This is a genomic window from Mycobacterium noviomagense, from assembly GCF_010731635.1.
GTDB lineage: Bacteria > Actinomycetota > Actinomycetes > Mycobacteriales > Mycobacteriaceae > Mycobacterium > Mycobacterium noviomagense.
In genome coordinates this window covers 1,707,783-1,938,468 of record NZ_AP022583.1, presented here as the reverse complement: position 1 = coordinate 1,938,468, position 230,686 = coordinate 1,707,783, and the positions used below count along the sequence as shown (strand labels likewise).

The following is a 230,686-nucleotide window of genomic DNA, read 5'->3' as shown; positions in this document are numbered from 1 at the left end:
CGCTTTTGCGGTGCCGTAGGCGATGTGGAACGGCGCGGTATTCATGCCGCTGATCGAGGAGATCGACACGATCGAGCCTTGGCGTTTCTGCGCCTTCAGCTCGGCGGCGATCGCCTGGCTCATGAAGAACGTCGTTTCGAGATTGTCTCGGAACAGCTGCTGCCAATCCGATCGGGTTACCCGCGTGGCCGGCATCCAGGTGGTCGGTGCCGCACCGCCCGCGACGTTGACGAGCCCGTGCAAAGCGCCTTCGGTACGTCGCGCCGCGTCCACGGTGGCTGCCACACCCTCGTCGGTGGATGCGTCGGCCGCGACCGACACGATCGGCAAGCCCTGTGCCGTAAGCGGCCCAATGTGCCGGTCGAGGTTGTCTCGACACCGGCTCACCGCGATCACCGTCGCTCCCGCCTGGGCGAGCATCCTCGTCACGGTGGTGCCGATGCCGCCCCCCGCGGCACCCGACACCACGACGATGCGGCCCTCGAGACTCAGGAGGTCGTCTGCCGCCACCAATACCCGCTTCCACCCGCGCCGAACGGTCCGGCTGCTAATTGTCCGGACAAGATAGCCTTATATACGCAATTGAGAACATGATTCTCCGCATGCGGTCCGCCGTCAAGGACTACCGCTAGAAGGCTCCGCGGGTATTGTCTGGACGAATATGCTGGGCGGGAGTATCGCGGAGGTCGCCGAGGATGTTGTCGCAGCAGAGCCGTTACCCGGTGCCGGGTTCGCCCGTCGTGGCAGAAGGCTGGAGCTTGACCCGGCTCACGGAGCCGAGCCGACTGTTCGGCGCCAACGGCCTGCGCACCGGCCCGGACGGGCGTATCTACATCGCTCAGGTGACTGGCAGCCAGATCAGCGCGCTTGACATCGAAACCGGCGAGCTGGACACCGTCAGCGTCAAAGGCGGCGACATCATCGCCCCCGACGACGTGGCGTTCGACCCGCGCGGCAACCTCTATGCCACCGAGGTGATGGACGGGCGGGTCAGCGTGCGCGGGACCGACGGCCGTACTCGGGTGCTGCGCGACGACGTCCCGTGTGCCAACGGCATCACCGTCCACCAAGGCCGGTTGTTCATCGGTGAATGCCGGGAAGGTGGGCGTCTTCTGGAGCTGGATCGCAGCGGCGGTGCACCGCGGGTGCTGCTGGAGGATGTGCCGTCGCCCAATGCCATGGAGGTCGGTCCGGACGGCCTGCTGTACTTCCCGGTGATGGGCGCCAACGAGATCTGGCGGATAGATCCCGATGGCGGGCAGCCGCAACGGGTGGCCTCCGAGCTTGGTGTCCCCGATGCGGTCAAGTTCGATTCCGCGGGCCGGATCGTCTCGACCCAGGTGGCCAGCGGACAGGTGCTGCGTATCGATCCCCGCACCGGCGAGCGCCGCGTGCTGGCTCAACTGAGTCCTGGATTGGACAACTTGACGTTCGTGGGCGATCGGTTGTTCGTCTCGAATTTCACCGGGCAGATCACTGAAATCCGCGACGGCGGAGCAACCCACACCGTGTTGCCGGGCGGCTTGAACTGGCCGCTGGGCCTGGCAGTCGGCGATGACGGCAATCTCTATGTCGCCGACGGGACCTTCTTCTACGCCCTGGTTCCCGACGGGGGGTTGCAGACGCTTGGGATGCTGTTCACGCCGGGCTATCCGGGCTTTTTACGCGGGATTACCCCCGCGGGTGCGGGCGAGTTCGTGGTCACCACGTCCGGCGGGCAGGTGTCGCGATACCGACCTGCTGATAGCGAAAGCGACGTTCTCGCAGACGGTTTCGATCAGCTGTACGGCGTTGCGCTCGCCCCCGATGGTGCAGCCGTGGTCGCGGAACTGGGAACCGGTCGAGTGCTGTGCGTCCGCGACGGGCACGTCGAGGTGCTCGCCCACGGTTTGCGCGAACCGGTCGGGGTGGCGATCGCTGCCGACGGCCGTTGCCTGGTCTCCGAATCAGGTGCTGGGCGGGTGGTCACCGTCAGCCACGGCGGCACCGAGTCTGTGCTGGACGGTTTGCGCCGCCCGCAGGGGGTCCTGGTGCGCGATGGGCAGCTGTACGTCGTCGATGCCGATGCCAAGGAGCTGCTCGCCGTGGATCTTGACACCGGCGTCAGGCACACCATTGCGTCCGAGCTACCGGTCGGGGCCCCGCCCGGCGTCGTGCCCAAGCCGCTGCGCGGCATGCCGCCGTTCTCCGGGCCGCAAGGGCCGTTCGCCGGCATCGCGGCCGGGCCGGACGGCACGCTGTACGTGTCGGCCGACGGCGAGGGCAGTGTGCTTGCGTTTCGGCGGGAAGGCGATCGTCATGCCTGATACTCGACCGGCCGACCACCGCTATCTGCAGGTGGCGCGAACGCTGCGCAAAGAGATCGTGGACGGTGTATACCCGGTCGGATCGCAACTTCCCACCGAACATGAGCTGTCTCAGCGGTTTTCGGTCAGCCGCTACACAGTGCGGGAGGCGCTGCGACGGCTGCGTGACGACAACTTGGTGTCGTCGCGACCGCGAACCGGCACCCTCGTGGTGCCCCGCGCGTCTGCCGACTCCTACGTGCAGGACGTCGTGTCGATCAACGACCTGCTAGCCTTCGCCACCGGCGCCCGTTTTGCGATCGAATCGGTGAAGATGGTGACGATCGACGCGGAGCTGGCCGAACGGACCGGCCTTGCCCGCGGTGAAGAATGGTTGAGCGTCCAAGGCTTTCGGCAGACCGACGGTGCGGAGATTCCGCTCTGCCGCACGGAGTACTACATCAACCGGGCGTTCGCCGCGGTGGGCCGACTGCTGCAACGCCACACCGGGCCAATCTTCCCGTTGATCGAGGACCTGTTCGGGTTGAGCATCGTGGAGGTCGACCAGGAGATCGCCGCGGTGTCGATCGGGCCGGAACTGGCGACCGCGCTCAAGGTGGAGGCGGGAACCCCGGCCTTGGAAATCCACCGCAGATACACCACGTCCGATGGAGAGGTCGCCCAGGTGACGATCAATACCCATCCAGGATCGCGGTTTCGTCATGCGATGACGATGCGACGGGTGCGGGGTTAGGGTGAGCCGGCGGTGTCCGCGAGTGTGCGGATCTGGACGCCCCCAGCGGCGTGTCGCGTACGAAACCGCACACTCGGGCAGCTCGATCCACGTTGTCACGGTGGGATGTGGCTAGACGGCTAATCGGCGGACGGTCGGTCCGCTGGGACGAGGAAATCGCATCCGACGCATATGCTCGCGGCGTGTGGGTGCGTCACACCCTGGCCGACGCGTTGCAAGAAGCGGCGCAGGATTCTCCGCAGCGGGTGCTGGTGGTCGACGGCGACGTCCGCCTGGACTGCCGCACGCTCTACCAGCAGGCGACGAGCTTGGCACACGCGTTGTTGGACCGGATGCCGGTGGGCAACGTGGTGTCGTTCATGCTGCCGAACTGGCATGAAGCCACCGTCATCTACCTGGCGGCGACGTTGGCGGGAATGGTGGTCAATCCCATTCTTCCGTCGCTGCGCGACCGCGAGCTGCGTTTCATATTGGAGGACGTCGACGCGCGAATGGTGTTCGTGCCGTTCCGCTTCGGCGGCTACGACTTCGCGTCGATGCTGACGCGGGTGAGCGCACAGCTGGCGTCGCCTCCCCATGTCGTCGTCGTTCGGGGCGAGCACGACCGGCACACGTCGTTTACGTCGCTGCTCGACCGACCGTCTACGGCAGCCGAGCTGCCGGTACTGGAGCCCGATGCGGTACGCATGATCCTGTACACGTCTGGCACCGCGGGTCGCCCGAAAGGTGTTTTGCACAGCCATAATTCGATACATGCGCTGATCTGCCAGATTCGCGACCCCTGGCTGGTCGACCAGGGCGACCGGTTCCTGGTTGCGTCGCCGATCGCGCACATCGGCGGCTCCATTTATGCTTTCGAGTGCCCGCTGCTGCTAGGCACCACGGCGGTGCTGATGGATCGCTGGAACGCCGACGAGGCGGTGCGGCTGATGCAATCCGAGCGCTGTACGCACATCGCTGGTGCTACCCCGTTCTTGCAGCAGATGCTCACCGCCGCGCAGCGCGCCGGCACTCGGCTGCCCGAACTGAAGGTATTCGTGTGCGGCGGTGCGTCGGTGCCGCCGTCGCTGATCCGGCGGGCGGCAGGCTATTTCGAGCGCGCTACCGTTACCCGGGTTTATGGCTCCACAGAAGTCCCGATCACCACAATCGGGTCGCCGGACGACGTTGACCACGCCGCCGACACCGACGGCCGCCCAGGCTTGGCCGAGGTCAAGCTGGCTCACGAAGCCGCTGCTGTCGGCGGCGAAATTCTTGTCCGCGGGCCGCAGATGCTGCTCGGATATCTGCATTCGGAAGACGAGACGGATTCGTTCGACGCCGACGGCTATTTGCGCACCGGCGATCTGGGCTGCTGGGTCGACGGCGAATACCTTGTCGTCACCGGCCGGGCCAAGGACGTCATCATCCGCAACGGCGAAAACATCTCGCCCAAAGAAATCGAGGACATCCTCGTCGGCCACCCCGGTATCGCCGAAATCGCCATCGTTGGCCTGCCGGACGCCCACACCGGCGAGCGGGCCTGCGCCGCAATCGTGCCCACCGCCGCACCCGGGCCTGACGTGGTCGGCCTGCGCAGTTTTCTGCAGGAGCGTGGAGTGGCGACGTTCAAGGCGCCGGAGCAGGTGGTTATCTGCGATTCGCTGCCGAAGAACGACGCGGGCAAGGTGCTGAAGCATCGAATCAAAGAGGCACTCACGAATACGGATGGATGAGATGCAGGTAGCGATCGTCACCGGCGCAAGCGGTGCCATCGGATTTGGTTGCGCGACAAAGCTAGCCGAGATGGGCATGGCGATCCTGGGAACGGGACGCGACGCGGGCAGACTCGACGAACTCGAGCAAGCGATCGGTGAGCCCGACCGAGTTACCACACTCCCCGTCGACTTGACCGATGACGACGCGCCCCGCCGGATTGTCGAGGCCGCCGTCGGGCGGTGGGGTCATGTCGACTTCCTGATCAACAACGCCGGTGTTGGTAGTCCCAAGCCGTTGCATGAGACCGACGACGAATCATTGGACTACTTCCTGGCTTTGATGCTGCGCGCACCGTTCCGGCTGGCGCGCGAAGTGCTGCCGCACATGCGGCCCGGTTCGGCCATCGTCAACATGACATCCACGTTCGCGGTGGTGGGCGGACTTCGTGGCGGTGCCTATTCCGCTGCCAAGGGCGGGCTTACGGCACTGACCACCCACATCGCCTGTCAATACGGGTCGCAGGGAATACGGTGCAACGCTGTGGCTCCCGGCGTCATCCAGACTCCGATGACCGAAAATCGATTGCAGGACGAGCGGTTTCGCCGGATGAACATCGAGATGACGCCGCACCAGCGGTTGGGCACCGTCGACGACGTCGCAGGCGCCGTGGCGTTCTTGTGCTCGCCGGGCGGCAGTTTCGTCAATGGGCAGACGATCGTCGTCGACGGTGGCTGGAGTTCCACGAAATACCTCTCGGACTTCGCGCTGACGTCGCAGTGGACGGCGCGGTGAACCTGTTCGCGCTGCTGAATCAGGCAGCGATGCGCTTCCCTGACCGTGGGGCGGTGTACCACGGTCAGGGCCTCGTCTGCAGCTGGCGAGAACTGCGGGAGCGTGCCCTGCGCCTTGCGGGTTCTCTGCGACGACATTGCCCAGCGGGAGCCCGGATCGCGATCGCCAGTGAGAACCGTCCTGAGATCGTTGAACTGCTCTTCGGTGTCTGGGCGGCCGAGTGTGTGGCTGTTCCAGTCAATTACAAGCTGCATCCGCGAGAAACAGCGCAGATCCTCGACGATGCCGGGGCATCTCAGGTTTTCGCCTCCGCGACGATCGCGAGCGATCTTGGCTCACTCACCACCGTTCCGATCGAAGCTCTTGGCAGCCAAGAGTATTTGCAGCGGCTCACCGCGGACCCGGTTCCAGCGCCGTGCACGGATCCGGCGACGCTGGCATGGCTCTTCTACACCAGCGGGACGACCGGCCGGGCGAAGGGCGCCATGCTGACCCATCGCAACCTGATCGCGATGACGCTCGCCCATCTCGCCGACATCGATGGACCCGACCAAGGCTGCAGCCTGGTGCACGCCGCGCCGATGTCGCACGGTTCTGGGCTCTACATCCCCGCCTATGTATTGCGCGGCGCCCGCCAAGTGTTGCCCGCCGGCAGCGGCTTTGACGCAGACGAATTCCTCGAGCTGTGCGAGTTCCATCCGGGTTGCAGCGCTTTTCTCGCCCCGACGATGGTGCAGCGCTTGGTCGAGACCGGCCGGGCCCGGCCGCGGCAATTGGGGACAATCATCTACGGCGGGGGGCCGATGTATGTCGAGAGCATGAAGAAAGCGCTGGCAGCATTTGGCCCGATCTTCGCGCAGATCTACGGCCAGGGTGAATCGCCGATGACCATCACCGGCCTACCCCGCGTGGACCACGAAGCGGCCGACGACGCGGTGCTGGGCTCGGTCGGCTACCCCCGATCCGGTGTAGAGGTCGCAGTGCTACGCGGGGACGGCACACCGGCAGCAGTCGACGAGGTCGGTGAGATCGTCTGTCGCAGTGACGTCGTCATGTGTGGCTACTGGAACGATCCGGTCGCCACCCGCGAGGCACTGCAGAACGGGTGGCTGCGCACCGGCGATATGGGCTCCTTCGATGTGCGCGGCTACCTGACGCTGCGCGACCGCTCGAAGGACGTCGTGATCAGTGGCGGCAGCAACGTCTATCCGCGAGAGGTCGAGGAGGCGCTGCTCGAGCATCCCGGTGTGTCGGAGGCTTGCGTTGTCGGCGCACCGGACGCGGAGTGGGGTGAGGTGGTGGTCGCGTTCATCGTCGGCGCGGTCGATGCCGATGAACTCGGTGCGCATCTACTTCAACGCATCGCCCGCTTCAAACGCCCGAAGCGTTACGTCTTCGTCGACCGGTTGCCGAAGAACAGTTACGGCAAGGTACTCAAGCGCGAACTGCGGCAGCAGTTGGCATGACGGGTCGTCGCCGGACGGACAGTCACTCGAAACGGTGTCGAATGCCTGCCAACATCGCGATGTGTGCGTTGGCTGCCTGGCGGATCGTCACTGCCGCCAGCGGTCGGGGCGCTGAGATGTGGATTCGCTCGATGATCCGGGTGCCGACCTGAATCGGCTCGAATGTCACTGCGCCGCGTAGCCGGACACCGGGGAACTGGCGGGCCTCCGTGATCACATCGCCGTGCACCGGAACCTGGAGCCGTGCGCGGTAGTTGATGCGAATACCGAGTGGCCCGAATCGGATCCGGTCTGTTACCCGATAGCTTTGGATATACCCATCGCCGGTGTTCCGCCGCGATGTCGACCGCACTGCGACGACCAACGGGTGCACCAGCTTCATGTTCTCCAAGTTGACATAGAACGTACGGACCTGCTCGGGCGCGGCCGGTACCGTTTCGGTGAATGTCCGTTCGGCCTGCGCGGTCCACCAGCTCACTAGAGATCGACCTAGCGGTGATCGCGCCCAAACGCCTTGACAAACGCGGTGATTCGGCCGCGAGTGTCTTCGGCCAGCCAGCCGGCCCGCGTCTTCGTATCCACTTCGGCGCCGGCAGCGATCGCCTCGTGAGCCGGCCGGTGCAGCTGTTCCTTGGTAGCCGCGTACGCTGCCGGCGAATACTCGCCGAGTCGACGCGCGATCGCAACAGCCTCCGCTGTGAGCTCGGCGGCGGGGACCACCAGATCGACCCAGCCCCGAGCCGCCGCCGAATCCACGTCAATCGTGTTGGCTTGCAGCGCTGCCCGGGTGACCGAGGTGCCCATCGCAGAGCGGCATATCTCGAGGGCGGCCACTGGGAACGGGACCCCGACTGCGAGCTCAGTGAGGCCGATCGTCCCGGCGGACATGAGTCGGATGTCGGCGCACATGGCGAAGACGCATCCGCCCGCAATGGCATGCCCGTTGATCGCCGCGACCACCGGCGCCGGGTGGTCGAAGACGGCGAGGAAAGCCGCGGAGAGAGCGGTGATGAAGCGATCGGTGTACTCAGGTCCGCCGCCGATGAGCGCCGGCAAGTCGACGCCGGCCGAAAAGCACTTGCCTTTGCCAGTGATGACCACTGGGCCGTCGACGCGGCGCATGGTCGCGACCACGTCGTCGAGCAGCGCGAGGTCAAGAGCATTCACCGGCGGATGGTCGAAGCCGATGACCGTCACGCCGTCTCGGGCTTCTGTCTCCATTGCGGATCGGCTTTGCGGCATCGCAGTTTACAGCCCTGGCTCTGTCTCGACGCGATAGGCGCGCGCTACCTACCTCTTGCTTGGAATGACGATCACAACGATCAGGGTGATGATGCTGAAAAACAGCCCGAGGATGCCCCAACCAAGCGGATTGCGCCCCTTCATCCCGGCGATAACCGCGCAGATGATCGCGGCGATGATGCTGCCGATGCCGACGAATATCGCCTTGATGCCGCGCAGAATGAACCCAGCGGCTTGCGGGTTCTGCTGAGCGGCCAGTATCAGATCATGCAGCATGGCTGTCTCCTCTTCACCGGCGAGCGTTGGCGTCTTGCCATGAATGGACGGTATCCGTTTGGGGTCCGGATCGGCAGAGATTCGCCGGCCTGAAGGCAGGATTGCAGCGCGGTGTCACCGCTCGTCTTTCGGCGCTGAGGGAGGCGCTTTGAGCCCGAAGAGGCGGATGCTGTGCTCACGCATCTCCACTTTGCGCACCTTGCCGGTGACCGTCATCGGGAACTCGTCGACGACGTGGACGTAGCGCGGGATCTTGTAGTGCGCGAGCTTGTCGGTGGCGAAAGCCCGCACCGCGTCGGCATCCAAGGCCGGCCGGCCCGGCTTCATCCTGATCCAGGCGCAGACTTCTTCGCCGTACGTCTCGTCGGGCACGCCGATGACCTGCACTTCGTCGATGTCGGGATGGGTGTAGAGGAATTCCTCGACCTCGCGCGGATAGATGTTCTCGCCGCCGCGGATCACCATGTCCTTCAAGCGTCCGACGATGGTGCAGTACCCGTCGTCGCGCATAACCGCAAGATCGCCGCTATGCATCCACCCGTCGGCATCGACCACCTCGCGGGTCAGGTGCTCGTCGCGCCAGTACCCCAGCATCACCAAGTAGCCGCGGGCGCAGAACTCACCGGGCTCTCCTCGCTCGACGATGCCGCCGCTGTCCGGATCGACGATTTTGACTTCCACATGGGGGTGGGCGCGCCCGACGGTTGCGGTTCGCCGCTCGAGATCGTCGCCGACGAGTGTTTGGCAGGAGACCGGCGATGTCTCGGTCATGCCGTAGGCGATGGCCGGCGTCATGTTCATCTCGCTGAGGCAGCGCTTCATCACCTCGACCGGGCACACCGATCCGGCCATGATGCCGGTGCGCAGCGACGACAGGTCGGTATGGGCAACATCGGGATGGTTGAGCATGGCGATGAACATGGTCGGGACGCCGTAGACGCCGGTGCAGCGTTCGGCTTCGATCGCGGCCAGTGTCGCCCCAGCGTCGAACGCGGGCGCCGGAATGACGATCGTGGCCCCGTGCGTGGTGCAGCCGAGATTGCCCATCACCATGCCGAAGCAGTGGTAGAACGGCACGGGGACGCAGAGCCGGTCATCCGGGCCCAGGTTCAGCAATTCGGTGACGAAGAAGCCGTTGTTGAGGATGTTGCGATGCGACAACGTCGCGCCCTTGGGGAATCCGGTTGTCCCCGAGGTGTATTGGATGTTGATCGGGTCGGTGTTGGCTGACGCCGACGATCGGGTTGTGAGCTCATTCTCCGGCGCTGCGTGCTGTTTCAGGTTGTCCCAGTCGCGAGCGTCAAGAAACACAACATCTTTGAGGTCGGGGCAGTCGGGACGGACGGCGGCGATCATGCTTCGGTAGTCGGAGGTTTTGAACTTCGTCGCGGCGATCAGCGTGCGCGTACCTGACTGCTTCAGCACATAGGCGAGTTCGTGGATGCGGTAGGCGGGGTTGACGGTGACGAGGATCGCACCGATCTTCGCGGTGGCGTACTGCACGACAGTCCACTCCGGGCAGTTCGGTGCCCAGATGCCGACACGCTCGCCGCGGGCCACGCCCAGAGACATCAAACCCCTTGCCACGACATCGACTTCGTGGTTGAGCTCGGCATAGGACCAGCGACGGTGCCCGGCAACATCGACGAGCGCCTCGGCGTCGGGATGGGTAGCGACCATGCGCTCGAAGTTCGCCCCGATCGTCTCCTCGAGAAGAGGAGTATCCGTCGGACCGGCGTCGTAGGCCTTCATTGCTCAGCCCACCAGATCCTCGTACCGGTACTCCGTCGCGATCGGTGTCCTGGCGCGGTGTGCGGTCTCTTCGCGGCACCGTAGCTCGACCCGGCGGATCTTGCCCGAGATCGTCTTGGGCAGTTCGAAGAACTCGACGCGCCGCACCCTCAAATACGGCGGGACGCGGTCGCGCACGTGCTGCATGATCGACCGGGCGGTGTCGGCGTCGGGTCGCCAGTCGGCGGACAGCGAAATGTAGGCCTTGGGGACCGATAACCGGGTGTCGTCGGGCTGCGGCACCACAGCGGCCTCGACGACGGCCGGATGCTCGATGAGCACGCTTTCCAGTTCGAACGGCGACACCTTGTAGTCCGACGACTTGAACACGTCATCGGTGCGGCCGACGTAGGTGATGTCGCCTTCGGCGTCGCGGCGAGCGACGTCGCCGGTGTGGTAGTAGCGGCCTGCGGTCGCCTGGTTGTGCGGGTCGCCGAGATAGCCGGTCATCACGTTGACCGGGTCGGCGGTCAAGTCGAGACAGATCTCGCCCTCGTCGGCGGGTTCGCCGCTGACCGGGTCAACCAGCACAATGGGCACACCCGGCAACGGCCGGCCCATCGATCCCGGTTTGACCGGCCGGCCGGGAAGGTTGCCGATCAGCAGCGTGGTCTCGGTCTGGCCGTAGCCGTCGCGGATGGTTAGGCCCCACGCTCGCTCGACCTCGGCGATGACGTTCGCGTTGAGAGGTTCACCGGCGGCCACGATTTCGCGCAGCCGTTCCGGTCGGTCACCGAGATCGGACTGAATGAGCATGCGCCACACCGTCGGCGGCGCACAGAACGTCGTCACCCCGGCGCCACGAATTCGGTCCAGCAATGCCGCCGCGTCGAAGCGGCGGTAGTTGTAGACGAAGATCGTCGCCTCTGCGGCCCACGGCGCGAAGAAGCAACTCCAGGCGTGTTTGGCCCAACCCGGCGAGCTGATCGCCAAGTGCACGTCGCCGGCCCGCACGCCGATCCAGGCCATCGTCGACAAATGCCCTACCGGATAGCTGATCTGGGAATGCTGCACCAGCTTGGGCGTGCTGGTGGTCCCCGAGGTGAAATAAATCAGCATCGGATCGTCAACAGCGGTTTGAGCCGTGAACGGACCGGTCGGGGCGGCGCCTGCGGCGTCGGCGTAGCGGTGCCACTCGTCGACCGGTGCGCCGACCGCAATGCGCCGGTAGTCACCGTCGATCCCGTCGAACTTGGCGGTGTCAGACGCATTGGCGACGACGAAGCTTGCGCCGCCGCGACGAAGGCGGTCGGCAATGTCGGCCGGACCGAGCGCCGCGGTGGTCGGCATGATGACGGCGCCGAGTTTGGCGACGGCCAGCATCGTTTCCCACAACTCGACCTGGTTGCCCAGCATCACGATGACCCGATCACCTTTGCCGACGCCGAGGTGCTGCAACCACGCTGCAACGCGGTCGGACCGCTCGACCATCTCGGCGAAGCTCACTTTCTGTTCGGTGCCGTCGTCGTCGACGACCCATAGAGCAGTCTGGTCGTTGCCTCGCCCGATGACGTCGAACCAGTCGGTCGCCCAGTTGAAGACACCGGTAATGCGCGGCCACCCGAACCTGCCCGCAAGGACCTCGTCCCGCGCGGCGCGATAGCGATCGGTGTTGGTCGCCATAACATGTAGCATCGCGCGCCAACGCAGATCCGTCAGCGGATTAGCTGGTGCTGAACCCCAGCCCGTGACGCGCGAGCCTCGCTACGGCTCTTCGTAGCCGAGGCGAAATGCGCAGCGAGAAAAGGGGGTTGAAGATATCCTCGCGAAGCCTGGTCAGCTTGGAGGTCTTGATGCGCCACTGTCCGTCGATCTTGACGTAAGTCTCGTGGTAGTGGCCGTAACCGTTGAGGTTCAGCCCGGGCGCCAGCCGCACCACGTCCTCTAACGCCCACACACCTCGGGCCGTTGTCGGCGAAGTCAGCTCGATCTCCGGCGCGTGTACCTGGTGCACGGTGGGCTGAGAGGACTTGCCCAGTGTCGTACGGATGAATGCGACGAACTCGTCGGCGCCGATGATGACCTTGCCGCCCGCCTCGGCGGTATCGCTGACGAAGTCGTCGGTGAAAACGTCGCGCCATGCCTCCCAGTCTTTGGTGTCCAGGTATCGGCAGTACCGGGCCTTGAGCTGTTTGATCGCCTGGATCTCCAGCAGAGCGGTGGGGTCATCCATCGCGGGCACTTTCACTTGTTGCCGCCCATGGCGGCGGCACTGGCTCGGGCTAAGAGCTGGACAGCCTGGTTGCGGGTCATCGAGCCCAGCATTTGCGCTGCAGCGCGCATGTTTTCGCCGACGATCCAGGTTGGCCCGTTGGTCAGGTTGTCGAACGCCTCGCTGATGACCTCGTCGACGCTGGCGGCATCCGGCGGCGTCTCGTCTTCGGGACTGATCTGTCCCCGGCTGTGTTCGAGTCGACGCAGTGCCGGTGTGTCGGTCTTGCCGAGGATCAGACCCAGCACGTCGACGCCCTTGTCGGTGACTGCGTCGACCCCGCGCCCGATTTCGCCGTAGTCGAGTTGGCAGTCATCGCTGAACACGGTGCGAAACAAGTCCCAGTCCGCGCCGATCTGTCCCGGTGGCGTAGCGCAGCAGAACATCGGCGATGTCCTGGCGATCGTCTCGGTCGGTCACGAAATGTCTCCGTTCGGGTGGGGGTGCCCCGTGACATGCACGTCCGAGGCGCAGATCGCGGTGCTCAGCGTTCGCAGCACCGTCTCTCCCTGACCGGGTACAGGGTCCGCGGTCTCCCCAACGTGGAGCTGTCCGTCGCGCAACACCACCGCACGCATGCGCATCACCATACGTGTCGTGAAGAGGGCGCCCCACGTGGTCAGCGTGTTCCCCAGCGACAGGACGCCTGCCCACATGCCACGCCGCCGTTCGGCGGATGGTTAGGCTGGCGATCTGTGGAAACACCTCGACGCCGCGGCTTCAACGAGACGGTCACCCGGTTCTGGAGTTTTGCCGCCCCCGCGTACAACCTTCCAATTCTCCAGGAGTGGGTGTATCGCCCGCCGCACGATGAGGTGATCGAGCAGCTGCGTACCCACGGATGTACGCGTATTGCTGACGTCGCCTGCGGGACTGGCGTTTTGACTCACCGGATCCAGCGTGAGCTGGGGCCGGAGGAGTTGTACGGGGTCGACATGTCCGATGGGATGCTCGCCCAGGCCCGAGCGCGAACTGACCGGGTGCAGTGGTTGAAGGGACCGGCTGAGCACCTGCCGTTCGACGACGGCGCCCTCGACGCCGTCGTGACGACGTCGGCGTTCCACTTCTTCGACCAGCCGGCGGCGTTACGCGAGTTTCACCGTGTGCTCGCCCCCGCTGGGCTGGTCGCGGTCGCGGCGCTCAGCGCGCGTCAACCCCGTCTGCAGGCCCCGTCGGCCATCCGGTGGAAACCTGCGCACCATCCGTCGCCCGCCGAGATGCACGCACTGTTCGAGGGCGCCGGCTTCACAGTCACTGAGCAACACCGTGTCCGGCGGCCCATTTGGACGAAGATCCTCTCCGACCTGATCACCGTCGGGGTGAAAAGCTAGCGGCTACAACTTCATCAGCAGATATCCTGACGCCACCCACCGAGAGATTACGCGGCCCCCCGCCAGTATCTACCGGTTCCTTACACCGGAATTGCAAAGCGATTTCGCATACGACATCCGTTCTGTGCGGATAGCATCTTGCCGGCATCCTCCTGAAAGGTAGGGCGACATGACCGGCAGCGGAGTGGTAGAACGCTACTTGGCGTGCCTGGGCTCTCAGGATTGGGATGGACTGGCCGCCACCACCGCCGACGAGGGCTTGGTTCGCGACGGCCCGTTCTGCGACGCCGTCGAAGGAAAGGAACCCTATATCGCCTTCCTGCGCGGCGTTTTCTCCCATCTGCAGGGCTACCAATTGCAGGTGCAGCGGATTTCCGCTGTGTCCGAACGTCTTTCATATGTAGAACTGACCGAGACGTTCGAGATCGACGGTGTCCCCACCGAGTACCCCGAATGCCTCGTGTTCGAGCAAGACGGCGATGGCCTGATCTCGTACGTCAGTGTTTTCATCAAGCGGCCCGGCGGGGAGCCACGTGTGGAGGGCGGTCGCGCGGGCTGACGCCGGCCACTCATGGCGCTGCCGGATACTCGTCATGGCGCCGTGCGCCGTACGGACGGAACGAGGACGGCCTGCCTCAGTCCAGTCCGGTCCGAACATGAAGTGGTAGACCAGCGGCTGCGAGCGCCCGTCGAAGAGTTCGGCGAGGGTTTTCTCTCCTTCGTTGGTGTCGAAGCGGTAGGTCTTCTCGATTCGCACCCAGGGAAGGTCGCGCCGTCGCACGGCTAGCTCGTCGCTGCGGCGGGTAAGTTCCTTTTCCGCCTCAAGCAGCCAGACGAGCCTGAAGGTGCTCTTCTCGAGTTGCGACTGTGTGGGTGGTCATGTCTGCGCTCCTTTCTCGTCAGGACGGCTTTCCTCTCGAGCCGCCGTCACCTAGACGACGAACGCGGCGGCGTAAATCCGACACCGGTGTCCCGCCGAGCGCCGACACTCACGTAGTGCCTGCACAGTGGTGCCGTTTACCAGGGTGTTTTATGGGCAGTGTTAGCTAGTAGCCGTAGGTTGGGCACGGCAGACGTAGCCGAAGGCTGAAGGATGACGCAATGAGGGTTCCGGGTGTAGCCAACGTTCTCGGCGGCGTAACCGGTGGAGCGGCGCAGGCGGTGCGAACCGGGGTGCAAGGCGCGGCGGGGGCTGCCGCGGCGATGCAGATGCTGGCCACTCCAGTCGTGCAATCGGTCAGCCAATCGACCGCCCGCGTGCTGGGGATGGGCAATTCTTCCAACGGCTCCGCTGAGGCAGCTGCGCCGCCGGTGCGTTGGCAGAGCGGACGCCGGGTGCACCTGGACCTGGATCCGCTGCTGCCGTTTCCCCGCTGGCACGAGCATGCGCCGGCAGTAGAGGAGGCGGTCCGCAAGATCCCCGGCGTGACGACTGCTCATGTCGAGGGCGCGTTGGGCCGGCTGGTGCTCGAACTCGAGGACGACACCGACGCCGATCGCATCGTCGACACCGTGCGTGACGCAGTCGAGTCCGTCGCCGCCGACTTGATGTCGGCAGGCTTGCAATCGGCACCGCGCATCGCGCCGTTCGCCGATCCCGGTAATCCGCTGGCGATACTGGTGCCGGTCACCGCCGCGGCAATGGATGTCGTAGCGATCGGGGCCGCCGTCACCGGTTGGGTCGTCCGACTGCCAGCCGCCCCGCGAACCACCCGAGCCGCGGCCGCTCTGATCAGCAACCAACCGCGCATCGTGTCATTTTTGGAATCGCGCCTGGGTCGAGTGGGCACCGATCTCGCGCTCGCCGCTTCCAGCGCAGCGGCCAACGGCCTCACGCAGGCGGTCGGCACACCACTGTTGGACCTGGCGCAACGCGGCCTGCAGATCGCCGAGGCGGCGGCTCACCGGGACAGGTGGCGGCAGCGAGAACCCGAGCTGGCCTCGACCAAGCGGCCGCAGGCACCAGTGGTCCCCGTCATCTCGTCCGCTGGACCCGATTCCCACGCTCCCCGGCACAACTGGGTGGCCGCAGCAGCCGGTGAGGCTTCGCACGTCGTCGTCGACGGGGCCATCGACTCGGCGATCGACACGGCAAAGGGATCGATGGCCGGACCGGTGGAAGAGTATGCCAACCAGGCCGCCAACGGTTCGCTGGTCGCCGCGGCGGGCGCGTTGCTGGCAGGCGGCGGCGCCGAAGACGCGGCCGGAACGATCCTGGCCGGGGTGCCCAAGGCAGCGCATATGGGCCGGCAGGCGTTCGCCGCCGTCCTGGGCCGCGGTCTGGCCAACGCCGGGCAGATGATCCTCGACCCCGGCGCGCTGCGCCGGTTGGATCGGGTGAAGGTGGTCCTGATCGACGGCGCGGCGTTGCGCGGTGATGCGCGGGCCGTCCTGCAAGCACGCGGAAATGCACCCGGCTGGGATGACGACCGGGTATATGAGGTCGCCGACGCGCTGCTGCACGCTGAGCAGCCGCCCGAGCCCGATCCCGATGAGTTTCCCGCCACCGGGGCTCGTCTGCGCTGGATCCCGGCGCAGGGACCGGCGGCTACACCCGCCCAGGGCCTCGAACGTGCCGACCTCGTGGTCGACGGCGAATGCGTGGGCAACGTCGAAGTTGGTTGGGAAGTCGACCCCTTCGCGATCGCACTGCTGCAGACCGCGCACCGCACCGGAGCGCGGGTGGTGTTGCGGCACGTCGCGGGCACCCAGGATCTGGCGGCGAGCGTCGCAGAGGCTCATCCCCCGGGCACTCCGCTGCTGAAGTTGGTCCGTGAGCTGCGCTCGGATCGCGGGCCGGTATTGCTGATCACCGCGCTGCATCGGGATTTCGCGTCGACGGACACGTTGGCGGCGCTGGCCGTCGCCGACGTCGGGGTGGCCCTCGACGACCCGCATGCGGCGACACCGTGGACCGCAGACATCATCACTGGCACCGATCTGGCTGCGGCCGTGCGGATTTTGTCGGCACTACCGGCGGCCCGCCAAGCCACCGAATCGTCGGTGCGCCTTGCTCAGGGCGGCACCACGCTGGCCGGGCTGTTGCTGGTCACCGGTGACCCGCGCACAGGTGCCGGAAGCCCACTGGCCATGCGGCGCTGGCTCAATCCCGTCAACGCCGCCGCAGCCACCGCGTTGGCGTCGGGCGCTTTCTCGGCCGCAAAGGTGCTGCGCCAGCCTGATCCGACCCCGCAACCGCTGACCGCTTGGCATGCGCTCGACCCGGAGATCGTCTACTCGCGGCTGACCAGCCGTACGCGGCCCTTGGTCATCGAGCCCGGCGCGGCGGCATGGCGCCGCGTTGCCGACGACTTGTCCTACACCCCACTGGTGAGACCGCTGCGCGGGCCGGCGGCGGCGGTCGGCCGCTTGCTTGCCGCGACGCGCGCCGAGCTCAACGACCCGCTGACGCCGATTCTGGCGGTGGGAGCGGCGGCGTCGGCGATTGTCGGCAGCAACGTCGACGCGCTACTGGTCACCGGTGTGATGACCGCCAACGCGATAGTCGGTGGCGTGCAACGGTTACGGGCCGAGGCCGCGGCGGCTGAGCTGTTCGCCGAACAGGAGAAGTTCGCGCGCCGGGTCGTGGTCCCGGCCGTGGCGACGACCCGGCGCCGGTTGGACGTTGCCCGGCATTCTGATCGCGTCGTCACCGTAACCGCAAGTTCCTTGCGCCCCGGCGACGTCATCGACCTCGCCGCTCCGGACGTCGTGCCGGCGGACGCCCGGGTCCTGGTGGCCGAGGACGTCGAGGTCGACGAGTCGTTCCTCACCGGTGAGTCGCTCCCGGTGGACAAGCAGGTTGACCCCGTCGCCGCAACCGATCCCGACCGCGCCAGCATGCTGTTCGAGGGCAGCACGATCGTCGCCGGCCACGCTCGGGCGATCGTCGTGGCGACCGGTGCGGGCACCGCGGCGCACCGCGCGATCTCGGCCGTCGCCGATGTCGAACCGGCCGCGGGCGTGCAAGCCCGGCTGCGTCAGCTGACCAGCCGGGTTCTTCCGGTGACACTCGCAGGCGGAGCAGCGGTGAGCGCTCTTGCGTTGCTGCGCCGCGCAACGCTGCGCCAAGCGGTCGCCGACGGTGTGGCGATCGCGGTGGCCGCTGTCCCGGAGGGCTTGCCGTTGGTGGCCACGCTGGCGCAGCTTGCCGCTGCACAGCGGCTGTCGCGGCGCGGCGTGCTGGTCCGTGCTCCACGCACGGTCGAAGCTCTGGGCCGCGTCGACACCGTGTGTTTCGACAAGACCGGCACGCTTACCGAGAACCGGCTGCGCGTGGTTTGTGCCGTCCCGAAAGACTCCCGGCCCGAGGGCCCGTTCCTCGACACCGCCGACCCGCGGGCGGCCGAGGTGCTGCGGGCGGCCGCGCGCGCGTGTACGCAGCCCCGCAACGGCCAAGGGCACGCGCACGCCACCGACGAGGCGATCCTCACCGCGGCGGATGCGCTGGGCGGCCAAGGCGATTCGGAATGGACTGTGCTCGCGGAGGTACCGTTCGAGTCCAGTCGCGGCTACGCGGCCGCCATCGGCACTGCCAGCGCCGATGGGCAACCGCCGACGCTGATGCTTAAGGGCGCACCCGAACAGGTCCTGCCGCGTTGCCGATTCGCCGATCGCGACGCCGAGGGTGACCACGCGGAGTCGTTGGTGCACGGCCTGGCCGAACAAGGCTTGCGTGTGCTTGCAGTGGCACAGCGCAGCTGGGACGGAGAAACCACCGAAGACGCCACCGACGCCGACGAGGTCGATGCCGCCGCGCAGGACCTTGAATTGCTCGGCTACGTCGGCTTGGCCGACACTGCCCGGCCTTCGGCGCGGCCCCTGATCGAGGCGCTGCTGGATGCCGAACGCAAGGTGGTACTGATCACCGGCGATCATCCGGTGACGGCACGAGCGATCGCCCGCCAGTTGGGCCTGCCGTCGGATGTGCGGGTGGTCACCGGCAGCGAGCTTGCGGCGCTCGACGAGGAAGCGTGCACCAAACTCGCCGCCGACGTTCAGGTCTTCGCCCGTGTCAGCCCCGAGCAAAAGGTTCAGATCGTTGCGGCGCTGCAACGCTGCGGCCAAGTGACCGCGATGGTCGGCGACGGAGCCAATGACGCCGCCGCCATCCGGATGGCCGACGTGGGCATCGGGGTGACTGCTCGCGGATCCTCAGCCGCCCGCGGCGCCGCTGACATCGTGCTGACCGACGACGATCTGGGCGTGCTGATCGACGCACTGGTCGAGGGCCGCGGTATGTGGGCCGGTGTGCGCGATGCGGTGACGATCTTGGTTGGCGGCAATGTGGGCGAGGTGCTGTTCACGATTATCGGGACAGCATTCGGCGCGGGCCGGGCGCCGATCGGGACCCGGCAGCTGCTGCTCGTGAATTTGCTCACCGATATGTTCCCTGCGCTTGCGGTTGCCGTCACCTCACAGCATCCGCAACTCGACGAATCCGAGGACCAGGCCGACCAGGAGGACGAAGAAGCCCGCCGTGCCTACCAGCGTGCGGTACTGACCGAGCCGACGCCGTCGCTCGACGTGCCGCTGATGCGGCAGATCGTCACCCGCGGCGCCGTCACAGCCGCCGGCGCTACCGCCGCGTGGGCTATCGGACGTTGGACACCGGGCACCGAACGACGCACCGCGACAATGGGATTGACCGCTTTGGTGGCAACGCAGCTGGCGCAGACGCTGATGACTCGCCGCCACAGCCCGCTCGTCGTGGCGACGGCGCTCGGCAGCGCGGCGGTCCTGGTCGCCGTCGTGCAAACCCCAGGTGTCAGCCACTTCTTCGGGTGTACGCCGCTGGGCCCGGTGGCGTGGACGGGGGTGGCCGGCGCGACGGCAACGGCCACTGCCTTATCGGTGGTCGCACCGACTTGGTTGGTCAAAACTGTCGGTGTCTCGCAGCAGATACCCGACCCGACTGTGTGAACCGTTCCTTCGCCACCGCGCAGTAGCGCGGACAGCCCCCGGCCTAGGTTGAAGCGGTGATTATTCGGCTCGCCGCGCTGCTCGGTATGTTGCTTGCGGTGGCGGCGTGTTCAGTGGCGGGCTCGCCCGAGACCGCGTATCCCGACGGCACCAGTGCGCACAACCTGAGGTTCGACGGGCTCGACCGCGCCTACCGGGTGTACAAGCCCGCCGGCTTACCCGCGGCTGCCCCGCTGGTCGTCATGTTGCACGGCGGATTCGGCACCGGAGAGCAAGCTGAAAACTCATACGGCTGGGATCAGTTGGCCGACTCCGCCAAGTTCGTCGTCGCCTACCCGGACGGGATCGGCCGGGCCTGGAACGCTCACGGCTGCTGCGGGCGGCCCGCCCGTGACGGGATCGATGACGTCGGCTTCATCACCGCGATGGTGGGACGGATCGGCGACTCTATCGGTATCGACCGTGCGCGTGTGTATGCCACCGGCATCAGTAACGGCGGCCTCATGAGCTACACACTGGCCTGCAACAGCGGCGTCTTTGCCGCCATCGGGCCGGATTCGGCCACCCAACTCGACGCCTGCGCCACACCGCACCCGACCTCGGTGATGCACATCCACGGCACCGCCGACCGGTTGGTCCCCTATAACGGGGGGCAGGGCGCCAGTGTCGTCAACGGACCGTCGATTGCCGACGTCAACGCCTTCTGGCGTCAAGTTGACCACTGCGGGCCACCTGCCCTCAGCAACGCCGGTCCGGTCACCACTTCGACCGCTGCGTGCCCGCACAACCGCAGCGTGGTGCTGATCACCATCGACGGCGGCGGGCACCAATGGCCAGGCGGCACCACATTCCTCGAACGGGGAAGCCCGACGTCGCATTCGCTGAACGCCACCCAAACGTTCTGGCAGTTCTTCGCAGCACATCCCGCCTAATCGTGATCAACCGCAGCAGGTGCCGGGCGAGAAGGCTACGCAGGCAGTTCTTTTCACAGCACCCTTGTCGGCGGGGTTGCGTGAAATACTCATGACGATGTGGATGTCTCTGGCTATCCGAAGCAGGAAACCCTGCCACACAGGGACTTCGCGGTTCACCTTTCGCTGATGCCGCTGCCGGGTCGCGGAACGACTTAGGCGCCAGGCGCTGCCCGAACCGCTCGTCAGGCACACCAATCACCGCGTTGTCCGCGATGTCGCAATGTTCGGCCAGTGCGGTTGCCATCGCCCCAAGGTAACGGATTTGTGCCGCCACGACCCACTTCGCGAAGCAGGCATGTCACCCGGCCGGGCCTGGTGGACTGAGTAGTCGGGAGCGCAGCAGGGCCCGAGCCGTGGTGATCACGCTCGTCGTCGTCATTGGTGGCGCTTGTTTTCGATGGCGTACCGATACCAGAGTCGCGCCGCCCAATCCACAGGCCCGGCCAGCGCCACCGAGGTGAGCTCTGCGGGCCACGCCCACCACGGCTCGATCGTGCGCGGCCGTTCAATGATCGCTTTGGCGACCACATCGGCGGCTTCCTCGGCGGACAGCCCCGGGAGTTTGCGTAGCAGCGGCGTGGGCTCGGTCATCCTGGTGCGGACCAGCGCGAGGTAAATCGACGTGACGTCGACACCGTCAGCGTGCAGCTCTGGAGCGACGCTGCGCAGCCAGATGTCGAATGCTCCCTTGGATGCCTGATAGGCACCCCACTGCGGGCCGGGCGGAACCCGTACTCCGACGCTCGAAACGCTGATGATGTGCCCGCCCCCATGCTCCCGCATCGCCGGAAGAACTCCCAGCAGCAACCGGATCGGCCCCAGGTAGTTGATGTCGATGGTGCGCTGAAAATCGTGCGGGCGGTCATATTGATGATGCAACGACCGTCGGATCGACTTACCGGCATTGCTCACCACAATGTCGAGTGGCCCGTGGTCGTCGGCGATGCGTTTGGTCAGCGTGTTGACGGCGGATTCGTCGGTGAGATCGGCCGGGTAGGCGACCGCTCGTCCCCCACCGGTGTTGATGGATGCCGCCAAGTCATCAAGGCGTTCGGCCGAGCGAGCGACGGCCAGTACGGTCGCGCGTGCCGCGCCAAGCGCTCGAGCGGTCGCCTCGCCCACGCCGTATGACGCCCCGGTCACCAGCACGGTTTTGCCGGAGACGGCACGGCGCAACTTGTCGGGATCTGAAACCCGCGCCGGGTTGACTAGTTTGTCGATCACCTTGGCCCCGACGTTCATGGAACTATTCTCACCAGTCCGCGCCCACCGTGAAGCGGTCGGTCCCGTATGGCATGCCGGTCAGTCGGCTCGCGAAGCGAGTTCGGCGAAGTAGTCTTTGAGCGATCGTGGTTCTCGACCCAGGATCGCCCGCAGCACCACCGCATTTCCGCCCGGCAAACCGTGTTCGTCATAGTGGGCCATCATCCGCCGCATGCCGTCCCGGAAGGGCCCCTCGGGCAGCTGGGAGGCGAATTCGTCAATCGGTATCTGCACGGCTGTGATCGGCCTTCCGAGCACCTCGCTGAGGAGTGCGGCAGTTTCGTAGCTATCCAGCATCCCGGGTGCACACAGCTCGAAGGTGCCGTAGCTGAGTCGATTGCCGGTCATCGCTATCGCGGCGACCTCGGCGACGTCGCGGTAGTCCACCGAGCACATCTTCGACGACAGGGAGTAAGGCTGCGCCAACCGGTCATGCTGGACAATGTCGTCCCAGGAGCGCTCGAAATTCTGCATGAACCGCGCCGGCTGCAGCACCGTGAAATCCATCTCCGAGCTGTAGAGGGCCTCCTCGACGGGCAGCTTGGCGGCGTGATTGGTCATCGCCGAGATCGACGGGTGAATGACCCCGGAAAAGACGAACTTCTGCACCCCCGCTGCCCGCGCGGCATCGACCATTGCCAGGCCCATCTGCGCCTCTCCCGCCGCATGCGCCGGGCCGATGTGGAAGACGCCATCCATGCCCGCGACTGTTTCGGTGAGGCCGGCCGGATCAGTCAGGTCGCCGATGACCGTCTCGTCGACGCCGCTATCCCGGGCTACCTTCGCTCGCTCCCGATTACGGACCAACGCCCGCACCGCGACGCCTCGCTTGGTCAGCTCACGCAAGACCCAGTGGGCATGGCGTCCCGTTGCTCCCACCATCAAGACTCGCATCGCTGTTCTCCTAAGTTCTTGCTCACCGGCGCAGCGAGGCTGTGATCGCCCGGTTGAAGGTGGGGTAGATGTCGTCGTACACCCCGTCGCGTTCGGCGAAGCGGAACCGCTTGACACGCTCGACGATGATCTCGTCGGCCTGCGGTTGGGTCTGCAACAGCGTCATCGTCTCGGCGATGTAGTCGTCCAAGGGCATCGCGTTGGGGTCGAACCCCCGCTCGCCCTGCAATGCCGTCTGCACTTGCGGCGGAACGATTTCGATCACCTGCACCGAGCTGTCCCGCAGCTGAAAGCGCAGCGACTGGGTGTAGGAATGCAGCGCTGCTTTAGTGGCGCAATAGGTCGGTGTCAATGCGCTCGGCATGAATGCCAGCCCCGACGTGACGTTGACAATCGCCGCGTTGGGCTTTGCGAGCAATGAAGGCAGCAGCGCCGCGATAAGGCGAATCGGGCCCAGCAGGTTGATCGCCACGGTCTCCTCCGCCACCGCGGTATCGCTGGCGGTAAGATCCTCGACGCGCTGGATGCCGGCGTTGTTGATCACGACATTGAGGTCCGGGTAGCGGCCGGTTAGCTCGGCGGCGAATTGCTGGATGCTGGCGAGGTCACCCTGGTCGAGCGGCAGGTACTGCATACCCGGGTTGCCCTCGGTGATCGCCCGCAGCGGCTCTAGGCGCCGGCCTGCGACGACTACTCGGTTGCCTAACCGGTGGAATGCTTCGGCCAGGCCGCGGCCGATTCCGGTGCCGCCGCCGGTCACCACAACGGTGTTGCCGGTCATGTGCATTGCATCCTCCTGTGCGCCGTCACGGACACGCTACGCGCGAAGCCGAGCCGGCTCGAAACCACCGGCTGTTGGTTTGCCGGGTTTTTTCGTCGCGTTAACGGCTGCAGCAGTGGCGGAGCGTAGGCTTCGAACCGACAGCGCTGAATGCGTATTCGGCTGCGTAATTGGCGATACCGCTTGGTATTTGGCGAAAGGAATGTCTATGACGGAAGTGAACACGACCACGTTGCCTCCCGCATTGCGTAGGGCAGTGGAGCTGCTTACCGATCCGCCGGCGGAGCCCGATGTCAGCAAGGGTTACCTCGACGTGCTCGGCGCCTGGTCGGATGAAGAAGCCGCATCCGTAAAGAACACCGGCATGATCCAGGCGATGTGGAGCTCGCCTGTGGTGGCGAAGATCTACGATACCCAGCAAACTGTGCTGCGCAGGCTCCTTCGCGTCCTGCAGCCGCCTACCCAATGGCTGAACATTTCACCCGGGGGCGTGGTCTTGGACGTCGGCTGCGGTCCAGCCAGTATCACCGGGTCGCTCGCCCGAGCTGTAGGCGAAGACGGGCTGGTGTTGGGCGTCGACTTATCCGAGGCTATGTTGGCCCGCGCTGTCCACGGCGGGTGGGGACCACAGGTGGGCTTCTTGCGGGCTGACGCACAACGGCTTCCGCTGCGCGACGACACAGTCGATGCCGTGGTCTCGATCGCCGTGCTGCAACTGATTCCCGATCCTGCGGCAGCTCTGGCTGAGATGGCGCGGGTACTGCGGCCCGGTGGACGGCTGACTGTGATGGTGCCGACAGCCGGGCGCGCCGCTCGGTTGTGGCGGGCACTACCGAACGGCGGAGCCTATGTGTTCGGCGAAGACGAGATCGGCGACATTCTGGAAGACCACGGCTTCGCCACCGTGCGCACCAAGAACGTCGGCACGTTCCAGTGGGTCCGCGCAAAGCGCGGGTGACCGCTCGGGATTAGCTCGACTTCTTGCCGCCTTTTCGGCCGGCGGCCTTCTTCTGGGACTGGTTGCCCCCGCTGCCGCTACCGCTGCTGCGACTGCTCTTGCTGCTGCCCGAGCTCTTGCCACCTCTACTGGACGCACCGGGCGAGTTGGCAATCGCAGCCGCTCGGGACTTGCTCATCCCTTTCTTGCGCAAGCCCTCGTACTGCTTGTCATTCTTGACGCTTGACCCGTGGTCCTTCGCCATGATGCCTCCTGTGACGTCGTTTGCTCTGAGTACCCAACTTCGATCACGAGGACACTTTTGGACAGGCGCGCCAGTCATTGACTCGACCGAGCCAGACGATTACCGTCAATGGTTACGCTACGCTGCGTAGCGTAATGGGTTTGAGTTCTGGTTCGTCTGCTGCGCAACCGGTGTGCCGCCTCTCGGGTCAGCAGGCCCGCGGCGACAAGGAGGAGACTCTTGTTCGACCTGAAAATCATCGGTGGCACTGTCGTCGACGGAACCGGGGCGGAGCGTTTCCGGGCTGACATTGGCATCAAGGACGGCACGATCGTCGAGGTTGTCCGGCGTGGCCGCGATGACCCGGAGATGGGCGGCGACAGCGCGGAAATCATCGATGCGACAAGGCATGTGGTGGCTCCTGGCTTCGTCGACATCCACACCCACTACGACGGCCAGATGAGCTGGGACAGCTTGCTCGAACCGTCGAGTGGGCACGGGGTCACGACCGTGGTCACCGGCAACTGCGGTGTCGGCTTCGCCCCGGTGCGGCCGGGCCGCGAGGAGTGGCTGATCAAGTTGATGGAGGGTGTCGAGGACATTCCCGGCACTGCTCTTACCGAGGGCATCACGTGGGGCTGGGAAACCTATCCGCAGTACCTCGACATGATGGGCGAACGGAAGTTCGCGATCGACGTCGGCAGCCAGATCCCGCACGGCGCGGTTCGTGCGTATGCGATGGGCGAGCGGGGTGCCCGTAACGAGCCGGCGACGCCCGACGACATTGCGGCGATGGGCCGGCTCGTCCGAGAAGGAATCGAAGCCGGCGGGCTTGGGTTCTCCACGTCTCGCACGCTGGCCCACCGAGCGATGGACGGCGAGCCTGTGCCGGGGACGTTCGCCGCCGAAGAAGAACTGTTCGGTCTCGGCCGGGCGATGGCGGCCGGCGGTCAGGCGGTGTTCGAGCTGGCCCCGCAGGGAGCGGCGGGCGAAGACATTGTCGGCCCTAAGAAGGAACTGGACTGGATGCGGAGGTTGAGTGGCGAGATCGACCGCGCTGTCTCGTTCGCCCTTATTCAAGTGGATGCCGACCCGACCCTGTGGCGCGAGCAGTTGGAGCTCTCGGCGGCTGCCCATGCTGAAGGCAGTCGGTTGCATCCGCAGATCGCAGCACGCCCGTTCGGGATGATGATCGGCTTCCATGGCCACCACGCCTTCGGGCATCGACCCACCTATCGCAAGCTGAAGTCCGAATGCAGCCCGGAAGAACTCGACCAGCGCCTCGCTGATCCGGCGGTGAAGGCCGCCATCTTGTCCGAGGACGATCTGCCCATCGACCCAACCGTGCTGTTCGACGGCATGTCCACCTTCGTGCAGTACTCACTGGACCGGCTCTATGCGCTCGGCGATCCACCTGACTACGAGCCCACCCCCGACCGCACCGTCGCCGCGATCGCCAAACAGCGCGGCGACGATCCGCTGACGACCCTCTACGACCTCATGCTCGAGTCGAATGCGACCGCCATGCTGATGCTGCCGTTCTTCAACTACGCCGACGGGAACTGCGATGTGATCCGCGAGATGTTGTTGCACCCCGCTGGCGTGCTGGGGCTTTCCGACGGCGGCGCGCACTGCGGAATGATCTGCGACGCTTCCTATCCCACGTTTCTGCTGACGCACTGGGCGCGCGATCGCAGCCGGGGCGAGAAGCTGTCGCTGGAATATGTCATCCGCAAACAGTCGCGTGACACCGCTTATCTGTTCGGTCTCACCGACCGGGGCACGATCGAGCCCGGCAAGAAGGCCGACATCAACGTCATCGACATGGACGCGCTGACACTGCATCCCGCGGCGATGGCCTACGACCTGCCCGCCGGCGGCCACCGGATCCTGCAAAAAGCAAGTGGCTACACGGCGACCATCGTCAGTGGAACGGTGACCCGGAGCAACGACGTCGACACCGGCGCCCGCCCCGGGCGCCTGGTGCGCGGCGCGCGTTAAGAGCCCTGCCGTGAACGTGCCCGCCGGCAACCCGGTTCGCGCTCGCGACGAGGACGCCATCGGCACCCCAGCCGAGCGCCCCACACTGGTGCCCGCCGAGCGCTACTACTCCGCCAACTTCGCTCGGCTGGAGATCGAACGAATGTGGCCGAAAGTGTGGCAGATTGCGTGCCTGCTCTACCAGGTCGCTGAGCCCGGCGACCACTTCGAATACCGTTGCGGCCCATACGGGGTGCTGATCATCCGCGGCGGCGACGGTGAGCTGCGGGCGTTCCAGAATGTGTGCCGCCATCGCGGCAACTCGTTGTGCATGGGCTCGGGTTCGGGGCTGCATGAGCTCAAGTGCGGTTATCACGGCTGGACGTGGGATCTGGCCGGCACCCTCAAGCGAGTGCCCGACCGCAAGGGCTTCGGCTCGTTACGGCTCTCGGACTTTCCTCTTATTCCGATCCGGGTCGAGACCTGGGAGGGGATGGTCTTCGTCAACCTCGATCGTGATGCCATCCCGTTGCTCGAGTACCTGGAGCAAATACCCGACGACATCGGCTGGTGCAATCTCAGCGACTTTCGCTGTTACGCCACGCTCACCGTCGAGGTCGACGCCAATTGGAAGACGATCGCTGATGGCTACAGCGAGACGTACCATATCCAGACCCTGCATCCCGAATTGCTGCGTTGCGTCGACGATATCCATGCACCACAACGAATCTGGCGCCACACCAGCAAGTCCGACCAGCCATACGGCGTACCAAGTCCGCGATGTGGCGGCACGCTCAGCGACGAAGAGGTCTGGGACGCCTATGTTTACACGCAGGGCGCGCTGATGCGTGTAGCTGAGGGCACGCCGTTCCCGTCCGACGAACTGCAGTCCGGGGAGACGGTCCAGGACCTGATCGCGGCACGGACGCGAGCGTTCGCGGCGGAACGCGGAGTCGACCTCGGTTGGGCCGACACCGACCGGATTACCCGGCTGCACCAGTACAACGTGTTTCCGAACATGACGTTTCTAACCAACGCCGACCACTTGACCATCATGTGCTCGCGACCCGGTCCCGACCCCGATCACGGCGAAATGGTCATGTTCTTGACGACGCGGATGCCACCGGGTGCACCGCGAAACAAGCCCACCGATGTGCGCACGACCGCCGCACAGGCCGAACCGGGTGTGGTGCTGACCCAAGACATCCAGCTGCTCGCGGGCTTACAACGGGGAATGCATCAACCCGGCTTCACGCACCTCGTGCTCTCGAGCGAGGAGCGGCGTGTGATCAACATGCACCGCAACATCGAGCGCTACCTCGACCTGCCCGAAGCTCAGCGGATGCGGGCCAGCACCATTTGCGTGTAACACTTTGTGCTCAAACGGTGTTCGCGGCTGCGCCGTCGTCCAGGCCGGTTCGCAGTAACTCCCACGCGAGGTGACGAGCTTCCGCTGCTCTGTTCAACATGAGCTGCCGGACTGGCGGGATCGGATTCGGCTCGGGTGCATGGCCGTCGACCACGGCGACGTGTAGATCCTCCGCGACCTGAACCGCCATCAGCGCTGCTTCGTTCACGCGATGCAGCGCCTGGTGCAGCCGGTTGTCGTCGACCAAGAGGTGAGCATTGCTGATTTCGACCGAGAAGTCGTTGACGACTTGGCTGATCCTTTCGAAGATCGGGTTCATCGCCAGTTCCCGCTCCTCGCGGTCCTCGATGCGCAAGACTCTCGCGGCCTCGTTCCACAGTGTTGCCAGCATCTGGGTATGCGAGCCGACAGCGCGCGACACTTCGATCATCGCTTGTTTCTGTAGCAGCTTGAGCAGGTGACCGCGCTCAACGCGAGCCAACTCCCGCTGAGCCTCCATCTGCGCGCGATGCAGGCTCTGCTGGGCTTCCATTTCTTCCTGGTGCAATCTGCGCGTGATGGCCACTTCACGCGCCGCCCGCTCTTCGGCGGCGATGAACTCTTTCCGTAGGTGTTCGGCCGCTTCGGCCATGTGCTGCGCCGCCTGGCGCTGAATGGTCACGGTCTGCCAGATGGCGACCAGGACGACACCGAAGACCACCGCACCGAAGAACCAGTCCGCTTTAGACCCACTCTGACCGGGACTGAAGAAAATAAACCAACAGATCGCGATGCAGCCGGCAACTCCACAGCTCAGCCAGCCGAGTGCGCGCCGGCCGCCGAGTGCGGCGAGTGGTCGGCGCGCAGGTGGCTCGGTCTGCCGGGGCGGCATCGGAGAGCCGTTCACCTGACCGGGTGGTGGAGGCCCGGCGGCCCTGGCAATCTGTGCTGGTCCGGTCACCATGGGCCTCCCTTCTGCCTGACCCCTGCGCATGACAGGTCCACATTAGAGGCGAGTGGGTTCAGTTGGTCCGGTCAGCCCATCCTGGGGGCAGGTCTTGGGGAGCGGTGTCGATGACAGACTCGTCGTTGGATCCGACGTATTGGAACAACGTGATGTAAGCGAATTCGGGGACTTGGTAGATGGGGTACGTGGGGCCCTTCGTCGCGGTAAGCCTGCATCTGATCCAGGTGTTCGTTCTGGAAACAAACAGTGCGTTCCCCGTGTAGCCGGATCCACTGGGGGAAGAAAATCACGCCGTGGATGCGGCGTTTGGTCGGCAAGATGTTGACGGCCACGCACGTGCCGGTGGGTTCGGTCCACGACACCTTGAAACTGTCTTCGTCGAGTTGGACCAAGTCGACCCGCTGATCCTTGACCCAGCGGCCCCCAACGTGTCCGGAGTGGATGCGGTAGTCGATGGTCGTGGCGTTCTTGACGTACATCTCGTACTGCCAGCCGTTGGCGTAGGTATAGATAAAGCGATGTCCGACGATTCCGGAAAGATCCTGCGGTGGAACCGGATTGGAGACACTTGTCATCGCCGCTCCTGCTGGTGAAATCCGCAAGGGATGGTGCACAAGGTGCCTGACCCCCGTCAAAGTCGATCTAGTGCGTCGCCCAACTACCCTATTGGCTGTTGTACGGCGCCGTTAAAAGCCGGCTCAGGGGAGCGCTAGAAGTTGAGAGACGCACCTCGGCGAAGTGGCTCTGCGTGTAAACCTCCGGTAGACGCGCGTTAGGGTGCTTCGGTCGGTCTTGACAACCAGCCGATAGAACAGTTGAGCATTCTCATGACTGCAGCAGCAGACACGTCGCCGATCGAATCGCGGGTCGGCCACTACTACCAGATGGACGGCACCTACCTGGTCGGCCGCGAGAAGCTCCGCGAGTACGCCCGTGCGGTGCAGGACTACCACCCTGCGCACTGGGATGTCGCCGCCGCCGCGGAGCTGGGTTATCCGGACCTGGTGGCGCCGCTGACCTTCACCTCGGTCCCAGGTATGGCCTGCAATCGCCGCATGTTCGAATCGGTGGTTGTCGGTTACCACACCTATGTGCAGACCGAAGAAGTCTTCGAGCAGCACCGCCCGATCGTGGCCGGCGACGAGCTGCGCGTCGACGTCGAACTGTCGTCGGTGCGGCGGATCGCCGGCCGAGACCTGATCACCGTGACCAACACCTTCACCGATACTGCCGGCGAGCGGGTGCACACCTTGCATACCACCGTCGTCGGCGTCACCGCCGAGGACGTCGATCCGGCGATCAAGACGGCGGCTCAGCGAGCGATGATGCATGACGTGGACCTCGCCGCGATCGGCGAATCCGATGCCGACTACGAGAAGACGCTGCGCCCTGAAGGCGAGGTCCGGATTGCCGAAGGCGGCGCGATCCGCACACCGGGGACGCCGTCCTTCGATGACGTCGAGGTCGGTGACGAGCTACCCCTGCGCCACGCGCGTCTGTCCCGTGGGGACCTGGTGAACTATGCCGGGGTGGCCGGCGACGCCAACCCGATTCATTGGGATGAGGACATCGCCAAGCTCGCCGGGCTGCCCGATGTGATCGCGCACGGAATGCTCACGATGGGTTTGGGTGCCGGGTTCGTCTCGGCGTGGTCGGGCGATCCCGGTGCGGTTACCCGCTACGCGGTGCGGCTGTCGCAGCCCGCGATCGTGTCAGCCAGGGAGGGCGCCGATATCGAATTCAGCGGCCGGATCAAGTCGCTGGAGCCGGCAACCCGCACCGGTGTCGTCATCGTCGCCGCGAAGTCCGGCGGCCGCAAGGTCTTCGGCCTGGCAACGGTGAACGTCCGCTTCCGCTGACCCAATGCACACAATGCAGAGCGATCCGACCTGAGTCCAGGTAACGGACGGCGCGGCGCAACAATGGCAGCGTGCAGATCCGGATCGTAGGAACGCAGCTGCCCGGGCGCACCTGCGGCGCGGGCGACAATTTCCCCGGATACGTCAACATCCATGTCGGTGTGCAGCGCAAGAACCGTCGCGATGAGCTGCTGGATCTCCAGCCCGGAGATGCGGCGTCAGTAGAGTGGGCGGTGGATTGTTCCGTCAACGGAAAAGACGTCCGCGGGTCGTATATCCAGGGGCGTCCAGGAGAACGATTCATCTACCTGAGCTGGGGCACCGTCGGCGACGAGGGTCAATTCTCCTTATTTCGGCGCGCGAAGCTGCTGCTCGCCGATGTGCCGGCCGACGTCTTCGACGCGGCCGTATCCTCCGGGGCGCTAGTCGGAATCCTCGGTCTCACCGACGCAAAAGGGCATCCCCTTTTGCGCGCGTGTGAAGCCGCCGCAGATTCACTGGAGTTCAGCCGAATTGCGTCCTATAACCGTGTAGTGTGCAACTTCTGTTCTCGGCTTGCATTCCTCAGTTCTCGACGAGGTCGGGGATAGGCTCCGCGCCCGTCAGCCAGTGGCGTCCGGTCCGGCGGGCCATCTCCCACTTGGGGACGCTCACCGCATCGTCCTGGCCGAGGTCCTCTGGGCTCGGGCCGATGCGCTCGGCCAATGGGGCGAGGGCATCCAGCTCGAAGTTGTACAGCTCAGCTGCTGCCAGGCCCAGCATCTGGCGGGTTTCCTCGACCGGGATATCCCAGAAGGAGCGGCGCAGCCAGTCGCGGGTGTGCGGCCAGGTTCCCTCCGGATGAGGGAAGTCGTTGCCCCACAAGATGTTTGATACGCCGATCTCGTAGCGCCGCGCCAGCTCCCGGCGCTCTGCGGTGGTGGCCCCGATAAAGCAGTTGCGGTCGAAGTAGGCCGAGGGCGGCATCGTCAGATCGCCCTCCATCAGATGGCTCATCTTCTTGGCCGAGTGCTCACGCAGATACCGCGTGTCCATCAGCCAGAGCAGATCGTTGGCCCAGAACGCACCGCACTCTGTGACCCCCCATCGCAACCGGGGAAAGCGCTCGAATACGCCCGACCACAACGCGAACCACAGGGGCCGGGCGCCCCACCAGCGCACCTCGGTGACATAAATGCCCAGGTGTGCTCCGTACTCCTCTTGCGGGGCGGGACCGGAGTGGGTGTGTACCGGCATTTGCAGGTCCTGGCAGGCGGCCCAGACGTTGTCGTAGCGACGGTCGTGGTAGGGCGGGTAGCCGACCCATCGCGCCGGGATCAGGATTCCGCCCCGCAATCCGGACTCTGCGGCGCGGGTGATTTCGGCTACGGCCGCGTCGACGTCGGCCAGTATCGGCACGACCGCGACACCGGCCCGCCGCTCGGGGCTATGGCTGCACAGCTCGGCCAACCAGCGGTTGTGGGCGCGCGCCCCGGCCATGGCTCGGCCGGGGTCGAGATCGCCCGACTGGCCCAGGCCGGCCCCGAACGGTGCTCCGGCGACCCCGGTGACGGCGTCAGCGTCGGGGAAGATGACTTCGCCGACCACCCCGTCGCCGTCGAGTTCCTTGTCCCGCAGGGCTACGTCCCATCCGCCGGCGATGCCTTCTCCATGCTCGGAGAACCACTGGTCGGCGAACTGCTCGTCGATGAACCCGCCGACCTGCGACGCAGCGGTCTTCTCGGCCAGGTAGGCCTCGAAGTCCTCCCGGTATTCGGGGTCGACGTATTCGCGGTACCGCTCGGTCGGAAGCTCGGCGTGGGTGTCTGCGGAGATGATGATGTAGGGATCCACGGCGGTCCTTTCGCTACCAAGCACGGATGGGGTCGGGCTCGAAGACGGTGCTGCTTGCGTCGGCGGGCACGGCGGGCAGCGGCTCGGCGACCTCGGCCACGGTCGGGCCGATTCGGTCGACAAGAGGGGCGAGCACGTCGAGGTCGAAGCCATAGACGGTCGCGGCGTTCCCGCCAACCATGGCCGCCGCCTCGTCGGCTGGGACGCCGCTGAAGGTGTGCCGCAACGCTTCTCGGGTGTAGGGCGTGGTGCCCTCGTAGTGCGGGTAGTCGCTTCCCCACATGATCTTCTCGACGCCGATTCGGTGGCGCTCGGCACATTCGACGGGCCGCATGAAGCTGGCGCCGACGTAGCACTGGCGGGCCCAGTACTGGCTGGGTTTAAGGGGCAGGGAGCCGGCGGTGGGCCCGGCGAAGCGGGCGATCGCCGAGCTGGCTCGCGCGTAACGGGCCGCCGCGACGTCCAGGGAGTCGAGGGTCGCCGGTATCCAGCCGGCGCCTTGCTCGGTGAAGACGACGGTGAGGTCAGGGTGGCGGTCGAGTGCGCCGCTGAAGATCAGGTGCCACAGCGCCCGATGGGCCCACCAGTGGGTCTCGTACACCCACACGGCGAACGAGCTGCCCCACCCGTCGAGCGGGCTCGGCCCGGCGTTGCCGCCATGATGGTTCACCACCACGCCCGCCTCTTCGCACGCCGCCCAGAGCGGCTCCCAGTGCTCGGCGTAGAGCGGGGGGAGGTCGGTACCGGGGACGACGCCGGGCAGCAGCACACCGCCGCGTAGCCCCAACTTGGCGATCTGTGCGATCTCGGCGATGGCCTCGTCGAGGTTGCCGAGCAGGATCTGACCTACTCCGGCGCGCCGCTCGGGCGACATAGAACAGAAGTCGGACAGCCAGCGGTTGTGCGCACGCAGACCGGCCCAGCGCAGCTCGAGCTCGCGGGTGGTCTCCGGTGGCGGTGCGGCCAGGCTCGTCTGGGGGAAGAACGGCGGCACGGTATTGGGGTAAATGACTTCTCCCGCAATGCCTTCGCGATCCAGATCAGCGTTGCGCCGGTCGCTGTTCCAGTTGCGTTCGGCGTCGGGCTCGGTGAGGTCGCTGAACGGGTTGACGTATGTCTTTGCCCAGTCGTCGAATTCGTCCCGGTATTGCGGATCGAGGTACTCGCGGTAGTCGAGCAGGTCCGCGCCGGCGTGGCAGTCGGCCGAGATGACCGTGTACCGATCCATGGTCTATACCCGCGTCGGCTCGGGCCTGGGGGCGGCGAGCAGTGCCACGTCGTCGTAGCGCTGGTGCACATACGGCAGCAGCCAGTCCTGCGGCACCCGGGTCGCGATGCGTCCCACCTGGATGGTGCGCCGCCGACACCAGGTGATCGAGGTGATCTGGCGGATCACGATGTCGGCCACCGGATCCAACGGCGATTCTCCCAATTCGAGTGTGCCGTCCAGGTTTTCGAGCAGCTCGTAGTGGCGGTGGTATTCGCCGTAGACCAGGTGGGGGTCGGTGATGCCGTTGCCGTCGGGTGAGCGTAGGAACTTGAAGTAGAACTCGGTGTTCACCTGGTCGGGCGGCAACTCCGCCGGGCCGGTGACCTGTCCGTTCACTCTGATGAGCTGATAGCCCAGCCGGTCAACGGTGGCGCTGACCCGATCGCCGACGCGCTCCACCTCGATGTGGGCTAATTTCTTTGGTTCGCCGAAGGTTTCGCGGCCGCCGGTGACGGACTGTTCGGTGGACTGGGGCATGAGGAGGGGGTAGTCGCCCTGTTGGTCGCCGTGCCGGGCGGTCACCGAAAACACTGCCGACCCGAACGGCGGCCTGCCCTCTATCTGGACCCGCTGAAGCTGAACCCGCACCAATGGCTCGGCCGCCGGCTCCAGTGGCTTGGGCAGTACGGCCGCGACGATCTCCGGATCGGTGAGGTACGTGACGGTCACCGCCTCGGTGGCGATGGGCGCCTTGGTCGCGTCGACCTCGTGATCGACTTGCGCCTCGGGTGGGCGTGGACCGTAGCGAATTGCGCTGGTGCTCAACGCTTTCCTCCTTCAGTAGCGGGCTCCTTCTCCGCACTCTGGCCGAGAACGTCGACCAGGTAGTCGGGGTTGCTGCGAGCGAGGATCGATGCCGCCTTGCGGCGCACGACCTCCTCGGCGGGTGTGGGCGGCCCCATCATCCAGAAGCGGTCCGCCCGGATTCCCTCCACCACTTGATCAGCGACCGTCTCGAGCGGAGTGAACTCGACGTGTGCACCGGCGGCCTCGAAGCGGGCCACGACGTCTGCCAATCTGTGCTCGGGTGTGCGACGTGGCTGGGTTGCGGCGTAGCGCTTCGGGCGGTGCCGCCACGACTCCCAGATGCCGGTGTTCAAAAAGCCGCTGGGGAAAAGGACGTGCGCCCGAACCCGCGTCCCGGTCATCTCCAGGTGGGTGTAAAGGCTTTCGGTCAGGCAGAGCACGGCGGCCTTGGTCATCGGGTAGACCGCGTTGGCCGGTCCGCCCATGGCCCCGCGGGCAATGGGCGCGAATCCGCCGTTGCCCGAGCAGGTGTTGACAACGTGTCCCTCGCCCTGGTCAAGCAGGATGGGCACGAAGGCCTTGATGCCGTGGATGACGCCGAGCACGTTGACGTCGATTCCCCAGCGCCAGTCGGCCAGGTCGTGTTCCCACATGTAACCCTCGGAAACTCCGCCGGTGCCGGCGTTGTTGCACACCACGTGCACCGCGCCGAAGCGATCGAGCGTCTGCTTGGCGAGCGACTCGACCGAGGAATAGTCGGTGACGTCGGTGAGGGTCCCGGCGGCGTCGATGCCCTCGTCCGTGAGCGTGCGGGTTGCTTCTTCGAGCGGTTCGGCGAGGACATCGGCCAGCACCACCTTCATGCCTTCGCGGCCGAAACGCCTGCCCAGGGCTTGGCCGATGCCTCCGGCACCTCCGGTTACGACCGCCACCTGGCCGTGAAGGTCAGTCATTGTGGCAATGGTCACATGGTCGCGCATGCCACCGCAAGCCTTCGCATTATGCGACCATTGGCTTCATGGCTGCACGTCCGTCGCCGCAGACTGAACGGGTCGTGAACCTGTTCGAGTATCTGGCGAGTGATGGGGGCCAAGGGATGACGTTGGCGGAAGTATCGCGCCAGTTGAGTGTCCACAAAGCCAGCTGCCATTCGATGCTGTCTGAACTGCTGCGGGCCGGCTGGCTGCTCCGCGACCCGGTTCGCAAGACCTACCACCTCGGTCCCGCTCTGGTCCGGCTCGGCCGAGAGGCGGCGAGCCGTTATCCGGCCCTGGTGCTGGCCCGGTCGGCGATGGCCGAGTTGTCGGCGGCGACGGGCGCGCACTGCATCGCCTTCTCGGTCAGCGATGACCACTCCACCGTCGTCGATCAGGTGCGAAGCCCGCATGGCGGCGGTCACCCGATGTCCGTGGGCACCCAGTTCCCCCACCGCCCGCCGTACGGGGCGCCGATCGTTGCGTGGGCGGGGCCGGAGGTCCGGGAGCGCTGGCTGGCGGCCCTGCCCGAGGATGTGCGCGATCGCTACCGCGATGCCTTGGCGGCCGCAAAGCAGCGCGGCTACGCGGTCGGTCTTCGTCTTCTGCCCGACTTGCGCCTGCAGGAACTGGCGCTGATCGTGCGGAGCGCCGAGGTGCGGTCCACCCGCTTGAGCCAGCTTGCGCAGGAATTGACCGACGAACTACTCCACCAGGAGGAGTGGTTCCCGGTCAGCCTGGACCCCGACCGCAGCTACGAGGTGAGCCACATCGACTCCCCGATCCCCGAGCCCGGGTCCCGTATCGCCCTGCTGCTCAGCCTGGTCCCCAGCGCCGAGCCGATGAGCGGCGCGGCCGTCGCCCGGCTGGGGGAGCAGCTCTCTTCGGTGACCCAACGGCTCAGCACCGCATTGACGAAAGAGCCTCCGTGGGTCGAATAGATACCGTTGTGGCAAAGGGTTTTTCAGCGTCGCGGTCAGCGGCCCTTGCTACCCTGCGCCGCTGGGCAGGTAGCAGCGCACGCTGTCGATGAGCCCCTGCCGAGGGGTGATGGTCGCGAAGAGTACAGCCGGGCCGCGAGCGGAAGTAGTCGAGACGACGACGGTATGACCCGAGGCGATGACCTTGGTGATGGTGGCTGCGCGCAGGCGATCGGCAAGCTCCTCGGGGCGCTGGGTTGCCTTGTCGTTGATTGTGATAGGTCCGTGGAGGAGCTCTTCCGCGGCACGGGTGTCGCCGCTTGCGATTTGTCCGGTGAAGCGAGCAGCGACGGTCCCTCCTTGGCGTCCGGCGCCGCGCAAAGCTTTGACGAATCCCAATGTCCCGGTGAGCTTTTGGTGACGCAGCAGCCCGCCGGCCAGCGTGGCGCCCGCCGGTGCTGCGGCGCAGCCGAGACGCAGGAACTGCATCATCATGGTCGGCAGTTCCCAATACGCGCGCAGCGCGGCAATTCGGGGCGGCTGCTGCGAGAGGTCGAGGTCATAGCGCAGCACCGCAGGGATGGTCATGCGCCGAGAACTGGACAGCGATACGTCGAGCTCGAGGTCACGAATCACCGTCGTGCCTGCCACGATGTCGACATTGCGACGAAACACGATGTCACGCGGTCCGATAAACGTGTCGTAGAACCGCTCGATTTGGTGGGTTCCGATGTGTGGGCGCGACCCGACAGGGTCTTCGATCCGGGCGTCCGAGGTGAAGAGTTCTATCCAGGCGGCACGGTCGTGGCGCCCGGCAGCGGCCGGAGATTGTTCGACGACTGCAATCAGATCGTGCTCATAGGTAGGCATCGTCTGCTCCTCGAGGGTTGCGGCGCCATCTGCCGCGGCTGTTCAGCCGACGATCGCGAAGCCGCCGGATGCAATAATGATGCTGACGATAAGACCTCCAGCGGGGAGTGCAGCGCATCGTGACTGGGCTCCTAGGAGGCTCACACCATCACCGCCGGCCTTATCTGACGGAAGGCTTCTCCTTGCAACCGTCACCGAGCTTTCTCAAACTGGTGCAGGACCGATAAATTCGATGCCCGCGCGAATCGCGGGGCGATGCCGCAAGATTCGGAAATGCGCTAGGCGGCCGAGGCCCGACGTGGTCATCAACTGTGCGCCTGGCCATTACGCGACCACCTTTTGGCTCGTCGCATAGGGAGTCTCGGGGTCATCGGGGTCGTGGATGAGCAGCAGCGGCGGATAGCCGGTCCGCTCGGCAACCCGGACCATGTTGGTGTCCTCCAGCGGCATGCCGATGCGGCGTTCAAGACGTTGATGCAGCCCGGCGCGTATCCGCCGTCCGAAGCCGTGGCGCGCGGCGAAGAGATCCAGATAGATCGGGAACTCGCCCATCGGCGCGAGAAACACCAACCGCCCGACCGTCGCGCCCCACGCCGCCGCGAATGCAGTCGCGTTGGCCCCGAGGGAGTGGGCGACAACAGCGCGGGCCGGCCCGTGTGTCCGGATCATGGCTGCAACCGCTTCGGCGCATTCGATGGCGGTGGTACGACCGGGAGCGAGTGCTCCCGGATCGGACTCATTATGGCTGGGCAGGTCGAACGCGATGACACGATGCCCAGACTCGACAAGAGGTTTGATGAACATGCCGAGGTGTGGGCGACGCCCGCCCCAGCCGTGCACAAGATAGACCGGTGGCCCGTCGCCCCAAGCCTCGCCCACGAGCCGGTGCCCGCTCCAATACGCTTCCAGCGGCTGGCCGGGCGGGACACCGGGCGGCATACGCAGACTGGACTCTATAACCGGTGGGGTGCACCAGAGCTCGGTCGCCCACCGCGAACCAATTGCCGGCGCGATCCGCTCCAGTAACCAGAACAGCCGGCGCACCCAAGTGGCGACCGGCGGTTGCACACCGGACCCCTCCACATCCAGAACGGTTGGGCTTGCAGAACCACCGCCGTTTGAAACAGAAGCTTTCACTTGGGGCAGCCGTCAGCCGTAGCGCGATCTCGACGAGGCCTTCGCCGAGCGGGCGGGTGATTCGTTGGGTCCGGCACACGTCGAGGGTAGCGAGACGATCCAACCGGGCCACATCTGCCTGCATAACGATAAGAGCGTGACCTCTCCGGGCAAGGAGGCGAGAGCCTGACTATCCGGCCGAGTTATTGCGATGCCATTCCCTGACCGCTGCGATGATTTCAGATCGGCTCATGTGCCCATCGCGAAGCCGCTGATACAAAGTCGGCCGCCGCGGATCGATCCGGCCGCCGTAGCCCAGTCGAAGCTGCGCCTCTTCGGGCGAAACACCACCCTGGAAGAGATCAACCGCTAACTGTGGCCGCTCGCCACCACTTAACCGAATCCACCCGATGACTTCTGAGTCATCACAGCCAAGGCCGTTGAGTCGCGCCGCGGCCCATTGGGCGTTCATCTCCTCCGCTTGTTTGAGTTCCCAACTGAAGTAGGTACCGTGGGGCTTGTCGAGGTGCTCTGGCCTCCGCGGAACGATTACTTCATCGAGGATTGCCTGGAGAATCGCCGACCGCCATTGGGGAGTTCTCGATTTCGCTTTTTTCGGAACTGATTTGGACTTGGCCCGTGCGAGGGCTGCGGCGAAACTATCGCCCGACTCGTCCGCTGCGTGAGGCTCCGCGGACCTGCCATACAGCTCGCGAGTGACGGCTGTTTCGAGGTCGGACGGTCCGCCCACGGCGGCGAAGTCCCGGCGGATGGCGCGGACGACTGGCGCCTCGAGAGTGTTCGCCGCTGACTTCACGAACTCACCGCGGCGGCGTAACTCATCCAGAAGCTGGCGTGATGTCCAGCCGAATTCTCGGGCGAGTTCGTGAACTCGCAGCTTCTGCCTTCGCGGTGGGTTTAGTTTCATCAGCCAACCGTGTTGTTAAACAATCACTTGCTGCGTGCTAATCTTCGCTGCATCTCGACAACAACAGCTACTACTACCGCGCCATGTTGGCGAATCGCGAAAGATGGAGCTGGTGCGCCACGGTCACGGTCTTCGTCGGACCGTTGCGATGCTTGGCCAGGATTAAGTCGGCTTCTCCCCCGCGTGGATCGTCGCGCTCGAACGCATCGGGGCGGTGCAGCAGGATGACCATATCGCTATCCTGCTCCAAACTGTTATGTGCGCTTATCCCATTAGCAACGAAATTGTGTGTGTCACTTACGGTTCCGTCGTAGACATCCATCTCGCCCAGGCTCGTAATCTCGACGATCTGATCCCAAAACACATCGTTTACGGCCAAGGCATGAATCTCACGGTCCTCAAGCAAGGCTGCGGCACGGTGTAGCCGTGCCCGGCTCGGAGCGCGCTTCCACATCGCTGATCCGCAGAACTGCGTGCCTATGGCAGCCGCGAATTGGCGATGTGTCATCTGCCTGATGGTCAACGACGCTTTGACCTTGTTCCATACCTCTCTGGGCACTGTGTCGAGGTTTGTGTTGCGGAAGATCCCCTCAAGCTGGGCAAGTACCTCCTGTGCCGCAAATGCTTTCGCACCGTGGACGCCAACGTGTTGAAGAAACCTTGTTTGGTTCTCCGCACCGTAGATGTACAGATGCCACGAGTCGCGATACCCGGCTTTCGGCACGCGCTTGATGCGGGAGAACACGCCCACTCTCAGCAGAAGTGCAGCTAGGTCATCGACCAGGCGCCGGCTTGTCGACGCGTAGTAAATCCGCCCCTGGCCGACTCTGTCGTCCCACCGCACCGAACCGTCAGTCGCCCAGAGGTGGCGCAGGAACAACGCCACCTGATCGTTTGGTACCTTGAAAACTGCCTGCGGCACGAACTTTTCATGACTGCGTAGACCGAACAGCCCCAGCTCATCCAGCCACGCAGCGATTGGATTCCGCTTTCCGCGCGCCAACCGGTACGGTGCCGGTAGCCGCAAGGTCGTCACCCGCGCCGCCGGGTACTCGTCGCGCACAGCAGTAACGCCGAAACACGCGGCGGCGATTTGCACCGCAGCCAGATTCGCTTCGTCAATGCTCGCATACCGGATCGGCTGATTCTTCACACAAGACCCGTCACCGATCATGTGCGCCAGCAAAATGACTTCGAAACCAGCCATCCGCTGCGCGTCAACCGGCTCCGGAACACGACGCGGGACGGCAAGCCGATCGCCAACCTTTAGCTCTGCCAACGGCGTCCAGCCGTCGATCGTCATGAACGGGTGATTGCCGGTGGCCTCCACTTTCCGTCCAGACGCTAGCCGCAGCTTGAAGACCTCTTTGCGGCCGCTGGGGAAGACGTTCGTCATCGGCCGCGCGACCATCCGCAATCGCTCATCGAGCGACCACACCAACGGCCGCTCACCAGTACGCAACAGCTCGCCGAATGTCACCTCGGCGCCGGTGTCGGCACGCAGGATCCGCGTGTTGGCGGTAAGGCACCCCGACTCACGCAGGTCGGCGAGCATCGGCTTTTTATCAGTGCGCTGCTCGGGCCCGCGGTTCAGCTGGCTGATCGCAACCACCGGAACTTCGAGCTCCTTCGCCAAAAGCTTTAAGTTGCGCGAGAATTCGGACACCTCGACCTGGCGCGACTCGAACCTCTTGCCCGAGGTCATCAGCTGAAGGTAGTCCACCACAATCAGCTTCAGGTCTGCCTTTTGCCGCAGCCGACGCGCCTTGGCGCGGATCTCCATCATGGTCAGGTTCGGCGAGTCATCGATATACAGTGGCGCCTCGCTGATTTCGCTCATCCGCCGCGCCAACCGCGTCCAGTCGTCATCGCTCATCCGGCCCGAACGCATATCGGAGAGCTTGATTTTCGCCTCCGCCGACAGCAGTCGCATCACGATCTCGGACTTGCTCATCTCCAGCGAGAAGATCACGCTGGCCATCCGGTGCTTGATGGAGCAGGACCGCAAGAAATCCAAACCCAGAGTCGAGTTGTGCGTCGGCACCATGCCGCGGCCGGCCAGATACAGGTGCGCGGAGTTGTCCACCTCCACACAGCGCACCGGAACGCTACGGACCCGGCACACGCCGTCGAGTTGCAGCACCGGCGCCATCAAGGTCGCGGTGGCCCGCCGCTCGGCGTACCGCGCGATCGACCCGGCCGCGGCAATGCTGTCCAAACCACAGCGCAGCTCTGCCGTGGTGCGAACCCCGTAGCCCGTCGGCCACTGGTGATCCGCGTCCGCGACAATGACTGTGCCGTCGGAGAATTCGACCTCGTAGCACGGCCGGCCCACCATGACGTCCGTCGCCGCGATCACGCGCGTCGGCTGGCCGTCGGCGCCAAGCAGCTCGTCACCGACGGCGACGTCGCCCATCGTCGTCCAGCCGGTCGGGGTCGGCAGCGGAGTGTCCAATGCCAGTGCCTTGCCCACCCCGGGGCGCGCCGCGACGATGATCATCTGCCCGGGGTGCAGACCGTTGGTCACCTCGTCGAGTTCTGCGAAGCCGGTCGGCACGCCGCGCGCCAGGCCCCCGTTGGAGGCGATCGCGTCGATCTCGTCCATCGTCGGCTGCAGCAGATCCTCCAGCGGGACGAAATCCTCGGAGAGCCGCCGATCGGTGACCTCGTAGATCTCGGCCTGCGCCCGGTCGACCACCTCGGCCACATCGGAGCCTTCCGCGCCGGCGTAGCCGTACTGCACCACCCGGGTGCCCGCCTCGACCAAGCGACGCAGCAGGGCCTTCTCGGCGACGATGCCCGCGTAGTAGCCGGCGTTGGCAGCCGTCGGCACCGTCGAGATCAAGGTGTGCAGATACGGCGCGCCGCCGATCCGGCGCAGCAGGCCGCGGCGGTCCAGCTCGGCGGCGACCGTCACCGCGTCGGCCGGCTCCCCGCGCCCGTACAGATGCAGGATGGCGTCGTAGATACTCTGGTGCGCCGGGCGGTAGAAGTCTCCGGGCCGCAGCCGCTCCAACACATCGGCAATCGCGTCCTTGGAAAGCAGCATCCCGCCCAGCACCGACTGCTCTGCGGCGAGATCTTGCGGTGGCTGACGGCCGAAGTCCTCACTGGGTGAGGCCGCATCCATGCCGGGGTAACCGAGATCGTCGACGACCGCCATAGGCTCTCACCTCCTCCGGCACGACTGTCGAACGCTCATTCGATCGGCATCTTCGACTGTAGGTCGAGGCACCGACACGACGCCGAGGACAAACCGTCACTCCAATCGCGCCGGGTCGACGCTAAACGTTGCTGGCGACTACTCCAAGGGCCGCTGTTCATGGAGCTGTGCATCATGTGTGCATATCCGTCGGCACCTGTGTTGAGGCGGGTGTGGACAACCTGTGGACGAATGCGGGACGTAGCAGCATTACTGCAGATAAGCGGACCACAACAGCGCGCAGTTTGTGTGGATGACAATCTCTTCGGCGTGTCGCGGCAGGTTGCCATGTCGGGCGTGTTGCGTTGCAGGCGGTTATGGGCTGCGTTAACAGACGGTTACGTTCACAGCGGGATTTGCTCGCCGGGCAGTTAGCCAGCGCAACCACCAACACCCCGGCGACAGCCGATCGTGGCCGTCACCGGGGTGAGGAGATTCTGCGGGTTACCCCTGCGCGACTAGGTCGAGCCTGAGCTCGACGTTGACGTCGGGGTGCAGGTGCGCGGTGGCCGTGTGCGTGCCGAGCGACTTGATGTGCTCCCTGGGCATCCGGACGATCCGCTTGTCCAGATTGGGGCCGCCGGCTTTCTTGATCGCGGCGACGACGTCGGCGGCTGTCACCGAACCGAACAGCTTGCCGGTATCGGCTGCGGCGCGCACCGGCAGCGGGATGGGTCCCAGCGCCTCGATCGCAGTCTTGATTTCGTTGGCGTGCTCGAGGTCGCGCACCATTTTCGTTTCCCGGGCCCGGCGGATGTCGTCGGCCTGTTTCTGTGCGCCGCGGGAGGCGACGATCGCCATCCCCCGCGGCAGCAGGAAGTTGCGGCCGTATCCGTCTTTGACTTCGACGGTGTCGCCGACGGTGCCGAGGTGCTCGACATCGGCGGTCAAAATCAGCTTCATCGTGTCGTACTTTCCGTCTGGGTTGCGCGGCTACCGCGCCGAAGAGGTGAAGGGCAAGAGCGCCATCTCGCGGGCGTTTTTCACCGCGAGCGCGATGTCTCGCTGGTGCTGCACGCAGTTGCCGGTGACGCGGCGAGCCCGGATCTTGCCGCGCTCGCTGATGTAGGTGCGCAGCAGCGCAGTGTCCTTGTAGTCGATCGCCTGGTCTTTTTTGGCGCAGAACACGCACTTGCGTGTCTTGACCGGCTTTTCCGGTGCCGGGCGCCGCTTGCTGGATTTGGCCATGTGGGTATCTCTTTCGTGCTGTGTTGCTTGAAGTTAGAAGGGTGGCTCGTCGTCGCCGCCGCCGAATGACCCCGACGCCGGGGCGCTGCCCCAGGGGTCGTCACCCGTTGCGCCGCTGGCCTGCGCCGGCGGGCGAGAACCCCCGCCACCGCCGCCCCCACCGCCGCTGCGGCTGGCCTTGTTGACCTTGGCGGTGGCGTAACGCAACGACGGGCCGATCTCGTCGACCTCGACCTCGACCACCGTGCGCTTCTCGCCCTCGCGGGTTTCGAACGAGCGCTGCTTGAGCCGTCCGGTCACGATTACGCGCGACCCGCGAGTCAGGCTCTCGGCGACGTTCTCGGCGGCCTCGCGCCAGATGTTGCACCGCAGGAACAGCGCCTCGCCGTCTTTCCATTCCCCGCTTTGGCGGTCGTAGATCCGCGGTGTCGAGGCCACGGTGAAGTTTGCCACCGCAGCACCGGACGGGGTGAACCGCAGTTCGGGGTCAGCGGTCAAGTTTCCGACGACGGTGATGGTGGTGTCACCAGCCACAGTTTCCTCCTGGGTCCGCCTGGTCTACGGCGGGGTCTGCGCGCTGCGCGCTGAGCGTAGGCGATTCATCGCAGAGCCTACGCAACGGCTCCGACGCTCGGCAGTCACTCGTTAGTGCTTGTCGGTGCGGACCACCTTGGTCCGCATGACCGACTCGTTGAGTTTGAGCTGACGGTCAAGTTCGGACACCGTCGCCGGGGCGGCCTTGAGGTCGATCACGGCGTAGATGCCCTCGGAGTGCTTGGCGATTTCGTAAGCCAGTCGGCGTCGACCCCAAATATCGACTTTTTCCACGCTGCCGCCGTCTTTGCGGACGACGTTGAGGAACGCCTCCAATGACGGAGCTATGGTGCGCTCGTCGAGGGTGGGGTCGAGGATGACCATGATTTCGTATGGACGCATGGGAACCTCATCACCTCCTATGGTCATGTGCGGCCACGGTCGGTCCGTGGCAGGAGGGTCGCCTGCGTCGGCAACCGCATCAGGTTACCGGATGGATGCCTGGCCTGCGTAATCGTGGGCTACTGCGAGTGTGCGCTGACGGCGTCAGCGTGCCGCGACGGGTTGCGGCGATACTGCTGGCTGGCGCAGCTTCGGCGGGCGCAGCCAAATCGGCAGCCAGCCCGGCGGCGCGTCGTCGGCCCGGTCGAAGACCCCGCCCGCCGGATCGTCCACTCGGCCGTGCCAGCGCACCAGGTCTTCGCCCGGCCGATAGATCTGGCGCACGACCAACACGCACAGCAGTACCACCGCGATGTCGCGCAGCAGCACCGCCGCGGTGAACCACTGCTCGGGCAGACCCCGGTTGGGGACGCTGTAGAGGTAGTACATCCGCGGCACCCACACCACCGCGTCGATCGTCATCCACGCCAAGAGAATCCGCCGGTGCGGCAAGGCGAGCACCGCCAGCGGCACCAGCCACAAGGAAAACTGCGGACTCCACACTTTGTTCGTCAACAAAAACGCGGCCACCACCAGAAACGTCAGCTGCGCCACACGCGGCCGCTGCGGCGCCGTCAGCGCGATGTAAGCGATTGCCGCGCAACACAATACGAACAGGAGCGTGACGACAGAGTTCAGTACCACCGGCGGTTGCCAAAACCCGAGCTGGGCGTCGAAACCCCGCCACCCGGTGAACGACTTGACGACATTGTAGAGCGAATCCATGTCGTCGCCACGGCGGGTATTGAGCCGGAAGAACTCCGACCAGCCCCGCGGAAACAGCAGCATCACCGGCAGATTCACCACCAGCCAGGTCGCCACCACCGCCGCCGCCGTGCGGATCACCTCGGGGAGCCGCCCAACCCGAAGCCCCAGCACCAGCAGCGGGAGCAGAAACACCACCGGATACAGCTTGGCCGCCACACCGAGGCCGATCAGTACACCGGCCAGCACCGGTCGCCGCCGAGCCCACGCCAGCAGCCCGCCGACGGCGAAAGCTGTTGGCAGCGCGTCGAAGTTGGTGAAGATCTGAAAGATCAGCAGCGGCGAGGCCGCCACCAGCGCCGCATCCCAGATCCGCCGGCCGGCCAGTCCTGCGCTGGCCCACACGGTCGCCAGCCAGGCCAGCGCCAGCCCGAAAGCGGCGACGTCGAAGAACACCACCACCTCGGCGACCACCGGCAGCACATGCAGTTTGCTCAGCGCGGTGTAGGTCTTGGCCAGCGCCATCGACGCGTACTGGTAGACACCGGTCAACACCGGATACTCCATGTAGCGCACCGCGGGCCGGCCGTCGTAGCGTGTCTGCGGTTTACCGGCCGAGTCGGTCTCGATCCAGCTGGACTTGTACGGAAACTTGCTCTGGCTCAACAGTTCCGCGCCGTAGAGCGGCACTGTGTCGGAGTAACACAACTGGTAGTAGGCACGCTGGTTGGACCAGTTGGCCACCCGCTGGTCGCCGGGCCCGGTGCCGGTGCTCTGCAGGCACGGTGCCTTGGTCAACCATCCCAACGCCAAGAACATCACCGCGATCAGAAACATCACTCGCAGCGGGGTCATAAACGGTGTGCGGCCGATCAGGGCGTGCCGGCCCACGGGGCCGCCGATCACTGTCGACAGCGCCGAGCCCAAAACGTCTGTGCGACTTGGGCAGTCGCGATCTTCGGCACTTCGCAAGTCAGCAGCCAACGGCTGCGGCGAGATCGTGGCGCGGCGGCTATCGGCGCCGGTCACGGCGGCGGTGGGGGCGCTTGGGGTCCTCCCGGTGCGGGGGCGAACGGGCCTGGTGCGGGGGCGAACGGGCCTGGCGCCGGCGCGTACGGACCTTGCCCGGGCGCGTAGCCACCTTGTCCCGGCGCGTAGCCGCCCTGCCCCGGGTAGGGACCCTGCCCCGGCGCGCCAGGACTTGGCGCCGGGGCGACGGGAACCGTGGTGGGCGGACCGACCGGGATCGTGATGCCCGGTGCCACTTCGATCGTCGGCTGAATGACGGTCTGCGACGGCGGCGCCTCCACGCGCGGTGGGGGCGGCGCGACCGGCACCCCGGCGTAGCCACCGATCTCTGCCGGTTTGGGGAACGACTCCGTCGGGGCGCCCTTCAGCGCGCCGTCCATGGTCGCCTTCCAAATGTCCGACGGCAGACTCGAGCCCCACACCGGCGACCCCCACTTGTTGACCAGCGGCTTGTCGCCTCTCACTGTGCCCACCCACACCGCTGTCGAAAGCTGCGGGGTGTAGCCGACCATCCAGGCGTCCTTGTTGGCGTCAGTGTCACCCAACTGCGTTGTACCGGTCTTGGCCGCCGAGGGCCGACCGCCGGCCAGGTTGTGCCCGCGCGAATACCCGGCGATCGGCTCCATTGCAGAGGTCACGTTGTCGGCGACGGCCTTGTCGATGCGCTGCTCGCCGCTGTTGTCCTGGGTGGCCGCATCGAAGAGCACCTGGCCTTCGGAGTTGACCACCTTTTGCACGAAATGCGGCGCGTGGTACACACCCGACGCCGCCAGGGTGGCGTAGGCCGAGGCCATGTCGATCACCCGAGTTTGATACTGGCCCAGCACAACCCCGTTGTTCGGCGGGCCACCCTTGCCGTCCTCGGATAGGGTGTGCGGCACGCCGGGGAAACTGGTGGCAATGCCGGCTTGATGCGCGGCGTCGGCGACATCCTGCGGGCCATGCTTGAGCTTGAGCATTAGTCGGTAATACGAAGTGTTCAGCGAACGCTTGAGCGCCTCGGCGATACTGCAGGTTCCGCAGCTTTCGCCCTCGACGTTGCTGATCTTGATGCCGTCGACGGTCAGCGGCCCGCTGTCCACCTGGTAACCCAGGCCGATGCCCTGCTCCAGTGCGGCGACTAGCGCGAAGACCTTGAACGACGACCCCGTCTGCAGCCCTCCTTGCGCGAAGTCGAAACCGTTGGCATCAGCACCGCCGTAGTAGGCCTTCACCGCGCCGTTGTGCGGATCGATCGACACCACCGCGGCGCGCATGTCGGGATCTTGCCCTTCGAGGTACGTCGACACGGCTTTCTCGGCCGCCTGCTGGGCCTGCGGGTCGATGCTGGTGGTGATCTGCAGACCCTGGGTATACAGCGTCTTTTCGTCGATGTTGAACAGGTCCATCAACTCTTTGGTCACCTGCCGCTCGATCAGACCGTTGGGCCCGGTGGTCTGGTTTTGCGCGCTGGCCACCTCGGGCGGAACCGTCGCCGGGAAGACCTGTTTGGCGCGATCGCCCGCGGACAACGCTCCGGTTTCCACCATCCCGTCGAGCACCCAGTTCCAGCGGGCAGTTGCCCCTTTGAGATTCACGGCCGGGTCGAGCGTGGACGGTCGCTGGATCAGCGCGGCCAACAGTGCGCCCTCAGCGACGGTGAGCTGTTCGACGGGCTTGTCGAAGTACGCCTTGGAGGCGGCGGCAATCCCGTACGCGCCTCGGCCGAAGTAGATGATGTTCAGGTAGGCCTGCAGCACATCGTCTTTGGGCCACTCCCCCGACATCTTCGTGGCGACCACGAGCTCTTTGGCCTTGCGGATCAGGCCACCGACTCCGGTGCGTTGCGAACCGACCAGCGCATTCTTGACGTACTGCTGGGTGATCGTCGAGCCGCCCTGCAGGTCGCCGCCGAACATGTTGTTCTTGACTGCCCGCGCGAAACCGGTGAGCGAAAAGCCGGGATTGGAGTAGAAGTTGCGGTCTTCGGCGGCCAGCACGGCGCGGCGCACGTGCACCGGAACCTGTTTGAGGTCGACGTCGACCCGATTGCCTTCGGGCGGAACGATCTTGGCGAGTTCCGAGCCGTCGCTGGCCAAGATTGTCGAGACTTGGTTGGTGCGGATGTCGCCGGGCCTGGGAACGTCGACCATCAAGTAGGCCATCGCGAAGGTGATGAGCGGCAACACGAACAGCACGGGCGCGGCGACGTAAAGACCCCGTCGCACCCATCTCCAGTCGATGTGGTGTAGCCACTCCCAATCGAGTCCTTGCAGCCATCGCCTCAGCTGCGCAAGCCCGGGCACCGGCGGCATAGGCGGGCGACCACCGGGCGAGGGGCCTCCGCCCAACATCGGGCGCGGGCGCCGCGGCGGTTGTGGCGGGCCTCCATCCAGGGCGGCTGCGACCTGTTCGATCGGCTCGCGCTGCGGGGCTTTGTGGCGGGTGCCGTCCAGCGCGGCCTTGACTTCTTCGATCGGGTCGCGCAGCTCGGGAGACGTGTCGTCGGTGACCGGCGGCAGGACTGTGGTCAGTCGGTCATCGGGCGGAATCGGGCGGGATCGTCGCGGCGGAGTCGGCGGACGGGCAGCACCGCCCGCTCCACCGCCGTCGTCGTTGCGCCTGGGCGCACCGCCGCCCGCCGACCTGTTGGGGACGTCAGTGGCTGGCCGGTCGTGGTGCCCTTCGTTATTCACTGGCCGTGCGGGCGCCGTTGCGCGCTGTCCGGGTGCCGCGCGAGCCCTTGGGTGGGCGTGCCGCGCCCAGCACGTACGACTTGACCAGGTGGTTCCAGCTGCAGGTCCGACATACCTCCACTACGTGTACCGAAAACTCGTCGAAACGGGATGCCAGCAGAACCAGCTCCTCGGTGGTGCGCGCCGAACCGGACACCGGCCCCAGATGGTCGCCGAACACCCAGGACACCAGCGTCAGCTGCTCTTTGCGGCAGATCGGGCACATGACCCGGCTGGGTTTCCCGTGGTATTTGGCGGCCCGCAGCAGGTAGGGGTCGGCGTCACAGACCTCGGAGACGCCGGTGCGTCCGGAGTACACCTCGGCCAGCAGTGAGCGGCGCCGCAGCGCGTAGTCCACCACCTGTCGCTGGAGTCGCATGTTGACCAGAGTACGTCCGCATGGCCGTTGTCGATATGTTGCGCGGAATACGCGGCGCTAGGAGGCGCTGACGTCACCGAGGTGCGGCAGGAACGCGGACCGCGCAGGGCCGGTCGTCTTGCCGTCGGCGTCCTCTCCCAGCAGGCCGCGGCGGGCCAAGATCGGGCGCACCTTTTCGCCGAAGGTGTACGCCTCCTCGAGATGCGGATAGCCGGACAAGATGAAGTGGTCCAGGCCCAGTTGGGCGTATTCGGTGATCCGGTCGGCCACCTCCTGGTGTGAGCCGACCAACGCGGTGCCCGCGCCACCACGCACCAGGCCCACCCCCGACCACAGGTTCGGGTAGATCTCCAACGCCCGCGCGTCCACACCCTGGTCGAAAGCCGTTCCGCCGCCGTGCAATTGACGCATTCTGCGCTGGCCCTCGGATTCCGAGCGGGACAGCGACTGTTGCGCAGCGGCCACGGTCTGCGGATCCAGGGCACCCAGTAACCGGTTCGCCTCCGCCCACGCCTGCTCGCTGGTGTCGCGGGAGATGACGTGCAACCGGATGCCGTAGCTCAGTTTCCGGCCGTGGGCACGGGCCAGGCGGCGGATCCAGTCGAGCTTTTCGCGGACCTGGCCGGGCGGTTCGCCCCAGGTGAGGTAGGTGTCGGCGAAGCGCGCCGCGACCTGCCCGGCACCAGCCGAGGAGCCGCCAAAGAAGATGGACGGCAAAGGATCTGGACGCCGCGCCAGGGCCGCCTGTTCTACCCGCAGATGTTCTCCGGTGAACGTCACCGGCTCGGTGGATGTCCATAGCTGCCGGACGATGTCGAGGAACTCGGCACAGCGGACGTAGCGCTGCTCTTTGGTCAGGAAGTCGCCGAACGCGCGCTGCTCGATGCTCTCGCCACCGGTGACGACATTGAGCAGCAGCCGTCCACCCGACTGCCACTGAAAGGTGGCCGCCATCTGGGCGGCCAGTGTCGGACTGACCAACCCGGGACGCAGTGCCACCAGGAACTTCAGCGACTCGGTGGCGTCGACCAGCATCGCGGTGGACAGCCACGCGTCTTCACACCACTGACCGGTAGGGGTGAGCACCGCCTCGAAGCCGTTGATCTCGGCGGCGTGGGCCAGCTGCGTCAGGTACCTCAAGTCGGCCGGCCGGTCACCGCGCATGGTGCTGCCGTGGCCGCCGGCGATCAGGTCGCGGGAATCCCCGTACGTGGGCAGGAACCAATGCAGATGTATCGACACGTGATCTAATTATGCCGCGTCGGCGTCGCGCGACCAGGCTTGCAACCACGCTGGTTGCAATGCGATCGTCGCCGTGGCGGCGCGGCAAACCCCGGCAACCCGGGCCAAAGACAGCGACCGGGAGCAGACATGCCGCGCGCTCGACGATGCGCTCAATGACGGCGAGCTGTCCAAGCAGTCTGACGTCAAGTCCACGTATCTGATCGTGGAGCCCTCGCGCGATCCGACCACGCCCGACGCATTGTCGCTATCGGCTTTTTCCGCTGATTACGGCAGCGGCTACATCGCGTTCGCCGGCGACGGCACGGTCAAACAGGTGTACTACCCCTCCTGACCTTCGCCCGGATCCGGCCTGTGCTTGAACGCAGTGCGAACGGAAGCTGGTGTGGTGGCAAATATATCGGGACGATAGTATTACCCGAGGCTGAGCCTCGATATGAAAGCGTCGTCATAAGCAGAGCAAAGGAGGTGACTCGATGCTGGAGCTGGCCATCCTCGGTCTCCTGCTCGAGTCCCCGATGCATGGCTACGAGTTGCGCAAGCGGCTGACGGGTCTACTCGGCGCCTTCCGGGCCTTCTCGTACGGCTCGTTGTACCCGGCGTTGCGGCGGATGCAGGCCGAAGGCTTGATCGCCGAGGACGCCGCCCCAGCCGGGACGCCGGTGCGGCGGGCCCGTCGCGTGTATCAGCTGACCGACGCCGGTCGGCGGCGCTTCGCGGAGCTGGTGGCCGACACCGGTCCGCACAACTACACCGACGACGGCTTCGGGGTACACCTGGCCTTCTTCAACCGCACTCCCGCCGAGGCGCGGATGCGGATTCTGGAAGGCCGCCGTCGTCAAGTCGAGGAACGCCGCGAAGGTCTGCGTCAAGCCGTGGCGCGGGCCAGCAGTTCATTCGATCGCTATACCCGCCAGTTGCACTTACTCGGGCTGGAATCCAGTGAGCGCGAAGTCAAGTGGCTCAACGAACTCATCGCCGCTGAGCGGGTGGCGCAAGGTCACGCCGAGCAGAGCTAGCTCCAGCCCAGCAACACGTCAACCCCACAGGTAGAGGTAAGGAGAACGCCTTATGAGTGAGCACCAGCTTTCAGAGGCGCCAGAGGCGCAGTCAGAGATCAGAGTCGCCATTGTCGGCGTCGGGAACTGCGCATCCTCGCTGGTGCAAGGCGTTCAGTATTACCAGGACGCTGACGAGACGTCGTCGGTGCCCGGCCTGATGCACGTACGGTTCGGGCCTTACCACGTCCGCGACGTCAAGTTCGTCGCCGCTTTCGACGTCGACGCCAAGAAGGTGGGTTTCGACTTGTCCGAGGCGATCTTCGCCTCCGAGAACAACACCATCAAGATCGCCGACGTGCCGCCCACCGACGTGGTGGTGCAGCGCGGCCCGACCCTCGACGGCATCGGCAAGTACTATGCCGAAACGATCGAGCTGTCCGATGTCGAGCCCGTCGACGTGGTGCAGGTGCTGCGCGACGCCAAGGTCGATGTGCTGGTGTCCTACCTGCCCGTGGGTTCGGATGAGGCCGATAAGTTCTACGCACAGTGCGCAATCGACGCGGGTGTGGCATTCGTCAACGCGCTGCCGGTGTTCATCGCGTCGGATCCGGTGTGGGCCAAGAAGTTCACCGACGCGTGCGTTCCGATCGTCGGCGATGACATCAAGAGCCAGATCGGCGCCACCATCACCCATCGCGTGATGGCCAAGCTGTTCGAAGACCGCGGCGTGCAGCTCGACCGCACGATGCAGCTCAACGTCGGCGGCAACATGGACTTCCTCAACATGCTCGAACGCGAGCGGCTGGAGTCGAAGAAGATCTCCAAGACCCAGGCCGTCACGTCGAACCTGCAGCGGGAGTTCAAGACCAAAGACGTGCACATTGGCCCGTCCGACCATGTCGGCTGGCTCGACGACCGCAAGTGGGCCTACGTGCGGCTGGAAGGCCGCGCCTTCGGTGACGTGCCGCTGAACCTCGAATACAAGCTCGAGGTGTGGGACTCGCCGAACTCGGCGGGTGTCATCATCGACGCGATCCGGGCCGCCAAGATCGCCAAGGACCGCGGCATCGGCGGACCGGTGATTGCGGCCTCGGCGTACCTGATGAAAAGCCCACCGCAGCAGATGCCCGACGACGTCGCGCGTACCCGACTCGAGGACTTCATCGCTGAGTAGGCGCTTCAGGTCGAGACTGCGGTGACAGCGGGGTTTCTGCGCCGCGGCGCGCTGTGGCTGCAGTTTGGGCGCGGTAGCCGCAGTCGCGGCGCGGCTCGTAAGGTCTACAGTCTGTGACCGAACTGTCCGACGACGAATTGGCGGCGCTGCCGGAATTCGCGTTGCTCGCCGAAAACGCCGAACAGGCCGGCGTGGACGGACCCCTGCCGAGCGTAGAGCGCGTCGACGTCGGCGCGATCAGCGCGCTGCGCTGGGGCGAGCGCCCGCCACGGATCGTGTTCCTGCACGGCGGCGGGCAGAACGCGCACACGTGGGACACCGTCATCGTCGGCTTGGGCGAGCCGGCGCTGGCGGTCGACCTGCCCGGACACGGCCATTCGGCCTGGCGTGACGACGGCGACTACTCACCGCGGCACAACGCCGCCACCCTGGCGCCCGTGCTGCGCCAGCTCGCTGCAGACGCCGAGCTGGTGGTGGGCATGTCGCTGGGTGGGCTCACCGCGATAGCGCTGGGCGCGGCGGCACCCGACCTGGTACGAGAACTGGTCCTGGTCGACGTGACCCCGTCGGCGTTGCAGCGGCACGCCGAGCTGACCGACGAGCAGCAGGGCACGGTCGCCCTGGTGCACGGCCAGCGGGAATTCCCCAGCTTCGCGGCCATGCTGGAGGTCACCACCGCAGCGGCGCCGCACCGTGATCGAAGGTCTTTGCGCCGCGGCGTATTTCACAATTCCCGTCGCCTCGATGATGGGCGCTGGACGTGGCGCTACGACAATATGCACACCATGCCCGACTTCGCCGGACTATGGGACGACCTGGCCGCCACCTCCGCGCCCATCACGTTGGTGCGCGGCGGCAAGTCGGATTTCGTCACCGACGAGGACGCCGACGAGTTGGCCCAGCGCGCAAGGGATTTCCGTGGCGTACACGTGGTCGAGAACTCCGGGCACTCGGTACAAAGCGACCAGCCGCTCGTTTTGGTCGAGATTCTGCGCGGAGTGCTCAGCCGCTAACGTGGTGCTATGACTCGTCCCGTCCGCATCGGCGTGCAACTGCAGCCGCAGCACGCTGCCCAATACCGCATCATCCGCGACGCGGTCCGCCGCTGTGAGGACATCGGCGTGGACATCGCGTTCAACTGGGATCACTTCTTCCCGCTCTACGGCGACCCTGACGGCGCGCACTTCGAATGCTGGACCATGCTGGGCGCCTGGGCCGAGCAGACGTCGCGCATCGAAATCGGTGCACTGGTGACCTGCAACTCCTACCGCAATCCGGAGCTGCTGGCCGACATGGCCCGCACCGTGGACCACATCAGCGACGGCCGCTTGGTTCTCGGCATCGGGTCGGGCTGGAAGAAGAAGGACTACGACGAGTACGGCTACGAATTCGGCACCGCGGCTAGTCGGCTCGACGACCTGGGCGCGGCGCTGCCCAGGATCAAATCCCGTCTGGCCAAACTTAATCCGGCGCCTAGTCGCGATATCCCGATCCTCATCGGCGGGCAAGGCGAGAAAAAGACGTTGCGGCTCGTCGCCGAATACGCCGACATGTGGCACAGCTTCGCCACCCGCGACACCTACCCGGCCAAGGCGGCCGTGCTGGCCGACCACTGTGCCGCCGTCGGCCGCAATCCCGACGACATCGAACGCTCGGCGGCCGTCGGCGGCGAGACCGGCGCCCGCGGCGGGGACGCGCTGATCGCCGAAGCGGATGCTCTCACCGGCCTAGGCGTGACACTGCTGACGGTCGGCTCTTCCGGTCCCGACTACGACTTGAGTGCTGCCGAGACGTTGTGCCGGTGGCGCGACAGCCGGTAGCGACGCCATCGGGCGAAAGGGGCCGCAAACGTGTGGCCCATGAGAAGCTACAGCGCGTATCTACTGGGCAAGCCGGGAGACGCCGATGCCGAAGAAGTACGGGGTCAAGGAAAAAGACCTGGTCGTCTCCCACATCCTCAACCTTGTGCTGACCGGCAAGCTGCGCACCGGCGACCGCGTCGACCGCAACGAGATCGCCAAGGACCTCGGGATCAGCCGCGTCCCCATCCAAGAGGCACTCGTCCAGCTTGAACACGACGGCATCGTGTCCACCCGGTATCACCGCGGCGCATTCATCGAGCGGTTCGACGAGGACACCGTCGCCGAGCACCATGAGCTCTACGGGATGCTCAACGGAATTGCCTCCGCGCGCGCGGCCGCCAACCCGACGCCGAGAGTTCTCGGTCAACTCGACGCCCTGCTGCGAGCCCTGCGGGCCTCCAAAGAATCACGCGCTTTCCTCGACGTTGCGGCGCAGTACCGGCGCACCGTCAACGACGAATACGCCGGGCCGCGGCTGCATGCCGCAATCCGGGCCACCCAGACCTTGATCCCGCGGGTGTTCTGGGCCACCTACCAGAACGGCCGCGACGAGCTGTTGCCCTTTTACGAAGACGAGACCGCGGCCATCCACCGGCGTGATCCGGATGCGGCACGCGCCGCGTGCGTCGGCCGCGCCGATGTGATGTGCCGCGTCATGCTGGCCGAGTTGGTTCGGCGCAGGGTGTTCGGGCCTTCCAACGGTGCCGGCGCCGGTTCTCCTCACCCAGTCGCGTTGTGACGACGCGCCGGTCGTGGCCGAGCGGTGCAGCGGCCGATACGTTTCGGGTATGAGCATGAACTTCGGCCAGCGCGGGCGATGTGTCGCGCGGGTGCTGGCGCTGAGCATCGCGGTGCTGTTGGTGGCCGGCCTCGGATCGGCCCCACCGGCGGCAGCCGACACCAACAATTGCGCCCCAGCCGGCACCGACAGCGCAATCGCGTTGCCGCGCAAACTGGCCACCGCCAAGCGTTCCCGCGAAGACAGGTACACGACTGCCGACGTCGAGCCGTTGAGCTCGGTTGACATCACCGCGCTGGGGCTGAAGACACCCGGCACCCTCACGGTCGGGACGTTGTCCGAAAGCCCGCCTGACACCTGCATCGACCCCGCCGGTCGGTTTACCGGTTTCGACAACGAACTGCTTCGCGCCATCGCGCGCAAGCTGGGCCTCAAGCTCAACTTCGTCGGCACCGACTTCTTCGGCATGCTCGCCCAGGTGGCCTCGGGGCGCTTCGACGTCGGCTCGGCATCGATCGCCGCCACCGACGCCCGGCGGCGCACCGTCGGCTTCACCAACGGCTACAACTTCGGCTACATGTCACTGGTCGTCCCGATCGGCTCACCGATCAGCGGATTCGACGACCTCAAATCCGGACAGCGCATCGGCGTCGTCCAGGGCACGGTGCAAGAGGCGTACGTCGTCGACACGTTGCATCTGCAACCGGTGAAGTTCCCCGACTTCACCACCCTGTACGCCAGCCTGAAGACCCGCCAGGTCGACGCGTGGGTGGCGCCGGCGATGGAGGCACTGAACACCGTGCGCCCCGGCGACCCGGCCGCCATCGTCGCGCACACCTTCAGCCCCGGTGATTTCGAGGCGTACGCGGTCGCCAAGGACAACCGGCCACTCATCGCGGCCTTGAACTCCGGGCTGGACGCAGTAATCGCGGACGGCACCTGGTCGCGGCTGTATTCCGACTGGGTTCCCCGGCCGCTGCCGCCCGGCTGGAAACCCGGCTCCAAGGCCGCGCCGGAACCCCACCTGCCGCCGTTCGCGGCGATCGCCGCGCGCCACCACCGGGCCGTCGAGGAGCCCGTCGCCGCCAAATCCACGCTTGCCCAGCTTCGCGACTCCTTCCTCGACTGGAGTCTGTACAAGCAGGCGATCCCGGTGCTGCTGAAAACCGGGTTGCCCAACACGCTGATCCTGACGGTCAGCGCCAGCCTGATCGGGTTGGTCATCGGGATGATGCTGGCGGTGGCCGGGATTTCCGGGTTGCGCTGGTTGCGCTGGCCGGCGCGCGTCTATACCGACATCTTCCGGGGATTGCCCGAGGTGCTGATCATCCTGCTCATCGGGCTCGGCGTCGGGCCGCTGGTGGGTGGGCTGACCAACAACAACCCCTACCCGCTGGGTATCGCCGCGCTCGGGCTGACCGCCGCAGCCTATGTCGGTGAGATCTTCCGCTCCGGCATCCAAAGCGTGGATACCGGTCAGCTGGAGGCATCGCGTGCGCTGGGGTTCAGCTATCCCGCTGCGATGCGATTGGTGGTAATCCCGCAAGGCATCCGGCGGGTGCTGCCAGCGCTGGTGAACCAGTTCATCGCCTTGCTGAAGGGCTCCGCGCTGGTGTACTTCCTCGGGCTGATCGCCGGACAACGTGAACTGTTCCAGGTCGGCCGCGACATCAACGCCCAGACCGGCAGCCTGTCCCCACTGGTGGCCGCCGGCATTTTCTATCTGGCGCTAACCATCCCGCTGACTCACCTGGTGAACGTGATCGACGCCCGGCTTCGCCGCGGTCGCGTTGTCGCCGAACCGCAGGACCCACTGGACCCGAGCTCGGTATCCGCGCAGGAGATGACGTGACGGAGCAGATCGAACGTCGCAAGCCAGTCTCGTTGGCGGGCAAGGATATTCACCTTTCCTTCGGCCCGAACACCGTGTTGCGCGGCGTGGACATCGACGTGCCGGCGGGCACCACGGTGGCGGTGATCGGACCGTCGGGTTCTGGCAAGTCGACGTTACTGCGCACCCTGAACCGGTTGTACGAACCCGACCGCGGCGACATCCTGCTCGACGGCCGGTCGGTGCTGCGTGACAACCCGGATCGGTTGCGGCAGCGCATCGGCATGGTGTTCCAGCAATTCAACCTGTTCCCCCACCGCAGCGTGCTCGACAACGTCATGCTGGCCCCGCGCAAGCTGCAGCGGCTGTCGGCGGACGCCGCCCGCAAGCTGGCCCTGGCGCAGCTGGACCGGGTCGGCCTGCGACACAAGGCGGATGCTCGGCCGGGCACGCTGTCGGGCGGGCAGCAGCAACGGGTCGCGATCGCACGTGCGCTGGCGATGGCGCCGCAGGTGATGTTCTTCGACGAGGCGACCTCAGCGCTGGACCCCGAGATGGTCAAGGACGTGTTGGCTCTGATCGCCGATCTGGGTGCCGAGGGTATGACGATGGTTGTCGTAACCCACGAAATGGGCTTCGCCCGGTCGGCTTCGGACACCGTCGTTTTCATGGACCACGGCAAAGTTGTGGAATCCGGGCCGCCGGCGAAAATATTCGACGCCGCCGAAACCGATCGATTGCAGCGATTCTTGTCCCAAGTACTTTGACGATGAAAACGATTTTTCGGTCTGCGAATGTCCCGTTAGGTTAGACTGGCGAATTATGGCAGAACGTGAAGCCAGCGCACCGGAACTGACGGAGCTGGCCGAGGGTCTACACCGCGCGCTGTCCAAACTCTTTTCAATCCTGCGCCGCGGCGATCCGAATATGTCCACCACTGGCGATTTGACGCTCGCGCAATTGTCGATCTTGGTGACATTGCTTGATCGCGGCCCGATCCGGATGACCGACCTGGCCGCGCATGAACGGGTACGCACCCCTACCACGACAGTGGCGATCCGCCGGCTGGAGAAGCTGGGACTGGTCAAGCGCTCGCGCGATCCCTCGGACCTGCGCGCTGTGCTGGTCGACATCACGCCGCGCGGATTGGCTGTTCACCGTGAGTCGCTGGCCAACCGCCATGCCGCACTGGCCGCGATGCTCAGCCAGCTCAGCGAGTCGGATCTGGACACGCTGACCAAAGCGCTGGCTCCGTTGGAGCGGCTGGCCAGCGAGGCCGTCAGTGCCGCGACGGCTGCTCCCGAATAGCCCTGAATCGCCGCTTTCTCAAGAGCTTTCGTTTCGTTGCTATGGCGTACGTTTCGCCGTCGGTTCGTAATTCCTTGCCAATGGCAATCTTTCACCAGCACTGTTTTTGGGGGCTGTGCTGTCGCGGGTGGATCAGCTCGGCTTAAGCTGGCTGGCATGGCCACTGCACTGATCACGGGCGCAAGCGGCGGTATCGGCTCGGCTATCGCCGAAGCGCTGGCCCAAACACATACCCTGCTGTTAGCCGGCCGGCCCTCAGACCGGCTGGACGCTGTTGCGCAGCGATTGCAGGCCACCGTGTGGGGGGTCGATCTGGCGGACACCAACGCAATCCAGAACTCGACGCCCGACCTCAGCGAGCTTGATGTGTTGGTGCACAACGCCGGCGTGTCGATACCGGCTCATGTCGGTGATTCCAAGATCGAGGACTGGCGGGCTACCTTCGACGTCAACGTCTTTGGCGCAGTCGCACTCACACTCGCTTTGCTGCCGGCGCTGCGGCGGGCAAGCGGCCAGGTGGTATTCGTCAATTCGGGGTCGGGCCGCAAAGTGTCACCGGGTATGGCCTCCTATTCCGCCAGCAAGTTCGCGCTGCGCGCGTTCGCCGACTCGTTGCGCGACGACGAGACCGGGCTGCGGGTCACCACGGTCTATCCGGGCCGGGTCGATACGAAGATGCAACGCGAGCTGGTCGTCTTCGAAGGCGGCGAATACAACCCGGCTCAGTTCCTGCGGCCCGAAACCGTCGCCGGGGTGGTCGCCCACGTCGTCAACACGCCACCGGACGGTCACGTCCACGAGGTCGTCATCCGGCAGCGCTGACGCGCATTGCGTGAACAGACGCAAAAGCACCCTGCCGCGAGCAGAATTCGGGGCTTTTGCGTCTGCTCGCCGAATTAGACGACCAGGTTGACCAGCCGACCGGGAACCACGATCACCTTCCTGGGCGTTGCGCCGGCCAGGAATGCCTGCACTTTGTCATCGGCCAAAGCAGCAGCCTCCAGGATCTCGGCGTCAGCGTCGGCAGCGACCGTGATGTGGCCACGCACTTTGCCGTTCACCTGCACCGGGTATTCGACCGTGTCCTCGACCAGGTAGTCGGGATCGGCCACCGGGAAGGGGCCGTGCGCCAGCGATGTGGTGTGGCCCAACCGCGACCACAGCTCCTCGGCCATGTGCGGGGCCAGCGGCGCAAGCATCAGCACCAACGGTTCCACCGCCGCTCGGGGCACCGAGTCGCGGTGCTCTTTGGTGAGGTGGTTGGTGTATTCGATCAGCTTCGCCACCGCAGTGTTATTGCGCAGTCCCGCATAATCGTCGGATACACCGGCGATGGTGCGGTGCAGCAAGCGCAGTGTGGTCTCGTCCACGGCCGCATGCCCGGCGACCCGCGTTTGCCCGGTGTGCTCGTCGATGACCAGCCGCCACACCCGTTGCAGGAATCGGTACGCACCGATGACGTCTTTGGTCGCCCATGGACGTGAGGCCTCCAGCGGGCCCATCGCCATCTCGTACACCCGCAGCGTGTCAGCGCCGTAGTTGTCGCAGATTTCGTCGGGCGACACCGAATTCTTAAGGCTCTTACCGATTTTGCCGAATTCCTGGAAAACTTCGATTTCGCCGCCTGGCCCTAGATAGAAGAACTTGCCGTCGCGTTCGATCACCTCTGCGGCCGGCACATACGAGCCACGGGCATCGGTGTAGGCGAACGCCTGAATGTAACCCTGGTTGATTAGCCGCCGGTACGGTTCGCAGGAGCTGACGTGGCCTAGGTCGTAGAGCACCTTGTGCCAGAACCTGGCGTAGAGTAAGTGCAGCACCGCGTGCTCGACGCCCCCGACGTACAGGTCGACGCCACCCGGGTCGTCCGGCCCGTGCTCAGCCGGCCGCGGTCCCATCCAGTAGGCCTCGTTTTCCTTGGCGCAGAACCGTTCTGAGTTGTGCGGATCGGTGTAGCGCAGCTCATACCATGAGCTACCGGCCCACTGTGGCATCACGTTGGTGTCGCGGGTGTAGGGCTTGAGCCCGTCACCGAGATCCAGTTCGACATGCACCCAGTCGGTCGCTTTGGCCAGCGGTGGAGACGGTTCGCTGTCGGCGTCGTCGGGATCGAACTGCACCGGCGAATAGTCCGGCACGTCGGGCAGTTCTACCGGCAGCGCGGCCTCGTCGAGCGCGTGTGGCCGTCCATCGCTGTCGTAGACGATGGGGAACGGTTCGCCCCAATACCGTTGTCTGGCGAAAAGCCAGTCGCGCAGCTTGTATTCGATGCGGGCCCAGCCGCGGCCGTCGGCTTCCAGTCGACGGGTGATCGCTTCCTTTGCGGCGGACACGTCCATACCGTTGAGATAATCGGAATTGACCAGTATCCCGTCGCCGGTGTACGCGGACTGCGAAATATCGCCACCTGCAATGACTTCGACGATCGGCAGTCCGAACTCATGGGCGAATTCCCAGTCACGCTGGTCGTGGCCGGGAACGGCCATGATCGCGCCTGTGCCGTACCCGACCAGGACGTAGTCGGCGATGAAGATCGGCACCTGCTCGCCGTTGGCCGGATTGGTTGCGTAAGTGCCGAGGAAGACGCCGGTCTTCGCCTTGTTTTCCTGACGTTCCAGGTCCGACTTCGCAGCGATGGCACGCCGGTATGCCGCGACGGCGTCGGCGGGCGTGACAGCATCGAAGGTCCACTGCGGATTTACTCCTTCTGGCCACGCGGCTGTGGCCAAGCGGTCGACCAGCTCGTGTTCGGGGGCCAGCACCAGATAGGTGGCGCCGAACATAGTGTCCGGGCGAGTGGTGAACACCTCGATGTCGACGGTTTCACCGCCGGATGCGCGCGCCGAGAACAGTGCCGCCGCGCCAGTGGAGCGACCGATCCAGTTGCGCTGCATGGTCTTGACTTTGTCCGGCCACTCCAGCACGTCGAGGTCGTCGAGCAACCGGTCTGCGTAGGCGGTGATCCGCATCATCCACTGCTGCAACCGTTTACGGAACACCGGGAAGTTGCCCCGGTCACTGCGACCCTCGGCGGTCACCTCTTCGTTAGCCAATACGGTTCCCAGCCCGGGACACCAGTTCACCATTTCTTCGGACCGGTACACCAACCGGTAGCTGTCGATCACATCGGCACGCTCACCGGCCGACAGCGTCGCCCAGTCACGGCCGTCGTCAAGCTGGCGCACACCGGAATCGAATTCAGCGACGAGCTCGGTGATCGGCCTGGCCCTGTTGGCGGCGGTGTCGAACCAGGCGTTGTAGATCTGCAGGAAGATCCACTGCGTCCACTTGTAGAACTCGACATCGGTTGTTGCGAAGCTGCGCCGGTTGTCGTGCCCGAAACCCAGCCGCCCCAATTGGCGGCGGAAATTTGTGATGTTCGCCTCAGTGCGGATACGCGGGTGAGTACCGGTCTGCACCGCGTACTGCTCCGCCGGTAACCCGAAAGCGTCGAACCCCAACGCGTGCAAGACATTGCGGCCGGTCATCCGGTGATAGCGGGCGTAGACGTCGGTGGCGATATAGCCCAACGGGTGCCCGACATGCAATCCCTCCCCGGAGGGATAGGGAAACATGTCCTGGACGAACAACTTGTCCTCCGGCACCGCCGAACCGTCGTTTGGAGCCAGCGAGCCGACCGGATTCGGCACGTGAAATGTGCCCATCCGTTCCCAATTGTCCTGCCAGGTCCGCTCGATACGGTCCGCCAACTCTGCGGTGTATCGGTACCGCGGAGCGTCGACGTCCACGTCGCTGGCCGCGGTGGAGCGGTCGGCCGTGGCGGGCGGGGATTCGGTCACGTCAACAGGGTATAAGGGCGCCCATGGGCGAGCCTTAGGCCACAGGTTGGTTTCGGTTGAATTGCGGACCGATCAGAGCTTGGTTCCAGGTCGATTCCAGGCCTTCTCGCCCGCGCTGCACGCTGGTTACAGTCAGCCCCTACTACCGCTGTTTGCCCGAGCGTTGGAAAGGATCGACGCACATGACGCAGGCCGCTCGCAGTTGGCGGATAGTGGCAGGCGGTGTAGCCGTCGGCTTCGCCGCTGCTGTGGGCTTTGCCACTGCCTCCGCATCCGCGGATCCCGTGCTTCCCCCGCGCCCGACTCCGGCACCGCCGCCGGTTACCCAGAACATCGTCGGCGGCGTCGGCAACAGCGCCTCGGCCGCATCCTTGCCGGTGGCGCCGAATCCGGCGTCGCCGGTGAGGCCGCCGGTCGGGCCCGTGGCCGGGCTCGTACCGGTGCCGCCCACGCTGGTTCCGGCTACCTCCGGGACGTTGCGCGACTACTTCCAGTCCAAGGGAGTCAAACTCGAGCCGCAAAAGCCGCAGGGCTTCAACGCGCTCGACATCACGTTGCCGATGCCGGCGGGCTGGACGCCGGTGCCCGACCCCAACGTCGCCGACCCATTCGTGGTGATCGCCAACCGATCTGGTGGGAGCCTCTACACCTCCAATGCTCAAGTCGTGGTGTACAAGCTCATCGGCGACTTCGACCCACGGGAGGCCATCACCCACGGCTTCGTCGACAGCCAGCAACTGCCCGCCTGGCAAACCACGACCGCCTCGCTCGCCGATTTCGGCGGCTTCCCGTCGTCGATCATCGAAGGCACCTACCGGCAGAACGACATGACGCTCAACACCTCCCGGCGCCACGTCATCGCCACCTCCGGCCCGGACAAGTACCTGGTGTCACTGGCGGTCACCACGGACGTCGCCCGGGCTGTGGCCGAGGCCCCGGCCACCGACGCGATCGTGAACGGATTCCGGGTGGCCGCGCCGACGGCCGGCCCGCCCGCGCCGGTGGCCCCGCCCGCGCCGGCCAACCCGGCCGTGTTGCCGATCGCGCCCGCTGTGGGCCGGTAGCTGACTGGGGCGGGCGCCCCGCTCGGCTCGGTTGGCGGCGCATCGTATGGTGTGGCCATGCTGATCGCCGGTGTGCTGTGTGTGTGCGTTGCGGTTGCGGTCGCCGCCGTGGGGCTCTGGTCGATCTCTCGCCCCGCTAGCGGCGACGTCGCTGCGGCGTTGATGCGGGCAGTCGCTCCGCCTCAATTAGCTGCCGCAGTCATGTTGGCCAGCGGCGGCGCTGGGCGCCTCGCAGCGAGCGCCGGTCGTGGTGATCCTGTGCGTAGTCGGTGCGGTCAGCACCCTGGCCGCCGGCTCGTGGCAAGCCGCGCGGTATGCGCTGAACAGCGAAGCGGCGCAGGCGAATTGCGAGGGCAGCTGCGCCGGGTGCGCGGTGCTCGACTGCGTGGGGCCGCCTCGCCCGTCGGCAGGCGCCTCGTCGCCGCGCCGCTAAAGCCGCTGTCCCACTAGGGGTTTAGTTATCGCGTGTCGGATGGCCACCGCGCAGGCTCAGTTGCTCGCCAGCCGACCCCGGTTAGTTGCGGCTGACGTCGATCGGGTGGGTGGCTAGCATTGACAGCGGCAACGGCTGGCGCCGCAGCGCCCGCGCCCACAGGTCTACCCGCGGCCCGGCCAGTACATCAGATGGCAACGCCGACAACACGATCCAGTCGTCACGCTCGATCTCGCCTTCGAGCTGGCCGATGGTCCAGCCCGAGTAGCCGGCGAAGATCCGGACCCCTTCAAGCAGTGGGGCGATCGCGTCCGGGTCGGCCTCTAGATCGACCATCACGATGCGCCCGCTCACATGCCTCAGCCCGGGGACGCCCTGCGGATCGGCACCCACACGCAGTGCCCCCAGACACAGTGCGGCGTCACGTTTCACGGGACCGCCGACGAACATCGTCTTCGGCTTGGCCGCCAATTTGGCCCATTGCGGCAACACGTTGTAGACAGCGGTGTCGCTGGGCCGGTTGAGCACCACTCCCAAGGTGCCGCCGTCGTTGTGCTCGACGACGTAGATCACGCTGCGTCGGAACGTCGGCTCCAGCAAGTCGGTATTCGCCAGCAGCAAGGTCCCCGATCGCACTCGGTGCGCGGCAGGTGCGACATAGTCTTCGGGATCTTCGTGCTGCGCCACAACACCATCATGGCACCCGCGCGCAGTTGCGGTGGCGAACAACGGAGGCGCAGCCCGAGATTTGTACGCTGGTCGCAGGTTGCGGTCGCTCGTGGGCTGACCGCGGCGATCGCGGAAGTAGGTCTTGTGGTTGACGTCCGCGCGCCCGTCACGGTGTGGCGCTCAATGCGTCGGTTACCCGACTTCCGGCGACTGCTGGAGTTGCGGGTTGCCAGCCAGTTCGGTGACGGGCTGTTTCAGGCGACGCTGGCGGGGGCGCTGCTGTTCAACCCCGACCGGGCCACCAGTCCGTTGGCGATCGCGGGTGCCTTCGCGGTGCTGTTTTTGCCCTATTCGTTGCTCGGTCCGTTTGCCGGGGCGCTGATGGACCATTGGGATCGGCGGCTGGTGCTGGTCGGGGCCAACGTCGGTCGCCTGCTGTCGATCGCCGCGGTGGCTGCCTTCTTGGCCGTCGGGGCCAACGATTGGGTGGTGCTTTGTGGCGCGTTGATCGTCAACGGCTTCGGCCGCTTCGTCGCGTCCGGGTTATCGGCCGCCTTGCCGCACGTGGTGCCGCGCGAGCAAGTGGTCACCATGAATTCGATTGCCAACGCCAGCGGCGCGGTTGCTGCGTTTATCGGCGCCAACTTCATGTTGTTGCCGCGCTGGCTTGTCGGGCCCGGCGACAACGGCTCGGCGGCCATTATCTGCCTCGTCGCGATCCCGGTATCGATCGCCCTGTGGTTGTCGCTGCGGTTCGCTGCTCGCGCCTTGGGTCCTGATGACCGCAAACGCGGGGTTCACAGGTCGGTCGTCTACGCGGTGATCACCGGCTGGCTGCATGGTGCGCGCACGGTCGCGGACCGCCCGTCGGTGGCCGCCACCCTTTCGGGGCTGGTGGCACATCGGATGGTGTTCGGTATCAATACGCTGCTGGTGCTGGTGCTCGTCCGGCATGTCGGCGTGGTCGGTGGGTTAGGCACCGCGGTGATGTTCGTCGCCGCGACCGGGGCCGGGGCGTTTTTAGCCAATGCGTTGACCCCTTCTGCGGTGCGACGTTGGGGCCGCTACCGCACCGCCAACGCTGCGTTAGCCGCTGGCGCGGTGATCCAGATCGCCGGGGCGAGCCTGCAATTACCGATCATGGTGTTGTGCGGATTTTTGCTCGGGACCATCGGCCAGGTTGTGAAGCTGTGCGCTGACACCGCAATGCAGCTCGATGTTGACGACGGCTTGCGTGGTCACGTGTTCACCGTTCAGGATTCGTTATTTTGGGTCTCGTTCATCGTCGCGGTCACGTTGGCCGCGTTGGTGATTCGCCCCGACGGGCACTCGCCGGGGCTGGCGTTGGCCGGTACGGTGCTCTACCTTGTCGGGCTGCTCGTGCATGCCGCGGTCGCCCGGCGCGGGCAGCCGGTGAGCGGTCGCTAAGGTACATCCATGGCCGGTCCGGGCCCGATTGTGGACGACCTTCGCGCGGAGAGCGACGAGCTGGATGCGTTGGTAGCTCCCCTTGCCGACGAGCGCTGGGCCGAGCTGACGCCGGCGCCGGGCTGGACGATCGCCCATCAGATCGGGCACCTGCTGTGGACCGACGGTGTCGCGCTCACCGCGGTCACCGACGAGGCGCGATTTGTCGATGTGCTCGCGGCTGCCGCCGCCAATCCCACTGGCTTTGTCGACGAGGGTGCCGACGAGATGGCTAGCCGGTCGCCTGCGGAGCTGCTGGCCGACTGGCGGCTCACCCGCACCCGCCTGCATGAGGCGCTGTTGACGGTTCCCGACGGTCGCAAACTGCCCTGGTTCGGGCCGCCGATGAGTGCGGCGTCGATGGCCACCGCGCGGCTGATGGAGACCTGGGCGCATGGACTCGACGTGGCCGACGCTCTGGGCGTCAAACGGCCGGCCACCACACGGCTGCGCTCCATCGCGCATCTTGGTGTGCGCACCCGCGACTACTCCTTCGTGGTCAACGGGCTTACGCCGCCGGCCGAGCCGTTTCTGGTCGCGCTCCGCGCGCCGGACGGGAGCACCTGGTCGTGGGGACCCGCGGACGCGGCGCAGCGCGTCACCGGCTCCGCGGAAGACTTCTGCTTTCTGGTCACGCAGCGACGTCCCCTCGGCTCACTCGACATCACAGCACACGGCGCAGAGGCGCAGCGGTGGCTGGGAATTGCGCAAGCCTTCGCCGGCCCGCCGGGTAAGGATCGCGGGCGATGAGCGCGCGCAGCGCGCGAAGAGAGACAAGGCCCATCAGGCTCCGCCGATGAGCTCTCTGCCGGAAGGTGGCCACGAAACGCGTTTGGCGGCCACGCAACGTGCGCACTGGGAACAGACCTACACCAGCCATCCAGACCTTTACGGCACGCAGCCGTCCGAAGCGGCGAGGTAGGCGATTGAAGTGTTCGGCTCCACCGGTGTAGCCACACTGCTCGACCTTGGCGGCGGGCACGGCCGCGATGCGTTGTTCTTCGTGCGCAACGGAATTACAACTCATGTCATTGACTTCAGCGCGACAGCACTGCGACAGCTGACCGACACCGCCGAAACGCTCGGGCTAGGTGATCGAGTTGCGGTGACAAAACACGATGTTCGCTCTGCGCTACCAATAGCTACAGCATCCGTCGATGCGGTATTCGCACACATGCTGCTATGTATGGCTTTGTCTACCAATACGATTCGCGCTATCGTCGATGACGTCCGGCGCGTGTTGCGGCCCGGAGGCGTATTCGTCTACACCGTTCGGCACACCGGCGACGCACATTACCGCGCCGGCATCGCCCACGGCGACGACGTCTACGAGCACGGCGGCTTCGCCGTCCACTACTTCTCCAGGCAACTCGTCGACGAGTTGGCCGTGGGATGGGTACTCGCCGATGTGCGTGAGTTCTGTGAAGGCGAGCTCCCGCGACGCTTGTTCTGCGTTACCCAGATCAGTCCACATGACTGAAATGGGCGATCAGTCGTTTACAGGGCAGCGGCGGCGTCAGCGGCACCGTCGCCGTCGCTGTCGCTGAGCTTGACGTCCCACTGCCCGTCGCCGTCGCTGTCGACATAGGCCGTGTCATAACCGCCGCCGTCCGCGCCCAGCATCACCCGATCTGCCAGGCCGTTGCCGTCGACGTCTACCAGCCGGTCATCGACGCGGCCGTCGACGTCGAAGTCGACCAACGGGCCCCCACTGTGCTCCACGCCGTCGAGTCCGAACCAGCGCAGCTGCCCACCTCGGTCCACGGCAACCTGCCATGTCCCGGTTCCGTCATCGGTGAAGTAGCTCTCCGGCATGCCGTCGTTATCGAGATCCAGCACCGCATGGTCTGCCAGTCCGTCGCCGTCGAAATCGGCCAGCGCGTCGTCGCGGAGACCGTCGCCGTCGAAGTCGAGCCCCACCGAATCGAACTGGCCGTCGTGGTCGAGATCTAGGTCCGGCTGGCCGTCCCAGATTCTGGCCGCGCCGTCGTCACCGCCAATGCAGTACTCCATGCGATTAATGACGGCGCCTGGCCCTCAGCGGTTCCCGCGTGCCTTCCACCAGGACAGCAGCTCGGCCGTCGCTTCCTCTCGAGTCAACGGCCCGCGTTCTAGCCGCAGCTCTTTGAGGTAGCGCCACGCCTCACCCACCTGAGGGCCGGGCGGGATATCGAGGATCGACATGATCTCGTTGCCGTCCAAGTCGGGGCGTATCCCCGCGAGATTCTCGCGGGCGGCCAGTTCTGCGATCCGCGCCTCAAGCCGGTCGTAGTTGGCCTGCAGGCGCGCTGCCCGGCGTGCGTTGCGGGTGGTGCAGTCGGCGCGCACCAGCTTGTGCAGCCGCGGCAGCAGCGGACCCGCGTCGGTCACATAGCGGCGCACCGCCGAATCGGTCCACTTGCCCTCGCCGTAGCCGTGGAACCGCAGGTGAAGATACACCAGCTGCGAGATGTCCTCGATCATCTGTTTGGAGTACTTCAGTGCCCGCAGTCGTTTGCGGGCCATCTTGGCGCCGACCACCTCGTGGTGGTGAAAGCTCACCCGCCCGTCTGGTTCGTGCTTGCGGGTGGCGGGCTTACCGATGTCATGCAGCAGCGCGGCCCAGCGCAGCACTAGATCGGGGCCCTCGTCCTCGAGGTCAATCGCTTGCTGCAACACCCGCAGCGAATGCTGGTAGACGTCTTTGTGTTGATGGTGTTCGTCGATCGCCATCCGCATCGCGCCGACTTCGGGCAACACCACCTCACCCATCCCGGTTTGCACTAGCAAGTCGATACCGGCCACCGGGTCCTTGCCGAGCAGCAGCTTGTCCAATTCCGCAGCTACCCGTTCGGCGGTGATCCGGGCCAGTTGCGGCGCCATGTCTTCGATCGCCGAGCGCACCCGCGGCGCGACGGTGAAGCCCAGCTGCGAAACGAACCGTGCGGCGCGCAACATCCGCAACGGGTCGTCGGCGAACGACTCCTGCGGTGCCGCCGGTGTGTCCAGCACCTCGGCACGCAGCGCCGCCAGACCACCCAGCGGGTCGACGAATTCACCGGGGCCGCTTGGGGTGACGCGCACCGCCATCGCGTTGACGGTGAAATCGCGACGGGCCAGATCGTCCTCGAGACGGTCTCCGAAACGCACCTGCGGGTTGCGCGACACCCGGTCGTAGCGGTCGGCGCGAAACGTGGTGATCTCGAGGCGGTGATCACCTTTGCCGACGCCGACGGTGCCGAACTCGATCCCGGTGTCCCACAACGCATCAGCCCACCCCCGCACGACCGCCTGCGCCTGCTCGGGACGAGCGTCGGTGGTGAAGTCCAGGTCGGGGCTGAGTCGGCCAAGCACGGCGTCGCGCACCGACCCTCCAACCAGATACAGCTCGTGGCCTGCGTCGGTGAACAATGCCCCCAGCTCGCGCAAAAGCGCGGCGTGCCGGTTCAACGCCACCGCAGCTGCGGTCAGCAGGTCGGCGTCTTGGGCGGTGTCGGGCACGTTCGATGAGCGTAGTCCGGTGACGATGCCGGCCGTACGCGGCCGGAGGAGGAGCCGGACAATCGAGCACAGTCGTGCGACGACCCAGGCCGCTTGCGGCCGAGGAGGAGCGCGACCATCAGACCCAGTCGTGCGACGACGCAGGCCGCTTGCGGCCGAGGAGGAGCGCGACCATCAGACCCAGTCGTGCGACGACGCAGGCCGCGAAGTGGCGATCGCGCACCCGGCTACCGGCGAGTGGCCCGGGAACGCGCAACTGCGCCAGCTACTATCGCTTGGGTGTCGGACGACGAACAAGGCAAAGCTCGTCGACGCCGGGGCAGGCGTCGCGGTCGGCGCGCGGCCGGTTCGTCCGAACACCGCTCAGCCAATCAGGCGACCGGCGGCGCTACCGCGGCGTCAGATGCCGGTTCAGCGAAATCGTCGCGCTCCCGCGCGTTGCGTCGCGGACCCGAGCGGCTGCGCACGGTGCACGAAACCTCCGCCGGCGGATTGGTGATCGACGGGATCGACAAGCCGCGCGAAGAACAGGTCGCGGCCTTGATCGGTCGTATCGATCGGCGCGGGCGGATGCTGTGGTCGCTGCCCAAAGGGCACATTGAAGTCGGCGAAACGGCTGAGCAGACGGCTATGCGCGAGGTCGCCGAAGAGACCGGCGTCCGCGGCAGTGTGCTCGCCGCGCTGGGCAGCATCGACTACTGGTTCGTCACCGACGGGCGGCGGGTGCACAAGACGGTCCACCACTATTTGATGCGGTTCTCCGGCGGCGAGCTATCTGACGACGACGTCGAAGTCGCCGAGGTGGCGTGGGTGCCGATACGCGAACTGCCGTCGAAGCTGGCCTACGCCGACGAACGCCGCCTGGCCGAGGTGGCCGACGAACTGATCGACAAGCTGCAAACGGACGGTCCGGAGGCATTGCCGCCCCTGCCGCCGAGCTCGCCGCGACGGCGGCCCCAGACGCATTCGCACGCCCACCGGCGTCGGTCCGACGAACCCACACCGGGCCGGAAGAACGGTCGCGGTCCAGGGCCGTGACCCGCCGGCGACGATGCAGAGCGTAGCGATGAGGAGGAGCGGCGCTTTGACCCAGCCGCGGCTTTCGCGGGCGGCTGCCTCGTGCCTCGCCGTAGTGGCCGGCATACTCGCCCTGCTCATCGTGCCCACCGCCGCGCCGCGCGCCGCCGCGGGCGAACCCGGCACGACCGCGTTCGTCCAAATTCGCGTCGACCAGGTGACCCCCGACGTCATCACCACCACCAGCGACCCGGTCGTCACCGTCAAGGGAATCGTCACCAACGTCGGCGACCGCCCGGTTCGCGACGTGATGGTCCGCCTCGAGCACGCTCCGGCGGTCACCTCCTCGGCGGCCTTGCGCACTAGCCTCGACGGCGGCACCGACCAATACCAGCCGGCCGCCGATTTCCTTACGGTCGCAACGGAATTGCAGCGCGGACAGAAGAGCGGGTTCACCCTGGCGGCTCCGCTGCGGTCGTTGACCAAGCCCTCGCTGGCCATCGATCAGCCCGGCGTCTACCCACTGCTGATCAACGTCAACGGCACCCCCGACTATGGCGCGCCGGCCCGGCTGGACAACGCCCGATTCCTGCTGCCGGTTGTGGGGGTACCACCCGAGCCGACCAAGACCTCCACCGACTCACTGAGCTCCGTAGTTGCGCCCGATACGTCGAAGCCCGTACAGATCACCATGCTCTGGCCGCTGGCCGACCGTCCCCGCCTGGCTCCGGGGGTGCCCGGCGGCACCTTCCCGGTGCGGCTGATGGACGACGAGCTCGCGACCTCGCTGGCCACTGGCGGGCGCCTCGACGTTCTGCTGTCCTCGGTCGAGTTCGCCACCAGCCGCGATGTCGACCCCGACGGTGCGGTCGGGCGCTCGCTGTGTTTGGCCGTAGACCCGGACCTGCTTGTCACCGTCAACGCGATGACCGCCGGTTACGTCGTCTCCAACTCCGCCGACAGCAGCGCACAACAGCCCGGGACGCCTATCCATCCCGGCACCGGCCAGGCCGCCGCCGTGAGCTGGCTCAACCGGCTGCGTGCACTGGCGCACCGGATGTGTGTGGCCCCGACTCCATATGCCCACGCCGATCTCGACGCCGTGCAGCGCGTCGCCGATCCGGGAGTGAGCGCTGCCGCGACCAGTAAGGCCGCTGACATCGTCGACCAGATACTCGGCGTGAGCTCCGTTCGGGGCGCCACCTTGATGTCGGACGGCCCGCTGACCCGCCGCACCGCCGATCTGCTCGACAGCAGCGGCAACGCGGTGGCGGTCGCGGCCGCCGACCTCTCCGAGCAGGACGCCGGTGCCGTTGTGAACGTTGAGCCACGGCGAGTGGCCCCGCACGTCGTCATCACGCCGTTCGACCCGGCCGTCGGCGCGGCGTTGGCCGCCGCAGGCACCGACCCCATCGCGCCGACCTACCTGGGCAGCGCACTGGCAGTACGGTTGCGCCACGACTCCGACACTGCGCGCCGCCAGGACGCACTGGCGTCGATGCTGTGGCGAAGCCTGCAACCCGCCGCGGCGCCCCGCGTCCAGATCCTGATGCCACCGGCGGCCTGGAACCTCGCTGCCAACGACGCCCAAGCCGTTCTCAGCACGCTCGCCACCTCGATCCGTTCGGGTCTGGCGGTTCCCCGGCCATTGCCGGCGGTGATCGCCGACGCCCAGGGTGTCGCCGCGACGCCGGTGCCGATCAACAGCGACACCGGGGCCCACGGCCGGTTCGACGACCAGGTCACCACTGAGATCGCCGGCGAGGTGGCGCGGGTGTGGGGCTTGACCGCGGCGCTGACCACCGACGCCCGAACCGGGTTGACCGGCCCCGCCTACACCGCCCCGCTTCGCGAAGACATGCTGCGCGCGGTGAGCCAGATCGAGCGCCCCGACACCCGTAACGGGCTGGCCCACCAGCGGCTGGACATTCTCGGCCACGCGATCGACGACCTGTTCGGCGCGGTGACGATCGTCAACCCGGGCGGCTCGTACACCCTGGCTACCGAACACAGTCCGCTGCCCTTGGCGTTGCACAACGGCTTGGGTGTCCCGATCCGGGTTCGCCTGCAGGTCGACGCCCCACCGGGGATGTCGGTGACCGACATCGGCGAGATCGAGCTGCCGCCCGGCTACCTACCGGTGCGGGTGCCCATCGAAGTGAACTTCACCCAGCGCGTCGCCGTCGACGTGTCGCTGCGCACGCCGGACGGGCTGGCGCTAGGCGAGCCGGTGCGGTTGTCGGTGCACTCCAACGCGTACGGCAAGGTGCTGTTCGCGATCACGCTGACGGCCGCCGCCGTTCTCGTGGCGCTGGCGGGACGGCGGTTATGGCACCGTTTCCGTGGCCAGCCGGACCCCGCCGACCTCGACCGCCCGGACCCCGATGATGCGCGGTACGCCGACGACGATGCGGCGGAGCGCGTGGACGAAGAGCACAGGGTATGAATTTCGCCGGTCAGCGCGTGCCGCCACCGGCCCAGCCACCGCCAAGGCGGCCCGTCCCGCCAGGCGTGGTGCGGCCCCCCTCCGGGGTGGCACCCCAGGGGCGCCAGGAGCTTTCCGATGCCGCGCTGGTGTCGCGGTCCTGGGGAATGGCATTCGCCACGTTGATCAGCCGGCTCACCGGCTTCGCGCGGATCGTGCTGTTGGCCGCGATTCTCGGCGCGGCACTGTCCAGCGCCTTCTCGGTCGCGAATCAGCTGCCCAACCTGGTGGCCGCTTTGGTGCTGGAAGCAACCTTCACCGCGATCTTCGTGCCGGTGCTGGCCCGCGCCGAGCAGGACGACCCCGACCGCGGCGCAGCGTTCGTGCGTCGGCTGGTCACCCTCGCCACCACCCTGCTGCTGGTGACCACCGCACTGTCGGTGGCCGCCGCCCCGCTGCTGGTGCGACTGATGCTGGGACACGACCCGCGCGTCAACGAACCGTTGACCACAGCGTTTGCCTATCTGCTGCTGCCGCAGGTCATCTTCTACGGCTTGTCGTCGGTGTTCATGGCAATCCTGAACACCCGCAACGTCTTCGGGCCGCCGGCCTGGGCGCCCGTCGTCAACAACGTCGTCGCGATCGCCACCCTCGGTGTCTACCTCGCGGTACCCGGCCAGCTGTCGGTCGACCCGGTCCGCATGGGTAACGCCAAGCTGTTGGTGCTGGGCATCGGCACCACGTTGGGGGTGTTCGCCCAGACTGCGGTGCTGCTGGTGTCGATCCGGCGCCAGCGCATCAGCCTGCGCCCGCTGTGGGGCATCGACGACCGGCTCAAACGCTTCGGCGCGATGGCCGCCGCGATGGTGCTCTACGTGCTGATCAGCCAGCTGGGTCTGGTGATCGGCAACCAGATCGCCAGCACGGCCGCAGCCTCCGGTCCGGCGATCTACAACTACACCTGGCTGGTGCTGATGCTGCCGTTCGGGATGATCGGCGTCACCGTACTGACCGTGGTGATGCCACGGCTGAGCCGCAACGCCGCCGCCGACGACATTCCGGCGGTGCTCGCCGACCTGTCGCTGGCGACCCGGCTGACGATGATCACCCTGATCCCGACGGTGGCGTTCATGACGGTGGCCGGTCCCGCGATCGGTAGCGCGCTGTTCGCCTACGGTCGTTTCGGCAATGTCGACGCGACCCATCTCGGTGCGGCGATCGCGCTGTCGGCGTTCACCTTGATCCCCTACGCCCTGGTGCTGTTGCAGCTGCGGGTGTTCTACGCGCGCGAGCAGCCCTGGACACCGATCGTGATCATCGTGGTGATCACCACCGTCAAGGTCATCGCGTCGCTGTTGGCGCCGCACATGACCGACAACCGGGAGTTGGTGGCCGGCTACTTGGGGTTGGCCAACGGGCTCGGGTTTCTGGCTGGTGCGATCGTCGGCTACTACCTACTGCGCCGGGCGCTGCGGCCGCTCGGGGGTCACCTTGTCGGCGTCGACGAGGTGCGGACCATTCTGGTGACGGTCGCGGCGTCGTTGCTGGCCGGCCTCATCGCTCACGTCGCGGATTGGCTCCTGGGCCTTGGTGCGCTGACCACGCAGGGCGGTGGCGCCGGCTCGCTGCTGCGGCTATTGGCTTTGGCGGTGCTCATGCTGCCGATCATTGCCGCGGTCATGGTCCGCGCCCGGGTGCCCGAGGCACAGGCGGCGCTGGATGCCGTGCTGCGCCGCATCGGCCGCGGGCATGTGCCCGCCAGGGCCGCCGGCCCGCTCTCCGATCACCCGCGTCACCACAGTCCGGTCACGTACGCTGATCCAAGGAATTCGTTCACGCCGGGGGGGTTTCCGGTCCAGGAACTGATCCGGCGGGGGCCTCCCGAACACATAGCTGGAGAGGGCAGACGGAAAGGACCAGAGGTGACCGACCGTCCAGCCGAGCGCGCCTCGTCCGGTTCGGCGCCTGATGTCGAGCCGGTGCGGCGACCCGGATCCGATGGGCCCGGTCCTCGCCCGCCCGCCTCGCCGCCGGGGCCCGATCGGTCGGCTCCTCACCGGCCAGCATCGTCCCCGGTGGCCGACGACTTCCAACCCGATATTCCGGCTGACTACAACGTCGACGCGGGGTCCGCGCCGAAAGCTGCACATCGATCCAACGGTGACATCGCCCGCGATGCATCCCGCAATACGCCGCAGGAGCCGCTTGCGTTCGACGCCCCACGGGAACCGACCCCCGAACCGTCGTCGCGGCAAGATGACGTCCACCTGGTACCGGGCGCCCGGATCGCCGACGGTCGCTACCGTCTGCTGGTCTTCCATGGCGGAGCGCCTCCGCTGCAGTTCTGGCAGGCGCTGGACACGGCGTTGAATCGGCAGGTCGCACTGACCTTCGTCGACCCCGACGGCGCGTTGCCGGAAAATCAGTTACAAGAAATCCTTTCCCGCACAATGCGTCTCAGCCGGATCGACAGGCCCGGCATCGCCAGAGTCCTCGACGTCATCCGCACCGGCAATGGCGGTTTGGTCGTCGCGGAGTGGGTCCGCGGCGGCTCCCTGCAGGAAGTCGCCGACACCTCTCCGTCATCGGTCGGCGCCGCTCGCGCGATGCAGTCGCTGGCTGCGGCCGCTGAGGCCGCTCACCACGCCGGCGTCGCGCTGTCCATCGACCACCCCAGCCGGGTCCGAGTCAGCATTTCCGGTGACGTGGTGCTGGCATTTCCAGCAACCATGCCCGACGCCACCCCCGAAGACGACATCCGCGGAATCGGCGCTGCGCTGTATGCCTTGCTGGTCAACCGGTGGCCGCTGCCGGAATCCGGGGTGCGCAGCGGTCTGGCCCCCGCCGACCGGGACTCACTTGGTCGGCCCGTCGACCCCAGCGCCATCGACCCCGATATTCCGTTCCAGATCTCCGCGGCCGCTGTCCATGCCGTTCAAGAGAACGGTGGGATACGCAGCGCGTCAACGCTTTTGAACCTACTTCAGCAGGCGACGGCGGTGGCCGACCGCACCGACCTACTGAGTCCGATCAAGGAACCGGTGCCGTCGCGCGGCGTTTCCAGCCCTCTGGGCCCATCGCTGTCCGGCTCCGACGAAGCCGCCGCCCGGCACCGTCGCATTGTGATGGCCAGCATCGGCGCCGGCGTCGCGGTCATTGCGGTGGTGCTTTTGCTGCTGGCGTCCGTGCTGGGCCGGATGTTCGGCGACCTCGGCGGTGGCCTCGACAAAGACCGGCTGGGGTTGAATGCGCCGTCGTCGAGCGGCACTGCGGCAGGCGCTCCGGCTGCCGCGGGCAGCACGGTCAAACCGGTGAAGGCCACCGTCTTCTCCCCAGGGGGTGACCCGGACTCCCCCGGCCAGGCCGGCTTGGCGATCGACGGTAACCCGGCTACAGCCTGGACCACCGACACCTACACCGACGCCGTCCCGTTCCCGAGCTTCAAGAGCGGTGTGGGGTTGATGCTGCAGCTGCCGACACCCACGGTGGTTGGCAACGTCACCATCGACACCGCCAGCACCGGCACCAAGGTTCAGATTCGTTCGTCGCCGAGCCCGACACCAGCGAAGCTGGATGACACTGCGGTGCTGACGCCGCCGACGGCGTTGCAACCCGGTCACAACAGCATCCCGGTCAAGGCGGCGTCGCCGACGTCCAACCTGCTGGTATGGATCTCGACGTTGGGAAGCACCGGCGGTAAAAACCGTGCCGAAATCTCCGAGATCACCGTGCAGGCCGCGTCGTAGGTTCTGCCCGTCACGCAGCCCTGTTCGGGGTGAAGTGCTGCGCACCCGGCGATTGGTTACTGTCCGGCCGTGGGTTTGGGAGGGCAGGTTCGGCAGCAACGCAGCGACGCCGAACTGCTGGCCGCTCATGTTGCCGGCGACCGCCATGCGTTCGCAGAGCTGTTCGGTCGTCATCACCGCCAGCTGCACCGACTTGCCCGGTTGACCAGCCGCACTCAGGAGGATGCCGAGGACGCGCTGCAGGACGCGATGCTTTCGGCGCATCGCGGTGCGGGTTCCTTCCGGCACGACGCCGCAGTCAGCAGCTGGCTGTACCGCATCGTGGTCAATGCCTGCCTGGATCGGCTGCGCCGCAGCAAGGCTCATCCAACGGCTCCACTCGACGACGTCCATCCGGTGCCGGACCGGACGGCCCAGGTGGAAACGGCGATCGCGGTTCAGCGGGCGCTGATGCGACTGCCGGTCGAACAGCGGGCTGCAGTGGTGGCGGTCGACATGCAGGGGTACTCCATCGCCGACACCGCCCGCATGCTCGGTGTCGCCGAAGGGACTGTGAAAAGCCGATGTGCCCGCGCGCGGGCCCGCCTGGCCGCGCTGCTCGGTTACCTCGCGACCGACCTCGCCGCCGAGCCCGCGTCCGATTCCGTTCGCCGCCTGGCGCGCTAGCGCCCACGTCGCCTGCCCGGCTCGTTGTCCCGCGGCTGATGTCTCGTCTTCCGGCGTGTGCATAGCGGCCAGCCTGTGCATAACGGACACTGGGGCGGATGGCTGACGCTGACAACGATCCCGCGCAGGACGGCGACGAGGCCGCCGATCCGCCTCTGACAGTGGAGCAACTCGCCGATCTGCAAGCCGGTCTGCTCGACGACGACGAGGCGGCGCGAGTGCGAAACCAAATCCGGGCCGATCCGGCCGCTCAAGAGGCGCTTCGCGCCCTCAACCACGTCCGCCGCGATCTCGCCACGCTAGGCGCCGACTCACAATCGGCGCCCGACACTCCCCCGCCTGTCGTCGCCCGCATCACGGCGGCGCTGCGGTCCGCGACTGACCCGGCGCGCCCGCCCGGCGCCGCCCATGCCCTGCGACCACACAGCCGTCCGACTCGGAAAGTAGCCGCCGCAGCCGGCGTCTCCGCAGCCTTCGCCGCGATCGGTGTTGGCACCGTGGCCCTGCTGCACAGTCCCCCGCCCACACCCAGCGCGCCGAGCACCGCCGAGCACATCACGGTGTCGCGCCCACCGGCAACCATTCCGCTGTCGGCTCCCGAAATCCTCGGACTGCTCCAGAGCCGCCCTGACTACGGCCCGCTCAGCGACCCAAGCCGGCGCGCGTCATGCCTCACCGGACTGGGCTATTCAGCCTCCACCGAAGTTCTGGGCGCGCGCCCCGTCGAGGTAAGCGGCCGGGCCGCCGTGTTGCTGGTCCTCCCCGGGAACACCCCCGACCGGCTGACCGCCTTAGCAGTGGCAGCCAACTGCAGCGCAGCCGACACCGGCCTATTGGCCGACACCACCCTTGCCCGCCCATAGCGTTATGCGGAACAGCACCGCCTACGCTGGCGTTGCAAAACCTGAAGTTGCTTTGCCGAAGCCGGCTTCTTAAGCGAAAGGCCTGTATGACCGCCCCCACCACTGTGCACGACGTGATCATCATCGGATCCGGCCCCGCCGGCTACACCGCAGCCATCTATGCCGCGCGGGCGCAACTGGCACCGCTGGTGTTCGAGGGCACCTCGTTCGGCGGCGCGCTGATGACCACCACCGATGTGGAGAACTACCCGGGCTTCCGCAGCGGTATCACCGGCCCGGAATTGATGGACGAAATGCGCGAGCAGGCGCAGCGGTTCGGCGCCGACCTGCGGATGGAAGACGTCGAGTCGGTCTCGCTGGACGGCCCGATCAAGTCCGTCGTGACCGCCGAGGGCCAGACCTACCACGCCCGAGCCGTAATCCTGGCGATGGGCGCAGCCGCCCGCTACCTGCACGTGCCCGGCGAGCAGGAACTGCTGGGCCGTGGCGTGAGTTCGTGCGCGACGTGCGACGGGTTCTTCTTCCGCGACCAGGACATCGCGGTGATCGGCGGCGGTGACTCGGCGATGGAAGAGGCGACGTTTCTGACCCGCTTTGCCCGCAGCGTGACGATCGTGCACCGCCGCGACGAGTTCCGGGCATCCAAGATCATGCTCAACCGCGCCCGCAGCAATGACAAAATCCGGTTCGTCACCAACCACGTCGTGGTCGCCGTCGAGGGCGACGGCACGGTCACCGGGCTGCGACTACGCAACACGATCACCAGCGAAGAGTCGCAGCTCTCCGTCACCGGCGTATTCGTCGCGATCGGCCACGACCCGCGCTCAGAGCTGGTCCGCGATGCCGTCGACGTCGACCAGGACGGCTACGTGCTGGTGAGGCAGCCGACCACGAGCACCTCCGTCGACGGTGTGTTTGCCGCCGGCGACTTGGTGGACCGCAGCTACCGGCAGGCCGTTACTGCCGCTGGCACCGGATGCGCCGCGGCGATTGACGCCGAGCGTTGGCTAGCCGAGCATGCAGGATCCGGCGGGGACACCGAAACCGAGGCCGGCACCGACACCGATCTGATTGGAGTACCGCGATGACTGAGAACACCAGCGCCCCAGTCGAAGTCTCCGACGCTACGTTCGCGACGGAAGTGTTGTCGAGGAAAACACCTGTGCTCGTTGACTTTTGGGCGACCTGGTGTGGGCCCTGCCGAATGGTGGCGCCGGTGCTCGAAGAAATCGCCGCCGAGAAGGCCGGACAGCTCACGGTCGCCAAACTCGACGTCGACGCCAACCCGCAGACCGCGCGCGATTTTCAGGTGGTCTCGATCCCGACGCTGATCCTGTTCAAGGACGGTCAGCCCGTCAAACGGATCGTCGGCGCCAAGGGAAAGGCCGCGCTGCTGCGCGAGCTTTCCGACGTGGTTCCCAGCCCCCAGTAACACCTGTTCGGTCGGCTGGATCTCGCGGTGATTGGCCTGGCGTTTTCCTAAATTCGAGAAGCGTCTGCGACAATACCGCCTAGCCTGTCAAGCATCGGCAGCTCCATTCGGGCTGGCTCACCGGAGGGTCCTGGCATGTCGAATCCGCATCGTGGCGTCGGGGACGAGCTACGCTGCGGCGACCGCAGCGCAGCCGTTACCGAGATCCGCGCCACGCTGGCATCACTGGGATATCTGGAAGGCCCGGAGGCAGACCTCACCACCGGAAGGCAAGTGGCGCTCGACGTATTCGACGCTGAGCTCGACCAGGCGGTGCGGGCCTTTCAGCAACAACGCGGGCTGCTGGTGGACGGGATCGTCGGCGAAGCGACGTATCGTGCGTTGAAGGAGGCGTCCTACCGGCTCGGCGCCCGCACGCTATTTCATCAGTTCGGCGCGCCGATGTACGGCGACGACGTCGCCACCCTGCAGGCACGGCTGCAAGATCTCGGTTTTTACACCGGCCTGGTCGACGGATACTTCGGGCTGCAGACGCACAATGCGCTGATGTCTTATCAACGCGAGTACGGCCTGTACGCCGACGGAATCTGCGGCCCAGAAACGTTGCGCTCCTTGGATTTTCTCGCTTCGCGGGTCACCGGCGGTTCTCCGCACGCCATTCGTGAAGAGGAGCTCGTCCGTCGGTCCGGCCCGAAACTGTCTGGCAAGCGGATCATTATCGATCCCGGCCGCGGCGGCGCCGACCACGGACTGATCACCCAAGGCCCAGCAGGACCCATCAGCGAAGCAGACATACTGTGGGACTTGGCAAGTCGCCTCGAGGGCCGGATGACTGCCATCGGCATGGAGACGTTCTTGTCCCGGCCGCCCAACCACAGTCCGACGGATGCGGAGCGTGCGGCCACCGCCAACGCCGTCGGCGCCGATCTGATGATCAGCCTGCGCTGTGCGAGCTTGGCCAGCCCGTCGGCCAACGGGGTGGCGTCCTTCCACTTCGGCAATTCGCACGGGTCGGTCTCGACCATCGGCCGTATGCTCGCTGACTTCATCCAGCGAGAAGTGGTGGCGCGCACCGGTTTACGCGATTGCCGCATTCACGGCAGAACGTGGGATCTGTTGCGGCTCACTAGGATGCCGACCGTACAGGTCGACATCGGTTACATCACCAACCCTCATGACCGAGCCAAGCTGGTTACCCCGCACGCCAGAGACGCCATTGCCGAAGGCATTCTTGCCGCGGTCAAGCGGCTTTACCTGCTCGGCAAAAACGACCGGCCGACCGGAACCTTCACCTTTGCCGAGTTACTGGCCCACGAGCTTGCGGTGGAGCAGGCGAGCCGCGTCACCGGCTCGTAGCCGACGACCCCGCCCCCACCGGTTGCTGCAGCTGTGCATTCTCAAGCAGCCGCTCCAACGCCGCTTCCACCTCGGCCTTCCACCCCAAGCCTTTGTCGAGCTCTAGGCGTAGCCGCGGAAAGTACCGATGCGGCGCCACCACGACGAACCCGGCGGTCTGCAGGAAATCTGCGTCGATCACGCAGTGGTCCACCGAACAGTCGCCGACCGCCGCCAGCACTGGCCGGATCTCCGGCTCAGCGGTGCGCCGATCCTGCAACTCGCTGACCGCCTCGGTGCGGCCGAATGCCTCCAACGCCCGAACGCCGCGGCGCACCAACTCGTCGACTACCCGAGCGATGAGGCTGTGCCGCAGGTCCTCGGCAGCCTGCGGCTCCAGCCCCATCGATGTCAGCAGCACCGCGTCGGCCGATACCGGAGCAGTAGGAAAGTGCTGGGCCCGCGGCACCACCCGCGGCGGTGCATAGAGTACGTACCCCAGACAAGGTGGCTCACTGTTTCCGGACTCGGCCGGCTCAGCCGTCGCCACCTGGCCGCACGAGCCCCATTCCAGCATCACCATCGACAGCCAAGCTTCCTTCTCGAACTCAGGGTCGGGCAGGTGGTCGTCGGCGTGCAGCGCCGCGGGGTCCAGTTCCCAGTAGACGCAGCGCCGCGCATGCTTGGGTAGCTGCTCGAACGCTTCGAGTCGCAGCGGTGTGATTCGGGCAGACACTAGACTTCCAGGCCTTCGCGCGGTGCTGGCGCTGACGACCCTACTCGGGCCGCCGGCACGCGCATGGCTATCGCTGATGATCGCGGCCCTCGTCGGAGCCCGAGCAGGTGTCGCCGTGCGGCCGGGACTCCTGCGGGTCGGGCTGTCCGGCCCGCGCCGTCGCAGGGGTGCGCCACGTGCCTCGCTCCTTTGTCACGCCGGCCTCCGCTGGCAGGAATTCGCCCAGCGCGGCGCAAACCGTCCGCAGCCGGATGTACGCCTACAACCCTTCCAGGATAGGAGAGTCGGTCGGTACCCGGCCAGTGCAACTGCTCGATGACTCCGGCGCGAGATCTAAGCCGAAAAATACTGCGCTGCAGCGTAATCGGGTGGCGATACAGGGCCAGAACCGCCCCGCGTCACAGTGACGGAACTACGCCATGTCGTTGGTCATGCCTGGGCCGCGTCCATCAGCCCCACGATGCGCTGCAAGTCGTCCACGGAGCCGAACTCAACGACGATCTTGCCCTTACGTTTGCCGAGGCTGACCGTGACCCGGGTATCCAGGGCGCCGGAGAGCCGCTCAGCGACGTCTTGCAGACCCGGCATCTGGATCGGCTTGCGCCTCGGCTGGGCCGGCGCAGGTCCGTCGCCGCGGTTGGCCAGTGTCACCGCTTCCTCGGTCGCCCGCACCGATAAGCCCTCGGCGACAATTCTGGCTGCCAGCTCCTCTTGAGCCTCCGGACCGCCCTCCAGTGCCAGCAGCGCGCGGGCATGTCCCGCGGAAAGCACACCGGCGGCCACTCGCCGCTGAACAGCGATCGGTAGTCGCAGCAGGCGGATCATGTTAGTGATGAGCGGGCGGGAGCGGCCAATGCGCGCTGCCAGCTCGTCGTGGGTAACACCGAACTCGTCGAGCAGCTGCTGGTACGCCGCTGCCTCTTCCAACGGATTCAGCTGGACGCGATGGATGTTCTCGAGGAGGGCGTCGCGCAGCATGTTGTCGTCGCCGGTCTCCCGGACGATCGCGGGGATCGCAGTCATTCCCGCTTGCTGGGCGGCGCGCCAACGCCGCTCCCCCATCACGATCTGGTACCGCGTGCCGTTCTGGGGACCGTCCAACGCCCGCACCACGATCGGCTGCATCAGCCCGAATTCCCGGATCGAGTGCACGAGTTCCGCGAGCGCCTCTTCGTCGAACGATTGGCGCGGCTGGCGGGGGTTCGGCTCGATGAGTGCGGGGTCGATCTCGCGGTAGACCGCGCCGACCGCGTTGCCGTTCACCGGGGCGTTGCCGCCGAGCACCACGTCGGCGGCCGCATCGCCCATACGCGGTCCCAGGCTGGTGTCGGCGCTTCCGTCGGGCGGGCTGGTGGGGATCAGGGAGGCCAGGCCGCGGCCGAGTCCGCCTCGTTTGCGTGATGGCTGATTCATGCTCGTCCCTCCCCTGCTGGTGGCTGATCGCGCTGAGCGAGTTCACGGCTGGCATCCAGATAACTCATCGCACCGCGCGAACCGGGATCGTAATCGATGATCGTCATGCTGTAGCCGGGCGCCTCCGACACCTTGACGCTGCGCGGGATCACCGTGCGCAGCACTTTGCCGCCGAAGTACCGGCGCACCTCGTCGGCGACCTGATCGGCCAGCTTGGTCCGGCCGTCATACATCGTCAGGATCACGGTCGTCACCTCAAGCCGCGGATTCAGGTGGGCCTTGACCATCTCGATGTTGTTCATCAACTGCGACACGCCTTCGAGGGCGTAGTACTCGCACTGAATGGGGATCAACACCTCGGGAGCGGCGACCAACGCGTTGATGGTCAGCAGGCCCAGCGACGGCGGGCAGTCGATGAAGACGTAGTCGAAGTCGGAGTTGTCCAGATCGGCCAGCGCGGTGCGGAGCCGATTCTCCCGCGCCACCATGCTCACCAACTCGATCTCGGCGCCGGCCAAGTCGATCGTTGCCGGCACGCAGAACAATCGCTCGCTGTGCGGGCTGCGGCGCAGTGCCTCATGCAACGGGATGTCACCCAGGAGCACTTCATATGACGACGGCGTGCCCGAGTGCCGGTCGGTGATGCCCAGCGCTGTGCTGGCGTTGCCTTGTGGGTCCAGGTCGATGACGAGCGTTTTGAGTCCCTGGATCGCCAGTGCGGCCGCCAGGTTCACCGCGGTCGTGGTCTTGCCTACGCCGCCCTTCTGGTTAGCGATGGTGAATAGGCGACGCTGGGCGGGTCGTGGCAGTCGACCGTGGGTGGTGTGCAGAATTTGCATCGCCCGCTCGGCGGCGGCCCCGATCGGAGTGTCGTACTCACCGGATGTTTCACGTGAAACATCCGGGGTCTGCTGCGGTGGGTGTGGCGCCGATGATGCCGGCCCGTACGGCGCGCTCACGCCGACCGCCTTCTCGGCGTGCGTGAGGGACGTCGACGCACTGGCGCCCGACGTGCTACCACCACGGTTGCGGGCGGATTCAAGTAGTTCGCGCCACATGTCACTACCCTTACATCGGTTGCGCCTAAGGACGCCATCACACGCCGGTGCCGGTCGACTTCCTCGCGCGCACTCTCCCCTTTGATCGCCACTACCCGACCGCCCGGTCGCAACAGCGGCACGGTCCACCGAGTTAGCTTGTCCAGCGGAGCGACCGCCCGTGACACTGCAGCGTCCATCCGTCCGGCGAGCCGGTCCAGTACCGGTTGCTCCTCGGCCCGTCCACGGATGACCTCAACGGGCAAGCCGAGTTCGGACACCACCGACTCCAGGAACTGGCTTCGGCGCAGCATCGATTCGACAAGCACCACGTGTAGGTCTGTCCGCGCGATCGCCAGCGGAATACCGGGCAGGCCTGCCCCGCTCCCCACGTCGACGACCCGGTCTCCTGCGTCGACTAGTTCAGCGATCGCCGCGCTGTTGAGGATGTGGCGATCCCACACTCGCTCCGCCTCGTGCGGCCCGAGCAAGCCGCGCTCGACGGCGGCGCCCGCCAGAAGGTCGGCGTACCGCTCGGCTACCGCGAGGCGGGGCCCGAAGATATCCGCCGCGGCCGCAGGAGTCGCGGTTGCAGGGGTCGCCGCTACACCGTCATGTTTCACGTGAAACATCCTCCGGCCCTCCGCCACAGGTGCGCCCGCCTAACTACACGGGTGTAACTTTCTTGAGCTAGTCGAGCAGCACAACGACCCGGCGCAGCGGCTCCGCACCCTCGCTTTCGCTGCGCACCCCGGGAACCGCGGCAACGGCATCGTGCACGATCTTGCGCTCGAACGGCGTCATCGGGCTGAGCTCTTCGCGCTCGCCCGTCTCCAACACGCGCCGCGCGACCTTGTCGCCCAGCGCGGCCAGCTCTTCCCGTCGCCGGCGTCGCCAACTTGCGATATCGAGCATCAGCCGACTGCGCACTCCGGTCTTCTGGTGAACCGCCAGCCTGGTCAACTCCTGCAGCGCGTCGAGCACTTCTCCGTGGCGGCCGACCAACTTGTTGAGGTCGTCGCCGCCGTCGATGCTGACCACCGCGCGGCTGCCTTCGACGTCGAGATCGATGTCGCCGTCGAAGTCGAGCAGGTCCAACAGCTCTTCCAAGTAGTCGCCGGCGATCTCGCCTTCGGCGACCAGGCGTTCCTCCAGATCGTCGAAGTCGTCGCTCTCTGGTGTCTCTGCCGTCGGTTCTTGCTCTTCTGCCTCGCGGTCAGTGGTGTCGGCATCAGCCATGCCTGTACTCTCCTCGTCCCGTCATGCCCGGGTTGCTCTCGTCACCGGCTCAGTCTCATCGGCTAGCGCCCACAGGCTTCGTCGGTGTGATCGCCTACTCGGTCACCGTTTACGTCTCTTCGGTTTGGCACCAGGGCGCGGCGCTCGGCTACCCGAACTTCCGCTCCGCCCAATCTGATTCGGCTTCGCCGCCTTCGCGCTGGCCGGCTTTCCGTCGCCGCCTTCAGTGGTCGCTTCCACGCTGGACGATCCGGTCTCAGGTTCGGAAACCGGCCCGGGCGACCCATTACCGGTAGGCGGTGCCGCTTTCGCCCCCCGCTTCGGCTTGGCGCCGGGAGCCGGCGCATTGGCTGCGCGCCGCTGTAGGGCCTCTTGCTTTTTGGCCTCTTCTTCTTTCTCGATCATCCCGAACACATAGTGCTGCTGACCGAAGGTCCAGATGTTATTCGCAAACCAGTACAAGATGATCGCCAACGGCAGAAACGGGCCGCCGACCACCACGCCGAGCGGAAAGACATACAGCGCAAGCTTGTTCATCATCGCGGTCTGCGGGTTGGCGGCGGCCTCCGGGCTTTGCCGCGCGATCGACGCTCGGCTGTTGAAGTACGTCGCGACCCCGGCGAGGATCATCACCGGCACCCCCACCGCGATCACCGCGGGCCGGCTGAATTCGGTGAACGCATCCAACCCCGTCCGCTGTGTCATAAACGCGCCGATCGGGGCACCGAACAAGTTGGCGTCCAGGAAGTGCCCCACATCGGTGGGGCTGAACACATAGTTCCCCGTGGCGCGGTTCTGCGCGACGGACATCGGCGCACCGAACCCGAACCCGCCCGTGGCGGTGCGGTTGAACGACCGCAAGACGTGGTACAGGCCCAGAAACACCGGGATCTGGGCGAGCATCGGCAGGCAACCCAGAATCGGGTTGAAGCCGTGTTCGCGCTGCAACTTCTGCATTTCCAGCGCCATGCGCTGACGGTCTTTTGCGTACTTTTTCTGCAGCGCCTTGATCTGCGGCTGCAGTTCCTGCATCTGGCGGGTGGTCTGGATCTGCCGCACGAACGGCTTGTACAGCAACGCCCGTAGCGTGAACACCAAAAACATCACCGACAGTGCCCAGGCGAAGAAGTTCGACGGCCCCAGCACAAAAGCGAATGCCTTGTACCAAAGCCACATGATGGCCGACACCGGGTAGTAGATGATGTCGAGGCTGAAGAAATCAAACAACGGACGTACTCTCCCCACGCTTCGCTCGGGTGCCCCCGACGTTGCCGGAGCAGACAGCCTGCCCGGTGTGCCGCTCAGGAATCGGATCCCAACCGCCTTGATGCCACGGACCGCATTTGGCGAGTCGGGTCAGCGCCAGCCAGCATCCGCGAACGAGCCCGTGCTCGGTTAAGGCGTCGACGGCGTACTGGCTGCACGTCGGAATGAATCGGCACGTCGCCGGCCGCAACGGCGACACCATGTGCCGATAAAGCTGGATGAGAAAAATCAGGCCGCGCGCGACCGTCATACCGGCACGGCCCGCCGCGACGCTGAACCTGTTTCGTCGTGCCCTCACCGTGCCCGCCCCATCAGCTCACGGACGCGGCACAGGCCGGTCCGCAATTCATTTTCCAGCCTGGCTGACGGCAGCTCACGGCTACCCGGAAGCGCCCGTATCACTACCCGATCGCGGGGATCCAACTCGGCCAACATACCTCGCGCGACATGACGCAATCGGCGCGCAACGCGATGTCTTTCCACGGCGGAGCCCACCGACTTGGCGACGATCAGCCCGACCCGTGGACCCGATGCGTCATCGCTGGCATTGCTGTCCCGGCGGGCGTGGATAACGATGTCCGGTTGCACGGCGCGTACCCCGTGCTTAACCGTCGCATCGAATTCCATTGACCGTTTCATCCGGTTCCGCGCGGGAAGCACCGCTTCAAAGCCCGCTATCGGGTCAAGCGGTGAGGGTCCGGCGGCCCTTACGACGCCGGTTGGACACAATGGCGCGTCCAGCACGGGTTCGCATCCGCAGCCGGAAGCCATGCACGCGGGCTCGGCGCCGGTTGTTCGGCTGGAAGGTCCGCTTGCCCTTGGCCACGGCTCACTCCTCGTCGCATCTGGTATCGGATCCGCCCGCGCACCTCATGCCGGTCGGACACGATGTCCGTAATGAAGTCCTTCACTGAGCCCGACAGGGCTCGGCGTCTTGCTGGCCAGCGCGGCCCCCGGGCGTATTGCCCGGATCGCAGCCGTATCGCCGACTTTCGGGCGACTGTTTGAGGGTACTGACGCGGCATCGCCGGGTCAAACTTGGTGCGGCGCTGCCCTGCGAGCTGTCAACCGGTTAACTCGTGCCACAGCTGCCACGTACCCGTGCGGGCCTTTCCCGACCAATTTCTATGAAGTCCACCGAATGTTGCAGAACGGTTGGCACTCGAACAGAAAACTGTTAGCTTCGGGCAAGCCGTTCCGGCCTGGGACGGCACCCGACAATGGAACGGGGGATGGCCGCTCGGCAAACTGCCCAGGCGACCCATAGTGGCTGCCTACGCGCGCGCTCTGCGGACTGTCCTCGATGGATGCGATACACCGACGGCTGTGCTGTCCACACCTGTGGATAACCATGTGGACAGTTTGCTGTCGCTACAGGTGGTTGTGGCAGGACCTGAAACCAGGGGGATCCGTCGTTGACCGATGATCCCGGTTCGAGTTTCGCAACGGTGTGGAACGCCGTCGTCTCCGAACTCAACGGAGAGGCACACTCCGAGCACGCAGCCACCAATGGCGACACCACCCCTCCCCTGACGCCCCAGCAAAGAGCTTGGTTGAACCTTGTGCAACCGCTCACAATTGTCGAGGGTTTTGCTTTGCTGTCGGTTCCGAGCAGCTTTGTTCAAAACGAGATCGAGCGGCACCTGCGCACCCAGATCACCGATGCGCTCAGCCGCCGGCTCGGCCAACCCATCCAACTGGGTGTGCGCATCGCCCCGCCAGAGACCACCGAGGTCGACGACGGCGTCCCGCAACCAGAGGACGCCTCACTCGACACCGACGAAGTAGACGAAGACAGTGAGGCTCTGGCGAGCGCACACGAAAACTGGCCGACCTACTTCACCGAACGGCCACACAGCAACGACGCTGCGGCGGCTGGTGGAACGAGTTTGAACCGGCGCTACACGTTCGACACCTTCGTCATCGGCGCGTCGAACCGGTTCGCTCATGCGGCCGCCCTGGCGATCGCAGAAGCCCCGGCCCGCGCCTACAACCCACTGTTCATCTGGGGAGAATCGGGACTGGGCAAGACGCATCTGTTGCACGCCGCGGGTAACTACGCACAACGCCTGTTTCCCGGCATGCGGGTCAAGTACGTCTCCACCGAAGAGTTCACCAACGACTTCATCAACTCGCTGCGTGATGACCGCAAGGTCGCATTCAAACGCAGCTACCGCGATGTCGATGTGCTGTTGGTCGACGACATCCAGTTCATCGAAGGCAAGGAAGGTATCCAGGAGGAGTTCTTCCACACCTTCAATACCCTGCACAACGCCAACAAGCAGATCGTCATCTCCTCGGACCGGCCACCCAAACAGCTCGCCACGCTCGAGGATCGGCTGCGCACCCGGTTCGAGTGGGGGCTGATCACCGACGTACAGCCGCCCGAGCTGGAAACCCGCATCGCCATCCTGCGCAAAAAAGCGCAAATGGAGCGGCTCGCCGTACCCGATGATGTGCTCGAGCTCATCGCCAGCAGCATCGAGCGCAACATCCGGGAGCTCGAGGGCGCGCTGATCCGAGTGACAGCGTTTGCGTCGCTGAACAAGACGCCGATCGACAAGGCGTTGGCGGAGATCGTATTACGCGACCTGATCGCCGATGCCAGCACGATGCAGATCAGCGCAGCCACCATCATGGCGGCCACGGCCGAATACTTCGACACCACGGTCGAAGAACTCCGCGGGCCCGGCAAGACCCGGGCGCTGGCCCAGTCGCGACAAATCGCGATGTATCTGTGCCGAGAGCTCACCGATCTGTCGCTACCAAAGATCGGTCAGGCATTCGACCGCGACCACACCACAGTGATGTATGCCGAACGCAAGGTCCGCGGCGAGATGGCCGAACGCCAAGAAGTGTTCGACCACGTCAAAGAACTCACCACGCGCATCCGGCAGCGCTCCAAGCGCTGAGCATCTGGTTTCGCACACACCCGCACAGCCAATCCCGTCGGCCGGCGACTTCGCGTCACCTGTCAGCCGCTCCCAGCGCTGTGTGCACAAGCATGTGGACAAAGACACTGTTGCTCGGCCTCGACGTGAACAACATGGTGGTATCCCCAGCGCCGCACAGAAACCACACAGCCGTCACCGCCGTCTTCCACAACGCGCCGGCGCCCTCACCAGCACTGCATCAGTGCTATCCACAAACTGCACAGGCCTTAATACTGTTACTGAGATCTCTCCGTAGTTTCTTCTTCGAAGAACGGCCTTGGGACACTCGCTTTCCACACGGTCGCGAGCGTTGAGATCAACCAATGTCACCCCCGCTGATTAGCTTTCAAGATGACGCCGGACGCTCTACGGTTGTTCTTCGACTGCCGATTACGGTCGCCACAGCCGACTAGCGGCCGCAGGCGTTCGTCACCGGAGGATCCTCGTTCGCGGGGACAGGTAGCCGCTGACTTTGAGTTCGTTGTGACGAGGTGATGAAGGGACCGCTATGAATGTGGCGACGACGAAGGTAGGCCTCAACGACTTGAAGTTTCGCTTGGTGCGCGACGACTTCGCCGAAGCGGTAGCGTGGGTGGCCCGGAACCTGCCGACCAGGCCGACGGTGCCGGTGCTTGCCGGAGTACTGCTGACCGGATCCGAAGACGGGCTGGTGATCTCCGGTTTCGACTACGAGGTTTCCGCCGAAGTCCGGGTGGCCGCTGAAATAGCCTCTCCGGGAACGGTTTTGGTGTCCGGAAGATTGTTGTCAGACATCACTCGCGCTTTGCCGGACCGGCCGGTCGACTTTCATGTGGACGGTACTCGGGTGTCGTTGACCTGCGGAAGCGCCCGATTCTCGCTGCCGACCATGGCTGTCGAGGACTACCCCGCGTTACCGACTCTGCCGGAGGAGACCGGCAGGCTGCCGTCTGAGGTATTCGCCGAAGCGATCAGCCAAGTTGCTGTGGCGGCGGGCCGAGACGACACGTTGCCGATGTTGACCGGTATCCGGGTGGAGATTTCGGGCGAAACAGTGGTTTTGGCCGCAACCGACCGGTTCCGGTTGGCGGTGCGTGAACTGACCTGGTCGGCGGTGTCACCCGATATCGAGGCGGCGGTACTCGTGCCGGCCAAGACGCTGGCCGAAGCAGCCAAGGCCAGCCCCGACGGCTCGGAGGTACGGCTGTCGTTAGGCGCCGGGTCCGGAGTCGGAAGAGACGGCCTGTTGGGTATCAGCGGCAACGGCAAGCGCAGCACCACCCGCTTGCTTGACGCGGAGTTTCCCAAGTTTCGGCAATTGCTTCCGGCCGAGCACACTGCCGTGGCCACCGTTGGGGTGGCCGAATTGACCGAAGCGATCAAGCGCGTTGCGTTAGTGGCTGAGCGCGGAGCACAAATCCGGATGGAATTCGCCGACGGGCTGCTGCGGCTGTCTGCCGGCGCCGACGATGTCGGTCGCGCGGAAGAGGACTTGGCGGTCGAGTTCGCCGGTGACCCGCTGACCATTGCGTTCAACCCGACGTATTTGACCGACGGGCTGGGTTCGCTGCATTCGGAGCGAGTGTCGTTCGGCTTTACCACGCCGAGTCGACCCGCGGTGTTGCGTCCGGCATCCGATGACGACCCCCACCCGGAAGGCTCTGGCCCCTACCCCGCTGTCCAGAGCCAATACGTCTATCTGTTAATGCCTGTGCGCCTGCCGGGGTAGTACACAGCAGTGTTCGTCCGGTATTTGGGATTGCGCGACTTCCGGTCGTGGGCCCGCGCGGAGCTGGAATTGCAGCCGGGGCGCACAGTTTTTGTCGGTCCCAACGGGTATGGCAAGACGAATCTCATTGAGGCGCTGTGGTATTCGTCGACGTTGGCTTCGCACCGGGTAGCCACGGACGCCCCGCTGGTGCGAAGTGGTGCGCCTCGAGCAGTGATCTCGACGATAGTGGTCAACGAGGGCCGCGAATGTGCGGTCGACGTGGAGATCGCGTCCGGGCGGGCCAACAAGGCGCGGTTGAACCGGTCGCCGGTGCGCAGCACCCGGGAAGTGGTCGGGGTGTTACGCGTGGTGTTGTTCGCCCCCGAGGATCTGGCGTTGGTGCGGGGGGACCCGATGGATCGTCGTCGCTACCTTGATGACCTGGCGACGTTGCGCCGGCCGCGGATCGCGGCGGTGCGCGCGGACTATGACAAGGTGCTGCGCCAGCGCACCGCGCTGCTGAAGACGGCGAGTGGTGCTCGACAACGCGGCGATCCGGGCGTACTGGAGACACTTGATGTTTGGGACGGTCGACTGGCCGCGCACGGCGCCGAGCTGATGGCCGCACGCATCGACCTGGTCAACGAACTAGTTCCCGAAGTTGCGAAGACCTACCAGCTGTTGGCGCCGGGGCCCAAAGCCGCCTCGATCGGTTATCGCGCCAGCGTAGATCTGGGCGTGGACGGACAAGTAGACTCCGGCTTTCTGGAAGCTGCGTTGCTGTCGGCGTTGGCGCAGCGGCGAAATGCTGAGCTGGAACGCGGCGTGTGTTTGGTGGGCCCGCATCGTGACGACTTGGAGTTACAACTCGGTGACCAGCCGGCCAAGGGTTTTGCCAGCCACGGAGAAGCGTGGTCGTTGGCATTGGCGTTGCGCCTTGCGGCCTACGAATTGTTGCGCGGCGAGGGTAGCGACCCGGTGTTGTTGCTTGACGACGTGTTCGCCGAACTCGACACCGCGCGGCGTCGGGCATTGGCAACCGCCGCGGCGTCGGCCGAGCAGGTGTTGGTGACCGCTGCGGTGGCCGACGACATCCCGGCGGGGTGGGATGCCCGGCAGGTGGCGATCCAGTTGCGCGACGACGACAGTGGACGAGTCTCGGTGGTGCAGACATGACCGACAATGACAATGAACTCGAGCCGGTTCGGCCCGCCGATCTGGACTTGGTGCGGCGCACGCTCGAGGAAGCCCGGGAAGCGGCGCGGCTGCGCGGCCATGATGTGGGGCGCGGGCGTTCAGTGCCGACTCCGCGCAGGGTGGCCGGTGCCGGGAGCCGACGAAGTTGGTCGGGGCCCGGCCCCGATCGTCGGGACCCGCAGCCACTCGGTCGGGTAGCGCGGGATGTGGCGAAAAAGCGGGGCTGGTCGTCGCGGGTGGCCGAAGGCACGGTGCTTGGGCAGTGGGCATCAGTGGTGGGCCAACAGATCGCCGAGCACGCCACCCCCACCGGGCTGAGCGACGGCGTCTTGAAGGTCTCAGCGGAATCGACCGCCTGGGCCACCCAGTTGCGGATCATCCAAGCCCAACTTCTGGCGAAGATCGCTGCCGCGGTCGGCGACGGCGTAGTGACCACGCTCAAAATTTCGGGACCGGCGGCGCCGTCATGGCGGAAGGGACCGCTGCACATCGCCGGCCGAGGCCCGCGCGACACCTACGGCTGAGGCAAGCGTCGGCGGTCCGAAAATGATGGGCTGAGAGCCGCTAGAAGCAGGGTGATCGCCCTCACGAGCGTCAGGACGCGGCTGTACTCGCGATGGCGAACACACGGCGCGGCCAGATAGGTAGAAACGCCCCGGGAAAATCGGTGCTGTCGGCCGGTAACGGTAGACTGGAGCCACGATGCTGCTGCGGTGACTGGACCGCTCGCATGCGACCCCCAAGGAGACCTTTCCGACCGTGGCTGCCCAGAAGAAGAAAGCACCAGCGAAGTACGGCGCCCAATCCATCACCATTCTCGAAGGGCTGGAGGCCGTGCGCAAACGGCCGGGCATGTACATCGGCTCCACCGGCGAGCGTGGGCTGCACCACCTTATCTGGGAGGTTGTGGACAACGCTGTCGACGAGGCGATGGCCGGTTACGCCACCCGAGTCGACGTGCGGTTGCTTGAAGATGGCGGTGTCGAAGTCACCGACAACGGCCGCGGAATTCCGGTCGAGATGCACGCGTCGGGCATCCCGACCGTCGACGTGGTGATGACCCAGCTGCACGCCGGCGGAAAGTTCGACTCGGATGCGTACGCGGTCTCGGGTGGTCTGCACGGCGTCGGGGTGTCCGTGGTCAACGCGCTGTCGACCCGGCTGGAAGTAGAGATCTGCACCGACGGCTACGAGTGGTTCCAGTTCTACGACCACTCGGTGCCCGGCACGCTCAAGCAGGGAGCGAAGACCACAAAGACCGGCTCGACGGTGCGGTTCTGGGCCGACCCGACGGTGTTCGAGACCACCGAGTACGACTTCGAGACCGTCGCACGCCGGCTGCAGGAGATGGCGTTTCTGAACAAGGGCCTGACGATCACGCTCACCGACGAGCGGGTGTCCGAGGAAGAGGTGGTCGACGAGGTCGTCAGCGACACCGCCGAAGCGCCGAAGACCGCCGAGGAGAGGGCGGCCGAGAAGGCGGCGCCACACAAGGTCAAAAAGCGTGAGTTCCACTACCCCGGCGGGCTCGTCGACTTCGTCAAGCACATCAACCGCACCAAGCAGCCGATCCACAACACCATCGTCGACTTCCAAGGCAAGGGCGACGGCCACGAGGTCGAGATCGCGATGCAGTGGAACGCCGGCTACTCCGAGTCCGTGCACACGTTCGCCAACACCATCAACACCCATGAGGGCGGCACCCACGAGGAAGGCTTCCGCGCGGCGTTGACCTCGGTGGTCAACAAGTACGCCAAAGACCGAAAGCTGTTGAAAGACAAGGATCCGAACCTCACCGGGGACGACATCCGAGAAGGTTTGGCCGCGGTCATCTCGGTCAAGGTGGCCGAGCCGCAATTCGAGGGTCAGACCAAGACCAAACTCGGCAACACCGAGATCAAGTCGTTCGTGCAGAAGGTATGCAACGAACAGCTCACCCACTGGTTCGAGTCCAACCCGTCGGACGCCAAGACCGTCGTCAACAAAGCGGTGTCGTCGGCGCAGGCACGGATCGCCGCGCGCAAGGCTCGAGAACTGGTGCGCCGCAAGACCGCTACCGACATCGGCGGGCTGCCGGGCAAGCTGGCCGACTGCCGCTCCACCGATCCCCGCAAGTCGGAACTGTATGTGGTGGAAGGTGATTCGGCTGGCGGTTCGGCCAAGAGCGGCCGGGACTCGATGTTCCAGGCGATTCTTCCCTTGCGCGGCAAGATCATCAACGTCGAGAAGGCCCGCATCGACCGGGTGCTGAAGAACACCGAAGTGCAGGCGATCATCACCGCGCTGGGTACCGGGATTCACGACGAGTTCGACATTTCCAAGTTGCGCTACCACAAGATCGTGTTGATGGCCGACGCCGATGTGGACGGCCAGCACATCTCGACGCTGCTGTTGACGTTGCTGTTCCGGTTCATGCGGCCGCTGATCGAAAACGGTCACGTGTTCTTGGCGCAGCCGCCGCTGTACAAGCTGAAATGGCAGCGCGCCGAACCGGAATTCGCCTACTCCGACCGCGAACGCGACGGACTGCTGGAGGCTGGGCTGAAAGCCGGCAAGAAGATCAACAAGGACGACGGCATCCAGCGCTACAAGGGTCTCGGTGAAATGGACGCCAAGGAGTTGTGGGAAACCACGATGGACCCTGCGGTGCGGGTGTTGCGCCAAGTCACGCTCGACGACGCTGCCGCGGCCGACGAGCTGTTCTCCATCCTGATGGGCGAGGACGTCGACGCCCGGCGCAGCTTTATCACCCGCAACGCCAAGGATGTTCGCTTCCTTGACGTCTGAGCGGCCGGGGCCAGCCCTATCGGTGAACGAGGAATAGATGACAGACACCACGCTGCCGCCTGGGGATGATTCCACCGAGCGGATCGAACCGGTCGACATCCAGCAGGAGATGCAGCGCAGCTACATCGATTACGCGATGAGCGTGATCGTCGGTCGTGCGCTGCCCGAAGTGCGCGACGGCCTCAAGCCCGTGCACCGTCGGGTGCTCTACGCGATGTTCGACTCGGGTTTCCGCCCGGATCGCAGCCACGCCAAGTCCGCCCGGTCGGTCGCCGAAACGATGGGCAACTACCACCCGCACGGTGACGCATCGATCTACGACACCCTGGTGCGGATGGCGCAGCCGTGGTCGCTGCGCTACCCGCTGGTCGACGGTCAGGGCAACTTCGGCTCCCCCGGCAATGACCCGCCGGCCGCGATGAGGTACTGCCTTACTGCAGATGCGTTGGTGCGTTTGCCTTTTGGGCAATCAGTTCGGATCGGCGATGTGGTGCCAGACGCTCTGCCGAACTCCGACAACCCCGTCGAACTGAAGGTCATTGATCGACATGGCAATCCTGTCGCGGCGGACTGCTTGTTGCACTCGGGCGAGCACCAGACGTACAAGGTGCGTACGGCCGAGGGCTATGAAGTCACCGGCACCGCGAACCACCCGCTGCTGTGCTTGGTCGATGTCGGTGGCGTGCCCACGCTGCTCTGGAGACTGATCGAAGAGATCCACGCCGACGACTACGTAGTGCTGCAAAGAACGCCGCCGACCGAGTTGGGTCCCGCGGACTGGCAAACGACGCTGGAAGCGCTCTTGCTGGGGGCTTCCATCAGCGCGGGCTTTGCCTCAGATAGACGCGCTGGCTTCAACAACCTCGACCGCGATTACTTCGGCATGGTGGTCGCCGCCTACGACGCAGTCGTGGGCGGGCAGCGTTATGTGTCGCGCCGCCAAATTGCGTCTGGCTCGCAACTGTACGAGCTCGATATTCAGAACCTGACCGCGCTGAAACGCAGCCGCCTAGGTGAGCTCGCAGGCCAGCGATCCGACCAGAAGCTCGTACCCGAGTGGCTCTGGCAATCGGCGGCCGCCGTCAAGCGGGTGTTTCTGCAGGCGCTGTTCGAAGGCGACGGATCATGTTCTGTATTGCCACGCAACAGAATCCAAGTTTCCTATTCGACACGCAGCGAGCGGCTTGCAGCCGATGTTCAGCAGATGCTGCTCGAGTTCGGAGTTATTTCGCGCCGCTACCGGCACGCCGTCGGTGAGCACAAGGTCGTCATCACGAACCGCGCGCAGGCAGAGCTGTTTGCAAGACAAATCGGATTCGGTGGCGCAAAACAGAAGAAACTGCTCGGCATCTTGGAAGCTTTTCCGCCCCACGCTGGCCGGGATAGCGACCACGTGCCCGGCCTCGCCGAATTTATCCGGCAACACGGCGGCGGGCGGTGGATCGACCGCGACTGGCTGATTCGCCACAACGTCGACAACATCCAGCGCTGGCGCACCGGCGGCAAGCAGATCCTGGACCGAATCGCCGATCCTGACGTGCGTGCGATCGCCACCGAACTGACGGATGGCCGGTTCTACTACGCCAAGGTCGCGAGTGTTACCGACGCCGGCATCCAACCGGTGTACAGCCTGCGTGTCGACACCGACGACCACGCATTCATCACCAACGGCTTCGTCAGCCACAACACCGAGGCTCGGCTCACGCCGCTGGCGATGGAGATGCTGCGTGAAATCGACGAGGAGACAGTCGATTTCATCCCTAACTATGACGGCCGGGTCCAAGAACCGACGGTACTGCCCAGCCGGTTCCCCAACCTGCTGGCCAACGGCTCAGGCGGCATCGCGGTCGGCATGGCCACCAACATCCCGCCGCACAACCTGCGCGAGCTGGCTGAAGCGGTGTTCTGGTGTCTGGAGAACTTCGACGCCGACGAAGAAGCGACGCTGGCCGCGGTCACCGAACGGGTCAAAGGCCCCGACTTCCCCACCGCCGGGCTGATCGTCGGCAGTCAGGGCATCACCGAGGCGTACACCACAGGGCGCGGTTCGATCCGGATGCGCGGTGTGGCCGAGATCGAGGAAATCGCAAGGGGCCGAACGGGCCTCGTCATCACCGAGTTGCCGTACCAGGTCAACCACGACAACTTCATCACCTCGATCGCCGAACAGGTCCGCGACGGCAAGCTCTCCGGGATCGCCAACATCGAAGACCAGAGCAGCGACCGGGTGGGGCTGCGCATCGTCATCGAGCTCAAACGCGACGCGGTCGCCAAGGTCGTGCTCAACAACCTCTATAAGCACACCCAGCTGCAGACCAGCTTCGGCGCCAACATGTTGGCGATTGTCGACGGGGTGCCGCGCACGCTGCGGCTGGATCAACTGATCCGCCATTACGTCGACCACCAGCTCGACGTGATCGTGCGGCGCACCCGATACCGGTTGCGCAAGGCCAGCGAACGTGCCCACATCCTGCGCGGGCTGGTCAAGGCGCTCGACGCGCTCGACGAAGTGATCGCGCTGATCCGGGCATCCGAGACCGTCGACATCGCTCGACAAGGCCTGATCGAGCTGCTCGACATCGACGAGATCCAGGCCCAGGCGATCCTCGACATGCAGTTGCGCCGCCTGGCAGCCCTGGAGCGTCAGCGCATCGTCGACGACCTGGCCAAGATCGAGGCCGAGATCGCCGACCTGGAGGACATTCTCGCGAAGCCGGAGCGGCAGCGCGGCATCGTGCGCGACGAGCTGGCCGAGATCGTCGAGAAACACGGCGACGACCGTCGCACCCGGATCGTGGCCGCCGACGGCGACGTCAGCGACGAAGATCTGATCGCCCGCGAGGACGTCGTCGTCACCATCACCGAAACCGGCTACGCCAAGCGCACCAAGACCGACCTGTACCGCAGCCAGAAACGCGGCGGCAAAGGCGTGCAGGGCGCCGGCCTCAAACAAGACGACATCGTCGCCCACTTCTTCGTGTGCTCCACGCACGACTGGATCCTGTTCTTCACCAGCCAGGGCCGGGTGTATCGGGCCAAGGCCTACGAGCTGCCGGAGGCCTCCCGCACAGCGCGCGGCCAGCACGTCGCGAACCTGCTGGCGTTCCAGCCGGAGGAGCGCATTGCGCAGGTCATCCGGATCCGCGGCTACACCGACGCGCCATATCTTGTGCTGGCGACCCGCAACGGCTTGGTCAAGAAGAGCAGGCTCACCGAGTTCGACTCCAACCGCTCCGGCGGAATTGTCGCAATCAACCTGCGTGACGGCGACGAACTGGTTGGCGCGGTGCTGTGTTCGGCCGACGACGACCTGCTGCTGGTGTCGGCCAACGGTCAGTCGATTCGGTTCTCGGCCAACGACGACGCGCTGCGGCCGATGGGCCGAGCCACCTCGGGTGTGCAGGGCATGCGATTCAACACCGACGACCGGTTGCTGTCACTGAACGTGGTCCGCGAAGGCACCTATTTATTGGTCGCCACCTCCGGGGGCTACGCCAAGCGCACCGCGATCGAGGAGTACCCGGTCCAAGGGCGCGGCGGCAAGGGAGTGCTGACCATCCAGTACGACCCGCGGCGTGGCAAGCTGGTCGGGGCATTGATCGTCGACGACCAGACCGAGGTCTACGCCATCACCTCCGGCGGCGGGGTGATCCGGACGGCGGCGCGGCAGGTCCGCAAGGCCGGACGCCAGACCAAAGGTGTGCGGTTGATGAACTTGGGTGAGGGCGACACACTGATAGCCATCGCACGCAATGCCGAAGAAGCCGAAGTAAGCGACGACGATCCGGGTCCCTAGGCTGTGACGATACGATCCCCGAGGTGGGTATTCCCCGCTAGCGGGGCCAGAGCCGGGCAGTCCCACTCAACCCGGCACGTAAGCGACCGCCACCACCGCCCGGGCGGCCCGGGTGTAGACGTAAGGAGCCGGGGGTGACTTCACCGAACGAGCCGGGACACTCCGGGCCCGGCGAAAACCCGGGCGACCGCAATGGTTCACCTGAGCACAGCGGCGCACACCGATCCGCGCCCCGACCGGCCCCCGGCCACGCCACCGACACTGGCAACGTGCCGCCGTGGCAGCGTCGGCCCGACCGGCCCCGTCCGCCGCAACGTTCGACGCCCGAAACCTCGGCGTCGTCCGAACCACGCTCCGGCGGGCATTCAGGCACGGTCGAAGGTCGCGTGAACCGCTTCATTACGGGCACCGCCGCGCCGGCCGCATTCACCCAGAAGCGGGCCGACGCCGCGCCAGCTCGGCCGGAGCACACGAGCGCCCCCGAGCACGATGCCGAACACGCGCCGGCGCGCGGCGACGGGCGCCATGCCGACGCGTATGCCAGCGAGCTGCCCGACCTGTCCAGGCCGGCTCCCCGGCCGGCGCAGCGCCAACCCGCCTCGGATCACCCGACAGACACCGCCAACCCACCGGCGTCGAGCCGGTCCACCGCAGCAGAGCCACGCCTGCAAGTGGCCCGCCGAGCCCGCGGGCCGGTCCGGGCCAGCATGCAGATCCGCCGCATCGATCCCTGGAGCACGTTGAAGGTGTCGCTGGTGCTGTCGGTGGCGCTGTTCTTTGTCTGGATGATCGCGGTGGCGTTCCTCTACCTGGTGCTGGGCGGCATGGGTGTGTGGAGCAAGCTCAACAGCAATGTCGGCGACCTGCTCACCAACGCCAACGGCGGCAGTACCGGCGAGCTGGTGTCCAGCGGCACGATCTTCGGCGGCGCGGTACTGATCGGACTGGTCAACATCGTGCTGCTGACAGCGGGGGCCACCATCGGCGCTTTCATCTACAACCTCACCACGGACCTGATCGGCGGCATCGAGGTGACGCTGGCAGACCGGGATTAGGTTTTGGGGAGTGGGCGGCGATTGCGGTAATCTCGTCGCTCGGCCGCACGTCAGTACGGGCCTATAGCTCAGGCGGTTAGAGCGCTTCGCTGATAACGAAGAGGTCGGAGGTTCGAGTCCTCCTAGGCCCACCACCATGTGTTCATCCCGACGCGCCGTACGACTTGCGGTGCTGCTCGCCGCGATCACGGTGGTGGCGGGGGTGATGCGATCCCGACGCCGCGTCGAGGTATGGCATGTGGCCGCTGACCACACCACGGGTCACCACCCGGGGCCTTAGCTCAGTTGGTAGAGCGCTGCCTTTGCAAGGCAGAAGTCAGGGGTTCGAATCCCCTAGGCTCCACAATTGTGATGAGTCGAGTCATGGGTTACACATGAGTCGCGTCATTGGTTACAGATTCCCCGGCCATCGGCCGGGGTTTTTCTATTCGTTGCGCCAACTATGTTGTCGAACCAACTCTGCGCAAGGCACTCCGTCGTCCTAAAGGGCATGACACATTATTCGCAGGCCACGCTATCGCCGTCGCGGTCAAGTTCCGATAAATCGAAGCGCGGTCAACTCTGTGTCCGCGCGGTTATTCGAGATGAGCGAAGTTCCCATCGGACAAGGTCTATCGCCATGATGACGGCGGGGTCGTCGGGGTTGAGCCCCTCAGCTCGGCACCATTTGGAACCCTTGGCAGTCGCATCACGTCCAACCAGGCATGGAAAGAAGCGAAGAGGTCGACGCGCTGCGGGCTGACGCTATGCCGCGGAACCGCGGCGCGCCCATACCTGTTCGGCGCTTCCCGCGGCTAGCCCGCATCAACGCGCCGTCGGCCAGGCGGGTGTCGGGGCATATCGACAACCTGCGCCGCAGCGTCGACCCCAAGCACGACCTCGCGGACGCGAGACTTACGCCAGGCTATGACCATCTGAAGCAGCTCGTCTGGATCTGTCGGCGCCGCTGCAATTATGGCGGCCGCTAGTTCGTTCCGTCGGGCATTTGCACCCGCGCCGTTTGCGATCTCGACTAGTTGGTCGAGGCGTCGGTCGGCCGGGAAGGGCCAGCTGAACGCAGCCGGTTTGGTAACGGTTCTCGAGGCAAGCGCGTTCGCGTCGATCAGTACGCCCTGCTTATCCGACATATCACCTCGCTCGGCGCGCCTAAGTCGCTGCTTTGTATTTAGGCAATATCATCCAGATACTCACTAAAAATATTCATTAGGAACAGAGTATGCGCGAACCCGCCCTGTTGTTCGAGCCGATCGTCGACATCCGTGACGTGCTCGAGTCCTTCCTCGTCAACGAGGTCGTCGTGACCGATTGGCAAGAGACCCTGGCGGCGGCGGCAGCTCGGCTGTCAGAACTCGGTCGCGCATGGTCCGATACGGACCTACTTGAACTCGCCCGTGTCACACAAGAGCTATCTGCGGAGCGCCTCGATGCAGATTCGGCGCTCGTCAGGATCGCGGCTGACGGTGCCGCAAAAATGTTAGACCAGGCGCGTGTTCCAGGTGTGCCCCGTCCGGAAGACGACGACTGGGCGTTCTAGCCCGACTTCATTGTTCGGACGGCCGCCAGGCATGCTACGGCTGTCGCGCCAGCCGCGCGAAGCGCCCGCGCGGTTTCCTCAGCCGTTGCCCCGCTGGTGTACACGTCATCGACGATCAGCACGTGCTGTCCTGAAATGTCCACGGGACAACGAAATTGGCCCTCAAGTGCCGCTGCGCGATCCGCCGGCGGAATGGTCTTGGCCGGCGCGCGGAATGCCTGTAGCGACTCGCAGCGCACAATCGGGACACCGCCGCGGTCACGGGCAACTGTTGCAGCAAGACGGGCGCCAAAGCTCGCCACCTTTGCATCGTGCCCTGGTACGGATGCAATCGCGTCGACGTCCTTCAGGAGAGGGTGATGCGCGACGAACTCGGTTATCTCCTCGGCGATCGCTAGACCGAGCACCCGCTGCCTCTCGGGATCGGCCCGATACCAATACTTGGCACGGTGTACGAGATCAGCGAGATCCGTATGTGGACCAAGTTTGTCGTCAACGATCTTGTTGTACCAATCCAGTGCTATGGCGAAGTCGACCGAATCTCCGCAAGGGACAATCACGGCACCGCGCAGCAACTCCAGGAGAGCAGACGTCCCAGCCGTCGGAGCGGGGCCCGCACCGTCCAGATGGTGAACATTAATGAAAACACCACTTCGCGTGTAGCTGTGATCCGTCAGCATGACTTGTTTGATGGCGTCTTCTGGACCCGTCACTGTCAACCTGTGTCCGCCGGATGGCATCCGCTGGTGGCTGTAATCAGTGACGTAGGAGCCGCCCCGGTTGCTGGGGCCGCTTTGGGACAAATCTCTTATTACCATCTACCCTGCTCGGACGTATTTTCGTGCTATATCGTCCCTGGTAATTCCGACAAATGGGGCATGTGACACGCCGGCCCGTGGCAGCATTCGAACAAACGTTCTATAGATTGCGGATGTCTGGAGGTGAGGCGATGGGTACCGATGCTCTGGCACGGCTGCGGTATGCGATAGCCGCGACCAGATTCGGCGGTGGGCAACGGACAATCGCCTCACGGGTGCGGGCAATTCGCATGCAAGCGTTCGAAGATGTCACCGAAGCGCTTGGGACTGAAGACCGTCAGCGAGTCGAGGATCAAGCCGCCGAGCTAACGGACAGTGGAATCGATGCCGTCCTTCTTGGCCAGGACGGCTATCCAAAGCGTCTCGCGTTATCGCCGCAGGCGCCCGCCGCCCTTTTTGTCAAAGGCCCACTTGAATTGCTTGAACAGCCCGCGATTGGCATGTGCGGTTCACGGCATGCGAGTTCCGAAGGTTTACGCGCGGCACATGCATGCGCAGACGCGGTGTCTCGTCGCGGATACACCGTGGTATCTGGATACGCAAAGGGCGTCGATTCGGCGGCTCATTCAGCAGCGCTCGCGAGCGGAGGCACGACTGTCATCGTGCTCCCCGAAGGCATCAACCGATTCCGCATCCGGCGAGGTGAGTTTCAAAAGCTCTGGGACCCACAAAGAGTAGCGGTGGTTTCCCAGTTCGCCCCCGATCAGAAATGGTTCGCTTCCGGTGCAATGGTTCGCAACACCGTGATCTCCGGCTTGAGCCAAGCGCTCGTGGTCGTAGAAGCAGGTGAGACCGGTGGAACACTGGCCGCGGGTGAATACGCTCTACAGCGCGGTCAGACCGTGTGGACCCTCCAGCTTTTCGATGCCCCTGCCGGCAATAAGCTTTTGATAGACAACGGCGCCAAGGTCATTCGTAGCCGGAATCATCTCGAGGCGGCTATCGATGGTATCGATGGGGACGATTCCAGACAGCTCACCTTAATGTGATACGGCGCCCGGTGCGGCGCCAGACGCAACTAGGTTCCACGGCGTGAAAGTGGCCACATGGTGACCACAATCTGCCCACAGTTACAGATCATCACTGCTGTGAAGTACTCTGCTGTGTCCCGCAGGTCAGATCGCAGATACGTCCGTGATCCACGGTCCAGGTTCCCCTTTGCAAAGCAGAAGTCAGGGGTTCGAATCCCCTAGGCTCCACTAGGCTCCACAGTTGCGATGTCTCGGGACATCGTGCACATGTGTCTTGGGACATCGTTCACGGTTTTGGTTGTGGTTGGTAGTCCTTGGTCGGGTCGAGGTGAAGCTCGCGCAGTAGTTTTCCGTCGGTGGTCGCGACCCGGATGTGTCGGTCGTGAATTGGGACCAAGACGTTAGTGCCGGCGTGTCTGCGGCTCCTATGTGGTGTAGGCGGCTGTTGTGGCGCATGGTGAGCTTGCCGTTGCTGTCGATGCGGTCGTGGCGAATGCGGTAGTTGCCGGCGTGCAGTGGGCTGCCGGTCGGAGTTGCTTTGGGTCGCGTGAGCCTGCTGCGGGGTGCGGCGTCCTAGTGCGCGGTGTGGGCGCACGGTGTTGTAGTAGGCGCGGAAGGTGTCGAGCTGGGTTTGTAGTTCGGTGAGGGTTGTGGCTCGGGGCTGATGGGCGAGCCACTTTTTGAGGGTTTGGTGGAAGCGTTCGATCTTGCCGCAGGTCTGTGGATGTAGGGGCGGCAGTGGCGAAAGCTGATGCCGCGGGCATGCAGGGTGACTTCTAGGGCGACGCGACCGGTGCCGCGGTAGCGGCCGGTGAAAACCGCGCCGTTGTCGCTAAGCAGGCTGGCCGGATTGCCGTAGGCGGCAACGGCTTGGTCGAAGCTGTTGTTGATGTCGCGGGCCTTGAACACCAGTCGGGCGTCGCTGCCCACGCATAGCCGGGAGTGATCGTCGAGGATGTTGAGGATCTCAACGTCAGTGCGGTCGGCTAGTTGCCAGTGGGTGATGTCGGATTGCCAGCGTTCGTTGGGTTGCTCGGCCTGGAAGCGGATATAGCTGCTTTTGGGGCGTTTGTGCGGTTGAGGGGTGACAAAGCCGCGGGCTGACAGGATCCGCCAGATCGTCGACACCGCGGGGCTGACACCGTGGCGTTGCTGAAGGTGAAACGCGATCGTCGCCGCGCCGGCCTCATGCCCATCGCGTTCCAGTTCTTTGCGTAACGCGACAATCGAGTCTTCGATGTCTTTGCCGGTGCGGTTGGGACTATGAAGCGGCCTGCGTGGGCGTGGTTGCAGGCCCGCATCGCCCTCGGCGAGGTAGCGCTCGACGAGGGTGATCACCCACCGTCGAGAAACCCCGTAGTCGCGCGCAACCTCACTTTTACTTCGCCCCTCGACCAGTACGGCCGTGACCACCAGCTGCGACATTCCCATCGCTCAACCCTTGTCTTCGGGTGTGAACGATGTCCCGAGACAGCTGTGAACGATGTCGTGAACTCAGACACCCTAGGCTCCGCAACGCGAGATCTCAAGCGCGGCAACTGGTCACGGCTTGGGTTGCACATCGACGCTCGGCGGTCGCGGCGACGGCTCCGAACGCGACGAACGGCGGCGAACCACCGAGAAAGCGACCGCCCCGGCGGCGAGCCCGGCGGCCGCGGCGATTCCCGCGATAACCCAGGGACGCCTGCTGCGGCGCTGAGACCGCCGCGCCTGCTGCAGGGCGGCGGGCAGCCCGGACACCACCTGTTGAGCGGCGGCCAGTTCTTGGGCGATGGTCTCTTGGGCGGTCGCCAGTTCACGCGCCAGCCTGCCCTCCCGGTAACGCCTGCGCACGTTGGCCGCGCCCGACGCAGCGGAGTGCAGACCCAGCCCGACGACACCTCGGGTGACATCCACCGGCCCGACAGCCGTGTATGTCAGGCCGCGGGTCAGCCGTTGTCGCGGGGTCAACCGGGTTGCCGTCTTCAGGCTCATCACGCCCCTTTCTGTCGACCGTGCGTCCGAACCTCCTCAGACTGCCACCATCGCGGCGTCTGCGCGTCGAATGCGGTCGGCTGCGCGTGTTGTGCCGCAGCCGCCGGTGTCACTGCGGCTTGCGGGACCCGGTGCGGGTGCCCCGAACGCTAATGGCAGACTCGGATGTCGTGACTACCAGTCCCATTCAGACCGCCACGGCCACGCTGCACACCAACCGTGGTGACATCAAAATCGCCCTGTTCGGCAACCACGCTCCCAAGACCGTCGCCAACTTCGTGGGCCTGGCGCAAGGCACCAAGGAGTACTCGAGCCAGAACGCATCCGGCGGGACGTCGGGCCCGTTCTACGACGGGGCGGTCTTCCACCGGGTGATCAAGGGCTTCATGATCCAGGGCGGTGACCCAACCGGCACCGGTCGCGGCGGTCCGGGCTACAAGTTCGCCGACGAGTTTCACCCCGAGCTGCAGTTCGACCGGCCCTACCTGCTGGCGATGGCCAACGCCGGCCCCGGCACCAACGGCTCGCAGTTCTTCATCACCGTCGACCGCACACCGCACCTGAACCGGCGGCACACCATCTTCGGCGAAGTGGTGGACCCCGAGTCTCAGAAGGTGGTCGACGCGATCGCCAACACGGCCACCGACGGCAACGACCGGCCGACCCAGGCGGTCGTCATCGAATCGGTCACCATCGCGTGACGCGGCTCAGGTGACTTCCGGTCCGGCGTAACCGGCGTCGGTCAGCGCGTCGAGCACCTCCAGCGGATCGGTGCCCAGATCCCAGCGGGAGAAGATGCGCAACTGATCGTCGTCCGTCTCGATCTCCAAGAGCCGGAGTTTGCGCCCGATGCGACGGAACTCCACGATCCGGATGATCTTGACCTGGGGCCGGCGCAATAGCTGCGTTCGCCACCAGCCGCGGACGACGAGGCCGTCCGGGGCGATTGCCAGCCGCGGGCGTGCGCGCCAGGAGACGACCGCAAACAAGATCAGACCCGCCGCGGCAATACCTGTGAATATCCTGCCGGGGAGGTCTGTGACCAGTGTCACACAGCCGATAGCCATCAACACGCCAGCGCCACCATAACCAGCGATTCCGGCCGTCCGCGGCGCCCATTCAGTTTGCTGCACGCGTCCCCTAGACCCTCTCACCATAGCCGATGCGGTTATCCACAAGCGCTATCAACAATGGGGATGAATCACATCGATGTGATTGGGTAACGGTGAAGTTGCCAGCCCAGTAACGATCGCCAGCCGAGATGAATTCAACATGGCGCACGGGTTACTCAGTGCCAACGCATTGTGAGCAACAAGCCGGTGATCATGAAAGCAAAGGCGATCGCGTAGTTCCACGGCCCCAGCTCCGACATCCAGTTCAGCGCCGTGGGTGCCGTCGACCCGGCCGCGGCCAGTTGGAACACCATCAGCCAGATCAGCCCGATCAGCATCAGGCCGACGAACAATGCGACGAACCACGCACTAGATGGCCCGGCCTTGACCTTGACCGGCGTCCGGCTCACCGCGCCGACGGTGAAGTCGTTCTTCTTGCGGACCTTCGACTTGGGCATTGATACCTCGGAGATGCGGGTGTGACGATAGCGACTGAACGCCGCCAGCATTCTTCGGCTACGAGATTAACGCACGCGTGAACGGAGGGCCGATGACCAGCCCGGTGCAGCGCCGGTCACCGTGGCGCTTCGGGGTGCCGCTCGTGTGGTTGTTGGCCGGATTGCTGCTGGCCGCCACCCACGGCGTCTCGGGGGGCAGCGAGATCCGCCGCAGCGATGCCCCGCGCCTGGTCGACCTGGTTCGTGAGGAGCAAGCGTCGGTGGATCGGCTCACCGCGGAGCGCGACGGGCTGGCCGCCAAGATCGACTCCACGCATGGCCGGTCTGCGGACACCGCGTTGGCGGCAATGCAGGCTCGCTCGGCTCAACTTGCCGGTGAGGCCGGCCTGGAACCGGTGCACGGGCCCGGTCTGGTGGTGACCCTCAGCGACGCCCAGCGCGACGCGAACGGCCGCTTCCCTCGCGATGCGTCGCCCGACGACTTGGTGGTGCACCAGCAGGACATCCAGGCGGTGCTCAACGCGCTGTGGAGTGCCGGCGCGGAGGCGATCCAGATGCAGGACCAACGCATCATCGCCACGTCAGCACCGCGCTGTGTGGGAAACACGTTGCTGCTCAACGGGCGTACCTATAGTCCGCCCTACACGATCACCGCCATCGGCGACGCGGCCGCCATGCAGGCCGCGTTGGCCGCCGCTCCCCTGGTCACTCTGTACAAGCAGTACGTGATTCGATTCGGCCTGGGCTACGACGAGCAGGTCAAATCCGATGTGCGGGTCGCCGGGCACAGCGAGCCGGTGCGCATGCATGTCGCCAAGCCCGCCGGCCCACTGGGCTACTGAGCCCGGCCATCACACCGGCGGTAGCCTGACCAGGTGCGGATCTTGGTCGTCGACAACTACGACAGCTTCGTGTTCAACCTGGTGCAGTACCTCGGCCAGCTCGGCGTCGAGGCCCAGGTGTGGCGCAACGACGACGCCAGGCTGGCCGACCAAGATGCCGTCGCCGCCGACTTCGACGGGGTGCTGCTCAGCCCGGGCCCGGGCACACCGGAGCGCGCCGGCGCGTCGATCGGCCTGGTCCTTGCCAGCGCCGCCGCCCGCACTCCGCTGCTGGGTGTGTGCCTGGGGCACCAGGCGATCGGTGTGGCATTCGGCGGCACCGTCGACCGTGCCCCCGAGCTGCTGCACGGCAAGACCAGCAGCGTGTTTCACACGAATACCGGTGTACTGCAAGGACTTCCGGACCCGTTCACGGCGACGCGCTACCACTCGCTGACGATCCTGCCGGAAACGTTGCCGCCCGTGCTCGAGGTGACGGCTCGCACCCGCAGCGGGGTGATCATGGGCGTGCAGCACACCGAGCTGCCGATCCACGGGGTGCAGTTCCACCCGGAGTCCATCCTCACCGAGGGCGGCCACCGGATGCTGGCCAATTGGCTGGCCTATTGCGGGCAACGCCTCGACGACGGCCTGGTGCGTCGACTGGAAAGCGAAATCGCCGCTACCGTGCGGCCGTTGGCCGCTACTGACCGAACTTCAGCGTGATCGCGCCGTCTTTGTTCACGCCCTGGCCCGGCGCCGGGCTCTGATACACCACGCGGTTGTGCTTGTCGCCGCCAGCGTCCACGTCGGCGCCCTTGACGAGTACGCCCGTCCACCCCAGCGCGCGCAGCTGCGGTTCGGCTTCGGTCCAAAACAGCCCGGACAGGTCGGGCATCACGAACTGGTTGCCCTTGGAAACCTGCAACTCGATCACCGAGTCCAGCGGAACCGTCGCGCCCGCAGGTGGATTGGTGGCAATCACCTCACCGGCCGGGCGCGGGCTGTCGACCGGGGATTGGCTGATCTTGGTGAACCCGTAGACAGTGAGGTTCTTCTGCGCGAGGTCGACCGTTTGGCCGGCCAAGGGCGGGACCTCCTTGGTCGCGGGCCCCGACCCCACGACGATCGTGATCACGTTCGTGATCGCCGACGTCTGGTTGGCCGGCGGATTGGTTGCGACCACACGGCCTTTCAGTTCCGGGGTGGACGGCGAGCTGACTTCCTTGAACCGGCCGAACCCGGCGGCTGTGAGCTTCTTGACCGCATCGGCGTAGCTCAGCGAGGACACGTCCGGCACCTCACGCTGTTCGGGTCCGGTCGAGACGTTGATGGTGATCTCGTCGCCCGCGCCCACCGACGCGTTGGCTGTCGGCTCGGTCCCGATCACGTGGTCGGGCGGCACCGTCGAATCGGGCTTCTGCTGTGTGCGCGTCTTGAAGCCCTTGTTTTGCAGCGCGGCGATCGCGTCGGCGGAAACCTCGCCGCGCACGTCGGGCACCTGGACGCTGCGGGTGTTGCCGCCGAACGTGTTGATCAGAATCGTCACCACCACGGTCAACACCGCCAGCACGGCCACCGCGATCAGCCAGCGACCCACCGAGCCGGTGCTGCGGTCGCGGACGAAGTCGAGTTGCTGCCGCGGTAGCGGATCGGTCTGCGGTCCCGCCGGACCGGTCGGCGACGACGATGCCAGCAGCGACGTCCGCTCGGCGGCGGTGAGGACCTTCGGCGCTTCGGGCGGCTCACCGTTGTGCACCCGGATCAGATCCGCGCGCATCTCCGCAGCGGTCTGATAGCGGTTGTCGGGGTTTTTGGCCAGCGCCTTGAGCACGACGGCGTCCAGGTCCGCCGAGATGCCCTCGTGGCGTTGCGACGGCGGAATCGGGTCTTCGCGCACATGCTGGTACGCGACCGCGACCGGTGAGTCCCCGACGAAAGGTGGCTCGCCGGTGAGGATTTCGTAGAGGACACAGCCCAACGAGTAGACGTCGGAGCGGGCGTCGACGGCGTCGCCGCGGGCTTGCTCGGGCGAGAGGTACTGCGCTGTGCCGATCACCGCCGCGGTCTGGGTGACGCTGTTGCCGCTGTCGGCGATCGCCCTGGCGATACCGAAGTCCATCACCTTGACCGCGCCGGTCTTGCTGATCATGATATTCGCCGGCTTGACGTCGCGGTGGATGATGCCGTGCTGGTGGGAGAAGTTCAGCGCCTGGCAGGCGTCGGCTATGACCTCGATAGCACGCTGGGGCGGCATCGGGCCCTCGGTGTGCACGATGTCGCGCAGCGTGATGCCGTCGACGTACTCCATCACGATGTAGGGCAGCGGGCCGGCGGGGGTTTCCGCCTCGCCGGTGTCGTAGACCGCGACGATGGCCGGGTGGTTCAGCGCGGCGGCGTTTTGCGCCTCGCGCCGGAAGCGCAGGTAGAAGCTGGGGTCGCGGGCGAGGTCGGCGCGCAGCACTTTGACCGCCACGTCGCGGTGTAACCGCACGTCGCGGGCGAGGTGAACCTCCGACATGCCGCCGAAACCGAGGATTTCGCCCAGCTCATAGCGGTCAGAGAGGTGCTGCGGGGTAGTCATTGCGGTATCTCAGGTCGGGCCGCCGACGCGGGCTGGTGCTTGCGTGAGCGGGGCGGCCCGGCTGGCTCCGATTGCCCGGCTGAATTGGACCTGCGTGCTCTGCCGTCCAGGATTACCTGTCGGCCCCCGATCCGTCCAATCGGACGGCGTCGCGGGGGCGGAGCCGCTGCTGGGCGGCGTCCCGGTATCGGTGACCGTCGGGGTGGACTGCTGGGGCTGCATGTTCTCGTTGTGGGAGTTGATCACGATCAGCACCGCGATGATGATCGCCAGCGCTCCCAGTACCCCGGCTGCCCACAGCAGCGCACGCTGGCCGGGGGAGAACGTGCGCCGCGGCGGTGGCGGACGGTGCCCAGTGGTGGCCGGCCGCGGCCGACGGGCGGCGGGAGCGCGGCCGGTCGGGTTGGCGGCGACTCGCGAGGCGGCGCTCGAGGGAATGGACGCGGGGGTGGCCCGGCCGGTTTGGTTCGGTCGCGGTGGGCGACGGCCGGCACGCACGGCGGCGACGGCGTCGGCGAATGGTCCCCCGCTCTTGTAGCGCAGCTGCGGGTTCTTGACGAGAGTGATCTCGATGAGCTCCCGCACGTTCGGTGGCACCTCGCTGGGCAGCGGCGGTGGCGGCTCTTTGATGTGCTTCATCGCCACCGTCAGGGCACCGTCACCGGTGAACGGCCGCCTGCCCGAAACCGATTCGTAGCCAACGACTCCCAGCGAATAGACGTCGCTGGCCGGTGTCGCTTCGTGACCGAGAGCCTGCTCGGGTGCGATGTATTGGGCGGTGCCCATGACCATGCCCGTTTGAGTGACCGGGGCGGCGTCGACGGCCTTGGCGATACCGAAGTCGGTGATCTTCACCTGGCCGGTCGGGGTGATCAAGATGTTGCCGGGCTTGACGTCGCGGTGCACCAGCCCGGCCGCGTGCGCGACCTGCAGAGCGCGCCCGGTCTGCTCGAGCATGTCGAGGGCGTGGCGCAGCGAAAGCTTGCCGGTGCGTTTGAGCACCGAGTTGAGCGGCTCGCCGTTGACCAGCTCCATCACCAGGTAAGCGGTGCGACCCTCGCCGTTCATGGTGGTTTCGCCGTAGTCGTGCACGCTGGCGATGCCCGGGTGGTTGAGCATCGCCGTGGTGCGGGCCTCGTTGCGGAACCGTTCGAGGAATTCGGGGTCTTGGGAGAACTCCTGTTTGAGCACTTTGACCGCGACACGGCGGCCCAGCCTGCTGTCCACGGCCTCCCACACCTGGCCCATGCCGCCGGTGGCGATGAGCCGCTGCAGGCGATAGCGGCCAGACAGCGTCACACCTACTCGCGCGGTCATGGTCCTCCCTGCAGCGCAGCCTCGATCACGGCCCGGCCGATCGGCGCGGCGAGGGCGCCACCGGTCGCGGATAGCCGGTCAGCGCCGTCCTCTACCAGTACCGCGACTGCCACTTTCGGTGTGTGCGCCGGTGCGAAGGCGATGTACCACGCGTGCGGCGGAGTGTTGCGCGGGTCGGTGCCGTGCTCAGCGGTACCGGTCTTGGATGCGATCTGCACGCCGGGGATGGCCCCTTTCTGCTGTGTGACTGTCTCGGCGCCGACCATCAATTCTGTTAGCTTAGCCGCGACCTGCGGGGAAACTGCACGGCGCTGCTCATGCGGGGCGGTGCTGCCGAGGTTAGCCAGGTCGGGCCCTTGGAGGCTGTTGACCAGGTAGGGCTGCATGGTGACCCCGGCGTTGGCGATGGTCGCGGCCACCATCGCGTTCTGCAGCGGGGTGAGCGCGACGTCCTTCTGTCCGATACTCGACATTCCCAGCGCGGCGGCGTCGGGAATCGGGCCGACGGTTGATTCGGCCACCTGCAAGGGGATGGGATCCGGGGGGTCGTCGAACCCGAACGCCTGGGCGGTGCTGCGCAGCGCGTCGACGCCGGTGCCGATGCCAAGCTGCACGAACGCGGTGTTGCAGGAATGGGCGAATGCCTCGCGCAGCGACACCGTCGCCTCGTTGCCGCACGGTATACCGCCGAAGTTCTGCAGGACCGCGGTGCTGTCCGGCAGCGGAATGGTGGGCGCGGAGGTGAGCTGGTCGTCTTCGGTCACGCCGGCCTGCAGGGCAGCGGCGGTGGTGATCACCTTGAACGTCGACCCCGGCGGGTACGTCTCCGCGATGGCGCGGTTGGTCAGCGGGGAGGTTGGGTCGTCACGCAGCCGCTGCCAGGCCTGCGATTGTTCGTCGGCGTTGTGCGACGCCAACAGGTTGGGGTCGTAGGAGGGCGATGACACCATCGCCAGGATCTTGCCCGTCGACGGTTCCAGCGCCACGACGGCACCTTTGCACGGGCCGCCGCAGCCCTGCTGCAGCGCATCCCAGCCGGCCTGCTGCACCCGCGGGCTGATCGTGGTGTCGACGTTGCCGCCGCGCGGGTCGCGGCCAGTGAAGAAGTCGGCTAGCCGGCGGCCGAACAGCCGCTGGTCGGAGCCGTTGAGCACCGGGTCCTCGGCGCGTTCCAAGCCGGTGCTGGAATACCGCAGCGAGTAGAAACCGGTAATCGGCGCGTCCACAAAGGGATTCGGATACACCCGCAGGAACTTGAAGCGGTTGTCGGTGGCTACCGAGTAGGCCAGCAGTTGTCCCCCGGCGGTGATCTGACCGCGTTGGCGCGAGTACTCGTCGAGCAGGACTCGCTGGTTGCGTGGATCGGCCCGTAGCCCGTCGGCGGTGAACACCTGGGTGAAGGTGGCGTTGAGCAGCAGCAGCACGATCAGCGCCATCACGGTCACCGAGATCCGGCGCAGAGAGGCGTTCATACCCGCTCGATCACCTCAGTGCTGGCGGCCGCGATCGGCGCGGTGACGCGCGGCCGGGTGCGGAACGGGCGCCGCGCGGCATGCGAGATATGCACCAGGATCGCCAGCAACGCGTAGTTGGCCAGCAGCGACGAGCCGCCGTAGGACATCCATGGTGTGGTCAGCCCGGTCAGCGGGATCAGCGTGGTCACGCCGCCGACCACGATGAACAGTTGGATCGCCAGCGTCGAGGACAAGCCGGCCGCCAACAGCTTGCCGAAGCTGTCGCGCACCGCGATCGCGGTGCGCAGGCCGCGGATGATCACGATGGTGTAGAGCATCAGCAGGCTGGCCAGCCCCACCAGCCCGAGCTCTTCTCCGAAGGCGGCGATGATGAAATCGGTTGAGGCCGCGGGGACTGTGTCCGGCTGGCCGTTGCCCAGCCCGGTGCCGAAGATGCCGCCGGTGGCAAAGCTGAACAGTGACTGCACAATCTGATAGCCGCTGCCTTCGGGGTCGGCGAAGGGGTCCTGCCAGGTCTGCACGCGCAGCCGTACATGGGCGAAAACGAAATACGCCACAACGCTTCCCGCGGTGAACAAGGCCAGACCGATGACCACCCAGCTGAACCGCTGCGTGGCCAGGTACAGCATCGTCAGAAACGACGCGTACAGCAGCAGTGAAGTGCCAAGGTCTTTTTCGAAAATCATCACGCCCACCGAGATGACCCACGCGGCCACCAGCGGCGCCAGATCACGGGGTCTGGGCAAATCCATGCCGAGCACGTGCTTGCCGGCGCTGGTGAACAGCCGGCGTTTAGCCACCAGCACGGCGGCGAAGAAGATCAGCAGCAGGATTTTAGAAAACTCCGCAGGCTGAATGGAAAAGCCCGGGAACCGAATCCAGATCTTGGCACCGTTCTCCTCTGAGAAGGCCCGCGGCAGCAGCGCGGGGACCGCCAAGAACACCAAGCCGGCAACGCCGCAGATGTAGCCGTAGCGGGCCAGCTGGCGGTGATCCGGCAAAAAGCTCACCACCAGCGCGAAGCCGGTCACCCCGACGAGCGTCCACAGCATCTGCTGGTTTGCGCTGGGATGCGTGTGTCCGCCGATTGTGCCCTGCGCGATGTCGAGTCGGTGGATCATGACCAGACCCAGGCCGTTGAGTAACGCGACCACCGGCAACAGCAGCGGGTCCGCGTAGGGGGCGAAGCGTCGGACGACCAGATGCGCGCACGCGAACAAGGTCAGGAAGCCCAGCAGGTAACCGGCCAGGTCCCAGTGCAATCGGCGATCTTGGTTGGCCTGCACGATGACCAGCGCCGCCGCGGTGATCGCGGCGGCAAAGCACAACAGCAGCAGCTCGGCATTACGCCGATTCGGCAGCGGAGGTGTCAGCGCGACCGCCGGTTGGGGCTGAGTTGTCATGCCGCCGCCCGGCAATCGGTGCCCGGCTGAGGTGGCGGCGCATTCGCGGTGACGGTTGGCGCGGAGGTCGAGGGGGCTGTGGTTTCAGCGGATTCGGGAGATTCGGTGCGCGGCGCGGTGGTGGTGCTGGGTGCTGGGGCGCGGGCGGTTGCCTCCGGTGGTGATGTGGCGCGCGGCGCGGGACACGGCGGCAGGAGTGAGTTGGTTGACAATTCGCGCAACTGCGCAATGGCGTCGTCGAGACTTCCGGCGGGAAGCCCGGCCGACACTTGGGTACGTTCAGCCGGCCGCAAGTCGTCGAGCTTCATCAGGTGGCAGCCCAGTTGGCCTTGAGACTGGTCGTAGCTGATCTGGGACAGTTGGTTGCCGGTCAGGCAGCCCAGCAGGTACGGCTGGTGCAGCGGCAGGCCCAGTATCGAGCCCTGAATGCCGCGCATGATCGCGACATTGCCGTTGTATCCGGCGACGTAGTAGTTGTTGCGGATGACGGCTCGGGCGACCATGAGGCCGGCCAACACAAGCAGCACCACCAGCGTGATCGCGATCGCCATGCGCCGCCGCGAATGCCGCGGACGGGTAAATGTATCCGCTTGCGGCAGAACTCGTTTCGCAACGTCTTTGCGCGGGCTGATGGCGGAGGCCCGGCCGGCGGCGGTGTTGGGCCGGGTCAGTTGGTCCTCGTCGCCGGAGACCGCGCCCGCGACAATCGGCTGCGTCGGGCCGTAGTCGTAGTCGACGACATCGGCGACCACCACGGTGACGTTGTCGGGTCCGCCGCCGCGCAAAGCTAATTCGATCAGACGGTCGGCGGCCTCGCTGACGTCGGGGATCTTGAGGGCCTCGAGAATGGTTTCGTCGCTGACCGGGTCGGACAGTCCGTCCGAGCACAGCAGGTAGCGATCACCGGCGCGTACCTCGCGCATGGTCAGTGTCGGCTCCACCTCGTGTCCGGTGAGGGCCCGCATGATCAACGAGCGCTGCGGGTGGCTGTGGGCTTCTTCCGGGCTGATCCGGCCTTCGTCGACCAGTGTCTGCACGAAGGTGTCGTCCCTGGTGATCTGTGTGAGCTCGCCGTCGCGCAGCAGATAGCAGCGCGAGTCACCGATATGCACCAGCCCAAGCCGATCGCCCGCGAACAGGATCGCGGTGAGCGTGGTGCCCATCCCCTCCAGTTCGGGCTCCATCTCAACCTGCGCCGCGATCGCTGAATTACCTTGCTGCACAGCGTCGTAGAGCTTGCCGAGTAAGTCGCCGCCAGGCTCGTCGTCGTCGAGCTGAGCCAACGCGGCGATCGCCAGCTGGGACGCCACTTCCCCGGCGGCATGACCGCCCATGCCATCGGCCAGCGCGAGCAGGCGCGCCCCGGCATACACGGAGTCTTCGTTGTTGGAACGGACCAAGCCGACATCGCTGCGAGCGGCGTAACGCAGGACCAGTGTCACGGGCGCAACTCGATTACCGTTTTGCCGATCCGAACCGGGGTTCCGATCGGAACTCGTACCGCCGTCGTCACCTTCACCCTGTCAAGGTAAGTGCCGTTGGTCGATCCTAGGTCTTCGACATACCATTCGGAGCCACGCTGGGTCAGCCGCGCGTGGCGCGTCGACGCGTAATCGTCGGTCAGCACCAGGGTGGAATCGTCGGCCCGTCCGATCAGCACCGGCTGTCCGCTGAGGCTGATGCGTGCGCCGGCCAGCGATCCTTCGGTGACCACCAGATAGCGCGGAACGTTCCGCCGCTGCCGCGACGGCATCAGCGTGCCGCGGAAGGTCAGGCCGCGGCGCACCATGACCGCGCCGGTGGGCGCGTAGATGTCGGTGCGCAGGATGCGCAGCACGGACCAGATGAAAACCCACAACAACAACAAGAACCCGGCACGCGTCAGCTGCAGAACTAACCCCTGCATCTGGCGTCCTCTCCGTCCTGGCGCTGCGTGCGTCGCGCCCGCGATGCCGAGCACATCGGCAACGTCACGATACTTGGACGGCGGCCGACGCGGGGCGAAGCTCGATAGCTTCGCCGCGCGGTCAACTCACTGGAAATGGACGATGATCTCCGAGTGGCCCAGTCGGATCACGTCGCCGTCGGCCAGCTGCCATTCCTGCACCGGCGCGTTGTTGACGGTGGTGCCGTTAGTGGAGTTGAGGTCGGTCAGCAGAGCGACCTGCCCGTCCCAACGGATCTCCAGGTGACGACGTGACACGCCGGTGTCGGGCAGCCGGAAATGGGCGTCTTGTCCGCGGCCGATGATGTTGGTGCCATCACGCAGCTGATAGGTCCGGCCGCTGCCGTCGTCGAGCTGCAGCGTGACCGCCCTGCCGCTCGACGGGTAGCCGGTCTCGCCGTAGCCGCCGTACCCGCCGGCTGCGGCGGATTGGCCGTAGTCGTAGTCGCGGCCGGCGGGCTCGGCGTATCCGCTGCCGGGAGCGGCGTACACGCCGCCGCCGGGACCCTCGCCGTAGCCGCCGTAGTCGGGTTGGCTGTAGTCCTGGCGGCCATACCCCTGCCCGTAGCCTTCATAGCCGCCGCCGGGTTCGGGGTAACCCGCCCGCTGCGGTTGGCCGTAGCCGGCGCCCTCCTCAGCGCGAGCGGGGCCGCGGCCGTAGTCGTACTCGCCGTAACCGGGGCCGGCGGGCTGACCGTAGCCGCCTTGGCGGTAGCCCTGGTCGTAGCCGGACGCGCCGTAGCCGGCCGGTGGCCGCTGCTGGTAGGACGGCGGGTAGCCGCCCGGGCCCTGGTCGGGATAACCGCCCTGGTCGGGGTAGCGACCCTGGTCGCCGTAACGGCCCTGGTCGGGGTAGCCGCCCTGCTCATACCCGCGCTGATCGGAGTAGCCACGCTGGTCCGGATATCCGCCGTGCTCCGGGTAGCCGCCCTGGTCGTACCCGCGCTGGTCGTAGCCGCCCTGCTCCGGGTAGCCACCCTGGTCGGGATAGCCGCCCTGCTCCGGGTAGCCGCCGTGCTCTGGTGGCGGAGGCGGGTAGCCCGACGGCGGGTAGCCACCCGATTCCGGTGGATATCCGCCACGCGGTTCTTGCCCACCACGCGATTCCTGGCCACCGCGCGCATCCTCCTGCGGACGCCCGTAGCGGTCGTCGTAGTAGTCGTCGCCGGGCCGCCCCTGCCCCTGGCCCCCGCGATAGCTGGAATTCTCAGTCATTGGTGGTACTCCTGGTTCTGCGTGAAACGCACTATTTGATTGTGGCGGGGCGAAGTCACCGGGCGTCGGGCGGGGTTGGGCGTCGGGGTTGACGGCGCCGCGAGCGCGGTACTGCCCGGTGTGCAGGTTCGGCGACTGCTCGAAGCGGACAACCACATCACCATATGTTTGCCATCCCTGTTCATCGATGTATCCCGCCAAGTGTTTAGCAAAAGTCTCCGCTGTGACATCCGGATCGGCGCCGAGCGTCTCGTAGTCGTGCGCACCGAGGGTAATGATGTATTCGTTGGGCGCCAAAAGTTGATTGCCCTGAAGCGACCGTACCCCGTCAGCTGCCTCCCGGCGCAACATGGTTTCGACCTCTTCCGGGACGATCGAACCGCCGAACACCCGAGCAAACGCATCCCCCACGGTGGCCTCAAGTTTGCGCTCGATGCGCTGAACTAGCCCCTTCTGGCTACCCATATCCAGCGCGCGCCTCACTTGTCCTTCTATATTGCTGCTGCGGGGCAAACGGCTCCTGCGCGTGTCGCAACAGCTAATCTTCCTATTCAGCATGGTATCGGGCCGTCGTGCCGCTGCGGCACCTCAAGAACTCTGAGAATCCGATCGCTGCTGGTCAGCTAGCCTGCTCGGGCACCGGGCACCGCGACGACGCCAGGGCGGCGGTTGGGGGCTTCGGCTATTACAGTGGTAATCTCCTCCGGTTGCTCGGGCGAGTGGCGGAACGGCAGACGCGCTGGCTTCAGGTGCCAGTGTCCTTCGGGACGTGGGGGTTCAAATCCCCCTTCGCCCACCGAATCCGTGATGCGGTCGGCGTCGTCTACCGGATCGGACCGCTAGCCAGACGGCAGGGTTTGCGCCCACCGTTTGATCTCGGGCGTGACCGGATCACTGATCTCGCTGAATTCCGGATGCTTGTCGAGCACTCCGGCCACCATCGGGCACACCGCGACGATCCGCTTGCCGTCACGGCGTGTTGCCTCCAGCGATTCTTGCACCAAGATGGTCGCCAACCCGCGGCCGCCGAACTCGTCGTCGACTTCGGTGTGGTAGAAGACGCGCTGATCATCACGGTCCGCGACGGCGGCGTGGCCGACGGTTTTGCCTTCGACGGCGATCGTGTACTTGCCCTGCTCGGCAGTGACAGTGGTCGGTGCGCCGGTCTTGTCGGTCGCCATATTCGAGTCCTTTTCTATCCGGCAGTCGGCGGCGCGCCGAGCCGCGGGTTTCCGGATTGCTTACTGGTCCCTTTGGCCGCCGCGCGATAGGCGCCGATACCGCGACACTACCCGCGGGTGTGTGCTGCTGCGGCGGGCCGAAAACCCGTGGGCTTACTTGCGAGGCGGACGCAGCACCGTCATGGCTGCCCGCTTGACCGGCCCGGGTATCCGGTCTTGCATCGACAGCGCCGCGGCGGCGGCCCTGCTTCGCAGCAGCGTGCCGCGGCCGAACATCCGGTTGAAGGGGCCGCCGGTCGGCTCGATCTCGATATGCAGCGGCGGGCCGCCTTCGGTGGCCCCCAGCGCATGCGATATGACAATGCGCTGAATCTCGCTGGTGCCTTCAAAAATCGTGTACAGCTTCGCATCCCGATACCACTTTTCGACCGGATGGTCGGTGATGTAGCCCCAGCCGCCCATGGTCTGGATCGCGCGTTCGGTGGCTTTGACGGCCACCTCGCTGGCGGCGAGCTTGGACATCGAGCCTTCGCCTCGCTCGAAGGAGATCCCGTTGGCCGCCATCCAGGACGCGCGCCAGGTGAGCAGCCGCGCGGCGTCGATCTGGGTTGCCAAATCGGCCAGCGGAAACGCGATGCCCTGGTTGTCGATGATCGGTGCGCCGAACGCTTCGCGGCGGGTGGCGTAGGAGGTTGCGTATTCGAGGGCGGCGCGCGCGATCCCGATAGCCTGAGCTGCCACCATCGGCCGGGTTTGCTCGAACGTGCCTAACGTCGCTGAGCCGGAATGTCGCCCACCGGCGACCGCTTCGCGGGCCTTCGCCAGCTTGGCTTCGAGTTTCTCTTGTCCCCCAAGCAGATTGGCTTCCGGAACCCGGACCCCGCCGAACCGCAACTCGGCGGTGTGTGATGCCCGGCAGCCCAATTTGTCGAGCTTGCGCACCAACTGGAGCCCGGGCGTTTCCCCCGGCACCACGAACAAGGCTTGGCCGCGGTGGCCAAGTTCCTCGTCGACGACCGCGTTCACGACATGCACATTGGCGATGCCGCCATTTCCGATCCACATCTTGTGGCCGTCGATGATCCAGTCACCGCCGTCGCGGCGGGCGCGGGTTCGCAGATTGCGTACGTCGCTGCCGCCTTCGGGCTCCGAGATCGCCAGCGCTGCGAGCTTGAGGTCACCCGGTGTCCCGAAACACTCTGGCGCCCAGTGCAGCATCTGCTCTGGTGAGGCGGCCTGCCCGATCGCCGACAGCGCCAGCGCCGGCATCACGATCGCCAAACCTATTCCCGCGCAACCCCAGAACAGCTCCTCCATGAACATCGGCAACGACAGCCCTGTCGGGTCACCGATCAAGTCGCGGTAGAACAGCGGACTGTAGAAACCGCGCTGAGCCGCCTCCTCCAACACCGGCCATGGAAAATCTTGGCGCTGGTCGTAATCGAGGGCGACGGGGCGGATCACCGACTCAGCGAAATCGTGGGTGCGTCGGACCAGGTCATGCTGCGCGGCTGTCGGCGTTAAGTCGAAGGTCATCGATGCGTCCCTGCGTTGACTGGCGGCGCCGCCTGGGCGGCCGGTTCAGCCTAACCGCTGCCTTCGACGACAGGGACGTGTCGGCTGGCTCGGGCCCGGTTATGCGGCCGACCGGGGCCCGACCTGAGCCGCCGGCAAGTGAAACACCGTGACCGGCGCCGAAACGGCGTCGTGTTGGCGCCGGGCGAGCAGCGCGGCGTTTTCCGGTAGCTGCCGGGAGTTGATCTCGCCGGCAGCGATGCGGCGCAGGAGGTCGTGAGCGCGTGCGAGCTGGTCCCGCTTGCGGTACTGCCCACCGGGAAGCTTGACTCCCGCCCACACTCCGTATTCCTCCCGATGCTCGACGGCGTAGCGGGCACACAGCCGCTGCTGGGCCAACGGGCACCGGCGCAAGCACAGGAGCCGCGCCTCGGTCGAGGACTGCTCATAGGCGCGTGCCTTGGCGGCACCGTCTCCACCGTCGTCATCGTTGTAGCCGAACCACAGGTCTGGGTTCGCAGAGCAGGGATACCCCATGTGTCCGCCTTCTCGTCGCTCCGGGTGAATGCAAAACGTAGACAGAAGCGTATACACATCTGGCGGCACGCGCAAGCGAAACGTGACGAAACCGTATATCAAACTGTGGCGGGCGCCGCCTGTGTACTATCCGGATATGGCCGGAGGGCTACGGTGAGCCGCGAATCGGCGGGCGCGACCATCCGGGCATTGCGCGAGTCGCGCGACTGGTCACTAGCTGACTTCGCCGCCGCGACGGGAGTCAGCATCATGGGGCTGAGCTATCTGGAACGCGGGGCCCGCAAGCCGCATAAGAGCACGGTGCAAAAGGTCGAAAACGCGCTTGGCCTGCCGCCCGGCACGTATGCACGGTTGGTTGTCGCGGCCGATCCTGAAGCTGAACTTTCTCGTCTGACGGCGGTTGACTCGACGCCGGCGATGCCCGCTCGCCAGACCGAAGCGGTCGTCGTGGCGCGTCATGACAACACCGAAGTGCTGGAAGGCCACGCCGAAGCCCAACTCGAGATGCTCAACTGGTTGATCGACCGACTGCCGGCGACGACATCAGACGAATACGAGACGTATATTCTTTCTGTGATCGAACTGTGTGTGAAGTTCGAAATGTTGGCGGCCAGGTCCTGGCGGGCGGCGGTACACGCCCGTTCGGAGTCGGCGGGCCGGCTGATGGAGCATCTGCAGGCGCTAGAGGCGACCCGCACCTCCCTGCTCAGCCGGATACCGACCAGCTTGAGCGCCCGGTTCGATCGGGCGTGTGCTCGGTCGCCGCTGCCGGACGCTGTCATTGCTGCGTTGGTCGGGGTGACCTGCGAAGAGATGTGGGACATCCGCAATCAGGGGGTTATCTCGCCGGCTGCGCTCCCCCGCGTGCGGGCTTTCGCCGACGCAGTCGAGCCGGTCGGCGACAGCGGGACAGGCCCGGAGAGGTGGCACCCCAGTGAGCACCAGTGAACTGGAGATGTTGAGCCGCGCCCATCAACTGTTCGCTGGTGCGGGCCGGCTGGCGACCCCGGACACGACCAATGCCCCGTACGGCGGATTGTCTGATTCCCTCACCCCGCTGAACAGCGGTGAGGGGCACGACCGGTATCGGCTCGCGGTGCAAACGAGCCGAGACGTCCTGCGCTCGGCCGGCCGAACCGATGCAGCTATCGCCGCCGTCATCGCCGGCGCTCACCAGGATCATGCCCAGGCCCGTGAGCAGACAAGGAGTGTCCTCGATGAAGCGCGCGCCGACGCGTTGACGACACCTGTTGCGCCGATGGCCCAAAGGGAGGCGCTGCGCCGTCGCGTGGCGCGCCTGCGCGCGCAACGCGCCCACGTGATGTCGGCTCGCTGGCAGGCACGGCGACGGGCAGCGGCGCTGCGAGCCCTGCGATACCTGGCACTGCGCCACCGCGGTTGGAAGTCGGTTGCACTGCGCTTGCCGCCGCCGAACAGCCGCGCCGGAATCGCCGTGCGCGCAGCGCTGTCGCGGCTGGGCCGCCCGTACGTCTGGGGGGCAACCGGTCCCAGCCAATTCGATTGTTCGGGGCTGGTCCAATGGGCCTACGCACAGGCAGGAATCCACTTGGACCGCACCACTTATCAACAGATTCACGACGGGATTGCGGTACCGCGCTCTCAGGTACGACCGGGTGATCTGGTTTTCCCGCATGCCGGGCACGTGCAAATGGCCATCGGCAACGACCTGGTGGTGGAAGCTCCCTATTCCGGTGCCACAGTTCGGATCAGCCCGCTGGGCACCAATGTTGCGATCCGTCGCCCGCTTTTGTAACGGCTCGTTCGAATGTCGTCGGAAACCGCGTTTGATGGGTAGGTTCACCTCATGGCAGACCAAGCAGGACTGTCGATGACTGCGATTCAGGCCAAGCAAGCGGCGTTAGCCACGCAGTACGCCACGGTGAGCGATGCGGATCAAGTGCTGACGGAGGCGCTCGTCAGTGCCCATGCCGCGACGGTCGAGGGCGTCGCCCGCCTCGATGCGATCGCGAACGAGATCGAAAACGCTGTGGGAAAGCAGGCTGCACTCGGTCTCGATACGCCCGTCGGGGCGCGCGAATTTCAGAAATTCCTGGTCGCCAAGCAGCGCGAGATCATCGCGGTCGTCACGCAAGCACGGGAACTCGCCGCGACGAAAAGGGCTGCGCTGGAGGCATTGCCGGCCAACTACGCCGTCGCCGAGAACTCGTCTTAGTCAACGGCGAGACATTTGCCCAGGCGGGAGCTGAAGTGAATTGTCTGCGAGTGCCAGCCTGGGTACTGTCCCCGCCATGGCGGGGCCGCAGCATCGTTCGGAGCCGAGCGCTTCGGCCATGCCGCCGACCGCGCCGCGACTATCATCCGACCCGCAGCGCGGTGCCGCAGCCGATGCGATCAGAGACGCCGAAGTCGCGTTAGCACAACAGAATTCGAGTACCGCACAGCTGGATCTGCAAGTGGTCTCGGCGATTCTGAATGCTCACCAGAACACGCTCGACGGAAGCGATGCGTTGATCGCATTACAACGCGATGTCGAGGCCGCGGTACGCACGCGAACCGATCTGGACACCCCGGCCGGCGCACGTGACTTCCAGCGCTTCCTCACGGGCAAGCTGCGAGAAATCCGTGCAGTGGTGGCAGGCAACAGTCTCGACGACACCTCGAAGTCAGCGCTGATGGCCGCATGGACGTCGCTTTACAACGTCTCCACAGCCGGGCAGCGAAATCCGGCCGGCCAGCAGCCGGTGCGCTCCAGTGCCGTCGCATCGCGAGGAACCGGTGGTGACCCGCAGGCGTCCGATACTGGAGTGGACCCCTACCTGGATGCGCTGCTGGCCGACGACCCCGGGTCGCTTTCCGACGATTTGGCGGCGCAGGCGCCGTTGCCGGCACCGCCGATTGCGCCGGCGCTGCCCAGCTATCCCGGCTTTGGCGGTGGAGCGATGCCCACTGGAGGCGCGCTGCCGATGTCCATCCCGGGTCTCGGTATGCCCGGCGGGTTTCCGTTGGGTGGGCTGCTGCCGGACAGCGCAAAGGAACGGTCGCGAGAGGAGTTGGACGACGCGCTGCCTGCACCCGAAGAGCTGGCATCGAGCGAGCAACCCTCCCCCGACGAACAGGAGGGGGGCGGCGATGACAAGGCGGCTGAACCATCGCCCGCGCCCGAGCCGCAACCGGCTGGCCCAACGACGGTGACGCTGCCCACCGGCGAGACCGTCACGGCCGCCAGCCCGCAGCTCGCCGCCGCGATCAAAGCCGCCGCCGGCGGCACACCAATTGCCGATGCGTTCCACCAGCAGGGAATCACCATTCCCCCGCCCGGCACCGCAATCAGCGATCCGCTCGATCCGTCACGCCTCGCACCGGGAGATATCGGCATGTTCGCCGATCGGCACGCGCTCGCGCTCGGCAACAGCAAAGCGTTGCTGAACGGTCAGATTCAGCACATCTCCACCGTGAAGGGGCCGAGCTTTCTAGGCTGGGAGCACCCGCCGGCACCAGTGACGGCGGACGCACCCGCCAAGGCCGACCCACCGGCACCTACCCGGCCGGCGGTCGAGGTCGGTACGTCACCGTGACAGCCAGCGGGAACCGGCACAGGGCACAAAGAGTGCGCCGACGATGGTCGTGGGCGCTTCACGAGGAGATAGTGGATGGCAGATCAAGTTCGTGTGGTGCCGGAGAGCTTGCGCGCAGCCGCTGGGCATCACCAGGAAGTCTCCGACTACTTGCGCAATATCCCGTCGTCACACGGCGCCATTCAAGAAAGTCTGGACTCGCTCGGGCCGATCTTCAGTGAGCTGCGCGAGGCCGGCCGCGAACTGCTCGAGCACCGCCGGCGGTGCTATGAACAGCAAGCCGACGACCACGCCGAAATGGCGCACAACCTACGGGCGTCAGCCGACATGTGGGAACAGCACGAGCACGAGGCCGCGCGCAATCTGGGCAGCGTTGTTGACGACGGTCGATGACAGACCCCAACCCGAACTTCGACACCGTCCACCCGAGTGGGCACATCTTGTTCCGGTCCTGCCGGGGCGGGTACGCGCATAGCGTCGCGTTGAGCGAAGCGGCGATGGACACCGACGCGCAGACACTTGCCGAAGGGATACTGCTGACCGCCGACGTGTCCTATCTCAAGGCGCTGATGGAAGTCCGCAGCGAAATCGTTGCGGCTGGGCACACTCCGTCGGCGGAGGTCCCCACCGCCCATGACCTTGACGTCGCGATCGAGAAGTTGTTGGCGCACGAGCTGCAGCCCCGACGCGATACCGCGTGAGCCCACGCGGGTTCAGTGCAGCCAAGCCTTGACGGCGTCGGGATCCGGCGAGATGTCGGTAGGAGGCTCGATCGGGTTGGCGCCGAACAACTCTCGCGCGCGGGCCAGCAGCACGCGGACGTGGTCTAGCTGCTGTTGCAGCGCCGAATCGGTCACGCCCCCACGCTACTGCGACCATGTCAGCCGCACAATTCACCCAGCCCCGGGCACTTGCACCGAGCAGCGGCCGTCACTGGAACGGGTGCGGTTAAGGCGCCGCGCGCCCGCGAATACCGGTGATTAGGCCGAGCGGCCAGCGAACTGCGCGATCGCCAGATAACGGTAGGCTGTGCCGGTGGCGATCTTCGGTCGAACGGCGCGCCAGCGCCTCCGGAGAGCAACCCGGGAATCCCTCGCGATTCCGGCCTTCAGCTCTCCGGTTGACTGCACCCCCTGGGTGATCGGCGGGCTTTGGCCCGCCGAACTGGCGACGGTCAATGCTGAAACTGCCTCTGTCGCAGAGTATCTCAAGGCTGACCTACAGCGGATCGTCAAGTCTGCCAACGAAGAACTGATGCGGATCAGGCGATCGGCGATGGCTGAGCCAGCACGACAGGCCGAGGAGACACGAGTTATCAACGCGGCGCGCGCTTTTGCGGCTCGGCGAGTCGAGTCGACGGTTCGGCATCTGCACGGCATGAGACAGGAACAGCTCAGACCACATCCACGTCAAGGCCCCGCCCGACACACGGAGCTCACAGCCAGGACGCCGAGATTCAGGGTCGCCCCTCCGGCGCCGCCTGCGGTCAAGCCGCCTCCAGTTGAGCCACCCACGGTCGAGTCACCCCCCGAGGTCGAACCCACCGTCGAGTCGCCCGCCGCTGACGTCGGGGCGGTGCCGGACGATCAAGATCAGATGCCGTCCGAAAAGGTATCGACCGGCAAGCACGCGGCACCGGTCGAGGAACCGGAAGACACCGAATCCGAGACTGTGGGCATCCCGGTCCCGCCCGATGCAGCCGAGACTGACGTGACGGATGTTCTCGCGGCTTTGCCGCCGGAGCCGCCCGAGGTTGACGACCGCGAGCCCGAAGCCAAAGAGCCCGAGGCCGAAGAGCCCGAGGCTGTCGGCGCGGCGGCAAAACCGGAGCCGCAGGCCGTCGCCGTCCCGGAGGCCGTCGGGCCAGAGGACCTGACCGATATCGCGGAGCCTAAGGCCCGTGACGCCACGGATATCCGCGAACCTGCGGAGCCCGCAGACGCCGACGAAATAGAGCCGGCAAAGGCAGCCCCGGCTTCGCAGACCCAGACCGCGGACGTCACCGAAGTTTTCGAGGCGCAGGCCGCGGACGTCACCGATGTCTTCGAGGCACAGCCGGCGGAGACCACCGACGTTTTCGAAGCGGTGGCTGCGCACGACATGGGTGGCTTCGAGAAGCCGTCCCCCGCCGACACCGATGTCTTCGAGAAGGTGGCTGCAACGGAGGCTCCCGCCCGCGGCGCTGAGGAGGCGCCACCCGATGCGGAGATCGATCGCGAACGCTTGCAGCGGTTGCTCCAATTCGTCGCCCGCCAAGAGCCCGGACTGCGGTGGGCGGTCGGTGTTCGCGAAGACGGGGCCACTCTCGTCGTCACCGACCTCGCGTACGGCTGGATACCTTCAGGCATCACCTTGCCCGCGGGTGTGCGGTTGCTGGAACCCCGACGGCGCACCGGCAACGCGGCAGCGCTGCTAGGGAACACGACGGTCTCGGCGACCTACTCCCCCGGCGACTCGTTGGGCTGGGCCACCGACTTCGCCCTGACCGAGTCGTCACTGCAGCCCCGTGAGGTGCCGGAGGTCGAGGACCTCGGATGGCTGCTGAGCGAGGCCACCCACTGGCGCGACGGCCTGCCGCGCATGGTGCACACCTTGGCCAAAGCCGGCGCCGCGGGCACTGGGGTCGTCGAGGCCGAACTCGACGTGCTCCGCGTCCACCTCGACACCGCGCGATACCAGCTCCTGGCGCAGTACCCGGATGTCGAGCTCGCGCTGCTGCTCAACTGCCTGCTACTGGCGGCCACAGAAGGCATCGCCACCGGAGACCGACTCTCAGCGAACTATCACTTCGCCTGGTTCCAGGCACTCAGCGCCCCGCCGGCCAGCAGGTTCAGCGGCACTGCATGACATGACCGCAGCACAGGCCGCCGAACCGGTCAGGCCCCGCCGCGAGTAGCGTCCAACGGCCAGTGTGTGATAGACGATATGAATTGACGCTGGTCGGAGCGGTCGTGATACTGGCATCGTGCCGGGGCCGAGCAGTCGGGCGAAGTTGAGCGACAAGGCTCTCGTCGAATCGGTGTTGCGCGAACTGAGCGAGGCCGCCGACAAATGGGAAGCGCTCGTCGCGCAGGCCGAGACCGTCACCTACAGCGTCGACCTAGGCGACATCCATGCCGTCGCAAACTCCGACGGCCGACTGGTTGAGTTGACACTGCACCCGAATGTGATGAGCGGATATACCCACGGCGAGCTGGCCGACCGCTTGAACATGGCGATCGCGGCGCTGCGCGAAGAGGCGGAGGCCGAAAACCAGGCACGCTACGGGAACGGTGTCCAGTGACGGCGGACCCCCTGGTGCGTCATGCACTGGAGCTGCTGAGCCGTGGCCACGACCTGTATGGAGGTAGCCACACTCACGTGGACCTGCAGACACCGGAAGGTCTGCGCGAGCAGCGGCTGCCCGCCGGGGCGCGGTCAGCGCTGCCACAGACTTTCCGGATGGCTGACGTACTGCGACGCAGCGCCGCGCAGGATGCCGAGCTCGCCACAGTCTTGGCCGACGCCCATGCCGACCACATCCGGGGACGGCGCGCGACACGCGCGGTCCTCGAAGACGCACACGGAGACGCGATGCCAGCGGCGGACACGCCCTTGGGGCGTCGAGAAGCACTGCGCCGCATGGCCGCTCGCCTGCAGATGCAGCGACACCACATCCGCCGATCGCGCCACGGGGCGCTGCTGCTGTCGCGACGGCTACGCCGCCTGGGGTACCTGAGCCACACCGAGGCGAGCCGTCGGACGTCGCAGGCGGCGGCCATCCCGCTCAGCGCCGTCCGATACCAGAGGTCGTTTCCCGCCGGGCATATCAGAGCACGCATCGCCGAGGCGCTCGATCACATGGGAATCACCGATCCTGCGGCTCGGCGCAATTGGCTACGCGGCTACGAGACGCTGATCGCCAGAGAATCGGGAGGGCGGCCATCCGCCGTCGCGTCCGAGCCGGCCACTGCAGCCGGGCCCCGCCAATCGGATGGGCACGCTCTCGGCTATGCACGCGGTATCACACAAACCATCCCGGCGACCTTCGCGCGCTATCACCAACCCGGCACCTCGACCAATATCTATGACCCCGTCGCGAACATCTGCGCGTCGATGAACTATGTAATGCATCGCTACGGCGTCGCCGCGAACGGCGAGAACTTGGTTGCGCTGGTCCAGCAGGCGGACGCACGTAGACCGCCGAGAGGATATTGACCATGCCCCTCAACTTGTCCAACCGCGACCAGAATTCGGGTCACCTGTTCTACAACCGCCGACTGCGCGCGGCGATCACCCGATTTTCGGTCCGCATGAAGCATGACGACCGCAAACAACAAGCGGCCGTGGCGCTGTCGATCGTGTTCGTGCTCATCGGGCTTGGCTGGATGGCGTTGCTGCACATTTGGAAACCTGCCGGGCTGGTCGGCCAGTCGGCGATCGTCGGAAACCGCGACACCGGCGCGGTGTACGCCAAGATCGATGGGCGCCTTTACCCCGCGCTCAACCTGACCTCCGCGCGGCTAGCGGTGGGCAGCGCCGCTGCACCGGCCTGGGTCAAGGCCAGCGAAATCGCCAAATATCCGACCGGGCCGATAATCGGCATCCCCGGTATACCGGATAGCCTCGCGGTCACTGCGAGTACGGTCTCAGCGTGGTCGGTCTGCGACACCGCCCCGACCCGGGGAACCCAGGCGCCTCCAGTGGTGACGTCGATTGCCGGCGAGCTGTCGCCTTTCGGCCGCGCCGCTCCCATGCGCCCGACGCAGGCCGTCCTCGCGACCCACAAGGGCGCGACGTATGTGATCTGGGGCGGACACCGCTCCCGCATCGAACCCACCGACCGATCGGTGACGTTCAACCTGGGCCTCGACCCCGGAGTAACGCGTCCGATCGAGATCTCCAACGCGCTGTATGACGCTATGCCGTCGACGGAACCGCTTGTGGTGCCGCCGATCCCGGAAGCCGGCACACCATCGCGATGGCTGCCCGGCTCAACCGTGGGCAGTGTGCTGCAAACCCGTGACGCCGCAGGCGCGGTCACCGGCTTCTACGCGCTCCTTCCGGACGGCGTGCAGAAGATCACCAGCTTCGTCGCCGAACTGCTGCGCACCGCGAATCCGGCCGGTTCAGCGACACCGACGTTGGTCACGCCGGACAAGCTGATCCACATCCCTACCGTCGACGTGCTGAACGTCGACTACTACCCGTCCGGGAAGCTGGATTTCATCGATACCTCAGCCAATCCGGTGACCTGCGTGGCTTGGCAGAAACAATCGAGCGACCCGCAAGCGAGTATCACGATCTTCAGTGGCCGCGGTCTGCCGGTGCCGATCAGCATGGACTCTCGGTTGGTGCATCTGGTGCGCAATGACCGCAACCCGGAGTCCGTGGAGGCTGACCAGGCGCTGCTGTTGCCGGGCGCGGCCAACTTCGTGGCCACCACGAGCGGTGTCGCCACGTCCGAAAGCCGCGAAAGCCTGTACTGGCTGTCGCCGCAGGGTGTTCGGTACGGGATCCAGTCGGACAACCGGACCTTGCAGGCGCTGGGCCTTGACCCTCGCAGCGCCCTGCAAGCACCGTGGCCGATAGTGCGTACCTTTGCCGCAGGGCCGGCGATCAGCCGTGAGAGTGCGCTTTTGGCGCGTGACACCATCGTGGGCAGCGGCGCGGTGGCACCCATCCCCGAGGCCAACCAGCAAGCAGGAGGTTAGGCATGTCGAAACGCGGTTTCGTGCGAGCCTCACGCAAATCACCGCCGGCCGTTCCGCCCGTGCGAGTGGCGGTCGCGCCGCCACTGGCGTTACCGGAACGCGAGCCACGCAACATCCTGATGATGATCGCCGTGCCGGCACTGCTGGTGGGCATCATCGGCACGCTGGTGGTGATGTACACCTCCGGCGTGCGTTCGCTGCAGTCGGGGTTCTTCCCGATGATGGGTCTGTTCGGGTTCGGCGCCCTCATGTTCAGCGGACGCTTCGGGCGCGGACGCCGCATCTCGTGGGGCGAGCAGGAAAAGCAGCGGCGCGTCTATTTGCGCCAGCTCGACGACGACCGCGAAGAAGTACAGCGCGCTGCCCAGGAGCAGAAACGTAGTCAGCTTTTTGTCCACAGTGATCCGCAGAAGCTCGACACCGTCATCGGTGGTCCGCGGATGTGGGAACGTCGCCCCAACGACGCCGATTTCCTCGACGTGCGGCTGGGTATCGGCATCCAGCAAGCCAGCGACTCGGCCGTGTCGCTGCAGTGGCCCGAGGTTCCGATCGGTGAGGAGCTGGAGCCGGTAACCGGCGGCGCGCTAAGGGATTTCATTCTGGAGCAAAGCAAGATCCGCGGGATCGGCAAGGTGCTGAGCCTGCGGTCAAAGCCGGGGTTCAGCTTCATCGGCCAAGACCCGGGCGAACTACATAGCTTCGCGCGGGCGATCTTGTGCTCTCTGGCCGTCTATCACAGCCCGAACGACGTCAAGCTCATGGTGGTCACGCGCCACCCCGAGCAGTGGTCGTGGCTGGTGTGGTTGCCGCACAACCATCACGACGAGATGTTCGACGCCTGCGGCCTGCGCCGGCTGGTCTTCGCTTCGCCCACCGAATTGGAAGAAGCGCTCGACGCCGAGTTGCACCGCAAGGGCCGTGGGCCCTGGTCCCCGCCGGTCGGCACCAGCCCGACATCGATGCCCTCGCCGATGGAGTCGCAGGGACTGCCGTTGGGGCCCCACTGGGTGATCGTCGACGACAACACCGGCACCCCCGAGCAGTGGGAAGGTGTCACCGGCCAGAAGGGAATGGCCGGTATCACCGTGCTGCGGTTGGCGACCCGGCCCGGCGTCGGTGTCGGTTTCGCCGACGAGGATCAGCGGTTCCAACTGCGGGAAGGCCGGCTCTACCACCGCGACGCGTTCTATGCGGTGGCTGACATGCTCGCTGAAAGCACTGCCGACCGGTATGCGCGGGCGCTGGCGCGTTGGTCACCGATGAGCGCCAGCGAGCTATCCGAAACCGACAGCCAGGCCGGGGAATTACTGCGGGCGCTCGGGATCAGCGATCCGCGCCAGCTCGACGTCGACCGGCTGTGGGCCGACAGCCGTGGACGCGGTGACCCGAAATGGGCGATGGTGCCGGTGGGAATCAAGCCCGGCGGCGAGCTGCAGTACATCATCTTCCGAGCAAAAGACTTCGGCGGCTACGGTTTTCACTCGGTGGTGATCGGGACGTCGGGTTCGGGTAAGTCGGAGTTCTTCCTGTCGTTGTGCAACGGGATCGCGCTGACCCATTCACCCGAGACGTTCATCGTCATCTTCGTCGACATGAAGTTCGAGTCCGCAGCCCAGGACCTGGAGGGACTGCCGCACGTCGCCGGTTCGCTGTCCAACCTGGGCAAGGACGACCGGCACCTTGCCGAGCGGATGCGCAAAGCGATCAACGGTGAAATCGCCAGGCGCTACCGGCTTTTCAAAGAGGCCGGCGCCCGCGATGCCAACGAGTACGAGGAGATGCGGCTCGCCGGACGGGATTTGGAGCCTGTTCCGGTGCTGCTGGTCATTATCGACGAGTACCTGGAACTCTTCCACCACCACCCGGAGTGGATCCAGTTGGTCATCCACATCGGACAGGAAGGACGTGGCTGCAACGTGTTCTTCACGTTGGGCGGTCAGCGATTGGACTTGTCGTCACTGAGCAAGGTCAAGAGCAACATCGCATTCCGGGTGGCGCTGCGCGCCGAGACCGCCGAAGACTCCCGCGACGTGATCGGCAGCGACGCCGCCCTGCATCTGCCTGCGCGAGAAAACGGCTACGCGCTGCTCAAGGTCGGTCCGCGCGACCTGGAACCCTTCCGGTGTTTCTACCTGTCGGCGCCATTCGTGTTGCCGAAGAAGAGCAAGAAGGTCGACAAAACAGTCGACGTGAGCTTCTCCCGGCCTCGCCCGCTCACGTGGGAATACCAGCCGTTGAGCCCCGAGGACACCGCGGCTTTGGCCCATGCTGACGAACCTGAGGAACCCGACGAATTCTTGTTCCACCCTGACGGTTTCAAGAAGAAGAAGATCCTCGACGTCATCCGCGAGTCGCTCGTTTCGCATCCGGCTCGACTGCCGCACCAGATCTGGCTGCCCCCGCTTGAAGTCAGCGAGCCGATCGACGCGTTGGTGGCGTACTGGCGGGGCAAGCCCTGGCATGTCGACTACGGGCAGAACCCAGGACTGATCTTCCCGGTCGGAATGGTCGACATTCCGGAGGAGCATTCCCAGCGTGTGCACGTCATCGACGCCGAGATGGACAACATCATGGTGGTGGCCACCGCCCAGCGCGGCAAGTCCACCACGTTGATGACGCTGATGACGTCTGCGGCGTTGATGTATCGCCCTGAGCGGGTGACGTTCTTCTGCATCGGAGCGGCGCTGTATCCGGTGGAGGATCTTCCCCATGTGGCCGGGGTGGTCAGCCTGAACGACACCGAAGGCGTATCCCGGACGATAGCCACGATCGAGGGATTGATTCGCGCGCGCGAAGCATCGTTCAAGCACTACCAGATCGACATCTCCGAGTTCCGGGAACGGCGCTTCGGGGCTGCCGGCGGCGGCGGCACCGACCCTGCGGACAAATTCGGTGACGTTTTCCTGGTCATCGACAACTACGGCGACCTCTACGAAAAGGACCCGGGCATCGGTGATCGTGCGATCGCCATCGCCCGCCAGGGGCTGTCCTACGGGGTGCACGTGATCACCAGCGCCAACGCCTGGTTCGTCGGGCAGAAGCAAGGGATGATCACCGTCTCCAACGCGCGCATCCAGCTGCGGCTGAGCAACCCCGACGAAACGCAGATGGGTACGTCGCCCGAATTGCGCAAGGCGGCCCGAAACACGTTGGACCGCCCCGGATTCGGGCTCACCCGCGACGGCCACGAGCTGCTCGTTGGAGTGCCTGAGATCGTCGGGACCAAAGGCGAGCTCGTCGCAACCCGCCAAATCGGCCAGCTCATCGCCGAAGTCACCGGAGCCGGCAAAGTGGAGCGGCTCTCGCGGCTACCGGAGCGGGTGGCCCTGCGCCAGATCATCGAGGCGTATGAGCGGTCCGCGGGCGCGGCCGACCCACTCAACATCCCGTTCGCCATCGGCGAGAGCGCCCTGCAGCCGGTGGCGCTGCCGGCCCGCGTGGTGCCCAACATGCTGGTGATGGGCCGCCAACTGTGCGGGAAGACGACGGCGCTGGCGGCCTTCGGCCAGGCGATCATCGGTCGGTTCACTCCCGAACAAGCCCAGATCACCATCATCGACCCGAAGACCACGCTCATCGGCAAGGTCCGCGGGCCGCATGTGCGGGCCTATGCCTACACCACTGATGACATCGACACCGTGGTCAGCGAGCTAGCGGAGTTGCTGCGTGATCGCCTGCCACCGTCGGGGCTGAGCCAGGAAGAGCTACTAAATCGCAAACCCTGGGAAGGCGCGCACCACTTTGTCCTGATCGACGACGAGCAGGAGCTGCGGCCCCACAACCAGGTCGTCAAGCCGGCAGCAACCGCGCCTCTGTGGCCATTCATTGAACGCAGCCGCGAGGTCGGTCTGCACGTCATCGCCGCGCGCCTGCCCGGCAACTGGGCGTCGCAGGTGGTGATGAATCCATTCCTGCAGAAGCTGACCGGGTCCCGCTCACCCACGTTGTACATGGACAACGACCCGGGCAACGTGAAGGTCTACGGAAGGGTCAACGCCCAACAACTTCCACCCGGGCGTGGCCTGCTGGTGACGACCGACGGAGAAATCGAAGGAGTGCTGATCGGTTCGCCCGAGCAATACGACTAATTAACCGTAAACACGTTGCGCTGGCTTGTCCTACGATGCGATGCATGGGTGATGAAATGCACGTCATTCCCGATGAACTGCGCGGAGTCGGCGCCGGCTGGCACATGGAGGCTTTCGAGCTGCACGCCGCGCCGCCGTCGCTGGACCCGGCTGGCGGTTGGCCGACCATGATCGCCGCCGCCGGCGTGACCGGGGCGGCTCAGGCGGCCACGGCGGACCTGCACACCCGCATCACAACCACCGCCGGGGCGACGCAGGTCGCGGCAACCGTCTACCAAGCTGCAGATTCAGACGCAGCGGACACCGTCAAAGAAGTGATCACTACGGTCACCGATACGGTCAGGAAGAACACGTGATCCCCACCCAATCGGCGCTGCGCGCCTATGACGTGTCTCATCTGACCGAGCACGCTACCCACTGGCGCGAACTCGCCGAGCGCCGTAGATCGGTCGTGGGTGCGATCAATGCTCAAGCTAAGTCGCTCGACTGGCAAGGCCAAGGCGACGAGGCGATGAAAGCGGCGATGGCCCAGCATCTTTCGACAGCGGACGACGAGGCCGAGCTACTGGACGCCGCGGCCCAGACCGCCGAGGGCGGCGCCAGCGTACTGCACCAACAGCAGCACTCAATCCTGTCATCGGTTGACCAAGCACGGCAGTCTGGGTTTGCGGTGGGCGAGGATTGGTCGGTCACCGACGCCATGTATCGGCCTGGCTCGATGGGATGGTATGCCCGCCAGCCCACCGCTCAAGCCGTCGCCGCCGACCTACGCACCCAGGTGACCACCTTCACCGGACAGGAGTACCAGACTGCCACCGACGTGGCCCAAGCTGCCGGCGACTTAGGTGGCGAAGGCGCCGTGCATGGTCACATCCAGGCTGTGGGTAATCAGTTCAAGACCGATGGGCCTACGCCGTCGCCGCAGCCGAACCCCGCGCCCCAGATACCGACCACCGGCGAAATGGAACGCGGCTTGGCGAGCCGTGTCCTGGAGGGAGCCGTGATCGGCGGTTTAGCCGGAATCCCGGAAGGCGGAGTCGGAGTGATCCCGGGAATGATCATCGGTGGTGGACTCGGCGGTATCGAGTGGTTCATCGAGCAGACACAGAAGTGAGCACCATGACCGATCAACTAATGCGCGTATGGCGGTCAGCACTGCGCTGGCCCTACACCAAACAGGGAATGATCGTCCTGGGCTGCGTGGTCCTCGGCATCGGGGTTCTCGGGGTGTATGAGTTCGTGAACGCGGGCGGAGCGATATTTATCGTGTGCTCGGTAATCCTATTCGTCCTGGTGATTCGCGAATGGGTGAGGCTGTACCGGCACCGAAACGAGCCAGACTGGCCCCGCCCACCGGCGTGGGTGTCCCGAAACGAGCCACAGCCGGGCAGCGTCGACAAGCTGAGTTAGCGCAATCTGCCCATGACGATCTACGTGGCGCTCGCGCTGGCTGCTGAGGTGATCGGCCGGCTCATCGGCCGCAGCGCAATTATTGCCGCGCGGCGGGGCGCAGTCAACCCAGAGCAGGCAGCACGCAGACGATACGCCGTGTTGTTCGCCTTTCCAGTTTTCGCGGCGGGCTCTTGAGTCATGCGATCGACTCCAAGAGGCGCCGGTACGTCAACCGTGCAGTGGTGGCGATCATGATTGCCGGCGGGACGTCCGACTGCATCAGCGCTTGGCGTAAGTGGGAGCGCACATGACGTACGGGCCCAACGGTGACGAAATAAAATCGGCGCTACCCGAACTGCCCTCGGGCATGCGTTGGGTGGTTCTGGTGGATAAGCGCCAAATCGCTGTATTGCTAATGGAAAACGAAATACCAGTTGCTTCCGCAACCGAAACCTTGGATCGGCACGTTGAAATCGACTATGAACACCAGCCGGTCGACGCGGTGGAACAAGTTTGCAAGCGCCTAGCCCAACAGGTGTCGCATCAGTGGGGTTTCCTTCACGTTCTCAAACAGAAGCTCGGGCCGGACGTCGACGTGCGAATGCGGCTCGTGGACTGGAACCAACCACACACGCCGCCCCACGCATAAAGCGACGACGGGATAATCGAGTTGCGCCTACCGCTCAGCAGCTTTACCAAAGTCTGCCCAGGACCGGACCAACGAAACCGCGCGCGAGAAAGTACGCGAGGGCTAATTCTGGCCAGCGCGGTGTGCGGTTCACCGGCGAGCTGGGGATGCGCGCAGCCTGCGCCGAGAAGATCCTGACGTTGCCTCGTTCGCGTTGGTGGTCAACGGTTTCCGTCGATGGCAGCGAAATTTGTGAGACCGGCCGAGGTGGCCGAGAGCACTGATCTGGTCAAACTGCCGAAGTAGCCGGCTGGCACCCGGATGCTGGTGCGCCGCGAACAACCACACCCGGGTGCGCAGCTGCGCTTCACCGACCTCGAAGGCTCGCTCACAGGTGTTTATCACCGACCTGCCCCCGCGGACCTGGCTTACGTGGAGGCGCTTTACACGGCCCGGCCGCACGGAATGCTGGATCCGCAACATGAAAACACCGGCTGGCTAACCTGACCTCCCACGACTTCGTCACCGACAGCTCGGCTACCTGACACCGGCCGAGTACGAAGGCGACCTCATCCCCGCCTCGGAACCTGCGAGCCAGCCAACCCCGGCTCTCACAACCGAATATGAACTGAATCTGGTGTAGTTCATCCACCATCCGCCCGCCGCACAATACAAGCCTCCCCACCGTGGTCAGCGACGGCGACTGCACACCCACAATCCACACCGGTATCCCAGCTGGTGATCAGGTCCGCTACAACGTCGCACGCAGCCTAGACGAAAAATGCGCACTAGCTGAATTGCGCCGAGGGCTCGGCTGCCGCAGAATGCGTGTCAACGGGTCCGTGGCAATACCCTAGGCTCGGATCACTCCGCAGAATTGCCTGCTGGAAAACAGAGGAGTAGAGATGACCGGATTCCTGAGCGTGAATCCCGAGGCTGTCACCCTGTCGTCCCTCACCGAGACGGTGATCAGCGGCGACATCGCCGCCAACAACGCGGCGGGGGCTGCCGCGCTCACCGGGACGGTGCCCATGGTCCCCACGTCGGACGACGCGGCGTTCACGTCGACGCTGAACGGAGCCGGCGCTGCCTATCTGGGTTCGGTTGCCGAGCATGTCGGCCAGCGCGCCGCCTACGCCGGCGCCCAGAATCTGTCTTCGATCAGCTACGTGGTGCGCGAACTGCTGAGCTCTGTCAACATCTCGCAGATCATTTAACGAGGCAATATGCCCGATCCGCTGTGGTTCGGTCCGCCGGAAAGTGTTGCTGCACTGCTGGAAACCAGCGATCCGTCGACCATTCTCGCCAATATCGCGGCCTGGCTGAGCGAGGCAATCAGCCATGAATTGTCGATGGGCGTCTCGGTGGCCAACATCGCGGCGACGATGGAGCAGTGGATAGGCCTCGGTGGTGTCGGCTCCGCGTTGAAGGGCAGCGAGCTCAACTTCGCCGGATTGGCGCCGATGATGGCGCACTGTCTCAAGCACGTCTCGATCGGCCAAGCCGCCGTAGAAGCCAACACGATTGCCAGGTCTTCCGTTATCCCCGCGGCGCTTTGCCAGTCCAATCGCGACGAGACCGCCACGTTGTACGCCACGAACTTCTGCGGCTGCAACACTCCGGCGATTGCCGCCCTCGAAGACCAGTACTACATGCACTTCTGGCCGCAGAACTCAAGCGCGGGTTTGGCCTATGCCAGCACGCTGGCCACGCTGATGGGAGCAATAGCGGGCACTCCCCCGCCGATCACGCCGATGGGGGCGTCGCCGGCCGCCGCGGCGGCCCCGGCGGAGTCCGCCGGCGAAGCCGTGGCGAGCAACGCAGGAGGGCTGCCCTCATTGCCGAGCGAGGCGGCGGGAACCGCTGGGTCGACGGCATCACCAATGGAGTCGGTGAGTCAGTTCCTGGGCCCGATGCAGTCAGTGATGTCGAGCGTGCCGCAGGCAGCACAATCGTTCGCCCAGGGCCCCACGCAGTTCTTGCAGTCCGGGATGCAGAGTTTCACGAGCCCCATGCAAAGCCTGATGGGCATGTTCCCGGGGATGATGTCAGGGCAAGGCGCAGCGGCAGTCGAACCGCTGGCCGCGGCCGCTGAGCCGATAGCCGCCGGTGGTGGCGGCGCCGCCAGCCTCGGTTCCGGCGCGGCCGGCGGCGTCGGCGGTGTCGGCTACTCCGGTGCCGGGTTGACCAGCTTCACGCGGCCGGCCAGCACCTTCGAGCCCGAGCTCGGTGGGCGCCCGACAGGGCTCAAGGCAGGCGGTTTGCTCAGTGCCGCCGAGGTGAGCGGCCCCACCACTGCGGCGCCCACCGGCGGCGGGGCGATGCCGGTATCCCCCGCCGCTGCCGGGATGTTGGGTCGCGAGAACGGCGAGTCGGACAAGGACAAGGTCACCCATGCACGGATCGTCGTCGAGCGTGACAGGCAAGACGCTTAGTCCGGCGCCCGCTAACTGGCTAAGTCGATCCAAGAATCGCCTGGCCTCTATCCAGGCGCAATGCTTTATCCGAAGTGAATCAGCTAACGGGTGTATGGTCCAGCGCCTACGCCCGAAATGGTGAAGTGACAGCCAGCGTGAAGCCAGTACACTCAGTGCAATGCTCCGGAGACCCGGGCCAATCCAGCTAACAAAAGGGAGAAGCAAATGGCGGGAAATATGCAGGTTGGAATCGAGGCAGTAGAGGCCATGATTCAAAAGGCCGACTCGCTTCTGGCAGAAGCACAGGCGCTCGGCGGCCAGTACATCGCCCACTCGGAGAACATCATCAACGCCGGGTGGTCCGGCCAGGCCTGCGTCACCTCGCACGCGACCGCGGTGCAGGTTAAGCACGATCTCGACCAGGCCCTCGCCGCCAGCCTTGAACTGCACGAGCAGCTGAATCGCGCCAAGGCCCAATACCTGGCCCAGCAAGCCGACTCCAGCCACGACCTCGCCGCCATCCACCCCGGCTCAAGCCCGTCGCAGATGTAGTTCGCGCCGTTCGATCCGGTATTCAATCCCCCTAAGCCATATTTGAAATAAGGAGAACCGATGGAAATCTCGTACAACTACGGTGCCGGCGCGGACTTGTCGCACGCCATGGCTACGCAGGCCGCGATGCTCAGCCAGCACGCACACGAGCTGATGCAAGCCGGCACCGTTTTGGTGTCCGAGCAGCTCCAAGGGCAAGGTGGTGACGCTTACCTGGACAGCCTTCGGCGGCTGACCAGCGCGGTGTCTGACATCGGCGACACCATCCAGCGGCACAGCGCAGCGGTAACCTCGTCCTTCGGCAGCGCACACGACACCGATTCGATGGCTGCCCAAATGCTGGGCCTGTAGGTCTCGCACATAGCCGACCGCGGGGCGCACGCGCGAATGTGCGCCCCGCGTTTCGGCTTGGAGGACAGACGTGTTGACCACGACCGTTGACGGATTATGGGTGTTGCAGGTGCTCACCGGCATCGAGGTGGTGGCCCCCGAATTGGCCCTGCGGCCCATCTTGCCTCGGTTCGAGACGCCACACATGGCGTTGGCGCACCCAATCGCTGCGGAGCTGCGGGCAGCGGGCGTGATCGACGACGCCGGAACTGTCGACGCCACCGTCGTGGAATGGCTGACCGTTCTTGCCCGCCGCGACGTCGCGCTGCTGATCTACGTCCAGCGTCCTGACAAAGGGAACGCGTTCGACCGGGCAATTCTGGCACGTTTCGCCCAGTGGTGGGTCGTGATGGAGCGATCGGAAAACCTCGTTCGCATCAGCGGCGCCGGAACGTCCACTACCGAGTCGTCGGCCAACGAAGTCGTCATGGGCCAGATCGAGCGGTTGTGCGGAACGTCGGAACCGGCGCCGCTTCAACCGGTGACGGTGAACGTAGACCAGGTGATGGAGGGTGTCACCAACCAAGAAACGTTGCGGCGGCAGCTGATGACTCAAAGGCTGGACGGCGACCAACTTCAGATCTTGATGATGGCGGCCGACGTGCGGCGGTCGGCACGCGCCTTCGTGGTCGCAATCCAATCGGGGGTGGAGACAGGGCAACCCACTCGCAAACACATCGAGCAAAGCGTCGTCACCATCGCTGACACCCCGGAAGGGCGGTTGGTCGGCGAGCACATCTCATCGTCGGGCAAGAGATGGATGATCATCGGACCGGGCACCCCGGGCAGCATCGCTGATGCGATCAACCGGATGATGCGACGGCTCCCGGCGAATCAAGAATGGTTTTCGTACCGAAAGGTCGTGTAATCAAAGGGGTAAACAGCACATGTTAGCATCGGCATCGTGACAAATCCGTGGAACGCGCCACCGAATTCGGCGGACCAGCCCAGGCCCGGCCGGGTAGAATCGGCGGCTGCGCGCCATCAAGAAGAATCGGTATCCGGATCATTGCGGATTTCCGATATGGTCGCGCCGCGCAAAATTCCCCCGGGTTCAGGATGGCGCAAGTTCGTCTATAACGCGTCTTTTCACGCCATTAACCTAGGCGAGTCACCGGCCGAACGGCACTACCGTGAACTGCAGGAACGGATCCGTCGCCACATCCGCAAGCAGTACGTCATCGGGGTGATCTCCGGCAAGGGCGGCGTCGGCAAAACCACCTTGACAGCATGCATCGGCGCGGTATTCAGGGAGTGCCGGCCGGAGAACGTGGTGGCCATTGACGCCGCACCCGGGTTCGGAACCCTCGCCGGTCGCATTGACGAAAACCCGCCCGGCGACTACACCGCCGTGCTGAACGACACCGACGTGCAGGGCTACGCCGACATCCGAGAACACCTGGGGCAAAACAACCTTGGGCTGGACGTGCTTGCTGGAAACCGCGCATCGGACCAGCCGCGGCCATTGGTGCCGTCCATGTTCACCGGGGTGCTGTCGCGGCTGCGCCGCACCCATACCGTGATCGTGGTCGATACGTCCGACGACCTGGAGCACCCGGTCATGAAAGCCGTGTTCGACACCTGCGACACACTGGTATTCGTGTCCGGCCTGACCGCCGACACGTCGCTGCCGGTGACCCGCGCGATCGACCTGCTGCGCTCGATGGGCTACCACGAACTGGTTTCGCGCAGCATGGTCATCCTCAACGACAGCCGCAATGAATACGACGCCGACGCGCGAGCATATCTCACCGAGCGTTTCGGAAAATCAGGAGCAACAGTCGAATTTATGCCGTATGACCCGCACCTCGCGAAGGGCGGGATAATCGACACGCAGCACGAATTGAAGAAAAAGACGCGGTTGCGCCTGTTCGAAATTACCGCGGCAATTGCGGACAAATACATTCCGGACGCCGATAGGCCACGTTAATGGCAGCGAAGGTCTCATTTCCGGCACGCTGCGCCGTTGCGGTTGTATGTGGGGACCACCTGGTGTCACAGGTGTATCCCGCGTCGGTGCCCGTGGAGATGTTCATCGACAACGTCGTCGAACTGCTCGACGAGGAGCTCAAACGCCGCGGTCTGCCCGGGCTCGAACTCGGCAGGGGCTACGAACTCCACAAAGCCAACGGTGTCCGGCTGGACGTCACGAAAACCCTCGATGAACTCGGCGTCGAGGACGGCGCCACCCTGGTCCTGGTTCCCGCCGCCGAAGGGGATTCCTTCGAGCCCCAGTACGAGTCGTTGTCCACCGCACTGGCCAGGATCGGCAAGAAACTGTTCGAACCTGTCTCGGCTGATACGGCGGTGCATACCGCGTTGGCCATCCTGGCGATGGTCTGCCTGACCGTTCTGGTGTTCGCTGTCCGCAATCGGCACGCCACCGACTCGCTGGTGCCGAGCATCGTCACCGGCGTTCCCGGGCTGCTGGCCGGCGGCGGGGCAGGTGTGGTGTGGCGATGGTGGCCGCACCGGACCGACATGCTCGACGCGTTCGGCTGGATAGCGGTGCCCTTGCTCGCGGTCAGTCTCGGCGCCGCCGCCCCCGGTGACCTGGGGTCGGCGCATCTGTTCATCGCCGCTCTCGCGTTGGCCGTGCTGACTTGCGGCATAGCGGTTTTGACCCGACGGCATGTCAACGTGGCGTCGACGATTGCGACCTTGTGCGCGCTGGGCGGCGTAGTGGCGGCTGTCCGGATGTGGCGGCCGGTTCCGGCTCAGTGGCTCGGCATGTGCACGTTGGTGGCGCTGCTGTTCCTGCTGACCATGGCGCCGACGATCTCGCTGTGGGCCGCGCGAATCCGGCCACCATATTTCGGGTCGATCACCGGGCGCGACCTCTTCCGTCGCAGCCCTGGTTTGCCCGCCGACGCCGTGGCGCCCGTGGAAGAAGGCGCCGAGGACGAGGTGAACGCCGACACCACGCCGCGCGGCCAACAGATTGCCGCGGCTGCGATCCGCGCCAACAACGTGCTGACGGGAATCTGCGCTGCCGCAGGGTTGGCGCTGCCCGCGGCGGTGTGGGCCACCCTGATGCCGGGTCGGGGCCGCAGCATGGCTGCGGCGGTGCTCGCCGGTCTGTTCGTGCTGATCTTCATCAGCCGCGGACGTGCGTTCGCCGACAAACGTCAGGCCATCGCGCTGGTGTGCGGGGCGGTCGCCGCCGTCTGTGTCGGCGTCCTGAAGTACGTGCTGAACGCGCCCGCGACATCAGGGGAGCCGGTGCTGTGGGGCGCGCTGGCCCTGATCGCTTTCGGAGGCGCGGGCCTGGTCGCCGCGCTGCTGGTGCCGATCACCCGGTTCACCCCGCTGGTGAGGATGGTCGCCGAATGGCTGGAAATCGTGGCGATCATCACCGCCTTGCCTCTGGCCGCGTGGATCGGCGGGCTGTTCACCTGGGTGCGGATGCGATGACGCCGACGGCCTCACGGACGTTGATCAAGCGCGTTTCGGCGATGATGATGACCGGACTTCTCGTCGGGCTATCCACGAATCTGCCGGTAGCTCAAGCCATTCCACCGCCGACGATCGACCCTGGCCGAGTACCGCCGGACGGCAAGCCCGGCCCCGATCAGCCGATGCGGCAAAGCAACATCTGCGCGCGAACCATCACGGTGGCTGAACCGAATGTGGGCGTGACCGCACCCGGTTTCACCATGCTCAATATCAGCAAGGCCTGGCAATACTCGACGGGTAACGGAGTACCGGTCGCGGTCATCGATACCGGCGTCAACCCCAGTCATCGCCTACCTGTGGTACCCGGCGGCGACTACATCATGAGCGGGGACGGCTTGATGGACTGCGATGCGCACGGCACCATCGTGGCTTCCCTGGTCGGTGCCGCACCGCAGGGAACACCGATGCCTGCGCCGATGCCCGCGGTTCCGGCTTTCCCCCCGCCGGCGGGCCCGCCCGCAACCGACGCGGCGCCACCGCCGCCGGGCGCACCCCCGCCTCCGCCGGCCCCGCCGCCACCACCGCCGCCGGTGACTATCACCGAGATCAAACCTGCCCCGCCACCACCGCCGCCACCTCCGCCGGCCGACGAACCGTCAAATGCCCCAGGGGATCCCACTCCCGACCAACCGGAGGATCCCGAGGTACCGCCCCCGCCACCGGGCGCACCGGATGGGGTCGTCGGGGTGGCGCCGCACGCGACGATCATCTCGATCCGGCAATCGTCGCGTGCCTACGAGCCGGCGAACCCGGGCGGCGCTGACATGGAGGCCCGCAAAAAGGCAGGGACCGTCGCCACCCTGGCCAGCGCCATCGTCCACGCGGCGAACATGGGCGCCAAGGTGATCAACGTCAGCGTCACCTCCTGCGTGCCGGCAGGAGATCCGCTGGACCAAAGTGCCATCGGCGCCGCCGTCTGGTACGCGGCGACCGTGAAGGACGCGGTGATCGTCGCGGCTGCCGGCAACGAGGGCGAAGACGAGTGCGCCCAGAACCCGTCGTTCGACCCGTTGGACCCGTCCGATCCGCGGGACTGGCATCAGGTCAAGACAGTGTCGTCGCCGTCGTGGTTCTCCGACTACGTGCTCTCGGTGGGCGCGGTGGACAACACCGGCGCTCCGATCAACAAGAGCCTCACCGGACCCTGGATAGCCGCCGCGGCGCCTGGCGTCGGCATCATGGGGTTGTCACCGGAAACCGGGGGACCGGCCAATGCCTACCCGCCGATCCGCCCGGGCGAAAAAAACATGCCGTTCTGGGGCACCAGCTTCTCGGCGGCATACGTAAGCGGCGTAGCCGCGCTCGTGCGCGCCAAGTATCCCGAGTTGACCGCACACCAGGTCGTCAACCGCATTCTGCAGACCGCGCATAATCCGCCGCGCGGAGTTGACAATCAAGTCGGGTACGGCGTTGTGGACCCGGTCGCAGCGCTGACCTTCAATGTGCCCCCGGGCGACAAGGTTGCGCCCGGCGCGCAGACCCGGGTGATCACGCCGGCCGCACCGCCGCCACCGCCGGATCACCGCGCCCGAAATGTGGCGTTAGCCTTTGCCGGTGTAGTGGTGGCCGCGGTCATGTTCGCCTGGCTGATCGCGCGGGCTCGGCGGGCGCGATGACGGCGACGACGAAGCTGGCGATCATCGTCGGCATCCTGGCCGCCGGCCTGATCGGGTGGAGCATCGGTGGATACCCCGGTGCTGCAATAGGTTTGGTTCTTTCAGTGGCGGTCGGGGTGATCCGCTGGCGCGGGCATCAGCTGTGGTACTGGCTGATCCTCTGGCGCCAGCGTGGTCGAGCGATCGAGTGGAGCGAACCGATCACGGTCGCCAACGACCGCACCGGCGGCGGTGTGCGCTACCAGGACGGTGTCGCGGTGGTCGCGGTCCAGCTGCTCGGCAAAGCCCACATGCCAACGCTTTTCACCGGATCGACCGCAACGTATACCGAAAACACTGTCGACATCGCGGATCTGCTGCCGCTGCTGCGGCAGAGCCTCGGTTTGACGATCGATTCGCTGAGTGTGGTCACCGCCGGCGCCCGCCGGCGCAGCACGGGCGACTACCCAAGGGTCTACGACACACTGATCGGCACCCCGCCGTACGCCGGGCAGCGGGAAACCTGGCTGATCGTCCGGGTGGCGGCGGTCTCCAACGCCGAAGCGCTGCAGTGGCGCACCTCGATCGGCACCGGGACCCTGGCTGCCGGGCAGCGGATCAGCGCAGCGATGCGCCAACATGGCATCCGCGCCAAGGTCGCAACCGCCACCGACATCGCCGAGCTGGAGCGCCGGCTGGGACGGTCCGCGCTCAACCCGCGAAACCAGCGCTGGCGCACCGCCCGCGGCGACGGCGGCTGGTTGACCACCTATTGGTACCGGCCGAGCGACATCAGCGCGGAGAACCTGGCGCATGCCTGGTCGCTGCGCGCTGACGGGATCGTCCAGAACGTCACGTTGTTCAGCGACGGCGCGGCCATGGCGACGGTGACCGTGCGCGACGCGCAGCCGCCAACCGCTCCGCCGAGCGTCATGCTGCGCACCTTGCCGGGGGAGCAGACGCAGGCGATTGCGGCGAACCTGTGTGGTCCGATGCCGCCGTTGCGCGGCGTGCACCGTGGCCCGCTGCCTCGTTCGCTCGTTGTCCCGGTCGGGCCGTCGGGTGTGCTGCTCGGCAAGGTCGGCGCCGGCAACCGGCTGATGCTGCCGCTTGACGACCCGGGCGAGTTCAGCCGAGTGCACATCGCCGCGGAGGACTCGCTGGCCAAACGAATTGTGCTGCGGTTGGCCGGTGCTGGGGAACGGGTGACCGTGCATACTCGAGACTTGCAGCGGTGGGCGAGTCTTCGGATGCCGGATATCGCCGTGGACAGCCGGGTACGGCCCGCCGCAGGCACCACCGTCAGCGTCGTCGATGGCACCGTCATGCCCGCACCGCGGCCCAACACGCTGATTTCCGTCGGGGAACCCGGGGGGCCCTACCGCGGATCCGCCGATGTGTTGATCACGCAAATCGGTCCGGCCACCGTAGAAGTGAAGGCGGCCGGCCACGTGTATACCGTGGAGGTCGAGCTGTTCCGGGCCGAAAACCGTTACGTATCCTCAGAGCCGACGGTTTTGAGGACCTCCGAGCTCGAGTCGGTGGATTAGACGATGACCAGCACCGAGACGGTCGCCGCCCGAAAGCGGTTCGACCAGGCGATGGAGTTGTTCGGCTCCGACCTCGACGCCGCGCAGGCGTTGTTTCGGCAGGCAACCGAGATCGACCCGTCGATGGCAGATGCCTGGCTGGGCCGGATCGCGGCCGGGGACGACTCGTTGTCGACGTTGCAGGAGCTCTACGCCTACGGTGCCCGACTCCACCGGGAGACCAACCGGCTCGGGGTGCACCTGTCGGCAGCGATCAAGGCCGGACCGTACTTGTCGATCTCGGTGACCGAGGCATCGCATGCCGGCCTGGCCTTGGCGAGCGCGCTGATCGATGACCGCCAGTACGAGAAAGCCGCAGCGCTGCTGGCCGATTCGTCTCTGTTGGACAGCTGGGAGAACCACCAGTGGCAGCAGTACATCCGGGCCTACCTGATGTTCGCCACCCAGCGTTGGCCCGACGTGATTTCGATCGCCGCCAGCATCCTGCCGCCACAAGCCATCATCATGTCCGCAGTCACCGCAGGGACCAATGCGCTGGCCGCACATGCCGCCGTACATCTCGGGCAAGGACGTGTCGCGCTGGACTGGACGGACCGGGTCGAAGTGCGCATCGGGCACGGCGGGCCGCGGGAATGGCGGCGTCATCAGGTGGTGGACACAGCGGTTACCGCCATCGATCCCAACGAATTCCCGTTGATAGCAGCCGATTTGGCCTATGTGCGCGGGATGGCTCACCGCCAGCTCGGTGAGCAGGACAAAGCGGAGATCTGGCTGTCGAAGGCGACGATCAACGGCGCGCTGATCGAACCGGCCAAGCAGGCACTCGCTGACCCGGCACTGCAACTGGTGATCACCGACGAAGAAACGATCAACAGCCGGACCAACAAATGGGACGTCACCACCGAGCGCTCCGAGGATCAGCGCCGTGAGGAAGAAAACAAAGGGCGGCGTGAGGAGCTTCTTGCGGAGGGACGGGAGCTGCTCAACAACCAGGTGGGGTTGGCCGAAGTCAAAAGGGCAGTCGCCGAACTCGAGGACCAGATCGAGGTGCGCGCGCTGCGGTTGGCTGCGGGATTGCCGGTGACCAACCAAACGAACCATATGCTTTTGGTAGGGCCGCCTGGTACCGGTAAGACCACCACCGCCGAGGCATTGGGAAAGATCTTCGCGGGGTTAGGGATTGTGCGCCACCCCGAGATCATCGAAGTCAAGCGCGCCGATTTCTGTGGTGAGCACATCGGGGCGTCGGGCCCGAAGACCAACGAGCTGATCAACCGCTCGCTGGGCCGGATTTTGTTCATGGACGAGTTTTATTCGTTGGTGGAACGTCACCAAGACGGCCGGCCGGACATGATCGGCATGGAAGCGGTCAACCAGCTGATGATTGCCCTCGAGGTGCATCGGTTCGACTTCTGCTTCATCGGGGCCGGATATGAGAAGGAAGTCGACGAATTCCTCACGGTCAACCCGGGTTTGGCTGGCCGGTTCAACCGGAAGCTGCGCTTCGAGTCGTACAGTCCCGACGAATTGGTGGAAATCGCGGTCCGCTACGGTGAGCCCCGCGCGACAGTGATCGAGCCCAGCGCCCGCGAAGCGCTCAACGTGGCATGCACGATGCTGCGCGCTTACCTGGGGCCCGACGGCAGGCACGGGATCGACATCATGCAAAACGGGCGTTTCGCGCGAAATGTAGTCGAGCGCGCAGAGCGGCTCCGCGACTCGCGGGTCGCTGCCATGCACCGCACCAATAAAGGCTCAGTGACGGTGGAAGACCTGGAGACAGTTCGCACCCAGGACGTCGTCGCCGCGGTAATGGACGCCTGCGCGGAAAAGCATGTGCCGATAGTGCTTTGACCGCAGCGCCGATGCTTGAGGAGCGGGCATGGCCAGGGTAGAGCCAGGTCACGGTGACGGTGGGAAAGTTCGAGCGATGACCTGTAACTTTTTCTGACCCTGGATCGTCGTGAATACATGAGCCAGTCACCGCGCGATCAGGTCACCGAGGCCTGGCGTCACCATCGCCCGTATCTGGTCAATCTGGCCTACCAGATGCTCGGCGACGTCGGCGACGCCGAAGACGTTGCGCAAGAAGCGTTTCTGCGGCTGTCGCGCACCGATCCGGAGCACATCGACGACGTGCGCGGCTGGCTGACGGTGGTGGCAAGCCGAATCTGCCTCGACCAGCTGCGCTCGGCGCGTGCCCGCTACGAACAGCCGGCCGAGATCGACCAGCAGGAGTCAGCGGTCAACCAAACGCGGCGACTCGACCCTGCCGATCGGGTCACGCTCGACGACGAGGTGCGCGCGGCGCTGTTGGAAGTGTTGCGCCGGCTGAGCCCGGGTGAGCGGGTCGCCTTCGTGTTGCACGACGTTTTCCAGATGCCGTTCGACGTGATCGCCGAAACAGTGGGCCGCCCGGTCGGCACCTGCCGTCAGCTGGCCCGGCGGGCACGCGCGAAGTTCGGCCAGGCCGGGCCGAAGCTAACGGAAGTGGCCCCGACTGAGCATGCGCTCGTCGCCGAGAAATTCATCACCGCATGCGCTAACGGCGACCTCGAGGCCCTGGTTTCGGCGCTCGACCCGACGGTCTGGGGAGCGGCGACTCTGCTCGCGGACCCGGCTCCGCCGCAACAGGTCAACCACGGACCGGACGCCGTCGCCACCAGCCTGCTGCGATATCTGGGCCCCGGCGTGACACTGGTCAGCGGACCTGCCGGACAGCCCGTACTGCTGGCCTTCGCCCGCCGACGGCTTTTCGCCGTCCTCGTGCTGACCATCCGCGACGAGCTGATCACCAAAATCGAGGCCACGGTCGATCCGTTCGCGCGCATCGCGGCGTTCGACACCACGACCTGATTGGTAATCAACCGCGGTACGACGGGTGAGATGATTCCCGCCGGAGGTGATGAGCGCATGCGCTATGTGTGCGAGGAAACAGTGCACGCCCCGGCCGACCGAGTCTGGCAGCTGTTGGTCGACGTGGAGGGCTGGCCGGCCTGGACCGAGTCGATGCGGGAAATCACGCGCCTCGACGACGGCCCGCTCAAGGTAGGCAGCCGATCTCGCGTGGTCCAGCCGAAAGGCCGACCGATGGTGTGGACGGTGACCGAACTGGAGCCGATGCGCAATTTCACCTGGGCGGCCAGCCAGCCGGGGCTCACCTTCGAAGCGGTGCATCGGATCGAGGACAGCGGAGACCGTGTGCGGACGACCCTGGAGTTCAACGGCAGTGGTCCGCTGGCGTGCCTGGGCTCGCTGATCGCCAGCTCCCGCATCCGTGAATACCTCGGCATGGAGAGCGCCGGGCTGAAGCGCGCCGCCGAAACTACGTGACCACCCGTCGTCAGGGGGGGAGCCGGTTGCGCGCACTGTCTGGCCGCGACGCGAAATATTGAGCGACCGTCGCCGCGATCTCCAGAAACCGGCGTCGCGTCGCCGGGGCCATCTCGCTGCGCACGTCGATGACGCCACCGGGCCGCAAGTGCGGGTCGAACGGCACCTCGACCACCTTTTGTCCACGGTCGGTGAACTGGCGCGCCAAGAGCGACCGGGTGCGCCTATCCGCGTGCCCGTCGGAATCGTTGAGCACCACCACGCTGCGCTGCAGCAGACCGGTGCGGCCGTGCTCAGCCAGCCACTCCATGGTCTGTGCCGCCGCCGATGCGCCGTCGGCCCACGGCGACGACACCACGATCAGCGCGTCCAGGTCGCGCAGCGCCTCCTGGGTGACCGGCGCGTCCATCGTCGACCCGCAATCGATGATCGAAATCGTGAAATGGCGGTCCAGTCGTAACGCGGCTTCCCGGTAGATGGCCGGGTCGAGCACACGACGCCGGCCAGTGGGCGAATCGCCGGCTAGCACATGAAGCCCAGCGGAATTGGTGCCCACCCGGGCGCGCACATCGGCGAACGACCGCAGGTTCTTGTCTGCGGCCAGCTCCCAATACGAGCTCTGGGTCCGAGGGTCGATCCGGCTAGCGAGCCGGCCGAAGGCGGTGTCGGCGTCGACGGCGACCACCCGGTCCTGCCGGCGCAGCTCGGCGAAGATCGAGCCGACGCTGGCCGCCACAGTGGTCTTCCCGACACCGCCCTTACCCAAGACGCCCACCTTGTAGTTGCCGCGCAGGACGGACCGGACGGCCGATTCGAACTGGGCCTCTTGGCGCTCCTGCGCCGAGGGCCCGAGGTTGACCAAGCCGAACGTCGCCATGAGCACGAGGTGTCGCCAGCCTCGGGTGGGCTCCGGGCGCGCCGGACGGGCGGCCGCCCTAGGCGGCGCCGGTCTCCACGCGGGTGAAGGGCGGTGCGGGACCGTAGCCGGACCCGGCGGGGGAGGGGCCGCCGTTGGACGGGGACGCGCCGGCGGCGGGTACGCCGGCAGCGGCATCGTCGGCTGATGTTGTGTCTGGGCGCGCGGCGGCTGCGCCGGAGGCGGGGCGCCAGGCGACGCGGGACGCAGCCGGTCCCTCAGGAAGTCGTCAGGCTCGCTCATCGACTTCCCGCGGTGGGCTCGGTGCAGAAAGGCGCTGCGGCCTATCGGCAACGTGGGGCATGCGACCAGTATCGGTCACCCGCTGCCACGCGGCCCGTGACCAGCTGCCATTGCCGCGGACGTGACGGGCGTCGCAGTAAAAACGCGTTCGGGACGACCACTTCGCCGAACGGTTACTATTGACGAAGTTGGCATGTCAGGCGGTTTTTGTCATATCGTTTTACGACTTGTCGAGACCGGGTCCAGGGCCACCGTTCAGCGCTGCACGGACGCATCCCCTGACCGGATCATCACCGATTGGTGACCACCGTATCGACAAGACCGAAGGGGCCTAGCCCGCAACTCAAGGGGCGCGGCGCCGACGGAGCCGTTCATATGCCGCGCAGAAAGTTTTCGTGAAGGGTCAGGTGGGAATGGCGCCCAACCGCGTCGGCCTGTACAACCCCGCATTCGAGCATGACTCGTGCGGGGTGGCCATGGTCGTGGACATGCATGGCCGCCGTAGCCGCGACATCGTGGACAAGGCGATCACCGCGCTGCTCAACCTCGAGCACCGCGGCGCCCAAGGCGCCGAGCCGCACAGCGGTGACGGGGCCGGCATCCTGATCCAGGTTCCCGACCGGTTCCTGCGGTCGGTGGTCGAGTTCGAACTGCCGCCCGCCGGCAGCTACGCCACCGGAATCGCGTTCTTGCCGCAATCCTCCAAAGACGCCGCAGCGGCGTGCGCGGCGGTGGAGAAGATCGTCGAAGCCGAAGGCCTGCAAACGCTCGGCTGGCGCGACGTGCCCACCGACGACTCCTCGCTGGGCGCGCTTTCCCGCGACGCGATGCCCACTTTCCGGCAGCTGTTCATCGCCGGCGCTTCGGGTATGACGCTGGAGCGCCGCGCATATGTGATCCGCAAGCGCGCCGAACACGAACTGGGCACCAAGGGCCCGGGGCAGGACGGCCCCGGTCGCGAAACCGTTTATTTCCCAAGCCTTTCCGGTCAGACCTTCGTCTACAAGGGGATGCTGACCACGCCGCAGCTCAAGGCGTTCTATCTTGACCTGCAAGACGAGCGGCTCGAAAGCGCGCTGGGCATCGTGCATTCGCGGTTCTCCACGAACACGTTCCCGTCGTGGCCGTTGGCACATCCGTTCCGGCGCATCGCCCACAACGGCGAGATCAACACCGTCACCGGCAACGAGAACTGGATGCGCGCCCGAGAAGCGTTGATCCACACCGACATCTTCGGCTCCTACGACGACGTCGAGAAGTTGTTCCCGATCTGCACGCCTGGCGCTTCGGACACCGCGCGCTTCGACGAGGCGCTCGAGTTGCTGCACCTGGGTGGGCGCAGCCTGGCGCATGCGGTGCTGATGATGATCCCCGAAGCGTGGGAGCGCCACGAGTCCATGGATCCTGCGCGCCGTGCGTTCTACCAGTACCACGCCTCGTTGATGGAGCCGTGGGACGGCCCGGCGTCGATGACGTTCACCGACGGCACCATCGTGGGTGCGGTGCTCGATCGCAACGGCCTACGGCCGTCGCGGATTTGGGTGACCGACGACGGGCTGGTGGTGATGGCCTCCGAGGCCGGTGTGCTCGACCTCGACCCGTCGACGGTGGTGCGGCGGATGCGGCTGCAGCCGGGCCGGATGTTTTTGGTCGACACCGCTCAGGGCCGCATCGTCTCCGACGAGGAAATCAAGGCCGAGCTCGCCGCCGAGCACCCCTACCAACAGTGGCTCGATAGGGGCTTGGTGCCGCTGGACAAACTGCCGCAAGGCAACTACGTGCGGATGCCGCACCACCGAATCGTGTTGCGCCAGTTGGTGTTCGGTTACACCTACGAGGAGCTCAACCTGCTGGTCGCGCCGATGGCGCGCACCGGCGCTGAGCCGATCGGGTCGATGGGCACCGACACCCCGGTCGCGGTGCTCTCGCAGCGGCCCCGGATGCTGTTCGATTACTTCCACCAGCTGTTCGCCCAGGTGACCAACCCGCCGCTGGACGCCATCCGCGAAGAGGTGGTGACCAGCCTGCAGCACACGATCGGACCGGAAGGCGACCTGCTCAACCCGGACGAGAAGTCCTGTCACCAGATCCAGTTGACGCAGCCGATCCTGCGCAACCACGAATTGGCCAAGCTGGTCAACCTCGACCCCGACGTGAAGGTCAATGGCCGGCGGCTGGGCTTGCGCTCCAAGGTAATTCGCTGCCTGTACCCGGTGGCCGAGGGCGGCACAGGTCTGAAAGCCGCACTCGACGAGGTGCGCGCGCAGACCTCGGCGGCCATCGCCGACGGCGCACGGATCATCATCTTGTCCGACCGTGAATCCGACGAGACGATGGCTCCGATCCCGTCGCTGCTGGCCGTCTCGGCGGTGCATCACCACCTGGTGCGCGAACGCACCCGCACCCAAGTCGGATTGGTCGTCGAGTCCGGTGATGCCCGCGAGGTGCACCACATGGCCATGCTGCTCGGCTTCGGGGCGGCCGCCATCAACCCGTACATGGCGTTCGAATCGATCGAGGACATGCTCGACCGCGGAGTGCTGGAGGGCTTCGACCGCGAGACGGCGCTGCGCAACTACATCAAGGCCGCCGGCAAGGGTGTGCTGAAAGTGATGTCGAAGATGGGTATCTCGACGCTGGCCTCCTACACCGGTGCGCAACTGTTCCAAGCCGTCGGGATCTCCGAGGCGGTGCTCGACGAATACTTCACCGGGCTCGCCTGTCCCACCGGTGGCATCACGCTCGACGACATTGCCGCCGACGTCGCCGTCCGCCACTCATTGGCGTTCTTGGACCGTCCGAACGAGCGCGCTCACCGCGAACTCGAGGTGGGTGGGGAGTACCAGTGGCGCCGCGAGGGCGAATACCACCTGTTCAACCCGGACACCGTCTTCAAGCTGCAGCACTCCACGCGGACCGGGCAGTACAAGATCTTCAAGGAATACACGCAGCTGGTCGACGACCAGAGCGAGCGGATGGCGTCGCTGCGTGGACTGCTGAAGTTCAAAGCCGGTGTGCGCCCGCCCGTTCCGTTGGAGGAAGTCGAACCGGCCAGCGAGATCGTCAAGCGCTTCGCCACCGGAGCGATGAGCTACGGCTCGATCTCCGCCGAGGCGCACGAGACGCTGGCGATCGCGATGAACCGCCTCGGTGGGCGGTCCAACTGCGGTGAGGGCGGCGAGCACGTCAGCCGCTACGACCGCGACGCAGGAGGCGACTGGCGCCGCAGCGCGATCAAACAGGTGGCCTCGGCCCGGTTCGGCGTCACCTCGCACTACCTGACCAACTGCACCGACATCCAGATCAAGATGGCCCAAGGCGCGAAACCCGGTGAGGGCGGCCAGCTTCCGGGCGGCAAGGTGTATCCGTGGATCGCCGAGGTGCGCCACTCGACACCGGGCGTGGGACTGATCTCCCCGCCGCCGCACCACGACATCTACTCCATCGAGGACTTGAAACAGCTGATCCACGACCTCAAAAACGCCAACCCGCAGGCCCGCATCCACGTCAAACTGGTCGCCGAGAACGGTGTCGGCACCGTTGCCGCTGGCGTGTCCAAGGCCCACGCCGACGTGGTGCTGATCTCCGGACACGACGGCGGTACCGGCGCCACCCCGCTGACGTCGATGAAGCACGCCGGCGCGCCGTGGGAGCTTGGCCTCGCTGAGACGCAGCAAACCTTGCTGCTCAACGGGTTACGGGACCGGATCGTGGTCCAGGTCGACGGGCAGCTGAAGACCGGCCGCGACGTAATGATCGCCGCGCTGCTGGGCGCCGAGGAATTCGGGTTCGCGACCGCGCCGCTGGTGGTCACCGGCTGCATCATGATGCGCGTCTGTCACCTGGACACCTGCCCCGTCGGGGTGGCCACCCAGAACCCGGTGCTGCGGCAGCGGTTCACCGGCAAGCCGGAGTTCGTCGAGAACTTCTTCATGTTCATCGCCGAGGAAGTGCGCGAATACATGGCCCAGTTGGGTTTCCGCACCCTCAACGAGGCTATCGGTCAAGTGAACGCGCTGGATACCACGCTGGCGCGGGCGCACTGGAAGGCGCACAAGCTGGACCTGGCACCGGTGCTGCACGAACCTGAGTCGCCTTTCATGAACCAAGATCTCTACTGCAGCTCCAGCCAGGACCACGGGCTGGACAAGGCGTTGGACCAGCAGTTGATCGTGATGAGCCGGGAGGCGCTGGATTCCGGGACGCCAGTGCGGTTCTCCACGACGATCTCCAATGTCAACCGCACCGTGGGCACCATGCTCGGTCACGAGGTGACCAAAGCTTATGGCGGGCAAGGTCTTCCCGACGGCACCATCGACATCACGTTCGACGGCTCCGCGGGCAACAGCTTCGGGGCGTTCGTGTCGAAAGGCATCACGCTGCGGGTCTACGGCGACGCCAACGACTACGTCGGCAAGGGCCTGTCCGGTGGGCGGATCGTGGTGCGACCCTCCGACAACGCGCCGGAGGACTATGTCGCCGAGGACAACATCATCGGCGGCAATGTCGCCCTGTTCGGCGCCACGGGCGGCGAGGCGTTCTTACGCGGGGTGGTCGGCGAACGGTTCGCGGTTCGTAACTCCGGAGTCCACGCGGTGGTCGAAGGCGTCGGGGACCACGGCTGCGAGTACATGACCGGCGGCAAGGTCGTCGTCCTCGGCCGTACCGGGCGCAACTTCGCGGCCGGAATGTCGGGCGGCGTGGCCTATGTCTACGACCCCGACGGCGCGTTGCCCGGGAATCTGAACACTGAAATGGTGCAGCTCGAGGGCCTCGACGAGGATGACCTGGACTGGCTGCACGGCATGATCCAGTCGCACGTCGACAACACCGATTCCACTGTCGGGCAACGCATCCTCTCCGACTGGGCGTCCGAGCACCGGCACTTCGCCAAGGTGATGCCGCTCGACTACAAACGCGTCCTGCAGGCGATCGCCGAAGCGGAAAGGGACGGCGCCGACGTCGACCAGGCGATCATGGCGGCCGCGCATGGCTGACCCGAAGGGCTTCCTGAAGTACACCCACCGCGAGTTGCCCAAGCGCCGCCCGGTGGATTTGCGCCTGCGTGACTGGAAAGAGGTCTACGAAGACTTCGATCACGGGGTGCTGCAGCAGCAGGCCACCCGCTGCATGGATTGCGGGATCCCGTTCTGCCACAACGGATGTCCGTTGGGCAACCTGATCCCGGAATGGAATGACCTGGTGCGTCGGGGCCGTTGGCGTGATGCGATCGAGCGGCTGCACGCCACCAACAACTTCCCCGACTTCACCGGACGGCTGTGCCCGGCGCCCTGCGAGCCGGCCTGTGTGCTTGGCATCAACCAGGATCCGGTGACGATCAAGCAGATCGAGCTGGAGATCATCGACAAGGCCTTCGACGAAGGCTGGGTCGTTCCGCTGCCCCCGGACAAGCTGACCGGAAGGACGGTCGCGGTGGTGGGCTCGGGCCCGGCCGGTCTGGCCGCGGCGCAGCAACTCACCCGCGCCGGCCACAGCGTGACGGTCTTCGAGCGCGACGACCGCATCGGAGGGCTGCTGCGCTACGGCATCCCCGAGTTCAAGATGGAAAAGCGCCACCTGAACCGCCGGCTGGCGCAAATGGAAGCCGAGGACACCGAGTTTCGGGCCGGCGTGAACGTCGGTGTCGACATCAGCGCCGAACAGTTGCGCGCCGACTTCGACGCGGTGGTGCTGGCCGGCGGCGCGACCGCCTGGCGCGACCTGCCCATTCCCGGCCGTGACCTGGATGGCATTCACCAGGCGATGGAATTCCTGCCGTGGGCCAACCGAGTCCAAGAAGGTGACGACGTGCTGGGTCCCGACGGGGAGCCGCCGATCACCGCCAAGGGCAAGAAGGTCGTCATCATCGGCGGCGGGGACACCGGCGCCGACTGCTTGGGCACCGTGCACCGCCAGGGTGCCATCAGCGTGCACCAGTTCGAGATCATGCCGCGACCGCCGGACACCCGCGCCGAGTCGACGCCGTGGCCGACCTACCCGCTGATGTACCGGGTGTCGGCCGCGCACGAAGAGGGCGGAGAGCGGGTGTTCTCGGTCAACACCGAGGAATTCGTGGGCCGCGACGGCCATGTCACCGCGCTGAAGGCGCACGAGGTGCGCATGCAGGACGGCAAGTTCGTCAAGGTCGACGGCTCCGATTTCGAGCTGGAAGCCGACCTCGTGTTGCTGGCGATGGGCTTCGTCGGGCCCGAGAAGCCGGGACTGCTCACGGACCTCGGAGTCGAGTTCACCGAGCGCGGAAACGTGGCCCGCGGCGACGAGTTCGAGACCTCCGTGCCCGGGGTGTTCGTTGCCGGCGACATGGGTCGTGGCCAGTCGTTGATCGTCTGGGCGATCGCCGAGGGTCGGGCCGCCGCAGCGGCGGTGGACCGCTATCTGATGGGCCGCAGCGCGCTCCCGGCGCCGATCAAGCCAACTGCCGCGCCGCAACGCTAGTCACTCTGGTAACATAGGCAACATGCCGAATATCGATCGGCGCGCCTTACACCGTTTGCCAGCATGGGGGGTGTCTAATGGCCGGGTGTGGGCGTTACGCTAACGTAGACCCCGGTTCAGTTGACCGATTGCAGGAGTGATTCCCGTGCAAATCTACCCGGTACCCCGCTCGCGAGTGGGACGAATCGCCTGGTCATGGTTTCGGCACCCGGTTAAGAGCCGCGAATTTCCCGCCAAGCACGAGCGGTTGGTGACGGCCGAGGAACTGCTGCGCTTCGGCGTCTAAACCGACGGCCGCGTTCGGCGGGCCCACAGTGGCGCACGTTTGCTGAGCTTTATCAGGTTGTTATCTGGCGTTGTGCGGATTGAGACCTCGTTAAGACTGGTTCCGCGTGACGCAGGCAGAATGTCGTTATCGCATATTGGTAGCATCGTTCTCATGCGTGAATGCTGCTTGGCGGCGGCCGGATAGCGGTAGGTAGAGGACCACATGACCGACCCGGCTGTTCTTGAAGTGGACGCTGGCCTGCCGGACGGCGTGCAGGGCGCCGCCGATCCTCATTTCGGGTGCGCGGTGCGCACGTTCGCGAGCCTGTTTCCCGGACCTCGTTTCGGCGGCGGCGCTCTGTCGGTGTACGTAGACGGCCAGCCGGTTGTCGACGTGTGGAGCGGCTGGTCGGACCGGGACGGTAAGCGGCCCTGGACCGCCGATACCGGCGCTATGGTCTTCTCGGCGAGCAAGGGCTTGGCATCGACGGTCCTTCACCGGCTCGTCGACCGGGGGCTGCTGTCCTATGACGCGCCGGTGGCAGAGTATTGGCCGGAGTTCGGCGCCAACGGCAAGTCCGCGATCACCGTGCGCGACATGATGGGCCACCGAGCGGGCCTGTCGCACCTGAAGGGCGTCAACAAAGACGAGCTGTTGGATCACCGCCTGATGGAGGAACGGGTTGCCGCCGCACCCGTCAATCGTCGGCTCGCCGGACGCTCGGCGTATCACGCCTTCACGTATGGATGGTTGGCGTCCGGGTTGGCTCGAGCGATCACGGGCATGGGCATGCGGGAGCTGATCCGCACCGAACTGGCGTATCCGCTCAACACCGATGGTCTGCACCTGGGCCGCCCGCCGGCCGAGGCACCGACGCAGGCCGCACAGATCATGTTTCCTCAGAGCACCCGCGCCAACCCGGTGTTCGACCGCTTGGCGCCGCGACTCACCGAGATGCCGATCGCCGGCGGCTTGGGCGCGATGTATGTCCCGGGGATCACCTCTCTGATCCAGGGCGACACCCCATTTCTGGACAGTGAGATCCCGTCGGTCAACGCCGTGGTGACCGCGCGGGGGCTGGCCAAAATGTATGGGGCGCTTGCCAACGAAGGCTGGATCGACGGAAGGCAGTTGCTGTCATCGGAATTGGCGCGCGGCCTGGCCGGTCGGCTGAGCCTACGGCCTGATCTCAATGTGTTGTTCCCGATGTCGTTTCACCTCGGCTATCACGGGTCGCCGGTGCCCGGCCTGTTGCGGGGATTCGGCCACGCCGGTCTGGGCGGAACCATCGGCTGGGCCGATCCCGTCACCAAGACTTCGTTCGCCTTCGTGCACAACCGGCTGATCACGCCGGTGTTGCTTGACCAGATCCTTTTCGTGCCGCTGATCCTGCCGGTGCGGCGGGCCGCCGCAGCGGTGCATGAGCGCGGCGCACACCCCGTGCCGCAGTTCGGTGCGCGATACCCCGAACCGGACCCGGCGCGCAGCGCAGGCCACTGAGTCCAGCTGTGCGCTACAGGCCGGAGTTCCGGATCGCCTCTGCCAGTGGCTCCAGTACCGCCGGATCATGCGGCGGTGAGATATAGACGATCCCCAGGCCCAGGCCCTCGGCCGCCAGTCCAGCGGCGTTCTCGATGACCTGCCCGTAGTTGCGGTCCGGCCCCAACTGCAAGTGCGCCGAAAGCATGATCTCTTTCGGGTCGCGGCCGATGTCTTCACAGTGCGCGGCCAGCACGGCGCGCTTGCGGGCGAACTCCTCGGGCGTGCCGCCGACGAAGTTCCAGTGCTGGGCGTAGCGGGCCGTGATGCGCAGTGTGCGTTTTTCGCCGCTGCCGCCGATGCAGATCGGCGGGTGCGGGCGCTGCGGTCCTTTGGGTTCGTTGCGGGCGGCTTTGAGTTGGTAGTAGGTGCCGTCGAAGTCCGTCGTCTCTTGGCTCAGCAGGCTGGTCAGCACCTGGCAGGCTTCCTCGAACCGGTCGAGGCGTTCCTTAATGCTGCCCAGCTCGATGCCGTAGGCGCCCGACTCTTCTTCGTTCCAGCCGGCACCGATTCCCAGCTCGAGTCGGCCGTTGGAGATGATGTCCAGCGCTGCAACCATATTCGCTAGCACCGCGGGGTGGCGGTAGTGGATGCCCGTGACCAGGGTGCCCAAGCGGAGCCGCGTGGTGGCCTGGGCCAGGGCCGTCAGCGTGGTCCAGCCTTCCAGGCACGGGCCGGTGGAATCAGAAAAGATCGGATAGAAGTGGTCGAAGGTCCAGCCGGACTCGTAGACGTCGATGTCGTCGGCCGCTTTCCAGACGGCCAGCATGTCAGCCCAGGTGGTGTTTTGCGGAGAGGTTTTGAACGCGAATCGCACTCGTCGAGCCTAACGAGCCGTCGAAGTCGGCGCGCGTCCAACTAGACCCGGCCGGACCATGGACCTCGGTATCGACACCAAGATCACGCTGCTGTCAGCGGGATTGATCTTCCTGCTCGCGCTTGTTCTGGGCGTCTGGAAGTACCGCCAGATCATGGCCGCCGCCGACCACCGCGCGCATCCCTACGTCAACATCGCCCACCGCGCCGCGCTGCTGTACTCGTTTGCGACGCTGCTGATCGCGGTTTTCGTCGAGCTCAGCGCCTGGCCGACTTGGGTGAACCTGACCGCCGCGACGGTGCTGGTGTTCTTCTTTCTCGCCGCCATCGTCGCCTACATCAGGGGCACGGGTGGCGGCGCGACACCACCAACCAGTTCGAGCACGCCGACCGCGCGCTGAAGACGGAGATGATCGCACTGATCGTCGGTGAGATCGGTGGCTTTGCGGTGATCCTGGCCGGGTTCATCGCCGGCCAATTCGTCACCGGCTGACGACGGGCACACTGGGGTTATGGATCCGGTGGTTGCGCTGCGGCAGATCGCGTTCTACAAGGATCGGGCCCGCGAAGACCCCCGCCGAGTGATGGCCTACCGCAACGCCGCCGACATCGTCGAGGCCCTCGACGAGGCCGAGCGCGAGCGGCACGGGCAGGCCAACAGTTGGCAGTCCTTGCCCGGCATCGGGCCCAAGACCGCGAAGGTGATCGACCAGGCCTGGTCAGGACGTGAACCCGATGTCCTAGTCGAATTACGTTCTGCTGCGGGCGATCTCGGCGGCGGCGAGATCCGGGCGGCGCTGCGCGGGGATTTGCATCTGCATTCCAACTGGTCCGACGGCTCGGCGCCGATCGACGAGATGATGGCCACCGCGGCGGGGCTCGGACACGAGTACTGTGCGCTGACCGATCACTCGCCGCGGCTGACGATCGCGAACGGCCTGTCGCCGGAGCGGCTGCGAAAGCAACTCGACGTGATCGACGAGTTGCGCGAGCAGTTCGCGCCGATGCGCATCCTGACTGGGATCGAGGTGGACATCCTCGACGACGGCAGCCTCGACCAGGAGCCCGAGCTGCTGGAGCGGCTGGACGTCGTGGTGGCCAGCGTGCACTCTAAGCTGGCGATGGATGCCGAGGCGATGACGCGGCGGATGGTGCGCGCGGTGTCCAACGAACACACTGATGTGCTCGGCCACTGCACGGGCCGGCTGGTCGCAGGCAACCGCGGGATCCGGCCGGAATCGAAGTTCGACGCCGAGGCGGTGTTCACGGCTTGCCGCGACCACGGCACCGCGGTCGAAATCAACTCGCGGCCCGAACGGCGCGACCCGCCGACCCGGCTGCTCAATCTCGCGCTGGAGATCGGCTGTGTGTTCAGCATCGACACTGATGCGCACGCGCCTGGCCAGCTCGACTTTCTCGGCTATGGCGCACAGCGTGCACTGGACAACGGCGTGCCCGTCGACCGGATAGTCAACGCCTGGCCGGTGGAAAAGCTGTTGGCTTGGACGACCTCGCGGGACTAGACCGGTTGCCCGACAACGATTCCGGCCTGCGATGCGGCGTAGGCCATCCGAGCGTCGTAGGTGATCAGCGCTCGCAGGTCGGGGGCCGTCTGTGCTGCCGCGAGGTGAATGGCGTCGAGACTGCGGAGTTCCGCAGGCGGAAGAACGGCCGCGATATCGAGCAGCCGCGTCGTCAGCGCAACCAAGTCGAGTCGTGTCAGCACCCGCCGTGCACGCGCTACAGCGCCCACAGATCCATGTCGTTTTGCCGCGCGGATCAATTCCGTGCGTGTGAGCGCGGACGTGAAATGGGTGTCGCTCGGGTAACTCTCGAGATAGCTTCGCAGCGCGGGCGACTGTGCTTCGTTGGACACCAGCTTGACCAAGGCCGATGAGTCGAGATACAGCCTCATCAACGCTCGTCTTCGCGGAGTCGCTCAAGCGCGTCGGAGAGGCCGGGACCAAAATCGCCGGGCGGCTCTGCAAGGAGGTCCTCGTCCGCGGAGGCGGGGATGACTTCGCCGGCGGCTACCAGATCGGCCCATGGGTCACCGCCTGCGGGCACGATCCGCGCCACTAGCCGGCCACGCTGGGTTATTTCGAAAGTTTCCCCGGTGGCAACGCGGGCGAGGTAGCGACTGGCGTTTTGACGGAGTTCACGCACACCGATCCGCTCCATGTAGCACATGGTAGCACTTGTTAGAGACTGGCGTGGGCGACGTCGTAGGGCGCCGAATGGCCAATTGTGACACGCTTTTCCGCGGATCGCGTGCATTAACTGGCCATTCGGCGACAACCTCAGTCCGGCAGGTGCGGCATCTCGAGACCGGGATCGCAGCCGACCAGCACCGCGCGGGTCAGTGCCGATTTGCCGTAGCGCCGCCGCACCCGGTCGACGGCCGCGTCGATGGCCAAGGGCCGCAACTCAACCGTGGTGAACGGCAGCACCAACTGCTCGGCGCCGCTGCGGTCGATATCCGATACCGCAAAGCCGAGCAGTGTCAGCCCACGGTCGGCGATCAGCGGGGCGGCCGCAGCGACCAGGTGGCGGGCCGCAGCGAGGATGGTCTGCGTCGACGACGTCGCCCACGGCAAGGTCCGCGACCTCGTCACCCGGCTGAAGTCGGCGAACCTCAGCCGCAGCCCGACGGTTCGCCCGCTGCGCCCGGCCGCGCGCATCCGGGCGGTGATCCGGTCGATCAGGGTGATCACGACAGCGTCGATCTCCGCGGGGGACATGGCCATGCCGCTGCGGCCGAGTGCGCGCTGCGCGCCGACCGACCGGCGACGTACCCCGCTGGTGACACGGCGCTGGTCGATGTTGCGGGACAACGCATACAGCCGATGTCCCATCGCCTGACCCACCAGCGAGGCAAGCATCGACTCACTGAGCTCGGCGACGTCGGCGACGGTTTCGATGCCGTGTGCGTGTAGCTTCTCGGCGGTCACCGCACCCACACCCCACAACCGGCGCACCGGCAGGGGACCAAGGAATGCGAGCTCGCGATCGGGCGGTACCAGCAGCAATCCGTCAGGCTTGGCCTCCTGGCTGGCCACCTTGGCCAAGAACTTCGTGCGAGCCACCCCGACCGTGATGGGCAGCCCGACCCGCTCGCGAACGTCGGCGCGCAACCGCGCCGCGATCTGTACCGGTGTCCCGGACACCCGGCCCAGGCCGCCGACGTCGAGGAAAGCCTCGTCCACCGAGACCGCCTCGACCAGCGGGGTGGTATCGCGGAATACCTCGAACACCGCGTCGCTGGCATGTGTGTAGGCGCTCATCCGGGGCGGAACCACGACGGCGTGCGGGCACAGCCGGCGCGCCTGCGCGCCGCCCATCGCGGTGCGCACGCCGTAGGCCTTCGCCTCGTAGCTGGCGGCCAACACCACTCCGCCGCCGACGATGACCGGCCGACCCCGCAGCGCGGGGTCGTCGCGCTGCTCAACCGACGCGTAGAAGGAGTCCAGGTCCGCGTGCAGGATCGACGCTTCCGACCGCACGAACATATGTTCGCACGGAGGTGCGACAGTTAACCAGCCTCGCCGTAGACGCTGGTGACCCAGATGTGCACCAGAGTCTCGAGCAGGTGCTCATCGGGTACCGACGGCTGCTCGTCGCCGAAGGAACTCAGCATCACCTTCTCGTTGAGCAGGTTCAGCGCCGCCGACAGATCACGGGCGGGCAGGGTCACCGGCGCGGCTCCGCGGGCGCGCTCGGCCTCGATCACGGTGGCCGTGTGGTCGACCCACTTCTGCATGAACCGCGACCACAGGTCACCTATCTCCTTGTTGGACCGCGCGGCATTGGCCGCCAGCGACACCGCACGGTGCGCGCTGAACGTCTCGACGAACAGGTTGATCCCGCTGCGCCACAAGGTTTTGATGTCGGCCGGCGGATTGGCGACCATGTTCTCCAGAGCGGAGTCGGCCTCGACGATCACCCGCTCGAACAAGGTGAGCAGCACCGCGTCCTTGGACGGGAAGTAGAAGTAGAAGGTCGGGCGGGACAGCCCAGCTCCCTTGGCCAGATCGTCGACTGAGATGTCGGCGAGCGGGCGCTCCTCCAGCAGACGTTCGGCCGTGGTCAAAATGGCCAGTTCACGGTCGTCGCCCGAGGGGCGCGTCGAACGCCGACTATGAGAAGCACGGGCGGGGCTGGCGGTAGTCACAACCGCTACTTTACTCCATGTCGAGAAATTCAACACTATGTTGACTCAATCGACACCCTGTTGATAACGTGGCGGCATGACTGAACACCTTGACGTCGTCATCGTGGGAGCCGGCATCTCCGGCATCAGCGCGGCCTGGCATCTGCAGAACCGCTGCCCGGGCAAGAGCTACACCATCCTCGAGCGCCGCGACGACCTCGGCGGCACCTGGGACCTGTTCAAGTACCCGGGCATCCGCTCCGACTCGGACATGTTCACGCTGGGCTTCCGGTTCAAGCCGTGGCGCTCGGCCAAGTCGATCGCCGACGGCGCGTCGATCAAGGCCTACCTGAAGGAGGCGGCAGCGGAAAACGGTATCGACCAGCACATCCGTTACCGGCATCGCGTGCTGGCCGCCGATTGGTCCGACGCCGACAATCGCTGGACGGTCACCGTCGAGAACGACGGCCACCAGCGCCGGATCAGCTGCTCGTTCCTGTTCGCGTGCAGCGGTTACTACAACTACGACGAGGGCTACTCGCCGAAGTTCGAGGGCGCGGAAGACTTCGAGGGCACCATCATCCATCCGCAGCACTGGCCGGAAGACTTGGACTACGCCGGCAAGAAGATCGTCGTGATCGGATCCGGCGCTACGGCGGTGACCCTGATTCCGGCGCTGGTGAACACGGGCGCCGGCCACGTGACCATGCTGCAGCGCTCGCCGACGTACATCGGGTCACTGCCTGAGGTGGACCCGTTCGCCGAGCGGGCCAACCGGCTGCTGCCAGCGAAAGCCGCGCATGTCGCGAACCGGTGGAAAGCGATCGCGTACAGCACGGCTGTGTACCAGTTCTCGCGGCGATTTCCCAACTCCATGCGCAAGGTGCTGATGCGGATGGCGACGCGTCGTCTGCCCAAGGGCTATGACGTGCAGAAGCACTTCGGCCCGCGCTACAAGCCGTGGGACCAGCGGTTGTGCCTGGCGCCCAACGGGGATTTGTTCCGCACCATCCGGCACGGCAAGGCCGATGTCGTCACCGACACCATCGACCGGTTCACCAAGACCGGCATCAAGCTGTCCTCCGGTGAGGAGCTGCAAGCCGACATCATCATCACCGCAACGGGTTTGAACCTGCAGCTGTTCGGCGGGGCTGTGATCCGGCGCAACGGCGTGCCGGTCGAGCTCAACGAGACCATGGCCTACAAGGGCATGATGCTGACCGGGATGCCGAACCTGGCGTTCACGATCGGTTACACCAACGCGTCCTGGACGCTGAAGGCCGACCTGGTATCGGAATTCGTGTGCCGGCTGCTCAATCACATGGATAAGCACGGCTTCGACACCGTGGTGCCGCAGCACCCCGGGGACTCCGTGGACGAGCGCCCGTTGATGGACTTCACGCCGGGATACGTGCTGCGGGCGCTGGACTACCTGCCCAAAGCCGGCGACCGCATGCCGTGGCGGCTCAAGCAGAATTACCTGCTCGACCTTCAGCTGATCCGGCGTGGCCGGGTTGACGACGAGGCCCTGCACTTCAGCAAGCACGAGCTGGCGGTAGCGGCCTAGCTCCTACGCCGACCAGACGCAAAAGCACCCATTTCGCAACGAAATGGGTGCTTTTGCGTCTGGTCGCGCCTAGACGACGACGATGCCGTCGTCGTCGCTGTAGGCGAGATCGCCGGGCACGAATGTCACGCCGCCCAAACTCACCGCGACGTCGCGCTCACCGGCGCCGGTCTTGGTGCTCTTGCGGGGGTTGGTGCCGAGTGCCTTGATGCCGATGTCGATGCCGCGCAGCGCAGCGGCGTCGCGGACCGCGCCGTGCACGATCAGCCCGGCCCAGCCGTTGTCATGTGCGAGCTGGGCAATGACGTCGCCGACCAGTGCGGTGTGCAGCGAGCCGGCGCCGTCGATCACCAGCACTCCGCCGTCGCCTGGCTCGGAGAGCACCGACTTCAGCAAGGCGTTGTCCTGAAAACAGCGCACGGTGCTGATCAGTCCGGCGAACTGGCTGCGACCGCCGAACTGCCGGAACTGAATGTCACAGCTGCGCACGTCGTCGCCGATGTCGTCGACCAGGTCGGCGGTGGGTCGGAAAGTCACAGGCACCGCGGCATTATTGCAAGCCGCTAGCCGACCGGCTCAGCGGCGGCGCAGTTGCCGGATCAATACCAAGGTGAGCAGCCCGATGGCGATCGCGACCGCCAGCGGCACCGGTGAGCGGACAGCCGAGAGGGCTGCCGCCGGTTGGGAAACCGGGTTGTCGGCTGTTTCAACCGTCGACTTCGCTTGTGCTGCAGCCTCTTTGGCTCCGGCGGCAAGCTGGCCGTTGGTTTCGAGGGGCGGCTGGCCGGCCAGTTTCGGTGCCGCGGGCTCGGCCTTGACGGGGGGCGCTTTCTTCTCCGGTGGTTTCTTGTCGGGCGATTTTTTCGCTGGCGCTTTCTTAGCCGGTGCTTTCTGGGCCTTCTTCGCGGCCTTGGCGGGTGCCTTCTTCGCTGCCGCTTTCTTCGCCGCCTTCTGCGGTGGCTGCGTGGCCGACGACGGGTCGGCTGGCGGTGGCGGCGCCTTCTGCGGAGGCGGAGCTATGTCGACAGGCGGCGTCGTGTCGGGCGGCGGCGCAGGTGCGGCCTCGTCGGCCGGCGGCGCAGGGGGTGTTGGCCCAGCGCCGGGTGCCTCTTCCGGGTGATCCTGCGGGTCTGCCATGCGGCTGCTCCTTTGCAGATTTTCGTCGCGTCCGCCAGTCGCGTACACCAGCAGTCGAACCCCATCATGCCAGGAGGCCACAGGCGCGCCGCTTGCTACTTACGCCTGATGGGAAGCCACGCCCGTCAGCGCCTGCGCCGGGCAGCCCAGAGCGCGGCGCTGGCAACAAGCACCACCGCACCAACTGCAAACGGCCAAGCCGGGACCGCTCCGGACGAGGTGTCACCTGCGTGTGCGGAGGGTCCCGGCACACCAGTACCGGGCACGGTGAGCCGAAACGACCACGATCCAGACACCACGTGGCCGTCCGCCGAGGTCGCTCGGTAGTTCACTGTGTAGGTGCCGGCCGGGCCCAATGGCCGGAGGTTGACGCTGACCACCGCTCCGCTCACCTGCGGTTCGCCGGACGACCAGAGGTTTCCGTCGGGGCCGACGACGGTCATCGCCGCAAAGGTGGTCTGCATCGGCTCGTTGAAAGTGGCGCTCACCCTGGCCGGGCCCACAGTGAGCACAGCGTTTTCGGGTGGATCCGCGGACACTCGAACGGCATGGGCAGCAGCGGTTTGGGACTGCCATGTGCCGAGGCACAGCATTGCGGTAAGCGCCAAGCCCACCGTCACCGCGCGTGCTGCGCTGGTCATCGGCGCTATGCCCGCCGCCGGGCCAGCGCCATGCCGACTCCAAGTGCGGCCACCAACAGGGCGGCGCCGCCGAGCAGGCGAGCGGTGTTGTCGGCCGATGAACTTGTCTGCCGGACAGCCGGTTCCTGCGCGGCGGCTGGCGGTCCCGGCGGCCCCACGGCCAGTGTGAGCCGGGGCGCGGGATGCTCGGGTTCGCCTGCGCCCGGCAGCGGCGGCTCATCCCAGCGCACCACCGACCCGTCGGCGTAGGTCTGGGTGGCCGGGAACGTCGCGGCGTCGCTGTCGGGCAGCTTCAGCGAGATCCGAAACAACCCAAACTGGTCGGCGGGAATGCCGCCGTTCGCCGCCGCGGTCCAGGTGACGGAGCGGACCGTGCCTGATGCGGCGTCCCGGTCTGCCTTGGCCGTCCACCCCGGCATGGTTTCGGTGCGGGCGGAGGTTCCGGCCGGGAGTGCGATGGTGACCGCTGTGGTGGCCGCGCCGGTCGGGGACTCGTTGGGCACCTCGAAGGTGACGACGGCCATGCTGCCGCGCACGGGGTTGTCGCTGCTGGCGTGGATATGTGCCCAGGCGGGAGCGGCCGAGGCGACGTAAAGCGTTGCGGCGGTTGCGATCCCGATCAGGACGCGCCTGACCGACCTGCGGCGGCGGGGCATACGATCGGCGATTCCTAGGTCGAAGGGCGGGATGCAGTCACGATGCGCGACCGGCGGGCGGTCAGCCTACCCCGAGTCGCGCCATCAAGTCGGCTTCGATGCCGTCGAGCTGTTTGGCGATCGCGGCGTGTGCGCCGCGGCGACGCGAGGTGGGCATGTTTTCCGCTGTGGTGATAGCCGCCGACAGATCGCGTAGTCGTTCACTGATGGCGGCGACGAACTGTTTGGTTTCGGCGTCTTTCGGGTTCTTTTCTTCGACCGTGCGCAGCGATCGTTCGGCACCGGCGACGCGGGCGGATAGGCGGGCGCCTTGCCCCGAGAACTGACCGATCTGGGTCAAGGGAATCCCGAGCCGGTCGGCGCGACGCTGGTCGATCAGGCCCCGAGCGGCGATCGCTGCCCGGTAGGCCAGCGGCACGATGACCGGAGCCAACAGCCGAGACACCGTCAGCACCCGGCGGATCCGCGTCGGTGAGAGCAGCTTGCCCTCCCGTACCGCTTTGAGCTGTGTTTCAGCGGCCTTGAGCGCCGCCCGGTCGCTGTCGCGCTGGGCTTTGAGCTGGGCCTTGAGCGCTTTGGCCTCCGCCCGCTGAGCGGCCTTGATCCGGCGCAGCTCGTTTTTCGCGGCCAATTTGGCGTCGAGCTTGGCGCGCAGCCTGATCGCGCGGGCTTCGGCACGACGTGTTGCACGGGTCTTTCGCTTGCCGAACAGGCCCATTGCCGGCCGCCCTCCCGGTATCTCGTCGACTATCGCGGCGCGTGCAGCGCGATCGCTGAGCCAACCCTAATCGGCGCCGGTCGGTGGCCCCTCGTCAGGTCGGGGCGATACGGAAAGCGGCGTCAGGCGTCGACGTTTTCTTTGCGGCGCAGCTCCTCGACCCGCTGCGCAATGTCCTCTTGGGCCTCGGGGGAGAGGGCAGCAGCCCCCAGTGCGATGCGGCGGACGTTCTCGTCACGCATGGTGGCCAGCCACGTCAGTTCTTTGTCGAGCTTTTCGTAGTACTCGTCGTCGGTGAAGTAGGCGGGCTTGATCCGGAAGAAGTTGGCGAGCGCCGCCATGGTCGCCGCGGACGGGTTCGTCCGGTTGCCGGAGCGTAGCTGCGAGAGATACGGAGCCGACATCGTGATGCCCTCTGCCTTGAGCGCCGCGATCACCTCGGCCGATGTATGCGGCCCGCGGCCGGGCGGATACACCGTGTCGAACAGGCGGTTCAGGCGGGCAGCAAACGTCGTGCTCATCGATATGACCTCCAGCGGGCTGCAAGAAAAATGGGTCATCCACGTATTTGCTGAACATCGTAGCGAGTCTTATGGCCACGGCCAAGTGCAAACCCGTACGGAATTGTTTTGCGCGGCCGTCGCGGCGATAGCGAGCGCCGCTGAACGACAACACGTGGTTCACGAGCCGTATACACACTATGCACCAAGGAAAATTATGTCGCGGTGTGCGATCACTGGTTCACCCGCATGGATTGGCGGGCGTCGTCATCGGCGCGCCACCCGCCGTCCGGCAACGAGCCGGCTACGGGGATCGATTCAAAAGCCGATTTGCTGTCGGGTGCCGCCGCTTCGTCGGGGGAGCTCCGTCGAGTCGGCTTGCGCCGACTTCGCGAGCGTCTGTTGGGTCAGTCGTCGCGGAGACGGAGGCGCTGGGGCGCGCGGTGTCAGACGGCGGGCGGTTACGGGCCGCAGGGTCGAGCAGCGCTTGGCGGCGGCGGGCGACGCGCAGCGTTGCCAGCAGCGCCGCAACCGCGATCACTGCAGCGATCGCCGCGACCGCCACCCAGCGCCAGCCCAGCGCGCTGTCGAACAGCATCCACAGCCCGAACGCCAGGAACAGCAGCCCGGCCAAGACATGCAGCAGCCGGACCGGCATGCGGCGGTGCAGCAGAATCCCCGCCACGATGGCCAGACCATTGGCCAGCACCATGGCAACCGTGGTGCCGATCCACACGCCGACCCAGTCGTGGTCGCTGGCCAGCGTGATGGTGGCCAGCGTGGTTTTGTCGCTGAGCTCGGCCAGCACGATGGATGACACCACCGCGAGAAGCGCGAAGCGCGGTTTGCGGACGGGGGAGACGCCGTCGTCGCCGGATTTTGCCTCACGCCACGTCCACACCGCGAAGATCAAAAAGGCAACCGCAGAAGCTAAAGCCATCGGCCGAGCCGGCAGCGTCATACCCAGCGAATGCCCGATTGCTACCGAAACGCCGTGCACCAGGACCGAGGCGATCGCCACTCCGGTCAGCACCAACCACCAGCGGTAGCGCAGCGAATAGGTGATCGTGATGAGCTGCGAGCGGTCGCCGAGCTCGGCGACGAAAACGACCCAGAAGCTCAGTACCGAGGCTGCGAGCATGTGGCGACCTTTCGACGCGGCGCCGACGAAGACTTGCGTCGTTCGTCGAACTTCGGGTCGAAGGTCTCGCCCACCGTCCGCTGTGGAACGGTTCGCCGGCCGGGCTGTTCGCCAGTGTGTCGACTCGACGATTCGGGGCTACTCCCCTTCGCTAACGGTCCCAGGCTAGCGGTCGCAAAAGCGGTACGCCAGTGCAGGGGTCAAGTTCGGGTGGCCGTATTCGACGATTCGCCGAGCGCCTCTTTCTGATCAGCGCACGCGATACCGCTGGATTAGCGGACCCAAACCGCTTATGCGGCAAGCAACATCGCGAGAATCGCGGTGTCGGGGTGGCTGATCGGGTCGACGCCGACGCGGCTCACCATCGACGTGACCGTGCCGTCGGCTTCTGCCTCAACCCAGGCCGCGCGGTGCTCCAGTCCCAGATACGGCAATCCCGGCAGCAGTACGCATCCCGACGCCGCCCCGCTGCATTCCGGCAACGACGGCGTGGTCTCCGACGGTGGATGCAACATCATCAGCGCGGGCGGCTGGTGGTCAGCGAAATGCCCTGGGGCGATGGCGGACTCGCCAACCACCGGTCCTTCGGCCACGACCAAACCCACGGTGCCCGGCTCCGGAGACTCAGGCAGTTCCTCGCGAGCGCCGAAAACAGTTGTGGTGGAAAGCAATCCGGGAAGCGAGGCGACCCGGACGGCCACCATCAGAAGCTGGGCCCACTCCTTCGTCGAATCCGGCCACCGACCAGAGATTACGAACCCCTTCAGCGAACCGCGGGAGTGGAAGGGGGCCACTTCGATGGCCCGGCCTGACCCAGTTTCCATTTCGGACCTCGCGATACCTCCGGCTGCGAACGACTCGGAACCAACACGTCGGCGGGTCGATGAGCAAAGCATGCGGTAGCAAGCGAGTACCCGCAAGCCGACACGGCTAATCAACGTCGGTCTTGCAAAAACAAGGGGCGCCGCGGGTTTAGCGCGACGCCCCTGTCTCCTAGGTGGTATCGGTGCTCTGACCGTCGCGGGCTCAGCCGGCGATCAGGCCCTTGGTCTTGGAGGTCGCGGCTGCATAGCGGGCTTGGACGTCCTCCCAGTTGACCACGTTCCAGAACGCCTTGGCGAAGTCCGGCTTGACGTTCTTGTACTGCAGGTAGAAGGCGTGTTCCCACATGTCGAGCACCAACAGCGGCACGATCCCGAGCGGGAAGTTCGCCTGGTGGTCGTAAACCTGGAATACCAGCAGGTTGCTGCCCAGGCTGTCCCAGCCGAGCGCCGCCCAGCCAGACCCCTGCACGGTGGTGGCAGCAGCGGTGAACTGAGCGCGGAACTTGTCGAACGATCCGAACGCGTCATCGATGGCGGCGGCCAGTTCTCCGGTCGGCTTGTCACCACCGTTGGGGGACAGGTTCTTCCACCACAAGCAGTGGTTGACGTGGCCGGCGAGGTTGAAAGCCAGAGCTTTCTCGTGTCCGACGATCGCGGAGTGGTCGTCTTTGGCGCGCGCCTCTTCTAGCTTCGCGAGGGCGTCGTTGGCGCCTTTGACGTACGTCGCGTGGTGTTTGCTGTGGTGAAGCTCGTTGATCTGACCCGAGATGTGCGGCTCCAGCGCTCCGTAGTCCCAGTCCAAATCGGGCAAGGTGTATTCAGCCACTGAAGATTCCTTCCTTGATCGTCGGTGATCGCATTGTGACGTCCTGCTTGCAGGGTTTCCCGCCACGCGGCGGCCTAAGCGTAATCAACCCTGCTCCATGAGCGGGCACACCGCAACAACGAGTACCCAGAGCGCTGTCGAGGCGCCCGAATCGCCGCGATGTCAGACCAAAACGATGACGGCCAGGATCGCCAACAACACCAAAGCGATCAGCCCGGCACGCACGCCGGCCAGGACGTAAGAACGACTCACGGTGGATGAGCCCGGATACCACTGCGGCGACGACGCCGATCGGGGTCCAAATGGTTGTGTCGTCATCGAGTGCCCCTGGCCTGCACCTAAACCGCCCCCAGTGAGATGAGTCACACACGTGATCTGGTGATGGCGATCATAGCGCCTAACGAGGCGGCAGAAAAATTGAACCGGTAATCGCTGACTGAGCCGCTGTTCATCGGGGTATGCCGCGAACACAGCGCCGCTTTAACTGTGCAGTTGGCGTGGTGGTGGTGCGTCGACCGCTTGGCGGCCGCCAGGGAAGGGATGCTTAGCGCGCCAACTTATTTCGCTCCGCGATCAGCGGCCCTTTGGATGGGCGGCCCGGTTCACCCAGCCTTATCCACAAAGACGGGGAGGAAACCGTATTTGACACCGCGTTAACAGTGCCGACATTTCTCACCGGTTGTGGATAAAGCTGTGGAAATTGTGGATAGCCGTAGATAGCTGGAAATCGATGGACGGCTCACCTTCGGCGTGCTCTGGACCGACCCGTTACGGCGCCGCGCTTAAGCTGGTGCCGTGATCCAGGTGTGCTCCGGCTGCGGCACCCGCTGGAATGTCCGTGATCGCCAGCGGGTGTGGTGTCCGCGCTGCCGCGGAACGCTGCAAGCCCCCGTGCCGCACGCCGACCCGCAGTGGAGCGCACAGCCAAGCACCCAGCCCGGTATCGGGCAGCGCACACCGCCTCGGCTGCCGCCGGGCTTTCGGTGGATAGCGGTACGGCCAGGTCCGCCGCCACCGCCGCGACCTCGCCGGCGGCCGTTGGGGCCAACTCCGCGGTATACGGCAATACCGCGCTGGGGACTGGTCGACCGAGTCGATACCGCCGCCGGTCAGGCAGTCGCGCCGCAGGCAGGACCGACGGCCGCGCGGGTGCGGGCGACGTTGTTGATGAGCATCGTGGTGTTGGCCATCGCAGCGTTGGTGCACGCGGTCCGCTACATCCTGCTGATCATCAACCGCAGCACACTGTTGAACCCCGTGGTGGCTGCGGCGGCGCTGTGGCTGGGGGTGCTGGCCAGCTTGGCGGCGATCGTCGCTGTGCTCACCTGCGCGGTGGTGTTGGTCCAGTGGTTGATCGCTCGGCGGGCTGCGGCGTTCGGTCATTTCCGCCGGCCCGAGCCGCGTGCCATCCGGACCATGTGGGCGGGCTGTTTGGTGCCGCTGGTCAACTTGGTGTGGGCGCCGGTGTACGTCATCGAGCTGGCGACCCTCGAAGACCACTATGCGCGGCTGCGTAAACCCATCCTGGTGTGGTGGGCGCTGTGGATCGTCAGCACCGCGGTATCGATCTGGGCGATCGCGACCAGCCGTGCCCATGATGCACAAGGCATCGCCAACAACACGGTCACAACGGTGTTCGCGTATCTGTTGGCGGCGGCGGTCGTCGCCGCGATCGGCAGGGTCTTCGAGGAATTCGACCGCAAGCCGGTCGAGCGGCCTGTGCATCGGTGGCTTGTCGTCGGCGAGGACGGGCAAGCAGTCGCAGCGACATCGGCCGTTTCTGTTGAGTCAGAGGGCCAGGAACCGGCAGCATAGTCCTATGACGTGGGCCGAGCAGGTGCTCACCGGGCACCCTTTCGTGGTGGCGCACCGAGGCGCCTCGGCATCTCGGCCCGAACATACGTTGGCCGCATACGATCTGGCCCTCAAGGAAGGCGCCGACGGGGTCGAGTGCGACGTTCGGCTCACCCGCGACGGCCACCTGGTCTGCGTGCACGACCGGCGGCTGGATCGCACATCCACCGGGGTCGGCATCGTCAGCACGATGACGCTGGCGGAGCTTCGTGAGCTGGAATACGGCGCGTGGCACGGCAGTTGGCGCCCGGACGGCGGCCACGGGGATACCGGTCTGCTGACGCTGGATGCGCTGGTGGCGCTGGTGCTGGACTGGAACCGGCCGGTGAAGATCTTCATCGAGACGAAGCATCCCGTTCGGTATGGCGCGTTGGTGGAAAGCAAGGTGCTGGCCTTACTGCAGCGCTTCGGCATCGCCACGCCCGCTTCTGCCGACCGGTCGCGCGCCGTGCTGATGTCGTTTTCGTCGATGGCGCTGTGGCGTGTTCGGCGGGCAGCGCCGTTGTTGCCCACGGTGTTGCTCAGCCGGGGCCATCGGTACTTGGGTGGTCCGACAGCCAGCACGGTGGGGGCCACGGCGGTGGGACCGTCGATCGCGACGCTTCGTGAGCACCCCGAACTCGTGGACCGCGCCGCCGCGCAGGGTCGAGCGCTGTACTGCTGGAACGTCGACCATTTCGAAGACGTCCAGTTCTGCCGGGATGTCGGGGTGGCGTGGATCGCCACGCATCACCCCGGCCGCGCCAAGGCTTGGCTGCAGAACGGGCTGACCGGAGCCGGCTGCGACTAGAGGCGGCCTCCGGCAACCCGGGGCGCCGCCGAATCGGTGGACGGCGTCGACACCTCACGAGCGACGAAGTTCTCGAGCTCGAACACGTTGTCGCCGGCGCGGCGCGCCACCCGCAGCAACGTGGTCATCAGCGCCACTTCCTCGACCTGCTCGCTGAGGAACCACGCCATGAACTGCTCGCCGAGGTAGTCGCCTTCGTCGCGAGCGACGGCGGCCAGCCTGCTGACCTGCTCGGTGACGGCGCGCTCCTGGTCCAGCGCCAGCGCGAGCGCGTCGGTCGGGGCGTCGAACTGGTTACGGACTGCGCCGACACCGGGAATCTCCACATCGACGTCGCGATCGAGCAGATATGCCACCAGCATCATCGCGTGGTTTCGCTCTTCGACGGCCTGGCGGTAGAAGTGTTTCGCCAACTGCGGCAGGGCGGCGTCGTCGAAATAAACTGCAATTGCAGTATATTGCTGGGCGGCGGTGAATTCGTTGTAGATCTGCTCCTGCAGCAATGCGTGGAATTTCGTCTTATGCAATTCCCGGTCAGTCATGATGCTCACGCTACCGCAGCTCAGAGGCCATTGTCATGCAAGGTGACACTTACTGAGGCCAGCTTGTCCTAACTAAAGTAAGCCTACATTGAATGAGAAATCCCTGCCGTACTCATATAATAATTTTCGCTTAGCGGTGAAAATGCCCTGCCGTTTACGCGGTCGATGGCGCGCGTGATTTATCAGTGGTAGGACCCGTCAGTTGACCGCTGCTAGCTGCCGCGGCTCCCTCGCGGCATCCACGATCCGTTGTGCCGTCGTGAAGTTGACCCCAGACGCCTTGGCCGCAGCACTGATCGATGCGCCACCACGGTGCGATGAGAGCACTGCGACCACCGTCTCAACAGACTGTGCCGTTACACCGGAGGCAATCAGCTCCGACGCAAGGTCTGAATCGAGCTGCGCCACCAGGGTTTTACTCGACCGCTGCACGTTCTGCGCCGGATCGAGTCGTATCGATGAAGAGGTCTCCGATTCAGTTTGTACCCCGGCTACTTGCGCATCGCCGCGTGCAGATGGGTTGGTGGCGGCTTTTGCGCTCTGCGCCTTGCGTGACAGGCCGTCTCTGCCATCAGGGATGTCAGGTTTCGCAGCCGGCGGGTCCTGAAGCATAGCGGGCTCCGGCGTGGCTTTGCGTTCCTTTCGCGTCGGTTCAACCGGCGGAATCGCTTCCGGCGCGGACGGGCGTCCCCACAGGATCGGCCACCAGTTCGCGCGCCCAACCAGCACAGCCAGCGCGGGCACGGTGATGGTGCGCACCAGGAAGGTGTCCAGGAGCAGTCCGGCCCCGATGATAGAACCGACCTGCACCATACCCTCGACGCTGCCGAATAGCAGCCCGAACATCGAGGCGGCGAAGATGACACCCGCCGAGGTGATCACCCCGCCGGTCGAGGCCACGGTGCGGATGACACCAGAAGGCATGCCGCGCTGCGCCGATTCGTCGCGGATTCCGCAGATCAACAACATGTTGTAATCGGCACCCACCGCAACCAGCACGATGAACGCTATCCCTGGAACGCTCCAGGACAATTCGTGACCGAGGATGAACTGGAACACGATGACGCCGATACCCAACGCTGCCATGTATGAGAGCACCACGGAGCAGATGAGGTAGATCGGCGCAATAAGCGCCCGTAACAAGAGGATCAAGATCAAAAACACGATGGCGACGGTAGCGATGATGATGAATCGGAAGTCGAGGTTGTAGCAGTCGCGCAGGTCCCGATTCGCGGCGGGGAAGCCCGCCATCGAGATCGACGCATCCGACAGCGCGGTGTTCGGTTGAGCCGAGCGAGCGGCATCGGTGATCGCGTTGACCTGATCCATCGCCGCGATGCTGAAGGGGTCGAGGCCCGTCTGTATCAGATAGCGCACAGCGTGCCCATCAGGCGAGACGAAAGCCGTTGCCGCCTTATTGAAATCGTCGCCCGTCAGTACCTCCGGCGGAACATAGAAGCCCGCCATGGCCGGATCCGACGCATTGCGCTTCAGGGCGAGCAGATACGCCGACGCATCTCGAAGACCGGCGCCGATGTGTTTGGTTTGATCGACCAGCTGCTGCACACCGTCAGCCAAGTGTGCGCTCCCCTCAGCGAGGGCTTGGGTGCCCTGTTCTAGAGCGGCCACCCGGGCGCGCGCGGCCCCGGCATTGCCGAGACCTGAGGATTGCAAACCGCTGACGGCAGTAGTGAGCGTCCCACGCAAGCCGTTCACCGACGACTCGATGCTCTGTGTTTCGGGAGTCGGCGGCAACTGTCCAGCGAGCTGGGCGATTCGGTCGAGCGTCCCATCATGGGCCACCCGCTGCAATAGGGCCTGGGCATTCTGAATGCGGGGATCGTTAAGCGCGTTGATCACACCGAGAGCTTGGGCACCGGCCTGACTGACCTCACCGCGTGCATCGCTGAGGTTGCTGGCCAGGTCCTTGGTCCCTTTCACCAGGAGATCGAGGTCGCTTGTGTGGTCGTTGATCAAGCTGGATGCGGTCCGCAGCTTACTGCCGACTTCGCCCGCCTGATACGCCAGGCTGGCCTGCTCGGGCGGTTTGCCGGTCGGTCGAGTGATGCCCCGCACCGCTTGGATACCGGGCAGTTGGCTCACCCGCGCGGCCATCTGCTCCAGGTCGGCCAGTGCCTTGGGGCTCCGCAGATCATGTCGCGACTGGATGACCAGATACTCCGGAATGGTCGCGTTCAGCGGGAAATGGCGACTCAGCGCGGCGTATCCGCGGTTGCTCTCGACGGAATCCGGCAGGGTTTTGCTCTGGTCCCAGTTGAAGTGGACCAGGTTGCCGCAGCCGGCCAGGATGCTCAGTATCGCCAGACTGGTGACCACATACAGTCCGGGCCGACGCACAATACGTCGCCCGGAAAGCCGCCAAAAACGGGTGGTGAGGTCACGTCTAGGCGCGATCCAGCCCCGCCGCCCGGCGAGGACAATGATGGCCGGCAGCAGTGTCACCGCGGCCAGCAACACCACAGCGATCGAAATCGCCAAAGACGGGCCGACGGTCGACAACACTCCCAATCGGGTAAACATCATGCAGAGAAAGGTGAGGGCCACGGTGGCCGCGGACGCGGTGATCACCTTGCCCACCGATGTCAACGCTCGCTTCATCGCCTGATCTGACTCCGCGCCGAGCCGCAGGTGATCGTGATAGCGGCTGATGAGGAACACGGCGTAATCCGTTCCGGCGCCGGCCAGCATGGCAGTCATGAACACGACGGTCATATAGGAAACCGGCAGACCGTGTTGCGCGAATCCGGCCACGATTCCGCGCGCGGTCACCAGCGATATGCCGATCGTTATCAACGGCAGCAACATGGTGAGCGGGTTGCGGTAAACGATGAGCAGGATGACGAGCACCATGACCGCGGTCCCGATCTCGATCATGTGCAGGTCCCGGTCACCGACGTCTGTGAGGTCGTTGGTGGTGGCGGCGGGCCCAGTCAGGTGTACGGTCAAGCCGGATCCCGCCGTGGCCTCTTTGACGATGTCGGCGACCCGGTTGTACGCGTGGGGCACTTCGCCGGGAAGGCCGATCGGCAGCAGCCAGGCCTTATGATCCTTGCTGGTCATAGCCTCCCGCAGGGCGGGTGTGCGGAGGAAATCCTGCAGCGTCGCTACGTCTCGGGTGTCCTGGCGCAGCTTTGCGACGAGTCTGCGGTAGACGTTCTCGTCGGCAGGTCGCAGCCCCTTCTCGTCGGTTAGGACCACGATCAGCAGATTGTTGGATTCCGATTGGTGAAACGCCTTGGCCATTTCTTGGGCTGTGACCATCGCAGGCGTGTCGGCCGGCATGACGCTGAGCGGATGATCGCGGACCATCTGGGTCAGGGATGGGAACGACACAAACAAGGCAGCCGCCAGGGCGATCCAGGCGCCGACTACGAGCGTCGGCCAGCGCACCACAAAGTCGCTGAGACGTGGGAAAGTGCCGCCTGCTGCAGCCGATACGCCGACTTCCTTACGCATACTCCCGGAACCCCCTAGCACATAAGCCCCAGATATAACAGTAGCCTCATAGATCACAAAAACATCACGGCCACGCTACACGCGGGACGCGCGAATGCTGGGCTCCAGTCGCCTGCGTGTCTTGGTGCGGTTAGACCCATGCGCCATAGCGCACGACCGCAGTGGGTGTCGCGTAGTGGTAACCGAGCCCCTTTGCGAAGAGCCCGTTTACGAGGCACCCTCGAGCGCGGCCGCCGGCAGCGGCCCGTCGGAACCCAGTGCCTCGAACAACTGGCGGGCCGCGTCGTGGTTCCACACCACCACCGAGCCCGCGTCGCTGCCGGTGAACTCGCCGATCGGCACGGTCAGCATGGTGGTGGGACCGTGCAGTGCCCAGCCCAGTCGCGCCAAATCCCAGACATGGTCTGTCTGGTTGACGGTCAGCGCGCCGGCCGCGGCGTGCGGGACCGCATACCAGCGCCACGGATTGAGCCACACGCCCGGACTGGCTGCGCGGTGCAGCAACGCCGACATGAACTCCCGTTGGTGCACCATCCGGTCCAGGTCGGCGCGCGGCGTTGCCCGGCTCCGCACATAGCCCAGGGCATTGCGGCCGTCGAGTCGCTGGCATCCGGGCGGCAGGTTGATACCGGCCAGCGGATCGCTGATCGCGGCGGTCGGGCAGATGGTGACACCACCGAGGGCGTCGACCACTCCGGCGAACCCGCTGAAGCCGATCTCGGCGTAGTGGTCGAGCCGCAGACCGGTGGCTTGCTCGACGGTCTGGGCCAGCAGCGGCGCACCGCCCATCGCGAACGCCGCGTTGATCTTGTCGCCGCCGTAGCCGGGAATCGGCACGTAGGAGTCGCGGGGGATCGACACCATCGTGGTGGGCGCGCTGGACCCGAAGGCAGGCAGATGCACCAGCAGGATCGTGTCGGTGCGCCCGTTGCCGATGTCGCCCCCGGTGCTCAACGCCTGCTGCTGCTCGGGGGTGAGCCCCTGGCGGCTGTCGGAACCGACCAGCAGCCATGTGGTTCCCCGGCCGGTTGCCGGCCGGCCGGGATAGTCGGCGAGCACCGGACTGCGGTGCAGAGACGTGTCCATCCACAGAGCTCCACCGAGCAGGCCCGCGGTGGCCAGCAGTACGGTGATCAGCGCGATCAGTCCGGCGATTCGGCCCCATGGCCGCTTGCGTTTGCGAGGGCGGCTCGGCGGTGGCGGCGGCGGGGGAGCGGTCCGACGCAAGGGTGCGGTGCTGTCCGTCGCTGTCGCCGGGGGACGGTGGATGACGGGAGGTTGGCGTGGCTCAGCGACGGGCGCCTGGCGGGCCGGTGGGACGGGCCGCTCGGATGCCGGCTGGGGATAGCGGGGATCGCGCCGGATCACCTGGGACGGCTCCAGCGGCGGGAACCGTCGGGCATCGGATGATCGGTCGCCGTTCACCCGGATAACCTACGTGGCGCCGTCAGCGCAGCCATCCCAGATGGTGCGCGAGCAGCAAGTAGCCGACGAACGCCGCAGTGTCGATGAGGCCGTGGGCGATGACGAGCGGCCACAGTCGGGCGGTGCGCTGCCACGTGTACCCGAAGATCAGGCCCATCGCGAAATTGCCCAGCCCGGCGCCGAAGCCCTGGTAGAGGTGATAGGCGCCGCGCAGCAGGCTCGAACAGCCCAACGCCACACGCGGGGCGATACCCAGTTGCCGCAACCGGGTCAGCAGATACCCGACGACCACCACTTCTTCGGCCCAGCCGTTGGCGAAGGCGCTCACCACCAACATCGGGATGCGCCACCACGTGTCCCTCAAGCTCGACGGGACCACCGAGGCATTGAGCCCCAGCTTGCGCGCCAACAGGTACAGCGCCAGGCCCGGCAGGCCGATCAACAGCGCGAGGCCGATGCCGCCGAGTAGGTCGGAACGCCAGCGAAACCGGCCCAGCCCGATGCGAGCGGGTCTAAAACCGCTGCGCCACAGCAGGTACAGGGCCAGCGCGCCCCACGCGATCAGCTGTGCGGCGAGCGCGACGTTGAGGCCGAGGTCGATCAGGTCGAAGTAAGACCGCTTGGGGTTCAGCGGAATCCGTTGCCTGCTCAGATTGCGCAGCACCGAGTCGGTGAGCTCCAGGATCGCGGTGACGGCGTTTAGCCCGAACGTGACGCCCAGCACGACGGTGACTTCGATGCCCAGCGTGCGTCGCTGCGGCAGCTCAGTGTCGGACGCGCTCACGCCGACACGGTAACCGCAGCGCTGCGTCAGAAGCGCCGGGCGCGCAGGCCGTTGGCGAATGGACAACCCATCAGCAGCCGGATGGCTTGGCTCAGGCCGGTCACATCGTCAACCGGCTTGTAGAACGGCAGCCGGACGTCACGGTCGCCTTCTGCGGTTTCCACCCGCAGACGCACGCCGTAGCGGTCCAGGCCCAGTGGGCGGACCTGGCCTCGTCGAAGCGGCGCGGGCAGCTTCGATGCCAGACGTGCGACCACGTCGCGATGGGCGCTGCCGAGATGGATCCGCTCTGCGGTCGGCGCGGTGGTGGTGACGGTCATCGAGCCTCCCCGCGACTAAGGTAAGCCTAACTTAACTAAATCGGCGACCGCTGCGCAAGACCGGAGACCGGATAGTGTTTGACCGTGGCCCGCATCGCGTACCTCGGTCCGGAGGGGACGTTCACCGAAGCGGCGCTGCGGCAGATGGTCGCAGCCCGCTTGGTGCCGGACCATGGCCAGGATTCCTTGCGGCCATTGCCGGTTGACAGCACACCGATGGCACTCGACCGTGTGCGCAAAGGCGCGGCCGATTACGCGTGCGTGCCGATCGAGAACTCGATCGACGGTTCGGTGGCGCCCACATTGGACAGCCTGGCGAGCGGCTCGCCGCTGCAGGTGTTCGCCGAGGTGACCCTCGACGTGGCGTTCACGATCGCCGTCAAACCCGGGCGCAGCGCGGGCGAGGTCCGCACGGTGGCCGCCTTCCCTGTGGCCGCGGCGCAGGTGCGCCGTTGGCTCGATAAGCACCTGTCGGACGCCGAACTGCGGCCGGCGAACTCCAATGCCGATGCTGCGCAGCAGGTCGCCGCCGGCCGCGTCGACGCCGCGGTCAGCACGGCGCTGGCCGCCGAGCACCGCGGCTTGGCGGCGCTGGCCCACGGCGTCGTCGACGAGCCCAACGCCCGCACCCGCTTCGTCCTGGTCGGGCCACCGGGACCGCCACCACCGCGCACCGGCGCCGATCGGACCTCGGTGGTGCTGCGTATCGACAACGTGCCCGGCGCGCTGGTGTCCGCCCTGACCGAAGTCGGCATCCGCGACATCGACCTCACCCGCATCGAATCCCGGCCCACCCGAACCGAATTGGGCACTTACATGTTCTTCTTGGACTGTGTCGGCCACATCGACGACAGTGCCGTCGCCGAAGCGCTCAAGGCGTTGCACCGCCGCTGCGCCGACGTGCGGTATCTGGGCTCGTGGCCGACGGGCTCCCCGGCCGGCGCGTTGCCGCCGGACTGCAACGAGGCGGCGCACTGGTTGGCGCGAGTCCGAGAAGGCAAGCCCGGACCGACCGAGGGGTTCGGCCGATGAGCGGTCGGCTGGTGCTGCTGCGGCACGGCCAGTCCTACGGCAATCTCGAACGCCGGCTGGACACCCGACCGCCCGGCGCGGGGCTCACACCGTTGGGCCGCGACCAGGCCAGGGATTTCGCGCGAAGCGGCGCGGCCCGACCTGCGACGTTGATCCATTCGGTGGCCACTCGGGCGGCCGAGACCGCCGCGGTGCTCGGCGCCGAATGGAATATGCCGGCCCGCGAAGTCGAGGGCATCCACGAGGTGCAGGTCGGTGAGCTGGAAGACCGCGGCGACGACGAAGCGATCGCCGAGTTCAACGCGATCTACCAGCGCTGGCACGAAGGCGAGCTCGACGTGCCGCTGCCCGGCGGCGAGACCGGTAACCAAGTCCTGGACCGCTATGTGCCGGTGCTCACCGACTTGCGGCTGCGCTACCTCGACAGGGACGACTGGACCGGCGACATCGTCGTCGTGAGCCACGGCGCGGCGATCCGGCTGGCCTCGGCGGTGTTGGCGGGAGTCGACGGCAGCTTCGTGGTGGACCACCACCTGGGCAACACCGAGGCCGTGGTGCTGGCTCCCATCACCGACGGGCGGTGGAGCTGCGTGCTCTGGGCCGACCAGACCCCGCCGTTCTATCCCGAACCGGAGCCCACCCCGATCGCCGACGCGGTGCGCTCGAGCACCGACCCGATGGGCTAGACAGAGACCGCCAGCGCGGCCGGCTCACCACACGCGCAGCCGACGGAATCGCAGTCGACGACAAAGTCATGCGGCAGCAGCTCGGGGCTGGTACAGCCGTCCTCGGTGCACTCCGACCGGCGCAGCGAATGACGAATGACGGTGCCGTGGCAGTGATCCAAGCCTGCCCGGCAGTCGCGGCAGGTTGTGTTCATGGGCCGTTCTTAGCACTGTGCACCGACAAATCCCGTAACGCCACGCCCGTGGGTTACGCCCAACCCAATTCGTGCAGCCGCTCGTCGTCGATCCCGAAGTGGTGCGCGATCTCGTGGATCACCGTGATCTTGACCTCGTCGACCACCTCGTCGTCGCTGTCGCAGATGTCCAGCAGCGCGTCGCGGTAGATCGTGATGGTGTCCGGCAGTGATCCGGCGTAGTTGAAATCACGCTCGGTGAGCGCCACCCCCTCGTACAGGCCGAGCAGATCCGGGTCTTCGGGATGGCGGTCGGCTACCAGGACCACGACGTTGTCCATGACCGCCGCCAGTTCCGGGGGGATCGCATCGAGCGCGTCGGAGACCAGTTCGTCGAACCGTTGCGGGTCCATCCGCACGGCCACCCGGCTAGCCCCCCGGCGCAGGTTGTGGTGGGGGCGGCGGCGGTGCTTCCGGCGCCGGCGGTGGTGGTGGCGGTGCCTCGGGAGGCGGTGGCGGTGCTTCCGGCGGGGGTGCCAGCGGCGAGTTGGCGGGCGGCGGGTTGGCGGGCGCCGGGTTAGCGGGCGCAGCCGGCGCCTGGTTGGCCGGGGGCTCTGGGGCAGCGGGCTGGTTGGGCAGGTGCTGGTTGCCCTGCCGCTGCGGCGTTGTCGGCGATGCCGGAGACGCCGGTGACGGCGCACTGGCGGCGTTGGGGGGCGAGCCGGGGATCGGCGGGAGGTTGAGCCGCTCCGGCGGGATATCCGGTGGCGGGACCGGTGGCTGACCGTTGATCAGCAGCGGCCCCTTGGCGCTGTTGAGCAGCGTCGCCCAGCCGCCGTTGCCCAGCGTGGCGCCGATGCTGCAGGCGACTTCGTGGCTGCCGGCCGACCAGCTCGGCAACGAGATGGTGGTGTAGATCAGCGTCAGCGTGGTGGTGCGCAACTGAACCGGCGCCAGGTAGGCGTCGGTGAGCCGAGTGCAGTTGTCCTTGATGTAGGTGTCCTGCTCCGGTTCGGGCGGCAGGGCGTCGTGGAACTTCTCGGCCAGGTTGACCGTGCCGGTGACCTCCATGGCGTGCGGTGCCGCGCAGTCCACCGGGACGTCGGTCGGCTGGTTGGCGGACAGGTCGATACCCAGGCAGGTGCCGGCCGGCCAGACCTTGGACTGGTCGAGGTCGGCGACCTTGCCCTTGAACGGGACTTGCTGGTTGTCGGGGCCGGGCAGCTGCAGCCCGCAGAGCATGCGGCGTTCGCCGGACTGGCGCCACGCCCGGTCACCGGACCACAGCATGCTGATGCTGAACTTGCTGTTGGGGTCGAACCGGGTGCCGAGATAGCGGCGCACGGCGGCTTCGCACTGCTCCTGGCTGATCTGTTCGATGCGCGCGGCCGACGGCGGGGCGGCGTCCGGCCCGTATTCCGAACCCGGGAAGGTGCGCATGTCGATCGACTCGGCGACCTCGAAGCGGTGCTCATCTTTGCAGTCGACGATGGTCGCGGCCTCGGGCATCCGGTCTGGCCACATCAAGCAGTTACCGGCGGCGGCGTGGTTGAACGCTTCGTTGCCTTTGGCGCCGGTGCTTGGCACCGGGTCGATGTAGCCGGCGAGCCGGCCGGGCCGGCTACCGCCGATGGGAGCGACGGTGACCACTCCCGCGATCAGCAGACCACCCAGAGCGGTCAGTAGCAGTGCACGCCTGGTCGACGAGGCGTGCAACGTCTGCAGCCAGTCGAATCGCGCCAGCCAGTGTTTTGGCTGCTCGGCGGGTGCATCGGCCCGCTCAGGTGCGTCTAGCATCCGCTCCATTCTGACAGGCGTCGGCACAGGCAGCGAACGGTGTTATTTGTGGGGCAGTTGTGGCGGTGACTGTGGCCGGGGTTGCCCGGCAGATGTTCGGCGGTGTGAGCAAAAGTAGGGTCAGGTCGTGATCGACCTGAGGCTCCTGCGCGACGACCCCGACGCTGTACGCCGCTCTCAGATCAGCCGCGGTGAAGATCCGGCAATTGTGGACGCGTTGCTGGCCGCCGATACGGCTCGGCGGGCGGCGATCGCGCGGGCCGATTCGCTGCGCGCCGAGCAGAAGGCGGCCAGCAAGAAAGTGGGCGCCGCATCCGCAGAGGAACGCCCGGCACTGTTGGAGCGGGCCAAGGAGTTGGCCGAGCAGGTCAAGGCCGCCGAGGCGCAGCAGGCCGACGCGGAGGCGGCGTTCACCGCGGCGCACATGGCGATTCCCAACGTCATCATCGACGGCGTGCCCGCCGGGGGAGAGGACGACTACGCCGTCCTCGACGTCGTGGGCGAGCCGGCCGGCATCGAAAACCCGAGGGACCACCTGGACCTCGGCGAATCGCTGGGGCTCATCGACATGGCGCGCGGTGCCAAGGTGTCCGGGTCGCGGTTTTACTTCCTGACCGGCCGCGGCGCGCTGCTGCAGTTGGGTCTGCTGCAGCTGGCGCTGCGGCTAGCCGCGGACAACGGGTTCGTCCCGATCATCCCGCCGGTTCTGGTGCGTCCAGAGGTCATGTCCGGCACCGGCTTTCTCGGCGCCCACGCCGAAGAGGTGTATCGCATCGAAGCCGACAACCTGTATCTGGTGGGTACCTCCGAGGTGCCGTTGGCCGGCTTTCACGCCGACGAGATCTTGGACCTTTCAGCCGGTCCGCTGCGGTACGTGGGCTGGTCGTCGTGCTTTCGACGCGAGGCCGGCAGCTACGGCAAAGACACCCGCGGCATCATCCGGGTCCATCAGTTCGACAAGGTTGAGGCATTCGTCTACTGCGAACCCGAGGATGCTGAAGCCGAGCATGAGCGGCTGCTGGGCTGGCAGCGCGAGATGCTGGCCCGCATCGAGGTGCCCTATCGCGTAATCGACGTCGCCGCAGGCGATCTCGGCTCGTCGGCGGCTCGCAAGTTCGACTGCGAAGCGTGGTTGCCGTCCCAGCATGCCTATCGTGAGCTGACGTCGACGTCGAACTGCACGACGTTCCAGGCGCGCCGGCTTGCGACCCGCTACCGCGATGCGAACGGCAAGCCGCAGATCGCCGCGACGCTGAACGGCACACTGGCCACCACCCGCTGGCTGGTGGCGATCCTGGAGAACCACCAGCGGCCCGACGGCAGCGTGCGGGTACCCGATGCGCTGGTGCCGTTCGTCGGTACCGAGGTGTTGGAGCCGGTGCCGTAGGCCACGGCAATTTGGCCACATCAGTCACTGGAGTCTTCGTGGGCGGGCATATACCGCCGTGCCCGGCTCTGAGCGATTATTAGCGTGCTAATCGCTCGAAGGTGGGCAGACTGGCGGCCAAGAACTCGGGCAGCGGCGCCCTAGGCCCTGACTGCCGTCTCGGGCTGCGATCGCGTATGCCGGCGCTGGCGTTCCAGCGTGGCGAAGTAGAACGCGAACGCGAAGGCGAAGCTGGTGAACAGACTCGAAACGAAGAACAGCCAGGGCCGTCGGAAACCGCGCCGGTACCCGTCGACGATCGTGAACAGCGGCAGCAGCACGACATTGGCGATCGTGTAGTCCTGGCTTGCCGAGCTGGCCGCCGGATTGGTGAACATCAGCCGGATGTAGTGCGACCAGCTGCCCGGCCCCCAGATCGGGTTCGCGGATCCCGCTGAATAGTCATGCGCGAAACGGATATTGAAGTACCAGCCCAGCACAACCGACGCGATACCAACGACGTAGTACGCGCCTTCTAGCGAGGAGAACAGTGGCCCGCCCGTCGGCCGGGCGAAAACCTTCAGGTTCGACGCGACGATCCACCCGACCACCGTCAGACCGAGCAGTGCATGGACAAGCAGCGAAACCATGCCTTGCAGTGTCGCCACGCCAAAATGGTTTTGTCAATATTGACGGAACTCAGGAAAGGTACGGTACTGGCATGGTCCGGCCCGCGCAGACCGCGCGCAGCGAACGCACCCGCGAGGCGTTGCGCCAAGCCGCCCTGGTGCGATTTTTGGCCCAGGGTTTCGAGGAGACGTCGGCCGAGCAGATTGCTGCGGACGCCGGGGTGTCGCTGCGGACGTTTTATCGGCACTTCTCCTCGAAACACGATCTGCTGTTCGCCGACTACGACGCCGGGCTGCACTGGTTTCGCGCCGCGCTGGCCGCCCGGCCGGCCGACGAGCCGATCACTGAGTCCGTGCAGGCGGCGATCTTCGCGTTTCCGTATGACGTTGACGCGGTGGCGAAAATCGCTGCGCTGCGCGACGCCGAACTCGACTCGGGGCGGATCGTCCGGCACATCCGCCAGGTCGAATCCGACTTCGCCGACGCCGTCGCCGAGCGGCTGAGCCGAGCTGACACTGCCGCGACCGTCGACGAGCGCCTGCGGATCACGGTCACCGCCCGCTGTATCGCGGCCGCGGTCTTCGGCGCGATGGAGGTCTGGATGCTCGGCCAGGACCGCTCGCTGGCCGAACTTGCCCGGCTGTCTCATGCCGCGCTCGCGTCGCTGGAGAACGGCCTGCTGAGAGTCGGTCCATAGTTTTGTCATAATTGACAAAACGCAGCAGCGCGAAAGGGCGGAGCTCATGGCTGACTACGACGCGATCGTCATCGGTGCCGGGCACAACGGCTTGGCTGCGGCCGTGATTCTGCAGCGCTCAGGCCTGCGCACCCTGTGTTTGGAATCCAAACGCTATGCCGGCGGCATGGCCTCGACCGTCGAGCTATTCGATGGCTACCGCTTCGAGATCGCCGGCTCCGTGCAGTTCCCGACGTCAGCGACAGTCACCCGCGAGCTGGGGCTGGACACGTTGCCGACCGTCGACTCCGAGGTCATGTCGGTAGCGCTGCGCGGGGTCGGCGACGATCCCGTCGTGCAGTACACCGACCCGGTGAAGCTGCTCGCTCACATAGGCGACGTGCACGGCGCAGAGGCCGTCAACGGCATGGCTGGGTTGCTGGCCTGGAGCCAGGCGCCGACGCGGGCACTGGGCCGGTTCGAGGCAGGTGCACCGCCGAAAACGCTCGACGAGATGTTCGCCTGCGCCACAAATGAATTCGAACGCTCGGCGATCGACGACATGTTGTTCGGCTCGGTCACCGACGTGCTCGACCGATACCTTCCGGACCGGGAGAAGCACGCTGCGCTGCGCGGTTCGTTCACCGTGCTGGCCGTCAACACCCTCTACCGCGGGCCGGCCACGCCGGGCAGCGCGGCCGCGCTGGCGTTCGGGCTCGGTGTCCCCGACGGCGACACCATGCTGATGAAGAAGTTGCGCGGCGGGATCGGGGCGCTCACGACCCATCTGCGGGAACTCTTCGAAACTCACGGCGGCGAACTGCGAGTGCGCACCAAGGTGACCGAAATCGTCGTCGGCGACGGCGCCGTGCGCGGTGTCCGCACCGAAACAGGGGACACGGTCACGGCCCCGGTCGTCATCTCAGCGATTGCCCCGGATCTGACCATCAACACCCTGATCGATTCCGCCGCGCTGCCCGTCGACATCCGAGAGCGCTATGCGCGCATCGACCACCGCGGCAGCTACCTGCAGATGCACTTCGCGCTGGATGAGCCGCCGCAGTTCGCCGCACCCTACGAAGCCCTCAACGACCCGGACATGCAGGCATCCATCGGGATTTTCAGCACACCTGAAGAAGTGCAGCAGCAGTGGGAGAACTGCCGGCGCGGGATCGTGCCGGCCGACCCGACCGTCGTACTGCAGATCCCGTCGGTGCATGACCCGCAGCTGGCGCCGCCTGGCAAGCACGCCGCGTCGGCGTTCGCGCTCTGGTTTCCGATCGAGGGCGGTGCGCAGTCCTACGGCCAGATGAAGGTCGAGATGGGGCAGCGGGTGATCGACAAGATCACCCGGCTGGCACCGAATTTCGAACGCAGCATCATCCGGCACACCACCTTCACCCCACGCCACATGGGCACGATGTTCGGCGCGCCCGGTGGCGACTATTGCCACGGCCTGTTGAACCCCAACCAGATCGGCCCGAACCGGCCCGGACCGAAAGGCTTTCTGGGACAGCCGATCCCGCTGGATGGTCTCTACCTGGCGAGCGCGGGATGCCACGGCGGGCCGGGCATTACGTTCATTCCCGGCTACAACGCGGCACATCAGGCGCTGGCCGAGACCGGCCGCTAGCGGCGGGCCAGCAATTCGTCGAGCAGCGCGGTGAACTCCTGCGGATTGGCCGGAGTCAATGCGGGCTTGGGCCGAGTACCCGGCACGTCCAACGTGATCAACGTCGACCTGAGCGGCCGTCGCACGTCCAACGGCAGCCAGCGGCGCAGATCCGAGCTGCCCCAGATGCGGAAGCGGTGCCAGAAGAGACCCAGCGGCTCGGACTTGTAGCCGCGGATCTTCGACAGCGGGATCACCTTCGATGTGCCCGACGGAAAGTGATAGCGGCGCAGCGTGATCGCCTCGCGATCGAGTTGCACGAGGCCGTCGTCGTAGCAATCGTTAGGTGTCGTGCTCACAGCTGCCTGCACCGAAGCTCGTGACCGCGCGACGTCAGGCAGCGGCCGCTATCGAGGTCCCACTGCCACCCGTGCAGGTTACAGGTCAGCGTGTTGTCCTCCACCACACCGAACCTCGACAGGTCAGCCTTCAGGTGCGGGCAGCGGCGCTGAATCTCCCAGCCGTCCATGGTGATCGACGCGGTGTCGTCGTGCGCTTCCGCGAACCAGCCGTCGGCGTAGGCGATGCGCTCGTCGGTCAGGCACTTGAAGAACGTGTACAGGTATTCGTTGTAGCCGCCGACCCGCGAGGCCTTGAAGCGGGTGGACAAAAAGATCGTGTTGACCCAGTCCGGCTCGTTGTCGCGCAGCACGGTGCGCACCAACTCCGGCGCGATCTCGAACGAGTAGCGAAACTTCTCGTCGGGAATCGGTTCGCGTACCGTGCGTTTCGGAAAGTCAAGCACCACAACCTCTTTGCCGAGCACCAGTTCGACGGGGTAGCCGATACCGTCGCATATCTCGTCGCTTTGCGACATGATCGGTTCGAACAGTGCCCGCAGCGGCTCCAGCAGCGGCTCACCGGACGCAGGCGCCCAGCTGGCCTTCTCCGCCGCAACAACCGGCGCCATCCGGGCGGCGTAGTCGGCGATGTAGGCCGCCTTGCCGGTGGTGAAGATCGCCTGGACATCGTCGTCAGGCAGCGGGTGGATCAGCGAATTCAACTGCGCGCCAGTGAAGTCCGCGGTCGAGCCGGGGATCATCAGCAACCCGCGGTCGTGGCCGTGCGCACGCATCTGCTCCAAAAACACCATCTGGTCGGGGAAAATGTTGGCCGGATCGCCGTGGTCGTCGTTGAGGTGACGCAGCTCGGGGTCCAGAAAGCACGGCGGGCCCGCCGACGGGATCACCCAGCTGGCGCCGACCTGAGCGACGTACTGGCGCGCGCGGTCCATCTGGCGTTGGCGTTTTTGGGTGCCGAACGCTTCTTTGGCCCGCGCCGGCATGTCGTAGACCATCGGGTACCAGATCGCGCCGGAGTACTGCAGCATGTGGACGTCGACGTGGCCGAATTCGGCGGCCAGCACGTCGAGCTCCACCGGCCGGGCGTCGTTCATGTTGAACGCAGTGGTTTCACCGTCCGAAACGACCAGCGCCGAGTCGCCGATCGGGCCGTCCGCGGGAGCCCGCAGCGCGATGACCATGACATCGAGAGCGCCTTTGGGGCCCTCGACGTGGTGCTTGACCGAGTCCGTCGTCTCGAAGAACTGGTGAAACCCCAGCTTCTCCATCTCAGTGCGCAGATCGGGCACCGGATAATCGGGCAGCAGCACCACCGCGTCCTTGTCGACGTGCTCGCGCAGCAGCTTCGCGTCGAAATGGTCCCTGTGCAGATGCGAGATATAAAGGTAGTCGCATTGGCCCAGCCGGTCCCAGTCCAGCGCGCTGTTGTCGGGGAATGGGAACCACGACGCGAAGTAGGCCGGATTGACCCAGGGGTCGCACAAGATGCTTCCTGCACGGGTCTCGATCAGGAAGCCGGCATGGCCGACGCTGGTGACCTGCACTAATGCCTTCCGACGACGTTAAGACCAGTGGTGTGCCGTCGTCGAGTTTAGCGGCAGAACCATGCCGCAGGCCGTGCCCGGCCCGTCAAGGGTCCAAACGGGTGAACTGGCCGTGCCGGTAGTGCTCGACGCACGCCGATCGCCGGACTTTGCCGCTGGTGGTGATCGGGATCGAACCGGGAGCCACCAGAACAAGGTCCGCAACGCTGAGATTGTGCGAGTTGGAAATCGCCGAGGTGACTTCGCGTTTGATGCCGGCGAACTGTTCTGCTGTCTCCTCGTCGGAGTTACCGCGCTTCTTGGCTTCGATGATCACGACAAGCTTCTCGGTGTGCGCATCCGGAACCGCTATCGCCGCGCAGCGGCCCTTGGTGATCTCTTGGACCGTCGCTTCGATGTCGTCGGGAGAGTGGTTGCGCCCGTAGACGATCAACAGGTCCTTGATGCGGCCGATGACGAACAGCTCGTCGTCGAAGACGAATCCCGAGTCACCGGTGCGCAGCCAAGGCCCCTCCGGTGTGCCTGCTGACGGCGCGACAAGCGTTCCGCCGAAGGTGGTTTCAGTCTCGTCGGGTTTGCGCCAGTAGCCCATCGCGACGTTGTCGCCATGTACCCAGATCTCGCCGACGGTTCCCGCCGGGCACTCCACGCGGGTGTCCGGATCGACAATACGGATTGTCGGTGACTGCGGCATCCCGTAACTGACCAACGATGTGCCACTTCCGTTTTCGCAGCGCTCTGCCTTGCCGGCGGTCAGCTTCTCGGTTTCGAAGGAAACGATCGACGGTGGTTGACCCGCTTTGCGGGTCGCCACGTATACCGTCGCCTCCGCGAGCCCGTATGACGGGCGGATCGCCGCCTCAGGCAGATTGAACGGGGCGAACCGCTGCGTGAAACGTCGCAGTGTTGCGGGGTGTACCCGTTCGCTACCGGTGGCGATGACGAGCACGTCGGACAGATCCAGACCGGCCATGTCGTCGTCCGTTGTTTTTCGCGCGGTCAATTCGAACGCGAAATTCGGTGCGGCCGAGTACGCATGACTATTGGTGGCCAGAAGTTGCACCCATCGCGCCGGGCGCTGCAGAAACGCCACTGGACTCGTGAGCACAGCGGGAAGGCCGGTCAGAATAGGCCCGCACATTCCCAGATACAAACCCATGTCGTGATAGAAGGGCAGCCATGACACGACAGTCGTGTCCGGTGGGGGAACCTTTCCGTAGTCCGCAAAGTAATCGGACGTCAGCTGTTCGAAATTGGCCAAAAGGTTTCTGTGCGACATCATCACGCCCGCCGGCGAACGCGTTGACCCGGACGTGTATTGCAAATACGCCGTACTGGGATGGTTCTCGACGCTGACACCGGATCCGATCGGGTTGTCAAGGTTCAGCGAATCGACCTCGATGACCGATGGGGCGGTTTCGCCGGATTCTAACTTGATGTGTTCAGCGACGGTGCCTGCCACAGGCGACGTCGTGAGAACGACCGTTGGCGAGGCGTCATGCAGCACCGAACTCACGCGCTCATCGGCCACGCCGCCTAACGGAACCGAGAGCGGAACCGCGATCTGCCCCGCTTGCAAAATGCCGAGAAAGGCAATGATGTAGTCGAGGCCCTGTGGCGCCAAAATCAGCGCGCGGTCGCCGGTAGAGCCGTGCTGCCGAAGCACATCAGCGACATTGAGCGTGCGCCGATACAGTTGCGACCAGGTCACGCTTTCCGCCACCCCGGCCCAATCCTGCTCGTAGTCGATAAACGTGTACGCCGTGTCGTTGGGCTGCAGGCTCGCGCGCTCGTACAGCAAGGTCAATATAGAAGTGTCCACCACGCGCGTCAGGTTACCGTGGCGGTCGCAGTCGCGGGCCAATTCTTCGGCCACTCGGTGTAACTGTTCGAGCAGAACCGATCACCCATTGAGCAGCGATCGCCTACAGTACAAATTCGAATCGGAGGGGAACCGATAGTGCAGACGTAGGCATCGCGGGAGGACGAGCGGATGCCACGCGTCAAAGGGCGCACATGGCTACAGAGTCGTTGCTGTGAGGAGGCGGAATGGTTTCATTTGGGGCGCTCGATGATCGCGGGGACCGCTCACCGTCGGCGAATCCGTCGCCCGGCAACGGCAATGGGACTGCGTCGGTGACTCCGGTTGCGATCATCGGCATGGCCTGCCGGCTGCCCGGCGGTATCGACTCGCCTGAGCTGCTCTGGGAGGCGTTGCTGCGCGGCGACGACATGGTTACCGAGGTTCCGCCCGAGCGCTGGGACGCCGACGAGTACTACGACCCCGAACCCGGGGTGCCGGGCCGGTCGGTGACGAAGTGGGGCGCCTTCATCGACGACGTGGGCGGTTTCGACGCCGATTTCTTCGGGATCAGTGAGGCGGAGGCCACCGCGATCGATCCGCAGCACCGGTTGTTGCTGGAAACGTCTTGGGAGGCTGTGGAGCACGCGGGGCTCAACCCGACAGGGCTGGCCGGCTCGAAGACCGGCGTGTACGTGGCGTTGGGGCATAACGATTATCAACTGCTGGCCGCTGATGCCCACGCCTTGGAGGGGCCCTACGGATTTTTGGGCAACGGTTACTGCATGGCCTCAGGGCGGATCTCCTATGCGCTGGGATTGCATGGTCCCGCGCTGACGGTGGATACCGCATGCTCGGCCGGCCTGGTGGTCGTGCATATGGCGTGCCGCAGCCTGAACGACGGTGAATGCGACCTTGCGCTGGCCGGCGGTTCGGCGGTTGCGCTGGATCCGCGCAAGTTCTCCGCGGGGTCGGCGGGCGGCATGCTGTCTCCGACCGGACATTGCAACGCCTTCGATGTCGGCGCCGACGGGTTCGTCGGCGGCGAGGGCTGCGCGGTGGTGTTGCTCAAACGGTTACCGGATGCGCTGCGCGACGGCGACCGGATCTTGGCTGTGGTGCGCGGCACCGCGTTGAACAACGACGGCCGCACGGTAACCATCACCACGCCGTCGCAGCCCGCACAGGTCGCAGCGTATCGGGCTGCATTGGCCGTGGCCGGTGTCGACGCGGCCACTGTGGGCATGGTGGAAACGCACGGCACCGGCACCCCCACCGGCGACCCGATCGAATATGCCAGCCTGGCCGAGGTTTACGGCATCGACGGCCCGTGCGCGCTGGCAGCCGCGAAGACAAATTTCGGTCACAGCCAGTCCACCGCGGGAACGTTGGGTTTGATCAAGGCTGTCCTGGCTCTGCAGCACGGCGTCGTTCCGCGGAATCTGCACTTCAGCCACCTTCCCGACGAGCTCACCCAGATCAAAACCAATCTCTTTGTGCCGCAAGAAAATACGCCGTGGCCCACCAATGGCCACGCGCCACGGCGGGCGGCGGTGTCGGCGTACGGGTTTTCGGGAACCAACGCACACGCGATCGTCGAGCAAGCTCCCGAGACATCCGAAACCACTGCGCAACACAGCGCGGAAGCTGAAGCGACGACACCACTGCTGTTTCCGCTGTCGTCCACGTCCGCCGAGGAACTGCGCCGCACCGCCGGCCGGGTGGCTGACTGGGTGCAGACACACGACGACGTGGCGTTGCCTGATCTGGCCTACACCATGGCGCGCCGGCGCGCACACCGCCCGGTACGCACCACCGTGATCGCGAGCAACCGCTCCGAGCTCAGCGACGCGTTGCGGGAGGTCGCCGACGGCGATGCGCCGTATCAACCCGCAGTCGGCCAAGACGACCGCGGGCCGGTATGGGTGTTTTCCGGGCAGGGTTCTCAGTGGGCGGCGATGGGCGCACAATTGCTGGCCGACGAGCCGGTGTTCGCCGCCACCGTCGCGCAAGCCGAGCCGGTGGTCGCCCGCGAGTCCGGGTTCTCGGTGACCGAGGCGATCTCGGCGGCTGAGGTGGTGACGGGCCAAGACCGCATCCAGCCGACGCTGTTCACCATGCAGGTCGCGCTGGCCGCCACGCTGAAGTCCTACGGGGTGCGCCCGGGCGCGGTCATCGGGCACTCCCTCGGTGAGGCTGCGGCGGCTGTGGCCGCGGGTGCGCTGTCGCTGGAGGACGGGCTGCGGGTGATCTGCCGACGCTCGCAGCTGATGTCGCGCGTTGCCGGCTCAGGTGCTACCGCATCGGTGGAACTGCCTGCACAGCAAGTGCTTTCGGAGCTGACGGCCCGCGGGATCACCGACGTCGTGGTGGCGATCGTGGCGTCACCGCAGTCCACGGTGATTGCCGGCGCCGCGCAGAACGTCCACGATCTGGTCGAGGCGTGGCAGCAGCGTGACGTGATGGCCCGCGAGGTTCCCACCGACGTCGCTTTCCATTCGCCTCAAGTCGACCCCATCCTCGGCGAGCTGACCGAAGCGCTCGCCGAGCTCAACCCGATGACGCCGGAAGTTCCCTTCTACTCGGCGACGCTGTTCGACCCGCGCGAACAACCCGTCTGCAATGCCCGCTACTGGGCGGACAACATGCGCCGCATGGTGCGGTTCGCCGCGGCGGTGCAGGCCGCTTTGGAGGACGGGTACCGGGTCTTCGCCGAGGTGTCACCACATCCCCTGCTCACTCATGCTCTCGAGCAGACCGCCCGCGGCATCGACATGCCGATGGCCGCGCTGGCCGCCATGCGGCGCGAGCAGCCGCTGCCCTACGGGCTGCGGCGTTTTGTGGCTGATCTGCACAATGCCGGCGCAGCGGTCGACTTCTCGGTGCTCTACCCGGACGGTCGGCTGGTCGATGCTCCGCTGCCGACCTGGACGCACCGTCACCTGATGTGGAGCCGCGAGAACCAGGAATCCCCGATCCACGGGGGTTGCACGGTTTCGGTGCATCCGCTGCTGGGCCCGCATGTGCACTTGCGGGAGGAACCTGAGCGCCACGTGTGGCAAGGGGAGGTGGGTACCGCCGCCCAGCCTTGGCTCGCTGACCACCAAATCCGCGATGTGCCTGTGATGCCCGGCGCCGCCTACTGTGAAATGGCCCTGGCCGCGGCGCGCGCAGTTCTCGGCGAGGACGCTGAGGTTCGCGACATCCGCTACGAGCAGGCGCTTCGGCTGGATGAGCAGACAACGATCGGCGCTTCGGCGTCGGTGTCGTCGCCCGGCGTTCTGGACTTCACCGTGGAGACAAATCAGGGCGGCCAGCAAGTGCGGCACGCCGCGGCAGTCCTTGCGGCCGCAGAAGATGAGCAGCCGCCCGCGCGGGATATCTCCGCGCTGCTTGCCGTGCATCCGGGTCGCGAGGAGGGCGACGAGGTGCGCGCCCGCCTGGACAAGCGTGGTGTTCAGTTCGGTCCGGCGTTCACGGCTCTGGGCACCGTGCACACCGGCGAGGGCGACACCGAGACCGTGCTGGCCGAGGTGGCGCTGCCCCGCCAAATCCGTTCGCAGCAAGACGCGTACGGGGTGCACCCGGCGCTGCTGGACACCTGCTTCCAGACCATCGAGTCGCATCCGGAGGTTCGGAAGCTGGCCGAAGAAGTGCTGGGCTTGCCGCTGGGCGCCCGGCGGATACGCATTTACGGTCCGGTTCGAAACGCCAGCTACTGCTACGCGCAGGTGACCAAAGCCGATACGACCGGGGTTGACGCCAACTTCGAGCTGCTCGACGAGCACGGGGCAGTTCTGCTCAGCATGCAGGGAGCGCGGTGGGGTACGCGAGTCTCCGGCAACGCCCACAAAGAGCGGTTGTTGGTCGAGCGGCTGCTAACCATCGAATGGCGGCACCGCGAGTTGCCCGACACGGAACACGCCGAGGCCGGATCCTGGCTGCTGATCAGCACCACCCCGACCGGGGACGTGGTGGCCACCAAGTTGACCGATGTCCTGAAAAACCTTGGCGCACAATGCACGACGATGTGCTGGCCACCGCAGGCCGACCACGCCTCGAACCGCGAACAGTTGGCAAACCACCTGCGGGCCGGTGGATTTAGCGGTGTGGTGATCCTGACCGGGCCGAAGAACGGCGGCGCCGACGACCAGTCCCCGCGGCTGGGCCGCGAGTATGTGCAGCATCTGGTGCGCATCACGCGGGAACTACCCGAGATTTCCGGCGAATCGCCGCGCCTTTACGTCGTGACCCGCAACGCCCAGACGGTGCTCGCCGGCGACCGACCCAATCTGGAGCAGGCCGGGCTGCGGGGCTTGCTGCGGGTGATCGGCACCGAGCATCCGCACTTGCGGGTCGCCCAGATCGACATGGACGAAGCCACTGACGCCGAACGGTTGGCGCAGCAACTGCTCGGCGACTCAGAAGAAGATGAGACCGCCTGGCGAAACGATGCCTGGTACACGGCGCGGTTGTCGCTTGCTCCGCTGCTTCCCGAAGAGCGCAAAACCACCGTCGCCAACCATGAGAGTGACCGGATTCGCCTGCAGATCCGCACACCCGGTGACCTGCAGACGATGGAACTCGTTGCCTGCGAGCGGGTTTCGCCCGGGCCGGGACAGATCGAGGTCGCGGTCACCTCGTCCAGCATCAACTTCGCCGACGTGCTGGTTGCGTTCGGCCGTTACCCCGCCATCGAGGGGCGGCTGCCCGAGCTGGGCACCGACTTCGCCGGAGTAGTGACTGCGGTCGGACCAGATGTGACCGACCACAAGGTGGGCGATCACGTCGGGGGCCTTTCCCCTGACGGCTGTTGGGGCACGTTCGTCACCTGCGACGCGCGGTTGGCCGTGACGCTGCCGGCGGGGCTGTCGGATGGTCAGGCGGCGGCGGTGACCACCGCGCACGCCACCGCCTGGTACGGCCTGCAGGACCTGGCGCGGATCAAGACCGGCGACAAGGTGTTGATCCATTCCGCGACCGGCGGTGTGGGGCAGGCGGCTATCGCCATCGCCCGCGCCACAGGAGCCGAGATCTTCGCCACCGCAGGCAGTGACGAGCGCCGACAGTTGTTGCGCGACTGGGGTATCGAGCATGTCTACGACTCGCGGAGCCTGGAGTTCGCCGATGCCATCCGCCGCGACACCGACGGCTACGGCGTCGACATCGTGCTCAACTCGGTCACCGGCGCCGCTCAGCGCGCGGGCCTGGAACTGCTCGCGTTCGGGGGACGCTTCATCGAGATCGGCAAACGCGATATCTACGGCGATACCCGGTTGGGGCTCTTCCCGTTCCGGCGCAACCTCGCGTTCTACGGCGTCGACCTGGCATTGATGACGGTCACCCATCCGGAGCTGCTGCACGACTTGTTGGCCACCGTGTACCAGTTGACGGCCGAGGGTGTGCTGCCGATGCCGGAAGGCACGCACTATCCATTGGCAGAGGCCGCCACCGCTATTCGGGTGATGAGCAGCGCCCAGCACACCGGCAAGCTGGTGCTCGACATCCCGCGCACCGGGTCCAGCCGGGTGGTGGTGCCACCGGCACAGGTGGACGTTTTCCGTTCGGACGGCGCCTACATCATCACCGGGGGATTGGGTGGGCTCGGGCTGTTCTTGGCCGAGAAGATGGCTTCTCCGGAGTCCGGGACCGGCTGCGGGCGCATCGTGTTGTCGTCGCGGTCGCAGCCAAGTGCCGAGGCGCTGGAGGTAATCGAGCGCATCCGCGGGACGGGTGCCGACGTCGTGGTGGAGTGCGGCGACATCGCCGAGGGCGGTATGGCTGAGCGGTTGGTCGCCACAGCGACCGCCACCGGGCTGCCGCTGCGCGGCGTGCTGCATGCCGCCGCGGTGATCGAGGACGCCACCCTGGGCAACATCAGCGACGAGCTCGTCGAACGGGACTGGGCGCCAAAAGTTTACGGCGCGTGGAACCTGCACACGGCGACAGCTGACCAGCCGTTGGACTGGTTCTGCTCGTTCTCCTCGGCCGCCGCGCTGGTGGGCTCGCCGGGCCAGGGTGCCTACGCGGCGGCCAACAGCTGGCTGGACGCGTTTACCCGGTGGCGCCGGGCGCAGGGGCTGCCGGCGACGGCGATCGCGTGGGGCGCGTGGGGCGAAATCGGGCAGGCGTCCGGATTGGCGGAAGGCGCTGGTGTTGCTATCGCTCCCGATGACGGTGCGTACGCGTTCGAGGCGCTGCTGCGGCACGACCGCGCCTACACGGGGTATGCGCCGATCACGGGCGCACCATGGCTGTCGGCCTTCGCAGAGCGCAGCCCATTCGCCGAGTCGTTCCGGTCGATGGGTCAAAATGCCGCGGGCACAAGCAAACTGCGTGCCGAGCTCGAGGAGCTGCCGCTGGAGGAGTGGCCCACCCGGCTGCGGCGTCTGCTCTCCGAGCAGGTCAGCTTGATCCTGCGGCGCAGCATCGACCCGGACCGGCCGCTCACCGAGTACGGTCTGGACTCGTTGGGCGCCCTGGAACTGCGTGCCCGTATCGAGGCCGAAACGGGGATCCGGATCAATCCGGCCGACCTGACCAAGATTGGGACCATTCGCGGTTTGGCCGGCCTGTTGTGCGAAAAGCTGACGCCCGTGGAAGCTGCCTAAGAGGGGTTTCTCGACGGCGATTATTTCGCGATCTGCCGCTGCTGTGGCTGCTGTGCATTAGTGAGACCGGTGTTTTCCCGGTGTTGAGGCTTTGCTACCCCGCGATGTGGCTGGCTCGCGCAATGTGTACTGTGGCAGCGGCACCCGACGGAAGAGGAATTGTGAAAGCCATTCGTAACGCGGTGGCGCACGTGCTATTCACACTTGTCGCGTTCGGCTTATTGCTTTTCGTGCCTGCCGGCACGTTCGACTACTGGCAAGCATGGGTTTTCTTAGGAGTTGTCCTCGCGACGTGGATCCCATGCATCTACTTGCTGCGGACGAATCCCGCTATGCTCCGGCGACGGATGCGCGGGGGGCCGGTGGGCGAACCCCGTAGGGCTCAACAGGTCATTATGGTCGGCTTGTCGCTGCTGCTGGCGGCGATGTTCGTAGTCAGCTCCCTCGACCACCGTGTTGGCTGGTCGGCGCTACCAACGGCAATCTGCTTGGCGGGTGACGTTCTGGTAGCCGTCGGACTCGGTGTAGCGGTGCTGGTTTTCGTTCAGAACAGCTACGCGGCCGGAGTCGTCCGCGTGGAGACCGGCCAGAAGCTCGCCTCAACCGGGCTATATGAATTGGTGCGCCACCCTATGTACACCGGCAATGCGATCGCGATGGTCGGCGTCCCACTCGCGCTCGGTTCCTACTGGGGACTCGTCTTCGTCATCCCTTGCCTCCTGATACTCGCTCTGCGTATCCGCGACGAAGAAAAGCTATTGCGAGACGAGTTGGACGGATACCGCGAATACACAGAGAAGGTGCGTTATCGGCTGGTGCCGAGTGTGTGGTAGCAGCCGCACGACTTGCACCCGCCCCGACCGCCATTGACGTGGAAGAAAGCCTGTGAAGACCATTCCTAAAATGTTGGTGTCCGGGCTTGGTTTCCTTGTCCTGTTGGGCTTGCTGCTGTTTTTGCCTGCCGGCACGTTCGCTTACTGGCAAGCATGGGTGTTGGTCGTCTTGGCAATCTCGACGCGGATCTTCAGCGCTTACTTGCTGCGAGTGAATCCCGCGGTGCTTGAGCGGCGGATGCGTGGGGGACCGAAAGCGGAGACCAGAACGGCGCAAAAGGTTGCAATGGCGGCCCTTTGGCTGTCGCTGGCGGCGATGTTCGTGGTCAGCGCGCTTGACCATCGCTTTGGCTGGTCGCCGGTACCGACGGCCATCTCTTTGGTTGGCGATGTCCTGGTCGCAGTTGGGCTGGGCGTAGCGATGCTGGTGGTGCTCCAAAACAGCCACGCGGCCGCGACCGTGCAGGTCGAGTCCGGCCAGAAGCTCGTCTCCACCGGTTTGTATGGGCTTGTGCGTCACCCGATGTATGCCGGCAATGTCATCATGATGGTCGGCATACCGCTGGCGCTGGACTCCTACTGGGGACTCGTCTTCGTCGTGCCTGGCGTCAGCGGGTTAGCCTTCCGCATCCGCGACGAAGAGAAGCTGCTCAAGGACGACTTGGCCGGTTACCGCGAGTATGCCCAAGAAGTTCGCTATCGCCTGGTGCCAGGTATCTGGTAACCGCCAACGACCGGGCCTTCTCTCGCCCTGGATCCACGGGCGCGCTCTACAGATCGTTGGCTCGGCTCGAGGCGGGAGATTCTTCCACCGCGCCGACATGCCGGTGCAATTGCTGGCTCAGGCTTCTCACGGACGGCGCGTCGAATAATGCAGGCACCGGGAGTCGAATATCCAGGGCTGTGTTTATCGCGGCGATCGCGCGCATGGCAGACAGTGAATCTCCGCCCAAGTCAAAGAACGACTCATGGACCCCGACGCGTTCTATGCCCAAGACCTGGGCGTAGATGTCGGCCAAGATTTGCTCGACTAGGTTGGCCGGGCCGTGGTAGCGACCGCCTGTGTCGTGGTCTCCCGGTTCTGGCATCGCAGTATCGGCAGGCTTGGTCGGTACCTGATTGCCGAATCCATCCAGCTGGGCGTACTCAGCCTCATCGAGCAGGTCCATCGTCGTCAGCGGTCGCGTCGGGTCGGCGGTCATGGTCACCAACATCCGCTGGAACCGGTCAATCAGCGCCTCGATGCTTTCCGCGTCGAAAACGTCCGTGCGGAACTGGACACGAAGGCCGATTTCGCTGCCCGGGACGGCTTGGATCGTAAGCGGGTAGTGGTAGCAGTCGCGGTTGGCGAGGTCGCTGATCGTCAAGCCGTCGACGCTCGATATCTGGCCGGGGTCAATCGGATAGTTCTCGTATACGAAGACAGTGTCGAACAACTGCTCTTGATCGGCGATGCGATGGATTTCGCGCAGCGCCAAGTGCTCGTGTTCGAGTGTGCGACCGTGGGTGTTCTGCAGCTGGTCGAGTAGGTCGGCGGTGCTGGTGGTGGGGGTGATGCGTGCTCGCACCGGCACGGTGTTGATCAACAGCCCCAATATCGAGTCGGCGCCATCCAAGTCGGCGGGTCGGCCCGAGACCACGGTGCCGAAGGCGACATCGTGCTGACCGGTCAGCCACATCAGCAGTTGGGCGAAAGCGGCCTGCAGTACGGTGCTGACAGTGGTGTGCTGCGAGCGCGCCAACTCCACAACGGCTTGCGTGGTCTCCTCGGGAAGCCGGAACGATTCGACACCTCGCCGTCCTAGCCCTAAGCGATCCGCCGGTCCGACGAGGGTGGGGGTGTCGAAGCCGTCGAGCACATGGCGCCACGCCGCGCGGGCGGCATCGAAGTCACGATCAGCCAGCCAGGTGATGAAGCGGCGATACGGCACGGGCGCAGTCAATCGCTGGCCGTAGTACGCGGCGAATATTTCGCGCATCAGGATGGGCATGGACCAGCCGTCGAGCACGATGTGATGGTTGGTAAGCACGAACCGGTGCCGGTCGGGTGCCGTGCGGATGAGCGCGGCCCGAAAAGCCGGCTGGTCAGCCATCTCACATACCGCGGCGCGTTCGGCGGCACAGAGTTGGTTTATCTGTTCGTCGATGTCGACGCCGTCGAGTTCGACGTAGCGCCATGGTGTTTGGGGTTGGGCGGGGATGATTTGCACCGGCTCGTCGAACTCTTCGCAGAAGCGGGCCACCAGGTTGGGGTGGCGGGTGATGACGGTGTGCAGGGCCTCGCGCAGCCGGTGCGGGTCGAGGGGGCCGGTGATGGTGATGGCCAGCTGCACGGCATACACATCGTCGCCGCTGGCCTGGGCGGCTCTGGCGTGAAACAGCAGGCCCTGCTGCAGCGGGGTCAGCGGCAACACATCAGCGACCCGATAGTGCCGACACAGCTCGTCGAGCTGCTGCTGGCTCAGGTGGGCGGGGGCGATGTCAGACGGGGTCAGCCCGCCGCCGCCGGCGCGCACGTGCGCGCAGATGCCGCGCAACGCCTCAAACCACAACTCGCTGAGCCGGGTGATCTGGGTGTCGTCGAGCACCGAGGGCGCCCAACTCCAGCCGGCTTGTAGCGCCGGGCCAGTCTCGGTGTCGACGGTGGCGGCGTTGAGCTCGAGGGTGTGCGCCAACGCCATCGGGATAGCCGCGGCTGTGGCACCGATCGCCGACAACCCTTCCGTCCTGATCCGCCACAGCTCGCTAGAAGCTTCGCCCGACGCGCCGCCGAGGCGGCCTAGGTAGTTGAACCCGATCGGCGGATCTGGGTCGTCGAGGTCGATGTCGGGGTTGAGGTAGCGCAGCAGCCCGTAGCTCAGCGGCTCGGGCAGGGCGCGCAGTTGTTCTTTGGCGTCTTTGATCAGCGCCCCCAACCCGGGCCCACCGGCGACCACCTGCGCCCAGTCCAGGCCAGCGACCCGCAACGCCACCGGGTATTTGGCGGTGAACCAGCCCACCGTGCGGGACAGATCCAGCTCCGCACCCAACTGCTCCTCGTGGCGGCCATGACCCTCCACATCAACACCCACCGGGCCGGTGGGGTCCCCCACAAACTCGGTGATCGCGATGCCGAAGGCGATCACCAGGATGTCGCCAATGCCGGTGTGAAACGCCGCGGGCACCTCACCGAGCAGCATCCGGGTGCTCTCCACATCCAGTTGCGCCGAGGAATGCCCGGCCGTGGCGTAGGTATCCACGCTCGGGTCGGGCGCGGGCAGCACGGCCGGGGCGCCGGCCACCTGCCGCCACGTCTGGGCGGTGGCGGTGACCTCGGGGCGCTGGGCGTGCTCGTGCAGCAGGGCGGCCCAGCGGGCAAACGAGGTCCCCGGCGCCGCCAACGCGATCGGCTGGCCGGCCCGGTGCTGGGCCCAGGCCACGTTGAGGTCCTCGAGCAGGATCCGCCACGACACCCCATCCACGGCCAAATGGTGAATCAGCACCACCAGCCGCCCGGTGTCAGCCACCCACAGCGCGCGCAGCATCACCCCGGCCGCCGGATCCAACCCCGAGCGGGCCGCCACCAACGCCTCATCCGACAGCGCTTCCACGGTGTGCACCCGCTCGGCGGCGTCGACCGATCCGGGCTCGGGCACCACCAGCACCCACCCGCCTGCCGTGTCGTGGTGTTCGAGGCGCGCGCGCAGCATCGCGTGGCGATCCAGCAACGCCTGCACCAGCACCACCACATCGGTTTGGGTCACCCCGGGCGGGGCCTGCACCACCATGGTCTGGTTGAACTGCTCGATGGCGCCGTCAAAACCGGCCAGCCAGCGCATGATCGGGGTCGCCGGCACCCGGCCCACACCCTCATCGACCACGCCGGTTTCGGCGTCGGCCACCGCGGCCACCCGGGCCAGCCGGGCCACCGTCTGCTCGACGAACACATCACGGGGCCGACACACCACCCCCGCCGCCCGGGCCCGGGCCACCACCTGCATCGACAAAATGCTGTCCCCACCCAACTCGAAGAACGAGTCGTCCACCCCCACCCGCTCCAAGCCCAGCACCTCGGCGAAAATGTCGGCCAAAATCTGCTCCACCGCATCACCGGGGGCGCGATACCCCGCCGCGTCGGCGTACTCGGGGGCCGGCAGGGCGCGGGTGTCCAGCTTGCCGTTGACCGTCAACGGCAACGCCTCCAGGGCCACGATCGCCGCGGGCACCATATAGCCCGGCAACCGCTCGGCCAGCTGGGCGCGCGCTTGGGCCGGGTCGGCGGTACCGGTGATGTAGCCGACCAGGCGTTTGTCGCCGGGGCGGTCCTCACGGGCGATCACCACCGCCTGCTCCACACCGTCCACACTCGCGAGGGCGGCCTGGATCTCGCCGAGTTCGATCCGGTAGCCGCGGATCTTGACCTGCTCATCGGCACGGCCCAGATAATCCAACTGCCCATCGGCGCGCCAGCGCACCAAATCCCCGGTCCGATACATCCGCACCCCAGTGTCGGCGAACGGACACGCCACAAACCGCGCCGCGGTCAACCCCGCCCGGCCCACATACCCATACGCCACCCCGGCGCCGGCCACATACAACTCGCCCACCACCCCCGAGGGCACCGGACGCAACCAGCCATCCAGCACGAAAAACCCCAGATGCGCCAACGGCACCCCGATCGGGCTGGCCATCGCCTCCACATCGCCGGCGGTAATCGGCCGGTAGGAGGCGTGCACCGTGGTCTCGGTGATGCCATACATGTTGATCAACCGCGGCGCATCCGGGTGGTTGCCCAGCCACGGGCGCAGCCGCTGCGGCTCCAACGCCTCCCCACCAAACACCACCGCCTCAAGCGCCAGCCGTTGGCCGAGCTCGGGGGCCAGCGCGTCGGCGGACTGCAGCGCATAAAACGCCGACGGGGTCTGGCTCAACACACTGACCCGCTCGGCCACCAGCAGCGCGTGCAACTCCTCCGGGGCGCGCACCACCGCGTCGGGCACCACCACCAGCCGCCCCCCACCCAGCAGCGCACCAAAGATCTCCCACACCGAAAAATCGAACGCCAACGAATGACACTGCGACCACACCCCGGCGCCCCCGATATCGGCGGCCAACGTCTCCAACAACCGCGTCACGTTGCCATGCGGCACCGCCACGCCTTTGGGCACACCGGTGGTGCCCGAGGTGTAGATCAAATACGCAATACCCTCCGGGGCCGGCGCCGCCAGCCCCGTCGCGAGCTGGGTGCGGATGGCGGGGTCGTCGATGTCGATCACCAGCAGGTTGTGGCCGTCCAGCCGCGGGCGCAGGTCCGCCGTCGTGATCGCCGCGATCGGGGCGGCATCATCAAGCAGAAACTCGATCCGCGCCGCCGGGTGCGCCGGATCCAACGGCACATACGCCGCCCCCGCCTTGAGCACCCCCAAAATCGCCACAACCGCCTCGCCCGAACGCGGCACCAACACCGCCACCCGCTGCCCCGGGCCCACGCCGTGGTCCACCAGCAGATGCGCCAACCGGTTAGACGCCGCATCAACCTCGCGGTAAGTCATGGCGCGGCCCTGGAAGCTGACCGCCACCGCCTCAGGTGCCTGCGCCACCCGGGCGGCAAACACCTCCGGAATCGACACCGCTGCAGTCACCGGCTGAGTCAACACTGCCCGGTTCGCCCAACCCTCCAACCGGGCATGGTCGGCGGCATCGAGCACATCAATCGACGACAACCGCCGAGCCGGGTCGGCGGTGATGGTCGCTACCAACCGCCTGAACCGCTCAATCAACGTCTCGATGCTGGCCGCGTCGAAGACATCGGTGCGAAACTCCACCAGCCCGCCGATCCCGGCGGGCTCGCCGGTTTCTGTCCATTGTTCGGCCAGGACAAACGTGAGATCCATACGAGCGGTGCGCGTGTCAACCGGCATCCCCGTGACCTCTAGGTGACCCAGCGGCACCGTGGCTACAGGGTCGCCGGCCCATGCGAAGTTCTGCCAGCCCAACACCACCTGCACCAGCGGGGAATGAGCCAAACTTCGGGTGGGTTTCAGCCGCTCTACCAGCAACTCAAAGGGGACGTCTTGGTGCTCATAGGCGGCCAGGGCGCGCGCCCGTACCTGCTCGAGAAGCTCTGCCACACTGAGGTTCCCGGTTAGATCAACGCGCAGCACCAAGGTGTTGACGAAAAATCCGACGAGCTCATCGAGGGCGGAATCGCGGCGCCCGGCGATGGGGAACCCAACGGCTATGTCGCTGCTGGCGCTGACCTTGGAAAGCAGTATCGCCAGGGCAGCCTGCATCACCATGAAGCTAGTGGCGTTGTGCTCGCGGGCCAGATGGTCGATCTGCTGTTGTAGCTCAGCCGGCCAGTCAACGGTCACCCGGGCGCCACGGTGATCCGCGACCGCCGGATAAGGCCGATCGGTAGGCAACTCAAGGCGTTCGGGCATCCCGGCCAGCGCATGTTCCCAGTACGCCAGCTGGGCCGCGATCGGGCTCTCACTATCGGCCAGATCACCGAACTGAGCTCGCTGCCACAGCGTGTAATCGACGTATTGCACTGGCAATGGCGCCCATTCGGGGGCCATTCCCGTACACCGGCTGGCGTAGGCCATTCCCAAGTCGCGCACCAGCGGGGTGATCGACCAACCGTCCGCGGCAATATGATGCACTGCGGCCACCGCCACGTGCTCTTCGTCTGCAATTCGGAAAAGCCTTGCCCGCAAAGGGATCTCGCTGGCGAGGTCAAAAGTGTGCCGCACCGTGGCGTGGATACCCTTGTCTAGCTGGGTTTCCGACCAGGCACTGGCATCGATCACCTCCCAGCCGAAGTCAGCCTGCTCCACAGGAACCACCACCTGCTGCGGTATCCCGTCGACCGCTACGAACAAAGTCCGCAGGCTTTCATGGCGCTCCACCACATCAGTCAGCGCCGCCCGCAGTGCGTCGGAATCAAGGCGCCCGCGCAGCCGCAACGCCACCGCCATGTTGTAGATCGGTGAGGGCCCCTGCAACTGGTCGATAAACCACAATCGCTGCTGGGCGAACGACAAGGGCACCACCGCCGGCCGCTCCACCGGTGTCAACGGCCCAAGCCGTCCTGCGCCTCCCACCCCAATCCGCGGTGCCAGCTGGGCCACCGTGGGCGCCTCAAACAGGGTCCGGACCGCGACATGGGCATCGAGGCTGGCGTTGACTGCGGCCATCACGCGCATGGCTGACAGGGAATCCCCACCCAACTCGAAGAAGGAGTCGTCGACCCCGACCCGCTCCAAGCCCAGCACGTCGGCGTATATGCCAACCAGGATTTCCTCGACCGCGTTGCTCGGCGCGCGATACCGATCGGCATGCTGGTATTCAGGCGCTGGCAGGGCCCGAATGTCGAGCTTGCCGTTGACTGTCAAGGGCAAGGCGTCGAGCTGCACTACTGCGGCCGGCACCATGTAGCGAGGGAGCCGCTCGCTCAGCTGTGCGCGGATCTGGGCCGGGTCGGCGGAGCCGGTGAAATAGCCCACCAGGCGCTTGTCGCCGGGGCGGTCCTCGCGGGCAACCACCGCCGCCTGCTGGACCCCATCCAAAGCAGCCAGCGCTGCTTGTATTTCGCCGAGTTCGATGCGATAGCCGCGGATCTTGACCTGCTCATCGGCGCGGCCCAGATAGTCCAGCTGCCCATCGGGGCGCCAGCGCACCAGATCGCCGGTGCGATACATCCGGGCCCCAAGCTTCCCGAAGGGGCACGCCACAAACCGCGATGCGGTCAACCCCGCCCGGCGCACGTACCCATACGCCAGCCCGGCGCCGGCCACATACAACTCTCCGATCACACCGGCGGGCACTGGACGCAACCAGTCATCGAGCACAAACAACGCCGCCCCTGGCACCGGCGAACCGATCGGGACAACCGAGCCGGGCGTCAACGGCGTGCTTATCGCTACGCACATCGTCGTCTCGGTCGGACCGTAGGCGTTGATCATCACCCGCCCGGGTGCCCACCGCTCCACCACCTCGGCCGGACAGGCCTCACCAACTGTCACCAATGTCGCCGCTTCCAGCCCCTCGGGAGAGAGAACCTTTGCGGCAGAAGGGGTTTGGGTCAGCACACTGACGTGTTCAGCAGCCAGCAGGTCGTGGAAGTCTTCGGGCGACGCTGCGACCGACTCGGGCACCACCACCAGACGTCCGCCCCGCAGCAGCGCTCCGAAAATCTCCCATACCGAGACGTCGAAGGCCGCGGAGTGACTGTGTGCCCATACCCCTGCTGCCGGCAAGCCCGCATCTAGCGACGCCAGCAGTTGGGTGACGTTGTGGTGGCTGATCGCTACACCTTTGGGAACGCCAGTAGTGCCCGAGGTGTAGATGAGGTAGGCGATGTCCTCCGGGGCCGGTGCCGGCAATGCGGTGGCAGGATAGGTCGGGATGCGGGGGTCGTCGACCTCGACGACCGGTAGCTCGTGCCCGTCCAATCGCGACCGCAAGCCCGTGGTGGTGAGCGCGGCGATCGGGGCGGCGTCGCCGAGCATGAACCCGACACGTGCCACCGGGTGTGCTAGGTCGATCGGCAGATAGGCCGCCCCGGTCTTCAGAACGGCGAGCATCGCCACGACGGCCTCAGCGGAGCGCGGCAACAGCAGCGCCACACAATTTCTCGGACCCGCCCCATGTGCAGTTAGCAAGTGCGCCAACCGGTTGGATACTTCGTCCAGCTCGCGGTAGGTCCACGAAACGTCATCGCATGTCAGCGCTACTGCTTCCGGAGCATGCGCCACGTGCGTGGCGAACAGCTCCGGAATCGACACCCGCGTCGGCGGCGGCTGCGTCAGCACCGCCCGGTTACCCCACTCATCCAGCCGGGCCTGCTCAGGCTCGTCGAGTACATCGATCGCCGACAACGGCCGGCTGGGATCGGCAGTGATAGCCGCCAATACCCGCTGCAACCGCTCGATCAGTGTTGTGATGCTGGGGGCGTCGAAGACATCGGTGCGGAACTCCACCGTCCCACTGATGCCGGCCGGCTGCCCGCCTGCGTCCCAGTGCTCCTCAAGAAAGATAGCCAGGTCCATGCGGGCCGTGTGGGTGTCCACCGGCAGCCGGCTGACATGTACGTCGCCCAAGGCGAGTTCGGCGGGGGCGTTGTTCTGCCAGGCCAACCCCACCTGGATCAACGGGTGATGGGCCAGGCTTCGGACGGGGTTGAGCCGCTCGACGAGCACTTCGAACGGCACGTCTTGGTGCTCGTAGGCGGCCAGGCTGCGGGTGCGCACTTGCGCCAGTAGGTCGGCGACGCTGGGATTGCCGCTCAGGTCGACGCGCAGTACCAAGGTATTGACGAAAAACCCGACAAGGTCATCGAGGACGGGGTCACGGCGACCGGCGATCGGGAACCCGACGGCTATGTCGCTGCTGGCGCTCAACTTGGAAAGTAGTACCGCCAGGGCGGTTTGCATCACCATGAAGTTGGTGGCGTTGTGTTCACGCGCCACCCGCGCCACCTGCTGCTGCAGCTCGGCCGGCCACTCCACACTCAGCCGCGCGCCGCGCAGGTCGGCGACCGCGGGATAGGGCCGATCGGTAGGAAGATCTAGGCGTTGCGGCATGCCGGCGAGCGCCTGCTCCCAAAACTCCAGCTGCGCCGCGATTTGGCTGCTGGGATCGTCGGCGTCGCCCAGTTGCCTGTGCTGCCAGAGCGTGTAATCGGCGTACTGCACCGGCAGCGGCGCCCAGGTAGGTGCCCGCCCCTGGTGGCGGCTGGCATAAGCGACACTCAGGTCACGCGCCAGCGGTCTGAGCGACCAGCCGTCCGCTGCAATGTGGTGGACCACGAGCACCAGGATGTGTTCGTTATCAGCGCGCTTGAAAAGCCGTGTATGCAACGGGATGTCAGTCGCCAGACCGAAAGTGTGACGGGCCGCGGTGTCGAGTGCCTCCTCCAGCTGAGTTGCCGACCATTCGGTGGCATCGACAAGGTCCCACCCGAACTCGGCCTGCTGTGCCGGAAGCACTACCTGTTGGGGTGTTCCGTCGACCGTGGCGATCACGGTGCGCAGGCTTTCGTGGCGGCCCACCACGTCGACCAGCGCTGCCTGCAGGGCGTCGGCGTCAAGGGGCCCGTGCAGCCGCAGCGCCGCTGCGATGTTGTAGATCGGTGACGGTCCCTGCAGCTGGTCCAGGAACCACAACCGCTGCTGGGCAAACGACAACGGAATCACCGGCGGCCGTTCGGCCGACGTCAACGGCTGGAGGCGACCCGCACCTCCAGCACCGATCCGGAGCGCCAGCTGGGCCACCGTGGGCGCCTCGAACACGGCGCGCACCGCAAGGTTGGCGTCCAGGCCGGTGTTGATCGCCGCGGTGAGGCGCATCGCCGAAATGCTGTCGCCGCCAAGCTCGAAGAAGGAGTCGTCGACGCCGACCCGCTCCACACCCAGTACCTGGGCGTAGACGCCGGCCAGGATCTCCTCGATCGCGTTGGCCGGAGGCCGATGCCCGCCAGTCTCGGTGTAGTCGGGTGCCGGCAAGGCACGCCTGTCCAATTTGCCGTTGACCGTCAGCGGCAGCGCGTCTACCACCACCACGGCCGCCGGGACCATGTAGGCAGGTAGCCGCTCCACCAGCTGGTAGCGGAGGTGGGCCGGGTCGGCGGTACCGGTGATGTAACCCACCAGGCGTTTGTCGCCGGGGCGGTCCTCACGGGCGATCACCACCGCCTGCTCCACACCGTCCAAACTCGCGAGGGCGGCCTGGATTTCGCCGAGTTCGATGCGATACCCGCGGATCTTGACCTGCTCATCGGCACGGCCCAGATAATCCAGCTGACCGTCGGCGCGCCAGCGCACCAAATCCCCGGTCCGATACATCCGCACCCCACCGTCGGCGAACGGACACGCCACAAACCGCGCCGCGGTCAACCCCGGCCGGCGCACATAACCGGCGCCAACGCCGGCGCCAGCGACATACAACTCACCGACCACCCCGGCCGGCAGCGGGCGCAGCCACCCGTCGAGCACAAACAACGCCGCTCCCGGCGCCGGCGAACCGATCGGCGGTTCTCCTGATCCCGCTGCCAGCGGTCTACTGAGCGATGCGTAGACCGTGGTCTCGGTTGGGCCGCACCCGTTGATCACCACCCGCCCGGGTGCCCACCGATCCACCACATCGGCCGGACACGCCTCCGCGGAAACCACCAGTGCCGTTGACTCCAACCCCTCGGGGGAGAGCACCCCGACCGCCGAAGGGGTTTGGCTTAAGACGCTGACCCGCTCAGCAACTAACAAAGCGTGGAAGTCGTCCGGGGAAGCGGTCACCTCTTCGGGCACCACCAGCAGCCGCCCGCCATGCAGCAGGGCACCCCAGATTTCCCACACCGAGTAGTCAAACGCGTAGGAGTGACACTGCGACCAGACTTGTTCCGGTCCCACTTCTATGCCGACTTCCAGCGAATCGAACAGCCGGATCACATTGTGGTGGGTGACCGACACCCCTTTCGGAACCCCGGTGGTGCCGGACGTGTAGATGATGTAGGCGATGTCGTCGGGCGCCGGAGCCGGTAGCGGCGTAGCAGGTTGGCGGTCGAGGGCCGGGTCGTCGGGATCGATGGTCACCGTATCGAACCCGTCCAGCCGGTCGGCTAGCTCGGTAGCGGTGATCGCGGCAATCGGCGCGGCGTCGGCAAGCATGAACTCGATGCGAGTCTGCGGGTGTGCCGGGTCGATCGGTAGGTACGCCGCCCCGGTTTTCAGCACCGCCAGGATCGCGACGATCGCCTCGGCGGACCGGGGAAACAGCAGCGCCACATACTCACCCGGGCCGACTCCATGGCCGGCCAGCAGGTGCGCCAATCGGTTGGACGCCTCGTCAACATCGCGATAGGTCATGGTGCGGCCTCGGCAACTCACCGCCACGGCCTCCGGAGCACGCGCGACCTGGCTAGCGAAGACCTGCGGAATCGACGCCGCCGCGGCCGTCGGCTGCGTCAACGCCGCCCAATTGCCCCACTGGCCGAGGCGGGCGCGCTCACGCTCATTGAGGAGATCCGTCAAGGAAAGTCGGCGTGCGGGGTCGGCCGTCATGGCGGCCAACACTCCCTGCAACCGGTCGACCAGCGCCTCGACGGCGTCGGCGTCGAAAACGTCGCTGTCGAATTCGACGCGAAGCTCTAGTTCGACGCCCGGCATCGCTACGAGCGCAAGCGGGTAGTGGTTGTATTCACGGACGCTGAACTCGGTAACCGCCCATTCTCGGCCTGCGAGCAGCGCGGCCGTGTCGAGCGGATAGTTCTCGTACACGAAAACCGTGTCGAACAGTCGGTCATGACCGGTGAGGCGGTGAAGGTCGCGTAGCGCTAGGTGCTGGTGCTCGAGCGTGGCGTTGTGCGTGCTTTGCAGTTGATCGAGCAGTTCGGCGGTGGTGGTTGTGGGAGTGACGGTTGCCCGTACCGGCACCGTGTTGATCAACAGCCCCACGATTGAGTCGGCGCCGCCGAGTTCGGCGGGCCGGCCCGAGACCGTGGTTCCGAACACCACATCCTGGCGGCCCGTCAGCGACATCAGCAGCTGCGCATAAGCAGCCTGCAGCACGGTGTTGAGGGTGGTGTGGCGCGATCGCGCCAGCTCGCTGATGGCGCGGGTTGTCTGCTCCGGCACCCGGAACGATTCAACGCCTCGCCGTCCCAGCCCTAACCGATCCGGCGGGCCGACCAGTGTCGGGGTGTCAAAACCGGCGAGCACCTCACGCCAGGCCGCACCGGCGGCATCGAGGTCGCGATCGGCCAGCCAGCTGACAAACCGGCGATACGGCACGGGCGCGGGTAGGCGCTCGCCGTAGTACGCGGCGAAGATTTCTCCCAGCAGGATCGGCAGTGACCAGCCGTCGAGCACGATGTGGTGGTTGGTCAGCACGAACCGGTGCCGGTCTGCAGCGATGCGGATCAGCGCCGCCCGAAAAGCTGGTTGGTCGGCGAGCTCGTAGACGGCGTCACGCTCGACGGCACACAGCTGCTGGATCTGCTTCTCGACATCGACGCCGTCACGGTTGAACTCGGCGTAGCGCCAGGGCACGACGGGATCAGCCGGAATGACCTGCACCGGTTCGTCGAATTGGTCGCAGAATCGAGCCACCAGGTTCGGATGCCGGGCGACGACGGTGTGCACCGCATGTTGCAGCCGGTGCGGGTCAAGCGGGCCGGTGAGGGTGAGATCCAGTTGCACCGCGTACACGTCGTCGCCGCCGTCCTGGCCGCTGCTGACGTGAAACAGCAGCCCCTGCTGCAGTGGCGTCAACGGCAAGATGTCAGCTATCCGGTAGTGCCGGCACAGCTCGTCGATCTGCTGCTGGCTGAGCCGGGCCGGCGCGATATCCGACGCCGTCAGCCCGCCGCCACCGGCTCGCACGTGCGCGCAGATACCGCGCAAGGCGTCAAACCACAACTCGCTCAGCCGACTGACCTCTGGGTCGCCCAGCGCTGAGGCGGCCCACGTCCACGTCGCGTGCAGCTGTGGGCCGGCGTCGGTGTCGAGGGTTCCGGCGTTGAGCTCTAGCGTGTGCGCCAACGGCATGGGTATCGCCGCGGCGGCGCTGGTGAGCGCCCAGCCCTCCTCGCTGATTCGCCACGGCTGATCTGACGCGTGGCCGGCCGTGCCGCCGAGGCGCCCTAGATAGTTGAAGCCGATTGGCGGATCAGATCCGTCAAGGTCCACCTCCGGGTTCAAATAGCGCAACACGCCGTAGGTCAGCGGATCCGGAAGAGCGCGCAGCTGCTCCTTGACGTCCTTGATCAGGGTCCCCAACCCCGGCTCACCGGCGGTCACCTGCGCCCAATCCAGCCCGCCGACCGTCAACGACACCGGGTATTTGGTCGTGAACCAGCCCACCGTGCGCGAAAGGTCAAGGCCGTCGGCCAATTCCTCGTGGCGCCCGTGGCCTTCGACGTCGATCCCGACCGGTCCGCGGGTGCCCACAAACTCGGAAACCGCCAAAGCGAACCCGATCAACAAAATGTCGTGGATTCCGGCATGGAACGCCGCCGGCACCGCACCCAACAGCATCCGAGTGGTCTCGGCGTCCAGCGCCGCCGACAACAACCCGGCGCTGGCATAGGTGTCCACCTCCGGCCGCACCGCGGGCAGCGAGGCCGGCGCCGCCGCCAGCTGCCGCCACGCGCCAGCCTGCTCCACCACGTCTGGTCGGCGTGCGTACTCACTTAGCAGCTGCGCCCACCGAGCAAACGACGTCCCGGTCGCCGGCAACACCAGCGGCTGCCCGCTCTGATGTTGGGACCAGGCAGAGTTGAAGTCTTCCAACAGGATTCGCCACGACACCCCATCAACCACCAAATGGTGAATGACGAGCATCAGCTGGCTGGTGGAGGTCACCCACAACCCGCTGAACATCACACCGGCGGCCGGGTCGAGCTGCGACCGCGTGCTGGCCAGCGCCTCGGTAGACAGCGCGTCCACCGCTTGCACCGACCTGCGGACGTCTATTGATCCGACCTTTGGCACCTGCAACGTCCAGCCGCCGGCGCCGTCGTCCTGGACACGGGCCCGCAGCATGGGATGCCGATCCACCACCGCTTGCAGCACTACCGCCACATCGGCCTCGGTAACCCCAGCGGGCGCCTGCAGAAGCAGCGTCTGGTTGAACTGCTTCCTCGGGCCCTCCACGTCGTGCAGCCAGCGCATGATCGGGGTCGCAATCACGGGGCCGACACCGCCATCGACCGGTTCGTCACCCCCGTCGACCACCTCGGCAACCGCGGCCAGCCGCGCCACCGTCTGCTCGACGAAAATGTCGCGGGGCCGACACATCAGGCCGGCGGCACGCGCCCGTGACGCCACCTGCATTGACAAGATGCTGTCGCCGCCGAGCTCGAAGAATGAGTCGTCGACCCCGACCCGCTCCAAGCCGAGTGCCTCGGCGAAGATGCCGGCCAAAAGCTCCTCGATGGCGTTGGCCGGCGCGCGGTAACGGTCGGCATGGATGTATTCCGGCGCGGGCAGGGCCCGTTTATCGAGCTTGCCGTTGACCGTCAACGGCAACGCCTCCAATACGACCACCGCCGCCGGGATCATGTACTCGGGCAACCGCTCAGCCAGCGCGGCGCGGATGTCGGTCGGGTCGGCGCTTCCGGTGACGTAGCCGACCAGGCGTTTGTCGCCGGGGCGGTCCTCGCGAGCGAGCACCACCGCCTGATTTATCCCGTCAACGTCGGCCAGTGCTGCCTGGATTTCGCCCAGTTCGATGCGGTACCCGCGTATCTTCACCTGTTCATCGGCGCGCCCCAGGTAGTCCAGCTGACCGTCGGCGCGCCAGCGCACCAGATCCCCGGTTCGATACATGCGTGCGCCTGACACTTCCGAGCCGCCGAACGGGCAGGCGACGAACCGCGAAGCAGTTAACCCGGATCGGCGCACGTATCCGTACGCCACGCCGCGACCGGCGACATACAACTCACCGACCGCCCCGGTCGGTACCGGGCGCAACCACCCATCCAGCACGAACAACGCTGCGCCAGCCACCGGCGAACCGATCGGTGGCGGGCTCGAACCCGGTGTCAGCGGCGCGCTGATCGACACGTCGATCGTGGTCTCGGTGGGGCCGTAGGCGTTGAGCATCAGCCGGCCCGGCGCCCAGCGGTTCACCAGCTCGGCGGGGCAGGTCTCTCCGCCCACCACCAGCGCCACCGAGTCCAGTCTCTCTTGAGACAGCACTCCGGCCGCAGACGGCGTCTGGGTCAGCACGTCGACGCGTTCACCGACCAACAAGGCGTGTAAGTCTTCGGGTGAGCCGGCGACTTCCTCCGGCACAACGACCAGCCGCCCGCCATGCAGAAGCGCACCCCAGATCTCTCGAACCGATGCGTCGAATGCCAACGAATGCCACTGCGTCGACACCTTTGGCGGCCCTGGCGCGGTCAGCCCCGCATCGAGTGATTCGAGCAGCTGAGTCACGTTCTGGTGGGTGATCGCCACCCCTTTGGGGACACCGGTGGTGCCCGAGGTGTAGATGATGTAGGCGATGTCGTCTGGAGCAGGCGCGGGTAAAGCGGTGCTGGGTTCGGTGGCAGCACCGGGGTTGTCGACGTCGATGATCAGCAGGTCGTGGCCGTCCAGCCGTGGGCGCAGCTCCGCGGTGGTGATTGCGGCTATAGGCGCGGCGTCGTCGAGCATGAATGCGACCCGCCCTGGCGGTACCACCGGGTCGATCGGCAGATACGCCGCTCCGGTCTTCAGCACCGCCAGGATTGCCACGATTGCCTCAGCCGACCGCGACAACAGCAGGGCCACATACTCGCCGGGGCCCACTCCATGGCCGGCCAGCAGGTGCGCCCACTGGTTAGCGGCCTGCTCGACCTCAAGGTAGGTCCACGAACGCTGGCCGCAGGTGATCGCCACGGCGTCCGGCGTGAGGGCCACCTGCTGCGCGAACAACGCTGGGATTGACGCCGCTGTCGCGGGACGGCTCAACACCGCCTGATTCCCCCAGGCCCACAGCCGAGCGTGCTCGTCTTCGCCCAGCAGGTCGACCGACGACAATGACCGCCCTGGATCCGCGGTCATCGCCACCAGTAATTGCTGCAACCGTCGCGCTAAATCGGAGACGTCCAAATTGTCGAACCGCTGACCAGCGCCCGCTGTGCTCAAAGAAAGCTGCCCGTCCGCGCTTAAGAAAAACAGCCCGAAGTGGTCTACGCGGCCCAGACCGGTAACCACGCCGGACGCAGGAGCAGCAGCGAAAGGCAGGAGCGTTATCGAGGGGATGAAGTTAACACCGACTCGCTCGCGTGCCAGCCTTGGCCGGTCGGGCCGAACTTTGCGCTCAAGGGCGTGTACAGGGAACCTCTGATGCTGCACCGCTTCGCGTATGCGGGTGTCGACATGCCCACAGAAATCCGCGACCGTAGCGTCAGGGGAAACGGTCAACACCAGTGGTACAACGCCGGAAACCATTCCCGGGAAGGTCGCCGATTCCGGGCTCGCTCGCCGACTGACGGGGAAATTGAGCGCCACTTGGGAGTCTTCAGCGCACCATCCCCGGGTCAACAGGGCACAGGCCGCGGTGATTACCGACGACCGCCGCATATTCAATGCGTTGGCCAACTCATGGACACGGTCGATGACCTGGGGATCCAATTGAACCGCTTCGGAAACGGAACTCGGATCACGCGTGTCCGCCGATTGAGAAAGGCTAAAATGCGCCGCGCTATCCGGGGGAAGATTCGCATTCCAATACGCTAAATCTTCGGTGTAATCCTTCGATGTCTCGTATTCGGCCTCGCGGTCGACCATTTCCCGCAGGGAGCCGAAAAAAGCAGGCGGCGCGGGCGTGCCGGAAACAAGCGCGGAGTAGACCGCGGCGACCCGATTAGCAAAAAGTGCAATTCCGAATCCATCGGTTACTAAGTGATGGACGCACAAGAACCAGTAGAATTGATCCGACCGCGTGCGAAATAGCGCAAATTTGAATAGCGGGCCTCTTGGGGGCATCGGCGTGCGCCGGATTGATTCGGCACGTCGATAGGCTTCCTGGACGGGATTCTGTACTTCTCTGAGATCGTAGAAGGGAAGTTCAACGTCCGGGTCGTCAATCGGCCGCTGGAAGACCTGACCACCCACTTCAAAGATGGCGGCCCTGATCGGTTCAGCCTCTGCGACCACGTCCCGGATCGCTTGTTCAAGTACATCCCGATTTATCGCGCCGTTGATGACGACGAATGCGACGATATGCCAGTCTGCATCTAAGTGGCCCGATTCCTGGGCCAGCCATATGTCGAGCTGTCCGCGCGTAAGGGGAAGCGCCTTATCATCCAGTTCCATCGGAATTCCGAACCCAAACGGCTTAGCTGTCAGAGGCCCGGCTGTGTACGAGCCGGTCTCGCAAACTCTTCGGCCTAATATCGGTCCAGTTCTGTTCGATGTAATCCAGACATGCAGCCCGGTTCGCTTCCCCGTAAACTACCCGCCACCCGGCTGGCACATCGGCGAAGGTCGGCCATAGACTGTGCTGCTCTTCGTCGTTGACCAAGACGAAAAAGGTGCCATTGTCGTCGTCAAACGGATTGATGGTCACTAGTTCCCCAAGGCCAGGATTGACACGTGCGCAACAGTGGCGAACTTTACAGGAGTCTAACGGGGCTGGATCAGGCTTTCAAAAAGTTGTGATCTGACGCACAACGCATGGGTCTTTCATCGCGTACCGAGTCCCGCGCAACTATCGGCGCTGACGTGCGGCGACCGTGAACTTAGCTGTGGTTCGCTACGGGGCAGTTAGCACTCGATCGCGATGAAATGCAAATTGATGTGTGACAGAAGTGACAAATGAGGTCTTATGCTGGCATTAAATTCGCTGCGAGATGCGGGACTTCAGGTCACTGACTGCGGCACCGAAGGGGACCTGATTCACGTCCCGTCAGGGAACGTGGCGGTAAGCGAGAAGTCGTCCAGGGTGCGCACGATGTCTTGGCGCAAGGAGTCGTTCGAGTTGATACGGCCTGGTTGATACGCGGTGACCGAGACAAAGACATGTCGGGCTGCTCGTCCCGAAAGCAAAAATTGCAGTCCCCCGAATCCCTCCATCGTCGCCTTCGTGATGCCCTGGTAGAGCCATCTCACGGCGAAGCGGTCGGCGTCTGTGCCGTCTGGACGGCTAGCGGCGGGGTTAACCGCACCGAGGTTGGATGAGACGACGCCGGTGGTATTGCCACCGCCAACTCTGAGGAGAAACCGCTCAGGCACTAGGGCCAGCAGCGGAACGATAGCCATTGCTGCCAGCTCTTCGTCGGGCGCCTGCCGGTGGCGAACCAGCGCTTGTTTGATTGCGGCACGGATCTCACGCAAGTCCGTCGTCGCAGATGAAGGGTCGACGGTGACATCGACATTGGTGACCGCATTGGCGCGCGTATCACCTTCGGTGCGCTGGTTCACCGGCATTCGGACAACAACCGAGCCGTCTGCGCTGGCCCGTCCCCGTCGCTGGGCCAAGCGGGCCGCGAATCCGACAAGCAGCGCGTTGCTGGTGCCGCCGAGCGAGTCCGCTCGGGCGTCCCACTCGTCGGCGTCAACGAAGACCGTCGCCGTGGGAAGCGTGATTGGTTCATCGGCCCCGGCGGACGACGCAGGAGGCGGCGTGGCAGCTTCGGCATTACCGCGGCGACGCGTGGCCACCCTTGCCGCCGCGACCACGGCGCGGCCAATAGCGGGGCCGTCACGCACGGTTTGGCGGACGTCTTCACACACGGCCTGCCACCGCCGGCGCGATCCGCCGGCAGGCCAGTTGATTGGATCGTCGCGGCCAAACGCCGCATCCGCCAGCCCCTCGCACAACCCCACACCGTCGGTGAGGCAATGGGAGATCAGCAAGCTCACCCCGGTACCGCCGTTACTGAACGGGAGCGCGGCAAGGTGCCAACCGGGGCCGTGCTCAGGATCGAGGGGGGTTTCGGCCTGCTCGTGGAGCCAGCTGTCGAATTCCTCACGCTGCCTGGGTGACGAGACGAGCTCTATATCAGGTGAGCCGTTGGGCGATACCCAGCGGTGTCGGCCGAACCGCAATGGTGAGCGTTCAATGCGGCGGGACAACCGTCCTCGCTGAAGATGGTCATGGAACTGCCACAGACCATCGATATCGATCCCACGGTTGTAGACCCAGACACACTGCAGCAGGCACGTGCCGCCTACCTGCCCGATGAAAAACGCGGTCTGGTCTTGCAGATCGAGGACGTTGTCCATTTTTCCTAACGTACTTCTTACCCCATGCGCCGCAGGCGGTTTCATGCTCGTCTCGCAACGAGACCGCGTGCTTGCCTGCGATCAGGCACGGGCGCTGGTCGCTTTGATGGCCCGGTCTGGTTGGTCAGCCGACATGGCGTTCGTGGGCGAACTTTTCTACGAGGTCGGCGGCAGTGGTCACGCTTTGGGCCGGTGGGGTCATGTGGGAGGCGATGTGGCGGGCTCGGGCGGCGTAGCCGGGGGTCAAAACCGTGCGCAGGTCAGCGACGAGCGATTGCTCGGTGGTGGTGGAAAAGCGTCGGGCGGTGCCGACCTGCAGCCGTTTGACCCGGGTGCCCCACAGCGACTGATCCAGGTCGGTGGACAGGATCAGTTGGGGCACGCCGGCGCGCAGGCCCGCGGCGGTGGTGCCCGCCCCGCCGTGGTGTACCAGCGCGGCACACGACGGGAAGGCGGCGGCGAAGTTCATCGTGTCCACCACCTTGACGTGCTCGAAACGGGGGGCGTGGCGGTAGTCGGTGCCGGCGGCGCACACCAAGGCGCGCCGGCCCAGCTCCGCGCACGCGGTGCTGATCATGGTCAAGGTGTCGGCGGCCGAGTCGACCGCGATGCTGCCGAACCCGAAGAACACCGGTGGTGTTCCCTCGCCGATCCAGGCGCCGACCTCCTCGTCGGCGTCGGTGGGCAACTGCAGCGTCAGCGCCCCGACGAAGGGCCGTTGGCCGTTGAAGCCGGCCCATTCAGCCGCCAGCCCGGGAAAGCACACCTCGTCATAGGCCTGAATTTCCAACGATCCGCGTTCCGCGATCCGTCGCGGCGCGGGGCTGGTCGTCTTCGGCAGGCCCAGTTCACGGCGCTGCACGTCCTCGAGCTTCTTGGTCACGCGCCAAGTCAGCCACTCGAACACCGTCAGCAAGGCACGGCTCAGCGGCGGTGGCAGAAACGACAGGAGCTGGCCGTTGGGCCGCAGAGGGAAGTAATGCAGCGTGGCCAGCGGAATGTCGTAGTACTCCGCGACGTTGAGCGCGGCGTCCTCGAAATTCAGGCCGCTGAATACTAGATCGGCACCCTCCGCCAATGAGGTCAGCGTCGTGGTGATCTCCTGCCAGCGCTGAACAACGGGCTCCCTGACGTTGCGCCGAGCCGCCTTCAACTCCCGCAGCTTCCACGGGGTGCGGAATAAGCGAGTCCAGAATTGGCGGTGCGCTTCCAGAATGGTCTGCGCATCCGGTCCGTAGGCGACCGCAGAAAGGCCGACCGATTCGGCGAGGCCAACCAGCTCAGGTGGGACGGCCATGCACACGTCGTGCCCACGCTGCAGGAGCTCACGGCCAACAGCGACGCACGGTTCGATATCGCCACGGCTTCCCCAGCTCGCCAGCACAAATCTCATTACGTGATCGTGGCCTTTCACTGCCCTATGGGCTTCAGTACCAGAAGCTCTCACTGCCGCGCGATTGAGACTATTCGAACCTCACTCGACGGCATCTACGTGGCGACCGGCAACACTTGTCACGAGGGGAGGCCCAAGTGGTCTGACCCCGCCTCAATCCTTGATGAAGCAATACACCCGGAATGAGCTTCGCCCGCTTTGCACGCTGCGATAGACCTGGGACTTCTGCACGCCGGCGCTCTTGCGGGCCAAGCCGAACATCAGGAATCTCAGCAAGGGTTGTTCGATCAGCGAGTTTTTCTCCATTCCCCGCATGAGCTCCGCATCAATCGCTGTCTGCGAGACCATCCGCAATGGCGCGCTCGCCAGCGCCGCCTCCCAGGCGGCAATCCGCTCGCGGTGTCGGGCGTCGCAGTAAAGAAAATGCCCTCCGGGAACCAGGACGCGCGCCACTTCGGCCAGGAACCGCTCGAACTGCGGATAGTGCACTCCGGACGCGACATTGATCACCGCGTCGAAGGACTGATCCGCGAAAGGCAGGTTCTGGGCGTCGCCTTGCACGAAATCGAGGCCCGGCACGTTGTGCCGTTGTCGGCAGAAGGCGACAGCGGCGGGGTTCAAGTCCAGCCCGGTGTAGGAGGCGGGGCGCAGGGTACGCGCGAGGTATGAGGCTCCACCGCCGTGTCCGCTGCCGACTTCCAACACCCGTTTCCCGGTGAGATCCACCTGGGTCGCCGTGCGGTGGTAGAGCTGGATGCAATACCGATTATGTTCGTCGGCGGCGTCGAGAGGCAGGCCCATCGGCGGATCTTCCTCGTAGCCGTAGTTGATGAACAACACATCGCGGGCGGCGAGTCGGCGGGTGGCGAAGGGATAGAAGTAGTTCGTCGCCTTTTGCTGCAGCTTCCAAATGCGGTCGTTGAGCGGCACCGGTGGAGTATGACAGAAACGCCGGTGCGGTGGGAGCGGATTGCATCCGGGGGAGCGGCCACGGCCAGACCGACATTTCGACCATCTCAGTGGTTGCGGCGATCAGTGCTAATTCACGAAAACCTGTTTCTGGGCCGGTGCGTGGGGGCATTATCCGTGTATGACGAGGTGGGGAGATTCGTCGCGCATTGTGCTTGCGGGAGAGCATTATTCAACTGGTGTACAAAGGACCGGCTTCTCGGAAATTCCGCGGATCGACGTCGTGCGTTGGCGGGAAGTCCGCGATCAGGTCCGGGGCGAGGCTATGCCGTTGGTGATCGCCGGAGGGGTGGCGCAGTCGACGGCCGTCCGGAATTGGTCGCCGCAGGCGTTGGCGAGGCGGTTCGACATAACTGTTGACGCTGCCCTTGACCTGCCTAGCGGACATGCGCCCTATATGGACGATGCCAAGGCACACGCTGCGCGGATTCCCTTCTCCGAGTTGGTGAACCGGATCGAGCGCGGCGAGCGTTGCTATTTGCACCAGGCTTCAGTGGAACAGTTTGAGGGACTTCTGGACGAGATTGACCTAACGGATCTGACAGCGGTTTCCCCTTATTTCGTCAGCATCTGGATCGGTGGGAAGACCCGTGGGGGATTGCACTTCGACCCCGCGGACAACGTCCTTGCGCAGATCTATGGCAGCAAGCGGGCCGTCCTCGTTGCGCCCGAATACATTAGGGCCCTGCGCGTCCTGCCGGACATTCCGCACAAGAGCGGACTTTCACCCGAGGAGATCGAGTCCGAGGACGATCAGCAGCTCAGCCGAATCGAACGGTGGCGCACCACCCTGGATCCTGGCGACGTGCTCTACATACCGCGAGGGTGGTGGCACTACCTTGCCAGCCCGGGCGCGTCGATCTCGATCAACGCTTGGCATGGAGACGTACTTCCGGTCAAGGAATGGCTCAGGGTATTTTTCCGGGCCGGTCCGCGCGCGTGGGGCCGTATCACGCGCGATTTCGTGTGGTACGGGATGCTGGGTCGGCCCTATCGGCAACGCTTGTTCAGTCCGCCGCCGATGGGAGTGGACCTGCATCGAATGCTGGTGAAAAAGAGCGAGTTACCGCCCGTAGCTTGACTTCTGGTGACCAGCAGCGCCCTTGTTGATCAGCGGAAAGTTCGCACCCGCGCGAAGTTTTCGACGAGGTCGGCAGCGGCCGCGACGCTTTCGGCGGGCTTGGTCATCCGGGTGGCGATCTCGCGGGCGCGGGTGACGTATTGCGGGGCAAGTATGGCGCGCAGGTCGGCGACAAGCGATTTCTCGGTAGTGGTCGAAAAGCGGCGCCCTGAGCCAACTTTCAGTCGCTTGATCTGAGCCGCCCAGAGCGGCTGATCGGGCAGTGTCGAAAGGATCAACTGGGGGACTCCGGCGCGCAGGGCCGCGGCGGTGGTGCCCGCGCCCCCGTGGTGCACGACCGCGCGGCAACCTGGAAATGTCGCGGCGTAGTTCACCACGCCCACGACCTTTACGTGCTCGGGAAGTGGGACGCGGCTGAAGTCAGTTCCGCCGGCGCACACTAGGGCCCGATGGCCCAACTGTGCGCAGGCATCGCTGATCATGGCGAGCATGTCGGTAGGAGATTGAACCGGCATGCTGCCGAAGCCGAAGCAAATCGGCGGTGTTCCCGCGGCGATCCACGACGCAACCTCCTCATCGGCATCCGTCGGCAGATCCATGGTGAGCGCGCCGACGAAGGGTCGCCGGCCATCCCATTTCGCCCATTCGGCTGCCAGCCCAGGAAAGCACACCTCGTCATAGGCTTGGATTTCCAACCAGCCGCGTTCGGTGAATCGCTGCGACGACGGGCCCGTTGCCTTCGGTAGGCCCAGCTCACGGCGCTGTGTGTCCTCGAGTTTTTTAGCCACCCGCCATTGCACCCAGTCGTTCGTGGTCATCACGGAGCGGGTCAACGGCGACGGTAAGAATGGCAGTAGTTGGCCATTGGCTCGCACCGGGAAGAAGTGCAGCGCGGCCAACGGGATGTCGTAATACTCTGCGACGTTGACAGCGGGCAACTCGTAAATCAGCCCGGTGGACAGCAGGTCGGCACCGTCCGCCAAAGAGATCAGCGTCTTCGTCATATCCGCCCAGCACTGGGTGGCGAGCTCCCGAGTTTCGCGCGACAGTCTGATCAAATCCCTGGTCTGCCAGGGACTGCGGAAGAAACGCGTCCAGAAGCTGCGCTGCGCTTCCACGATGGCTTGGGTATCCAGTCCGTAGGCGACCGCAGACAGGCCTACCGACTCGGCGAAGCCAACCAGGTTTGGCGAGACAGCCATACGGACGTCGTGCCCACGGCGCAGCAACTCACGACCGACGGCGACGGAGGGCTCGACATCGCCGCGCATGCCATAGCTGGCCAGCACAAATTTCATCGCGGACTCCAGCCTTTCAGGTGTCTCGTGCGTGTAGGCGACATCAGCGGCGTCGGTCATCGCCGCGAGCTACTGGGCTGTTGGGTTCACGCTAGCCCATTGGTTTTCAGGTGGTTGGGTGCCGCACATACCTCATGTGGTGCGGCCAAGCTCATTTGGCGCTCAGAACAAAACCTGCCTGGTCACCTCGGCCCTCGCGATTGAGCTGTTCCGCACGTTTTTTCCACTCCCAGATTTGCCTCGGACCAAACATCCGAAGGAATCCGGGGTCGACGAATGCCACATCGCGCCGATAAGCTTCGCTGCCGAAGAATTGCCCTAAAGTCGAATCGTCGAATGTTCTCTTGACTTGCAGGCCGGCCTTCTCAGCTGCCAGCGCCATTCCCTGTCGTGAAGGTATAACAATATGCCGCGGTGCATCGATTTGTACCCAGTCTGCCCCATAAGTCGTCCACGCTTCAGATGAGGTTGTCGGCAGGCGAGCTAAACAAGTGCCTCCGGCAGCGAGTTTGTCGTACGCGACCTTAAGTAGCCCGACTGGGTCAGGAACGTGTTCAAGTGAATGATTGAACATAATAAGATCGAATTCGCCCGCCACTTCGCTTAAGTACCGCTTCGTTAGCGGCACGCCTTGGGGCGTCTCGCTATCGGCTGCGATGAACGGATCAGCACCGGACAGGTTGCGAAAGCCGACTCTGGCCAACCGGTCAAGCAACGCACCGTCACCGCAGCCCACGTCTAGAATTCGGGCACCGCGTTCCAGCCCTAGCTCACTGAGCATTCCGACGGCGTCGCCCCCAGTGACGGCATGGAAGATACCTTCGGGCAGGAGCGCCCTCATGAGGGCTTCGCCTATCCAGCCGCTACTGTGCAACTTATAGCGGTCCTGCTGCGTGGTGAGCCATCGGAGAATCCTTGGCTGAGTTGAATTATTGAAGCAAGGATAGTTTGCAGGATAATGGCGCATGAGCTCTTCGCCTTCGAGCGCATTCACAATCTGTAAGGTGTCGCATGCACTACAGCTGTAATATTCGAAGGGCTCTCGGGTGCCGAACATCATCTCGCGAACTATAATAGTTCGATGGGGACCGGCCGATCCGCATAATCGACATTCTTTTCTAATCTCGTTCACGCAGGCCCTCTCGACGAGAAATTCGACGCACGAAAGCGTATCATGCGCATTCCTTTTGCTGACGTGGCCCGACTACACCCTGATAATCACGACAGCGAAGCAAATCACGGGAAGCGAGTCCCAGGTGTACCTGTGATCGTTGGTGTCGAAGCCGGTCACGTTCGATACCCCGGGTTTGCGCGACGTGGCCTCGGAAACGTTAAGCGGCTGTCGCACCGGGTGGTACGTTCGTGATTCGCCCAAATCGGGGAATGCTTCGAGTCGACCTCCGGGAGCTTGATTTTGGCTAACGGCGAGCTGGATGCCCGCGAGGCCGAACGCGTTGTCTGGGACGTGATTGTCGTGGGCACCGGGATGGGGGGCGGCATGCTGGGCTACTCGCTGGCCCGATCCGGCCGTCGGGTGCTGTTCGTCGAGAAAGGGCGATCGACACTGCCCGGGTCACCGGGAATCATTCGCTCTGCATTGCCAGAACTGGCCGAGCCGGCGGTGGGCCGTTCGGTAGATGCGTACTACGACGCGTTGGCTCGGGCCGGGCGCTCGACCGACGAGATCGAAGACATCAGCGGTCGCTTCTCGCGGCGGTTTGTGCCGTTTATCGGCAGCGGAACGGGAGGCTCGTCGGCCCTCTACGGGATGGCCTGCGAGCGTTTTTTTGTTCGCGACTTCACTCCCCGCGAAAACTTCCGCGATCCCGGCGATTCCACCGTGCCGGAGGCCTGGCCGGTCACGTACGACCAGATGCGGCCCTGGTACGCCGCGGCCGAAAAGCTGCTGGGGGTTCGCGGCCAGCCCGATCCGCTTCGGCCCGAGGCGGCCGACGTCGAACTGCTTCCGGCGCCGCCGTTTTCGGCAGACAACCAGCCGCTGGTTGATTATCTGAGGGGTCGCGGATTGCATCCCTACCGCCTACCGATGGCCTGCGATTACACAGATGGGTGTGCCACCTGTGCGGGCTATATCTGCCACCGGGCGTGCAAACACGACGCTGCCCGCAACGGGGTGCTGCCGGCCGTTGCCGAGCACGGAGCGCACCTGCTGGCTGAATGTCGGGCGGTCGGCCTGGATGCGGACCGCAACACCCTCCGGCAAGTGATCTGCGAGCATCGCTCGGGCATGCTGGCGCTGAAGGCCAAGGTGGTGGTGCTGGCCGCCGGTGCGTTGGTCACTCCGATACTGTTGCTGAATTCCCGGTCGGGAGATTGGCCGCGCGGGTTGGCCAACGGCTCAGACTTGGTGGGACGCAACCTGATGCGCCATCTGACTGACTGGATCGAGATCTGGCCGCAACCCGACCACAAGATCACTGCCGAGAACAAAGAGATCGGCCTCAACGACTTTTATTTCTTCGAGGGCCAAAAATACGGCACTGTCCAGTCGTTGAGCCCTGTGCCGCCCATGGAGGTGTTAACGAATCGCCCCGGCTGGGGACCGAGGATGCTGCGCCTGACGAGCCCTGCTGCGCGCCCGATTTATGAGCGGTTTTTCACCGGTGGGCTGGTGCTGGCACTGATCATGGAAGACCTGCCGTATCTGGACAATCGTGTGCTGCCTTGGGATAAGCCAAGCTCAGATGGGCGCCAGCGGCTGCGAATTCAGTATCGTTTTCACGCCAGTGAGATCGAGCGCCGAGCGGTGTTTCTGCGTCAGTTGAAAGAGGTGTTGAAGCCCTTCCGAAAAATCACCCTGCGGGCCGCAAAAAGCAACGAGAACCTGGGCCACGTCTGCGGCACGTGCCGCTTCGGTCCCGATCCGAAAACCAGTGTGTTGGACGCACATAACCGGGCACACGAAGTGGACAACCTCTACGTGGTCGACGGCTCGTTCTTCCCTTCGAGCGCCGGTTTGAATCCCGCCTTAACGATCGCAGCGAACGCCTTAAGGGTAGCCGCATACGTCAACCAGCTGCATTTCGCCAACTGAGAAGTGGTTGAAAATCTGTCAGCGTCTAGGCCGGCTCTCGGAGCGGGAGGCCCGCAGCGCGATAGATCGCATCGACGACTTCCATGTTCTCGACCGAGTCTTCCGGCGTCGTGATCACCGGTTCGCCGCGCAGCACCGCCCCGGCGAAAGCGTCAAGCTGATACGCGTAGGAGGCGCGCGACGGGAAGCGCTCCACCCGATTACCGTTCGCCGAGCGGACGGTCAGCCGACGGAAAGCGGCCACCGGAGTGAGCACACGCAGCTCACCGCGATCGCCAAACACCTTGACACTCAACCGCAGCAGATCCGACGACCACATCGAACAACGGACCAGACCGGTGTGTCCGCCCGCGAACCGCAACTGGGCTGTCATCGCCCGGTCTACCCGAGGATCACGCAGTTTCGCCTGTGCCGAAACGACTTCCGGGGACGAACCGCCGAACGTGCGAATCATGTGGACCGCATAGCATCCGAGGTCCATTGTCGCGCCACCGGCGAGCGAGTAATCGTAGCGAATGTCGGAGAACTTCGGCAGCAGCATGCACAAGCTCGCCTCCACCCGCTCCAACTGGCCCAGCTCTCCCGACGCGATGATCTGCTTAGCCCGGAATGTCAGCGGATGGTAGCAGTAATGGAATCCCTCCATCACGACCCGGCCCGACTTCTTGGCCAAATCAGCGATCTCGCGGGCCTCAGCAGCGTTGGCGGTAAATGGCTTTTCACACAGCACGTGTTTGCCTGCGGCAAGCGCCGCCCGAGTCCATTTGCCGTGCAGGCTATTCGGTAGCGGGTTATAGATAGCGTCCAGCCCTGGATCCGCGATCAGCGCCTCGTAACTGTCGTGCACCTGCGCGATTTTGTGTTTGGCAGCAAAGGCTTTGGCACGGGACACATCGCGTGCAGCCACCGCAGCCACCACAACCTCGGCATGTCCGCGAGCCGGATTGATCAGCGCCAACGGTGCGACGCGCGCCGCGCCCAAGATACCGACCCGCACCGGGGCGCCAAGTCCAGACACGAACCGGATGCTAGCAGCTGACCCGGCTTGGTCAGACGGACGAGCACGGCTCAGGTGGTGACGGTGTCTGATGGCGCGCTGACAACCCGAAGCCACGGACTTCTGCGATCTAAATTCACTCGTTCGCGAAGCAGTACATGCGGTAGGAGAACTCTCCCTTGTGAAGTTCCTGGGAAATCTTGAGCTGCCACCTACTGACTAACGATGCCGGAGTACGGCGATTCAATTCCTGCCACCGCGGCACGTTCGTCTCCACGCCGCGTGCAACCTCCTTACTGATGTCCCTTTCCGAAACGAGCCGCATGGGGGCGTTGCGCAACTCTTCTTCCCACTCGGCGATATGGTCGCGGCCGTAGCGGACGTCGGCGTATAACAAATAGCCTCCAGGCCGCAGCACGCGGGCCACCTCCGCGAGGAACCGGGGGAACGAAGGGTAGTAGGACGAGGCTTCGATATTGATTACCACGTCGAAGGATTGATCTGCGAAGGGTAGGTTCTCGGCGTCGCCTTGCATGAAATTCAGGCCGGGCAGTTGGTGCCTTTTTCGGCAGAAGTCGATGCCGGCCGGATTCAGATCTAATGCGGTGTAGGAGGCGGGGTGCAGGGTCCGCATGAGGTATGAGGCTCCGCCGCCGTGGAAGCAGCTGACTTCCAGTACCTGTTTGCCACTGAGATCGACCTGGGTCGCCACGCGGTGGTAGAGCTGAATACAGAAGCGGTTGGCCTCGTCGGACGCCTCCAGCGGAAGGGCCATCGGCGGATCTTCCTCGTAGCCAAAGTTCATGAACACCAGATCATTACCGCCGAGGCGGGTGACGAGGGGATATTGGTACTTCGCTACGAATTTGGAGGTTCCTAGGAAGTTTGCAACGCGGTTTGTAAGGCTCACCAGTGGAGTATGACGGGATGCGCGGCGGCAACGCTGCCGAATGGATTACATAGTCCCCGGCTGCCCTGCAGCGGCTCCTCGGCAGCGCGAACTCGCGCTTGTGACCAGTCGCGAAAGTGCTAAGGAAATTGGCCAGTTTACGTTCTTGGAGTCATTGCCGATCGGAGTCGGTAGGGCCGCCAGGGTAAGGTTCCGGCCATGTGGAGCACGCTGCTGGCGCTGACGCTCCTGGCGGCGCTCAACCCAGTGCGTCTGGGCGTCACCCTCCTCGTAATCTCCCGGCCGCGTCCCGTACAAAACCTGCTCGCTTATTGGGTCGGCTGCCTGATACCGAGCGTGCCGTACGTGCTGGTCCCGCTGATGCTCCTACACGTCACACCGATGTTGAAATCTTTCGCAGAAGATTTGTCCAAGCCGACCACGGCCGTCGGCTCCACTGTCCGGCACATTCAAATTGGCGTGGGCGTGTTCTCACTAGCTGTCGCCGCGGTGCTGA

188 protein-coding genes, 3 tRNA genes and 13 pseudogenes (2 of these 204 only partly in view) are annotated in these 230,686 nt (G+C 65.6%); 102 read left to right on the top strand and 102 right to left on the bottom strand.

Annotated features, from left to right (window positions below; genetic code table 11):
• Positions 1-510 carry the 5' portion of an SDR family NAD(P)-dependent oxidoreductase gene (locus tag G6N15_RS08885; RefSeq protein WP_083086874.1) on the bottom strand. 342 nt of this gene lie to the left of the window's left edge, so 510 of the gene's 852 nt are visible here — the first part of the coding sequence; it begins with the start codon at positions 508-510; the stop codon falls past the left edge of the window.
• A gap of 185 nt (positions 511-695) precedes the next feature.
• Between G6N15_RS08885 and G6N15_RS08880 the strand changes: the two genes are divergently transcribed.
• The 5 genes from G6N15_RS08880 to G6N15_RS08860 all read left to right on the top strand — a co-directional run bounded on the left by G6N15_RS08880 (position 696) and on the right by G6N15_RS08860 (position 6,995).
• On the top strand, positions 696-2,306 hold the full coding sequence (locus G6N15_RS08880) for a Vgb family protein (protein ID WP_083086875.1): 1,611 nt from the start codon (positions 696-698) through the stop codon (positions 2,304-2,306).
• Positions 2,299-3,039 carry a GntR family transcriptional regulator gene (locus G6N15_RS08875; RefSeq protein ID WP_083086876.1) on the top strand — a complete coding sequence of 247 codons (741 nt, stop codon included), beginning with the start codon at positions 2,299-2,301 and terminating at the stop codon, positions 3,037-3,039. Before G6N15_RS08880 ends, G6N15_RS08875 begins: the two co-directional genes overlap by 8 nt.
• 107 nt (positions 3,040-3,146) lie before the next feature.
• The gene (locus tag G6N15_RS08870; RefSeq protein ID WP_083086877.1) at positions 3,147-4,754 is read left to right on the top strand and encodes an AMP-binding protein; all 1,608 of its coding nucleotides are present in this window, start codon (positions 3,147-3,149) and stop codon (positions 4,752-4,754) included.
• Positions 4,747-5,529 carry an SDR family NAD(P)-dependent oxidoreductase gene (locus G6N15_RS08865; RefSeq protein WP_179961796.1) on the top strand — a complete coding sequence of 261 codons (783 nt, stop codon included), beginning with the start codon at positions 4,747-4,749 and terminating at the stop codon, positions 5,527-5,529. Before G6N15_RS08870 ends, G6N15_RS08865 begins: the two co-directional genes overlap by 8 nt.
• Positions 5,514-6,995, top strand: coding sequence for an AMP-binding protein (locus tag G6N15_RS08860; protein WP_083086878.1), 1,482 nt, complete (start codon positions 5,514-5,516; stop codon positions 6,993-6,995). The genes G6N15_RS08865 and G6N15_RS08860 overlap by 16 nt, the downstream gene beginning before the upstream one ends.
• Positions 6,996-7,017: 22 nt before the next feature.
• On the opposite strand, the gene G6N15_RS08855 is transcribed toward G6N15_RS08860, so the two are convergent.
• The 9 genes and pseudogenes from G6N15_RS08855 to G6N15_RS23785 all read right to left on the bottom strand — a co-directional run bounded on the left by G6N15_RS08855 (position 7,018) and on the right by G6N15_RS23785 (position 13,172).
• Positions 7,018-7,473 (bottom strand): SRPBCC family protein, encoded by a 456-nt coding sequence (locus G6N15_RS08855; protein ID WP_083086879.1) that lies wholly within the window; start codon positions 7,471-7,473, stop codon positions 7,018-7,020.
• Between the two features lie 11 nt (positions 7,474-7,484).
• Positions 7,485-8,216: an enoyl-CoA hydratase/isomerase family protein gene (locus tag G6N15_RS08850; RefSeq protein ID WP_083086880.1), complete on the bottom strand. Its 732-nt coding sequence runs from the start codon at positions 8,214-8,216 to the stop codon at positions 7,485-7,487.
• 69 nt (positions 8,217-8,285) lie between these two features.
• Positions 8,286-8,513 (bottom strand): deoxyribodipyrimidine photolyase, encoded by a 228-nt coding sequence (locus G6N15_RS08845; protein ID WP_083086881.1) that lies wholly within the window; start codon positions 8,511-8,513, stop codon positions 8,286-8,288.
• 114 nt (positions 8,514-8,627) lie between these two features.
• Entirely contained in the window at positions 8,628-10,265 is a 1,638-nt protein-coding gene (locus tag G6N15_RS08840) for an AMP-binding protein (protein WP_083086882.1), read from the bottom strand.
• A gap of 3 nt (positions 10,266-10,268) precedes the next feature.
• Entirely contained in the window at positions 10,269-11,927 is a 1,659-nt protein-coding gene (locus tag G6N15_RS08835; protein ID WP_083086883.1) for an AMP-binding protein, read from the bottom strand.
• 40 nt (positions 11,928-11,967) lie between these two features.
• Positions 11,968-12,477, bottom strand: coding sequence for a nuclear transport factor 2 family protein (locus G6N15_RS08830; RefSeq protein WP_083086919.1), 510 nt, complete (start codon positions 12,475-12,477; stop codon positions 11,968-11,970).
• 11 nt (positions 12,478-12,488) lie between these two features.
• A pseudogene (locus G6N15_RS22865) lies at positions 12,489-12,776 on the bottom strand (SDR family NAD(P)-dependent oxidoreductase); the annotation flags it as partial.
• Positions 12,777-12,936, bottom strand: a pseudogene (locus G6N15_RS22860) (nuclear transport factor 2 family protein); the annotation flags it as partial.
• Positions 12,933-13,172, bottom strand: coding sequence for a hypothetical protein (locus tag G6N15_RS23785; RefSeq protein ID WP_083086884.1), 240 nt, complete (start codon positions 13,170-13,172; stop codon positions 12,933-12,935). The gene G6N15_RS23785 and the pseudogene G6N15_RS22860, both read right to left, overlap by 4 nt.
• Positions 13,173-13,211: 39 nt before the next feature.
• On the opposite strand from G6N15_RS23785, the gene G6N15_RS08815 reads away from it, so the two are divergent.
• Together G6N15_RS08815 and G6N15_RS08810 are read left to right on the top strand one after the other, a co-directional pair.
• The gene (locus G6N15_RS08815; protein WP_083086885.1) at positions 13,212-13,847 is read left to right on the top strand and encodes a class I SAM-dependent methyltransferase; all 636 of its coding nucleotides are present in this window, start codon (positions 13,212-13,214) and stop codon (positions 13,845-13,847) included.
• Positions 13,848-14,016: 169 nt separating this feature from the next.
• Positions 14,017-14,406 (top strand): nuclear transport factor 2 family protein, encoded by a 390-nt coding sequence (locus G6N15_RS08810; protein WP_083086886.1) that lies wholly within the window; start codon positions 14,017-14,019, stop codon positions 14,404-14,406.
• Between the two features lie 60 nt (positions 14,407-14,466).
• Here G6N15_RS08810 and G6N15_RS23515 read toward each other — a convergent pair.
• Positions 14,467-14,676 (bottom strand): annotated as a pseudogene (locus G6N15_RS23515) (DUF899 family protein); the annotation flags it as partial.
• 272 nt (positions 14,677-14,948) lie between these two features.
• On the opposite strand from G6N15_RS23515, the gene G6N15_RS08800 reads away from it, so the two are divergent.
• Entirely contained in the window at positions 14,949-19,769 is a 4,821-nt protein-coding gene (locus G6N15_RS08800) for a cation-translocating P-type ATPase (RefSeq protein ID WP_083086887.1), read from the top strand.
• A gap of 56 nt (positions 19,770-19,825) precedes the next feature.
• Positions 19,826-20,701, top strand: a complete 876-nt coding sequence (locus tag G6N15_RS08795; RefSeq protein ID WP_083086888.1) for an extracellular catalytic domain type 1 short-chain-length polyhydroxyalkanoate depolymerase — start codon at positions 19,826-19,828, stop codon at positions 20,699-20,701.
• 417 nt (positions 20,702-21,118) lie between these two features.
• Here G6N15_RS08795 and G6N15_RS08790 read toward each other — a convergent pair whose 3' ends face one another.
• From G6N15_RS08790 to G6N15_RS08780, 3 genes are read right to left on the bottom strand one after another with little or no spacing between them, the layout of a single operon-like run.
• Entirely contained in the window at positions 21,119-21,985 is an 867-nt protein-coding gene (locus G6N15_RS08790; protein WP_083086889.1) for an SDR family NAD(P)-dependent oxidoreductase, read from the bottom strand.
• Between the two features lie 60 nt (positions 21,986-22,045).
• Complete coding sequence (locus G6N15_RS08785; RefSeq protein ID WP_083086890.1) at positions 22,046-22,900, bottom strand: NmrA family NAD(P)-binding protein; 855 nt, start codon at positions 22,898-22,900, stop codon at positions 22,046-22,048.
• Between the two features lie 22 nt (positions 22,901-22,922).
• Positions 22,923-23,687, bottom strand: a complete 765-nt coding sequence (locus G6N15_RS08780) for an SDR family oxidoreductase (protein WP_083086891.1) — start codon at positions 23,685-23,687, stop codon at positions 22,923-22,925.
• A 202-nt stretch (positions 23,688-23,889) separates the two neighbouring features.
• Between G6N15_RS08780 and G6N15_RS08775 the strand changes: the two genes are divergently transcribed.
• A complete protein-coding gene (locus tag G6N15_RS08775; RefSeq protein ID WP_083086892.1) occupies positions 23,890-24,639 on the top strand; it encodes a methyltransferase domain-containing protein in 750 nt (249 codons plus the stop codon).
• A gap of 10 nt (positions 24,640-24,649) precedes the next feature.
• On the opposite strand, the gene G6N15_RS08770 is transcribed toward G6N15_RS08775, so the two are convergent.
• On the bottom strand, positions 24,650-24,883 hold the full coding sequence (locus G6N15_RS08770) for a DUF7218 family protein (protein WP_083086893.1): 234 nt from the start codon (positions 24,881-24,883) through the stop codon (positions 24,650-24,652).
• A 219-nt stretch (positions 24,884-25,102) separates the two neighbouring features.
• On the opposite strand from G6N15_RS08770, the gene G6N15_RS08765 reads away from it, so the two are divergent.
• Both G6N15_RS08765 and G6N15_RS08760 read left to right on the top strand, forming a co-directional pair.
• Positions 25,103-26,863: an N-acyl-D-amino-acid deacylase family protein gene (locus tag G6N15_RS08765; protein ID WP_083086894.1), complete on the top strand. Its 1,761-nt coding sequence runs from the start codon at positions 25,103-25,105 to the stop codon at positions 26,861-26,863.
• A gap of 10 nt (positions 26,864-26,873) precedes the next feature.
• Positions 26,874-28,211, top strand: coding sequence for an aromatic ring-hydroxylating oxygenase subunit alpha (locus G6N15_RS08760; protein ID WP_083086895.1), 1,338 nt, complete (start codon positions 26,874-26,876; stop codon positions 28,209-28,211).
• A gap of 10 nt (positions 28,212-28,221) precedes the next feature.
• Here the strand turns inward: G6N15_RS08760 and G6N15_RS08755 are convergent, their stop codons facing one another.
• A complete protein-coding gene (locus G6N15_RS08755) occupies positions 28,222-29,151 on the bottom strand; it encodes a hypothetical protein (RefSeq protein WP_232070379.1) in 930 nt (309 codons plus the stop codon).
• Between the two features lie 61 nt (positions 29,152-29,212).
• Positions 29,213-29,732, bottom strand: a pseudogene (locus tag G6N15_RS08750) (phenolic acid decarboxylase).
• Between the two features lie 252 nt (positions 29,733-29,984).
• On the opposite strand from G6N15_RS08750, the gene G6N15_RS08745 reads away from it, so the two are divergent.
• Positions 29,985-31,016, top strand: coding sequence for a fused (3R)-hydroxyacyl-ACP dehydratase subunits HadA/HadB (locus G6N15_RS08745; RefSeq protein WP_083086896.1), 1,032 nt, complete (start codon positions 29,985-29,987; stop codon positions 31,014-31,016).
• Between the two features lie 71 nt (positions 31,017-31,087).
• Entirely contained in the window at positions 31,088-31,606 is a 519-nt protein-coding gene (locus G6N15_RS08740; protein WP_308203549.1) for a DUF5990 family protein, read from the top strand.
• Here G6N15_RS08740 and G6N15_RS08735 read toward each other — a convergent pair.
• The 4 genes from G6N15_RS08735 to G6N15_RS08720 are packed head-to-tail and all read right to left on the bottom strand — an operon-like array spanning position 31,581 to position 35,819.
• Positions 31,581-32,849, bottom strand: a complete 1,269-nt coding sequence (locus G6N15_RS08735; RefSeq protein ID WP_083086897.1) for an amidohydrolase family protein — start codon at positions 32,847-32,849, stop codon at positions 31,581-31,583. The two genes, G6N15_RS08740 and G6N15_RS08735, sit on opposite strands and share 26 nt — an antisense overlap.
• Before the next feature lie 13 nt (positions 32,850-32,862).
• Positions 32,863-34,077 (bottom strand): amidohydrolase family protein, encoded by a 1,215-nt coding sequence (locus tag G6N15_RS08730; RefSeq protein ID WP_083086898.1) that lies wholly within the window; start codon positions 34,075-34,077, stop codon positions 32,863-32,865.
• 3 nt (positions 34,078-34,080) lie between these two features.
• Complete coding sequence (locus G6N15_RS08725) at positions 34,081-34,884, bottom strand: acetoacetate decarboxylase family protein (RefSeq protein ID WP_083086899.1); 804 nt, start codon at positions 34,882-34,884, stop codon at positions 34,081-34,083.
• Positions 34,881-35,819: an SDR family NAD(P)-dependent oxidoreductase gene (locus G6N15_RS08720; protein ID WP_083086923.1), complete on the bottom strand. Its 939-nt coding sequence runs from the start codon at positions 35,817-35,819 to the stop codon at positions 34,881-34,883. Before G6N15_RS08720 ends, G6N15_RS08725 begins: the two co-directional genes overlap by 4 nt.
• Before the next feature lie 65 nt (positions 35,820-35,884).
• Between G6N15_RS08720 and G6N15_RS08715 the strand changes: the two genes are divergently transcribed.
• On the top strand, positions 35,885-36,781 hold the full coding sequence (locus tag G6N15_RS08715; RefSeq protein WP_083086900.1) for an IclR family transcriptional regulator: 897 nt from the start codon (positions 35,885-35,887) through the stop codon (positions 36,779-36,781).
• Positions 36,782-36,829: 48 nt separating this feature from the next.
• Here the strand turns inward: G6N15_RS08715 and G6N15_RS08710 are convergent, their stop codons facing one another.
• The 12 genes and pseudogenes from G6N15_RS08710 to G6N15_RS08655 form a co-directional block, all read right to left on the bottom strand.
• Positions 36,830-37,630, bottom strand: coding sequence for a nuclear transport factor 2 family protein (locus tag G6N15_RS08710; RefSeq protein WP_083086901.1), 801 nt, complete (start codon positions 37,628-37,630; stop codon positions 36,830-36,832).
• 204 nt (positions 37,631-37,834) lie between these two features.
• A pseudogene (locus tag G6N15_RS08705) lies at positions 37,835-38,767 on the bottom strand (alpha/beta fold hydrolase).
• 169 nt (positions 38,768-38,936) lie between these two features.
• A complete protein-coding gene (locus G6N15_RS23780; protein ID WP_083086902.1) occupies positions 38,937-39,674 on the bottom strand; it encodes a translation initiation factor IF-2 N-terminal domain-containing protein in 738 nt (245 codons plus the stop codon).
• 73 nt (positions 39,675-39,747) lie between these two features.
• Positions 39,748-42,837 carry a replicative DNA helicase gene (locus tag G6N15_RS08695; RefSeq protein ID WP_083086903.1) on the bottom strand — a complete coding sequence of 1,030 codons (3,090 nt, stop codon included), beginning with the start codon at positions 42,835-42,837 and terminating at the stop codon, positions 39,748-39,750.
• Positions 42,838-43,320: 483 nt separating this feature from the next.
• A complete protein-coding gene (gene rplI, locus G6N15_RS08690) occupies positions 43,321-43,779 on the bottom strand; it encodes a 50S ribosomal protein L9 (RefSeq protein WP_083086904.1) in 459 nt (152 codons plus the stop codon).
• A gap of 30 nt (positions 43,780-43,809) precedes the next feature.
• Complete coding sequence (gene rpsR, locus G6N15_RS08685) at positions 43,810-44,064, bottom strand: 30S ribosomal protein S18 (protein WP_083086905.1); 255 nt, start codon at positions 44,062-44,064, stop codon at positions 43,810-43,812.
• 33 nt (positions 44,065-44,097) lie between these two features.
• Entirely contained in the window at positions 44,098-44,598 is a 501-nt protein-coding gene (locus G6N15_RS08680; protein ID WP_083086906.1) for a single-stranded DNA-binding protein, read from the bottom strand.
• A 111-nt stretch (positions 44,599-44,709) separates the two neighbouring features.
• Positions 44,710-45,000: a 30S ribosomal protein S6 gene (gene rpsF, locus G6N15_RS08675; RefSeq protein ID WP_083086924.1), complete on the bottom strand. Its 291-nt coding sequence runs from the start codon at positions 44,998-45,000 to the stop codon at positions 44,710-44,712.
• 144 nt (positions 45,001-45,144) lie between these two features.
• Positions 45,145-46,773 carry a glycosyltransferase family 87 protein gene (locus G6N15_RS08670; protein WP_083086907.1) on the bottom strand — a complete coding sequence of 543 codons (1,629 nt, stop codon included), beginning with the start codon at positions 46,771-46,773 and terminating at the stop codon, positions 45,145-45,147.
• Complete coding sequence (locus G6N15_RS08665; RefSeq protein ID WP_372506515.1) at positions 46,770-49,448, bottom strand: transglycosylase domain-containing protein; 2,679 nt, start codon at positions 49,446-49,448, stop codon at positions 46,770-46,772. The genes G6N15_RS08670 and G6N15_RS08665 overlap by 4 nt, the downstream gene beginning before the upstream one ends.
• The gene (locus tag G6N15_RS08660; protein WP_083088092.1) at positions 49,441-49,866 is read right to left on the bottom strand and encodes a DUF5318 domain-containing protein; all 426 of its coding nucleotides are present in this window, start codon (positions 49,864-49,866) and stop codon (positions 49,441-49,443) included. The genes G6N15_RS08665 and G6N15_RS08660 overlap by 8 nt, the downstream gene beginning before the upstream one ends.
• 57 nt (positions 49,867-49,923) lie before the next feature.
• The gene (locus G6N15_RS08655; protein ID WP_083088091.1) at positions 49,924-51,108 is read right to left on the bottom strand and encodes an LLM class flavin-dependent oxidoreductase; all 1,185 of its coding nucleotides are present in this window, start codon (positions 51,106-51,108) and stop codon (positions 49,924-49,926) included.
• A gap of 172 nt (positions 51,109-51,280) precedes the next feature.
• On the opposite strand from G6N15_RS08655, the pseudogene G6N15_RS23150 reads away from it, so the two are divergent.
• The 10 genes and pseudogenes from G6N15_RS23150 to G6N15_RS08605 all read left to right on the top strand — a co-directional run.
• Positions 51,281-51,442, top strand: a pseudogene (locus G6N15_RS23150) (hypothetical protein); the annotation flags it as partial.
• 142 nt (positions 51,443-51,584) lie between these two features.
• Positions 51,585-52,127: a PadR family transcriptional regulator gene (locus G6N15_RS08645; RefSeq protein WP_083088089.1), complete on the top strand. Its 543-nt coding sequence runs from the start codon at positions 51,585-51,587 to the stop codon at positions 52,125-52,127.
• A 52-nt stretch (positions 52,128-52,179) separates the two neighbouring features.
• Positions 52,180-53,283 (top strand): inositol-3-phosphate synthase, encoded by a 1,104-nt coding sequence (locus G6N15_RS08640; protein ID WP_083088088.1) that lies wholly within the window; start codon positions 52,180-52,182, stop codon positions 53,281-53,283.
• 113 nt (positions 53,284-53,396) lie between these two features.
• Positions 53,397-54,296 (top strand): alpha/beta fold hydrolase, encoded by a 900-nt coding sequence (locus tag G6N15_RS08635; RefSeq protein WP_083088087.1) that lies wholly within the window; start codon positions 53,397-53,399, stop codon positions 54,294-54,296.
• Between the two features lie 9 nt (positions 54,297-54,305).
• Positions 54,306-55,103, top strand: a complete 798-nt coding sequence (locus G6N15_RS08630) for an LLM class F420-dependent oxidoreductase (RefSeq protein WP_083088086.1) — start codon at positions 54,306-54,308, stop codon at positions 55,101-55,103.
• Positions 55,104-55,188: 85 nt separating this feature from the next.
• Positions 55,189-55,884: a GntR family transcriptional regulator gene (locus G6N15_RS08625; RefSeq protein ID WP_083088085.1), complete on the top strand. Its 696-nt coding sequence runs from the start codon at positions 55,189-55,191 to the stop codon at positions 55,882-55,884.
• A 49-nt stretch (positions 55,885-55,933) separates the two neighbouring features.
• Complete coding sequence (locus G6N15_RS08620) at positions 55,934-57,736, top strand: ABC transporter substrate-binding protein/permease (protein ID WP_083088095.1); 1,803 nt, start codon at positions 55,934-55,936, stop codon at positions 57,734-57,736.
• On the top strand, positions 57,733-58,482 hold the full coding sequence (locus G6N15_RS08615) for an amino acid ABC transporter ATP-binding protein (RefSeq protein WP_269473714.1): 750 nt from the start codon (positions 57,733-57,735) through the stop codon (positions 58,480-58,482). The genes G6N15_RS08620 and G6N15_RS08615 overlap by 4 nt, the downstream gene beginning before the upstream one ends.
• A gap of 55 nt (positions 58,483-58,537) precedes the next feature.
• On the top strand, positions 58,538-59,023 hold the full coding sequence (locus G6N15_RS08610; protein WP_083088084.1) for a MarR family winged helix-turn-helix transcriptional regulator: 486 nt from the start codon (positions 58,538-58,540) through the stop codon (positions 59,021-59,023).
• A 156-nt stretch (positions 59,024-59,179) separates the two neighbouring features.
• On the top strand, positions 59,180-59,845 hold the full coding sequence (locus tag G6N15_RS08605) for an SDR family oxidoreductase (RefSeq protein ID WP_083088083.1): 666 nt from the start codon (positions 59,180-59,182) through the stop codon (positions 59,843-59,845).
• 74 nt (positions 59,846-59,919) lie between these two features.
• On the opposite strand, the gene leuS is transcribed toward G6N15_RS08605, so the two are convergent.
• On the bottom strand, positions 59,920-62,823 hold the full coding sequence (gene leuS / locus G6N15_RS08600; RefSeq protein ID WP_083088082.1) for a leucine--tRNA ligase: 2,904 nt from the start codon (positions 62,821-62,823) through the stop codon (positions 59,920-59,922).
• Positions 62,824-63,005: 182 nt separating this feature from the next.
• Here leuS and G6N15_RS08595 point away from each other — a divergent pair, with 182 nt between their 5' ends.
• Positions 63,006-63,887, top strand: coding sequence for an LpqN/LpqT family lipoprotein (locus tag G6N15_RS08595; RefSeq protein ID WP_083088081.1), 882 nt, complete (start codon positions 63,006-63,008; stop codon positions 63,885-63,887).
• Positions 63,888-63,944: 57 nt separating this feature from the next.
• Positions 63,945-64,320: pseudogene (locus tag G6N15_RS22725) on the top strand (hypothetical protein).
• An 81-nt stretch (positions 64,321-64,401) separates the two neighbouring features.
• Here G6N15_RS22725 and G6N15_RS08590 read toward each other — a convergent pair.
• Positions 64,402-65,007 (bottom strand): YqgE/AlgH family protein, encoded by a 606-nt coding sequence (locus tag G6N15_RS08590; protein ID WP_083088080.1) that lies wholly within the window; start codon positions 65,005-65,007, stop codon positions 64,402-64,404.
• Positions 65,008-65,172: 165 nt separating this feature from the next.
• On the opposite strand from G6N15_RS08590, the gene G6N15_RS08585 reads away from it, so the two are divergent.
• The 3 genes from G6N15_RS08585 to G6N15_RS08575 all read left to right on the top strand — a co-directional run bounded on the left by G6N15_RS08585 (position 65,173) and on the right by G6N15_RS08575 (position 67,936).
• Complete coding sequence (locus G6N15_RS08585) at positions 65,173-66,417, top strand: MFS transporter (protein ID WP_179961819.1); 1,245 nt, start codon at positions 65,173-65,175, stop codon at positions 66,415-66,417.
• A gap of 9 nt (positions 66,418-66,426) precedes the next feature.
• The gene (locus G6N15_RS08580; RefSeq protein WP_083088078.1) at positions 66,427-67,206 is read left to right on the top strand and encodes a TIGR03084 family metal-binding protein; all 780 of its coding nucleotides are present in this window, start codon (positions 66,427-66,429) and stop codon (positions 67,204-67,206) included.
• Positions 67,207-67,387: 181 nt separating this feature from the next.
• Positions 67,388-67,936, top strand: a complete 549-nt coding sequence (locus G6N15_RS08575; RefSeq protein WP_264019089.1) for a class I SAM-dependent methyltransferase — start codon at positions 67,388-67,390, stop codon at positions 67,934-67,936.
• Between the two features lie 17 nt (positions 67,937-67,953).
• On the opposite strand, the gene G6N15_RS08570 is transcribed toward G6N15_RS08575, so the two are convergent.
• Both G6N15_RS08570 and G6N15_RS08565 read right to left on the bottom strand, forming a co-directional pair.
• Complete coding sequence (locus G6N15_RS08570) at positions 67,954-68,469, bottom strand: pullulanase (protein ID WP_083088075.1); 516 nt, start codon at positions 68,467-68,469, stop codon at positions 67,954-67,956.
• 24 nt (positions 68,470-68,493) lie between these two features.
• Positions 68,494-69,936 (bottom strand): CCA tRNA nucleotidyltransferase, encoded by a 1,443-nt coding sequence (locus G6N15_RS08565; protein WP_083088073.1) that lies wholly within the window; start codon positions 69,934-69,936, stop codon positions 68,494-68,496.
• A 279-nt stretch (positions 69,937-70,215) separates the two neighbouring features.
• Between G6N15_RS08565 and G6N15_RS08560 the strand changes: the two genes are divergently transcribed.
• The 8 genes and pseudogenes from G6N15_RS08560 to G6N15_RS08525 all read left to right on the top strand — a co-directional run bounded on the left by G6N15_RS08560 (position 70,216) and on the right by G6N15_RS08525 (position 81,441).
• The gene (locus G6N15_RS08560) at positions 70,216-70,974 is read left to right on the top strand and encodes an NUDIX hydrolase (protein WP_083088071.1); all 759 of its coding nucleotides are present in this window, start codon (positions 70,216-70,218) and stop codon (positions 70,972-70,974) included.
• 46 nt (positions 70,975-71,020) lie between these two features.
• On the top strand, positions 71,021-73,399 hold the full coding sequence (locus G6N15_RS08555) for a hypothetical protein (protein WP_232070378.1): 2,379 nt from the start codon (positions 71,021-71,023) through the stop codon (positions 73,397-73,399).
• A gap of 68 nt (positions 73,400-73,467) precedes the next feature.
• Positions 73,468-77,124 (top strand): murein biosynthesis integral membrane protein MurJ, encoded by a 3,657-nt coding sequence (murJ, locus tag G6N15_RS08550; RefSeq protein ID WP_408632417.1) that lies wholly within the window; start codon positions 73,468-73,470, stop codon positions 77,122-77,124.
• A 69-nt stretch (positions 77,125-77,193) separates the two neighbouring features.
• A complete protein-coding gene (sigM, locus tag G6N15_RS08545; protein WP_083088064.1) occupies positions 77,194-77,790 on the top strand; it encodes an RNA polymerase sigma factor SigM in 597 nt (198 codons plus the stop codon).
• Between the two features lie 98 nt (positions 77,791-77,888).
• Positions 77,889-78,653, top strand: a complete 765-nt coding sequence (locus G6N15_RS08540; protein WP_083088062.1) for a hypothetical protein — start codon at positions 77,889-77,891, stop codon at positions 78,651-78,653.
• An 82-nt stretch (positions 78,654-78,735) separates the two neighbouring features.
• Positions 78,736-79,741 (top strand): annotated as a pseudogene (gene trxB / locus G6N15_RS08535) (thioredoxin-disulfide reductase).
• Entirely contained in the window at positions 79,738-80,085 is a 348-nt protein-coding gene (gene trxA, locus G6N15_RS08530) for a thioredoxin (protein WP_083088057.1), read from the top strand. The pseudogene trxB and the gene trxA overlap by 4 nt, the downstream one beginning before the upstream one ends.
• 135 nt (positions 80,086-80,220) lie before the next feature.
• Positions 80,221-81,441, top strand: a complete 1,221-nt coding sequence (locus G6N15_RS08525) for an N-acetylmuramoyl-L-alanine amidase (protein ID WP_083088053.1) — start codon at positions 80,221-80,223, stop codon at positions 81,439-81,441.
• On the opposite strand, the gene G6N15_RS08520 is transcribed toward G6N15_RS08525, so the two are convergent.
• From G6N15_RS08520 to rpmH, 10 genes are all read right to left on the bottom strand, one after another.
• Entirely contained in the window at positions 81,428-82,156 is a 729-nt protein-coding gene (locus G6N15_RS08520; RefSeq protein ID WP_083088052.1) for an acetyltransferase, read from the bottom strand. The genes G6N15_RS08525 and G6N15_RS08520 overlap by 14 nt on opposite strands.
• A gap of 67 nt (positions 82,157-82,223) precedes the next feature.
• Positions 82,224-82,352, bottom strand: a complete 129-nt coding sequence (locus G6N15_RS23510; protein ID WP_264019083.1) for a hypothetical protein — start codon at positions 82,350-82,352, stop codon at positions 82,224-82,226.
• Between the two features lie 233 nt (positions 82,353-82,585).
• Positions 82,586-83,569 (bottom strand): ParB/RepB/Spo0J family partition protein, encoded by a 984-nt coding sequence (locus G6N15_RS08515; RefSeq protein ID WP_083088051.1) that lies wholly within the window; start codon positions 83,567-83,569, stop codon positions 82,586-82,588.
• Positions 83,566-84,528 carry a ParA family protein gene (locus tag G6N15_RS08510; protein ID WP_372506514.1) on the bottom strand — a complete coding sequence of 321 codons (963 nt, stop codon included), beginning with the start codon at positions 84,526-84,528 and terminating at the stop codon, positions 83,566-83,568. Before G6N15_RS08510 ends, G6N15_RS08515 begins: the two co-directional genes overlap by 4 nt.
• Positions 84,525-85,238, bottom strand: coding sequence for a 16S rRNA (guanine(527)-N(7))-methyltransferase RsmG (gene rsmG / locus G6N15_RS08505; protein ID WP_083088049.1), 714 nt, complete (start codon positions 85,236-85,238; stop codon positions 84,525-84,527). Before rsmG ends, G6N15_RS08510 begins: the two co-directional genes overlap by 4 nt.
• A gap of 58 nt (positions 85,239-85,296) precedes the next feature.
• A complete protein-coding gene (locus G6N15_RS08500) occupies positions 85,297-85,845 on the bottom strand; it encodes a Jag family protein (RefSeq protein WP_083088048.1) in 549 nt (182 codons plus the stop codon).
• Between the two features lie 102 nt (positions 85,846-85,947).
• Positions 85,948-87,021 carry a membrane protein insertase YidC gene (gene yidC / locus G6N15_RS08495; protein WP_232070440.1) on the bottom strand — a complete coding sequence of 358 codons (1,074 nt, stop codon included), beginning with the start codon at positions 87,019-87,021 and terminating at the stop codon, positions 85,948-85,950.
• Between the two features lie 43 nt (positions 87,022-87,064).
• Positions 87,065-87,361 (bottom strand): membrane protein insertion efficiency factor YidD, encoded by a 297-nt coding sequence (gene yidD / locus G6N15_RS08490; RefSeq protein WP_083088045.1) that lies wholly within the window; start codon positions 87,359-87,361, stop codon positions 87,065-87,067.
• 44 nt (positions 87,362-87,405) lie between these two features.
• Positions 87,406-87,771 carry a ribonuclease P protein component gene (rnpA, locus tag G6N15_RS08485; RefSeq protein WP_083088043.1) on the bottom strand — a complete coding sequence of 122 codons (366 nt, stop codon included), beginning with the start codon at positions 87,769-87,771 and terminating at the stop codon, positions 87,406-87,408.
• A 22-nt stretch (positions 87,772-87,793) separates the two neighbouring features.
• Complete coding sequence (gene rpmH / locus G6N15_RS08480) at positions 87,794-87,937, bottom strand: 50S ribosomal protein L34 (protein ID WP_083088040.1); 144 nt, start codon at positions 87,935-87,937, stop codon at positions 87,794-87,796.
• A gap of 589 nt (positions 87,938-88,526) precedes the next feature.
• On the opposite strand from rpmH, the gene dnaA reads away from it, so the two are divergent.
• From dnaA to G6N15_RS08435, 9 genes are all read left to right on the top strand, one after another.
• Positions 88,527-90,023: a chromosomal replication initiator protein DnaA gene (dnaA, locus tag G6N15_RS08475; protein ID WP_083088039.1), complete on the top strand. Its 1,497-nt coding sequence runs from the start codon at positions 88,527-88,529 to the stop codon at positions 90,021-90,023.
• Positions 90,024-90,552: 529 nt separating this feature from the next.
• Complete coding sequence (gene dnaN / locus G6N15_RS08470) at positions 90,553-91,752, top strand: DNA polymerase III subunit beta (RefSeq protein ID WP_083088036.1); 1,200 nt, start codon at positions 90,553-90,555, stop codon at positions 91,750-91,752.
• A 9-nt stretch (positions 91,753-91,761) separates the two neighbouring features.
• Positions 91,762-92,910 carry a DNA replication/repair protein RecF gene (recF, locus tag G6N15_RS08465; RefSeq protein WP_083088034.1) on the top strand — a complete coding sequence of 383 codons (1,149 nt, stop codon included), beginning with the start codon at positions 91,762-91,764 and terminating at the stop codon, positions 92,908-92,910.
• Entirely contained in the window at positions 92,907-93,455 is a 549-nt protein-coding gene (locus G6N15_RS08460) for a DUF721 family protein (RefSeq protein WP_083088033.1), read from the top strand. Before recF ends, G6N15_RS08460 begins: the two co-directional genes overlap by 4 nt.
• Before the next feature lie 235 nt (positions 93,456-93,690).
• Positions 93,691-95,718 (top strand): DNA topoisomerase (ATP-hydrolyzing) subunit B, encoded by a 2,028-nt coding sequence (gene gyrB, locus G6N15_RS08455; protein ID WP_083088032.1) that lies wholly within the window; start codon positions 93,691-93,693, stop codon positions 95,716-95,718.
• Positions 95,719-95,755: 37 nt separating this feature from the next.
• Complete coding sequence (gene gyrA, locus G6N15_RS08450; protein ID WP_083088031.1) at positions 95,756-99,514, top strand: intein-containing DNA gyrase subunit A; 3,759 nt, start codon at positions 95,756-95,758, stop codon at positions 99,512-99,514.
• Positions 99,515-99,648: 134 nt separating this feature from the next.
• On the top strand, positions 99,649-100,569 hold the full coding sequence (locus G6N15_RS08445; protein ID WP_083088030.1) for a DUF3566 domain-containing protein: 921 nt from the start codon (positions 99,649-99,651) through the stop codon (positions 100,567-100,569).
• Between the two features lie 57 nt (positions 100,570-100,626).
• Positions 100,627-100,703 (top strand) — tRNA-Ile (locus tag G6N15_RS08440).
• Positions 100,704-100,839: 136 nt separating this feature from the next.
• Positions 100,840-100,912, top strand: a tRNA-Ala gene (locus G6N15_RS08435).
• Between the two features lie 155 nt (positions 100,913-101,067).
• Here G6N15_RS08435 and G6N15_RS23775 read toward each other — a convergent pair.
• A pseudogene (locus tag G6N15_RS23775) lies at positions 101,068-101,121 on the bottom strand (excalibur calcium-binding domain-containing protein); the annotation flags it as partial.
• Between the two features lie 664 nt (positions 101,122-101,785).
• Here G6N15_RS23775 and G6N15_RS08425 point away from each other — a divergent pair.
• A complete protein-coding gene (locus G6N15_RS08425) occupies positions 101,786-102,103 on the top strand; it encodes a hypothetical protein (protein ID WP_083088026.1) in 318 nt (105 codons plus the stop codon).
• Here G6N15_RS08425 and G6N15_RS08420 read toward each other — a convergent pair.
• A complete protein-coding gene (locus G6N15_RS08420; protein ID WP_232070439.1) occupies positions 102,100-102,816 on the bottom strand; it encodes a phosphoribosyltransferase family protein in 717 nt (238 codons plus the stop codon). The genes G6N15_RS08425 and G6N15_RS08420 overlap by 4 nt on opposite strands.
• Positions 102,817-103,052: 236 nt before the next feature.
• Here G6N15_RS08420 and G6N15_RS08415 point away from each other — a divergent pair, with 236 nt between their 5' ends.
• Positions 103,053-103,910: a DNA-processing protein DprA gene (locus G6N15_RS08415; RefSeq protein ID WP_163748002.1), complete on the top strand. Its 858-nt coding sequence runs from the start codon at positions 103,053-103,055 to the stop codon at positions 103,908-103,910.
• A 268-nt stretch (positions 103,911-104,178) separates the two neighbouring features.
• On the opposite strand, the gene G6N15_RS23145 is transcribed toward G6N15_RS08415, so the two are convergent.
• From G6N15_RS23145 to cwsA, 3 genes and pseudogenes are all read right to left on the bottom strand, one after another.
• Positions 104,179-104,598: a transposase gene (locus G6N15_RS23145; RefSeq protein WP_232070438.1), complete on the bottom strand. Its 420-nt coding sequence runs from the start codon at positions 104,596-104,598 to the stop codon at positions 104,179-104,181.
• 80 nt (positions 104,599-104,678) lie between these two features.
• Positions 104,679-105,317, bottom strand: a pseudogene (locus tag G6N15_RS08410) (helix-turn-helix domain-containing protein); the annotation flags it as partial.
• A gap of 117 nt (positions 105,318-105,434) precedes the next feature.
• Positions 105,435-105,866, bottom strand: coding sequence for a cell wall synthesis protein CwsA (gene cwsA, locus G6N15_RS08405; RefSeq protein WP_083088021.1), 432 nt, complete (start codon positions 105,864-105,866; stop codon positions 105,435-105,437).
• Positions 105,867-106,018: 152 nt separating this feature from the next.
• Here cwsA and G6N15_RS08400 point away from each other — a divergent pair, with 152 nt between their 5' ends.
• The gene (locus G6N15_RS08400; protein WP_083088018.1) at positions 106,019-106,567 is read left to right on the top strand and encodes a peptidylprolyl isomerase; all 549 of its coding nucleotides are present in this window, start codon (positions 106,019-106,021) and stop codon (positions 106,565-106,567) included.
• Positions 106,568-106,573: 6 nt separating this feature from the next.
• Here the strand turns inward: G6N15_RS08400 and G6N15_RS08395 are convergent, their stop codons facing one another.
• Entirely contained in the window at positions 106,574-106,999 is a 426-nt protein-coding gene (locus tag G6N15_RS08395; RefSeq protein ID WP_083088015.1) for a PH domain-containing protein, read from the bottom strand.
• A 155-nt stretch (positions 107,000-107,154) separates the two neighbouring features.
• Complete coding sequence (gene crgA, locus G6N15_RS08390; RefSeq protein WP_083088093.1) at positions 107,155-107,436, bottom strand: cell division protein CrgA; 282 nt, start codon at positions 107,434-107,436, stop codon at positions 107,155-107,157.
• A 92-nt stretch (positions 107,437-107,528) separates the two neighbouring features.
• On the opposite strand from crgA, the gene G6N15_RS08385 reads away from it, so the two are divergent.
• Positions 107,529-108,278: a DUF881 domain-containing protein gene (locus tag G6N15_RS08385; protein ID WP_083088013.1), complete on the top strand. Its 750-nt coding sequence runs from the start codon at positions 107,529-107,531 to the stop codon at positions 108,276-108,278.
• A 33-nt stretch (positions 108,279-108,311) separates the two neighbouring features.
• A complete protein-coding gene (locus G6N15_RS08380; protein WP_083088010.1) occupies positions 108,312-108,983 on the top strand; it encodes an aminodeoxychorismate/anthranilate synthase component II in 672 nt (223 codons plus the stop codon).
• On the opposite strand, the gene pknB is transcribed toward G6N15_RS08380, so the two are convergent.
• From pknB to G6N15_RS08345, 7 genes are all read right to left on the bottom strand, one after another.
• Positions 108,961-110,841 (bottom strand): Stk1 family PASTA domain-containing Ser/Thr kinase, encoded by a 1,881-nt coding sequence (gene pknB / locus G6N15_RS08375; protein WP_083088008.1) that lies wholly within the window; start codon positions 110,839-110,841, stop codon positions 108,961-108,963. The genes G6N15_RS08380 and pknB overlap by 23 nt on opposite strands.
• Before the next feature lie 9 nt (positions 110,842-110,850).
• Positions 110,851-112,158: a serine/threonine-protein kinase gene (locus G6N15_RS08370; RefSeq protein WP_083088006.1), complete on the bottom strand. Its 1,308-nt coding sequence runs from the start codon at positions 112,156-112,158 to the stop codon at positions 110,851-110,853.
• On the bottom strand, positions 112,155-113,630 hold the full coding sequence (pbpA, locus tag G6N15_RS08365) for a D,D-transpeptidase PbpA (RefSeq protein WP_083087997.1): 1,476 nt from the start codon (positions 113,628-113,630) through the stop codon (positions 112,155-112,157). The genes G6N15_RS08370 and pbpA overlap by 4 nt, the downstream gene beginning before the upstream one ends.
• Complete coding sequence (locus G6N15_RS08360) at positions 113,627-115,036, bottom strand: FtsW/RodA/SpoVE family cell cycle protein (protein ID WP_083087994.1); 1,410 nt, start codon at positions 115,034-115,036, stop codon at positions 113,627-113,629. Before G6N15_RS08360 ends, pbpA begins: the two co-directional genes overlap by 4 nt.
• The gene (locus G6N15_RS08355) at positions 115,033-116,478 is read right to left on the bottom strand and encodes a PP2C family protein-serine/threonine phosphatase (RefSeq protein WP_083087992.1); all 1,446 of its coding nucleotides are present in this window, start codon (positions 116,476-116,478) and stop codon (positions 115,033-115,035) included. Before G6N15_RS08355 ends, G6N15_RS08360 begins: the two co-directional genes overlap by 4 nt.
• Entirely contained in the window at positions 116,475-116,942 is a 468-nt protein-coding gene (locus tag G6N15_RS08350; RefSeq protein WP_083087989.1) for an FHA domain-containing protein FhaB/FipA, read from the bottom strand. Before G6N15_RS08350 ends, G6N15_RS08355 begins: the two co-directional genes overlap by 4 nt.
• Positions 116,943-117,068: 126 nt before the next feature.
• Positions 117,069-118,661 carry an FhaA domain-containing protein gene (locus tag G6N15_RS08345; RefSeq protein WP_163748000.1) on the bottom strand — a complete coding sequence of 531 codons (1,593 nt, stop codon included), beginning with the start codon at positions 118,659-118,661 and terminating at the stop codon, positions 117,069-117,071.
• Positions 118,662-118,909: 248 nt separating this feature from the next.
• Here G6N15_RS08345 and G6N15_RS08340 point away from each other — a divergent pair.
• Positions 118,910-118,992, top strand: a tRNA-Leu gene (locus G6N15_RS08340).
• Positions 118,993-119,035: 43 nt separating this feature from the next.
• On the opposite strand, the gene G6N15_RS08335 is transcribed toward G6N15_RS08340, so the two are convergent.
• The 3 genes from G6N15_RS08335 to G6N15_RS08325 all read right to left on the bottom strand — a co-directional run bounded on the left by G6N15_RS08335 (position 119,036) and on the right by G6N15_RS08325 (position 121,429).
• Positions 119,036-119,377, bottom strand: coding sequence for a GNAT family N-acetyltransferase (locus G6N15_RS08335; protein WP_083088158.1), 342 nt, complete (start codon positions 119,375-119,377; stop codon positions 119,036-119,038).
• Between the two features lie 153 nt (positions 119,378-119,530).
• Positions 119,531-120,913 carry an acyl-CoA dehydrogenase family protein gene (locus G6N15_RS08330; protein ID WP_083088159.1) on the bottom strand — a complete coding sequence of 461 codons (1,383 nt, stop codon included), beginning with the start codon at positions 120,911-120,913 and terminating at the stop codon, positions 119,531-119,533.
• Between the two features lie 99 nt (positions 120,914-121,012).
• Positions 121,013-121,429 carry a WhiB family transcriptional regulator gene (locus G6N15_RS08325; RefSeq protein ID WP_083088160.1) on the bottom strand — a complete coding sequence of 139 codons (417 nt, stop codon included), beginning with the start codon at positions 121,427-121,429 and terminating at the stop codon, positions 121,013-121,015.
• A 153-nt stretch (positions 121,430-121,582) separates the two neighbouring features.
• Here G6N15_RS08325 and G6N15_RS08320 point away from each other — a divergent pair, with 153 nt between their 5' ends.
• From G6N15_RS08320 to G6N15_RS08295, 6 genes are all read left to right on the top strand, one after another.
• Entirely contained in the window at positions 121,583-122,377 is a 795-nt protein-coding gene (locus G6N15_RS08320; RefSeq protein WP_083088161.1) for a helix-turn-helix domain-containing protein, read from the top strand.
• Positions 122,364-123,203 carry a C40 family peptidase gene (locus tag G6N15_RS08315; RefSeq protein WP_083088162.1) on the top strand — a complete coding sequence of 280 codons (840 nt, stop codon included), beginning with the start codon at positions 122,364-122,366 and terminating at the stop codon, positions 123,201-123,203. The genes G6N15_RS08320 and G6N15_RS08315 overlap by 14 nt, the downstream gene beginning before the upstream one ends.
• Before the next feature lie 51 nt (positions 123,204-123,254).
• The gene (locus G6N15_RS08310; RefSeq protein WP_083088163.1) at positions 123,255-123,623 is read left to right on the top strand and encodes a DUF4226 domain-containing protein; all 369 of its coding nucleotides are present in this window, start codon (positions 123,255-123,257) and stop codon (positions 123,621-123,623) included.
• A gap of 76 nt (positions 123,624-123,699) precedes the next feature.
• Entirely contained in the window at positions 123,700-124,986 is a 1,287-nt protein-coding gene (locus tag G6N15_RS08305) for a DUF4226 domain-containing protein (protein WP_232070377.1), read from the top strand.
• Between the two features lie 75 nt (positions 124,987-125,061).
• Positions 125,062-125,379, top strand: coding sequence for an ESX-1 secretion-associated protein (locus G6N15_RS08300; RefSeq protein WP_083088165.1), 318 nt, complete (start codon positions 125,062-125,064; stop codon positions 125,377-125,379).
• Positions 125,376-125,687, top strand: coding sequence for a DUF2694 family protein (locus tag G6N15_RS08295; RefSeq protein WP_083088166.1), 312 nt, complete (start codon positions 125,376-125,378; stop codon positions 125,685-125,687). The genes G6N15_RS08300 and G6N15_RS08295 overlap by 4 nt, the downstream gene beginning before the upstream one ends.
• A 12-nt stretch (positions 125,688-125,699) precedes the next feature.
• On the opposite strand, the gene G6N15_RS22720 is transcribed toward G6N15_RS08295, so the two are convergent.
• Positions 125,700-125,843, bottom strand: a complete 144-nt coding sequence (locus tag G6N15_RS22720; protein WP_169922521.1) for a hypothetical protein — start codon at positions 125,841-125,843, stop codon at positions 125,700-125,702.
• A 718-nt stretch (positions 125,844-126,561) separates the two neighbouring features.
• On the opposite strand from G6N15_RS22720, the gene G6N15_RS08290 reads away from it, so the two are divergent.
• The 23 genes and pseudogenes from G6N15_RS08290 to G6N15_RS08185 all read left to right on the top strand — a co-directional run bounded on the left by G6N15_RS08290 (position 126,562) and on the right by G6N15_RS08185 (position 150,080).
• Positions 126,562-127,833 carry a DUF5631 domain-containing protein gene (locus G6N15_RS08290; protein WP_232070376.1) on the top strand — a complete coding sequence of 424 codons (1,272 nt, stop codon included), beginning with the start codon at positions 126,562-126,564 and terminating at the stop codon, positions 127,831-127,833.
• Between the two features lie 115 nt (positions 127,834-127,948).
• Positions 127,949-128,269 (top strand): DUF2710 family protein, encoded by a 321-nt coding sequence (locus G6N15_RS08285; protein ID WP_372506521.1) that lies wholly within the window; start codon positions 127,949-127,951, stop codon positions 128,267-128,269.
• Positions 128,266-129,183, top strand: coding sequence for a transglycosylase SLT domain-containing protein (locus G6N15_RS08280; protein WP_083088168.1), 918 nt, complete (start codon positions 128,266-128,268; stop codon positions 129,181-129,183). Before G6N15_RS08285 ends, G6N15_RS08280 begins: the two co-directional genes overlap by 4 nt.
• Before the next feature lie 2 nt (positions 129,184-129,185).
• Positions 129,186-130,679: a type VII secretion protein EccB gene (gene eccB, locus G6N15_RS08275; protein ID WP_083088169.1), complete on the top strand. Its 1,494-nt coding sequence runs from the start codon at positions 129,186-129,188 to the stop codon at positions 130,677-130,679.
• Positions 130,680-130,681: 2 nt separating this feature from the next.
• Entirely contained in the window at positions 130,682-134,767 is a 4,086-nt protein-coding gene (gene eccCa / locus G6N15_RS08270; RefSeq protein WP_083088170.1) for a type VII secretion protein EccCa, read from the top strand.
• A gap of 44 nt (positions 134,768-134,811) precedes the next feature.
• Complete coding sequence (locus G6N15_RS08265; protein ID WP_232070375.1) at positions 134,812-135,123, top strand: hypothetical protein; 312 nt, start codon at positions 134,812-134,814, stop codon at positions 135,121-135,123.
• The gene (locus tag G6N15_RS22855) at positions 135,120-135,881 is read left to right on the top strand and encodes a hypothetical protein (RefSeq protein ID WP_083088172.1); all 762 of its coding nucleotides are present in this window, start codon (positions 135,120-135,122) and stop codon (positions 135,879-135,881) included. Before G6N15_RS08265 ends, G6N15_RS22855 begins: the two co-directional genes overlap by 4 nt.
• A gap of 5 nt (positions 135,882-135,886) precedes the next feature.
• Positions 135,887-136,177, top strand: coding sequence for a hypothetical protein (locus G6N15_RS08255; protein ID WP_139797861.1), 291 nt, complete (start codon positions 135,887-135,889; stop codon positions 136,175-136,177).
• Positions 136,178-136,189: 12 nt separating this feature from the next.
• Positions 136,190-136,354: a hypothetical protein gene (locus tag G6N15_RS08250; RefSeq protein ID WP_163747998.1), complete on the top strand. Its 165-nt coding sequence runs from the start codon at positions 136,190-136,192 to the stop codon at positions 136,352-136,354.
• A gap of 112 nt (positions 136,355-136,466) precedes the next feature.
• Positions 136,467-136,808: a hypothetical protein gene (locus G6N15_RS08245; RefSeq protein WP_083088174.1), complete on the top strand. Its 342-nt coding sequence runs from the start codon at positions 136,467-136,469 to the stop codon at positions 136,806-136,808.
• Positions 136,809-137,048: 240 nt separating this feature from the next.
• Positions 137,049-137,205: pseudogene (locus G6N15_RS23770) on the top strand (IS1380 family transposase); the annotation flags it as partial.
• 487 nt (positions 137,206-137,692) lie between these two features.
• Positions 137,693-138,004 carry a hypothetical protein gene (locus tag G6N15_RS08240; protein ID WP_083088176.1) on the top strand — a complete coding sequence of 104 codons (312 nt, stop codon included), beginning with the start codon at positions 137,693-137,695 and terminating at the stop codon, positions 138,002-138,004.
• Between the two features lie 9 nt (positions 138,005-138,013).
• On the top strand, positions 138,014-139,222 hold the full coding sequence (locus G6N15_RS08235) for a PPE domain-containing protein (protein ID WP_083088177.1): 1,209 nt from the start codon (positions 138,014-138,016) through the stop codon (positions 139,220-139,222).
• A gap of 219 nt (positions 139,223-139,441) precedes the next feature.
• Positions 139,442-139,756 (top strand): type VII secretion protein EsxD, encoded by a 315-nt coding sequence (locus G6N15_RS08230; protein WP_139797862.1) that lies wholly within the window; start codon positions 139,442-139,444, stop codon positions 139,754-139,756.
• A gap of 60 nt (positions 139,757-139,816) precedes the next feature.
• Positions 139,817-140,107: a hypothetical protein gene (locus G6N15_RS08225; RefSeq protein WP_083088179.1), complete on the top strand. Its 291-nt coding sequence runs from the start codon at positions 139,817-139,819 to the stop codon at positions 140,105-140,107.
• Positions 140,108-140,177: 70 nt separating this feature from the next.
• Positions 140,178-141,014, top strand: coding sequence for an ESX secretion-associated protein EspG (locus G6N15_RS08220; protein WP_083088180.1), 837 nt, complete (start codon positions 140,178-140,180; stop codon positions 141,012-141,014).
• A gap of 36 nt (positions 141,015-141,050) precedes the next feature.
• Entirely contained in the window at positions 141,051-142,076 is a 1,026-nt protein-coding gene (locus G6N15_RS08215; RefSeq protein WP_197910682.1) for a MinD/ParA family ATP-binding protein, read from the top strand.
• On the top strand, positions 142,076-143,560 hold the full coding sequence (eccD, locus tag G6N15_RS08210; protein WP_083088181.1) for a type VII secretion integral membrane protein EccD: 1,485 nt from the start codon (positions 142,076-142,078) through the stop codon (positions 143,558-143,560). Before G6N15_RS08215 ends, eccD begins: the two co-directional genes overlap by 1 nt.
• Positions 143,557-145,218, top strand: a complete 1,662-nt coding sequence (mycP, locus tag G6N15_RS08205) for a type VII secretion-associated serine protease mycosin (RefSeq protein ID WP_083088182.1) — start codon at positions 143,557-143,559, stop codon at positions 145,216-145,218. The genes eccD and mycP overlap by 4 nt, the downstream gene beginning before the upstream one ends.
• A complete protein-coding gene (eccE, locus tag G6N15_RS08200; protein ID WP_083088183.1) occupies positions 145,215-146,747 on the top strand; it encodes a type VII secretion protein EccE in 1,533 nt (510 codons plus the stop codon). The genes mycP and eccE overlap by 4 nt, the downstream gene beginning before the upstream one ends.
• Positions 146,748-146,750: 3 nt before the next feature.
• Positions 146,751-148,601 carry a type VII secretion AAA-ATPase EccA gene (gene eccA, locus G6N15_RS08195; protein WP_083088184.1) on the top strand — a complete coding sequence of 617 codons (1,851 nt, stop codon included), beginning with the start codon at positions 146,751-146,753 and terminating at the stop codon, positions 148,599-148,601.
• Positions 148,602-148,718: 117 nt separating this feature from the next.
• Positions 148,719-149,603, top strand: coding sequence for an RNA polymerase sigma factor SigI (sigI, locus tag G6N15_RS08190; RefSeq protein ID WP_083088185.1), 885 nt, complete (start codon positions 148,719-148,721; stop codon positions 149,601-149,603).
• Between the two features lie 57 nt (positions 149,604-149,660).
• Entirely contained in the window at positions 149,661-150,080 is a 420-nt protein-coding gene (locus G6N15_RS08185; protein ID WP_083088216.1) for an SRPBCC family protein, read from the top strand.
• A 10-nt stretch (positions 150,081-150,090) separates the two neighbouring features.
• Here G6N15_RS08185 and G6N15_RS08180 read toward each other — a convergent pair whose 3' ends face one another.
• Positions 150,091-151,239, bottom strand: coding sequence for a MinD/ParA family ATP-binding protein (locus G6N15_RS08180; RefSeq protein ID WP_179961795.1), 1,149 nt, complete (start codon positions 151,237-151,239; stop codon positions 150,091-150,093).
• Positions 151,240-151,652: 413 nt separating this feature from the next.
• On the opposite strand from G6N15_RS08180, the gene gltB reads away from it, so the two are divergent.
• From gltB to lipL, 4 genes are all read left to right on the top strand, one after another.
• Positions 151,653-156,236 carry a glutamate synthase large subunit gene (gene gltB / locus G6N15_RS08175; RefSeq protein ID WP_083088187.1) on the top strand — a complete coding sequence of 1,528 codons (4,584 nt, stop codon included), beginning with the start codon at positions 151,653-151,655 and terminating at the stop codon, positions 156,234-156,236.
• Positions 156,229-157,695, top strand: coding sequence for a glutamate synthase subunit beta (locus G6N15_RS08170; protein ID WP_083088188.1), 1,467 nt, complete (start codon positions 156,229-156,231; stop codon positions 157,693-157,695). The genes gltB and G6N15_RS08170 overlap by 8 nt, the downstream gene beginning before the upstream one ends.
• Before the next feature lie 145 nt (positions 157,696-157,840).
• Positions 157,841-157,981 (top strand): hypothetical protein, encoded by a 141-nt coding sequence (locus tag G6N15_RS22715; RefSeq protein ID WP_169922522.1) that lies wholly within the window; start codon positions 157,841-157,843, stop codon positions 157,979-157,981.
• A gap of 204 nt (positions 157,982-158,185) precedes the next feature.
• Positions 158,186-159,463: an esterase/beta-lactamase LipL gene (gene lipL / locus G6N15_RS08165; RefSeq protein WP_083088189.1), complete on the top strand. Its 1,278-nt coding sequence runs from the start codon at positions 158,186-158,188 to the stop codon at positions 159,461-159,463.
• Positions 159,464-159,476: 13 nt separating this feature from the next.
• Here the strand turns inward: lipL and G6N15_RS08160 are convergent, their stop codons facing one another.
• Positions 159,477-160,319, bottom strand: a complete 843-nt coding sequence (locus tag G6N15_RS08160; protein WP_083088190.1) for an LLM class F420-dependent oxidoreductase — start codon at positions 160,317-160,319, stop codon at positions 159,477-159,479.
• Between the two features lie 58 nt (positions 160,320-160,377).
• Between G6N15_RS08160 and G6N15_RS08155 the strand changes: the two are divergent.
• Positions 160,378-160,811, top strand: a pseudogene (locus G6N15_RS08155) (hypothetical protein).
• 19 nt (positions 160,812-160,830) lie between these two features.
• Positions 160,831-161,841, top strand: a complete 1,011-nt coding sequence (locus tag G6N15_RS08150) for a PHP domain-containing protein (RefSeq protein WP_083088191.1) — start codon at positions 160,831-160,833, stop codon at positions 161,839-161,841.
• Here G6N15_RS08150 and G6N15_RS08145 read toward each other — a convergent pair.
• The 4 genes from G6N15_RS08145 to G6N15_RS08130 all read right to left on the bottom strand — a co-directional run bounded on the left by G6N15_RS08145 (position 161,838) and on the right by G6N15_RS08130 (position 164,489).
• Positions 161,838-162,233 carry a type II toxin-antitoxin system VapC family toxin gene (locus tag G6N15_RS08145; RefSeq protein ID WP_083088192.1) on the bottom strand — a complete coding sequence of 132 codons (396 nt, stop codon included), beginning with the start codon at positions 162,231-162,233 and terminating at the stop codon, positions 161,838-161,840. The genes G6N15_RS08150 and G6N15_RS08145 overlap by 4 nt on opposite strands.
• Positions 162,233-162,499 (bottom strand): type II toxin-antitoxin system Phd/YefM family antitoxin, encoded by a 267-nt coding sequence (locus G6N15_RS08140; protein WP_139797864.1) that lies wholly within the window; start codon positions 162,497-162,499, stop codon positions 162,233-162,235. The genes G6N15_RS08145 and G6N15_RS08140 overlap by 1 nt, the downstream gene beginning before the upstream one ends.
• A gap of 119 nt (positions 162,500-162,618) precedes the next feature.
• Complete coding sequence (gene dinB, locus G6N15_RS08135; RefSeq protein WP_083088194.1) at positions 162,619-163,827, bottom strand: DNA polymerase IV; 1,209 nt, start codon at positions 163,825-163,827, stop codon at positions 162,619-162,621.
• 23 nt (positions 163,828-163,850) lie between these two features.
• Positions 163,851-164,489 carry a TetR/AcrR family transcriptional regulator gene (locus tag G6N15_RS08130; protein ID WP_083088195.1) on the bottom strand — a complete coding sequence of 213 codons (639 nt, stop codon included), beginning with the start codon at positions 164,487-164,489 and terminating at the stop codon, positions 163,851-163,853.
• 76 nt (positions 164,490-164,565) lie between these two features.
• Between G6N15_RS08130 and G6N15_RS08125 the strand changes: the two genes are divergently transcribed.
• Positions 164,566-166,035 carry a flavin-containing monooxygenase gene (locus G6N15_RS08125; protein WP_083088196.1) on the top strand — a complete coding sequence of 490 codons (1,470 nt, stop codon included), beginning with the start codon at positions 164,566-164,568 and terminating at the stop codon, positions 166,033-166,035.
• Between the two features lie 69 nt (positions 166,036-166,104).
• On the opposite strand, the gene rraA is transcribed toward G6N15_RS08125, so the two are convergent.
• The 10 genes from rraA to G6N15_RS22710 form a co-directional block, all read right to left on the bottom strand.
• On the bottom strand, positions 166,105-166,578 hold the full coding sequence (gene rraA, locus G6N15_RS08120) for a ribonuclease E activity regulator RraA (RefSeq protein WP_083088197.1): 474 nt from the start codon (positions 166,576-166,578) through the stop codon (positions 166,105-166,107).
• A gap of 33 nt (positions 166,579-166,611) precedes the next feature.
• Positions 166,612-167,055, bottom strand: a complete 444-nt coding sequence (locus G6N15_RS08115) for an Rv3852 family protein (RefSeq protein WP_232070437.1) — start codon at positions 167,053-167,055, stop codon at positions 166,612-166,614.
• Positions 167,056-167,297: 242 nt separating this feature from the next.
• Positions 167,298-167,813 (bottom strand): copper resistance CopC family protein, encoded by a 516-nt coding sequence (locus G6N15_RS08110; RefSeq protein ID WP_083088198.1) that lies wholly within the window; start codon positions 167,811-167,813, stop codon positions 167,298-167,300.
• Between the two features lie 5 nt (positions 167,814-167,818).
• On the bottom strand, positions 167,819-168,469 hold the full coding sequence (locus tag G6N15_RS08105; protein ID WP_083088199.1) for a YcnI family copper-binding membrane protein: 651 nt from the start codon (positions 168,467-168,469) through the stop codon (positions 167,819-167,821).
• Positions 168,470-168,530: 61 nt separating this feature from the next.
• Entirely contained in the window at positions 168,531-169,187 is a 657-nt protein-coding gene (locus G6N15_RS08100) for a DUF6474 family protein (RefSeq protein ID WP_083088200.1), read from the bottom strand.
• A 122-nt stretch (positions 169,188-169,309) separates the two neighbouring features.
• Positions 169,310-169,708 (bottom strand): helix-turn-helix domain-containing protein, encoded by a 399-nt coding sequence (locus G6N15_RS08095; protein ID WP_083088201.1) that lies wholly within the window; start codon positions 169,706-169,708, stop codon positions 169,310-169,312.
• 283 nt (positions 169,709-169,991) lie between these two features.
• Entirely contained in the window at positions 169,992-170,828 is an 837-nt protein-coding gene (locus tag G6N15_RS08090) for a TMEM165/GDT1 family protein (protein WP_083088202.1), read from the bottom strand.
• A gap of 290 nt (positions 170,829-171,118) precedes the next feature.
• Positions 171,119-171,652: a peptidase gene (locus G6N15_RS08085; protein WP_083088203.1), complete on the bottom strand. Its 534-nt coding sequence runs from the start codon at positions 171,650-171,652 to the stop codon at positions 171,119-171,121.
• Positions 171,653-171,854: 202 nt separating this feature from the next.
• Positions 171,855-172,478, bottom strand: a complete 624-nt coding sequence (locus G6N15_RS08080) for a superoxide dismutase (RefSeq protein ID WP_083088204.1) — start codon at positions 172,476-172,478, stop codon at positions 171,855-171,857.
• Between the two features lie 162 nt (positions 172,479-172,640).
• A complete protein-coding gene (locus G6N15_RS22710; protein WP_169922523.1) occupies positions 172,641-172,796 on the bottom strand; it encodes a hypothetical protein in 156 nt (51 codons plus the stop codon).
• Between the two features lie 477 nt (positions 172,797-173,273).
• Between G6N15_RS22710 and G6N15_RS08075 the strand changes: the two genes are divergently transcribed.
• A complete protein-coding gene (locus tag G6N15_RS08075; RefSeq protein WP_083088205.1) occupies positions 173,274-174,293 on the top strand; it encodes a DUF4328 domain-containing protein in 1,020 nt (339 codons plus the stop codon).
• 4 nt (positions 174,294-174,297) lie between these two features.
• Positions 174,298-175,122, top strand: coding sequence for a glycerophosphodiester phosphodiesterase (locus tag G6N15_RS08070; RefSeq protein ID WP_083088206.1), 825 nt, complete (start codon positions 174,298-174,300; stop codon positions 175,120-175,122).
• Here G6N15_RS08070 and G6N15_RS08065 read toward each other — a convergent pair.
• From G6N15_RS08065 to G6N15_RS08045, 5 genes and pseudogenes are all read right to left on the bottom strand, one after another.
• Positions 175,119-175,664 (bottom strand): ferritin, encoded by a 546-nt coding sequence (locus G6N15_RS08065; RefSeq protein ID WP_083088218.1) that lies wholly within the window; start codon positions 175,662-175,664, stop codon positions 175,119-175,121. The two genes, G6N15_RS08070 and G6N15_RS08065, sit on opposite strands and share 4 nt — an antisense overlap.
• 198 nt (positions 175,665-175,862) lie before the next feature.
• The gene (locus G6N15_RS08060; RefSeq protein WP_083088207.1) at positions 175,863-179,141 is read right to left on the bottom strand and encodes an MMPL/RND family transporter; all 3,279 of its coding nucleotides are present in this window, start codon (positions 179,139-179,141) and stop codon (positions 175,863-175,865) included.
• A gap of 207 nt (positions 179,142-179,348) precedes the next feature.
• Positions 179,349-180,566 (bottom strand): LCP family protein, encoded by a 1,218-nt coding sequence (locus G6N15_RS08055; RefSeq protein ID WP_083088208.1) that lies wholly within the window; start codon positions 180,564-180,566, stop codon positions 179,349-179,351.
• A 22-nt stretch (positions 180,567-180,588) separates the two neighbouring features.
• Positions 180,589-181,350 carry a CPBP family intramembrane glutamic endopeptidase gene (locus tag G6N15_RS08050; protein ID WP_083088209.1) on the bottom strand — a complete coding sequence of 254 codons (762 nt, stop codon included), beginning with the start codon at positions 181,348-181,350 and terminating at the stop codon, positions 180,589-180,591.
• A 26-nt stretch (positions 181,351-181,376) separates the two neighbouring features.
• Positions 181,377-181,631: pseudogene (locus tag G6N15_RS08045) on the bottom strand (DUF2470 domain-containing protein); the annotation flags it as partial.
• A gap of 123 nt (positions 181,632-181,754) precedes the next feature.
• On the opposite strand from G6N15_RS08045, the gene pheA reads away from it, so the two are divergent.
• Positions 181,755-182,702 (top strand): prephenate dehydratase, encoded by a 948-nt coding sequence (pheA, locus tag G6N15_RS08040; RefSeq protein WP_083088210.1) that lies wholly within the window; start codon positions 181,755-181,757, stop codon positions 182,700-182,702.
• Complete coding sequence (locus tag G6N15_RS08035) at positions 182,699-183,388, top strand: histidine phosphatase family protein (RefSeq protein WP_083088211.1); 690 nt, start codon at positions 182,699-182,701, stop codon at positions 183,386-183,388. Before pheA ends, G6N15_RS08035 begins: the two co-directional genes overlap by 4 nt.
• Here the strand turns inward: G6N15_RS08035 and G6N15_RS08030 are convergent.
• From G6N15_RS08030 to G6N15_RS08020, 3 genes are read right to left on the bottom strand one after another with little or no spacing between them, the layout of a single operon-like run.
• Positions 183,385-183,582, bottom strand: coding sequence for a hypothetical protein (locus G6N15_RS08030; RefSeq protein WP_083088212.1), 198 nt, complete (start codon positions 183,580-183,582; stop codon positions 183,385-183,387). The two genes, G6N15_RS08035 and G6N15_RS08030, sit on opposite strands and share 4 nt — an antisense overlap.
• 53 nt (positions 183,583-183,635) lie before the next feature.
• Positions 183,636-183,986, bottom strand: coding sequence for a metallopeptidase family protein (locus G6N15_RS08025; protein ID WP_083088213.1), 351 nt, complete (start codon positions 183,984-183,986; stop codon positions 183,636-183,638).
• Positions 183,987-183,990: 4 nt separating this feature from the next.
• Positions 183,991-185,367, bottom strand: coding sequence for a septum formation family protein (locus G6N15_RS08020; protein WP_163747996.1), 1,377 nt, complete (start codon positions 185,365-185,367; stop codon positions 183,991-183,993).
• Positions 185,368-185,485: 118 nt separating this feature from the next.
• Here G6N15_RS08020 and serS point away from each other — a divergent pair, with 118 nt between their 5' ends.
• Positions 185,486-186,745: a serine--tRNA ligase gene (gene serS / locus G6N15_RS08015; protein ID WP_083089895.1), complete on the top strand. Its 1,260-nt coding sequence runs from the start codon at positions 185,486-185,488 to the stop codon at positions 186,743-186,745.
• A gap of 140 nt (positions 186,746-186,885) precedes the next feature.
• Here serS and G6N15_RS08010 read toward each other — a convergent pair whose 3' ends face one another.
• The gene (locus G6N15_RS08010) at positions 186,886-187,374 is read right to left on the bottom strand and encodes a DUF2834 domain-containing protein (protein WP_083089900.1); all 489 of its coding nucleotides are present in this window, start codon (positions 187,372-187,374) and stop codon (positions 186,886-186,888) included.
• A 71-nt stretch (positions 187,375-187,445) separates the two neighbouring features.
• On the opposite strand from G6N15_RS08010, the gene G6N15_RS08005 reads away from it, so the two are divergent.
• Positions 187,446-188,051: a TetR/AcrR family transcriptional regulator gene (locus G6N15_RS08005; RefSeq protein WP_083089894.1), complete on the top strand. Its 606-nt coding sequence runs from the start codon at positions 187,446-187,448 to the stop codon at positions 188,049-188,051.
• 46 nt (positions 188,052-188,097) lie between these two features.
• Positions 188,098-189,663 (top strand): phytoene desaturase family protein, encoded by a 1,566-nt coding sequence (locus tag G6N15_RS08000; protein ID WP_083089893.1) that lies wholly within the window; start codon positions 188,098-188,100, stop codon positions 189,661-189,663.
• Here G6N15_RS08000 and G6N15_RS07995 read toward each other — a convergent pair.
• The 3 genes from G6N15_RS07995 to G6N15_RS07985 all read right to left on the bottom strand — a co-directional run bounded on the left by G6N15_RS07995 (position 189,660) and on the right by G6N15_RS07985 (position 193,373).
• The gene (locus G6N15_RS07995) at positions 189,660-190,001 is read right to left on the bottom strand and encodes a hypothetical protein (protein ID WP_083089892.1); all 342 of its coding nucleotides are present in this window, start codon (positions 189,999-190,001) and stop codon (positions 189,660-189,662) included. The genes G6N15_RS08000 and G6N15_RS07995 overlap by 4 nt on opposite strands.
• A complete protein-coding gene (locus G6N15_RS07990; RefSeq protein ID WP_083089891.1) occupies positions 189,998-191,548 on the bottom strand; it encodes an MBL fold metallo-hydrolase in 1,551 nt (516 codons plus the stop codon). Before G6N15_RS07990 ends, G6N15_RS07995 begins: the two co-directional genes overlap by 4 nt.
• Before the next feature lie 85 nt (positions 191,549-191,633).
• The gene (locus G6N15_RS07985) at positions 191,634-193,373 is read right to left on the bottom strand and encodes an AMP-binding protein (protein ID WP_083089899.1); all 1,740 of its coding nucleotides are present in this window, start codon (positions 193,371-193,373) and stop codon (positions 191,634-191,636) included.
• Between the two features lie 224 nt (positions 193,374-193,597).
• Here G6N15_RS07985 and pks2 point away from each other — a divergent pair, with 224 nt between their 5' ends.
• The 3 genes from pks2 to G6N15_RS07970 all read left to right on the top strand — a co-directional run bounded on the left by pks2 (position 193,598) and on the right by G6N15_RS07970 (position 201,517).
• Positions 193,598-199,960 carry a sulfolipid-1 biosynthesis phthioceranic/hydroxyphthioceranic acid synthase gene (pks2, locus tag G6N15_RS07980; protein WP_083089890.1) on the top strand — a complete coding sequence of 2,121 codons (6,363 nt, stop codon included), beginning with the start codon at positions 193,598-193,600 and terminating at the stop codon, positions 199,958-199,960.
• A gap of 161 nt (positions 199,961-200,121) precedes the next feature.
• On the top strand, positions 200,122-200,793 hold the full coding sequence (locus tag G6N15_RS07975) for a methyltransferase family protein (RefSeq protein ID WP_372506520.1): 672 nt from the start codon (positions 200,122-200,124) through the stop codon (positions 200,791-200,793).
• 52 nt (positions 200,794-200,845) lie between these two features.
• Positions 200,846-201,517 carry a methyltransferase family protein gene (locus G6N15_RS07970; protein WP_083089889.1) on the top strand — a complete coding sequence of 224 codons (672 nt, stop codon included), beginning with the start codon at positions 200,846-200,848 and terminating at the stop codon, positions 201,515-201,517.
• 46 nt (positions 201,518-201,563) lie between these two features.
• Here G6N15_RS07970 and G6N15_RS07965 read toward each other — a convergent pair whose 3' ends face one another.
• From G6N15_RS07965 to G6N15_RS07945, 5 genes are all read right to left on the bottom strand, one after another.
• Positions 201,564-218,576, bottom strand: a complete 17,013-nt coding sequence (locus G6N15_RS07965) for a non-ribosomal peptide synthetase (RefSeq protein WP_163747994.1) — start codon at positions 218,574-218,576, stop codon at positions 201,564-201,566.
• Positions 218,577-218,598: 22 nt separating this feature from the next.
• Positions 218,599-218,829 carry an MbtH family protein gene (locus G6N15_RS07960; protein WP_083089944.1) on the bottom strand — a complete coding sequence of 77 codons (231 nt, stop codon included), beginning with the start codon at positions 218,827-218,829 and terminating at the stop codon, positions 218,599-218,601.
• Between the two features lie 329 nt (positions 218,830-219,158).
• Positions 219,159-220,487, bottom strand: coding sequence for a WS/DGAT/MGAT family O-acyltransferase (locus G6N15_RS07955; RefSeq protein ID WP_083089945.1), 1,329 nt, complete (start codon positions 220,485-220,487; stop codon positions 219,159-219,161).
• Between the two features lie 124 nt (positions 220,488-220,611).
• Positions 220,612-221,880 carry a glycosyltransferase gene (locus tag G6N15_RS07950; protein WP_163747992.1) on the bottom strand — a complete coding sequence of 423 codons (1,269 nt, stop codon included), beginning with the start codon at positions 221,878-221,880 and terminating at the stop codon, positions 220,612-220,614.
• Positions 221,881-222,033: 153 nt separating this feature from the next.
• A complete protein-coding gene (locus tag G6N15_RS07945) occupies positions 222,034-222,810 on the bottom strand; it encodes a phthiotriol/phenolphthiotriol dimycocerosates methyltransferase (protein WP_232070374.1) in 777 nt (258 codons plus the stop codon).
• Between the two features lie 160 nt (positions 222,811-222,970).
• Here G6N15_RS07945 and G6N15_RS07940 point away from each other — a divergent pair, with 160 nt between their 5' ends.
• Positions 222,971-223,930, top strand: a complete 960-nt coding sequence (locus G6N15_RS07940) for a cupin-like domain-containing protein (protein WP_083089918.1) — start codon at positions 222,971-222,973, stop codon at positions 223,928-223,930.
• Between the two features lie 29 nt (positions 223,931-223,959).
• Here the strand turns inward: G6N15_RS07940 and G6N15_RS07935 are convergent, their stop codons facing one another.
• Together G6N15_RS07935 and G6N15_RS07930 are read right to left on the bottom strand one after the other, a co-directional pair.
• Positions 223,960-225,228 (bottom strand): glycosyltransferase, encoded by a 1,269-nt coding sequence (locus G6N15_RS07935; RefSeq protein ID WP_083089927.1) that lies wholly within the window; start codon positions 225,226-225,228, stop codon positions 223,960-223,962.
• Between the two features lie 151 nt (positions 225,229-225,379).
• On the bottom strand, positions 225,380-226,288 hold the full coding sequence (locus tag G6N15_RS07930) for a class I SAM-dependent methyltransferase (RefSeq protein ID WP_083089919.1): 909 nt from the start codon (positions 226,286-226,288) through the stop codon (positions 225,380-225,382).
• Between the two features lie 354 nt (positions 226,289-226,642).
• Between G6N15_RS07930 and G6N15_RS07925 the strand changes: the two genes are divergently transcribed.
• The gene (locus G6N15_RS07925; protein ID WP_083089928.1) at positions 226,643-228,283 is read left to right on the top strand and encodes a GMC oxidoreductase; all 1,641 of its coding nucleotides are present in this window, start codon (positions 226,643-226,645) and stop codon (positions 228,281-228,283) included.
• 25 nt (positions 228,284-228,308) lie between these two features.
• On the opposite strand, the gene G6N15_RS07920 is transcribed toward G6N15_RS07925, so the two are convergent.
• Positions 228,309-229,301, bottom strand: a complete 993-nt coding sequence (locus tag G6N15_RS07920; protein WP_083089920.1) for a Gfo/Idh/MocA family protein — start codon at positions 229,299-229,301, stop codon at positions 228,309-228,311.
• Positions 229,302-229,416: 115 nt separating this feature from the next.
• Entirely contained in the window at positions 229,417-230,190 is a 774-nt protein-coding gene (locus tag G6N15_RS07915; protein ID WP_372506494.1) for a phthiotriol/phenolphthiotriol dimycocerosates methyltransferase, read from the bottom strand.
• Positions 230,191-230,388: 198 nt separating this feature from the next.
• Here G6N15_RS07915 and G6N15_RS07910 point away from each other — a divergent pair, with 198 nt between their 5' ends.
• Positions 230,389-230,686, top strand: partial view of a GAP family protein gene (locus G6N15_RS07910; RefSeq protein WP_083089921.1) — the 5' portion only. It continues 506 nt past the right edge of the window; only the first 298 of its 804 coding nucleotides appear in the window; it begins with the start codon at positions 230,389-230,391; its stop codon lies off the right edge, out of view.

What these genes read in the sequence shown, in the direction of transcription:
- G6N15_RS08880 (WP_083086875.1), top strand. Translation starts at nt 696, where the DNA reads ATGTTGTCGCAGCAGAGCCGTTACCCGGTGCCGGGTTCGCCCGTCGTG.
- G6N15_RS08875 (WP_083086876.1), top strand. Translation starts at nt 2,299, where the DNA reads ATGCCTGATACTCGACCGGCCGACCACCGCTATCTGCAGGTGGCGCGA.
- G6N15_RS08865 (WP_179961796.1), top strand. Translation starts at nt 4,747, where the DNA reads ATGGATGAGATGCAGGTAGCGATCGTCACCGGCGCAAGCGGTGCCATC.
- G6N15_RS08850 (WP_083086880.1), bottom strand. Translation starts at nt 8,216, where the DNA reads ATGGAGACAGAAGCCCGAGACGGCGTGACGGTCATCGGCTTCGACCAT.
- G6N15_RS08845 (WP_083086881.1), bottom strand. Translation starts at nt 8,513, where the DNA reads ATGCTGCATGATCTGATACTGGCCGCTCAGCAGAACCCGCAAGCCGCT.
- G6N15_RS08840 (WP_083086882.1), bottom strand. Translation starts at nt 10,265, where the DNA reads ATGAAGGCCTACGACGCCGGTCCGACGGATACTCCTCTTCTCGAGGAG.
- G6N15_RS08835 (WP_083086883.1), bottom strand. Translation starts at nt 11,927, where the DNA reads ATGGCGACCAACACCGATCGCTATCGCGCCGCGCGGGACGAGGTCCTT.
- G6N15_RS08830 (WP_083086919.1), bottom strand. Translation starts at nt 12,477, where the DNA reads ATGGATGACCCCACCGCTCTGCTGGAGATCCAGGCGATCAAACAGCTC.
- G6N15_RS23785 (WP_083086884.1), bottom strand. Translation starts at nt 13,172, where the DNA reads ATGTGGGCAGGCGTCCTGTCGCTGGGGAACACGCTGACCACGTGGGGC.
- G6N15_RS08810 (WP_083086886.1), top strand. Translation starts at nt 14,017, where the DNA reads ATGACCGGCAGCGGAGTGGTAGAACGCTACTTGGCGTGCCTGGGCTCT.
- G6N15_RS08800 (WP_083086887.1), top strand. Translation starts at nt 14,949, where the DNA reads ATGAGGGTTCCGGGTGTAGCCAACGTTCTCGGCGGCGTAACCGGTGGA.
- G6N15_RS08790 (WP_083086889.1), bottom strand. Translation starts at nt 21,985, where the DNA reads ATGAACGTCGGGGCCAAGGTGATCGACAAACTAGTCAACCCGGCGCGG.
- G6N15_RS08785 (WP_083086890.1), bottom strand. Translation starts at nt 22,900, where the DNA reads ATGCGAGTCTTGATGGTGGGAGCAACGGGACGCCATGCCCACTGGGTC.
- G6N15_RS08780 (WP_083086891.1), bottom strand. Translation starts at nt 23,687, where the DNA reads ATGCACATGACCGGCAACACCGTTGTGGTGACCGGCGGCGGCACCGGA.
- G6N15_RS08775 (WP_083086892.1), top strand. Translation starts at nt 23,890, where the DNA reads ATGACGGAAGTGAACACGACCACGTTGCCTCCCGCATTGCGTAGGGCA.
- G6N15_RS08770 (WP_083086893.1), bottom strand. Translation starts at nt 24,883, where the DNA reads ATGGCGAAGGACCACGGGTCAAGCGTCAAGAATGACAAGCAGTACGAG.
- G6N15_RS08745 (WP_083086896.1), top strand. Translation starts at nt 29,985, where the DNA reads ATGACTGCAGCAGCAGACACGTCGCCGATCGAATCGCGGGTCGGCCAC.
- G6N15_RS08730 (WP_083086898.1), bottom strand. Translation starts at nt 34,077, where the DNA reads ATGGATCGGTACACGGTCATCTCGGCCGACTGCCACGCCGGCGCGGAC.
- G6N15_RS08720 (WP_083086923.1), bottom strand. Translation starts at nt 35,819, where the DNA reads ATGACTGACCTTCACGGCCAGGTGGCGGTCGTAACCGGAGGTGCCGGA.
- G6N15_RS08715 (WP_083086900.1), top strand. Translation starts at nt 35,885, where the DNA reads ATGGCTGCACGTCCGTCGCCGCAGACTGAACGGGTCGTGAACCTGTTC.
- G6N15_RS08710 (WP_083086901.1), bottom strand. Translation starts at nt 37,630, where the DNA reads ATGCCTACCTATGAGCACGATCTGATTGCAGTCGTCGAACAATCTCCG.
- G6N15_RS23780 (WP_083086902.1), bottom strand. Translation starts at nt 39,674, where the DNA reads ATGAAACTAAACCCACCGCGAAGGCAGAAGCTGCGAGTTCACGAACTC.
- G6N15_RS08695 (WP_083086903.1), bottom strand. Translation starts at nt 42,837, where the DNA reads ATGGCGGTCGTCGACGATCTCGGTTACCCCGGCATGGATGCGGCCTCA.
- rplI (WP_083086904.1), bottom strand. Translation starts at nt 43,779, where the DNA reads ATGAAGCTGATTTTGACCGCCGATGTCGAGCACCTCGGCACCGTCGGC.
- rpsR (WP_083086905.1), bottom strand. Translation starts at nt 44,064, where the DNA reads ATGGCCAAATCCAGCAAGCGGCGCCCGGCACCGGAAAAGCCGGTCAAG.
- rpsF (WP_083086924.1), bottom strand. Translation starts at nt 45,000, where the DNA reads ATGCGTCCATACGAAATCATGGTCATCCTCGACCCCACCCTCGACGAG.
- G6N15_RS08660 (WP_083088092.1), bottom strand. Translation starts at nt 49,866, where the DNA reads ATGCGACTCCAGCGACAGGTGGTGGACTACGCGCTGCGGCGCCGCTCA.
- G6N15_RS08645 (WP_083088089.1), top strand. Translation starts at nt 51,585, where the DNA reads ATGCTGGAGCTGGCCATCCTCGGTCTCCTGCTCGAGTCCCCGATGCAT.
- G6N15_RS08640 (WP_083088088.1), top strand. Translation starts at nt 52,180, where the DNA reads ATGAGTGAGCACCAGCTTTCAGAGGCGCCAGAGGCGCAGTCAGAGATC.
- G6N15_RS08630 (WP_083088086.1), top strand. Translation starts at nt 54,306, where the DNA reads ATGACTCGTCCCGTCCGCATCGGCGTGCAACTGCAGCCGCAGCACGCT.
- G6N15_RS08625 (WP_083088085.1), top strand. Translation starts at nt 55,189, where the DNA reads ATGCCGAAGAAGTACGGGGTCAAGGAAAAAGACCTGGTCGTCTCCCAC.
- G6N15_RS08620 (WP_083088095.1), top strand. Translation starts at nt 55,934, where the DNA reads ATGAGCATGAACTTCGGCCAGCGCGGGCGATGTGTCGCGCGGGTGCTG.
- G6N15_RS08610 (WP_083088084.1), top strand. Translation starts at nt 58,538, where the DNA reads ATGGCAGAACGTGAAGCCAGCGCACCGGAACTGACGGAGCTGGCCGAG.
- G6N15_RS08605 (WP_083088083.1), top strand. Translation starts at nt 59,180, where the DNA reads ATGGCCACTGCACTGATCACGGGCGCAAGCGGCGGTATCGGCTCGGCT.
- G6N15_RS08595 (WP_083088081.1), top strand. Translation starts at nt 63,006, where the DNA reads ATGACGCAGGCCGCTCGCAGTTGGCGGATAGTGGCAGGCGGTGTAGCC.
- G6N15_RS08585 (WP_179961819.1), top strand. Translation starts at nt 65,173, where the DNA reads ATGCGTCGGTTACCCGACTTCCGGCGACTGCTGGAGTTGCGGGTTGCC.
- G6N15_RS08580 (WP_083088078.1), top strand. Translation starts at nt 66,427, where the DNA reads ATGGCCGGTCCGGGCCCGATTGTGGACGACCTTCGCGCGGAGAGCGAC.
- G6N15_RS08570 (WP_083088075.1), bottom strand. Translation starts at nt 68,469, where the DNA reads ATGGAGTACTGCATTGGCGGTGACGACGGCGCGGCCAGAATCTGGGAC.
- G6N15_RS08540 (WP_083088062.1), top strand. Translation starts at nt 77,889, where the DNA reads ATGGCTGACGCTGACAACGATCCCGCGCAGGACGGCGACGAGGCCGCC.
- trxA (WP_083088057.1), top strand. Translation starts at nt 79,738, where the DNA reads ATGACTGAGAACACCAGCGCCCCAGTCGAAGTCTCCGACGCTACGTTC.
- G6N15_RS08525 (WP_083088053.1), top strand. Translation starts at nt 80,221, where the DNA reads ATGTCGAATCCGCATCGTGGCGTCGGGGACGAGCTACGCTGCGGCGAC.
- G6N15_RS08515 (WP_083088051.1), bottom strand. Translation starts at nt 83,569, where the DNA reads ATGAATCAGCCATCACGCAAACGAGGCGGACTCGGCCGCGGCCTGGCC.
- rsmG (WP_083088049.1), bottom strand. Translation starts at nt 85,238, where the DNA reads ATGTTTCACGTGAAACATGACGGTGTAGCGGCGACCCCTGCAACCGCG.
- G6N15_RS08500 (WP_083088048.1), bottom strand. Translation starts at nt 85,845, where the DNA reads ATGGCTGATGCCGACACCACTGACCGCGAGGCAGAAGAGCAAGAACCG.
- yidC (WP_232070440.1), bottom strand. Translation starts at nt 87,021, where the DNA reads ATGTGGCTTTGGTACAAGGCATTCGCTTTTGTGCTGGGGCCGTCGAAC.
- yidD (WP_083088045.1), bottom strand. Translation starts at nt 87,361, where the DNA reads ATGACGGTCGCGCGCGGCCTGATTTTTCTCATCCAGCTTTATCGGCAC.
- dnaN (WP_083088036.1), top strand. Translation starts at nt 90,553, where the DNA reads ATGAATGTGGCGACGACGAAGGTAGGCCTCAACGACTTGAAGTTTCGC.
- G6N15_RS08460 (WP_083088033.1), top strand. Translation starts at nt 92,907, where the DNA reads ATGACCGACAATGACAATGAACTCGAGCCGGTTCGGCCCGCCGATCTG.
- gyrA (WP_083088031.1), top strand. Translation starts at nt 95,756, where the DNA reads ATGACAGACACCACGCTGCCGCCTGGGGATGATTCCACCGAGCGGATC.
- G6N15_RS08425 (WP_083088026.1), top strand. Translation starts at nt 101,786, where the DNA reads ATGCGCGAACCCGCCCTGTTGTTCGAGCCGATCGTCGACATCCGTGAC.
- G6N15_RS08415 (WP_163748002.1), top strand. Translation starts at nt 103,053, where the DNA reads ATGGGTACCGATGCTCTGGCACGGCTGCGGTATGCGATAGCCGCGACC.
- cwsA (WP_083088021.1), bottom strand. Translation starts at nt 105,866, where the DNA reads ATGAGCCTGAAGACGGCAACCCGGTTGACCCCGCGACAACGGCTGACC.
- G6N15_RS08400 (WP_083088018.1), top strand. Translation starts at nt 106,019, where the DNA reads ATGGCAGACTCGGATGTCGTGACTACCAGTCCCATTCAGACCGCCACG.
- crgA (WP_083088093.1), bottom strand. Translation starts at nt 107,436, where the DNA reads ATGCCCAAGTCGAAGGTCCGCAAGAAGAACGACTTCACCGTCGGCGCG.
- G6N15_RS08385 (WP_083088013.1), top strand. Translation starts at nt 107,529, where the DNA reads ATGACCAGCCCGGTGCAGCGCCGGTCACCGTGGCGCTTCGGGGTGCCG.
- pknB (WP_083088008.1), bottom strand. Translation starts at nt 110,841, where the DNA reads ATGACTACCCCGCAGCACCTCTCTGACCGCTATGAGCTGGGCGAAATC.
- G6N15_RS08370 (WP_083088006.1), bottom strand. Translation starts at nt 112,158, where the DNA reads ATGACCGCGCGAGTAGGTGTGACGCTGTCTGGCCGCTATCGCCTGCAG.
- pbpA (WP_083087997.1), bottom strand. Translation starts at nt 113,630, where the DNA reads ATGAACGCCTCTCTGCGCCGGATCTCGGTGACCGTGATGGCGCTGATC.
- G6N15_RS08360 (WP_083087994.1), bottom strand. Translation starts at nt 115,036, where the DNA reads ATGACAACTCAGCCCCAACCGGCGGTCGCGCTGACACCTCCGCTGCCG.
- G6N15_RS08350 (WP_083087989.1), bottom strand. Translation starts at nt 116,942, where the DNA reads ATGCAGGGGTTAGTTCTGCAGCTGACGCGTGCCGGGTTCTTGTTGTTG.
- G6N15_RS08345 (WP_163748000.1), bottom strand. Translation starts at nt 118,661, where the DNA reads ATGGGTAGCCAGAAGGGGCTAGTTCAGCGCATCGAGCGCAAACTTGAG.
- G6N15_RS08335 (WP_083088158.1), bottom strand. Translation starts at nt 119,377, where the DNA reads ATGGCGACCGACAAGACCGGCGCACCGACCACTGTCACTGCCGAGCAG.
- G6N15_RS08330 (WP_083088159.1), bottom strand. Translation starts at nt 120,913, where the DNA reads ATGACCTTCGACTTAACGCCGACAGCCGCGCAGCATGACCTGGTCCGA.
- G6N15_RS08325 (WP_083088160.1), bottom strand. Translation starts at nt 121,429, where the DNA reads ATGGGGTATCCCTGCTCTGCGAACCCAGACCTGTGGTTCGGCTACAAC.
- G6N15_RS08310 (WP_083088163.1), top strand. Translation starts at nt 123,255, where the DNA reads ATGGCAGACCAAGCAGGACTGTCGATGACTGCGATTCAGGCCAAGCAA.
- G6N15_RS08305 (WP_232070377.1), top strand. Translation starts at nt 123,700, where the DNA reads ATGGCGGGGCCGCAGCATCGTTCGGAGCCGAGCGCTTCGGCCATGCCG.
- G6N15_RS08300 (WP_083088165.1), top strand. Translation starts at nt 125,062, where the DNA reads ATGGCAGATCAAGTTCGTGTGGTGCCGGAGAGCTTGCGCGCAGCCGCT.
- G6N15_RS08295 (WP_083088166.1), top strand. Translation starts at nt 125,376, where the DNA reads ATGACAGACCCCAACCCGAACTTCGACACCGTCCACCCGAGTGGGCAC.
- eccB (WP_083088169.1), top strand. Translation starts at nt 129,186, where the DNA reads ATGCCCCTCAACTTGTCCAACCGCGACCAGAATTCGGGTCACCTGTTC.
- eccCa (WP_083088170.1), top strand. Translation starts at nt 130,682, where the DNA reads ATGTCGAAACGCGGTTTCGTGCGAGCCTCACGCAAATCACCGCCGGCC.
- G6N15_RS08265 (WP_232070375.1), top strand. Translation starts at nt 134,812, where the DNA reads ATGGGTGATGAAATGCACGTCATTCCCGATGAACTGCGCGGAGTCGGC.
- G6N15_RS08255 (WP_139797861.1), top strand. Translation starts at nt 135,887, where the DNA reads ATGACCGATCAACTAATGCGCGTATGGCGGTCAGCACTGCGCTGGCCC.
- G6N15_RS08250 (WP_163747998.1), top strand. Translation starts at nt 136,190, where the DNA reads ATGACGATCTACGTGGCGCTCGCGCTGGCTGCTGAGGTGATCGGCCGG.
- G6N15_RS08245 (WP_083088174.1), top strand. Translation starts at nt 136,467, where the DNA reads ATGACGTACGGGCCCAACGGTGACGAAATAAAATCGGCGCTACCCGAA.
- G6N15_RS08240 (WP_083088176.1), top strand. Translation starts at nt 137,693, where the DNA reads ATGACCGGATTCCTGAGCGTGAATCCCGAGGCTGTCACCCTGTCGTCC.
- G6N15_RS08235 (WP_083088177.1), top strand. Translation starts at nt 138,014, where the DNA reads ATGCCCGATCCGCTGTGGTTCGGTCCGCCGGAAAGTGTTGCTGCACTG.
- G6N15_RS08230 (WP_139797862.1), top strand. Translation starts at nt 139,442, where the DNA reads ATGCAGGTTGGAATCGAGGCAGTAGAGGCCATGATTCAAAAGGCCGAC.
- G6N15_RS08225 (WP_083088179.1), top strand. Translation starts at nt 139,817, where the DNA reads ATGGAAATCTCGTACAACTACGGTGCCGGCGCGGACTTGTCGCACGCC.
- eccD (WP_083088181.1), top strand. Translation starts at nt 142,076, where the DNA reads ATGGCAGCGAAGGTCTCATTTCCGGCACGCTGCGCCGTTGCGGTTGTA.
- mycP (WP_083088182.1), top strand. Translation starts at nt 143,557, where the DNA reads ATGACGCCGACGGCCTCACGGACGTTGATCAAGCGCGTTTCGGCGATG.
- eccE (WP_083088183.1), top strand. Translation starts at nt 145,215, where the DNA reads ATGACGGCGACGACGAAGCTGGCGATCATCGTCGGCATCCTGGCCGCC.
- eccA (WP_083088184.1), top strand. Translation starts at nt 146,751, where the DNA reads ATGACCAGCACCGAGACGGTCGCCGCCCGAAAGCGGTTCGACCAGGCG.
- sigI (WP_083088185.1), top strand. Translation starts at nt 148,719, where the DNA reads ATGAGCCAGTCACCGCGCGATCAGGTCACCGAGGCCTGGCGTCACCAT.
- G6N15_RS08185 (WP_083088216.1), top strand. Translation starts at nt 149,661, where the DNA reads ATGCGCTATGTGTGCGAGGAAACAGTGCACGCCCCGGCCGACCGAGTC.
- G6N15_RS08180 (WP_179961795.1), bottom strand. Translation starts at nt 151,239, where the DNA reads ATGAGCGAGCCTGACGACTTCCTGAGGGACCGGCTGCGTCCCGCGTCG.
- gltB (WP_083088187.1), top strand. Translation starts at nt 151,653, where the DNA reads ATGGCGCCCAACCGCGTCGGCCTGTACAACCCCGCATTCGAGCATGAC.
- G6N15_RS08170 (WP_083088188.1), top strand. Translation starts at nt 156,229, where the DNA reads ATGGCTGACCCGAAGGGCTTCCTGAAGTACACCCACCGCGAGTTGCCC.
- lipL (WP_083088189.1), top strand. Translation starts at nt 158,186, where the DNA reads ATGACCGACCCGGCTGTTCTTGAAGTGGACGCTGGCCTGCCGGACGGC.
- G6N15_RS08150 (WP_083088191.1), top strand. Translation starts at nt 160,831, where the DNA reads ATGGATCCGGTGGTTGCGCTGCGGCAGATCGCGTTCTACAAGGATCGG.
- G6N15_RS08145 (WP_083088192.1), bottom strand. Translation starts at nt 162,233, where the DNA reads ATGAGGCTGTATCTCGACTCATCGGCCTTGGTCAAGCTGGTGTCCAAC.
- G6N15_RS08140 (WP_139797864.1), bottom strand. Translation starts at nt 162,499, where the DNA reads ATGGAGCGGATCGGTGTGCGTGAACTCCGTCAAAACGCCAGTCGCTAC.
- dinB (WP_083088194.1), bottom strand. Translation starts at nt 163,827, where the DNA reads ATGTTCGTGCGGTCGGAAGCGTCGATCCTGCACGCGGACCTGGACTCC.
- G6N15_RS08125 (WP_083088196.1), top strand. Translation starts at nt 164,566, where the DNA reads ATGACTGAACACCTTGACGTCGTCATCGTGGGAGCCGGCATCTCCGGC.
- G6N15_RS08110 (WP_083088198.1), bottom strand. Translation starts at nt 167,813, where the DNA reads ATGACCAGCGCAGCACGCGCGGTGACGGTGGGCTTGGCGCTTACCGCA.
- G6N15_RS08105 (WP_083088199.1), bottom strand. Translation starts at nt 168,469, where the DNA reads ATGCCCCGCCGCCGCAGGTCGGTCAGGCGCGTCCTGATCGGGATCGCA.
- G6N15_RS08100 (WP_083088200.1), bottom strand. Translation starts at nt 169,187, where the DNA reads ATGGGCCTGTTCGGCAAGCGAAAGACCCGTGCAACACGTCGTGCCGAA.
- G6N15_RS08095 (WP_083088201.1), bottom strand. Translation starts at nt 169,708, where the DNA reads ATGAGCACGACGTTTGCTGCCCGCCTGAACCGCCTGTTCGACACGGTG.
- G6N15_RS08090 (WP_083088202.1), bottom strand. Translation starts at nt 170,828, where the DNA reads ATGCTCGCAGCCTCGGTACTGAGCTTCTGGGTCGTTTTCGTCGCCGAG.
- G6N15_RS08085 (WP_083088203.1), bottom strand. Translation starts at nt 171,652, where the DNA reads ATGGAAACTGGGTCAGGCCGGGCCATCGAAGTGGCCCCCTTCCACTCC.
- G6N15_RS22710 (WP_169922523.1), bottom strand. Translation starts at nt 172,796, where the DNA reads ATGACGACACAACCATTTGGACCCCGATCGGCGTCGTCGCCGCAGTGG.
- G6N15_RS08070 (WP_083088206.1), top strand. Translation starts at nt 174,298, where the DNA reads ATGACGTGGGCCGAGCAGGTGCTCACCGGGCACCCTTTCGTGGTGGCG.
- G6N15_RS08065 (WP_083088218.1), bottom strand. Translation starts at nt 175,664, where the DNA reads ATGACTGACCGGGAATTGCATAAGACGAAATTCCACGCATTGCTGCAG.
- G6N15_RS08060 (WP_083088207.1), bottom strand. Translation starts at nt 179,141, where the DNA reads ATGCGTAAGGAAGTCGGCGTATCGGCTGCAGCAGGCGGCACTTTCCCA.
- G6N15_RS08035 (WP_083088211.1), top strand. Translation starts at nt 182,699, where the DNA reads ATGAGCGGTCGGCTGGTGCTGCTGCGGCACGGCCAGTCCTACGGCAAT.
- G6N15_RS08030 (WP_083088212.1), bottom strand. Translation starts at nt 183,582, where the DNA reads ATGAACACAACCTGCCGCGACTGCCGGGCAGGCTTGGATCACTGCCAC.
- G6N15_RS08020 (WP_163747996.1), bottom strand. Translation starts at nt 185,367, where the DNA reads ATGGAGCGGATGCTAGACGCACCTGAGCGGGCCGATGCACCCGCCGAG.
- G6N15_RS08010 (WP_083089900.1), bottom strand. Translation starts at nt 187,374, where the DNA reads ATGGTTTCGCTGCTTGTCCATGCACTGCTCGGTCTGACGGTGGTCGGG.
- G6N15_RS08005 (WP_083089894.1), top strand. Translation starts at nt 187,446, where the DNA reads ATGGTCCGGCCCGCGCAGACCGCGCGCAGCGAACGCACCCGCGAGGCG.
- G6N15_RS08000 (WP_083089893.1), top strand. Translation starts at nt 188,098, where the DNA reads ATGGCTGACTACGACGCGATCGTCATCGGTGCCGGGCACAACGGCTTG.
- pks2 (WP_083089890.1), top strand. Translation starts at nt 193,598, where the DNA reads ATGGTTTCATTTGGGGCGCTCGATGATCGCGGGGACCGCTCACCGTCG.
- G6N15_RS07965 (WP_163747994.1), bottom strand. Translation starts at nt 218,576, where the DNA reads ATGGAACTGGATGATAAGGCGCTTCCCCTTACGCGCGGACAGCTCGAC.
- G6N15_RS07955 (WP_083089945.1), bottom strand. Translation starts at nt 220,487, where the DNA reads ATGGACAACGTCCTCGATCTGCAAGACCAGACCGCGTTTTTCATCGGG.
- G6N15_RS07950 (WP_163747992.1), bottom strand. Translation starts at nt 221,880, where the DNA reads ATGAGATTTGTGCTGGCGAGCTGGGGAAGCCGTGGCGATATCGAACCG.
- G6N15_RS07940 (WP_083089918.1), top strand. Translation starts at nt 222,971, where the DNA reads ATGACGAGGTGGGGAGATTCGTCGCGCATTGTGCTTGCGGGAGAGCAT.
- G6N15_RS07935 (WP_083089927.1), bottom strand. Translation starts at nt 225,228, where the DNA reads ATGAAATTTGTGCTGGCCAGCTATGGCATGCGCGGCGATGTCGAGCCC.
- G6N15_RS07930 (WP_083089919.1), bottom strand. Translation starts at nt 226,288, where the DNA reads ATGATGTTCGGCACCCGAGAGCCCTTCGAATATTACAGCTGTAGTGCA.